Below are 230,686 nucleotides of genomic sequence, written 5' to 3'. Positions count from 1 at the left end.
ATGCGTAAGAACCTACATGAATGCCGATAACACCGAGCATACAGAGGCCACGCATATATGTAATTTCCGGTAAAAATGCTTTTTTCATGTCCATTCCCTATTCATTATTGACCAGGTACAACTGCAGGTGTTGGCACAAGGCGTGGACCTTGAGATGTTGTAGCCGGTTGTTTAACTACTGGAATTACAGATGATGTAATTTGAACAGCTGTTGTCTTTACTGGTTGAGCAGGTTGTGCTGGTGCAGCTTGACCATTAGCCTTAGCTGCTGCTTCTGCCTTAGCCTTAGCTTCTGCCTCAGCTTTAGCTTTCGCTTCTGCTTCACGTTTCAAGCGCAATTCTTTTTCAAGAGGTACTACAGGTTTATCGTAGATTGTAATATCTGTTTCGAATAGACGGCCCCAAGGGAATGTAGCCTTTACTGTACGAGGGTCGACTTTAAGGTATTTTTCAGCGAAGTCTTGGATACGTTCACCTAAGTAGCTTTCAAGACGTTCATTCAACTCGCCAGAGTAACGTACATTATCTGTACGAATGGAATCTTGCATACGGTAAATATCTTTCCGGATATTTGCTTGGTACGCCCAGTTATCCAAATATTGTTGAGTCAACATTTTGCGGTGACCTTCTGGGCTCATAGTTTTGAGCAATACCCCTTGCGCAATGGCGTAGCCTACCGTATTACTTGCGGTATTCCAACCATTGTACGCACCGATTTTGTATAACATATCGCGTTTGTACATAGCAGCTACTAATGTATTGTCCGCACCATTGTTATAAGCAATATCAGCAACGCTTACGTTTACACCAGAATCAACAGCTTGTTGAATTCGATCTACGAAAGCATTTGTAGAATTAGAAATCATCGGGAAGTTCTCGAAGCTTTCAGATTCACCAGTGCTTGTAGTAAGTGGTGTATTTACTGCTAACAACACAGTTGGTTTACCTTGTGTCACCATAGTGCCACCTACGGCCTCAACGTGTTGCGCAATTGTTTTATCGATAGTTTGGTCTTCGTAACCTGGCAATGTTTTACCGCCACCACCAAGTGGGTAAATTACAGAGAATGTAGGTTTTTCTGTACTTTCATCGGTACGAGAACGAGCCATCAACAAGAGCCCAAGTTGGTCGGCACCAGGGAAGCTACCGTATTTCTCAACAGGAATATCCTTAGAGTATTTACTTAAGTAACGACCTTCTAATGCAGATTGGGACAATTGAGATGTATCATCATGGCCCAATGCAAAGTAATCGAATACACCGCTACGAGTTTCGTCGATCAACTCTTTGTTGATTTTCATATTTTTTTGACGGCGGTCAAACCAGTCTTGTAGATATTCTACAGGAACAGAGGCTTGTAAGCTCATCAATTTTTGAGTTTCCTCTTGTGTTAAGGCGCCAGAGTCTAATTTATCTTGCAATGCTGCAATTTGGAAGATAGTAGGACCGTATTCCGCATAATAAGCTGGTTCAGTGCCGCCACCACTAGCACGTGGAGAACGCATTACAGTACCAAAACCATAAATACGCACGTTTTTATTACGAGCTTTTAAGGATTCAATACGTTTTAAACGGCTTTCCAATGTAGTCAGTGGAATGTTGTGTTTACGAGAGTCTACAAGACCACCATAGATAAGCGTATCTGTACTCAATACCATCACATCAGCACGGCCTGCATTTTGTTCAACCCAAGCCATGATTTGATCTGCTTGACCTTGGTAATTCTTACCAGAAATCAAATTTTGAGGTGGCGTCAATATAGTCATACCTGCTTCGCGAGCTGTATCTACAGTATATTGTAAGCTTACAGGGCGATCATCTTGAGGTACATACAACACGGTTTCCGCATCAATTTTAATAGATGTACCAGTAGCGATAGCTGCAGCCATAAGTGCTACTTTCAACCATTTATTCGTCATAAATCAAATCTCCTTCTGTGTAGCGAGTACTCCCGACTCGCGAAATTAACTGTTTTATAATACTCTCTTTTTCTGACACTTTTATGAAATGTTCATATGCTCAATAGTATAATTATATCATTTGACTATTATTTCGCAACTGGCTTGGTTTTCCCTACCTTAGGCAGACTCCAATTGTACTTGATGGCTAACAAACGGATAACGAGTACTACTGTGAAAGCACCATATACGGCCATACTGTCCCAACTAGATGTAACCATAAGATAATAAACGATGCCGCCAATAATACTAGGCAAGGCATATACATCCTCTTTCAAAACAGATGGGATGCGTTGCGCCAACATATCGCGGATAATACCGCCACCAACAGCAGTGATTGTACCGAGCAACACAATAAAGATAGGCAACTCTGGATAGAGTTTAAAACCTGCAGAAGCACCTGTTACAGTAAATGATGCTAAGCCTAATGCATCGGCTAATAAATAACTAGCTCGACTACGAGGCCCCATCGCATGCTTGCGATATCGGCTGTTATAAATCAAGAACACGATAACAGTTACCACTAAAACAACGGTAACATACACTACATTTCGCAATGAATTCGGCGGAAAATAGCCGAGCAACACGTCCCGTACAATACCACCACCAATAGCAGTAGCCAATGCAAGGACAGTCATACCAAATATATCCATCTTCCGAGCTACCCCAACGAGTGCACCGGATACAGCAAAGGCAATGGTGCCAATCATATCAAACATATACCATATAATATCCATAATTCCCCCATATAATCTATTCGCATAACTGCGTACACTGTGATAGACTTTATGTAAGATATTATACATGAAGAGGTATGCCAATGACAAAAGACATTACTGTAGACATTGAAAATATGGATGAACGCTCTCGCGACGAGTATTTTATGGCCATCGCTATGGAAGAAGCGCGCAAGGCTTATGCTCTTGGGGAAATTCCGATCGGTGCCATTCTTGTAAAAGACAATATCATCGTTTCACGCCATCACAATCGTCGTGAACTCGATCATGATGCAACGGCTCATGCAGAGGTTCTCGTAATCCGCGAAGCATGCGATGTCCTAAAGCGCTGGCGGTTGACTGGTTGTACCCTGTATGTTACGATAGAGCCGTGTCCGATGTGCGCTGGAGCCATTATCAACAGTCGTATTGATCGCGTTGTATATGGTGCAAGTGATTACAAAGGAGGCGCCGTAGAGTCGCTATTCAATGTGCTTTCTCACCCAGGTTTAAATCATGAACCTGAACTAGCATCTGGTGTGCTTGGTGATGAATGTAGCCAAATTATGAAAGACTTCTTTAAAGAGCGCCGTAAAGCACGGAGGAGTACCCAAGAGGCTGAAGGGTCCGCACTCGAAATGCGGTAGGTCGGGCAACCGGCGCGGGGGTTCAAATCCCTCCTCCTCTGCCATTCTTTTAAATGATAATGATAGAGATATAATAGATAAACCTAGATACACATAATACAGATGTTATCTAGGTTTTCTTATATTATTGAGTGAATTTTGTGTATCAATCATTCTCTATTATATGGTGGTATTTGCCCCATTTATTGCCCCATGATATTTTACAAAATCATATAATCATCTCTTACACCTTGCCATATAAGCAGGGTGTTTTATTTTACACCAATAAAAATACGCCCAATCATCACACATGAAAGGGCGTATAAAAGGCTATGCTACATATTACATAACTTAATATTCAATTTTATTCAGGCATTCGCCTAAAGGCTTGTCAAAAATCATAAAACTTCTTAACATTCCATCGAATGTTTTATATTTTTCGTAGTTATCTGAATCTATATAATCAGGAACTGGAACTGGATAAATCTCATATGCTCCCTTAGTAAATACGGCATAAAAATCAAATTTATCATCATATGTATATACTTTTCCGCCAGTATTAATCGCCTCCCAAAATTCGTCTTTCGTCATTAAAATACCCCTTTTCTTTTTCTGTTAATAGTTTATTTAGATTATATATATTGTCAAACACATGTTCAATAAATTTTTCTATTAGTAGGATATTTTATTTTACAGCGCTTTTTTGTAACTATAACTATTTTTGTAGCTATTTGGGTTATAATATAAGAAATACAATTTAAAATAATCTCCTCATAAACTCAAGGGACTACTATCATGAAAAAATATTACCCTTATCTCATTACAGTGAGTCACATGATCAACGACTCCTGTCAAAGTGTGTTGCCTGCCCTCTTACCTCTGTTCATTTATACCTATGGACTGAGCTTAGAGCAAGCAGGTTTTCTCATCTTAGCTAATACAGCATTATCATCATTATTACAGCCTTTACTAGGTTATATTTCAGACAAGATCAATCAACCGCGGCTCATTGCCTTCGGCGTTTTATTATCTGCATGTAGTACAGGTATGATGGGCTTTGTTACCTCTTATGAAAGCCTCCTCGTTTGTGCCACATTAGCTGGCGTTGGCTCTTCCATCTTCCATCCTGAAGGCGCGAAGATTATGAATCGTCTCGGTGGTGGCAAGAAAGGTAAGGCCATGGGCACCTTTGCTATCGGCGGCAGCTCAGGCTTCGCCTTTGGTCCACTCTTTGCAGGTGCCATTGCTTATACAGTTGGGCCTCATGGATTGGCAGCTTTCACCGTAGTAGGTATTATTATATTTACTATATTGTTCGTACTAATGCCTCGTATCGTGGCTCATGCACGTACTATCGACCAAGCAGTAGCTACTGAAAATCCAACAGTGGCGGCAAAACCGTTGAAGAACTACTGGAAATACTTTGGCATCTTGTTCGTTATCATCTTGAGCCAATCAGTAAACTTCCGCGTTATTAATGCGTTTATTCCGATATTCTGGACTCGCGAACTCGGTACAAGCCCAGAACAAGGTAGCTTTGCCTTGACCGTATTCTTTAGTATCGGCATCTTCATGACCTATATTGGCGGTCTATTGGGCGATAAATATGGTCCTATCAAAATTATCAGACTATCCCTATTAGTTTGGTTACCTGCTATGTTCCTATTAACAGAGGTTCCAACCTTCTCACCACTTATCATGATGCCTGTAGCCTACTTGCTACTACTCATGATTGGTGCAGCTAAAGCAATTAGCTACAGCCCAGTTATCGTACTAGGCCAAACATATCTAGCCAAAAGCATCGGCTTTGCATCGGGTATCACCCTTGGCGTGAGCCAAACTATCGGTGGCGTAATCGCTCCTGTCGTAGGTAACCTAGCAGATACCTACTCCCTACCTGTTGCTATGATGACACTCGTGCCATTCCTCGTAATGGGCCTTGGGGCATCATTGATACTTAAAGATCCTAAAAAATTACAATAAAAAAGAATTACAAAAAGGGCTGTAAAACAGCCCTTTTGTTTTATACATATACTATCTACATTAAATCAATATGATTTATTATTTTTAATAGTTTGACGTGGCATAACTAATACAACCATATTAACTGAATGTACAATAATACTTTTTATTTCTCCAGGAAGTAATATAGAACCTAAGAGAAGAAAATTAATCCATAGATACCATTTCGGATTCGTAATACCAATATCAACCAAACGCTTAATACCAATATATTGCGTACCCATATTACAAACTATTAATACAAGTACAAATAATATGGTACCTAACATAGAGTTTATATAAGGTTCATTAAATAAATACCTAACCTGCGGTAACACTACAAGGACAATACTCTCTACAATGAGACTATAGAAGAAAAACCACTTCCTATTTAATGCAGAATAATCCGTTCTCCAAAAGTTCCCACATGTAATAAAATTATAAGAATATAAAAGAACTACTGAACCAAAATATATCACCAAAAACATTAAAACCGTCATCATTTACCTCATACAAGATTATAAAACCGAGTAGCTTACTCACTTTTACCTGGTGTGAAGTAAAGCAAAAGCTGGACTAGCATCATAAGTGACATTAAATCAGGAATATACTTAGATAATATAAGACCCGATATAAATACAACAGGATAAAATAAAGGGGAGCACCATTTCAAATCAACAATTCTTCGCATTCCACACAAAAAGAATTGAGATATACTTATAGCACCTATAATGCAAACTATAATAGCATATAAAAGGTTGCTACTGTCATATACACTAATCTTCAAGCGATAAGTTAAAAATAAACTGAATATAATGCCTATATAGGTAATAATATAGATCTTAAAAAAATCACCACGCCCCATCGGTATCCTATAGTTCCAACCATTGATTCGATAGACACTACCAACTATTACAAATATAAGTGATATAACAAGAATAAAGTACCAAATATAATTTATAAAAAACACCAAAACACCTACTTTATTTCTTTAAAGGTAGTTTACTCCTAATATATGCTACCGTCATAAAGCTTACAAACATTATAGAAAGATTTATAATTCTATAATCATTTCTATATTGAATATTGTTTATCAATAAAATTTCAATCAATGATGTAGCAATTAATATTACTGGTGCAATATAAAATAAAAATTTACTACTTATTTTGACTGGGCCTAACACTGTAGTTATTGCCATAATAATAAAAATTATTGTAAATATACCTAATCCCATTAACGTTGCACCTATAATCCACTCAATATTTCATACATTGTAATCTATATGTTTATTTAATTTATATATCCTATGAATAATAAAAAATATAATCAACATTATAATATCATAGTATACAAGTTAATATACAAAAAAGCCCCCTTACGGGGGCTTATATTTTTAGCTAAATTAGTGTTTTAGCATTTCATTCAAGATAACTACGTCCGTTTCTTTCATACCTTGAGCCACAGTACCGATACTGCGGATGGTATCGTCAACGGTATATGCTACAAGGCCATCGCCTTTTTGGTAGTTCTTGTTAAGGCGAGCTTGTTTATAGCCCATGAACGCGCCATTAAGGGAGATAGCAATTTTACCTGCACAGGATGGTTTTGCTCCATCGCAAACGATACCGGATAAGCTGGCAAGACCATTTACTAAAGTATTCTCAATGATATCCTTGCTATCACCTTTCAAGAAGGCAATACCGGCTACACTTACAACACCAGCAGATACAACACCGCAGTAGGCGGACAATTTACCAATGCCAGATTTAACGTACAGTGTTAACAAGTTAGCAAAGACTAGCGCTCGGTACAGTTCATCATCACTTTTACCAAGTTCCTCAGCAGTTGTAATGATAGGTACCGATACTGTTAAGCCTTGGTTACCGGAGCCAGAGCAAATTACAACAGGCAATGGACACCCACTCATGCGCGCATCGGATCCAGCTGCTGCACGAGCCTTACATTTCGTTTCTAGAGACGGGTTTTCTTCATCCAACAACAAGAGCTGTCCAATATTGGAGCCATAATCGTTAGACAAACCTTCTCGAGAAATAGCTGTATTGTATTCTACTTGCTGTTTGATTTGAGGTATGATGCCAGAAATATCTGCCGTTTTAGCAAATTCATAAATGCTATCAAAGGTCATAGCATATTCTGTTTTTGCGACCTTCTTAATTTCATTGATTGTTTCAGACACAATCTCACCATCTACAGCAACATAGGTTACATTCGTATGGTCATTTTCAATGCGAACCACCGCTGTATGTTCATCTGTTTCAGCAGTGATTTCGATATAAAGATTATCTACACCTTCAGCAAGTGAGACCGTACAGAAGTTAGCATTCAACAATGTGCCAAGCCATTTACGATCTTCATCTGTAGCAGATTCTAGTACCTCTAGCTCACGCTCAGGATGACCTACGATGGCCCCAAGGGTAGCAGCCGCTTGAAGGCCCTTTCGCCCACCAGAGTTAGGAATGACTACGGATTTTACATTTTTTATAATATTCGCGCTGCATCGTGCGTGAATATGGTTAGGAAATTCATCTAAAACAGAGACTGCCTTCGCAGCCGCATAAGCCAATGCAATTGGCTCAGTGCACCCGAAGGCAGGACGCATCTCTGATTGTAATAAGGAAATATAATCCATCTTATACTTCCGCAATAATTTCCACTTCTACCAAAGCACCCAATGGAAGGTCTTTTACTGCTACGCAAGAACGAGCTGGTTTAGAAGTGAAATATTTAGCATACACTTCGTTAAATGCTTTGAAGTCAGCAATATCAGCCAAGAAACAAGTAGTTTTAATAACTTCAGAGAAGTCAGAACCTGCTGCAGCCAATACAGCATCAATGTTTTTGCATACTTGTTCAGTTTGCTCTACGATACCGCTTGCAACAATGGAACCAGTTGCAGGATCGAGTGGAATTTGACCAGAAGCGAATAATAAACCGCCTACTACTTTAGCTTGAGAGTAAGGACCTACTGCTGCTGGAGCTTTGTCTGTGTGAATTGTGTTCATAATAATTCTCCTTTAAAATATAATTGAAAATAATATAAATTATTCTAATGCCGCCATACTCACATTAGTAATTACCTTGTAAATGACATACTTCGTGAAAGCATATCTATAACAAATTATTTAATAGATTTGAAGGCATTGTCAAATATCGTTTTGAAATAATCCCGTTGTACATCAGTTGTTACACCTACGTATAGTACCGGTTTGCCTGGCTTTAACACAAATGCAGCATTTGCATAAAGCGGAGTTTGTACATTTCCATCCGCATATAACAAGCGAGAACTTGCTGCATAAGTTTGATATTTTGTACCAGCCACAGGATGTACTTGTTCCGCATTTTCTACGGTAAGCGTTCTAGGTTTTATAAGCAGTTCACCTGACCGAGTCTTAAGATTAGCATAGCGTTTCGGATCATTTAAAGGTACTACAGTTGTAGTAGTTGGAATTTGCTTGTTAATAGCATTTAACATGAGTTGTTCTGTAACAGGGTCAATTTGGCCTTTATCAAGAGCTGCCATTGCAGCCACAAACATAGGGTCATTAGCCTTATCTTTAGCTACTTTTTGCGCAATTTGTTTAATATCTACCGCTACTAGGAATGCATCTTTTTGGCCTGTTTTATCGGATCCTTGTAATTGGTATACATCAAAATTAGTACCTAAGTTTTGTAGGAACTCTTTTGCCATCATGTTTGCCATTGAAGATTTTGAAGGGTTCTCATTTAATTGTTTCTCTACAAAATCACGGGTATTTGTTTTGGATGCAGAAACAACATTGACATTGTTAGGCACTACCATAGAACCTGCAATGGTTTGTACATCCTTAGCAAAACCTACGCCAGATACAGTTCCCAATAAGCAAGCTGCACAAGCCAATACTTTCAAAGATTTCATATTATTTACCTCCCTTAAGAGATTGCGTTTGATACATATGATTCAACTCATTAGCCCAATAATCATGACTAGAATCATCAGACAGTAAAAGCTGTAAAGATACACCCTTATCGGTAGGAACAGCATAACCAATTAAGGAGTCGGTGTTTCTAAAGCCATCATATATAAGACTACCACGTAAATCACCAGTCACAGCTGTACCATAGCGTGTTTGCACAGGTTTATAGGCCACATGCGTTGCATCTAGGCTCACTTGTTTTGCCATAAAGTCTACATAAGAACGGAATTCTTCTATACTTTTAGGAGATGATTTCTTATCTGTGGCAAGCATTTTATCAAAGGCACCCATAATTTGAGTAGGTAACTTATCATTTATCATTTTTAAGTCTTTAGCTAATTTAGCACCTTCAATGGTGTTACCTTTTAAATTTTGTAATTTTTCTTGAGCTAACTCTTTAGAATAAAACTCTACCGATTTAGAATCAGAAGAATTTTCCGCAGCAGTTTTTACATCTGTGCCCTTCGCCACAACAGTCTTAGCCATGCCTATTACTTGATCTATGGCATTTTTAGAATAGTTGATAACCAGTAATTCACCTACATGGTGACCTTGTTTATCAGTTCCTTGTAATTGATAGTAGGAAAATCCATCTAAATTATCGCCCTTCATAGGTGTGACAGGAACTGGAGCATGCAATTTAAAGTTAACATTAACAGCATCCATAGCCGCTTTATTTGCAGCTGAAATTATTTGACTTTGCTCATTATTTCGCAGCTTTGCATCCGTAGGAACATGTATTACCTCTACTGCTTTCACTGTAGGAGATGTACTGCCATACAAACCATATCCTAAATCTACTGTATCAGCACATGCCACTGCGCCCATGCCAACAGTCAAGCACGTCGCACAAGCCAATGTCATCAATTTTTTATTGAGAGCTCTCATAAGACACCTCACGATTTAACAATACACTATGTATACAGATTATATTCATAACCTGTACTGCATCTATAAGATTTCAAAAAGATAATCTATACTGCATATATTAATTATTATACTATATAGAGATGTATAACTGTATAGTGTAATTTACAACCTATCAGTTCTGCTATACAATACTTAAATAGATATGTAAACATAGGGTATGAGAAATAGAAAGGAGTGCACACTTGGTGTGCTTTTATTATGATACAAGAAATAATTCCACTCACTAGGCCTCGTACATTAGCGGCCGCTTTAGGGCCTACCATTTTAGGTGCATCCTTTAGTTATTACGCATTTGGTGCCGTAAAGGGTACAGGTCTCGCCATTTTCCATACGATTTTAATATTTTTAGCTGTTGTAACAGCTCAAATTGTTGCTAACTTATGGAATGAATATAAAGATTTTAAATCTGGTCTCGATGCGGGGCAGAAGGTCGGCAATGCTGGTTCTATCACCCGTGGTGCCATTACACCAGAGCTCATCGTTACCATGATTAAGGTACTCATGGTTGTACCTATTATCATCGGTCTTTATCTATCGGCAACCATTACTTGGTACTATATTCCAGCTGGTTTTCTTTGCATTCTCATCAGTTTTCTCTACTCTGGTGGGCCAAAACCGATTTCTCGCACACCATTTGGTGAAATTTCCTCTGGTATCGCTATGGGTTTTGCCATCGTCCTCATTACAGGCTATGCATGGACGCGAGACTTATCTTTAGCATTATTAATCCCTGCTATTCCATCTACATTGCTCGTTGGTTCCATTATGCTCACGAATAACATTCGTGATATTCGAAATGATGAAAGCCATGGTCGTCGTACATTACCAATCGTATTGGGTCGTGAACGTGCCCTCAGTTTGATGAGCATCACTTACCTATTCAATTTCATTTGGATCCTTGCATGGATCATCGTAGGTCACATGACATGGTTCTCCCTCTTCGCCTTTCTCGCAGCACCACTAGCTTTCAAAACAGTACATACCTTAAGTACTAAAACAGATGAGTTCCTACTCGACAAAGCTATGGGTACAACTGCAGGGGCTGCAATGATTTACCAAATCATGTGGTCCATTGGACTTATCATAGGTAAATAAGGTTGAACCATAGATTCAATTATTAGCAAATAAGTGTTTACCAATACATACATTAAATACAATAAATAAAATTACATAAAATAAAGAGAGATTTCCAAACACTATCAACTATTTATAGATACTAGTTTGGAAATCTCTTTTTGGTATAACTTTAAGCTATGGAGAACTCGTAACAATTCCTTCTTGATAGATAGGAAATAATTTAGTACTATAAATGTAATATTTTATATGAAATGATTGTAAAAGGAGTGTGTCTAATGAGAAAATTTTTAGCATTAGCAGCTACTGTAATCCTTGGCGGTGCTTTATTGATCGCTGGTTGCGGTAATGACAATAACAAACAAGCTGCTAACAACGGCAAACAAGTATTAAAAATCGGTGCTACAGCAGTACCTCACGCAGAAATTTTGGAACAAGTTAAACCTGTCTTGGCAAAAGATGGTATTGATTTACAAATCACTGAATTCACTGATTACAACACACCAAACATTGCTTTGGGTGATAAAGAAATCGATGCAAACTTCTTCCAACATGTACCTTACATGGATGAATTCGCAAAAGCTCACAACCTTCCACTAGTATCTGCTGGTGGTGTTCACCTTGAGCCAATGGGCTTATACTCCCATCAAATTAAAGATTTAAAAGATCTTCCTAAAGGCGCTAAAATCGCTATCCCTAATGACCCTACAAACGGTGGTCGTGCATTATTGTTATTGCAAAAAGAAGGTCTTATCACATTGAAAGATTCCAGCAATATCTTGTCTACAATTCAAGATATCACTTCCAATCCTAATGGTTACCAATTTGTTGAATTAGAAGCAGCTCAAATACCTCGTTCTCTTGACGATGTAGCTTTAGCAGCTATTAACACAAACTATGCATTAAATGCAGGTCTTAACCCTAGTAAAGATGCATTGGCAATCGAATCTAAAGATTCCCCTTACGTAAACATCGTAACTGTACTTAAAGGCAATGAAAGCGATCCTCGCATCAAAAAATTGATGGAAGCTCTTCATAGCCCTGAAATCAAAAAATTCATTGAAGAAAAATACAAAGGTGCAGTTGTTCCTGCATTCTAAACAATAAAAAGCTAGCCTTAACGGCTAGCTTTTTTATATGCTAATCAAAGTTATATTTAAAGGCGTCTCCATTGAGACGCCTTTTCTATTCAATATTTTATACTATTGTTTTATATAGTTATCCCATTTATGAAATCGGTACCCTACCCCCCAAACGGTATCAATATATTCTTCACCTTGGAATTGCTTATCAATCTTGGCCCTTAACCGATTAATATGAACCATAATAGTTGATGTCTCACCTAATGAGTCTATTCCCCATATACTTTCAAATACTTCTTCTTTTGTAAATACACGATTTGGACTAGATGCAAGAAGAATTAAAATGTCATATTCACGTGGTGTTAAACTTACCTCAGTACCGCCTAGAAAAACTTGATGCGAATCAAGTAATATCTCTAAACTACCAGCAGCAATTTTTGACTCTATCTCAACAGTAGTACCTAAACTATTACGAATTCGATTATAACGCTGAATATGTGATTTAACACGAGCTACCAACTCAGCAGGACTAAAAGGTTTAATCATATAATCATCAGCACCAAGTCCCAATCCTCGAATTTTATCAATATCCTCTCGTTTAGCACTAACCATAATGATAGGTATTTCTTTTTTCTTGCGAATATCTCGACACACAGAAAACCCATCTTTTTTAGGAATCATAATATCAAGAATTATTAAGTCATATTCATGTTCAAGAGCTGCAGCCAATCCATCAACACCATTGGTTTGAATATCTACTTCATAGCCTTCAATCTCTAAATAGTCGCGTTCAAGTTCATAGATACCCATGTCATCTTCAATAATTAAAACTTTTTTCATACTTTTACTCCTTAACACAAGGAAACTCCATTACAATGGATAATCCACGACCATTTTTATTATGTTCCGCATAAATAATGCCATTCATATCTACAACTATTTGTTTTACAATAGCTAATCCAATACCATTCCCATTAGCCACCTCTGTGCGCGCTTCATCAGTACGAAAAAAGATATCAAACAAACGATTTAACATCTCTGTAGGCACGCCTTTCCCATTATCTGAAAATACTAGTTTACAAGCATTTTCAATCTTTGCTGTAGTTATATCAATATGTATAAAGTCATCATATCTATACTTTATGCTATTCGATACAAGATTATCCAAAACCCGATAAAATTGAATCCTATCTATTACTATTAAACTATCTTTAGCATCATAATCTTCATGTAAAACGATATGTTCATGATCATTCAAATTTCGCTCTCTAATATACCCGTAAATTAAATCATCTAATGCATATGTATCTCGATCGTAATGAATTTGTTTTAATTCCAGTTGAGAAAAATCCGATAACATAGTAACTAAATGTTCAATACGCCCTGCCATATCGAAAATCCGTTGCACATAACGAGCTTGTTTCTCTTCTGTATTAGCTACGCCTTCAAGAATACCACTAGCATACCCCTTTACCGATGTGAGTGGTGTTGAAATATCATGACAAATTCCTGCTATCATTTCACGCCTACGCACTTCATAGCGAGATTGCTCTTCATGGGCTTTCATCAATGCATCCTGCATATTATTAAATGCCTCACAAGTAGCCCCCAATTCATCATGATTTCTCACTGCTATATTTTTTGGTACTATCCCGTTTTTAAGATCATCAGCAGCTTGTTTCAAATCCGTTACAGGTCTCAAAATATACTCACCTAAACGATTGGATATATATATACCTATACCGATAATAATAGCTAACAATAGCAAAATCCCAACACCAAAAGCACCTTCTACCAACTTTTTATCTGTTGATTCTGGCCCCATACTTTTAGTCATGAAAGGAATCCTACCAGATCCATATACGCTCAGCCCCGTATTATAAGAGTTCACATAGGTAAATTGGTTACCTTCCCAGTTTAAATAATGATTAGACTCCAAACCTTTCATCACATGTCTAACATTCGACAAAAATATATTAGGCTCTATATTTGGCGTAGCATATACTATTTCATTGTCTTTTAGAATAACTATATCTAAGCCTTGCGCTTCTAAAATAGCACTGCTATCTAAAACATCTCTAACTGTTGTAGATTCTTTTGAAAGCTTCTTATTAATTTGTTCCAATCCTAATTGGAATACCTGTGCCTGAATGCTACTAGGAGCAAGCATCATCCATTGACGGTGCTCTACTGGATTTGTATATCGAATAACACCCCATACTAACGATAAGGCTATAAATAACACTATAAAAGGTATAACAATAATCAGTAAGTTACTAATTATCATCTTTCGCTGTACGCCTAGGCGATTAAACCAGTTAAAAAGCATAGAAACCTCCTTTTTAACTATTATACAAAGTCATTTTCCATCTGTCAGTGTATAGGCAACATTCTTTTTCAAGACTTAATTTAGTCGTTATATTTTCGTAATATCTCTCCTTTAAGATGTATTCATACAAGAAAGTCATCACTAAAAAGGAGATATATATGAATTACGAAATCTTTCAACTTATCAACAACCTAGCAGGTACATATACGTGGCTAGATACAAGTATGATATATATTGTTAAATATCTTTCAATAGTCTTTGCCTTATTACTGATACTCTTATCTGGATTAGGCCTCTATTTTAAAGATAAAAGACTTATAAAAACCTGCATACATACTATCACATTTCTTGGTATTACCATGATAGTTCATAGTATCATTGGTTTCATAGTGCAAGAACCAAGACCATTCGTGACACACACGGTAAATCTACTTATTCCTCATGTTGCTGATCCTAGTTTTCCTAGCACCCATGCTATGGCAATGACTGCTATTTCATTACCAATTTTAGCAGTTTACAAAAGACTAGGTTCTATTCTACTAAGTGGAACCATTTTAACAGGCTTTGCGAAAGTCTTTGTTGGTCATCATTATCCTCTAGACGTAATCATGGGTATCCTCATCACATACTTGTTATTTAAAGTCTATCAAAACTATTTATCTTCCAAGATTGATACGCTATTAAATCACCCTAAATATAATATTTTCCGATTACTCATAAATACAAAACAAAGCCTATATTTTATAAAAAAAGCAAACCAACCATTGAGTAAACAATTTAGCATGAAGGGATAAGGCTATGAAATATGTTATAAAAAATAAGAACTATCATATTTTGATAGTTCTTATTTTCTCCGCCATCATTTATTTTATGGGAAATATGTATCTTAGTATTTCAGATCCTGTAGAATCTAATTATGCGCTAACAGCAAAAGAAATGCTACTAAACCATAATTATTTATCACCACAAATTTTTGGTCATTATTGGTATGATAAACCCATATTTTACTATTGGGAACTCATTGTTGCTTTCAAACTATTTGGTATTTCAGACTTTGGAGCTCGATTTTTTTCCAGTCTATTAGCGCTCTGTAACCTCTATCTAATCTATCGATTTGTAAAATCACAAACCAATCATATAATTGCCATTACAAGCGCTATCATCGTATCTGTTTCCGCTGAATATTGGATTATTGCAAAGTCTGTTATAACAGATATGACACTAGGACTATATTTTAATGCAATCTTAATGAGCTTTTACATAGGATACATACGTCATAAATCTGAATTAAAAGGATATAAACAATATTATCTTTTAGCCTATTTAGCATCTGCCCTTGCCGTATTAACTAAAGGGCCCATTGGTTTCTTATTGCCAGGTCTCATCATATTAATATACCTAGGAATCAGACGAGACCTCAAAGAGTTATTAAGTTTACAAATCTTACCTGGTCTCTTAATACTCCTAAGTCTTGGTGGTAGTTGGTATTACTATATGTATATCACCCATGGAAACGACTTTATCAATGTCTTTCTCGGTGTCCATAATTGGCTACGTGCCACCGTATCAGAGCATCCCAAATTCAATGTATGGTACTATTATATCCCTATAACGATTATCACACTGTTCCCTTGGTCTATCTTATTACCTAAACTGATATATAACAATCGAAATAATTGGTTTATAAATATTCCATTTAATAGCTTCTTAGCAGTATGGGCTGGTACAGTCATAATCTTTTTCTCCTGTATGGCCACCAAATACTCCACCTACACATTTCCAGCACTAACACCATTAGCTATTCTAATGGCCATCATGTGTCATAAACGAATAGCGTTAATCTGTAAAACAGCACTAGTAATCGGGATTACCTATATAGTTCTTACCTTTATTGTCGCCATACCACAAATGAATAAGGCATCCACACCGCATATTAGTCAATACATTAATCAATCTATCAGCGATGATGCCATTATTCTACAGGGCAGTGGGAGATATCGTGTTTCACCTACTTACTATAGTAATCATGAGGTTTATCAACTACTTGGACCAAATCAGGTTGCTCCTGATCCAACCGCCATTTCTTGGAATGCTAAAGAAGTCATGCCATTTATATCTGTGAACAATTTACCGCCAGATAAAAATGTATATCTCCTCATATATAATGATGATAATTTTCCAGACACATTAGATTCCAATAATTGGTCTATGGTATATTCCAACACTGAAGGAACTATTTATCAATTACATCGGTAGAAGAAAAGCTAAACGGCAACAACGCCTCAGTAGAGACAACTTCTATATCACCTTTCAGGTTCCCCATGATAATAATAGGGATATTAAACTCTCCCATAACTTGACGACAAGCACCGCATGGTGCACAAGGCCCTTCCGTATCAGCAACTACGGCAAGGGCCTTAAATTTTGTATGCCCTTCTGATACGGCTTTAAATATAGCAGTTCGTTCTGCACAGTTCGTTAAGCCAAAAGAAGCATTTTCAATATTACAGCCTTCATAGATACTTCCATCCTCACATACAAGGGCTGCACCTACACCAAAATGAGAATACGGACTATAGGTTTTCTCACGAGCTACTATGGCACGATCAATAAGCTTTTGAATTTCCTGTTCCGTCATATCAGTTTCCTTTTCTATCATATGGATTTCCTCATTCCACCATATCAAGAATCGTATCCACCACAACTGGTGCAGTTTCACCAAAGGCAATCGCCTCTAAATACGTTTTCCCCGCATTGGCAAGCAAGCTTTCATCAGAAGCATACAAGGTGGCTATACTTTCACCAACTCGAACAGTATCACCTGTCTTCTTATGCATTATGATACCTGCACTGTAATCGATAGGACCATCCTTAACGGTGCGACCTGCGCCAAGCATAACAGATGCAATACCACATTGCTCGGTGTTCATATGCGTAATATACCCGTCTTGAGGCGCTGTAACATCATAGGTAAATTTTCCGATTGCTAATATGCTTTCATCATCAAGAACTCGGCTATCTCCACCTTGAGCATCAATCATCATACGCAATCGATCTAAGGCGGCGCCAGAGTCGAGTGCCTCTTGTACACGGCTGAGGGCAGTTTCATAATCACATATATGACTCAATACGAGCATGTGGGCAGCCATAATAAGACATTCATGCGTTAAATCCTGTGGACCATGCCCTTTCAACGTATCAATAACCTCGCGAATTTCCAGAGCATTACCAATGGCATGACCTAGTGGTCGGTCCATATCGGTTAAAACAGCCTTAACAGAGCGGCCATTTTCCTTTCCAATATCTACCATAGCTTTCGCCAATACACGAGCATCGTCTAAGGTTTTCATAAAGGCCCCACTACCAACCTTTACGTCTAGCAAGATGGCTTGTGCCCCAGAAGCTAACTTTTTACTCATTACAGAGGATGCAATCAATGGAATACTATCTACAGTACCCGTTACATCTCGCAAAGCATAGAGTTTTTTGTCTGCTGGCGCTAAACCTTCAGACTGACCGATTACAGCTAGACCAATTGTATTAACTTGATTAATAAAGGCTTCTTGGTTCAAGGATACCTTTAAGTCTGGTATGGATTCCATCTTATCGATAGTGCCACCCGTATGACCTAGGCCACGGCCCGACATTTTCGCCACCTTGCCACCACAAGCAGCTACGAGAGGTCCTATGATAAGTGTTGTCTTGTCCCCTACACCACCGGTACTATGCTTATCTACTGTTATCCCATCAATATCGGATAAATCTACCATATGCCCCGATTGTGCCATCGCTAATGTCAATGTCCCTAGTTCACGAGCATTCATCCCATTAAATACAATGGTCATCAACAAAGCACTCACTTGATAGTCGGGGATTTCGCCATTCACATAGCCAGAGATGACAAAGCGAATTTCCTCATCTGTTAATGGTAAGTTAGATCGTTTTTTTAGAATAATATCATACATGCGCATGGTTATACCGCCATTCTAAGAAACCACCTAAGCACTGCCTAGGTGGTTTTCTATTACACTTCTTCGTCTAAATGATCTTTAAGTAGTTCTACTGCTGCACTGGCGCCAATACGGCTGCAACCTTCTGCAATATAGGCTTTCATATCAGAGATAGAACGAATACCACCGGCAGCCTTAATTTTTACATTAGAGCCGATGTGTTTCTTAAAGAGTTGAATATCTTCAATACTAGCACCACTGCTGCCAAAACCTGTAGATGTTTTGATATAGTCAGCACCACCATCCGTAATGCACTTACAAAGTGCTATCTTTTCAGAATCAGTAAGGTAACAAGTTTCAATAATAACCTTTAAGATTTTATCTCCACAAGCTGCTTTAAGCGCTTTAATTTCAGCAGTAACCGCATCAAAGTCCCCTTGTTTTACATTGCCTAGGTTGATGACCATATCAATTTCAGAGGCCCCTTCTGCAAGGGCTTGTTTTGTTTCAGCTACCTTCACCTCTGTCGTTTCATAGCCTAAAGGAAAACCAATAACAGTGCAAACATTAAGATCTGGATACGCTTCATGGGCAGAGGCCACAAAATCTGGGGGAATACAAACCGATGCCGTCTTATAGGCTACGCCGGCTTCACAAATTTCTTTAATATCATCCCATGTAGCTGTAGGACGCAATAGTGTATGATCCACATAAGATAATAATTCTTTACCTAACATAGTGTCTCTCCTTACTAAAAGAACGACATTTGCTCTGGCTCAGGTTCTTTGTGTAAAGCCTCTTGAGCAGCGCGATTTTTGTCATCAATAAATGGTTCTAGCGGTACACCTGTAGCCTTCAATAAATCTGGCAAGCTATTAACGCCCTTAGCCTTAGCCGCCTCTAATACAACCTTAGCACATGTTTCCGCATCATCTAATGCGTAGTGATGTTTAAACTCAACCCCGATATATGCAGCCATTGTATTTAGCTTGTGGTTTACTAAATCTGGCCATACTGCACGTGAAAGTTTCACCGTACATGCATAATCAAGATCAGGCCAAGGGATTCTATAGTAATCCAATGTAGCACGCAATACATTCATATCGAATTTTGCGTTGTGAGCTACCATGATATTGCCTTTTAAATGATTTTCGTAGATAGCATTCCACAATTGATCAAAGGTTTTCTCATGGATAACATCCTTTGGTTGAATACCATGAATTTCAATACATTCATCATCAAAACTCATAAACGGTGGTTTTATAAGACTGTACGCCTTTTTGGTAATCTGTCCGTCCTTTACGGTAATAACCGCCAAGGAGCACGCACTATTTTTAAATTTATTAGCTGTTTCAAAGTCTAATGCAACAAAATCTAACATAGGACTCCTTTCAAATCTATATGTTTCAAAATTTATATATAAGAATTATATTCATTTTCTCCATTTATTATAGCATGAAACAGTCTATAATCTACTATTCAAGGGTGACTAATAGTCACCTCTTTCACATCAAATTTAATTGACAGATGGGCCCTCTGTATGTGAAAATTATTTAGATATATATGTAGTATGGAGGTTGCAAGATGGCAGATGACAGATTAATCGTTGCCCTTGATGTATCCACTATGGATGCGATGAAAGAAATCGTAACATCCCTTGGTGATGCGGTTAGCTTTTACAAGGTCGGCATGGAGCTATTCTACGCCGAAGGAGAGCAAACAGTTCGCTATTTACAAGAGCAAAACAAACAAGTATTTCTTGATTTGAAATTGCATGATATTCCTAATACGGTAGCGCATGGCGTATCTTCCCTAACACGTTTAGGTGCTAACTTGATCACTATGCATGGTCAAGGTGGTCCAGTTATGATGAAAGCAGCTGTACAGGCAGCTCGCGAAACAGCTGAACAATTAGGTGTTGAAAGAACTAAATTGTTGGCAATTACTGTGTTAACTAGCTTTGATGATGAAGCTTGGACATCTACTGGTGGGCAACTACCTATTTCTGACCAAGTTATTCGTTTAGCGAAACTCGCTAAAGAATGTGGCATGGATGGCGTTGTATGTTCCGCCTTAGAAGCTAAGATGATCCGCGAAGCATGTGGTGATGATTTCCTCATCGTAACACCTGGTATTCGCCCTTCCTTTGCAGCAACCGACGACCAAAAACGTATTGCTACACCTGCTAGTGCATTACAAGATGGCGCATCTCGCCTCGTTATTGGCCGCCCTATTACACAGGCTGAAAATCCTCGTGAAGCAGTTCGTTTAATTATTGAAGAAATGGAGAATGTATCCAAATGATGACAGAACAAGAAGTAAAACAATTATTGATCGACACTCAAGCTATTTTAGAAGGTCACTTCCTTTTGACATCTGGACTCCACAGCCCAATGTACGTTGAAAAATTCAATGTATTGCAACATCCAAAATATACAGAAGCACTTTGTAAAGAATTAGCTGAACGCTTCCGTGATCAAAACGTTGAGCTTGTTATTGGTCCTATGACTGGTGGCATCTTACTAGCTCATGAAGTAGGTAAAGCTCTTGGTACACGCGCGATCTTCACAGAACGTGAAAAAGGTGTTATGACATTGCGCCGCGGCTTCAAAATCGAGCCAGGCACACGCGTGCTTATCGTTGAAGACATCGTAACAACTGGTGGTTCTGTACAAGAAGTAGTAAATGTTGTAAACCAATCCGGTGGCGAAATCGTAGGTGTAGGCCTTCTTGTTAACCGTTCTGGCGGTAAAGCAGAATTCGGTGTACCTCACGAAAAAGTACAAGCCTTACTTAACCTCGAAGTTCCTACATACAAACCTGAAGAATGCCCTCTTTGCCAAGACGGCGTAGCTATGACAGAACGCGGTTCCAAACACATCAAATAAAATTATAAACAGATACAAAAAGAGCTCCTTCACTGAGGAGCTCTTTTTGTTTGTGTGTAGTTATTGTGTGTAAGAGAGAGATTCTGATACGAATGTATCACGTAGAGTGTATGGCTCTACGGTGGCCATGAATGCACTTTCATGACCACGTTCTCTATTATTTTATGAAAGAAAAGGACTCATAAAATATGGTTAGTTTTGTGTAGTTTGTGATGTACCTTGATTATTTTGTTGTTGTGGTGCATTACCATTTGGTTGGCCCCCTTGCGGCATTTGGCCAGGTTGACCTTGTTGCCCTTGCGGAGGCATTTGACCATTTTGATGCATATACTGACCATTATTTCGTCCCATACCATCTTGAGGCATCATTTGGTTTTGACCATTTTGGTACATATTTTGACCATTATTTGGCCCCATACCATTTTGAGGCATCATTTGATTATTTCCATCCATCATATGTTGGTCCATATGCATATTAGAACCATCATGTCTATGTGGTTTTCTAAACTGTTGTTCATTGGTTTTCATCCATTCACCAAAATTTGGTAGATCATTTACAGCAAAGGATGTACCTACCCCTACAGCACTGATTACAGTTAGAATGGCAGCAATTATAATTCGTCTCATAGGTCCTCCTTAATCTATATTACTGAAATAACGTTCGCGTACACCACGAAGTTCAATACCAATAAAGATACATGTAAGGCCCCCAAAGAGACCTACACCACCAAGTGCAACTAAAGTTACCAATGATAATGCAGGAAATGCCGTTACATTCTCGAATGGTTGCCAAGAGCTACCTAATAAATAAAGGATAGCCGGTGTAATAATAAATGTTAAAACACCTACAATATATGACAACGCACTACCAATAGATAGTAATGTTTTGGATGCTTTTTTTGCCATGCCTGGTAACTGAGGTAACAAGCGCTCTTTGTAATCTTCAAATCTAGCGTAGATAGCTTCCATATTAACAGATTTACTTTTACTACCATCTTGAGTCAAAGTCTCTGTAATGATACCTGCATCTACATAAGATGCATAGATTTCTTCTGGAGTCCCTAATGATTTAATAATTTCACTATCTGAAAGACCTCTTTCATACCCTATTGCAAAATGCTCTTCATACACCTCAATAATACTTTCAACATCAGCAACGCGTGCTTTTTTGAAAATATTACGCAGTGCTTCTAAAAAACTATTTTTGTTCATTATAGTCGACTCCTTTCAATAGGATATTGATAACACCAGAAAATTCATCCCATTCTTGGCGCATCTTATTGTACGCTGCACGCCCATCATCTGTAATATGATAATATTTTCGAGATGGTCCCGATGAGGACTCTTTTAAATACGTTTCAACATACTTTTCTTTTTTCAATCTATTAAATAATGGATATATAGTTCCTTCTGAAATTTCAATATACTCTGAAATAGTACTAACAATTTCATATCCATAGCGATCGCTTTGTGTTAATAATGCTAGTACAAGCATGTCCATAACACCTTTTTTTAATTGAACTTGCATAGTTCCTCCTTTTGACACTATCAGGCTTGTTCTAGTGAACCCCCAATTCTTGTCAATCAAAATCTTTTACGGTCACTATCATGTACTGGCATATACATAATACCACAAGGTACCTCGAATTGCAAGGTACCTTGCTAAAAAAATAATTGATTTTCTATTACAAAAAGAGTAATTTATTGCCCTATTTGATCAGCACTTGATTGTATATTAGGCGCTTGAGTTGCTCCATTAGTAGGTTGTGTACCTTGTTGAGCTGGTTGTTCTGATACTGCTGCAGAACCTGTTGTAGCCATTTGACCTTGTGACTGAGTTGTTGTATTAGGCATAGGCATATGATTCATTTCATAATCATAGTCTCTATGGTCTTTATAATCCTTTTTATCCTTTTTATCTTTTTTGTCTTTTTGATTCTTATAATCTTTATGATCCTTATGATCCTTATCATCCTTATGATCATTTACCTTCTTATAATCTTTATCGTTATTATAATATTTATCCTTTTGTTGGTCTATGCCATCGTATTTTGGCGTTTTCTTAAATTGTTGTGCATTATCTTGTTTCCATGCAGTATAGCTTGGTAGATCATTCATAACAAAAGAAGTTGCGCCACCTACTGTGCAAATAGCTGCTAAAATTGCTGTAATTATAATTTGTTTCATAGTATCTCCTTAGTTCATTCCATCCAATATTGCAATGTATTAAATTAACGCTTACATACATTATTAAGCTCACTACCAGCATAGATGCATGTCAAGCCACCAAATAAGCCTAATCCCGCAATTCCTGCTAGAGTAACAATCGACACAGCAGGGAGTGGTGTAACATTTGCCAATGGTTGCCATGAACCACTTAACAAAAATAAAATTGCTGGTGTCACGATAAATAGTAGTACCCCGACAATATAGGTGAGAGCACTAGCTACTGTTAATAATGTATGAGATGCCTTTTTAGCCACCCCTGGTAACTGTGGTAACAAAAGAGCTTTATACTCTTCAAGTCGTGCATATATTGCTTGCATATTAACTGTTCTTTTAGTACCTTCTCGGCCGATTTCATCAGTGATAATACCTGCCTCTACATAGGATGTATAAATTTCTTTTGGAGTACCTAGTGATTTGATGATTTGTTCATCATTAAGACCTTTCTCATACCCTACGGCAAAATGTTCTTCATATACATCAATGATACTTTCTACATCTAAAACATTTGCTTTTTTAAAAATAATACGTAATGTATTCAAAAATTCTTGTTTATTCATTATAATCTACCCCTTTCAAGAGCATATCAACAACGCTAGAAAATCCATCCCATTCTTGTCGCATCTGATTATAAGCGACTGTACCATTTGAGGTTATTTTGTAATATTTTCGCGATGGCCCTGTTTGTGATTCTAGCAAATATGTTTCCACATATTTTTCTTTTTTTAATCGGTTAAACAGTGGATAAATAGTACCTTCCGAAAGTTCTATATATTCGGAGATTTTACTGACTATTTCATATCCATAGCGATCATTTTGTGTTAGTAATGCTAGTACAAGCATATCCATAACACCTTTCTTCAATTGAACTTGCATAATTCCTCCATCTAAGCTGTGCAGATCTACCAATATGAAAGCTCTCTTACTGTCACTATCATGTACTGACAAATACATAATAACATAAGGTACCTTGGTTTGCAATGTACCTTGTAAAAAATATTTATTTTTTATTTTTTTAACATAAGAAATTGCCAAAAAAGCAGATGAATACTATGTTTATTAAATAAAAAAATTTTTGAAATTTATATGGTAATGCCCCCAAATGGAGAAAATCATGAAAAAAATTATAAAAAAAACGCATCCAAAAATGAACTGCACCTCCAAAAATTGTGTCCAACTTTTGGGGTGCAGTTCAAGATGAGGATTTTCTATTTATTTTGAAGTTGCTTGGCCTAATTTAAGCTGTGTGCTCTTCATTTTGCCATTATGAGTATAAGATACCAAAACTGTATCACCAGGGCTCTTAGCGTCAATTTTCTCTTTTAATTCTAACAATGTACTAATATTCTTGCCATCAATTTGAGCAATTGTATCGCCTTCTACTAAACCAGCCTTTGCAGCAGGACCATTCGCATCAAGTTGGACAATGAGAAGACCTTCACCTTCATAGCTTACATTGTTACGTGCTGCTGTTTGACGATCTACAGCCCATACGCCAATATAAGGACGTACAACCTTACCATTCTTAATAATAGAGTCTACAACGGTCATAGCGGAGTTAATAGGAATGGCAAATCCCATACCTTCAACGCCTTCTTTAGAGATTTTAGAACTATTGATACCGATTAATTCACCATCTGCATTGATGAGAGCACCACCAGAGTTACCTGGATTAATAGCTGCATCTGTTTGAATCAATGGGAAGCGTTGCCCTTGATCATCAATAGTACGTGCTAAGGCACTGATTACACCAGATGTAACAGAGCCTTTAAACTCTAAGCCTAAAGGATTACCAATGGCGATAGCCGGTTCCCCTACTTGCAAGGAATCAGAGTCACCAATTTTTATAGGTTGAATATCCTTCGGTGGATCAATTTTAACAACAGCTAAGTCTGTTTGTGCATCTGTACCGATAACTGTACCTGTGACGGTAGATCCATTGGACAAGGAAACTGTAACCTCTCCATTTTTAGCACCAGCTACAACGTGATTATTTGTTACGATATGTCCATCATTATCAATCAATACACCAGAGCCTACACCCTCTCCAGCATAGATGGTACGGTTAAAAATATCCTTTTGGAAAACTTGAGTGGTAATTCCCACTACAGCTGGGCCAGATTCTTTTGCCGCTTGAACTACGTATGTATTACGTGTATCTGTAATAGGTTTAGTTTGTTTAGTTTGCTCCTTCACAGTTGTTTGATGTGTAACGGGATTACCAAAGAAATAGTATCCTCCACCTACGCCAATACCGAGGGCTAGCACACAAGCAATAATTGATTTCTTATATTTTGAAAAATTCATGCATATCTCCTTATATCATCTTTTAATGATTTCTTATTGTTATATTTCTTATCATATAAACTGCCAATCGCAATCGAATACACACTGTAACAACAATGTAATATAGCAGCATGTAGCAGTATATAGCTACTTTCACCAAAATCAATTTTATAAAATCAATTTTTGATGAACCTATTATAGTACGCAAGACTTTACATTGCAAGATAACAATTTATTACATCTATTATAAAAATATAATTTCTATAAATAATATGTATCTTGTAATATGTTAAGAGCAACTCTAATTTCAAGGCGATTCAACTGTAGAGAAATTACATAAAAACATATGTATATAAAAATGTACCATATAAAACATAAAGGGCATTCACTAGCCGTCGCTAGGAATGCCCTTTATGCATATAGTTTGAGAGTGTAAGGACTGTTGAGAGAGTATATGTGATCTAGATAAGTTGAGAGAGAACTTATTAAGAGAGAGAAGTTTAGTTGTTTCTTATCTAGAATCAAAAGTCAGCCTTACTTAGATAAGTATACATGGAATATCTAAACTATCAAAGGAAGTATATAAACAATTTTTAAATCTTTGATTATATCTATATAATAACTTCCTATAAACTCATATTTTATCAACAGCCACCAAAAACGTGAGCGTAATATGAAAGTGATTTCAGTTATCAAACAAATTTATAACCAACGCCCCATACAGTAATGATGTGCTTACTATCGGATGGATTATCTTCAATTTCTTCACGTAAACGGTTGATATGAACCGCTACAGTTGCATAATCACCATAAGAATCAAGGCCCCATACGCGAGAGTATAATTCTTCTTTACTAAATACGATATCACGATTGCGCATCAAGAATTCTAATAACTGGAATTCTTTCTTTTTAAGATGAACTTCTTTTTCGTTTACCCAAACTTTCATCATCTTAGGATCAAGACGGATTTCTCCAGATTGAATCGCATTAGTTTCCATTGCATCGCGCTCTGTTAAGCGTTTATATTGTGCCAACATAGCTTTGATTTTTGCAATCAATACAGATGGAGAGAATGGTTTTTCAATGTAGTCATCAGCACCTACGCCGAGACCACGGATTTTATCGATATCATCAAGTCGAGCTGTTACCATAACAATTGGTACACGAACCTTGTCACGAATTTGGCGGCAAACTTCAAAACCATCCATTTCTGGCAACATAACATCAAGGATGATAAGGTCTACAGGAGTATTTAAGGCAGCCTCAATACCCTCCGTACCATTAGTCATAATAGTTACATCATAACCTGCCACCATCAAATAATCACGCTCAATATTGGCGATATCCAAATCGTCTTCAATAATTAAGATATGTTCACTCATGATTCTTCTCCTTGTTTAGGAAATTCTAATATAATACGTAGACCATGTGGTCTTACATTTTCAATCACAACTCGGCCTTCAAAGATTTCCATAATTCGACGAATAATCGACAATCCAAGACCACTACCTTCTTGTGGATTCGTACGAGATGAATCTACACGGTAGAATGGACGCATTAGACGTTCTAGCGATTCTGGTGGTACCCCTGGGCCATCATCACTGATAACACAGTATACAAAATCATCATCACTAGTTACATCAATAACACAATGACCAACATCGGCCATTTTATACTTAGCACTATTGTTCAACACATTTTGTAAAACACGCTGTAACAATTGTGGGTTTGCATTAATGAAAGCATTTTCCGCTGCTATACGGAATTTAATTTCTAGACCTCTTGTTTGATAAGGAGCCAAATGATCTTCTACAAAATCACGTACATATTGACCGAGTTCAATTCGTTCAGATGGACGAGATTCTTTCTTGTAATTCAATGTGGTAATGAGGAATAACTCCTCTAACATCGAATCTAAATCATTAGCACGTTTCAAAATGATTCCCATATAGCGTTTTTGTTGCTCTTCGGTTGGTGCAATACCATCGCGAACGCCTTCTGCATACGCTTTAATCGCTGTTAACGGCGTTCGGATATCATGGGATATCCCTGCTAGTAACTCTTTTTGTTGCTCCTGTTCCATTTCAATCTGACGATTGGCCATTTCTAAGGATTTCGTCATATTCTTAACATGAATCATGATAAAGCGTGTAACAAATCGGTTAATAGCAAAGAATGTAACAATAAACAGTAATATCGCAACTATGATTATGTAGAAGGATACAGATTCCATTAAGCTATCACTACCATGAGTAGCGCGCTTTATAGCAATATGATATACGTAAGCATGACGCCCATCGTATTTCCGCATTTCATATACGAACGTATTATTGGACTGATATACAATACCTTGTAATTCAGGGTTTACATCAATAAGACCAACAATAGCAGAAGCGCTATAGATTTGAGGATTACCATAGCTGTACACCATATTACCTTGATCTAGTACCTCTACATATACTTCCTTTGGATCAAGTAGACTATAGCTAGGCTTTACTAAGCTATCTATTAAGTTGTTTTCTAAACCATAAAAGGTAATTGTTTCAGTGATTCGACTGACACTTTTAAACTGTTGTTCCTGCTCAATACGCAAATAGTAACCGGCATTAGCCAATATGCGCAGACCTGTAAAGTATAGCAAAAATAAGATAATTGCTATCAAAATAGGCACTACAAAGAGCACAACATTGGATATCCAAATCCGTATTTGTAAATTCACAGGGTTACCTCAATATCATAAATATTAGATACTTCTTATAGTTTACGCTATTTTTAATACTTAAAGCAAGTAAAAAGCGTAAAAAAGTGATTTAACTTTCATATTTTCTTCATTGTCAGTTTATAATTGGCTGTTATTACATATGGTCAATATGCCTTTTATTATCTACTATTTTGAAGTTTTTAATATATATTACACGTATCCGGGCAACCTATATCAACATACCACAAGTAATTTTTAGGACATCAAACATAATGTTCTATAACGTCTTATTTAATAGTCTCTATATTTTTTATAAAATCTCTAAATATAAAAATGCTATATCTGTAAAAATAAATTCTTTTACCTTATATTATCATTATCAAAATATTTCTCTACTCATATATAATTCAATTGCCTTATTTATACATAAAAAAAGAGGATTCCATAGGAATCCTCTTTTAATATTTGGATTAACGACGATTTGCATCGAAGAAGTTAATAGCAACTTCTGGGAACATAGCGTAAGTCAATACGTCTTCGTCAGTGATACCATTGTAGCCTTTGGAAGCTAAATCTTGACGGTAACCATCCAATTCAGGTTCGATAAGATCTGCTGGACGGCAAGTGATAGGTTCTTCATCACCAATGATAGTGTGACGAATTTCGTCAGAAATTTTACCAGGCAACGCACCATATTTACCGCGTACAAGGTCTTTAACTTCGTTAGGAACCATTTTGTAACGGTCACCCATCATAACGTTCATCATAGCCATTGTACCAACGATTTGGGATGTTGGAGTTACCAATGGAGGGTAACCCAAGTCTTCACGAACGCGTGGCATTTCATCCATAACGTCGAAGAAGCGATCGCCCATACCCATTTCGTTCAATTGGTTTTGAGTATTAGACAACATACCGCCAGGAATTTGGTAACGACGAACAGCTGGGATTACATCGCTAGCTGGTTTCAAGTTGAATTCTTCAGCGATTTGTTGTTTTACTTTACGGAAGTGGTCAACTAATGGAATGTATTTATCAAGGTCAAGACCAAGATCCCATTCAGTACCTTTGAACATTTCGATCATAGTTTCAGTAGCTGGTTGGCTAGTTGCATGAGCGAATGGAGAGATAGCAGTATCGATGATATCTACGCCAGCTTTAGCAGCTTCCCAGTATGTAGTGCTTGCAAGACCGCAAGTGAAATGGCTGTGCAAGTCGATTGGCAATTCACCAAAACGTTTTTTGAATGTGGAAACCAAATCATATGCATCAGCAGGTCCTAACAAACCGGACATATCTTTGATACAAAGGGAATCAGTACCCATTTCTACCAATGTTTCAGCTACTTTCAAGAAGCTTTCAGTTGTATGAACTGGAGAAATAGTGTATACCATTGCGGATTGAACGTGTGCGCCTGCTTTTTTGGAATATTTAATAGCAGCTTCCATGTTACGAGGGTCGTTCAATGCGTCGAAAATACGGATACGGTCAATACCATTTTTTACAGCAGCTTTACAGAATGCTTCCACTACATCATCAGAGTAATGTTTGTAGCCCAACAAGTTTTGGCCACGAAGTAACATTTGTAGTGGTGTATTTTTTACATTAGCTTTTAATTTGCGAAGGCGTTCCCATGGATCTTCATTCAAGAAACGAAGACAGCTATCATAAGTAGCGCCGCCCCAACATTCAAGAGCTTCATAACCAATTTCATCTAAAAGGCCAAGCACTGGTTCCATTTGTTCATAACGCATGCGTGTTGCCAAAATAGATTGATGACCGTCACGAAGAACGGTTTCGCAGATTCTTAATTTTTTAGCCATGTTAATCCTCCAAATCGAAATAGTTTTGTGTATGTAATTTTATACATCCACCACACAACTATCTCATACCTATTTTTTTACGATTATTGTAGAACTTGCTCACACAGGCAAATACTCTACAAATCGTTAAGACATACTTATATTAGACTACTTATAGAATTCTTTGTCAACAACCACATTATGCAATTTACTCATGATTTCATGTATTCTTTTATGATTTTTTCGTGATGGAACTCACAATAAAGTGCTAAAAAGCTAGAGTTTAACGTGTATTTTTAATCAAATCTTCTTCTTATTAATTGCTCTTTTTAATGAGAAACAAAAATTTATTTCGTAATAATTTTTAGTTATTATTTATCAGCTTTCATAGTATATCGGTATTTATAAATCTAGTAATTCGACAATCATCGGTACACTTATAACCTTATCAATTTTATTGATAACAACCCCCTTACTTCTACATTTTATAAATATACAAAAGAACCTACCTTTTATAGGTAGATTCTTTTACTAAATGCTCTTTATCATGTTATTTTTCAGGTTTTACCTTTTTAGGTGCTGTTTCAAGAACAATATTTTTACCATCTCTTTTGACTTGGATAGAGAAGTCCCCTTCCCCTTCTTTAAAGTATTCCATCTTAATGTCGAGCAACATTTTACCAATTAATGTTTCTACCTTATCTGTAAGGAATTCACGATAAAATGCATCTTCCTTTTGTTTTGGACTTTGATGTACTACCGGTTTCTTTGCAGAACGTTTCATATCCAGCATAGTATCTTCAAAATTTTCAGTATCTTTAAAGTTTTTCATCATATCCGCATCGGATAAACCTTTTTGAATTTTAAACTTTGCCATGTTTATCTCCTATCAATTCGAAAATCGCCTTTTTCACTCGTACTGAGTCAATACCAGACATACAATATTGATCGGGCTTAGGACAACGTCGCTTACGACAACCTAAGCAATCTAACGCATCATTAACAAGAACCTTAAAGTTTCCCGTTAATGGACCCCACAGTTTAGGATCCGTAGGGCCAAATAATGCTACTACTGGTTTATTTAAAGCCAATGCAATATGTAATGATCCTGTATCAGCAGTCACTACTACATCGCAACTTTCAATTAAAGCCCCTACCTCTTGAAGTGTGGTTTTCCCCAGCATATTTAGCATAATTTTATCAAGGCCATCAGCTGTTAAGGAATCCATCAATGGTTTGTATTGAGTAGCCTCCTTTGGACCACCTAGACAAACAAAATTAGCTCTATACTGAAGGGATTTAATAAGAGAATACCATTTCTCTTGAGGCCACTCTTTCGTCGCCCAGGACGTGCCTAACACAAGACCTATGCGTAGTGGCTTTTCTACTTTGCTACGCTCCAAAGATGTGTCATAACTAATTGATTTCCACTGTTCTTCTGCCCAAACATGCAAATCAGATGGCACAAAAAAGTCCATGTGGTATAGCTTTTTACCAGTTACCCCATTTGCTATACAAGGTTTTACATTATCCTCAGAAACAGCACTGGATACATTTAGGTCACTATGCTCTGTAACGGCAGTATCCAATAATTCTGCTACCTCTATATATCGTTTGATAACATGATCCGTACTTGGCTTTGCTTTGTAGTTTGTAAACAGCCAATTTAGTTCTTTTGTACCACCAAGGCCAAGGCGAATAGGTGCACCTGATGCTAATAAAACGAGCCCTGTTATGAGTCGCCCTTGTACATCGACAGCCACATCAAATTTATATGGTTTCAACTTATCTCTAAGTTCCCACCACATGCGCCACATCGTTGGAATATGTAGTTTTTTAGAATGTGCTTCGTATTCATCCCGTTCCCATGGAATGATTTCATCTACATAGGGATTGTTCTGTAAAAGTTCTACCATACTAGGTGTTACAATCCAATGGAGCTTTGACTCTGGATAGTGTTCTTTAATCCAGCGTGCTGCAGGTGTAGCATGTAGTATGTCGCCTATGTAGCTGAGTCGTACAAATAATATATTCATATATATCCTTTTAGTACAAACTAGTATAGGAATAAAGCCTTTATAATGAATCATTATAAAGGCTTTTTCTTAAGATTTCTTTTTGCTATCACTAGAAGATTTAGAAGATGTATCATCTTCTGTTACCTTCGTAGTTTCGTCACTACCATCCTTAATGATAGTTTTTACATCAGACAATGTTAATTCATTGAATGTTGTTGGATGATTATATTTATAAACTGGTTTGAAGCCTACACCGAGTTTACCAGTGTAAACAGTTAAGGCATTGTTATCCTCATCAACACGAGCAATATAGATAGTTTTATCCATATCAACACCGATTAAGCGGAATCGTCCTGGTGGATTGATAACACGCCAACCACCTTCAATACCATTAAACATGAAGATATCCCCAGTCTTGACATTATCATAGAAGAATCTATCTTCATCATAGAATACGCCGATATGACCAATATCTGTAGCTTGCATATAAACGCGACGCGTATCATAGTTAGCATCAGTACGATAAATGCGATATGCGTTTTCTTGAACCTTTACCTTCATGTAAACAACGTTTGTCGCTTCGGAATATGCAGCATCTACGATTTTACTGTTACGAGGCAAATCTTCAAGTTTTGTATCTACTTCATGTTCAGGATCGTCCGCATTTAGACGGGCCATAACAACCTCTCTAGAGTCATACAGACCCATGATAGCATAGTTACGGTCAGGCATCCAGCTGAAGTAACTAATAGAACGGCCCTTCAAATCAATCGTTGTAGGCTTGCTTTCATTAGCCTTATAAATTTTTAAAGAGCTTTCAGTAACAACCGCCATGAACTGACGGTCATAAGATACATATTTAGTTCCTTCCTTTACATCAGGAAAGTTCTTAGTATCATCCTTTGAAGCACCAGCCACATTAAAATCTGTAGTCGGTGCAAACATATATTGATCAAGGTATAGGTACACACCACCTTGCAGAAGAATACCTACCGCAAAGGCGCTCAGTACACGCGTAAAAGGTTTCATGTGTCCTCCTATTTCACGATAAACGCCGTTGGGATCATGCGTTCCCCTAACAAATCGGCTGGTTTGTTTACTACTTTACCATTGAGGTATAGGGTAGAACTAGAACCACCATCTAAATTCGCTGCAATATAACAGCCTTTTTCATATAAAATATCTTGCACATCACGCAAGGTAGCTCCAATAGAGTACCCTGGTTGACGGCCATCAATTACGAGGAATAATACTGTACCGTCTTTCTTTTGACCGATAGCAGTACGTGGGCCAACACCCCAACCACCATCACCTTCAGTAATCATCTTCTTACCATCTACGATAAGAGGCGGACCAAAGGTAATACCTTCCATGGCTTTCATATCACCAAGTTGAGTTTTATCATAATTACCAGCAATAAGGTTACCAGATTTAGAGAAACCTACGAAGTCTACTGCTTCATCAGGACCTACATCCTTACCGATAACATATTCTCCATCATGCAAGATAAAGCCATAAGGCAAGCGACCTGTACCAGTACCATTAGGATCGTGGAAACCACCGCCGTTGATAGCAGCTACCGCATTATTCATTTTAGCAATATTACTTGTAGTATCGCCCTTTTCTTGAATGTTAGCCGCAGTACCTACTTGGATACGACGAGGATCTGGAATTTCTAAGATATAGCCTACATAACGAGCAGACTGAATCTTTTCAAGGTTCAAAGACTTGTCTTCACGGGCATTAAACTTGAATAAATCTTGGCTTTTCACCACGCCAACAGTACCTAAAATAGATTGTAGTTCTTCTTCATTAAATAGCCACGTAATGTAATGAGGATGGCGAGATTGCAATATAGCACCAATAACAGCGCGCTTTACATTATTAAATGGTCCAAAGAGCACCACGAATGGTGAGGTCACAACGGTAAATAAGAACACCATAATGATGAACTTTACCCAATTCTTTTTGAACAATGTATTTCTCCTTATAAATCAGTGAAATGCTCAGTGCTAATGCGTTCTTCAAAATGCTTAATGTCTACCGCATTACCTACCCAAACACGCAAAATATTATATGGATTATCACCTGTATGAGCCCAGCCAGATTTCATGGCCATACTCATTTTAATGCCTGCTTTCTTAGTGGCTGCATCGGTGAATTCATTTTTATCCCCATAAGGGTAGCAGAACCAAGGATTATCCTTGATACCTACTTCTTTTGCAAGAGCTTCTTGAGCCTTCGTAATATTTTCTATTTGCTTAGCTTCAGACAATTGTCCCATTTCGATATGTTGGAACCCGTGATTAGAAATGGTGATACCATTCTTATGCATTTCACGAATTTGATCCCAAGTTAACCGAGTGCCTACATCGCCAGGATTGATAAATACAGTAGCTGCAAAACCATATTCTTTCATAAGTGGATATACGATAGAATACGTATCAGCATATCCGTCATCGAAGGTTAATACAACTGGTTTTTCAGGTACTGCTGCACCATTTACGACATAGTCATATAGTTGATCCATCGTTAGTGGATTATAACCATTATCTTTGAGAAACTTCATTTGTTCTCTGAATAAATCCTCACGAATAACCGCATCATTATCTTTATCGTCACCAATTTTGTGATACATAAGAACAGGAATGCCCGATGGATGTACCATCTTAACTTCTTTTACTGGTGGCGCTGAACTAGTAGGCTCTGTTTTTTGTGAAAGCAATCCACAACCTGCCACCAGCATTGCTAAGGCCACAACCAATAGTGTTACTAACGGAATCCGTTTCATAGGTCCTCCTCTATCAGAACACAATTATATACAGAATATTATAACATTTCTATGAAGAATAGTAAAAACTCCACCCCATATACGTATAGCTAAAATAGATGATTTATAACCTAAAGAGATATATCCTCTAAAACACCTTTAACGATACTTTATGTTGTAATCTAGAATGGAATGCTTTAATATTCTAATTATAATACAAATCACAAAAATTATACGCTTCTAATCGATAAAGGATTTGCCATGAAAAAACGCTTAACCCTCTTACAAATGGACGTTCACGTAAATGACGTAGAATACAACTACAATCGCGTTCAAGAGTTACTCACTCAATCACTTACAGAAAATCCTGATATTATTGTTTTACCTGAAACTTGGAACACAGGCTTTCACCCATCAGATGATTTAATTACGATTGCCGACAGAAATGGAGAAAGAACAAAATCATTGCTCAGCGCCTTTGCAAAAGAGCACAACGTGAATATCGTAGGCGGCTCTGTCGCTGTAGCGAAAGATGATCTAGTATTCAATACATCTTATGCATACAACCGTGAAGGTACCCTCGTAGGTGAATATTCAAAAATGCATGGCTTTAGCCCTGCTAAAGAAGACAAATACTTTGCTAGCGGTACTCATACTACACATTTCAAGCTAGACGAAATACCTTGCAGTACTGTCATCTGTTACGACATTCGTTTTCCTGAGCTAGTGAGAATGGCTGCATTACCAGGCACTGAACTCTTATTCGTACCTGCCCAATGGCCTACGATGCGACTACGCCACTGGCAAGTACTCAATGAAGTACGAGCCATAGAAAACCAACTCTTTGTCTGTGCCGTAAACGGCTGTGGCACAGTAGGTCGCGTTCAAAGTACAGGTCACTCTGCCGTCTATGATCCATGGGGCACGAACCTACTCGAAATGGATACGAACGAAGGCATTGCTTCCGTAGATATCGACCTCGCTGTAGTCGAAGACATTCGCAACAAAATTAATATCTTTAGAGATCGCAAACCGGAACTCTACAACCTATAACATAAAGGCACATTGTTATTGAATTTCTCCTTATATTAGGAAAAGTATTCATTTAACAATGTGCCTTTAGTTTAGTTTTGTTTTGTTTTATTTTTATTGTACTGTATGGAGGAAATAAATTACTCTAGTTTGTTCTGGATTAACGGCCATCCCTGCGACAGTAAATGAGTTATACAAATAATCAAATTTAAAGATGTAAAATGTATATCCCGCTTCAAATGGTCGGTTTACTTCCTTATAGGAATAGTAACCTAAATATTTTTTCTGTAAAGCCTTATTTTCATCATTGGATAACACTTTATCAGAACTTAATTGACTAGTATCTTGCTCTAATCCCATAAACATTTGATTGTTCATTTGGTTAGCGAGTTCATGATCAACTTTTTGCTTAATATTCTCATTGCTTAACGCCACTTTATATTGATACATATTGTTGTATGTATTCGTTACTTCAATCCATTCTTCTGGCAATATAGTAGACAGATATTTTCTATAATTCGTCTTAACATTTTCGTAGGGTTTGATAGAAACACGTTCTGCCTCACCCTTAGTAATAACAACCTTAGCGTGATTTTCTGCATCTTGAATATAAGGCTTTAGTTCTGATGGTTTGCCTGTGAAAGAAACTTGGATGTAACGACCATCTTCAATTGCCTTAGGTGGTTTTAAATGAATATCAACCTGCTTAGCAAATGATGGTATTTTCTTTGGAAAACCTGACAAATCATTCACTTTGTCTACATCTATATGATTGTAATATTCTTTGTCATTAATAGGATACTTAATACTTTCTCTAAAATTAATAGCATCCACAATTTGTTTTTCAATTTCCTCTCGTGTATAAGGATTTTTAATAAGGTCTCGTTGCGGCACACTTTTTATTTTGCTATTATGTTCCTCAATATATGCATGCATACGTGATTCTGCATCACGATGTTCCAACATTTGTTCATCAAATGTTTTTTTAGCACGAGACATAACAGCATACGATAATTCTGTTTCACCCATTACTTTACTTTCCATATAAGGCATAACCTCTAGAGATTGTGTTCTATCAACTTGAGTAATCTTAGTACCCAAAGGTGTTCCTACAGATGGAGTAGATACCTGCTCAGCATTTGTTATTCCTATATTAGCAGCCAATGCGGTCACAACAAGTATAAGTCCTTTTAACTTCATTCATATCTCCATTAAATAAACCATATAAAAGAGTTGCTGTACATGTTATATAGCTACTCAGGTAATTTAAAACTCAATAAGGCGCCACATATCCTCTGGAACTTGTTCTAGAGGTTTGTTCTTAGCTATAGCGTCTTTTAGAATATCAATCGTATCTTGTATTTCTTGTTTATCCTTCGTATCTGGATCGTGTAGAACAACACGGTTCAACGAGTCTTGTCCAAATTGTTTTAAGTATTCTTTTTCCACTTGATTAAGTTCACGACGTAAGTATTTCATAATGTATCCTCTATTTGTAAATTTCTTTTCGATGACCCACTTCTAACGCTAAAATAATACATCTATCATCATTAATATCAGCTATGACTCTATAATTACCAATGCGATAACGCCACAGCCCTGTTTTATTCCCCGTCAATGATTTGCCTGAGTACCTAGGGTTTTCTACATTATCTATATTTTTTATGAGCCAATTAAAAAGATAGCGTTGCATTGATTTATCTAATTTAGAAAATTGCTTGTCAAACCTTTTAGAAAATTCAAGTTTATAAGCCATATTTTGCACGCATTTCCGCTACAGAATAGGTAACTGGATCTTGCTCGTATTCTGCTAATGCTTTTTGACCTACCTTAAGATCAAATTCGTCTTCAATCTTTTCTAGTAAAGCCTTCTTAAAGAGGGTAGAAAGTGTTTCATCCATAAACTCAGCATAGGTTTTAAATAACTCTTCTTCTTGTTCATTTAAACGGACTGAAATATTTGCCATATAAAGCACCTCCTTATGTAATACATTGTATTACATAAGGAGGTCTTAGTCTATATTTTAAACTCCTGAGCGTTATTATTTTAATAAAATTTTATATTTATAATATTGATAATCTACATTGCTTATTAGATTGTAAAAAAGCAAGCTACATCGTATTTTACATACAAAAAAGACACACCACCCTTCTCTCGTCTCTCAGCGGCATGCCTTTTTATGTATATAGTTACTCTCGAACTATATCGTATGTCAGTCTGGCTAAACTCTCTCACAGTCCCTTTAACGACACGCCAGTATGTCACCTATAATATACAATTTTAAACGAAACATGTCAACAGTTTATAAAAATTTTATCTTTATTTATATGAATGTAAACTTTTCAAGATTATCCGCCAAAAGCCAAGTAATCACGAGTTAATTCTTGTTGTGGATCAGAGAATATTTGCGCTGTAGCGCCCCACTCTACAACTCGGCCATCATTCATAAAGACAGTGTAGTCTGCAATGCGTCTAGCTTGTTGTAAATTATGCGTAACAATGACAATCGTTTGTTTTACTTTTAACTCAGTTAGCAATGCCTCAATATGCACGCTGTTTTTTATATCAAGGGCAGAGCACGGCTCATCAAAGAGCATTACTCGAGGATCTACGGTCAAGCTTCGCGCAATACACAGGCGCTGTTGTTGACCACCAGATAAAGAACTTGCCAAGCGCTTCATGTCACCATTAATTTCGCTATATAATCCAGCCTGCTCTAAACATTGTATCGCTTTAGCCTTTCTGTCTGCAGAGGATAACTCTTTATAATAATTTAGAGCAAATACCGTATTATCTTCAATGGTACCAGGAAATACGGTCGGTTGTTGTCCGATGAGACCGATTTGGCGACGTAACATTTGCGGATCCATTGACTCTACAGATAGGCCATCGTAAATAATTTGTCCATTAGTGACTTTTTTCGGTGCCTGTAAGCTACCGTTAAGCGTAGCTAACAATGTACTTTTACCACAACCAGACGGCCCAATAACAGCAGTAATAGCATGTTCTGTAATAGGCAAGGTTATGTGTTGCAAAATAGGATGCTCACCAATGGACACCTCTATATTTTTAATATCTAATATCGTGCTCATCAAGACCGCCCTCCTATCCAGCGACAAATGATATTAATACAAAGTAATATTACCATCAATACAAAGGCTGTAGCATAGGCTAAATCTACTGAATAACCTTCGTTTACCAAAATGTACAAATGATATGGCAAGGCCATAAATGGATCCGTTATATTCGGTATAGACCTAGTATATAATACGGCACCAGTATACATAATCGGTGCAGTGGCCCCCATCGCATAGGCCGCTCCAAGGGCTATAGAGCTCAATCCGTCGCGCATGGCACTCGGTATGACCATATGCATCCATATATAACTTGGTGAAAGCCCCATATTGAGAGCCGCCTCATACGTTTCACAAGGAAACTCGTGGAATACTTTCACAAGACGCAACGTAATAAAAGGTATAACCATTACCGTTAACGTAATCGACGCAGATAATAAGCTTTTATCGATACCTAAATATAAAATCAGTACACTATAACCAAACAAGCCAATCAATACAGATGGTAATCCGGACATACAGCGTAGAGTGAACAAAAAGCATTCTGATTTCCAACGAGAAATATTGCCATATACCATGTATAGGGCACAAGGAATACATACAATAGCCGCCATAGAAGCCGTTAATAAGCCCTCTAAAATACTACCGATTATGGCAGGGAATATGCCCCCTTCTACACCGAGAGGCATGCCCGCTGGGTAGAGCCAGAGGAAATCAACGGTTATTAATGGCAGACCATGATACACAATATAGCCGCAAGCAGCGATAAGTATTGCCATAACTAGGACTAGACTGCCATAAGCCCAAGTAGCTAATGCAAGATTAGATAACTTCATGATGACCGTCCTTTCTAGTTTTCCAAGAATACATATAAACTAGAACATTAGTCAGTATCAAAATGATTAGCAATACTAAAGCTGCTACATATAAACCGCTATAATGCAAGCTATTGTACTCTACACTACCCATTTCAAGCGCAATAAGAGATGGAATTGGCTCAGCCTTACCCAGCAAATTAGGCAATATGGGAGCATTACCGACAACCATCATAACGGCCATGGTCTCTCCCATAGCACGGGAGAAGGCTAGCACAGAACTAAGAATGATCGAACCTTTAGCACTAGGTAGTACGATAGCTTTCATAGTATGCCACGGCGATATACCAAGACCCAAAGCCGTTTCTTCATAACGCTGACGATAGGTTTCGATGGATTCCGTACAGTGAGTCACAATATAAGGCAAAATCATAAAGGCTAATACGAGACTAGCCGATAAAATAGACTCACCGGTAGACAAAGAAAACATTGATTGAATGGCCGGAACCACTACGATAAGACCGATAAAACCAACAATAACAGATGGTATACCGGCAATCATATCTATAGTAGATAAACAAAATTGGCGAATACGTGGTGATACACCTAGACTCAAACCTACAGAGGTACCAATCCCCAAGGGCAACGCCCATATCAAAGATAAGAGAGATACATAGAGGCTAGCAGAAATAATATAGGCCAGTCCTAATACAGGACTTTGTGCCATAGGCTTCCAGACTGTACCGGTTACAATATCCGTCCAAGACATATGTATCAAAGCGGGCCACGCCTCTATCGCCATATAGAGCACGAGCCCTATATATAAGGCGAGAACAGATACCGCCATAATCGGTACTATGCCAGATGTAAAACGATCTGATAAATGCATAGACTCTCCTTTCATAAGAAAAAAGCAAGGCCGTAGCCTTGCTTTTATTCTATCTGATTAGTTTACAGGAACAAAGCCCATTTTATGAATAACTTTACGGCCTTCTTCAGACTTCAAGTATTTTGTGAAAGCGTCTGCTACACCGCCCATATTACCTTTACCTACGATAAGAAGTGGACGTTGAATCATGTAAGAACCATCAGTAATCGTTTCGTCTGTTGGAGCTACACCATTAACTTTGAAGGCAACGATTTGGCCTTTATTTTGACCCAACATGCCATACGATGCGTAACCGATAGCATATGGATTTTCTTTAACTTTAGTTACAAGAGCACCCATAGATGGAGCTTGAATAGCGTCTTTAGTCACCTCTACAGAACCCATAATTTTTTGTTGGAACACTTCATGAGCACCGCCACCAAGATCGCGTGTTACTACGATGATTTCTTGATTAGGCAAGGAAGGATCTACTTGATTCCAAGTTTTGTACTCACCAGAGAAGATTTTAATAATTTCTTCTTTAGTAAGATTATCTTTTATAGCATATAAAGGATTTTCAGGATTTACGGCAATTGTTAAGGCATCAATACCTACTTTAATTTCATTGTAGTCTTTGATTTTTGCTTTTTCGCTGTCTTTCACTTCACGAGCTACTAAACCGAAGTCCGCAGTGCCATCGATAACCGCTTTAATGCCTGTGCCAGAACCACCAGAAGATACATAGATAGTAATATCTTTATCTGGCAAAGAGCTATCCGCATGATTCCAAGTTTTATTCTTTTCTGTAAAATCTGTAGCGATTTTAGAAATAACTGGTGCCAATGTGGAGGAACCATTATATGTCAGTTGAGTAGATTGAGAGCTTTGATTAGACCCACAACCTACAGTAATAAGCATGGCTGCACCAACACAAGCAGCGAGTATAGCACGTTTAGTAAAACCTTTCATATACAATCTCCTTAAAATAACAATAATTAAGAACTATTCAGCATGAGTATAATTATACCAAAATATAAATCGTCATTACAATAAATTTCAAAACCTATAGAATGCAGTATTTCTACCACATGTTACTATATCCTAAGACTACTATATACATATAAATAACATTTTTCTGTAAAATAATCATATATCAATTAATTTTATAATTCTAACGCTTAATTTAGTAGCATTAATCATTTACATAAATCATCTATAAATGGTACTATTAGCAGTGCACTAGAATTTGGTTATTATGAAAGAAAGGTAATAACTATGTTTTCATTTCTACAACCAAAAGAGGCAAAACCATCGGTTCCACAGAATATGATTATGAATTTATATTACAAATATAGATTTCAATCTCTAGCCGGTGTATTTATTGGTTACGCTGCGTACTATATCGTTCGTAACAACTTTGCCTTATCAACTCATTTTTTATCAGATATCTTACACATGAGCAAAACGGAAATCGGTTTGCTATCTAGTGGTATGCTTATCGCCTACGGTCTAAGTAAAGGCTTCATGAGTAGTCTTGCTGACAAAGCAAGTCCTGCAAAATTTATGGCTTTCGGTCTTATTTGCTGTGCAATTATCAATATCTTTATGAGCTTTGCCGACAGCCTCGCTTTCTTCTTAGTATTAGTAGTTCTTAATGGTTTCTTCCAAGGCTTTGGTGTAGGCCCATCCTTCATCACACTTGCTAAATGGTATCCAAAACAAGAACGTGGTCGCTTTGGGGCAATTTGGAATATCTCCCATAATCTTGGTGGCGGTATCGTAGCACCAATCGTAGCTGCTGCGTTATACTTCACCACTACTGATCACTGGCAATTAGGCAGCTATGGCATTCCTGCAATTATTGCAATTGTAGTAGCTATTCTTATTTGCTTCTTGATTAAAGAAAGTCCAGAACGAGAAGGCTTACCACCAACTAGTGAAATCATTGCCGATACAGCTCATAAAGCACATAGAAGTGCAGAAGCACCTCACCTAAGCACAAGACAAATTTTTGTACAATATGTATTAAAAAATAAAAATGCTTGGTATGTGTCTCTAGTTGATACATTCGTTTACATGATTCGTTTCGGTATGCTTACATGGTTGCCTATTTACTTATTACAAGTGAAAGGCTTCTCTAAAGCAGAAATGTCCATCGCATTCTTATTCTTTGAATGGGCAGCCATTCCTTCTACAATTTTTGCAGGTTATATTTCCGATAAATTCTTTAAAGGTTATCGTATGCCACCAGCAATCATTGCAGTAAGTATTATCTTCTTCTGTATCTTTGGCTATTGGCAAAGTGAATCCCTCTTGTGGGTTACATTCTTTGCTGCTGTCGTAGGTTGCTTAATCTACATTCCTCAATTCTTAGCATCTGTACAAACTATGGATATTGTACCTCCATTCGCTGTAGGCTCTGCCGTTGGTCTTCGTGGCTTCATGAGTTACATCGTAGGTGCCAACCTTGGTACAACTCTATTTGGTGTTTTAGCAGATAAATTTGGTTGGAATGCAGGTTTCTACCTCTTATTAGTAGCATGTGTTCTTTGCATTACATTCTGTGTACTTGCACACTTTGGCGCAAAAGAATTAGATGCTAAAGAAGCAGAACTTGAACAATTACAACCAGCTGAAGCAAACAGCTAACAACTAAATTCTAGAGCAAACCAAAAGGTAGCAACATATATTGTTGCTACCTTTTATTTATTCTTAAAGAAATTTGCCAAAAACCAAATTATGGGCCCTATGAATCTCACCTTCTTAACAGTATCCATTTTATCTAGAATAGGCTTAGTTATCTCTGCATTGCTTTCAAGAGACACATATTCCTTATCAACATAAACGCCTTTGGAATACTCTGTCGTATGAACCCGTTTTTCAATAGTAAGTATATGAGTGCCATTATCATCTTCATACTCTTCATAACGAGAGAAAGCACCAATATCTATATCTGTATCTATATCCCCTCTTGTACCTATTGCCATCTGATAACTTCGATGAACTACGTTCATATCAGATGGTATTACTTTGCCACATAACTTTGTAAACTGATATACATCATGTTTTTCATTCCAACTGATCCAAAACTCAGCATTATTCTTATGTTTAACCAGCTTATACTTATACCAAATTCTCCAATGAGTATCAATGTAACGAATTTTGCCTAGGATCGTATATAACTCATTTCGGATACGCAATGTATCGCCATAGTTAAATTTCATAAAACACTCTCATTTCCAAAACAATATATATTATTAATTACTATGATTGTACACATAATATAAAGTTCTGCCTAGATGGATATAACAAAAAAGGTAGCAATATATATGTTGCTACCTTTTATTGTTTTATAATCAACCTTGTTGGCAGAAATAAATGATATAGTTTCTATCTGGGCTGACTGCAGCGCCTAAAGAATAGGGATGATTCCAACTGCCACCAAAATCAAATACATATAATACATAATTATCAGGTATTTCTACTGAATCTTCATTAAATGACAATCTATGCAAATATTGTTGCTGAAGCTTTCGATTTTCTTTTTCAGTATAAGTTGGATACACTTTATCTTTGGAATGCTTATTTTCATAATCTTGTTTAGGCTTTAATGCATCTTGAGCGTCCTGTATTCGTTTACGAGTTTCAAAATATCTCTTATACTTTGCACTATTGTCTTCATCTGGAATCTGTACCTTATTGAATTCTGCTAGTACTTGATTTTCCAACTCATATATTTCATCTACAGATTTATCAATTGGATGGTCTTGTCGCTCTTGTATAAATTTACCCATCGGCACAGTTGTATTCTTTACAGTCAGTATCGACCTTGGAATTAATGCAGATAGAGAATCTGCATAGTCCATCTTCGAATCAATAAATTGTTTAACATACACATGGGATAAATCAGATTTTGAAAGAACCACTTTAGAGTTAGAACGTGCTTCATCAATATATGGCTTTAATTGTTCCGGTGTGCCTCCAAATGTAAGTTGTACGTAAGCCCTACCTTGAAAAAAACTTGGATTACTATGCATATGAATATTTTTTGCAAAACCAGGTATTTTCTTTGGGAAACCAGGAATCATAGGCATCATTTTATAATCTTTAGGATTATTGATAGGATACTCAATTAATTCTATAGGTTTCAAAAGGCTCTCTAGTGACTCTTTTATTTCCCGTTTAGAACGAACTGTAAATAAATCATGACCTTTATTTTTATCTAAATACTCTCGAATTGCCTTTTCATTTGCTTTATCCCGCTCAGCACGCGTCCTATAATCTTTAGTATTAATGGGATTTGTTAGCTTAATCTCTCCTTGACCAATCTTTTTCATATATGGGCTCACGATGCGTAAAGGTTTATCTCGACCACCAATAAAATAACCTTGATTACGTGTTGCTTCAGTATTATAGTTTTTAATTTCTTTTAGTGCTTGTTCATCCTTATCATTATAAAGTGGATCAAACGTTTTGTATTCACTACCAAAATCAGATTTTTCTGATATTTTTAATCGCTGAGAAGCGTGCTCCTTCTCCTTCCGTTCTAATGTAATTTCATCTTCAATCGAAAGCTTTTTTGGATTTATAGATTTATCCCTTATAACAGCTTTAAATGCACCAGGAATAATCTCAACAAAATCTAATTTCACAGGGGCTTTAGTTTGTACAGACTGTTTTGACTTTGTATTATTTTTCAGTTCAGCACTAGTATTTTGGTTTATCCCATCCACTGTTGCAGCTAAACTAAACTGACTAGATATTGCTAGTGAAAGCAGCATTAGTACAAAATATTTCTTATTCATTTCTCTCTCCTATATACACCTACAACTTTATATGTTATAGCAAAAAGGACCTACAGTAAACTGTAGGTCCTTATATTTTGGTGCGGTTGGAGGGACTTGAACCCTCACGAGCGTACGCTCACCACCCCCTCAAGATGGCGTGTCTGCCATTCCACCACAACCGCATGGAATACAAATGGTGCCTCAGGACAGAATCGAACTGTCGACACACGGATTTTCAGTCCGTTGCTCTACCAACTGAGCTACCGAGGCACGTTTTTTGTAAAAAAAAATGGCGACCCCGATCAGATTTGAACTGACGATCTTCGCCGTGACAGGGCGACATGTTAACCGCTACACCACGGGGCCGCGTATCAACTCTCGTTGACTACTCGTATATATTAACATGAGCCACTAATATAATGCAAGTACTTTTTTCTAATTTTTTGATGAATTTCTCCAAAATATATAGAAATAAGAATTATACATCAAAAATCGTATATAATAGCCATTTATATTCAGTATACTTTAGTATACTTCAATATACTCCAGATTATATCCCCAAATTACAGAAATAAAATTGGCACCTAAAATTCTACAAGGGAACTTTAGGTGCCAATTCAAATATAACTATACTAAATTAATTATTATATAGTATTTCTACAGATATGATACTAATTATAAATGATCCCAAGGACCGTCACGCAAGTCTTGTTCCCAGTAATACTCAACCTTCATATCACTGCGTTTAACCTTATCAAACATCTTAGAACGTGCCGAAGTCATCACATTTTCACTATGTTTACCACCAAAGTACGCATATCTAGACTTACCTAAAGTATACATAACAGATACATAAGGTTCTACAGAACTAATATTGCTTTTACCAATTCCTAAATCTACAGAGATATGAGGCGTCACATTCATTTTAGCGCCTACCTTTAGCCCATGTATGGATTGCCACTTATGTTGGTCAATATAGAACATCTCTGCTGGATGTTCTCCTGGTGCTTTTGTTTTCCAATGATATCCTTCCAAATAACTAGATAGCCAACGGGCATTCTTATAATATCGTGTATACCGTATATCAAAGCCATCCAATACATGTTCATAAGAATATCGAGGTGTTCTTCGAATACCATCAGGTGGTGAACTTAAGCTATCATGAAAATCTATTGCCCGTGGTACTTGACGCAAAGGTGTGTTAATGTCATAAGGCCCCACCTTTTTTTCTGATAGTCCATGGTATACATTGACACTAATCGTATTTAGACCAGCTACATATCCTAAGCCTGCACTAACACGAGAAAATTTATTCTTAAAAGCATAGTCATAGAATACATTGGCACCGACGTAGGCATGCTCATGTGTACTAAGGCGACGATAGCCAACACCAGCAGTACCGACAACACCAAGCGTATCATGTTCTACTACTTCACCTTTATCAATATAAGTATCTTGACCGACAATTCTTCCAAAATCTGCGTCCGACCCATTCCAATATGTAGTAGTGGAAACTTTTTCGCCACCATTACCATCTAAGCGACCTTGTACAAACACCACGGATTTTCCATCTTTACCATATTGTTTTATGGGTTGTAATGTTTCTATAAAATACTTTGAGTTCATTTTCTGCTTAGAGTTATGATTCCGGTAATGAAATCGTGAATCATAGCTTAGATTATTATCGGTCATTTGTTTATTAGGCATTGCATAATCATGATAAGAATCTTCCTGAGTCCCTTTGAAACCAATACCTATATCCGTACGATCCATCCAGCTTGATTGAACTGTTTCCCCATTATCTTTATCTGCTGCTAATGCGTATGTAGCAAAGCTACAAGTCAATGCCGTGCATACTAAAGATTTGATAATAACCCTTTTACTAACCATAATCTACCCCTCTTTTATATGAAAATTTCATGAAAGATACTTTTATTATATATTCTTTAACCAGCTAAAGCAATAATATATCTTATCCACTTTACAGCATATATATTCTTTATAGTCTATTAGTACATATATTTGAAAGTTCTATTATTTTAAGTATCACTAATTAATAATTATAGTGAAGGACCTTTGACTATGATAAAATAAATATATATTATATAAATAATAAGAATGTAATATAGAATACTTTGGAGCAATACAATGAAATCAAAATCACTTATAACCATCTTAATTATTGCTATTGTTGGCGCCTTAGCAGCAGCGTGGTATTTCATGTGGTACATTCCCCACACACCAGCTTATACGCTAAAAATTATCCATCAAGCAGTACAAGATAAAGATGCAGATGAAGCTTTACGTCATATAGATACGAAATCTATCGTAAAAAATATATTAGAACGGGAAGGCAATAAATATATAGATACATCCAATCCATTTGGCAAAGCTACTATTGCAGCAGCTAAAACATTTGGTCCATCTTTAATTGAAGATGTGATGCGAAAATATATCGAAGATCCAGATAGCTTTAAATCTCAGCCAACTACAACAGACACTAATAATACGGCTCAAAGTGATGACAACATGTCCATGGTCGATCGTCTTGTGGATGGCCGTCTCTTCAAAGCGCATGATGTAGAGGTTAAAAATATCAAATCTGAAGACGATGGAGATACAGCTACCGTAACAGTAACAATCCAAAACAACAAAAGAAATATGACAAAAGATATACGTGTTTTGATGCGTCACTTAGGTGATGGCACATGGGTTATTTACGATATTCCAGATATGGAAGACTTATATACAGTGACTCGTAAATAAAACGTAATCATTAAAACATACAAAACCCCAAAAGGACAGTACATACTGAAATAGTATATACTGTCCTTTTATCATTTTATATTACTTGTTATCTATTACCGATCAAAGTCCACAATAGCTAGTGTTACGGTTACTTGGGAAATAAGTCGCTCTGCATCGTCTAGCATATCAAAGCGCCACACATGGGACGTTTTCCCTTTTACTAGTAATGTGCCATGAGCTGTTAAGGCTCCTTCACATCGTACAGGGCGCAAGTGGTTGGCCGTAACGGATTGACCTACGCCAAATTTATCTGGTCCAATGAGTTCGTTACTCATCATGCCAGAAATGATTTCAGCAAATGCCAAGGTGGCTCCCCCATTTAGGTAACCTTGCGGTTGCTTGTGAAAGTCGCCTAGATTCATTTTCGCAATACATGTAGTATCGCTCGTCATACAAGGTGCTTCAATTTGTAAGGATTCTATTAAATTCATAGTGTTCGTTTCTCCACACAATATGCTTCTAATCTATCATCAAAGACGGTTACACCTAGTCCATCCCCATCAGGAACGTGCATAACGCCATCCTTAAAGGTTAAATCTGGATAGATGAGATCTCGTTCAAAATATCTATTAGAATCAGATAGGTCTCCTGCCATATAGGAATCACCTAGAGCCGCTAGTTGAACGTGCATCATTTTAGAAATGCCCGACTCTACCATGCTACCCACCCAATACGGAATATGGCATTCTCTACAAAGATTAATAGCTGCCTTAGTAGGTACGAGACCACCCATGCGGCCTACTTTTATGTTGAGTACGTCAATCAGTCCATACTCAATAGCATAGGATAAGTCGTCATAGCCCAATATGGATTCATCTAAACAGATAGGCGTTTCAATATGCCAATCATCGTTATTAAGGCAATCCCACTTCCACTCCTTATAGGATTGAAGCGTTGTTATAGCAAAAGGCTCTTCTATACAAGCTAACTTCAAATTGTTAAATTGACGAATCTTATCAATATTATCATAAGAATAGCTTTGATTAGCATCAGCTGCCAAGACTAAATTGGGGTAATGCTTACGTACTAAGGCTGTCCGTTCGTAGCCGTCTGTAGGATTCACCTTTAACTTGATGCGCTTACAACCGTTTGCAACATGTCCTTCTACCCGTTCTAACAATTGATTCATCGGTACATCACCGATAACAACGCCACTTTCAATGGTATCTTGTAAAGGTCGTCCCATAATATAGGAAACGGAGTTCACACCAAGTCTTTCACAATGAAGATTGATAAGGGCATTTTCTACAGCAGCAATGGTCATAGGCATATGATCTCGATTTAGCCAAAATTGCAGCTGCCGTACATAGGTCATAAGCGGTTTAGGCCGCATCAAGCGGAGATTAAATATATAATCATCCACCAATTTTTTCCAACATGTATCTACAGTTTCCGCCGTATAGAATGGATCTGTGAAAGCCACACATTCCCCATAACCGACATAACCTAATTGATCCTCGATGCGAATGACGATCGTTTCTCGTTCTTTTACTTCACCTTTGGCATTTTTAAAGTTAAACTGTAGCGGCAATTTAAGGCGATATGTAGTTATACTTTTAAAGTTTAAAATATCATTCATAGGCGCCTCAATCTTCTAAACGCAGTTCATTACGCACAATTTTACCTGTGCCATTACGAGGCAATGCAGGTAAAATTTTTACATATTTTGGAATTTTATACTTCGCCAAAGAATTAGTCATAAAGGATAAAATCTCATCAGACGTCATGCTTTCACCATCGTGAAAAGCCACAAAGAGTGCTGGTACTTGTCCCCATTTAGGATCAGGTACAGGTACAACGGCACATTCCTTGACTGATGGCAATGTATAGACTAAATCCTCTAACTCTTTAGGATAAATGTTTTCTCCACCAGATATGATAAGATCTTTGCGGCGATTCAGAATATATACAAATCCATCTTCATCAACAGAACCAATATCGTCTGTATTAAGATCGCCATCAATAGGCTCCTTGCCGATATACCCAGTCATAACCATGGGACCTGTCAAATGGATTTCCCCTACTCCATCCGCATCAGGATTATCAATGCGAACCTGCATCCCTGGTAATGGTCTGCCTACGGAATCTCGTTTAGGAGGGTAATCCAATACAGAGAAGGTCACACTTTGACTAAAGGTTTCCGTCATGCCATAGGTCTTGTAAATAGGTAAGGATTTCTTTTCACAAGCATCGATGAGAGCCATAGGAATAAACTCGCCACCTAGCAAAATAACACGTAATGTATGATGTGTAATCTTCGGTTCTAATTGAGTCAAAATTGTGGGTACCAGAGACATCATATTGATTTTCTCGGTTTCAATGAGTTCTAAAACCTTTGCCTCATCGTATTTAGGCAATATAGTGATAGCCGTTCCATTATAAAGGGATCGCATCAAGATAGATAATCCACTGACATGGAACAAGGGCAATACCATAAGCCAATTATCTTGTTCGGTTTTACCTAACACCTCTTGAGACGCTTGTACATGAGCTCTAATTTGCCCCCATCGAAGGGGTACTGATTTAAACTGACCTGTTGTAGCGCTAGTGTTCATAATAGCAGCAATGTCTGTATCATTAAATGTCCAATCAAAGATATCTTCTAAAACTCGGTCAGATAGAATAGTTTCTAGAGGTTCAAACTCAATAACACACATTGAATCAGGCAGTTGATTCCGTCGATCTTGACTATGTAAAACGGTGGTAACACCTAATTGTTTCAATTGGTTTTCTATCTCATTAGGCTTAAGATGTACATTAAGTAATAGTACCTCTTTATGAGCTAGCATAGCAGCCAACACATAGATTGCCATAATCACAGAGTTGTCCGATAAAATAGCCACACGAGAGGTTTTTAAAGGCACTAATTTACGAGCTACATGGACTACTCCACCATAAATATCCTTATAAGTATATTCATTTATACATATGCGATTAGGATAGTGCTGTGCACCATACCGTAACCATTCCATCGTCTCACCTCGTATCCAAAGATAATGCCTTATGATTTATGATTAATGATTAATAATCACAGACATTACAAGAAAGGCGCCTCATATAGAGGCGCACTTGTCGTTTGTACAATGAATCCCACATTTAGTAATAGACTAGAACTATTATTACAATTAAGGGAATTTAGGGAATTGTTTGAAGTTCGGTTTACGTTTTTCTTTGAACGCATCACGGCCTTCTTTTGCTTCATCGATTGTGTAGTACATCAATGTAGCGTCACCTGCGAATTGTTGTAAGCCTGCAAGACCATCAGTATCGGCGTTGAATGCACCTTTCAACATACGCAATGCCATTGGGGACAATTCAAGTATTTCGTTACACCATTGAACTGTTTCTTCTTCCAATTTGTCGAATGGTACAACACAGTTAACCATGCCCATTTCATAGGCTTGAGCAGCTGTGTATTGACGGCAAAGGAACCATACCTCGCGAGCGCGTTTATGACCGATCATGCGAGCCAAGTAACCTGCACCATAACCAGCGTCGAAGGAACCTACGCGAGGACCAGTTTGGCCAAATTTGGCATTTTCAGAAGCGATGGTAAGGTCACATACGATGTGCAATACATGACCGCCACCAATAGCAAAACCGTTAACCATAGCGATAACAGGTTTTGGGATAACGCGAATCAAACGTTGCAAATCAAGAACATTTAAGCGAGGCACATTATCTTCACCTACATAACCCCCATGACCGCGTACGCTTTGGTCACCACCGGAGCAGAATGCTTCTTTATCTTCACCTTGACCGTGGTTTGCACCAGTCAATACAATTACGCCTACTTCGTTATCTTCACGAGCTACTGTGAAAGCATCGATTAACTCCATAACAGTTTTAGGACGGAACGCGTTACGTACCTGTGGGCGATTAATAGTAATCTTTGCAATGCCATTATATGTTTCGTAAATTACATCTTCATAATTACGATCCAATACTTTCCAATCAAATTTGCTCATAGACTTAACCTTTCTTGTGTAAAAAATCTAATACCGCTTGTTCAAACATCTGCGGTTTTTCTATATGTACATTATGCCCCGCCCCTTCGACGACGACATGTTTAAAGTTTGGCAACTTGCCAAATACATCTCTTCCTATTGTAGTATATTTTGTATCTAATGCGCCACTCACATATAGGCCTTTACATGATAATTTTTCTAACTGATCACCGACATAGGTCATAACACCTTGGCCGGACCCACGAAGGGTACACGCTAATGCATACGGACTATTATGGGCACGACGTAAATGAATTAATTCAGTGACCGCGGGTAAAAGCTGCTTTTGACTTTCAAAAATAGGAGCCTCCGCCCAACGGGAAGCAAACCAAGAACCATCGTTATGTTCGATTTGGTGAGCTAATTCTTCATCGTCCTTGCGTCGTTCTGCTCGTTCAGCCTCCGAAGCAATCCCTACAGAGCCACTTTCAAGGATAAGCCCTTTGATTTCACTTTCATATTCCAAAGCATAGGAAAGCGCTATACGGGCCCCCATGGAATAGCCCATGAGGTAATAGCTGTTGCCAACCATATGATAAATAACCGTATGCAAGTCCTCTATCATTTGAGGGATTGTATAGGCCTCATCCTCGTCAGGAATATCTGAATCACCATGACCTATCAAATCGATACGGACCAATCGATATCCAGGCAGATTAATAGCGTCCCAAGTGTAGCTCGATTCGGAAAAACCGTGGAGACACACGATAGGTTCCCCATCGCCAACTACAGTCAAACCGTAGCGGTATTCCCCTAAGTCAAAGTACATGCGCTGAGCTGGATTACACAAAGCATTATCTACAATACTGCAAAAATACTGACTCATAGTAATGCCTCCATATCAACTGAAACCTTCGTATATTTCTTATGCAATTCTCTGCTATATTCCCGATTTGTAGGAATTTCAATGATATGAACGCCTGTTTCTTGGCTAACATTAGCCAATACAGAACTCAACTCATCGGGGCTGGAGATTTTAGTATAGCCACAACCATAAATTTTGGCAGCCCCACTGTAATCTAAACCTTGTGATGTAGAGAACAAGTAGTCAAAATGCTTTGTCCCCTTTTGCGGTAAGTATTCAAAAATACCGCCGCCATCATTATTATGCAAAATAATGGTTAAGTTTAGATTATGAGTTTTGGCCACAGCCAATCCATTCAAATCATGGAACAAGGATAAATCCCCTGTTACTAAATACGTAGGTTTACCATTGGCTGCAAGTCCTAGAGCCGTAGAAATAGTGCCATCAATACCATTGACACCTCGATTGCCATAAAGAACAGCCTTAGATTCTCCACCGAACCAGAAGTAATCAAAATCGCGAATCGTCATACTATTGGCAACAAAAACTTGTCCATCTTCAGGGATGTGATCTTGTAACTCACGTATGGTTCGACCTTCAAAGCAATGAGGCTCATCGATAGCTGTACTTAGTTGCATCTTGCCCTCTTGTTCCAACCGTTGCCATATATTTAAGTACGTATCAGAGCTATTATTTTTGCCATATAAATTTGTAAATACCTCAATGCTAGCTTGCATTTGTATCGTAGTTTTACCTGTTGGATTCATAGAGTCCATGGTAGGATTTACCTCAATGTACTCCACATCAGTCCAGCTAGCAATCATCTGTTGTACACGTTTAGATACAACGATTTGGCCAAACTGAATTACACAATCTGGTTTTAACTCATGCCAAAGAGCTTGCCCTGCTAATACTGCATCATACGTAGAGATAACAACATTATTAGTATCAATCCCCTCTTTATTGCTTTGATTATCCGCCGAGTTATAACGTCGTCTTACATTAGACAAGGGATCCGCCAAAATAGGGGCTTGTAAAGCCGCCCCAAAGGAATGTATCGTATTAGCTTCATCTATATCGATCTGCGGGCCTGCTAGGATAAGGATACGCTCATATCTTTCAAATAAATCATTAATCTCATTTGTACCATCATTTCCATGAGCAATATCAACTGCATTATTAATATGAGGCAACTTCTTTCTATTATCACAGCCAAACACACCTCTATAGTTTGGTTTAACCACTTTAAAGGAACTGCGACCAGCCTCAAAATGGTTACGGCTCAATTCTGGCACCAATGGTTCAAAGAGAGGTACATTGATATGGACTGGCCCTTTTTTCGTATCCATCGCTTTCATATAGGCCTTACGAGCCACTTGGCGAGGATATGTATAGTAATGAGATTCTTGAGGCACAGCTAATTCTTCAAAATAATTGACCGCAGTACCAAAGATTTTGTGCTGATCTACAGTCTGAGGAGCCCCTACATGCAATAATGTATGAGGTCTATCAGCAGATAATACAATGAGCGGTATCCCGCTATATTGCGCTTCCAAAATAGCTGGCAAATAATGGGCCACAGCCGAACCTGAGGTACAAACGAGTACAGTCGGTTCTTTATGAGCCTTTGCAATGCCAAGAGCCATAAAACTAGCAGAGCGCTCATCTATATTCATATAGGTTTCAAATCCTTCATGCTCCTTGAACAGCATGGCCATCGTCGTAGAACGAGAACCAGGGCTAAACACCGCATGACGGACGCCGAGTTGGTAGAACTCGTCTACCAAGGCAGCAATATATTCATTCATTATATTCCCTTTCAAACACCCCTAGAGGTACGGAAACAATTATAAAGCATCCAAGATGGTGCGCATTTTATTATTAGTTTCAGCGTATTCTTCATCCGCATTAGAATCGGCTACAACACCACATCCTGCATAGGCATACAATACATTATCCATGATAAGGGCAGATCGAATAGCAACTACAACGATGCCGTCCCCCATATCTTTCATAAAGCCAAAAGGGGCTGCGTACATGCCACGTTCATGGGATTCATACTCTTGTAATAAGGCTAGCGCCTTTTCTCGAGGTTCACCACCAAGGGCTGGTGTAGGGTGTAACAACTTGGCCCATTCCACAAGAGATTTTGTACTATCCTTTGCGGTAATTATGGTACGCAAATGATAGAGGTGCGACAACTCCATAATGCCGGTTTCCCCCACCGTAACATCTGGAGTAATTTGTTTCATCGTATTCACGATGCAATCGCGAACGATATTGTGTTCAATGATATTTTTTGTATTAGTTAGTAATTGCTCCTCAGTCCACGCATTAGGGCCATCCTTTGGAGCAGTGCCCGCTAAGGCATAGCTTAATATTTCACTGCCACGATGGCGGACTAATATTTCTGGCGATGCCCCTACAAAGGTACGCCCATCCTTTTCATAGCCAAAGATAAAGCAATTAGGATTATTATCCACTAAGTTAGCCAAGATACTTGCTACATTATATGGTGTTTCGCTAGTGAATTCCACCTCGCGCGAGGAGACGACCTTAGTCATCTCACCACTGCTGATGCCCTCAGCAATAGCTTTCATAAGGCTATCCCAAGCAGCCTTATCATCGCTGGTTTCCTTGAAGTTATGGCGTACGCGAGGCACCTCAAAATCCTCGATGGGTACGCTTTCACCAGCATGGAGATAGAAAGATTCCCCATTTTCTACGATGTAATAATGGGTAAACGCAATCATTTCATGGCCCATATTAGACCATTTAGGGTCTTTTACAGTATCAAAAAAAGTATCCCCATAAAATACATAAGCGTAATTATGGCGATCGTCATCATCTTTAACCGTCGCTAGACGTTTAGCGCCCACAACGATGCGGTCACTTTGGCGATCCACCCAAAACACACGTTCTTCATTGGGGAAATTCATCCAAAATGATACCGGACTATTCAGTTTTAACGGTTCTTTGTTATATTTCATAGTTGTATGTCGCTATACGAAAAATAGACTATAGTAAAAACACCTAATATGTAGAAGATGTACTTCTACATATTAGGCGCCATCAATAGGTTTCAAAATTTTGAGATGAGCCTAACGCCATCACACGTCGATGGGCCCTCTTTATATCTACATTATTATAACATAGGTAACCATTAAAAGGTAGAAAATAAAAACCTCTACATCACATGTAATATGCATGAGTGTAGAGGTTTTGCTCTGTTCAAAACGTTTTTTTTGCTGTATTTAAAACGCTGTTACTGTATTTAAAACGCTGTTACTGTATTCAAAATACTTTTTCTTTATTTGAAAGCTTTCGCCCCAATATCTGTACGGTATTGCATACCCTCAAAATCAATGTGTTCTATACGGCCATAAGCTCTATCGAGCGCCGTTCTAAGGTCTTTACCAAGACCTACAACGCCAAGAACGCGGCCGCCATTGGTCACATACTCATCTCCAACGAGTTTCGTACCAGAGTGGAATACGATGGTTGTATCGTGTTGTTTAATATCACCATGAATCACATCACCCTTGGAGGATGTTTCAGGATATCCTTTAGAAGCAAGAATGACACAAGCTGCCGAGGAATCTTTCCATTTCACCATATCAGCTGTTAATGTGCCTGTGGCACAAGCCATCATAATTTGACCTAAGTCACTATCAAGTAATGGCAATACTACTTGTGTTTCAGGATCGCCAAAGCGGGCATTAAATTCTACAACCTTAGGGCCTTGAGGTGTAATCATAAGACCTGCATAGAGACAGCCCACATAAGGCATCCCCTCTTTCTCCATGGCAGCTACCATAGGTTCTAAAATTGTCTTCATTGCCTCATCTCGTAATGCATTAGTAAGTACTGGCGCTGGTGCATAGGTACCCATGCCACCAGTATTAGGACCTTTATCTCCATCAAAGATGCGTTTATGATCTTGAGATGCAATCATAGGAACTACAGTCTTGCCATCTACAAAGGCAAGCAAGCTCGCTTCTTCACCTTCCATGAATTCTTCGATAACAACGGTACTACCAGCTTCTCCAAAGCGGTTTCCACTGAGCATATCTTCTACAGCCGCATTTGCTTCATCGATGGTCATAGCCACCACAACGCCCTTACCAGCCGCCAAGCCATCAGCTTTAACCACAATAGGAGCACCAGTTTGAGCGATAAATTCTTTTGCTTCATCTACCTTGTGAAACACACCATAAGCAGCCGTTGGGATGTTGTATTTTTTCATTAAATCTTTGGCGAACACTTTGGATCCTTCTAGCTGAGCAGCTGCTTTGGATGGGCCAAATACAGGAATTCCAGCTGTATTAAGTGTATCTGCTAGACCTGCCACAAGGGGAGCCTCAGGACCAACAACGACCAAATCAACATGATTATCTTTCAAGAAGCTAATTAAATGATCACTTTGTTGCCAATCAATGCCAACTAGCTCTGCACAATCTGACATGGCCGCACTGCCAGGAATGGCATATACCTTTGTTACGCTAGGGCTGATGGACAATCGCCATGCCAATGCATGTTCGCGGCCGCCGTTACCGATTACACATACTTTCATAAGTCCTCCATCGGCGCCTAAACGCCATCAATACATCATTTATGTAAGCACCTATATCCTCTATAATCATCATTACACATCAATGATTACGAGCTAGTGCTCGACTGTAACCCTCAATCAGACTAAACAAATTAATGTTTAAAGTGACGAATACTTGTAAATACCATGGCAATTCCTGCTTCGTCAGCTGCTTTAATGGATTCTTCATCGCGAATGGATCCACCTGGTTGGATAATGGCTGCAATACCATGTTTTGCCGCTGTTTCTACAGTGTCGCCGAATGGGAAGAATGCATCAGATGCTAATACAGCGCCTTTAGCAGCTTCACCAGCTTGTTCAAGAGCAATTTTTGCAGAACCAACGCGGTTCATTTGACCAGCCCCCACACCGAGTGTACGTTTTTCGTTAGAAATCAAAATGGCATTGGATTTTACATGTTTTACAAGTTTCCAAGCAAATTCAAGGGCTTTCCATTGTTCCTCTGTTGGTTGAACCTTCGTAACAACTTTATAGTTAGCGCGGTCTTCTTGGATATCATCCTCTGTTTGCACTAATAGACCACCAGAAACCTTTTTCACTGTTACTTGTCCAGATTCAGGTTTAGATAATTCGATGAGTCGAATATTTTTCTTTGCTTCGAGAATGTCTAATGCTTCTTTTGTGAAAGCAGGTGCCATAATGACTTCTAAGAAAATTTTGCTCATTTCTTCTGCAGTGGCTGCATCTACTTCACGATTTAAAGCTACAATGCCACCAAAGGCAGATACAGAGTCTGCTTCGTAGGCATTTACATAAGCATCATGCAATGTAGTCGCTGTAGCTGCGCCACATGGATTTGTATGCTTAATGATACATGCTGCAGGATCTGTAAACTCCCACACCATATTCCAAGCCGCTTCCATATCTACGATGTTATTATAGGAAAGCTCTTTACCATGGAGTTGTTTCAAGGCCCCCATGCCATGAGCTTTGCCAATTTCTTTGTAGAATGCTGCTTTTTGATGCGGATTTTCACCATACCGAAGGTCAGTTACCTTTTCATAAGCACTTAAATATTCAGGTGGTGTAGGACCTTCGTTTAAGACACCACTCATATAATTAGCAATGGCTACATCATAAGCTGCAGTATGAGCAAAGGCTTCCTTTGCAAGACCAAAGCGATGTTCTTTAGGCAATTCACCATATTCTTTAAGCATCGTTAAGATTTCATCATAATGGTTTGGATTTACAACGATGCCCACATACGCATGGTTTTTCGCAGCAGAGCGCACCATGGTAGGACCGCCGATATCAATATTTTCAATAGCTTCCGCTAAGGATACATTTGGTTTGGCAATGGTTTCACGGAATGGATAGAGATTGACAACAACAAGGTCAATTGGTTCAATACCATGATCAGCCATAGCTTGTTGATGTTCAGTATTATCGCGAATTGCCAAAATACCACCATGAACCTTGGGATGCAAGGTCTTTACACGGCCGTCCATCATTTCAGGAAAACCAGTCAACGTCTCAACCGCTTTTGCTGCAATGCCTGCATCGGTTATGGCTTTAAGAGTTCCACCTGTGGAATAAATGGTTACACCTAATTCAACTAAACCTTTTGCAAAGTCTACAATACCTGTTTTATCAGAAACACTAAGTAATGCATTTTTAATCATCTAACGTCTTCCTTTGCTTACACATCAATCTTCAATATATACAACACGCCCTTTTATTGTGAGTTTGTCATCACAAAACAGCCGTAACGCCTCTTTATACGTTTTATGTTCGATAGGTAATAACCTATCACTCAAGGTATCCTCCGTATCATCGGGTAATACAGGAACCGTATTCTGCAGAATGATAGGCCCCGTATCCATTCCCGCATCAACAAAGTGTACCGTACACCCTGTAATTTTTACGCCTCCGTCAATGGCTTGTTGATGACCATGAAGGCCTGGAAATGATGGTAACAGAGCAGGATGAATATTTAATATACGATGTTCATATCGCTCTATCAAAGGAGCACCGACAATACGCATATAGCCTGCCAAGACGATACCATCAACCTTATAAGGCTCTAAAGCATCTAGTTGAGCCTGTTCGAAGCTAGCTTTAGAATCATAGTTGCTACGTTCCATAACAATAAGTGGAATATTCCAAGATTTAGAGCGTTCTACAATTCCTGCTGTACCATGATCCGTAATGATTACAACAAATTCACCGTTAATATAGCCTTCTAGCATAGCCTTATACAGTGCTTCACCATTAGAACCACGACCACTAGCAAAGAGGGCTAATCTCTTTTTAGAATTACGCATCAAACTCAGCCCCTTTAAGGACAACAGGACCATCACCACTTACGATGCGGCCAATTTCATATACCGTTTCACCACGACTAGAAAGGTTTTCTTTAACCGTTTCTACATCCTTTTGATCAACGATAACAATCATACCAATGCCCATGTTGAAAGTACGGTACATTTCAGGCCATGCTACATTACCCCATTCTTGTAGTTTTGTAAATACAGGAAGTCGTGGCCATGTAGTGACATCTACCTCTGCAGTCACGCCTTTTGGCAATACGCGTGGAATATTTTCATAGAAGCCACCGCCGGTAATATGAACCATGCCTTTTACAAGCTGTTGTTCAATTAACGGCAATACAGCTTTAGGATATAAACGAGTAGGCGTCAATAATTCTTCGCCTAAAGTTTTACCAAACTCTGGAATTTTTGTATCCATAGATAACTGTTTATGGTCGAATACAATTTTACGAACCAAGGAGAAGCCATTAGAATGTACACCAGACGATGGCAGACCTAAAATTACGTCGCCAGCTTTGATACTTTCACCAGTAATCAATTTAGGACGATCAACGATACCAACGGCAAAACCAGCCACATCGTAATCATCGTTATCGTAGAACCCAGCCATTTCAGCAGTTTCACCGCCTAGTAAAGCACATCCGGACTCTTCACAAGCCTTTGCCACACCGCGCACAATATCTGCTACTTTCACAGGATCAAGTTTACCAACTGCAATGTAATCGAGGAAGAATAAAGGCGTTGCACCTTGCACAAGAATATCATTAACACTCATAGCTACGCAATCCTGGCCAATTGTATCATGCTTATCCATCATGATAGCTAAACGTAATTTAGTACCTACCCCATCTGTACCAGATACGAGCATAGGGTCAGACATAGCGTGACCAGCTAAGGAATAGAGGCCCCCAAAACCACCTAAATCACCAACAACACCTGGTGTATAGGTGCGTTTTACGGATTCTTTCATCAATTCCACTGCGCGATTACCTGCATCAATATCAACGCCTGCATCACGATAGGTTAAACTAGTTTTATTCGAGCACATATTTGACCCCTTCCTCTTGTTCCGCAGGAACCTCTACACTGTAATCACCATTAAAGCAAGCAAAACATAAATCATTATGCGCTATATCAGATACAGCACGACATAAGCCTTCACGAGACAAATAATGTAATTTGTCAGCATGAATATAATCTTTTATTTCATCTACTGTATGTGTAGCAGCGATTAGCTCTTTACGCACCGACGTATCAATACCATAGTGACAGGAATACTCAATTGTTGGTGAGCTTACACACATGTACACCTCTTTAGCGCCCGCTTCCTTTAGCATTTTAACGATAATACCACTCGTAGTACCGCGTACGATAGAATCATCGATAAGGACAATCCGTTTGCCCCCTACAATGTGAGGCAATGCATTAAGCTTCATACGAACAGCTAATTCCCGCTCCTCTTGATTTGGCTTGATAAAGGTACGACCGCTATATCGGTTTTTCACCAATCCTTCTGCAAATGGTATGCCCGATGCACGAGCATAGCCTAGTGCAGCTGTAGTGCCAGAGTCAGGAATAGACATGACGATATCTGCATCGTATTTAGTTTCGTTATATAATTCACGCCCCATATTAAGACGAGATTGATATACCGATTGACCATCGATATGGCTATCACCGCGGGCAAAATAGATATATTCAAAAACACAAAGCTTTTTGTCAATTTTCTCTGGTTCTGCATAGATAACACTACGTACACCAGAGTCATCGATAATTACCATTTCGCCTGGATCGATGTGACGGATAAACTCAGCTTTTATAGCATCTAAGGCACAGCTTTCACTAGAAAGGACATAGCCATTTGCAGTTTTGCCTAAACAAAGAGGTCTAAAGCCTTGGGGATCACGCACACCTACCAAGGAGTCGTTCGTAGTAATAACAAGAGAAAAGGCTCCTTCAATTTGACGGGCTGCATCGGCAATGCGTTCCTCTTGTGTCTCAGCTTTAGAGCGAGCAATGAGGTTTACGATAACCTCAGAATCCATAGTCGTTTGGAATATAGATCCATCTGCTTCAAGGCGTTTGCGAATAGCTAAAGCATTCGTTAAATTACCGTTATGAGCCACTGCAATTTGACCGCCTTGGTAATGAATTACTAACGGTTGGATATTGCGTGGATTATTGGAACCTGTTGTAGAGTACCGCACATGACCAGTCCCCATATGGCTTGGTAAGGATGGTAGTTCTTTAATGGCCTCAGTCAACAAGCCCATACCTTTTTTTAGTTCTACATCATGACCATCGGTAACGGCAATGCCCGCGCTTTCTTGTCCACGGTGTTGGAGCGCAAAGAGTCCCCAATATACATAGCGTGCTACATCAACGGTTCTATCATAGACACCGAATACACCACACTCTTCATGCCATTTATCAAAAACTGGATCGTAGTTCATCGTGCCCCCTTAGGCGCGTTCGCCTGTAAGACGGAATAACATTTCCTTGTACGCTTCTTCGATATTACCAAGATCTCGACGGAAACGGTCTTTGTCGAGTTTTTCACCTGTTGTAGCATCCCAGAAACGGCATGTATCAGGAGAGATTTCATCGCCTAATAATACTTCACCATTATGTGTACCAAATTCTAATTTAAAATCTACAAGGGTTACATTTTTAGTAGCCAAGAATTTTTTCAAAATATCGTTTACTTTTAAAGTGATAGTAGAGATTACATCAAGTTGTTCTTGCGTAGCCCAGCCAAGTGCTGTGATTTGGGATTCATTAGCAAATGGATCACCTAATTCATCATTTTTGTAGCAGAATTCAAGGATTGGATGTTTAAGAGGAGTACCTTCTTCAATACCAAAGCGTTTAGCCATGGAGCCAGCTGCAATGTTGCGAACAATAACTTCTAAAGGAACGATATCCAATGTAAGTACTGTTTGATTGCGATCATCTTCGCGACGAACAAAGTGAGTTGGTACACCTTCTTTTTTCAACAATTCAAAGAAGAAGGAAGAAATTTTATTGTTCAATACGCCTTTGCCAAGAATGGTATCATGTTTTTCACCGTTGAATGCAGTAGCATCATCTTTGTAATGAACGATATACTCATCTTTGTTATCTGTTTGATATACTTGTTTTGCTTTACCTTCGTACAACAATGTTAATTTTTCTAAGTCGATGTTAGCCATGATGTGTCTCCTTTTACTCTTATCTATTCAAAGATGTATAAATGATGATGTAAACGCTTCAAACAATTATAGTTTAATGGCACCTTGTAATTCAGCATTGTCCGCTAATACTTTTTCAGCCATATCTTTGCGATACTGTACATATCGGTCTTTCAATTCTTTGTTGAAAGCTGCTCCAATTTGGACTGCAAAAAGTGCTCCGTTTTTAGCACCATCTACAGCCATAGTTGCTACAGGCATACCAGATGGCATCTGAACAATAGCCAGCAAGGAATCGATACCTTTTAAAGCTGTTGCATTAAGAGGAATTCCGATAACAGGCAATGTAGTGAAGCTAGCTACTACACCTGGTAAGTGGGCCGCTGCACCAGCACCAGCTATAAAAGCGATGGCCCCTTCATCTTCAAGTCGTGTAACAAAATCCTTTACAGCTTCAGGTGTACGATGAGCTGAAGCAATAACCATTTCATAAGGAATGTTAAATTCATCAAGTACGGCAGATGCCTTTTTCATTGTGTCTAGGTCAGACTTGCTGCCCATAATAATACCGACCTTCATAGATCCTCCTAATAAAAAAGCCCAGCCTAAACAGACTGGGTCAAATGCGCACAAATAGCCTCCGTAGACTTGCTTTGAGTTTGTTGATTTGCATAGTTCACGGTGCTACCTCCTTCTTGTACACAAATTGTAACACCTAACATTTACAAAATCAACACAATTTTCGAATATTATATAATTAATTATTTTTATTATTCGTTATATTCCGAACTATTTGAAAATATCAATTTTAATTATATCAACTTTATTCAAATTGGTTGATTACAAATCCCCTCTCAACTTGTACAAAAATATCCTTGCAATAAACGCACTATTTCACACCATATATATATTTTCCAGAAAAATAAAAGAGGGTATTCTATCTATAAAGATAGAATACCCTCTTTTATTTAATTTCCGAACATTACGCTCATTAATATATATTTGTTATTGATTAGTGAGTACCACTTTCAAAAGCAGCTTTCAACTCACCTACAGCTTCAGGTACATAATCTACAATAGAAGACATCAATGCATACATTAATGCAGGTTCAAACGCATCATCACCACACATATATACGCAGTCCAAATATAGACTAGAATCTTGTTCATCAATATATAGTTTATAGTTTTTGTATGTCGCATTGTCACGGTTAATCAAAGCATTCAAGGCATTCATATTTTGTGCAGTTACCTTTTCAGGGCCCAACACCAAACGAATAACACTGTAAATACTGTTATCAAGAATGACAAATAACGGCATATCCCACAACGGGGATTTAATGTAAGAACGGTATACAACAGTACCGTCTTCATCATCAAAATCCTTACGTTCAAAGGATGTGATTTCTTCGTCTTTTAAAAACTTATCAAATAATAACGCTTTAGGATTCATAACAACCTCTATTAAGCTAAACCAGCTACTTTAAGAATGCCTTTATGCACAGCATCTAAGTGTGGTTGAACAACTTCAAGCAATAAATTAACTACTACTGTAGGATCAAACTGTTCTGTCAAGCCAGGAACAGATACATCCATATAGATGTTATTGTCTTCATTGCTTACATAGTATTTAGATACTTTATAATCTTGATTCAATGTGTTAAGTTCTTTTAACACAGCAGGAATCACTTTTTCATCAATAGATGTGGTTGTGATAGCTATGCGAGCATAGGAGAATGCAGAATCATCCACAACGATGAATACAGGCAAGCTATGCTCATGAACATCCAAACGGCCGTGATAAACGACTGTATGAAGATCGTCTGTCATTTCTTCCTTTGTAAACCAAGAGTTACCACCTTTGTTTAGGTCAGCGATGAGTAAGTCGAATTTTTCTGCTTTTTGATTCATAATTCCCTCTACAAATAATCAGACTATTAGTCTTCGATAAATACACAACCATTGTCTTTAAATTCTTTAATACGAACTAAAGACTCTACACGATAACCTGCATGTTCAAGGCGTTCGCGACCAGGTTGGAAGGATTTTTCGATAGCAATAGCCATACCTACCACTTCATCACCTGCGTCTTCTACCAATTTAGCAAGGCCCATAGCCGCCTCACCAGATGCCAAGAAGTCATCGATGATTAACACTTTTTCACCAGCTGGCAAGAATTTTTTAGAAATAGTAATATCGTAGTTTTCTTCTTTTGTGTAGGAGTACACCACACTATGATATACATCGTCTACCATAAGAATAGATTTTTTCTTACGCGCAAATACTAATGGCACATCAAGTTCAAGCGCAGCCATCAATGCCAATGCAATGCCAGATGCCTCAATAGTAACAATACGTTGTACCCCTGCATCACGGTAACGATCAGCAATTTCTTTACCAATTGCTTTAAACAATTGTGGATCGATTTGATGATTTAAAAAACCATCGACTTTTAGCACGCGATTATTGAGGACAATCCCCTCTTCACGAATGCGTTGTTTTAATAATTCCATGTGCTCTTACCTCCGCAGTATAACTATCTTTAAATTTTAACGTAAATAACCCCTTAGGGTCAACCTATATCAAGTAAAAGCCTTAACAATATGACTAATACAATAACTATCAAAGAGACTTAAAAACTTTCAACTCTGAATTATAAAATTCAACAGGTTTATAACAATATAATATAGCACAGATAAGACTAGCCTAAAATATAAAAAGACACACTTTCTGAAATCTCTCAAAAAGTGTGTCTTATAATTATAAGACCTTATCACGAGTGCTTTCACGATTAATAAGCAAGGATGTGAAGCGCGCCGCCCCTTCAGATTGAGGTACCAAACGAGAACGGACAAGTACAATATCACGGGTTGGTACAGGAATATCTGTATCGATACGCACGATGGAGCCTTCTTGCATCTTTTGTTGCACTACATGGTTAGGCAACATGGAAATGCCCATATTAATTTCTACAAGATCGAGCAATACATCGACGCTACCAAGTTCAAAACGAGGCTTACGGCATGCGCCATGTGTTACTTCATCAAAGAAGGTACGGCTCGCAGAGCCCTTATGTAATAATAAGATAGGCTCGTTAAGTAAGCGACCTTGATCAAAGAAGCCTGCCCCTTTATAGTCAGGGCCACCAACAAATACATCTTGAATTGTAGCCAATGTAGTGACCTCTAATTGAGGATTATCACGCAAGCCTTCATAATCATTAACTACCGCTAACTGAGCCTCTTTATTGAGTACCAACTCTACGCAATCAGGGGATGGACGATTAATGATATGCAATCCGATTTCACTTTCTTGCAATTGCCATTTATGGAAATATGGTAATAAGAAATGGCGACATAATGTATCTGTAGCAGCAAGGTTTAAACTTTCATAAGCTTGGCTAACACGTTCTTGTAATTGAGTCACCCCATTATCAAGGATGGAGAACGCTTTAGCTACCGTATCAAACAACTCTTTACCTTCTGGCGTGAATCCTACAGATTTTGTAGTACGCACGAAAAGAGGCATATTCAGTTCCCCTTCTAATTGTTTAATGCTTTGACTGATGGCGGATTGAGACACACCTAGTTCTTTTGCGGCACGAGAAAAGGATAAATATAAGCCTACCCCTAAAAAGGTTCTATATAAATCTGCAGATACTGCCATTTTATTCACCTCTGTTATATACTAATAATAGTGTCTTACTTTTAAATATCCATATCATTTACTATATTATAACTATATACTCTCAATATATAATGAATATGTAGAAATCTTCATGAAATCCAGGTCCTATGACCTTCATGAACCTTTCATATTTATTAGTATTTCTAATCTTTTAATAAGTAAGATTATCTTTACTTATAAGTCTAGACCGACTATACTTAATTTGTCAATATCCCATAGGGAATTATATACATTACAGGAGGCTACAATGGCTATACAACGATTATTCGTAACAAAACGAGAATCTTTCAACCAAGAAGCACAACGCATGTTACAGACCTTACAACAGGAATTGTCTATGCCTGTTACAGGTGTTACCATTTATGAACGATATGATATTGAAAATTTAGATACCAAAGATTTAGAATCTGCGAAAAATTTAATTTTCTCCGAACCTCCTGTGGATACAGTATTAGAAGAAATTCCAGCTGTACAAGGTTTCGTATTCGCTGTTGAATATGTACCAGGTCAATACGATCAACGCGCCGATAGTGCTGACCAATGTATTTCTATGCTAACCCTTACATCTGGCCACGTTGTTCGCTGTGCCCGTGTATTTGCTATTGAAGGTACTTTCACAAAAGAACAAGAAAATGCCATCAAAGCATACTATATTAACCCAGTTGATTCCCGCGAAGCAAGCCTTGAATTACCTAACACTTTGGCTCTCAATTTAGAGGACCCAAAACCAGTGGCAACTATCGATGGCTTTACGACAATGAGCGATGCTGAGTTAGAAGGACTTATCAAAAATTATGGTCTTGCTATGACATTAGCGGACCTTCAAATGATTAGACAACAATATGCAGAGGTGGAACACCGGGATCCTACGATTACAGAAATTCGCCTCTTCGATACATATTGGTCCGACCACTGCCGTCATACCACATTTATGACAGAGTTAACGGATATCTCTATCGAAGCGAGTCGCTTCACAGGCCCTATTGAAGAAGCCCTCGAAGAATACATGGAAGGTCGTTCTGAGCTCTATACAACTAAGAAAAAAGCTCGTTCCCTCATGGACATGGCAACACTAGCCGTAAAAGAATTGCGCCATGCTGGTGGTTTAACAAATCTCGATGAATCCGATGAAATCAATGCATGTACTATCATCGTTCCTGTCGATGTAGACGGAAAAACTGAAGAGTGGTTGTTATTATTCAAAAATGAAACCCATAACCACCCTACTGAAATCGAACCATTCGGTGGTGCTGCTACCTGCTTAGGCGGTTGTATCCGCGATCCATTGAGCGGCCGCGCCTATGTATACCAAGCAATGCGCATCACCGGTTCTGGCGATCCACATACGAGCCTTGAAGATACATTAGAAGGTAAATTACCACAAAAGAAAATTACGCAAGAAGCAGCTCGTGGCTATTCCTCTTACGGCAACCAAATCGGTCTTGCTACAGGTGAAGTAAAAGAATATTACCATCCTGGCTACGTAGCAAAACGCATGGAAATCGGTGCTGTTATCGGTGCAGCTCCACGCAATCAAGTACGCCGCGAAGAACCCGTTCCAGGCGATGTTGTAGTATTACTTGGCGGTAAAACTGGTCGCGATGGCTGTGGTGGTGCTACAGGTTCCTCTAAAGAACATACCGTAGAATCTCTATCCACATGCGGTGCCGAGGTACAAAAAGGCAATGCCCTTACGGAACGCAAAATTCAACGCCTCTTCCGTCGTGGTGAAGTAACTACACTCATCAAACGTTGTAATGACTTTGGTGCTGGCGGTGTATCCGTCGCCATCGGTGAATTAACAGATGGCGTAACTATTAATCTTGATTTAGTGCCTAAAAAATACGCTGGCCTCGATGGTACAGAATTGGCAATTTCTGAATCTCAAGAACGTATGGCCTGCGTTATCTCCGCTTCTGATGTAGATGCATTCAAAGCATACTGCGACGAAGAAAACTTAGAATGTACAGTTGTTGCAGATGTAACTGATACAAATCGCCTCATCATGAACTGGAATGGCGAAACAATCGTAGATATCAGCCGCGACTTCTTAAATACAAATGGTGCAAGTCAACAGCAGGAAGCTATTGTAACAGCTCCAGCGGATCGTTCTTACTTCTTACGTGGTTCTTCTAGTGCAGAGAACTTCAAAGATAAATGGCTTGCAGCCGTATCCGATTTAAATACAGCCTCTCAACAAGGCTTAGCAGAACGCTTTGACAGCACGGTAGGTGCTAATACAGTGCTTATGCCATTTGGTGGCAAATTCCAAAAAACACCGACTCAAGGCATGGTAGCAAAATTACCTGTATTAAATGGGGAAACTACAACTGCTAGCATCATGACACATGGCTTTGTACCTGAGTTATCCGACTGGAGCCCATACCATGGCGCACAATATGCTGTACTTTTATCTGTCGCTAAATTAGTAGCTCTCGGCGGTCGTCGTGAAGATGCATACTTAACATTACAAGAGTACTTTGAACGCCTCAACTCTAAAGAATCCTGGGGTAAACCTGTAGCAGCCCTTCTCGGTGCATATAAAGCTCAAAAAGAACTTGAAATCGGCGCTATTGGCGGTAAAGATTCTATGAGCGGTACCTTTATGGACCTTACAGTTCCTCCTACCCTCGTATCCTTTGCAGTTGGTACAGCTCACGTAGATAATATCGTAAGCCAAGACCTTAAAGGTGTAGATCATCGTTTAGTATTCTTTGATGTACCTCGTACATACGATGACACTCCAGATTGGGATCGTTTCAAGGAAAACTGTGAAGTTTTACAAGAACAAATTGAAAAAGGTCGCGTTTACTCCGCTTATGTAGTTGACCAAGGAGGCATCCCTGAAGCAGTTACTAAAATGGCTCTTGGCAACAACATCGGTGTTAAATTCGATAAATATGCTGAACGTGCTATCTTCCAACCAGCTCTTGGTGCATTTATCGTAGAGGTAGATATTAAAGCTGTTAACTATCTCTTAGAATTACCAGGCCTTAAAGTAATCGGTGTAACACAGGCAAATCCTGTTATTGAATGGGCCGATCAATCCGTATCGCTTAAGGAAATTCAAGCAGCTTATGAAGCTCCATTAAACGATATCTTCCCTATGCATGCGCCAAATGGTGTTGGTGAAGCGGTAGCGTACATTCATGACCAACATGCTAAACCGCGCAGTACATCTTTAGGTGCAAAACCTAAAGTGCTCATTCCTGTATTCCCTGGTACAAACTGCGAATTTGATTCCGCTCGTGCCTTTGAACGTGCTGGGGCAGAAACAGATATCGTAATCATCCGCAATCAAACACCAGAACAGTTAAAAGAATCTATCGATGTAATTAAAACGAAATTGGCAGAATCCCAAATTCTTATGTTCCCTGGTGGCTTCAGTGCTGGTGATGAACCAGATGGTTCTGGCAAATTCATGGCTACCCTCTTCCGCAATCCATACCTTGCAGAAGGTCTAGAAAACCTCTTGTACAAACAAGATGGCCTTGTACTTGGTATTTGTAATGGTTTCCAAGCCCTTATCAAATTAGGTTTGTTGCCAGGTGGTCATATCGAAACGTTAACCGCCGATCATCCTACATTGACATACAACACAATCGGTCGTCACTTATCCCGTATGGTTAACACTAAAGTTATTTCTACCAAATCCCCTTGGATGAGTGATGCTAAAGCGGGCGAAATTTACACTGTGCCAATTTCTCACGGCGAAGGTCGCTTCATCGCTTCCCCTCAACAAGTATTGGAATTCAACAAAACTGGTCAAATTGCTACACAATACGTAGACTTTGACGGTATTGCCTCCATGGATAGCTGCTTCAATCCAAATCAATCTGTAGCTGCTATCGAAGGTATTTATAGTCCTGATGGTCGCGTATTTGGTAAAATGGCCCACTCCGAACGCTGTGGTGCTGGTATTAGTAAGAATATTCCTGGCCAATTAGAAATGCCAATCTTTACATCTGGTGTAAAATACTTTAAATAATTTATATAGCCCATTCTTAGGAATGGGCTATATTTACAAACTTTTACAAAATATACCCTAACATGTGAAAGTTATCACAGTCATAACACATTGACATATGTCGATATATTGATTTTTTTCGAAAAAAACTGTATTATAAGTTGATGATATATTTACAAACACAAAAATTCGTGTAAACCTATACATAACAAATGTGAGTTAAGAAAGGATTTTATTATGCATTGTGCTCAGAAAATGACCCATAATATCTACTGGATTGGTAGTAATGACTGGACCACAGAACGTTTTGAAAACTTATTCCCTATTCCAAATGGTGTTAGCTATAACAGCTATTTCATCGACGATGAAAAAACTTGTGTTGTAGACTCTGTTGATGCAGAAATTCGCGAAGAATACTTTGATAACTTGACTCATCTATTAAATGGTCGCGATCTTGATTACATCGTCGTAAACCATATGGAACCAGACCATTGCCAAACATTATTGGAAACATTGGAACGCTATCCAAACTGTAAAATGGTTGGTAATGCTACAACATTCCGCATGTTCGAGCAATTCTACAATTCTCCAAAACCTGACCAATACTACACTGTAAAAGAAGGCGACGAAATTTGCCTTGGTAAACATACACTTGTTTCCTACACTATGCCTATGGTTCACTGGCCAGAAGTAACTTGTACATATGAAAAATCTACTGGTACATTATTCTCTGCAGATGCTTTCGGTACATTCGGTACAGTTAACGGTAACATCTTTGCAGACCAAACTGATTACGTTGCTACCTACGAAGATGAAGCTCGTCGTTACTACACAAATATAGTTGGTAAATACGGTCCTCAAGTACAAAATGCTATTCGTAAAGTTTCTGGTCTTGACATCAAACGCATTGCTCCACTACATGGTCCTATCTGGCGTACACCTGAAACTATCGATTATATCTTGCGCAAATACTTGCACTGGTCCAGCTACACAGCTTGTAAAAAAGGTGTTGTTATTGCCTTCGGTTCTATGTACGGTAACACTCGTGCTATTGCACAACAATTGGCAAAACAATTGTCTAAACGCGGCGTCACAGATATTAAAATCTATGATGTTTCCAAAACTAACGCTTCCTACATTATCGCTGATGCTTGGAAATACACTAACTTGGTAACAATTGCACCTACATACAATTTGAACCTATACCTTACTATGGAAAACTTCATTCATGAATTAAAAGCACTTAACTTCCAAAACCATAAGGTATCCATCATTGGTAACCACTCTTGGGCATCTGCTGCAATGAAAACAATGGTTGCTCACTTTGAAAACGACTTCAAAGACATTGAAATCATATCCGAACCACTTGATATCAAATCTTCTTTAAAACCAGAAGATCTTCCAAAAATCGAAAAAATGGCAGACGATATCAAAGCATCCATCGATGCAGCTGAAATCAAAGAAGTATTATAATATACAAACTAAAGACCGCCTGTTTAGGCGGTCTTTTTTCTTATACTTCAAAGGATACATATCTTACGTTTTAACAATATGTTGCGTAACATTTTTACAATTTAATTATTACTACTAACAGTAGAACCCAAGCTAAATTAATAGAGTTTAAAAGTCTTATGAAAGTCTAAGATTTTCACGATTTTTTGCTTGACATAAATCTAACTTTTTCATATACTATACAAGTACCTGTTACACAACAGAATACATGGAGAGGTGTCCGAGCGGCTGAAGGAGCATGATTGGAAATCATGTGTGCGGTTATCCCGTACCCAGGGTTCAAATCCCTGTCTCTCCGCCATAGTAAAAGCAGTGCTTATGCACTGCTTTTTTATTATATAAAACCAATAAAACATCAGCTAATAGAAAAAGGCTATCGACTTAACATCGATAGCCTTTTATGTTTATATCATTAGTTTATATTACTATTTATGAATTTTTCTAGCTATATCTCTAATAATTTCAGGTGTTGTTCTACAACAACCACCTATGATATCTGCCCCAGCATTACGCCATACATCAACATAATCTACAAATGATGCAGGGTCGCCATACCAGGTCTTAGTTTCACTATCATAGCTTTCACCAAGATTAGGATATACAGCAATCGGTTTATCCGTAACAGTCCGAATATCCTTAATCAAGGACTCTACGTATTCCGGCTTAGTACAGTTGACACCAATACCAGTTATAGGTCTAACCTTGTCGATCATCTCCGCGCATTTAATGATGGTTTCACCACTAGAAACATGATGTCCATCTTTACAAGAAAAGGCAATCCATCCTGGAATTCCTCTCGATGTGTATGGGTCAGACATGGCGCGAGCAATGGCAATGGCTTCGTCATAAGACGGGATAGTTTCAAAGGATAATATATCCGGGTTTTCTTCACAGAATAATGCTAACCGAGGAATATGGAATACTTCGAGATATTCAGTTTGCACATCAGGATATCCACGGTACTCAGATCCATCCGCCAAAAATGCACCATATGGTCCTACAGAAGCCGCCACTAATGGTTTAGGCAATGCACCTTCAGAAAAATATCTAACCCCATCTGGAGTCTCTTCACCAAGTGTAATCCCCCGCAATGTAAGTGCTCCAGTCGCCTTAGCCTCTAAAAACTCGTTGCGAGCTTGTACAGCTAGACGAACAGATAATTTAACGAGTTCTATGGCCTCTTCCGTACCAAGCCCTAATCCTTTAAAGCCTGCTACAGTTGCTTGATAGCCAGAACTTTGAATAATGTCTGCACCAGCCGCTAAGTAGGAAATATGTATTTTCTTAATGACATCCGGTTGATCCATAAGAACCTTGGCAGACCACAACTTATGTTGAAGATCACAGCCATAACGTTCTAATTCTGAACCTAACCCACCATCTAAAACGAGGGCGCCCTTCTTTTTAATTATATCTAAAAATGCTCTTCGTTTAGCCATCATATCACCTACTCTATACTTCCCCATACCATTTGGGGTTTACTAAACGTATTATAACAAATAATACGTTTAGGTACTATCTACAAACTATTTTAAATCTTCTGCTGGTGGCTCCTTACCAAACCATTTTTTATAAATTTCAGCATATTTGCCATTTGCTTTAATCTTAGCTAGGCCATCGTTAATTTTATTGAGAAGCTCTGTATTACCTTTTTTCACAGCAATACCAAGTGGTGCCGCATCATAGTCTTCTCCAGTGACTTTTGCGATACCTTTACCCTTCCCATTAACATAATATTCGTTTACCGGCGTATCGTTAATAACTACATCGACGCCTTTATTTTGTAGTTCTAAAAAGGCATCAACGATGATATTGAACTGGCGCACATCTGCATTAGGAATCTTGCTAGCAATTTCAGCCCCCGTAGAACCAATAGATACACCGATACGCTTGCCTTCTAGATCCTTAAAGCTATTAATATTTGTGTTATCTATATTAACAACGAGCCCATTACCTGCAATATAGTATGGTTTACTGAAATCTACAGATTTTGCTCGTTCTTCAGAAATGGTCATATCTGAAATAGCAATATCGATGGTATTACTTTGTAGTGCTGGTAACAGTGCATCAAAGTTCAAGTTTTGAATATCCGCTTCGATGCCCTCTTCTTTTGCAATGGCATTGATAATATCGATATCAAAACCTGCTAACTGACCACTATCTTTATCTTTAAAACCAAAAGGTGCATAGGTCGCATCAGTACCAACGCGCCATACCTTTTGACTACTATTTGTATTTCCACAGCCCGCAATAAATAGACTGCTAGCAATTGTAAAAGCTCCCAAAAGAGCTGCAATTTTCTTAAATTTCATAATTGCCCCTACTTAACCCTGTTTACTTAGAAACAGGAGTTCTCTTCAATCAACTATTATATCTATACTTACATTATATGAACATAATAAAAATAATACCTCTAGAGGTATTATAGTATTATGATAACATTCGATATAGTTAAGGTCAATTAATCCGACTATATTAATAGGTATTATATTAATATAGTTTTAAGTTATACCGAAGAAATTATTGATAGACACAGGAATAAGCCTAAAATTAACAATAAAAAGACCGCCTTCACCAAGCACAGATAATACTCGGTAAAGGCGGTCATCCCTAGAGTAGAGAATTCCTAACAATTTTTAATCAAACAAAATACTCACATTCTTAAGGGTATATCTTATTCTTTATTTAGCTTTTTTAGCTTTTACGTACATAGCTACTTTGTACAAGAATACACAGAGTAACAAGTACATTACGATACTGAGGTATGTTGCTTCCGGTGTTTCAACCCAGTCTTGAGCGAATACATCAACACCTGCAATACGAAGTACAGCACTGAATAAAGAACCAATAGCACCACCAGCTACGAGACCAGATGCAATTGTGCTACCTTTGGAGAAGCGAAGATCTGCCAATTCTTTATCTTTTGTACTATTTTGTACGAAGTATGCAATCAAACCACCGATAAGTAATGGTGTGTTAATTTCCATTGGCAAGTACGTACCAAGTGCAAATGCCAATGGTGGAACTTTTACCATCCACAAGATGATTGCAAATAATGCACCAGCCATGTATAGAGGCCATTGAGCACTACCGCCAGTCATCATTGGCTCGATGATAGCAGCCATAGCATTCGCTTGAGGAGCATTTAATGCATGGTCTCCTACGAAGCCATATGCATCGTTCAAGAGGATCATAACACCTACAGAAAGTACGGCACAAAGAATGGTACCAACGATTTGCCATTGTTCCATTTTCTTAGGTGTAGCACCTGTCATGTGTGCTACCTTGAGTTCAGACATGAAGTTACCAGCCATACCGATAGTTGTACCGATGAAGGATGCCATCATGAGGACTGCAATCATACCTACTTTACCAGTCATACCTGCAGCTGTTAAGCATACAGCGGAGATGATAATCATGAAGATTGTCATACCAGATACTGGTTCTGTACCTGTATAGGCAATGGAGCTGATACCTACTACAGATAATAAGAAGGACATAATTAGAACGATTAAGAATGCTACGATTGTTTGGGAGAAGCTTTCAGCATACATAAAGTGGAAATATGCTGCAAATAGAACTGTACATAATAAGATGCCAGCGCCAATCCAAGATGTAGGAACGTCGCGTTGTGTACGAAGCAAGTTAACATCAACAGTTTTGGAACTGAAAATATCAAGTACTGCATTTTTAACAACACTAGCCACTACCTTAGACATATTGAGCAATCCGATGATACCTGCCATAGCAAGCATACCGATACCAATATGGCGAACATAGTCTAAGAATACTTTACGAATAGGAGCTTCTGCAAGTGGAACTGCATGTCCATTGATTTGCATGATATGTTCCGGAGCTAAATAGTATACGATTGGAATACATACGAACCAAGAGAAGAAGGAACCAGCTGCGATAATAGCTGCATAACGCAAGCCTGTGAAGTAACCAAGACCAAGCAACGCAGCATCTGTATCTACAGCAGCATTTAACTTAGTCGAATCTGCTAGAGCAGACCCCCATTTAAATGCGGTAGTACGGATAACCTCTTCCCACCAACCAAGGCTGTTAAGAATAAAATCATATACAAGAGCGATAAGACCAGAACCAAGCATGAGTTTCGCTTTACTACCTTCATTACTCATTAGCACTTCAGCAGCAGCACGACCGCTTGGGAACGGATACACATAGTGCATTTCCTCAACAAAGTAGCGACGGAACATAACGCATAATAGAACACCAAGTACGCCACCAAGGATAATAGGAATCGCCATTTGTACAAAGGTTACATCCGTAACATTCCAAATGTATAGAGCCGGTAAGAAGAACATGGCACCAGCTAATGTGTTCGTACTAGAACTAGCGATAGCCTGAATGTGAACCGTTTCGGCAAAAGCATTTTGCCGTTTCAAAATAACTGCTGTACCCATGGCAAGTACAGATACTGGAGCAAAGGCATCTACTGTTTGACCAATTTTCAAACATAAATACCCTACAGCCAGTGTGAAAATTGCCGCATAGAATAGGCCCCAGAATACTACATATGAGTTAATCTCTACGTAATCCTTCTTAGGATCCAATACGGGTTCTACGGGCGGAATAGAACGAGTTTCGTCCGACATGGTAAAACCTCCTCACAGAAAATGTACAAACGTATAACTATTCACCTTTATACTAACACGGCACTATATATGGTTCAATGGTTTTCTATGCATTATGCGAATAAAATATCACACGTTCCATAAATATTTATTTTGCATTTTCATCCCCTCTGTTCTACAATGAAAGTATATTAAGAACCTTTATTATATACAGTATTTATACCAATATGTATAACATGTATGTTTACTTACGAGGAGGCTCATTATGGAATCAATGGTCGAACGTTTTGTACGCTATACAAGCATAAATACACGGTCTAACGAGGAAAGTACAACAATTCCTAGTACTCAAACTCAAGTAGACTTTGCTACTAATGTGCTCGTTCCTGATTTAAAAGCAATCGGTTTAGATGAAGTGATTTACAACCGTGAAAATGGTTTTGTTATTGGCACATTAAATGCTAATACAGATGAAAAAGCACCTGCTATTGGCTTTATTGCTCATATGGATACAGCTGATTACAACGCAGAAAATATTAAACCCCGCATTGTAGAAAACTATGATGGTAGCGATATTTGCCTCAACGAAGAGCATCAAATCTACACACGTCGTGCAGATTTCCCTAATTTAAAGAACTATATTGGTAAATCCTTGGTAGTAACCGATGGTCTTACACTACTAGGCGGTGACGACAAAGCTGGCATCTGCGAAATCATGGAAGCCCTCGCCTACCTCGTAGCTCATCCAAAAATCAAGCACGGCAAAATCATGTGCGCCTTTGGTCCAGATGAAGAAATCGGCACTGGCGCTGATCACTTTGATGTCAAAGAATTTCCTGTTGATTTTGCTTATACTATTGATGGTGAAAGCCTTGGTCAACTTGAATACGAAACATTTAATGCCGCTGGCGGTACAGTTACATTAAAAGGTGTATCTGTTCATACAGGCACTGCTAAAGGCATTATGATTAACTGTGCTAAATTAGCAATGCAATTCGATGCTCTATTGCCAGGTGCTGCTGTTCCAGAACACACATGCGGTCGCCAAGGTTTCTTTATGCTCATGAGCATGGAAACTCAAGTAGATACCGGTAAAATGAACTATATCATACGCGACCATGACAAAGAATTATTCGAAGCGAAAAAAGCATTCTTCTTACAAGCTGGTCAAACATTAAACGAAATCTATGGCCGCGAAGTATGTGAAGTATCCGTAAAAGATCAATATTACAATATGTACGATATCATCAAAGACAATATGGAATGTGTCAACGTAGCTAAAGCAGCTATGGAAAAAGCAGGTATCACTCCTATTTGCGACCCTATCCGTGGCGGTACAGATGGTTCTAAAATTTCCTTCATGGGCATCCCTACCCCTAATATCTTTACTGGCGTAGAAAACCTACATGGTCGTCACGAATTTGCATGTATTGATGACATGAAAAAAGCTGTAGAAATTATCGTAAACATCGTTAATATTGAGAAATAATAGATTACAATCTAACCACTCATGCACCTATACTACTAGATGCCATTTGAAGGATATTTAAATACAAAACTAGCATTCTAAAACACAATGAAATTCTAAGATATCTTAACACCAAAAAAGGACTATACGAAATCTTTCGTATAGTCCTCTTAATTTAGTTATAATATCCATCTACTGAAATAAAACTAATCAAATCAGAGTACATTCTACGCAAGTTTACCATTGCGTTTACGATTTCTGATTTGTTCTTCTTCAGCGCGAGCTTTCAAAGAAAGATCTTTTTCAGTACCTACATAACGGCCATAGAGGAAATAATAAGCAACGAATGCAAGAAGTGCTACTACAACAGTAACATGGAACATACTTGTATAACCGACTACCTCTTTAATAGCACCTAAAATATATGGGCCAAAACCTAAGCCCATATCTAAGGCAATGAAGTATGTAGATGTGGCAACACCAATGCGGTGAACAGGAACGATTTTAACAGTTACCGCTTGACCGTTTGACATAAATGTACCGTAACCAAGACCAACAAACACAGCAGATAAGAGTATAAGCCATGTAGAGTGAGCGATGGACAACAAGAAAATACCAAGTGCTAAAGATATGAAGCAAGGGTAAAGAACGAAGTTTTCCCCTTTCATATCAAATACAATACCAAGTAATGGTCTTGTTATCGTAATAACTACAGCATATACAACGAAGAAGAATGTACCTGCTAAGATAAGGTTTAAATCTTTTGTATAAGCGGCCATAAAACCGATAACACCAGAGTATGCAAAACCTACTAGTATAGAAACAAGACTAATAGAATTCATACGTGGTTCGATATAATCGGAAATTTTAATGCCTTTATGTTCTTCAGAATCAATATCGAGCTTAGGTTCATCAAATTTCATGATAACGGAACCGATACCACAAAGGATGATAAGAGCAACACAGAAGGCGATGATAAAGTCATAGCCAAGGCTATGAAGCATCAAAATACCTAAAAACGGACCTACTGCAGCGGCAAGAGATGTAGACAAACCATAGTAGTTAATCCCTTCACCACGACGTGACATTGGAATAATAGCGGCTACGATTGTACTTGTAGCTGTAGATGTAATACCGTAAGCAAAACCATTTAAGAAACGAACACTGTCGAGCATCAATAAATTAGGTGTGTAGAAGTACATAGCTGTTGAAATCAAGTAAATCAACAAACCTAAGTACAACATCTTACGACAGCCTAAAATACTAATAAACCGCCCTGCTAACAAACGAGCAACAACAGTACCAATAATATAAATACCAACGGCCAAGCCAGCTTGACTTGCTGTGGCATGAAGATTATCCTTTGCTACTACCGCAATAATAACGATTAATAAATAATAAATCAAAAATACTAAGAAATTAATCAAAGTATCAAGGACAAAGGATCTTGTCCATAAGGCCTCTTTAGCCTTATCCATAATATCAACTCCATTTTCTTAAACTATTGTCAACCATTTGCAACAACGATTAATTATAAACCTCTCACTATAAAAATCAAGAATTAAAATGTTATATACATCATTAATTTTATTTATAACAAGATATACATAGCCAATCATAATATAGTTATATCCATTTTTATAATTCACATTAATTTTTGATAACAAAAACACCTTTGACTGTTTATATGGCATCATTAAAAATACAATATAACAACAAAGGTGTTATTTATACATATTAAATTAGTTTATTTATCAAGATTATTTCGTTTGTAATCCACAAGCCTTAAAGAAATTTTTATAGGCTTCAGCCTTTTTGGCAAGGCTTAATGGATATGCACGAGATGTAGATGGCAATCGTGTTAACGTCAATTCACGACCGTTAAACACAAAAGGAATTGTCTCCCCTGTTTTAGGTAGTTTAACCTTTTCTGGCAAAAGGCTTAACAAAATTTCTGTGGCCTTACCACCAGTTGTACCAATATGTTTACAGTGTGGAATTCGGTCCAATACCTCTGCAAGCGGTACAGGTTCAACGACCTTAAGAAATGCATCCGATGCATTGCCCTTTTCGCGTATAGCTTTCAAAACAGTAGGACAAGAAGCAATCCCCGCTTCAGATAAGAACGCTTTGATCTTATCCGCATCAAAGGCTTTTTCCTCACCTTTTCTAAAGTGTTCCTTATCGTCAAAGAATACTAAGCCATACACGCGCCACATATCATTTTGAAAGTTAGGATAATGAAATTCCATAGAACGCTTTTCGGAAGTTGGTGGGAATGTCCCCATCATCATGACCGTCGTATTCTTTGGTAAGAATGGCGGAAATGGTCTCGTTTCAATTGTTTCTGCCACAGAGCATCAACTCCTTTCACAATCTAGTATGGACTCAACTTTCAACACAATATATGAACTATGTCACATATTCAAATTCAATTATCTACCATGTGAGACATTAACAATATTAACAAAAAGATATGGCAACGACTATAGGAGCAACCATTATTGAACGATAGGTTGAGATACCAATGTATTGATATAATCAAAACCTACTGGTGTTGGAGATACGAGGTACAAGCACACAACAGCAGCTATAGCAAAGCCAATAGCCAAGTAGGAGAAGCTGCCATGACGTGGAAACTCGTACAAACCAAATAGACGAATACCGATAGCCGCACCAATAGCAGTAATCAAGGATGGTATGGAGAAAATATTATACAACCCAAACACCACCATGAGACCTGCATAACCACCTACTACAGTAATCATTGGTAGCATACGATCCATTGGATTTGGAATAGAACGAGTTAGCGCCGCTGGGTAGTAAGATGCTTCTACGCCAAACATCCCCAGGAATAGATTAAAGTCAGCCCAAATTGTTTCCCACGCACCTCTAAAAGCATCTCGATGGTTACCTACATACCATGCAAAGCCTGTAATAACTAAGATTGCTAAACCAGCACAGATGAAGTAGTATTCGCTAGGAATTTTTGGACCTGCATAAGCACCTACAGCCGTTACAACAGCACTTAAAACTGATGTAACGATAACGCGGTGTAAACGAGGACGTTTATTTTCAGGAATCCGTTTATACACGGTAGCCAATAGTTCTAATACAAAGCAAGCCATAAAGACTGCAATGCCCGCAGCTGGTGCGAAGTAGGCTGTAATAATAGTCAAAATAAAGGGAATGCACAAGCGCCATTTAGGGAATAATACAAGATCTTTATAATCTAAACGAACGTCTTGTGTCTCCATTGTAAAGTTGTTATACACTACAAAGAGCAACATGAAAGCGATGACATCAATGGCATTAGCACCCCAAATCAATAGAGTTGGTACTATAATCATTGACAAGGCCACCCCAGATACACGGGATAAACCAGCGGCAACTATGCCAAGTAAGAAAAACGGTATTAAAGCAGAGATAATTTCGAACATAATATTCCTCCCATCATTGTATAAATTTAAGTATATAGTATCTACTACACTACATCAAGGAGAGATATATTTTTTCATAGCTAGTCGCTTTCTCACCGCAGAAGCAGAGCATCCCATCATCTGTGCTATTTTAGCAACACCATACCCTTTTGCTCGTAGGTTTTTTATGTTATTTTCATCTAACTGTAAAGTATTGGTACGAATTTCTATGCCTTGTTCCCGTAGATAAATAGCCACCGTAGATCCTCGTATACCATAGGCTAAACCTATGTCATCTGTACTCATATGATGATGAATATATAAGTAAGCCATCTCCTCTACCTTTTGAGATGTTTGTGCCCTAGGCGTTGTACACATTCCCATATGGCGCAATATATGATGTACCTTCCATCGGGATATGCCGTACATGCGAGCAATAGAATCCGAAGTATTTCCACTTTTATAAGCCCTACAAATACGTACTGGATCGATAGATACATTCTTCGTAGATCGCTGACAAGCCAGTCCATATTCCTTCATACGGCTTGCCATTGTCGTAATAGACACATCATAACGCTTTGCTAACGAGTGCAGAGACCACTTACCAGTTTCGTATAGAGCTTGTACATGAACCATATTGATATCCTTTTTTAAAGGTCTTCGCTCAATGTCATACTGCTTCATGCGTCGCATAATAGTGTCTACACTACACTGAAAATACTCTGCTACCTCTCTAACACTCCACTGTTTTTCTACATATAGTTGTTCCAATATCTGTCTAGGTATAACGCGCACATTACGATACATAATATCACCTTTCCTTATAGACGAACTCCCTTCTCTATTATTGTGAAAGCTCCATCAAGAAAAAACAATACAAAAAAGGTTCCTAATAGTCACATAGGTGACCAATAGGAACCTCTTTCCATATGTAATTATATGCACCACATACGATAGATATAATTTTAGTTGCTATCACAATATCCGGCATAAACCATTCATATTCTATGGCCTAACAACCTTCTAGTAGAGCTTATTGTTAGCATTCTAATTAGCGATATCTCCGCTCTAGAGCTTTTGGCTTGCCTAAAATGATAGACCACTTCATCCCCTCTTTCAAGGCATGATTAGCTTTTCGTTTACCTGTTGAGGTTACAGCTGGGGCAGTCGTAACGTCTATATTCTCAAGAAGAACACGACCCTCTTTAGATGCTTTATCGCGTTTAAACTCAGCTAATCGCTCATTTAAAGAAGGACCTGTAACAGATTCTCGAGTCGAACGAGTCGTATTAGTACTAAAGCTAGTTGATTTAATTGAGGTTTTCTTGGATGAACCATGAGTACCTTGTTGCGTTGTAGACGCTTCATCGTAATGATTCTCGGAAGCTAAAACTGTTTGAGTTTTATCATTACTTGGATGCACTTCAACATGTTTTTCAGATGTCTCCGTATCATCATATTGAAACAGTCTTCCGCCCTTTTTTCGTAAAGGGGCCTCAGGATGCTGATTCTCAATCGGTCTATTTTTAAAAATATCTCGATAAAAATCATCATCATACAATAAATCCTCAGTTGAAGGTTCTACAGGCTTTTTCTCTATGGAGATACCATATTCACGCTCCATATCCTCCCAAGTCTGGCCAGAACTCGAACTTTCATAGTTATCATAGTCATCAGACTCTTCTGTATTCTTACTTTTTATAATCGAAAAAGCAATATACGCGATGATAGCTAGAACAAATATAGGATTATTCGAAAAGATGGATAGCACGGAAGACAAAATAGAGTCCATAGCTACTCCTATTCACTATCTGCTAAATTTTCACGCATTTTAGTGTCTGCAATAATATTGTTCATATTGTAGTAATCCATAACTCCAAGATTACCGTTTCTGAAAGCTTCTGCCAATGCTTTAGGAACTTCAGCTTGTGCTTCCACAACCTTAGCTTGCATGTCTTGTGTTTTCGCACGCATTTCTTGTTCTGTAGCAACAGCCATGGCACGGCGTTCTTCCGCACGAGCTTGAGCGATTTTCTTGTCCGCTTCCGCTTGATCTGTTTGCAATTGAGCACCGATGTTACGTCCTACGTCTACGTCAGCAATATCGATGGACAAGATTTCGAATGCAGTACCCGCATCAAGACCTTTACCCAATACAGTACGAGAGATGTGATCTGGATTTTCCAATACATCTGTGTGCTCTTCAGAGGAACCTACAGTTGTTACAATACCTTCACCAACACGGGCGATGATTGTCGCTTCACCAGCACCACCAACGAGGCGGTCAATATTAGCACGTACAGTTACACGAGCACGAACCTTGAGCTCGATACCATTTTTTGCCACTGCAGAGATGATTGGTGTTTCAATCACTTTAGGATTAACGGACATTTGAACCGCTTCCAATACATCGCGACCTGCAAGGTCGATAGCTGCAGAACGTTCAAATGTCAAAGGAATAGATGCGCGCTCAGCGGCGATCAACGCATCTACGACGCGGTCAACGTCACCACCTGCAAGGTAATGCGCTTCTAGCTGATTTACGTTTACATCAAGGCCCGCTTTATTAGCTTTAATCAAAGGCATTACGATTTGGGATGGATTTACACGACGCAAGCGCATACCTACAAGTGTAAAGATCCCAACATTAACACCTGCTGCAAGAGCAGATACCCAAAGGCCTAATGGCACAACATACAAGAACACCATAATCCCAATCAGTAGAATGGGAATCAAAAGTAAAATACCTACATCCATAATAACCTCCATTATATACGACGATGTGGTGAAAGCTTAATCGCGCTTTCTAACAATATTGCGGCCGCCTACAACACGCAGTACCACAATCGGTGAACCGGCATCGATGAAGTCCCCTTCGGTTACAACATCTACCAAATTACCATCAATTTTAGCAATACCTGCAGGGCGCAGTGTAGTATGAGCTACCCCCTCTTTACCAGCTAAGTCCTCTAATACATCATTAGATACATAGCCAGCCTTGGTCGTAGACCGTTGCCCTAAGGTAAATAATTTGCCTATCCAAGTCTTTTCAAAGTGATTAAAGAACACGATGATAAGGACAATTAGCAAGGCCGTCAATCCTAGTACGGCATACAGCGCTACCGTTCCTTCTCCAAGAGCTATAAAAACGCCCCAAAGGAATGCACAATAACCGATGAGCCCTAAAATACCGCCCGGTACAACGAGTTCTACCGCCATCAGGGCGATCCCTATAGCCATCCAAATTAAAAACTCCATAGGCCCTCCTCTCTATAATTAATTTTATACAACTTATATACTCATTATACAATATTAAAAATAATTTATAAAGATTCTATAGTACCAACTTTCATGGTATTAAAAGAGCTAGTACTTACATCTCTTTTTCTCCTGTAAAACTATTGTATCTTGATACTTTAAGGAGTTTCAATCATTCAATCTGTTAACCGTTATTTTTGGGATCTAACCTTAATAACATAGCATTAATGGCGACAATGACTGTTGACACAGACATTAGGGCTGCTCCTAATGCAGGGCTTAATGTGATACCAATAGGAGCCAAAATTCCTGCAGCTAGAGGGATAGCTATAAAGTTATAACCGGCTCCCCAAAAGAGATTTTGTTTCATTTTACGAGTTGTTTTGTGTGCTAATTCAATAAATGATTCAATATCTCCTGGATCAGATTGAGTCAAGATGACATCAGCTGAATCCAACGCCACTTGAGTTCCTGCACCGATCGCTATTCCAACATCTGCCAAGGCAAGAGAAGGAGCATCATTGATACCGTCACCTACCATGATAACTTTTTTTCCTTCTTCTTTAAGTGTTTTTACTAACTCATATTTGTCTTGTGGAGATTGATTTGATCTATATTCAATCTCTAAATATTCTGCCACGCCTTGAGCTGCTTTTTCATTATCACCTGTTGCCATAATTGGTTGAATATTGTTCTTTTTAAGAACTTTAATTAACTCTTTGCTCGTTGGTTTTAATTCATCCCCTAAAGCTACAGCACCAATAGCATCATCGTTTTCTACTAAGACACTGAGAGTTGCTCCTTTTGGAATATCCATATCCAGATTACGTCCGTAGGCTTTTTGACTGATTAATTGGTAACGGTGTCCGCCTGCTTTACCCTCTACTCCAGCACCGGAAATCACATCAATAGAATCAAAAGATGCTGGACGTATATCTTGCTGCTCGGCGAAACTTATAATTGATTGAGCAATTGGGTGACTAGATCCTCCTTCAATACCTGCCAATAAGGCAATGATTTCCTCTTTCTTATATTTGTTACTAAAAAGTTCAACGTCTAATACTTTAAACTCACCAGTTGTTAAAGTACCTGTTTTATCTAAAATTATCACATCTGCATCTTGAGCTATTTCTAAGGCTTGGCGGTCTTTCACCAGTAACCCACGACTGGCTCCTAAGCTTGTGCTACGGGCGGTGACCAATGGAATAGCCAGACCTAATGCATGTGGACAAGCTATAACTAAGGTCGCAATAGTAAAGGTAACTGCCGTTGGGATATCTCCAATAATCATCCACACTACAAAAGCTATTAGTGCGACAATGACCGCAATATAGAAGAGCCATCCTGCAACCTTTTGAGCAATATTTTCTGCTCTGGAAGGCTGACTTTGAGCTTGGCTGATTAAATTCTGAACTTGAGAGATGAAGGATTGATCACCTGTCTCAAGCACTTTAATATAAAGAACCCCTTCTCCATTTGTTGAGCCCCCGATTACTTCATCGCCAGGACCTTTTTTAACTGCTTTTGATTCGCCAGTCAAAAGAGCTTCATTTACACGTGATTCGCCACGCTCGATAGTTCCGTCTGCTGGCACATTTTCTCCGGCTTGAACACGAATTAAATCACCTACCTGTAAGTCTGCAACTGGACGTGTTTCAATTGAATCGTCTTCTAATACAACGTGAGCATCTTTCGGCACTAACTTAGCCAATGCTGCTTGTGCATCTCCTGCTTCTCCAATAGCTTTCATCTCAATCCAGTGACCTAATAACATGATTAATAGTAATGAAGCAAATTCAAAGAAAAAGTCCATCACGTGTTCACCCGTTACGTAGGTGATGATCACAGCATAAATACTGTATAAATATGAAGCACTTAAACCTAAAGAAACTAGAGTCATCATTCCAGGTTCTTTTTGTTTAAATTCGTCAACTGCGCCTTGATAGAATGGACGTCCACCATAAATAATTAATATAGTAGATAAAATAGCTACTACAATATCAGAATATGGAAAAGTCAACTGGAATGGTAGTTCAAATCCATACATAGGGGATAAGAGCATAATAACGATTCCTAGTGGCAATGACTTTAAGAAAAGTTCCTAAAAGCTTCCGTGATGATGGTGGTCATGCCCTCCGTGCCCACTGTGGTCATGCCCACTGTGCCCGCTGTGATCATGCTCATTGTGCCCGCTGTGATCATGCCCACTGTGCCCGCTGTGATCATGCCCAGCATGATGGTCGTGATGTTGATCCTTATGGTCTCCATGTTCATCTGTGATTCCATGCTGGTGTTTTAACTTATCTATGTCGTCATAATCATGGTGATTATGGGATGAATATCTGTTGTCATTATTCATTTTAAATTCCTCCTTATGCTTAATGATGATGTAAATGACATTCGCATTGTCCTTCTGGACAATTGCAATCCACTTCTTCTACTGCGAAAGATTTTTTCATCTCTAATATTTTTTCTAGTCGATCTATATCATCAAAGCTTAAAACATGCTTTTCAATGATGCTTCCTATTACATTTCCGACTTTCTTATTGCAAATACGGTTAAAAATATCTTCTACATAATCCCTTACAGCTTCTTTCTCTTCAATATTGGCAGTGTAAATAAAATTTCTACCTTCTTGCTCTGTATTTAGTACGCCTTTTCCAACTAATCGACCTAAGATCGTTTTGATAGTGGATTGTGTCCAGCCCATTTTTTCTTGCAATACGGAAATGACTTTTTTACTAGTTACTCGATCATTTGCCCAAACTACACGCATGACTTCCCATTCAGCATCTGTGATATAAGTATTAAGTTCTCTTGTGCTCATTTTCCTTTCCTCCTCTTCGTTTACAAGTGTAAACAAATGTGTTTAATGTAAGTTTACTATTGTAAACGAATTATGTCAAGTCTTTTTAATAAATGTAAGCAACGCTTATAGCTTTTTATCTCTCCACTTCTATCCCATAATAATTTTCATAGTTAAAGATAATTACTAATAATAAGTAAACTAAAAACGACTACTTTCACAGATATACATCTGATCTAGTAGTCGTTTATTATAAGGAGTAAAAAACAAATTGGGCTTATAAACGCAACGATTTATATGGTAGCCTCACTAGCAACTTGAATTATACTTCTGTTTTTTTCAATTGGTCATTACCAACACCTGTTTTTTGAAGGATTAATAAGATAATACTCATTGCCATGCCTACTACAGTAGCAAGACCCATGCCTTTCAATACAACAGGACCTACAGCAAGTTCTGCACCGCTAAGACCTACAACGAGGATAACAGATGTAAGAATCATGTTAACAGGGTTTGTGTAGTCTACTTTACGTTCTACTAACATGCGCAAACCAGATGCTGCAATGATACCGAATAAGAGAATGGATACACCACCCATAACAGGAACTGGAATAGCATGAATAAGAGCGGCTACTTTACCTACAAAGGAGATAATCATCGCAAGAACTGCAGCACCACCAATTACCCATACGCTAAAGCAACGAGTAATAGCGAGGACACCGATATTTTCACCGTATGTCGTATTTGGTGTAGCACCAAAGAAACCAGAAAGGATGTTCGCAAGGCCATCACCTAGCAAGGAACGTTGTAAACCTGGTTCTTTCATCAAGTCTTTTGATACAATGTTGCTCGTTACAACTAAGTGACCTACGTGCTCAGCAAATACTACAAAGAGTGCTGGCATAATCATAATAATGGCATTGATATCAAATACAGGCATGCCATAGAACTGTGGTAAAGAGAACCAAGGAGCAGCCTCTACAGCAGAGAAATCAACAACGCCCATGAAGGCAGACAAGATATAGCCGGAAACAACGCCAATCAAAACAGGGATTACAGCTAAGAAGCCACGGAATACAACAGTACCAAGCAAGGTTACAACTAAGGAAAACATAGAGATAAAAATAGCTTGGCTGTGGCTCATACCTAAATCTTGATTACCAATAAGGCCAGACATACTCATCGCTACTGGCGCTAATTCCAAACCGATAATAGCTACGATAGCCCCCATCGCTGCTGGAGGGAATAACTTATCGATCCAACGAGTACCAATATAACGAACGAGAATAGATAAAATTACAAAGGATAAACCAAATACAACGAAGGCTCCCTTTGCGGCCTCATAACCGAGACCTGCAGATAATACGCCTGCTACAGGAGCAATGAAAGCAAAGCTAGATCCGAGATATGCAGGGATTTTACCTTTACAAACAAATAGATACAGTAATGTACCGATACCATTCATAAATAAAGCTGTTGCCGGATCTACTTTTAACAAATATGGTACCAATACAGTAGAACCAAACATAGCAAATAAATGTTGGAAACTAAGTGGCAACATTCGACCCCAGGACGGGCGTTCTTGGATATCAATATAATCCTTCATTTTTTCTCCTCACAAACAATACAAGTACGTTGTATTTATATAGCACCTCTTAAGAGATGCTATATAAATACACACTAAATATATTTACCTTATACTACATAAGTTAAATATCAACGTTCAGACCTAGGTCGTCTACGAGTAGGCTTTTTAGTCTCTCTCGGTCTGAATGGACCAGGCATTTCCGTTTTTTGAGGACTCTTAGGAGCAGCCGGTTTGAATCGGCTTTGCGTTTCCTCACGTAAAGATGGCAAAGCCTCAGCAGTACCAACTTGTTTTACACCTTCTACATTTCGACGACCAACGCTAGCTAATAAGCCTATAGCCATAAAGTTCATCAACAATGAAGAACCACCATAACTAATAAATGGCAAAGGTACACCAGTTACAGGCATAATACCGCAAACCATGGCGATGTTAAATAATGCTTGTCCACTGATGAGCAAGGTTATCCCCATCGCTAACCATTTGCCAAATTCATCACGAGATCGATTAGAAATACGGAAACCAAAGTATGTAAAAGCCGCCACCAAAAGAACTACAAAGACTGCACCAATAAAGCCCATTTCTTGAGCCCACACGGCGAATGCAAAGTCTGTATGTGCTTCTGGCAAGTAAAAGTACTTAGATGTACCTTGCATAAAGCCTTCCCCAAGAATACCGCCAGAACCTACGGCCAAAAGGCCTTGCACCGTTTGATAGCCCATATCTTGAGCATGAGGCCAAGGGTCGAACCAAGACTGAATCCGTTCCCAACGATACGGTGACATACGAGCCGCAATAAAGCCTATCACACCAGCTACAGCAAAAGCACCACCAAAGAATCGACCATCAAAACCTGCTAAATAAATTAATATGAAGGAGAACCCAAAGATTAGCACAGTTGTCCCCATATCTGGTTGCAAGATCGTTAACACTGCAAAGATTATAGGCCAAACTAACATTGGCAACATATAACCTACGCGCTCACTCACATAACCTTGTAAGTTTGTGAGTGGATTATTATATCTTGATTTACCCCATTTTCTCATGGTACTCAATTTAGCGGATGTCCATATTATGGCAGCTAACTTGGCAAATTCCGACGGCTGTATCGATACAGGACCGATAACAATCCACCGACGCGCACCATTAATAACCGAGCCTGCAACGAGGACTAACACCATGCCTATTAGGGTTGCAATCATTATGCGTTGCAACATATGTGGCTTTTGTAGTTGTCTATAATCATACCGATATAAAACAACACCTATTGCCATTGAAAGAAATAGGAAACCTATATGTTTTGAAAAGTACCCTAGAAGTCCTGTATTTTCGTAAATAGAGCTAATATAGGTGGCACTAAAGATATTCACACTACCTATAATCGTGATGAGTAATATAGGTAAGAGCATACCTTGTAAATCATTTTTAAAGAGTGAGCCCCACCGACTATCCCCCTTATTCGGTGTTTCCATGTTAAGCCTCCTTTTGTACTTTTGGCTTAATTGCTTCTAAGCGGAAAATAGGTTGCCCTTTAGCACTAAACTTTTCTTCATACTCAGTTTTTACATTTGGAAGGTCTGTACTATGTAAATCATAGGTTACATTTTTAAGTTCCCATCCGCATTCTTTAAACTCTTCAAGAGAGAACATAAACAAACCTTCGTTATCAGTTTTAAAGTGAACCTCACCACCATCTTTTAAAAGACGAGCATAACGGTCGAGGAATGTATGATATGTGAGGCGACGCTTAGCATGTTTTGCCTTAGGCCATGGATCACAGAAGTTGATATAGAAGCGATCTACTTCACCTGGCGCAACAATCTCTTCAATACCAGCGATATCAAAGAGAGATACCTTAGCATTATCTCGTTCTGCTTCAAAGATTTTTTGTGCTGCGTAATAAATTACCCCAATTTGCACTTCAAATCCTACGAAGTTAGCATCTGGATACGCTTCGGCCATACCCGCAATAAAGCGGCCCTTACCTGTACCAAGCTCCATATATAATGGTCGTTCAGGATGTGCAAATAACTCACGCCATTTACCCTTGTACTGCTCTTGACCAGATAAAATAATATGAGAGTCATATTCGTGGATAGCTTCATCAATCCACGGTTTTCTACGAAGGCGCATACTTTCTCCTTACATCTATATTAATTATTAATTATATCTATTATTACAGGTCATATACCTATCTTATTAATTATAGAAAAGGGGGCGTTAAACGTCAATTATATTTCCCTTTTCTACATATGATTTAGAACATAAAAAGACCTACCTCCGAAGAAGTAGGTCTAGATGATATTAGAAAATCAAAGTTTCAAGATTTTCAATTTGATATTTGCTGAGGCCAAGCTCAGATAAACTCTTTTCAGATGCAGCGAATAGATTATTTTTACCTACGCGCGTACCTAAAGCTGCGGCAGCGACCAATTCACGGTCTAATTTACCTAGGCGAGAACGATTGCGATTTTGCGGTTTCGGCTTCTTCATACGGAATGTATTATATTGAACCGCTTCCTTAGCGTCCTCAGGCTTCTGCTTTGTTAAAGCAGCCCCATTAGTGCCATTCCCCAATAAAGCACTAAGTCCTGTTTGCTTTGGAACCATTTTTTCGTAATCAGCACCAAACTCAGGGCGCTCTTCACGCAATTGATCGAATGTAGCTAAAGCTGCATTCATTTGCTTCAAACCAGCAGCAGAGTAAAGTTGACGAATCGCAATACTCACCTCTTGCGGTGTCAACGTACCTCGCTCAATAGCAGAGGCGATTGTACTTTTCAACGCACCTTGATCACCGGATGCTGTATAGCGACCGATATCAACCAAGTCCTTTTGACGTGCATTGAGTTCTTTAGGCGTATATATGTTTATCTCAGATATAGACGGCGCCTGCTTAGAAGGCTGTTCTCCCGCCCCATTAGCCTCAGACATATAGCCACCGGCGACGATGGCCACGGCTAATGTTAAGGTTAATACTTTTTTCAACGTCTTAGAATCTCCCTTTTCATTAATACTTACTTATATAATACTGTGTTATTTTTGTACATTAACAACAAACTTGTTCTACTGTAATACATACTGTAGATAATATTATATAATACTTCATCTAATTTTTATAGTCCTATTCGAAAAAAATCTATAATCTTTTAACATTTTTTATATTTTTATAAAATATAACATTAAAATAATGCAGTAGAAATCGGAAATTCACTAGATTCCTACTGCATTTATAGAGAGAATTATTTATTTAATATTTTATCAAACTAAACGGATAAAATTTGTTTGGCATCAGCCACAATCTGTTCTAAAGAAACTCCATTGTCTCTTAACAGTTCAGTTGCATCATAACGATCGTGGAACTCTTTAGCAATACCATAGTTCTTAACACGCACATCAGATGTACCGTAGAAGCTAGCTACACGTTGTCCCCAACCGCCTTCAACTACACCATCTTCCAAAGTAAATACTACAGAATGATTTGCTTTCAACTCTTCCAATAATACTTCATCAAGACCAGAAGCAAATTTAGGATTTACTACAGTTGCATTGATACCGTCTTTAGCCAATGCATCAGCCACTTGATTTGCCAAATGGTAGAAATTACCAAGGCCTAACAAGGCAATGCGTTCACCACGACGAGTCACTTCAGATTTATTTAAAATGCTGTAATCAGTCGTATCAGCTACACCAGTAGATGTAAATTCACCTACAGGAACACGAATTGCCACAGGATGCTCGTGTTGATGAACTGCATATTCGGTCATAGCCAACAACTCTTCATTATTAGTAGGTGCTAAGTATACTAAGTTAGGAATGTTTGTAAGCATAGGAATATCAAAGAAACCTAAATGAGTGACATCGTTCATGCCATATACAGACGCCATATGATTGATAATAACCGCACTATTATTATTAACACAAAGATCCTGCACTAACTGGTCATACGTGCGTTGTAAAAACGTACTGTATACGTTAAATACTGGTTTCCCTCCATTTTTCGCAATACCGGAACTCATCGCGACAGCATGTTCTTCCGCAATACCTACATCGATATATTGTTTACCAGCCTCGTCACGCCATTTAGCATTAAACCCAAATCCCCCTGGTGTACCTGCAGCAATTGCCACAACAGTAGGATCAGCCTTAATTTGTTCCATCAAATAATCGGCGATAACCCCCACATAAGATGGTCCGTTATCAACGTGTTTAGGTTTACCTGTTACAAGATCAAACGGCATAGTCCAATGGAAAGCTTCTTTATTTTGTTCTGCAATGGCATAGCCCTTACCTTTTTGAGTAACGATATGTAAAACGATTGGATGGTCAATATCTTTTACATCCTTAAACACATCAATCAGTATCTCTAAATCATTACCATCTGCTACAAAACGATAATCTAGACCAAGAGCCTTAAAGATATTGTTAGAACTTTCACCATTAGACTCGCGCAATTCGCGAAGGCCACGATACAAACCACCATGGTTTTCTGCAATAGATTGGTCATTATCGTTGACGATAATAATCATATTGCTATCTAATGTGGCCGCATAATCAAGACCTTCAAAGGCTTCCCCACCAGATAAAGAACCATCACCAATGATAGCGATAATATTTTCAGAGTCCCCTTTTAATTTACGAGCAGTAGCTAAACCAGATGCTAAGGAGATCGATGTAGAGGTATGCCCAATGTTAAAGAAATCATGCTCACTTTCAGTAGGATCTGTATAGCCTGTTACATCATTATAATGATCATGATCTAAAAATGCTAATGCACGACCTGTGACCATCTTATGTACATAAGACTGATGAGATACGTCATATACAATTTTATCTACAGGAGAATCGAATACATAATGCAAGGCCATAATCATTTCAGCTGCTCCCATAGGAGGCCCAACATGACCGCCATGTTCAGATACCTTTGTCATGAGGGCTTGACGAGCTTGTGCTGTTAAATCTGTTAATTCAGCAAGGGATAAGCCTTTTAAATCGACTGGAGATTTTATATCAATTAAATTCATATCTTTACCTTTCATTAGATATCATAAGATGTAAACAATACTAAAATTTGTATTGTATTACTAACCGTGCTATACTGTATGTCCAGCATGTAACAAGTATAAAACTTAACGTTAGGTTTAAGTCAAGCGAAAACCTAAAATTTAATATAAACCCAAAAGGAGGTCCTATGACATATACTGTTGGCGAAATCGCAAAAAAACTAAATGTTGCACCTTCTACATTACGTTATTATGATAAAGAAGGCTTATTGCCCTTCGTAGAACGTTCTGCTGGTGGTATCCGTGTATTCCATAACGAAGACATGGATTGGTTAGAATTGATTGAATGCATGAAGCATACAGGTATGCCTATTAAAGAAATCAAACATTTTATCGACTACTGCGTCGAAGGCGATAGTCGCATTAATGAAAGATTATCTATTATTAGAAATCAACGAGATCGCGTATTAGTAGAAATCGAACACCTACAAGCACGCTTGTCCATGCTAGAATTTAAAACATGGTTTTACGAACAAGCTCAGGCAAATGGAACTACTAGCTTTTATGAAAACTTAACACCTGATGACGTTCCTGTAAAGTATCATAAATACTTTGAACGCAAATGGCGCGCCGATAAAGAAGCCACCGAAAATGGTGAACCACCTAAAAAATATAGAGCTATATAAACCAAAAGGAGCTATCCCATAAGATAGCTCCTTTTTATATAGCAAAAAGGCGGTACAACCAAATGGTTATACCGCCTTGATTCATCAATTATTCAGCAGTGAATGGCAATAAAGCGATTGCACGTGCACGTTTGATAGATGTAGTCAATTTGCGTTGATGTTTTGCGCAAGTACCGGAAATACGACGAGGTAAGATTTTGCCGCGTTCAGTCGTGAAACGACGAAGTTTAGCAACATCTTTATAGTCGATTTGATCGATATGGTCTGCACAGAAAACGCATACTTTTCTTCTTGGCTTTCTGCCTCTATCTCTTCTCATTGCGAATCCTCCTTTTCGAATTAGTAGGAGTCCCTGACACTAGAACGGGATGTTTTCATCATCTCCGCCTGTACTGAAACTATCAAAATTGGACCCACCTTCGAAAGAATTAGTATTCATATCAAGGGATTGGCCCACAAAGTTCGCTACCACTTCAGTAACGTACCGTTTTTGACCGTCCTGAGTCTCGTAAGAACGAGTTTGCAAACGACCTTCTACAAAGCAACGACTGCCTTTACGAAGATTGCCTGCCGCTTCACCAAGTTTACCCCATGCAACACAGTTGATGAAAGCAGTTTGTTCTTTCGTCTCATTTGTTGTGGAATCAATATAGGTGTTAGTTGCAGCTACTGTGAAAGTTGCTACCGCACGACCAGTTTTGGTATAGCGTACTTCAGGATCACGAGCTAAATTACCTAGAATTTGTACAGAGTTCATGTTTTCCTCCAGGCTTTAATTATGCTTCGTGTTTTACAATTAGATGTCTTAGGACTTCATCGTTGATTTTCAATACACGATCGATTTCTTTGATTTCAGCCGGAGCTGCTTCAAAGTTGATCAATACATAGAAACCGTCAGTGAATTTCTTCACAGCGTAAGCAAGACGACGCTTGCCCCAACGATCTACCTTTTCTACTGTGCCGCCTACACGAGCAATTAAAGCTTCTACTTTTTCAATAACAGCGTTAGTTGCTTCCTCTTCAGCTGGTTTCACAATAAACATGACTTCGTATTTGTTCATACAAAATCACCTCCTCTTTCGGACTAATGCCCCTATCGACACATAGGGGTAGGAAGTGCTTACCATCAATAAGCCTTACTATTATAACCTAAAAAAAGAATGAAAGCAAGGACTCAAATTTAAGTCCTTGCTTTTTTAAGTCCTTGCTTTCATCAATATTATATACGATTATATTTTTCATCATCAGGAAAAGCTATAACGGCACAAATAATAACAAATAAAGCTATTACCCCCATCATAGGGTCTGCCGTATCATTTGGTAAGAAGGTAAGTATCAACGATGATACAATGCCACTACCATATTGCATGGCACCTAGTAAAGCTGCTCCAGAGCCAGCCATTCTGCCGGCTCTATCTAATGCTAAGGCATTTGTTACAGCCGCAATAATACCATTCATGGAGAAGAATAAAAAACAACCAATAACGATTAACCACAATGAATGGTAGCCTACAATCATTAAGCCCATTACAACAGATACACAAATGGCAGCAAATAATGTGGCATATCGCAACAACCTATCGAGTCGTATAGCGCTTACAATACGTCGATTAATAGCACTTAATAACATTACGCCAATAATATTGACAGAAAAGAGATAGCCAAAGTATTCCTTTGGTACTCCATAAACATCAATATATACATAAGGAGATCCTGTTAAGAACGCATAGATGGCAATATAAAAAGAGCTAACACATAGCGTATATTTCATAAAACCTTTGTTACGTAATAAAATCCAATAATTATTATAGGTATGACCTATAGACTTTTTACTACGCTTCTCTAACGGATGTGTTTCTGGAAGTACTAATACGGCAACGAGCATCAGAATACCGATGGCGACCAATAGCCAGAATATAGCATGCCATGTATACCATACAAGTAAATGCCCTGCCAACATCGGCCCTGCTATAGGCGCTATAGCCATAACAATAGCTAAGGTAGATAGCATTTTAGCAGCTTCAGTCCGCCCATACAAGTCGCGAATCATAGCTCGTGATAACATAGGACCTACGCAAGCACCAAAGGCCTGGAACACACGCCAAGCCAGTAATTCCATCATCGATGAACTCAAGGCACAGCCCACAGAACCAATGATAAATAAAACTACCCCCATAATCAGCGGCTTCTTGCGTCCAATTTTATCGCTAACGGCGCCCCAAAAAAGTTGGGCTAGCGCAAAACCTATTAAGAAACCAGTCAACGTTAGCTCCGCATCACCATTAAGATCTCGCCCCATCTCAGGCATGGCAGGTAAATAAATATCCGTCGACAACGACGTAAACGCCATCAATGCACTTAATATAGAAGTAAAAAGCCATCCTTTATTGCTAATCGTCAGCATAAAGACACCACTTTCATGTAAAATCGCACTATAATATGTATTTATTTAAATTATATCAAAAACAATGGTAATGCTATATAGTTTTGATATTTTTTCAATAAAAAAGCGCAGTAAAATACTACGCCAAAAGTAGAGAAAAGACAAAAGCCTAACGCAACAGAGTATACAAAATACTCGCACGCTAGGCAATCCTCTTAAAACTGTTTATAAGATGAGCCTAACGCTACCACACGTTGATGGCTCTCTTTTAATTCATTATAGAACATAACTGGATTTTCTAAAAGGAATTATAAAATAAATGGCTCATTATCATTAACAGTATACACATTTCTATGAGGTACTAATTCCTCTAATCTATCAGGATTATCAGTATGAACCGGAATAATTACATCAGGATTCACTAAGTCTATAAACTTGAGTAAATCAGTCTTCGAAACATGACCACTTGCATGGGATATATAAAATGGATATGTATCTAGTAAATTCTTCAATGCTGGATTCTCCTCAATATATCCTGTCCACATAGAATAAATGATACGTACATCATCCTTAGGAAACTCTTTAATGTGAGAAATAAAATATTCAGTTCCTCTTATTAAGGATACAAATCCGTTATCCATATAATATTTAGGATACGGTCCTTTACTAAGAACTAATGGGCTATCATGTCTACGATACAAAGAACTTTCATAATATACATTATTTATAACAGTATCTAATATTCTTTTCTGATACGTATCACAAATTAGTACTTTATCAGTGGGCATATTCTGCCAAACCCCCATAATACGATCAATATTCGTAGATGAACACATAACAAATACATATTTCCCATCTTGAATATATGAAGAAATATCATCTAATACGTCTACTTCAGATATATGATCATCAGCATCTCTAGATAATGAGGTTCCTTCTGTAATCAATACATCAACCTTACCTATATAGGTCTTGACTAACTTTTCTAATACATGATGGCGTAATCCATGCAGTCTAAAATCACCTGTATATAAAACACGTTTACCTTCTGCTTCAATGACAAACATATAACTATCAGCAGCACTATGGTCGATAACAAGAGGTCTAATATGTATATTTCCAATAGTAAAGGCTTCGCCTCCACGAAATGTATTAGCCCCTAATAAGCGCAAATAAAAGTCTTTATCTTGATGTTCAGCAGCTATCATAGCTACTTCTTTACTTAACTCTCCCATATATAATGGGATTTCTGGAAGTACAGAGGTTAGTTGTCCTAAGTGGTCCATATGATAATGAGAAATCACAATACCATCACAGTCTGCTATCCCTTTTGTAACGCCGTCTATATCCAGATTTATAGGTGTATACTTTTCATCTAAACTTAATTCATTACCAAAATCTAGCACAATGCGAGTAGATGCTGTACTAATTTCTATGGCACTACCACCAATTTGATGAGTACCGCGATGTACAGTAATATTCATAGTAACTAATCCTTTATGATTTCTAAGCATTCTGTGCAATATTCATAGTATTCAACAGAATCATTATCATCCTTATCTCTCAAACGATTAGCAGTTTGCGTGCCACTACGTTTCAGCATAAGAAAGCGTATTTGTTTTAACATTTCTTCTTGCTTTAGAATAGCCTTACACAATTTATATAATTGGGTATTTTCATTTAATAATCCCAAGCTCTTAATTTCTTTATATTGCTGTGTTTTAATTGTTTTATCCGGATATCTAGTTTTACCATCATCAAGCGATACCATTAGATTTCTTTCATAGCCGTTTTCATTCTCTGAAAATGCACCTTCATCAAATAATATTACTAATTCTGCCTGAGTGTCATTCAAAGTAGCTTGGTGATTTTCATCATTCAGTTTTTGTTTTACTTGATCTAACGCCAAAAGTTTATAGTATGTATAGGATTCTAAGATACAACGTAATAATGTTTCATCACTCACAGATGGTCTGTATTTTAGTTCAACTATAGAAATTAAATTATCCTTTTCATTGTATGATAATAAATCTATTTTTCCATAAGAATCAGACTTCTCACTTTTTAATGGTGTTTGATAATCAAGAATCTTTCCTAACTCACCTACATCACCTTGTCTGTATAATAATTTAGCTAATATTTCTTCTTTACGATTTGTTGAAATAATACATTCACATTCCTTACTATGATCAGGTACAAAATGATTTGTTCTAACAGGTACTAAAGAATTCCATGCCGTTAATAAATCATTTTCTAAAATGGACTTTGCAATTTGTTCCGTGTATAAATTTCTCTTTTCTTTCTTTTCACCCGTAACATATCCATGATAATTCAAAATGGATGTTTTATAAAAGTTTCCCACTTCTTTTTGTTGATTAGTTAATTTTGAAAACTTGTCTTCTCGATTTATATCACTAAATACTACACCAAAAGTCTCTTTAATACTCATTTCCACAACATACCTCCGACAACAACAAATAATGTACTTTTCTTATATATCATTATATACAATTAAATGGACCAAAAATACCCCATAGTATCTTCTTTTAAATTCTATAGAAATCTCTTGCACCATTTTCTTATATACTTTACTATATATAGAGAAATCTGATTATAAAAAGGAGTCATCATGGCTAATATTAATGAAAACTATTTAAACCTACAAGGTTCTTATTTATTTGCAAATATCGCTAAAAAGGTTGCAGATTACCAAGCAGCGCATCCAGATGCAGATATCATTCGTCTTGGTATCGGCGATGTTACATTACCACTTGTTCCAGCAATTATCGACGCTATGAGCAAAGCCGTTCAAGAAATGGGCAAAGCTGAAACATTCCGCGGTTACGGTCCTGAACAAGGTTATGACTTCTTACGTCAAGCTATTGTTGATGGCGACTACAAACCATTAGGTGTAGACATTGCGATTGACGAAGTATTCGTTTCCGATGGTGCAAAATCTGATGTTGGTAACATCCAAGAATTATTCAGCGAAGATAACATCATCGCTATTACTGATCCAGTGTACCCAGTATACCTAGATTCCAACGTTATGGGCGGTCGTACTGGTGAAGCAGTAGATGGTATCTTCCAAAAGGTTGTATACCTTCCTACTTACGCGGAAAACAATTTCTCTCCAGAATTTCCTTCTGAACGTGTAGATATCGTATATCTTTGCTCCCCTAACAATCCAACAGGTACTGTTTTGAGCCGTGCTCGTTTAGCAGAATGGATCAAATGGTGTAAAGATAATGATGCGATTTTGATGTTCGACTCCGCTTACGAAGCTTTCATCAGTACAGAAGACACTGTAAAATCCATCTATGAAATCGCAGGCGCTCGCGAAGTAGCTATCGAATTCCGTTCCTTCTCCAAAACTGCTGGTTTCACAGGCACACGTTGTGCTTATGCTGTAGTGCCTAAAGAAGTAACTGGCAAAACTAAATCCGGTGAACGCCAACCACTAAACCCTATGTGGAACCGTCGCCAATGCACTAAATTCAACGGTGTTCCTTACATCATTCAACGCGGTGCTGAAGCAGTATACACCAAAGAAGGCCGTGAACAAACTCGTGCTAATATTGCATACTACAAAGAAAATGCTCGCATTATCAAAGAAGGTCTTGAATCCATTGGCCTTACTGTATATGGTGGCGTAGATGCTCCATACATTTGGTTAAAGACACCTGGTAACATGACTAGTTGGGAATTATTCGACATCTTGCTCGATCAAGTTCAAATCGTATCTACACCAGGCTCTGGCTTTGGCCCTCACGGTGAAGGTTATCTTCGTTTAACAGCTTTCGGTAGCCGTGAAAATACAATTCGCGCCGTTGAAAGAATTAAAACGTTACAATTCTAATACTTATAAAACTAAAAGACCGATTACAATCCTATAATAGGAAGGTAATCGGTCTTTTCTATGCCTTAATATATATGATTATTTAGTTTTTATAATTTAATAGTAGAGATATTAATAGCAGTCCCAATTACTAGAACCTTGTTATGAGTACTATCATCTATCTATTAAAAGTTATGGCGAATGCCTGCATCAATACGATAGGAGTTATCTACAGTAGCACCAAAGTTTTTAGTGAAAGTACCATAAACATATGTATTAGGACGTACGCTCCAAGAACCACCGAGTTCAAGGTCAAGCCATGTATCTTTTAGGTTCACTTCGCTACCTGTAATTGGCTCACCGGCCATGCTGTACGTAGCATTCATTTTACCTGAGAACTCATGAGCTAACGCAGCTTTAAGGAATACATTACTGTTTTTACTTTCCTTGCCAATCCCTACGCCAATGCGACCAATAACAGAATTTACTGCATCAGAATCAATATGTACTGTGCTGCCTGTATTGGTACGTGCCTCGAAGCTTTCACCAGACAAACGGCTGAACGTCAATTCCGCATTAGGATCGATATAGAAGCCATTATTCTTTTTAATACGTTTACCGTATTCAACACTTAAGGACGCCCCTGTATTACGGTAATCACCACTCAATGTAGTGCCTAAGGTATTGTGTACAGTGAAATCATTTTTCAAACGGTTCACTTTGCCAATTACGTCTACATAACGGCCATCCTTAAATTGTTTAGCACCGTATACAGCTAAGCCAGCCGTCTTACCAGAGCCAGAACCGAGAGCGTAATCGTTATTGCTTGTACCGTATAGTAAAGCTCCACCAACAGTCCAGTCACCACGCAATGTATCATAACCGACTTGCGCCATGTTGTACGTTTGATTTACATAGGCATCATCTGTAATTTTAGACTTACCACCAATGTATTTACCCCATACGCCATGTTTATCAGAGTTAAGACGCACATCACCGAGGCGGCGTTGTAAATCATTTGTATCTGCTTTCATTTGCATCATAGAGGCAGCCAGTGCACTCTTAGCGCCAGATACAAGTTCACTTTCACGAGTTGTTATCACAGCTTGATCCGTAACGCTAGCTTTTCCATCGATAGCGAAGCTTTCTGTACCTAGATTAGTAGAGTATGTAGGACTAATAAGGCCACCATCAACCTGTACATTTACACCTAAATTACGTTCCCCTTTATTAAAGTTAGTGTATGTTAACTTATTTGCTAATTGGTGTAATGTACCTCTAGGATTATTAATATTTGCATAACCTTTAAGGGCCTCTGCAGAACTGTGCATAGTTACAGATGAGCCTTTTTCAGCATGATTGATAACTACTTGGCCTTTACCTTGTGCAGATGCAGGAGCACCCTTTTCGTAATCGATAGCTGTATGACCAGCATAGTTATTAATTGTAATAGGACGAGCGTCTACAGCTTGGATAATACCTTTGCTAGCTGCATCTTTACCACCTATGAAATGTTCTACACGGCTACCAGTATATAAATAGTTTGCATTATCTGGGCGACCTTGCGTAGGATATACGCGCTCAGCACCTAACCATTCATTGCGCCAAGTAGCACCATTTTGTAAATATAATCGCAAACCACCATGGTACGGATTATTATTGCTTTCATCAAATTCGTTAAGCACACCACCTACTAATTTAGAATTGGGTGTCGTTAAACCTAATGAAATTTCAGAACCATGGTTATGAGGATTTTTCTCTATACCATAATTTTTATCTAAAAACCCTACATTACCATACATTTTCACATCATTAGTGCCTGGTTCTATGCCATCCATACCAGTATTTACATAGACAAATCCTTCTTCAGATAAAGCAGAATACGTATCAGATGTATCAAGTGGATTTGTTTTTATATCGGCCCCACCCAGCACACGGATATAACCGTCTTTATTAGCTTGCAAACCAACACCGACTACATCGATATTTGCATTGCCCTTTACAGTTACACGCGTATCATCATTGTCACCATCACTGGTTAAACCGCCATAACCAGCATAGATACCACTCATGTAATAATGTGCCAAATCAGGTCTGCGTTTCTCTCCGCTTTCCGCCGGCGCTGGATTCGTAATTTTCACGGTTACATTCTTGTCGATAGCTACTTGTGTACCATCAAGTGCATAAATCCCAGTCACATTGTTATGGTATTTTGTACCATTTACACCGAGCCCAGATACATTAACAATCAAATCATCTGTATAATGCCTTTGCTCTCCCCACAAATTAAGACCAATGGACTTACCATCTGTATGACTTTCCACCGTTGTAGCTGAAGCCATAGTAAAAGCACTTGCACCTGTTACAATCAATGCAGCAATAACAGCAGCGTTTACCTTTCTTATCATCTCTTACCTCCTATAACACTCAAACTATAAATAAAGCTAGTTCAATTGTATCTATATCGGGGGTATACGTGTCAATTTTTACTCATATGATTTTTAGTTTGACCTTTATTACAAAACGCAATGTATCGATATAGTTGTACCAAAATCGATGTCCCCTCTATGTATTAAGTGCTTCTCCAGTCCATGGCAATTAATTCTATAGAAAAATATCAAATACCTTAGTTTTGTGCTATAATAGTTATGTTAATTATTAAATTTATCGATTTATATAGGAGGCTAATATGAGCAAAATTCGTATTGGTATCGTTGGCTACGGCAACTTAGGTCGTGGCGTTGAAGCATCCGTAAAATTACAACCTGATATGGAGCTTGTTGGTGTATTCTCTCGCCGTAAAGGTTTAGAAACAGTGTCTGGTGTTCCTACATATACTATGGAAGATCTACCAAACTTCAAAGGTAAAATCGATGTTATGGTTCTTTGCGGTGGTTCTGCAACAGACCTTATCGAACAAACTCCAATGGTAACAAAATACTTCAACTGTATCGATTCCTTCGATACACATGCACGTATCCCTGAGCATTTCGCAAACGTAGACAAAGTAGCTAAAGAAGCTAAAACTGCTACATTGATTTCTTGCGGTTGGGACCCAGGCATGTTCTCTTTACAACGTGTATATGCTGAAAGCATCTTGCCTCAAGGCAAATCTTACACATTCTGGGGCCGTGGTGTTTCCCAAGGTCACTCCGATGCTATCCGCCGTATCGATGGCGTTCTTGATGCTCGTCAATACACTGTTCCTAAAGAACAATACCTTGAAGCAATCCGTAATGGTGAAACTCCAGACGTTGATGGCTATAAAGGTCACCTTCGTGAGTGCTATGTAGTATCTGCACCTAATGCTGACAAAGCTAAAATTGAAAATGAAATCAAAACTATGGAAAACTACTTCGTAGGTTATGAAACTGTAGTAAACTTCATTTCTCAAGAAGAACTTGATCGCGACCATAAAGGTATTCCACATGGTGGCTTCGTTCTTCGCTCTGGTGAAAGCACTGACGGCACACGTCATGTTGTTGAGTATTCCTTAAAACTTGACTCCAACCCTGAATTCACTGGCTCTGCACTTGTTGCTTATGCACGTGGTATCTACCGCCTTGCTAAACACGGCGGCACAGGTTGCTACACAGTATTCGACATTCCACCAGCTTGGATTTCTACTCATTCTGCTGAAGAATTACGAGCTCACTCTCTATAAGACACAAAATAAAATCCCACACTAGTGTGTGGGATTTTATCTACTTCTATGGTATACTACTTAGAAGAAGTGAGGCGTAGATGTTTTCCGGCGTCAGCTCTCACATCTCTTACTAATTTGAAAATGTGACCTGACACATCTAGAGGCCTCGACATCAATATATAATTTGTCGATTTCTATGTAAAGGGATTTAGTGACACTACTAGTCACCTATGTGACTAATGGTGTCACTTTTTTAGTACAAATTTATAGCATCTATATGATATAATATTTATTTGATAGAGTTTCTACGGAAGCTTTCACAAAGAACGAAATCAATTAGTTAATAAAAGGTGGTACCATGAGCACAAATTTAGAAGTAGGCATCGTAGGCCTTCCAAATGTTGGTAAAAGTACATTATTCAACGCCATTACAAAAGCAGGCGCTGAAGCTGCCAACTATCCATTCTGTACAATTGAGCCAAACGTAGGTGTCGTTGATGTTCCAGATAATCGTTTAGCTGTATTGGCTGAAATGTTTGGTTCTAAACGCATCCTTCCTGCTGCTATGCGCTTCGTAGATATTGCAGGCCTTGTAGAAGGTGCGTCCAAAGGCGAAGGTTTAGGTAATAAATTCCTTAGCCATATCCGCCAAGTAGACGCTATTGCTCAAGTCATTCGTTGTTTCGATGACCCTAACATCACTCACGTTTCTGGCTCTATCGATCCAATTCGTGATATTGAAATCATCAACACTGAGCTCTGCCTTGCAGACCTTGAATCCGTGGAAAAACGTAAACAACGTATTGAAAAAATCGCTAAATCTGGTGACAAAGATGCGCGTGCTGAGTTACCATTACTAGAACGCATCATCGAAGGTCTAGGTGAAGCAAAACCAGTTCGTGCACAAGGTCTCGAAGAAGAAGAATTAGAAATGATCAAAGAGTTGACATTGCTTACAGCAAAACCATCTCTTTATGTAGCTAACATTTCTGAAGATGAAGTATCTGATTACTCTTCCAATGAATATGTAAAACGTGTTGAGGAATATGCGAAAAACGAAGGCGCTGGCATCGTTGTTGTTTCTGCTCGCATCGAATCTGAAATTGCTGAATTATCTGAAGAAGAATCTGCTGCATTCCTTGAAGATCTTGGCCTTGAAGAATCTGGCTTAACTAAACTTATCAAAGCAAGTTATGCACTCTTAGGTCTTATCAACTATTTCACTGCTGGTGAAATGGAAGCTCGTGCTTGGACAATTGTAAATGGCACAAAAGCGCCTCAAGCAGCTGGTAAAATTCACTCCGATATCGAAAAAGGCTTTATCCGTGCTGAAATCGTATCCTTCGATGACTTACAAGCTTGCGGTAGCCAAAATGCGGCTAAAGAAAAAGGCCTTGTACGCCTTGAAGGTAAAGACTACGTTATGAAAGACGGCGACGTTACACACTTCCGCTTCAACGTATAACACAAATTAATAACAAAAAACCAGTAAATCGATCGATTTACTGGTTTTTTTAATGCTACAAAATAGCTTTTATTTAATTTTATTTATCATCATTGCCCAATGCATTTTTAAGTCCACTAATAGCACCTTCTACAGCATCTTTAGCATCATCTGCAGTCTTTTTGATATCATTAACAACACTATCAGCAGCATCTTTTACTTTTGCTACTGTATTCTCAACAGCGCCTTCTGCTTGCATTTGTTTGTCATCAGTTAATTTACCTGCATTTTCTTTTACTGCACCTTTAGCTTGGTTCAATTTATCTTCTAATGCCATAATTGTGACTCCTTTCATGTAAAATCACGTTTAACCATATAAAATCTACTATTATAAGTAAAGGGCTATCCTTTTTTTCCGAAGAAAAATGAGACTACAGCAACAACAATTACTGCACCCAATACAGATGGAATTAAGGACATTCCTGCTAAGCTAGGACCCCAAGTACCAAATAGGGACTGACCTACGGACGAGCCAATTAAACCAGCAACAACGTTAGCGATAACGCCCATTGCACCGCCTTTGTTAGTGATGGCACCAGCTAGGAACCCGATAAAACCACCAACAATAATTGACCATAACATACAATCACTCCTTCCTATTTAATCAAAATATTCATAAATCCTATCAAATAATGCAGTTTTTATAAATATTTTAGAATCATTGTAGATTTATAATATAGCATTCAATTCTAAAGATTAAATGAAGAATTTCGATTTAGTTCTACATATATGATCTACTCAACTACTGTTACAATTTCATCCATTGTACGACGAGTTTTATTGCGATGTGGTTCTTCATCACGGTAACCAAAGGCAGCCATTACAGCAATGCCAAAGTGTTTAGTATCGAACAGGCCAAGTTCATCACCTAAGAGTGCTGTCATATCATCTTGATTGAAGCCTTCTAAAGCACAAGAATCTAAACCTTCATACGCCGCCATAGTCATCATATTCGCCATTACAATATATGTTTGTTTAGATGCCCAGTCAAAGGCTGCACGTTCAGACTCAAAGGTTTTATAGTCTTCTTTTGTAAATTGAGCATATTTTTCACGATATACCGCATCTATTTCTGCAGGCAATTGCTTAACTGTTTCTTGAATGTAACGTACATAAGAGGAGTCAAATTCTAAGTCCACTTTTTTACGTGTTAAGAACACCACAAAATGACTTGCTTCAAGGCCCGCATGAATGCCCCAGCCATGAGCTTTCATTTTTTCCCGAATTTCTGGATTTTGAATAACTAGCAATTCAAAAGGCTCAAAGCCAAGGGATGTAGGAGACAAACGTGCCGCATTAAGAATAGCATTCCAGTCTTCTTCAGAGATTGTCTTATTGCTATCAAACTTCTTACAAGCATAGCGATAGGTCATAGCGTACTCTAAATCTTTACGATCCAGTTTAGGTGCTGTTAATTTTACATTTTCTATTTCATATTTACTCATATGTACCTCCATAATTGATAAAAAATATCATATATCTATAGTATCATAGTTAGCCGTTAAATTATATAAGGATCCAAATTTTAATAAAAAACAAGAAAAAAGCCTAGACGATGTGATATGTACCCATTTTCCTGGACACATATTATTTACTAGCCTAAACACATGGATGCTTCCCTGTATTTTACAGGAGGCATCCATTTTGTTTTTTTCTGGATCCTTTTGTTGTTGTAATAGTTAATGTATTCTTCTATTGCTACTGCAAAAGCATTAAATGATGAATATTCTGTTTCAAAACCATAATATATTTCTGTTTTCAATCTACCAAAAAAGGTTTCCATCACAGAGTTATCATAACAATTTCCTTTTCTAGACATAGACTGAATAATGCCATGTTCTTTAAGTGCTTGTCTAAAATAGTTATGTTGGTATTGCCAGCCTTGATCAGAGTGGAAGATTAATCCCGAAAGATTAGTAAACTTCTTAAAGGCTTTCTCTAACATACGAGAAATCTGTTCTAAGTTAGGCCTTAATGCTAAGTCATAAGCAATAATCTCATTCGTATTCATATCTAAAATAGGCGATAAATAGCATTTTCCCCACGAGAAATTAAATTGAGATACATCAGTAGTCCATTTTTGTAATGGTGCAGTTGTACTAAAATCTCTATTGACGATATTTTCTGCTACTTTACCGACTTTTCCTTTGTAAGAGTGATACTTTTCCTTCGGTCGCTTTCCTGCGAGTCCCATGCTATGCATAAGTCTTTGCACTCGTTTATGATTAACTACAAAACCTCGATTAAGAAGTTCTTGGTATACACGGCGTACACCATACCGACCTTTATGTTCTGTAAAAATCTTTTGAATTTCATCTTTTAGCTCTGTATTTCTTTTATCTACAAGATCTACTTTAGTAATTTCAAAATAATAGGTAGATTTGGACATTGGCATAGCTTTCAAAAGATGCTTTAGTTGATAGCCTTGTTGGCGGAGCGTTTTGATAATCGCTGCTTTTTCGCCTTGAGACGCGCAGCTTCCTTTTCTTCTCTCAAGGCAATCTCTTTTTTTATGACTTCATTTTCAGCTTTAATATAAGCAATTTCAGCTCGTAAGCGAATGAGTTCCTCATATTCACTCTCTTTGAGCTCTCGAGGTGAGATAGTCTTAGGTACTTTCATTTTGCAATCCTTTGGTGGTCGTCCTTTAGGTTTATTAATAAGACCATTGTATCCCAAAGTTTTGTATTTATGAACCCATTGATACAGTTGTCCAGAATTAATACCCGCTACAATAGCTACTGATCTTAAACCTTGACCTGAAAGAACTTGGCATACTAACTCAAATTTTTCTTTTGGAGACCAATACTTATTAGTCCCTCGACATTTATTAATATCTGAACCATGAAGTCGTTCTAATTTAACCCAGTCCCTTATTTGTCTATGAAATGTATCTGTCCTCACACCTTTAGGTGTCTTGGGCCATTCACCTTGATAGAATAATTCAATTGCTTTTCTTTTAAATTCATAACTATATCTCATGAAAATACCCCCTTTACTGGTTGTCCAGTAAAGGGGGTACATATCAGATGTCTAGGCTTTATATGGTACTGCCAGCTCACCTTTTTCATACCAAAAAAGGCCAGATGTACTAATCTTATGTTCTTTTAAAATAGTCTGAACCCGCTCTACAATACTTGGATCTATTTGCACAGATAAACCACACATATCGTAAAGCTCGGGAGGTGTAGCCATCAATTGATGAGGCACCTCTAATTCTGTTAGTATCTTGTCCGCTTTATCCCCAAAATAATAGGACGTAAAGACGACTAACAATTTTTTATTTTCCAATGCCTCACCTCCTACCATAGCATATACCATTCCATTGTTATAACATTAACGATCCGTTTAAAGCTAAGACGTTCCGTCTAAACCTGTCAGTTAAAATGCTAGTGCTAAGAATTATAACTTAACTACATTCTCCCCAAGAATAGAGTCCGTAATAGCGTACATATTTGTAATGCTACCTACGCCAAGCTCTTCTTTTACCCCAAAGTAATCGAGACAAATGCCACATGCTGCAATTTCAACACCAAGATCAGCTAGTTTTTTAATATTTTCTAAATGAACAGAATCATTTACAACCATCTTAACACTGCTATTGATGAAATAGATTTTAGATGGTTTTACATCGGCTTCTACCATGCACACCCAGAAGGTTTTCATCAAATTTCTACCGAGCTCTTCACTACCTTCACCGAGATAATCTTTTGTCATCAAGATAACTCGATTACCATAGTTCATCGGTTCGCAACTCGCTTCTGTAACAGGATTTGCATTTGGCGTCATAGTGAGGTAGAAATCCTTACCATCTTGGCGGATTGCCACCCCATAACCGCGAGACTTACCAAACTTTTCTACATTATCACGACTCACTTCATTATCTACAATAGTAGTAATAACAGCATCTGGATTCGCATCGCTAACCTTCTTAGTTTCAATCACAGGTTTTGGACACAAGCTACCACGCACATCTACAGTTAATTCATTTGTATTGCTCATCATACACCTCTATATTATATACATTAAATATTTTGTAAAAGTATTACCTATCAGCTACCAGCTATCAGCTATCAGCTATCAGCTATCAGCTATCAGCTATCAGCTATCAGCTAATGATATTGTAATTAAATATCGATAGCCAATAATAGAAAACTTGTTTTTTATAAAACTATTCTGTAACACGTACCGCTAGCCCACTGAAACTTTCAACAGTACCAACAATACTAGCACAGTCAATGCCAGATTCGTGTAAGGCCTCAACCAATTTATTACCTTCACTAGCAGGCACGGAGAAAAGTAAGCCACCAGAAGTTTGGGGGTCAAAGAGAATATCCGTCCACACAGGGTCCAAATTCTGATCTACTTGAACGTCTGTTATAGCTTTTCGATTCCCATAGGATGCAGCTGGTACTAATCCCATTTGAGCCGCTTCGATGACATCATCAAAGAGAGGAATGTCGTAAGCCTTGATATGTATTGTCACATCAGAGGCACTAGCCATTTCTACAGAATGTCCCATTAGACTAAAGCCTGTTACGTCTGTACAAGCATGCACAGTAAAGTTGTGAGCCACCTCTGCTCCCACCCGATTTAACGTACTCATACTAGTGACGGCCTGCTCAGTACCTACAGGAAATAAATCACCTTTTAGAGCATTATTCATAATCCCTGTACCAATTCGCTTAGTTAATATCAGCACATCCCCTACTTGAGCCCCTTTGTTTTTCCAAATTCGATTTGGATTCACTTGCCCTGTTACAGACATACCAAAGATAGGCTCTTTATTTTCTATGCTATGGCCACCTACGATAGCTGCACCAGATTCAGCTACGATGGATCCCGCTCCATTTAATACATCTGTTAATATACCTTGTTCAACAAGAGGCACAGGGAACCCCACAATATTCATAGCTGTTAAAGGCGTACCGCCCATAGCATATACATCACTCAAAGCATTAGCAGCCGCAATTTTACCAAATAAAATAGGATCATTAACCATAGGCGTAAAGAAATCTAATGTTTGCACTAATGCTAGTGTATCTGAAAGTTTATATACCCCTGCATCGTCAGCACCTGTCATATCTGCTAGTACGTGTTCATTGGTAATAGGTGTCACTGCTTTTAATACACGATTTAATATATGAGGCCCAATCTTACACGCACAGCCCCCACTTGTTACGTAATCAGTGAGTCGTACCATACGTCCTCCTTATTCATTCTCGGGCAATCGAGATACGATTTTCTTAACTGCCTTTTCAAATTTCGGGCGCGGCATCAATAGTTGATGACCACAACCATTACATACGATGAGAAAGTCTGTACCAATCCGCTTAACTTCCCATTCATCACTGCCACAGGGATGTGACTTTTTCATTTTTACCACATCGCCTACGTAATATCTAACAAATGCCATAGCGCCTCCTTTTACATCGTTTAGTATTTATATACTTATTATACAAAAAATGCCATGTTCTATAAACATATCAGAATTCTATAGTTATTTTATGGAGAGTTATTAGTACATTTAACGAAAAGATTATTAATACGTAATCAATAATGATTTTTCATTTAGTTATCATTCTCAATATCAAAATAGGCTTATTTTATAAATCCCATACTATTCAACCTTTAAGAAACCGCATTTTTACTACATTGATAATATTTATCATTTAGAAAATTTTCGAAATAAATTTTACAAAAACACTTGCATTTCTCATTTAGTATGTTACAATATAGTCAACAATGATTATTCGTTAAGTATACGAATATCCCATTGTATATAAAACTGTTAAGACGGCAAGTGCCGAAAAAACAAAAATCAGTAAGTACTATTTTAAGAGTTAGGCAAGTGTCTATTTAATCCAAGAATAAGTTTTCTTACTAAGGCGAAGTCGCCCACGAAAATTGTAGAATAAGTATTCTATTATTTGAATTCACAACCAAGTGGTTATGAATATAGAAGTTAAGTAACAAATTTGAAAATTATCGTAAGTACAAAGGAGTATTAAAATGGCAGAATTAAAAGGTTCTAACACTGAAAAAAATCTTCAAGCAGCATTTGCTGGTGAATCCCAAGCATTCCAAAAATATACTTTCTACGCAGCAGCAGCTCGTAAAGCTGGCATGAACGAAATCGCTGATTATTTCGAAGAAACAGCTCACAATGAATCCGCACATGCTAAATTGTGGTTCAAAGCTCTTCATGGTGGCGACGTATCTTCCGATATCGAAGCTAACCTTCGTGATGCAGCAGCTGGTGAAAACTACGAACACACTACAATGTACAAAGATTTCGCTGACGAAGCTGAAAAAGAAGGCTTTGCAAAAATCGCTTACCAAATGCGCGAAGTTGGTAAAATCGAAGCTCGTCATGAAGCTCGTTACCTTGCATTAGCAGCTCAAGTATCCGGTAACAAAGTATTCACTAACGATGAACCAGTTGCTTGGATCTGCGCTAACTGTGGTTACGTACACGTTGGTGAAGAAGCTCCTAAAGTTTGCCCAGTATGTGCTCACCCACAAGCTTTCTTCCACCGTTTCGTGGAATCCATCTAATCTGTAAGTACGACACTAACTAAACTAACAACCTGTAAGTACAGATTTAAATTAAACACACCTGTAAGTACAATATAATCTTACAGTAAGTACTAACAACTTCCTTAATCAGAACCACCCGTAAAACGGGTGGTTTGCTCACGGGCTATAAGCCCGTAGTACTAGGCCAGCGTCTAAAGGCGCTGGCTTTCACTACGTTCAAGCCGCATAGCCATTGACTCGTAACGTTCCCCTTAAAGGGGATGTGTATTACTTGCTACCCTTAAAAGGGTCCTCATATTCTTTTACACTAAGTTTATCTTTCATTTGGTCATGTAACTCTTGCTCACGTATATATTTCTTTACTGTAGCCTCATTTAAACCTACCGTACTAACATAATACCCCTCGGACCAAAAGTGTCTATTTCCAAATTTATACTTTAAGTTTGCGTGTTTATCGAACATCATTAGTGCACTTTTCCCTTTTAAGTATCCCATAAAAGATGATACTGATATTTTAGGTGGGATTAATACTAGCATATGCACATGATCAGCCATAAGCTCCCCCTCTATTATCTTGACGCCCTTATATTCACATAAACGTCTCAATATTTCACGTAAACTATTTCTGTATTGATTATATATAACTTTACGTCTATACTTAGGTGTAAATACTATGTGGTATTTGCATAACCATTTTGTGTGCGCAAGGCTCTGTGTCTTTGTTGCCATATAAAATCACCTTTCTTTTGCATATAATTCGGCTTGAACACCTACATTATACTTAAGCAAGGTGATTTTTTTGTATAACTTTCGTTGCCGCACCCGCATAGCGGGTGGTTTAATGATTCGCGACTACGTCGCGAACCAGTCTAAAGACAATAACAAAAAGACGATGACTTAGGTCATCGTCTTTTTTTGTGTTCTATTCGCTATTTAGTACTATCCACTAAATGCTTAAACTGTTGTACCGCCTCATAAGGGTTATCTGCATGCGCAATAGCAGATATGATGGCAACACCACAGGCTCCCGCTTCTAGTATAGGCTTCGCATTGTCTAAAGTTATTCCCCCAATACCAACACATGGTAAGGTCAAGCCTTCTGCTTGTAGTTCAGCGACACGCTCCGGTCCACATGGCTCTTGTGCATCAGGTTTACTACTTGTAGCATACATAGGACCTACACCTACACAGTCAGCATAGATTATATCAGTCTTATGAAGTTCCTCCACGGAGTGAATGGAGATGCCAACCACCTTATGGCCTACAAGATTACGAACGGATTCTAGGCTCATATCCTCTTGCCCTACGTGAACGCCATCAGCATTAACAGCTACTGCTAAGTCTACATCATCGTTAATAATATAGAGTACATTGTACTTAGCACAGATTTGTTTTAACTGTTGGGCTAATTCTAATTTCTGTTGTCCCTCTAAGGTGCCCATTCCCTTTTCTCTAAATTGGAAACAAGTCACACCGCCTCGACAAGCATCCTCTACGATAGAGAGTAATCGATTTTCATTCAATTCCACATCTTGCGTACCACTGATGAAATATACTTCTAATTGATCCGGCACAACTAGAGGACGTATACGATTCTCGGACTTAAGCACCGCATCACCAAGAGAATATAAGGCATCCATAAAGGCTACACTAAAGCTACCAGGTTTTACGCCACTTACCTGCACTGCACTTTCACCGGCTAAACCATAGTAAGCCAATGCATAGGCGAGAAATTCACCGATAGATAGTCTGTTTTTACATGGATAATAAGCACTAAAGAAAGCCGCCAATACAGCTCCTAATAGACAGCCTGTTCCCGTTACAGCTGTCATAATAGGATGACCATGCGGTACGGCAAACACCCGAGTTCCATCAGAAACATAATCCTCTTCGCCAGTAGCTACAACAGGACAGTTGATAAGGCGCGCTAGACGATATGCGATAACAGCACTATCCTCGATTTGTCCTCCATCTACACCTTTACCGGTAGTGGATGTATCTGCCTGATTATTAGGAATTAAAGCATCGTATATAGCTTTAATTTCACTTTGATTACCTCGCACTAATGAGATATCACCAGTCTTAATCAAGTCTAACACCACAGATAAACGATAAGCCCCCGCATGACACCCCACTGGATCTAAAACGATAGGAACCTCATGTTTCTTCGCCAGTGCTATGGCCTCTTTATAGTAACTAACCTTGTCAGGTGTAAGAGTACCAATATTGATGAGTAGCGCCGATGCATGGACGATGAGGTCTTTCAAATCTTCACTACACTCACTCATCACAGGTGATGCGCCAATGGCGAGTAAACCATTGGCTGTAAAGGTCCTCACTACATCATTGGTAATACAAATAACGAGAGGATTTCTTTGGCGTAAAATTTCTAATATATTGAGTTCAGTCTCAATTTGATCATTCATATATGGATTTTTATTGGTCATATCACTATCTCCTCTCGTCATTTTTCAAGAGCTCATCCATCGTTTCAGGTCCATTAAATAAGAGGCCATAAGCCATATGATTAACGGGGCCACAGCCATTTCCCAGCCCAGGATTATGTTTAATAGCAAGTGCAATATAATCCTTGGCAATACCAATGGCATCCATTACATCAAGCCCTTTAGCGAGCTCCGCCGTTATCACTGCGGAGAAGGTACAGCCCGTTCCATGTGTGTGCACCGTATCATATTTAGGACTAGACCAAGTGCGTACGCTACCATCTTTGGTGAAAGCATAATCCGTTGCATCTTCACCGATATGACCGCCTTTAATGATAACTACTTGAGGTCCTAAGTCCTGTAAGATACGATTCGCCGCCGTTGTTATGTCACTTTCACAATCAATAGACATGTCCGCTAAAACCTCAGCTTCATTGCGGTTTGGTGTAATCACTGTAGCCATCGGAATAAGTTTAGATTTTAAGAAATTTACCGCTTCATCTGATACGAGTCGGTCACCGCTAGTAGCAATCATAACGGGATCCATTACATAAGGAATATTTTTACTCACATAAGGATAGATGAGGTCCATCATCTCCGGCAAAGCAATCATGCCGGTCTTAACGGCTTGTGGTTCAATGTCAGAATACACATCGTGTAATTGTCGGTCAATACTCTCTAGCGACAGATGTTCTACATGATGTACGCCCGTTGTATTTTGGGCTACCACAGAGGTAACAACAGCCATGCCGTATACGTGACGACTTTGGAAGGATTTCAAATCAGCCATAATACCGGCACCACCGCTTGGGTCTGTACCAGCAATTGTCAATGCAGTATGTAGTTTCATTATGCCTCCTTATGTAATAGATGACGACGAGATAAGATTTGTAATACTATGAAACCAATAAAGGCACCTGCTATAGAGCTCATGGAGAAGGATGTAATCAAAGTCAACAATGCCAAAGGTTTACCTAACAAGAAATTGGCTATAGGATAACTCACAAGAGCACCAATGAGGCCTGTACCGATGATCTCGCCTAAAGCCGCTGCCCAGATGACATTGTATTTCTTATATAAATACGCAGATAACCAAGCGCCAATCATGCTGCCAGGAAAGGCTAAAGGAGAACCTAGTGCCAATATATTCCGTAAACAAGATGTACTAAAGGCAGCACCTACGGAAAATCTAGCCCCCACCACAACGGCTAAGATAACATTAATCATATGTTGAAACGGAAAAATACGAGCCGGCCCAACAGGAATTGATGTAGTAGATAACACTACGCCTAAGGCCACACATATGCTTGCAATAATTAGTTTTTTCATAATACCTCCAAACATATAAAAACGAGACCACTCCAAATGGAATGGTCTCGTAATAGTTTAGTATTATGTTTCACTCCACTTCCCTACGCCAGTATTATCTGGATCAGGTCTAGGGTTTTGAATGGTCAATCTCAGCAAAAGCACCCCTAGTGGCAATATATTTTTATACTCTAGTTATAACATTATTATACAATCTATGCAACAAAAGAATTGACGGTTCACTTATAGACGCCTATAATAAAGCCATAACGGGGTGCTCACACGAGTGGGCTGAGAGTAAGCTAACGCTTTAACCCATAACCTGATTTGGATAATGCCAACGTAGGGAACATAGAGGATTAATAGCCGAGTTCCTGTGAACTCGGCTTTTTCTATGACTTCCTGGCAAGGAGGACGTATGAAAGATACACACATTACACAACCACAGTTCGCCATGATATGGTTTGGTGCCGCTCTATCCATAGCGGAGATTATGACGGGAACCTATCTGGCCCCCTTAGGGCTCACCCAAGGTCTATATGCCATCATACTGGGGCATATTATCGGCGGTATATTACTCTTTGGAGCTGGCCTCATCGGTGGACGCTTGCGGCAAGGCAGTATGAATACTACCGCTTTTAGCTTTGGCCCATTAGGGGCTAAGGGGTTTGCCTTTTTAAATATGCTGCAACTCATCGGATGGACTAGCATCATGATCTACGATGCTATGCTCGCCTTACAAGAGCTAGCACCCCTATCCCCTATGATTTGGACGATAGCTATTGGCGCGCTTGTCATCCTGTGGCTTTTCATCGGCCTCCACAATACGGGCTATATTCAAGCTATTGTATCTGTTCTATTGCTAGGGCTCACCCTCTACATGGGCGCTCACATGATTGCTCAATGGCCTAGTGAAAGTAGCCTTATAGCTAGTGGAAATATGAGTTTTATGGCAGCCCTCGAGTTATCTATCGCCATGCCACTCTCTTGGCTTCCTCTTATTAGTGATTATACGCGCGAAAGCAAAAAACCTTTCTCTGCATCACTGACAAGTGCTACAGTCTATACAGTAACAAGTATTGTTATGTATACCTTAGGTCTTAGTGCCGCTATCTTTGGCGGTGGCGACTCCATCATTACTATCATGATGAATGCAGGACTTGGCCTTGCGGGCCTCATCGTTATCATCTTCTCTACCGTTACTACAACCTTTATGGACGCTTACTCTGCAGGCGTATCTAGTACGACTATCTATAACGGTGCATCCAGCAAAGGCATCGCCGTCATCGTTACGCTCGTGGGCACTATTGCAGCTATTCTATATCCAATGGATGATATTACAGACTTCCTATACCTCATCGGCTCTGTATTCGCTCCGATGATTGCCATCTTATTGGCGGACTACTTTATCAATCGCCAACAAGTACAAACATTATCCGCTTATCTCGTACGAGGTCTTATTTGGTCCGTATCCGTTGGTTTATACCACTATATGTTACATAGTGAAAGCACAATAGGAGCTACATTACCAGCCTTTACAATGGCATTTGTCGTTACAGCTATCGTTGGATTTATAAGTAAAACAGCGCACATATCAACAGAAATTAAGTAGCATTAGCAAGTAACATCTATTATAAACGTACTAATTCAATGCTAAAGATTAAAGATAATAGTAAGTACACTGCTATCATTGCTATCAACTATCTAAAAAGAAAACACCTTCACAATCCACTAGTTACTGAACTATACATCTCAAAATTGTGTCCAGTTTTTGGCATGTAGTTCATAGGATTATGAAGGTGTTTTATGTATCTCTATTTAATTTTAAAGTATTTTATCACTGTATCAAAACCATACGATTTAAATGTTTATCATCATTCAGCAATCGTAATTAGCCCGTTTTCACAGGTCCAGTGTCTATCTCCTACGCTTTCTGCTTCGCTTTCATCATGGGTAACCCATACGCAAGGTACATCCCATTCACGGATGATAGAAACAAGATCCTCTCGAACTTGTTTACGCAAATTCCAATCTAATGCAGATAATGGCTCGTCGAGAAGCAACACAGTCGGTTTAGAGTAGAGCGCACGACCTAATGCAACCCGTTGTTGCTCACCACCGGATAAATTACCTGCCTTTATATGTCTATATTTTTCAAGACCTAACCGATTTAATAAACTATCGCACATATCCGGTGTGCCACGTTTACTATAGGTAACATTATGCTCTACAGATAGGTGAGGAAATACAATATTACCTTGTGGCATATAGCCTACTTGGCGTTCTTGAGCAGGCACCCAAAGCTTTTTATCTCGATCAACCCACGTCGTTTCATCACATTGAATACTGCCAGTTGTGGGTTTTACGAGGCCCGCGATGCATTTGATAAAGGTACTTTTACCACTACCGGACTGTCCCGTCAGCACAGTAATACCAGCCGGCAGCGCCCCATCGGCTTTCACAGTCACAGAAGGTCTAGCTACAGTAAAGGAAAATGTAATCATAGAACCTCCTAATTATTATCTGTATGGCGGAACAGGGAACCTTTTGTAATAAGGTGAATTCCGCTCAATAATGCCAATGTAAGAACACAAATATAAATAACGAGCTCAAAGGCATCCATGTACTGCCCTGCCTCTACATAGGAGTAGATAGCTAACGGCATAGTACGTGTTACCCTTGGAATATTACCAGCAATCAAGATGGTAGCACCAAACTCGCCCATAGCACGGCAGAACGCTAAAATACTACCTGTTAAAATACCTTTCCATGCGAGCGGTACAGATATGGTGAAGAAAATACGTAACTCTGAAGCACCTAAGGTGCGCGCTACATCCTCCATATTATGATCTACGGACTGCAATGCTGAACGTACAGTTTGATAAAACAGTGGAAATGCAATAACAGAAGAGGCTATGACAGCACCAGAAGCGGCAAAGACGACGCTCATGCCATGGGCTTCCAGCCAAGCCCCAAAGGCATAGCCCGGTGTAAATACCATAAGCAGCGCAAAACCAACGACTACAGGAGGTAATACTAGAGGTAATGTAATAAGGGCATCAAGAATAGCAATGCCGCCCCATTTACAGCGTTTCATCCAATAACAAGTTGCTAAGCCACTTAAAATAACTATAATAAGAGCAATACTTGCCACCCATAATGATAACCAAAATGGACTCATGCTATCCCCCCTTTCTATTTAATAATGCTGAAATCATATATTTCCAGCTAGGACTAACAACAATAATATATATATTGTACCATAAGAAAACGCTAGCCATGAGAGCTAGCGTTTTACTCTTATTTAGAAGTGGAGAAACCGTATTTCTCTAATACTTTTTGTCCCTCTGGGCTCATTACATATTGGTAGAAATCTTTTGCCAATGCATTGTCATATTTTTTAATGATACCGATTGGATAGATAACTGGATCATGAGAATCTGCAGGTGTTACTGCGGAAATTTGAACGGCATCACCTGCCGCAATAGCATCAGTTTTATAGATAAAGCCCGCATCACCAGCACCTTGGCTAATAGATGCTGTTACAGCTTTTACGTCTTTAGCATATACTACATTTGGTTCAACTTGTTCCCAAACACCTAATTTTGTTAATACTTGTTTACCATAGTTACCAGCTGGCACTGTTTCAGGGTTTCCCAATACAATGCGTTTCACACTAGCAATTTGATTTAATTCAACTTTAGGTTGACCTTTTGGAACTACGAGAACGAGTTCATTTGTAACGAACGGTTTTACATCACTTACAAGGTCTTTTTCTTGTAACATTTTCATATTTTTTTCGTCAGCAGAGATGAATAAGCTAGCTGGTGCACCTTGTTCAATTTGTTGACGCAATGTGCCAGAACCAGCAAAGTTAATAACAATTTGATCATCTGCTAAATTATGGCTTTTTTTGTAAGCATCAGCCAGTTCTGTAAGAGCCCCTTTAAGACTAGCAGCTGCTTGTACAGTAATCTTTTCGGATGTACTCGGTTTAGCAGATTCGGTTGGTTTGCTTGCATCGTTACCACAGCCTACTAGAAAAGCAAGCATAAAAATGCTCATTAATACTAATAGAATTCGTTTCATAATTCCTCCTGTGCATCCCTTTGGACTCCACACTGTGAAAGCTATGGTTACTCACCGTAGAGACACCATCAAATAACAAACTAAAATATACGATATATTCACATTATACTATAAGTTTGTTCATTAAGATGTATGTAATAACTCACATTTTGTATATATATTTCTGATAGAAACCATAAGAAATCATAATGGATAAAACTTTTAAGCCCCAAATAATACATACTATGGTATCATAATATTATGATTAACTATGCTATATATTAATGAGAAACTCTAGGTGAGACGATGAATATATTCGAATTAATAGGCCATATATTTATGAACTCTATGGTTCCTATCTTCATGCTTATAGGCGTAGGCTTTATATTAGATAGAAAATTCAAACTAGATCTGTATACGCTGAGTAAACTAAACTTCTACATATTATTACCAACCTTTGTATTTAGGGCCATGTATGAAGCTAAATTTACATCCGGTACGTTAGAAATTGTATTTTGTGCACTAGTTGTACTCATACTGAACTCTATACTTTCAGGTGTGGTCGGCAAAATACAAGGTTATGATGTAGCAAAAATCGCCACATTAAAGAACTGCGTTATGTTTAACAATGTCGGCAATATGGGCATCGCCCTTGCTATCTTTGTTTTTACCAATGTGCCCTACGTCATCGATGGCGCAACCCCCTATGCTGATTTAGGTCTTGTCAGCGTTGTATCCATTATGATTATACAGACCATTACGAGTAACACCTATGGTTTCTACCAAGCTGGTGCTGGCCGATTGAGTACAAAAGATGCCTTAAACGTAGTCTTCCATATGCCAATGGTATACGCCATTCCTCTAGCATTACTTTGTCAGCTATTGCCTTTTGATTTACATGGCCTCTTCTTCTTTGCACCTCTTAAGATTTTTGCTAATGCCTTCGTTGGTGTTGCGATGATTGCCTTAGGGGTACAAATTAATAGAACACCATTAAACTTCTTTAAGGCCGATGTTATGCTCGCTACATCCTTACGACTCATCGTAAGCCCTCTTATCGCAGCAGTTATGACTATACTCTTTATTATGTTCTACGGCCCAATGCATCCAATAGCAGCACAGACTATAGTCATTACCTATAGTGTCCCAACAGCTATTAATATGGCACTCATTGCTATTGAAATGAAGAATAATCCTGAATATGCTACGCAAATCGTTATGGGCACCACAATTCTATCAGCCGTAACTATGCCGCTATTTATTACAATCGCCTATTATCTTTTCCCATTATATTAATACTAGTATACCTATACAAAAAGGAGCCCTTTTAAAGGGCTCCTTTTGTACACTTTAAACAAGTATCGTCTTACTTACTGATGAGATACGTGTTCCATACCCATTCTTACGAGACCCTCCACATGATCATCGTTTAGAGAGTAGTATGCGGTTTTTCCTTCCTTGCGATAGGTCACAAGGCGTGCTTGACGCAAAACGCGTAGTTGGTGTGAAATAGCGGATTGACCCATTCCCATTGTTTCTGCGATGTGATTTACACACATTTCATTTTCTAATAATAATTCTACTATTTTAAGGCGTGTAGGGTCACCTAAGATTTTAAACAGCTCTGCTAGCTTTAGCAATGATTCTTGTTTGTCGCTCATATAGTCCCCCTCAATTTCATTCATATTCATGCTTATAATCTGTATTTCTTATGTATAACTAATCGATGTTGCTTAAATTAGATTTCTCATATATAGAGCATATATATAAATATTATATCATTTTTATTATATTAAAAAAGAGACTTTGTAAAAACAAAGTCTCTTTTTGTATCATATCAAAACAGGATATGAATTATTTAATGATTAATACAGGGCAAGTGGAGTGGCTAGTTACATAGCTACTTACGCTACCCATGAATAAGCCTTTCAATGGACCAAGACCACGGCTACCCATTACGATAAGATCAGCATTGTATTTTTTAGCTACTGCCAACAATGCAGGACCAGGGGAGCCAACTTCGAATACGCTTTTAACTTTTACACCTGTAGGAATTTCTTTCACTACATCGTTAAGAATTTCTTTACCAGTTTCTTCCATATCTTCCGCAATTTGTTCAGATACGTAGCCACCGGAAATTGGTGTTTGATCGAAATTGGAAATAGCAGACACAATGTTTGCAACGTGAACAACAATCAATTCAGCATGGTTGCGGTCCGCTACAGCGAGAGCATGTTCCAACGCACGTTTAGCATTTTCAGAACCATCAGTAGGTACGACAATAGTTTTGTAGGTAACCATAATAACCCCTCCTATTTCTAATCCCTCAAAGGGGATATGATCAAAGATCGTTTAGCCTATATTATTATATTCTAGACCATCAAGGAAAACTCCTCTTTTTCTAGAGGATTTCTTTTATTATAGCACAAATTATACAGAATTATACAAATAAAAGAATATTATGTGTATATTACAACACTTGTGAAGATTGGTTCGTATTCAATGTAGTAGTCAACTTAAATCCATCGAGCACATCGATAAGCTCTGGTGTGCTAAGGCTTGTGCCTGCTGGGCCAATCATACGAGCCACAGCTACATTGCCTTCATTACCTAAGATAATAGTAGCTGCGAAGGATACCGGTGCCGCTGCGGATGTATCAGCTGTATTAGGATTCTTCATATGACCTGCCAAGTAGAACATAACATTACCATCAATAATATGTGTTTCATAACGAGTGATGGTTGCCTTATTCACCTCAACCAATTGTTTAAGATAGTAATCACCTAGCATTTGTTTGCCCATCATCGTAGGCATGCCTGTGCTAACTGCTTGTACTGGAATTGTAAAAGATTCAATATCAAGGCGTATATTATGCTTAGTGAAAGCAATTTTCCCCTTTTCATTAAGACGGGTAAATCCTTTTGGATAATTAAATTTGATGCCTTCATCTACGCTAATGTCACTAGTGCCAGAGATAAATTGTTTAACACCTTTAATCGTACTAGAACCAGTTTTATTTAATAATTCAAAGGACGGAATCGTATGTTCCATCAAACCTTGTTCCATAAACTCCCCTTGAATAGGAGCATAAGTACTAGCTAAATTATAGCGATGTGTTGGGTCCTTATCCATGATGAATTCCGCTTCAAATACGGATTGAACAGGCTCTGTAGAGGTCATTTCAGCATACGATTTTGGTGTCGTCTTATCCCAACGCGCTGATATAGCCCCTTTCTTGTTAAAGAAGCCACCAACAATATCATTATTTTCAAAGGCATTACTATGTTGACGCCAAATGCTCAAGTATTCTTCATCAGACATGCCCTTGATTGGCACACCATACCAAGTCGTATTCCATTCTTTTTGAGATACCCCGTCTTGCGGTGTATTATTGCGCTTTGTGAAAGACACTGTATAGGAATCATCTTGAGTTGGACCGGCTAAGTTGAAAGAATAGCCTTGAATATGCTCACTTTCACTGCGCACATCCATATCCAGTTTAACACCATCTGCTACACGCCAAGGAAGCGTAAAGGTATAGCCATTTTTATAATCCTTAACCACTGTATTCATCGTAGTAGCATAGGACTTATATTGTTCTGGCAAGATAGATGCAGAGTCTTTTTGTGAGTCTACAATAGCTATTGGTGTGCTAGGTGTACCCTGCAAACCTTCCGCCATAATAGAGGTCGTGCCCATAGCCATTACAGCTAATGTAGCGGCAATAAAACGTAACTTCATAAGACCTCCTATAACATATTCTCCAAGAACGCTTTCGTTCTATCGTTCTGTGGATTATTGAAAATTTGCTCTGGTGTGCCTTCCTCTTGGATGACACCGTCGGCCATGAAGATGACACGGTCAGATACTTCACGAGCAAAGTTCATTTCATGAGTTACGATAATCATCGTCATGTGATCATCGGCCAATTGTTTAATAGTCTTTAGAACCTCACCTGTTAACTCTGGGTCAAGAGCAGATGTTGGTTCATCAAAGAGCATAATTTCTGGATTCATCGCCAATGCACGAGCGATAGCCACACGTTGTTGTTGGCCCCCAGATAAACGGGATGGATACATATCGCGCTTTTCCCATAGGCCAACTTTATTAAGTAATCGCTCTGCAATCGGTAAAATCTCATCATCTTTCATGCCTTTTACCATACGCGGTGCGATCATAATATTATCGAGCACTGTCATATGAGGGAATAAATTGAAAGATTGGAACACCATGCCCATGCGTAATAGCAAGTCATGTTGTGTTTCTTGGCTTGCATAGTTTACAGTGCCATTAGCATCAGTACTAGCAAGAACAGTGCCATCTACAGTAATAGAACCACCGTCGATAGTCTCTAATTGACCTAAACAGCGCAAGAATGTAGATTTACCAGACCCAGAAGGACCGATAATAGAAACGATTTCCCCTCTATTCATTTTGAGCGATACATCGCGCAATACAGTTTGATTGTTAAAGCGTTTTTCAATACGCTCCATATTTACAAATGTCATAAGTACCTCTTAAATCGTCGCATCCTTTTATCTAAACATACTAATCATTGAGTATTAGTCCACTATATGAACAATAATTGGATGTAAAATACGACAAGCAACTAGAGAATAGATTAATCTTCGTATACAGCAAATCTTCTTTCTAAGTAGTTGAAGATATTTGTCAAAATAAAGGTAAAGATCAAGTAGAACAAAGCTGCCACCAAGAAGGCAGAGATGTCAAAGTCACGTTGTACGATAGATTTTGTAATACGCAAGATATCGTTCATAGCCAATACGTATACGAGAGAAGTATCTTTCAACAAGTTAATTGTCTCATTCGCAAGTGGAGGCAATACGCGTTTAAACATTTGTGGCAAGATGATCTTACGCATCGTTTGGGCATAAGTAAATCCAAGAACCTTTGCCCCTTCGTACTGACCACGAGAGATGGATTGAATACCACCGCGGAAAATTTCACATAAATACGCTGCGTAGTTCAATACGAATGTAAGCACTGCAGCTGTAGCATCATCCATTTGGACTGCACCATCTGTAATGATAGGCAATGCATAATACACGAATAAAATTTGAAGCATTAGTGGTGTGCCGCGCATCAAATATACAAAGGCTTCAACGATTTTGTCTAGCACTGTAAATTTAGATAAACGTACCAAAGCAAGTAGAATACCGCCAGGGATGGATAGGATCCATACAATACAGAATAGCGATACTGTTACCTTCAAACCATCAGCGATGGTTGGGATAATCTGCAATAAATAATCTAACATGGAATACTCCTTCAAAACACGACTAGAGAAGAGGCATCTGGCCTCTTCTCTAGTGTACATTTCGTTCTTTAATTATCTGTTGTACAAACTGACCATAGTACTATTAGTATATCACGAATTGTACTATTTAGCATCGCTCTTATCTAGGTCTGCGCTAGAACCTAACCATTTTTCAACGATTTTATCAGCAGTACCATCTTTTTTCATTTCAGCTAAGATACCATTGATTTTATCACGCAATGCAGTGTCATCTTTACGGAAGCCAACAGCGAAGTTATCAACACCGTAATCAGTACCTTCTACGATTTTGTATTTACCAGGTTCTTTTGTCATGAGGTAACGAGCGATAACACCATCTGCGATAACTGCATCAACACGTCCAATACCAAGATCCATGAAAGCACTTACGAAATCAGCATAAGATTTAGTTTCTTTCACAGTTTTACCACTCGGATCATTTTGCAATGCAGATTCACCAGTACTAGCTTGTTGAACACCTACTACTTTGCCTGCAAGATCGGCTTTAGATTTAATGGATTCATCTTCATTACGAACGACGATGTATTGTTTATCCTTCATATATGTGTTGGAGAACAAGATATTTTTCTCACGTTCAGGAGAAACTGTTAAGCCATTCCATAAAGCGTCGATTTTTTTAGATTTCAACTCAGCTTCTTTACTGGACCAGTCGATAGCTTTGAACTCTACTTCCATGCCAGCGCGTTTAGCTGCTTCTTTAGCCATATCGATATCAAGACCTACGATTTCGCCTTTATCATCTTTAAAGCCCATTGGAGGGAAGCTATCATCTAAGCCGATAACGATTTTTTTAGGTAATTCTTTATTAGCAGTTTTAGTATCGCTACCACAACCCGTTACAAATACCATCATAGATACTGCTGCAAGGCCAACGGCCATCATTTTTTTCCAATTCATAACTATCCTCCACTGTGTGTTACACCTTTAACTACTTGCTATTCTATGCTGTACAGAACTCATGTCTGTACCCGATGATTGTATTATACTTTAGTTCATTAAAGTTGTAAATAGCTAATTTGATAAATTTTAGAATTTTTTAGTTCTCTCATGGTTCATACAGGATTATAGTACTAAATCCTTTGTATATACGCATACATTATGTATCTGAATGCTTATGAATCGCTTCAATCATGGCCATTTTGTCTTTATACCCTACCTGTGCGAGATCTAATGGTATTACATAAATCCCACCATGACCATTCATGGCCTGCAACTCACGCCAACCTTCAGTAAATCCAATTATATGCTCATAATCGACAAAGACAAAATATTCATCGCCATGAAAGAGGCTGTGAAAGTATTCTTTCACAGAAAAAGGCCTTCGCTTTAACACGAGGCCCTTTTCACAGATAAATGCTTGACTTTCACCTAATCTATGAAGGGTCCACAATATTACGAGTAACAACAGGTAATACCATATACGCTCAGCCCAATCGGCGGGCATATATTTTACAATTAAGGCGCAAACCAATAGACCGATGATACGACCGGCCCACTGAATTCCACGATGTATTTCTAAGCTCTGTTGTACGGTACCTGATGAAAAGCGTTCCATCGCCTCTTGTTTCGTCATGGCTTACCTCACAAATTGAAAGTCTACTATATGATTTTATTTACGGCACAAGCCCATAGCTTGCTCTACTTTACGATACATTTGACTTGCTTTAGCATGAGCCTTAGCAGCACCTTCATCGAGAATAACATCGAGTTCAGGGCTTGTAATCAACTCATTGTAACGTTGTTGAATTGGCTCAAGAGTTGCCACCAATAGGTCTGCGATATCGGATTTGAAGACACCATAACCTTTACCGGCATACATTTCTTCGATAGCTTCATAGCTGTCTTTTGTGATAGCACGGTAAATGCCCATCAAGTTAGAAATGCCAGGTTTGTTTTCTTTATCATAACGCACCGCGTTATCAGAGTCAGTTTGAGCGCGTTTCAATTTTTTCACGATCAAGTCTGGTGCATCCAAAAGACGAATTGTAGCATTTTGGTTATCATCAGATTTACTCATTTTCTTAGTTGGCTCTTGTAAGCTCATAACGCGAGCACCACCTTCGCCTACCTTGATATCAGGTACTACGAAAGTTTCGCCAAATCTACGGTTAAAACGCTCTGCCAAATTACGAGTCAACTCAAGATGTTGTTTTTGGTCCTCACCTACTGGAACATAGTTAGTACCATATAACAAAATATCTGCCGCCATCAATGGTGGATACGTAAGCAACGCTGTAGGGATAGAGTCACCTTGCTTTTGAGACTTATCTTTGTACTGTGTCATACGCTCTAATTCGCCAACATAGCTGATAGATTGCATAACCCAACCGAGTTTAACATGCTCAGGCACTTCGGATTGTACGAACAATGTTACCTTTTTAGGATCGAGGCCAACCGCTAGGTACAACGCAGCCAAATTACGAGTATTTTGGAATAACTCTTTTGGATCTTGCGGTACAGTGATCGCATGTTGGTTAACGATGCAATAATAACATTCATCAGTATCTTGATACTCTAAGAAATTACGTAAAGCCCCCAAATAGTTGCCAAGTGTTAATTCCCCACTTGGTTGGATGCCGGAAAATATAACTGCCATAATAGTCTCCCTATATTGAAATAAACCAACAGTGCCGAAGCACTGTTGGTTATATATATTATTCTACGGTTACAGATTTAGCCAAGTTACGTGGTTTATCTACATCTGCGCCGCGTGTAATCGCTGCGTAGTACGCCAATAATTGCAATGGTACAACCGCAAGGATTGGAGCGATGAATTTATTTGCACGAGGCACATAGATTGTATGATCTACGTGTTTAGATAATTCTTCGTCACCTTTCATGCCAATACCGATTACAACAGCTTCACGAGCTTTTACTTCACGGATATTGCTGATCATCTTATCGTACACATCTTCTTGTGTAGCCAATGCGATAACAGGTACGCCTTCTTCAATAAGCGCCAAAGTACCATGTTTCAACTCACCACCAGCATATGCTTCAGCATGGATGTAAGAAATTTCTTTCAATTTCAAAGCACCTTCCATTGCTACTGCGTAGTCGATAGCACGGCCCAAGAAGAACGCATCAGATTTGAAGCCATAATGCTTTGCAAAGGCTTTCATATCTTCGTCTACTTCAAAGATTTCATGAATCAATGTAGGCAAGCTTTTAACACCACAAAGGATTTCTGCGCCTAAAGCCGGATCCATTTTACCATTCAATTGGCCAAGGTATACAGCGAACAACAAACCTGCTACTAATTGAGTAGTATACGCTTTTGTAGACGCCACAGAGATTTCAGGACCTGCCCACGTATATACAGTGTTATCTGCTTCACGGGAAATACTGGAACCTACTACGTTTGTAATTGCCAAGGATTTAGCGCCATGACGTTTAGCCTCTTTCAAAGCAGCCAATGTATCGGATGTTTCACCAGATTGACTGATAACGATACATAATGTTTTATCATCAGTCAACGGATTGCTATAACGATACTCAGATGCGATTTCCACATTTACAGGAATGCGCGCCAAGTTTTCAATATATTGTTTTGTTACAAGACCTGCATGGTATGCAGTACCACATGCAACGATGAGGATTTTATTGAAAGCTGCTACATCGTCAGCTGTCCAGTTCAATTCCTCAAAGTGTACAGTTTTACCATCTTCGGAGATGTGTGTACCAAATGTATCGCGAACTGCTTTAGGTTGGTCATGAATTTCTTTCAACATGAAGTGTTCATAACCACCTTTTTCAGCAGCCTCTGCATTCCAGCTTACGTGGAATACTTCTTTATCGATAGCATTACCTTCACGGTCAAATACGGATACATTATCACGAGTTACGATAGCTAATTCACCATCGCTCAAGATGTATGTATCACGTGTGTAGTTAATGATTGCTGGAATATCGGATGCAACGAAGTTTTCGCCTTTGCCAAGACCGATAACCAATGGATTTTCTTTTTTAGTACAAATGATTTTGTCTGGCTCATCAGCACAGATGATTTCAAGAGCATACGCACCGTCAACACGAGCGAGCATGCGGCGTACAGTACTTACGAAATCGCCATCGTACATATCCTCTAATAAATGAGCTACTACTTCTGTATCAGTTTCAGATTTGAAATGGTACCCTTTTTCGATGAGCTCTTCTTTTAAAGGCATGTAGTTTTCAATGATACCGTTGTGAACAACAGCAAATTTACCATCTTCAGAGGAGTGAGGATGGGCGTTCATATCGGATGGACGACCATGAGTAGCCCAACGCGTATGACCAATACCTACAGTTCCTTCATTAGGATCTGCTTTTACAATCGCCTCAAGATTAGCTAGACGGCCAACCTTTTTTTGAATTTTGATTGCATTTTCAGCACCAATAACAGCGATGCCTGCAGAGTCATAACCACGGTATTCTAATTTCGCCATACCGTCCAATAAGAAATCAGATGCTTGATTAAAGCCAATGTATCCTACGATACCGCACATAAATATATCCTCCTATAACTGGGGGCATTCTAGCCCCAGCCAACAACTAAGGCTAATTAATGTTCTAGATTAATGTTCTAGATTAATGTTCTAGATTAATGTTCTAGATTAATATTTCAATTATGTATTAATTATTACTTTAATACAATTCATTCAGATACACTTTGTCTCCATTGTTACCAATGGGCTTTTTAGTATCTGTTACGACATGAATATGCCGGAAGAGCATCCGCTGATTATTCGATCACTCTTCACCTCGTCTACCCTAACGACTGCCTTCGCGGGTACTTGCGCTATTCGCTCTTACGAATTGTGAAACTCCTTTCTATAAGATACGGCAGATCTTTAAAGTATACATCGTATACCAATCTATATTATACGTGATAATGAATGGTGAAAGCAAGACATCCTTATCGACATATCTAAAAATCACGATTAGTATTTCTTTATAAATCCCATGTATCATTCATACTATTTTCACAGATAATTACTATACTTCTTACAATCTTAATTTTACACAATTCGATTTTATCGCGCAATAAATATTTGGAGGTTATTATATATGACACATTCACGTAATTATAGAACATTAAGACGTCTCATCCTGCCTGCTTTAGCGGGCGGTGCCCTTGCAGCACTAGCCTTTGCCCCTACATTTGGGGCAGAACCAGTACAAGCTAATGTACCTACCCAAAGCATATCAGTGCCTAAAGGCGATGCACCTAAAGCTGATGTGCCTAAAACCGATGTACCTAAGGCTGATGTGCCTAGACCTGATGATGTAAAGACAGGCGAAATTAATGAACAAACGCCTCATAAGGAAGCTAATCCTAGTACTTTCACAGGTACATCTGTTATTAGTGAAAGCAAAACATTCGAACACCAACGATTTGATAATACTACAAGCGACAAAAATGCTTTCATCAGCAAAAACAAAGCCACTATCACCATCGATAGCAGCGTATTTGATAAAATGGGCAACACCACAAACGATGACAACAGTAATTTCCACGGACAAAACGCAGTAGTGCTCGGCATCGAAGGCAGCCAAACAAGCATTAAGGATAGTAACATCACCTCTAATAGCATTGGATCTAATGCAGTATTTGCCACTGGTGAAGGCTCTGTGATCAACGTAGAAAATACTAACATCCACACAAAAGGCGATTCTTCTCGTGGTCTAGATGCAACCTATAAAGGCACTGTAAACGGTAAAAACCTAACTATCACTACCGAAGGTGCTCACTCCGCAACCCTTGCTACAGACCGTGGTGAAGGCACTATTACTGCAGAAGCAGCTAAGCTTACAACCTCTGGCACAGGCAGTCCTGTTATCTACTCCACTGGCAATATTACAGCTAACAATGTGAACGGCGTGGCCAACAAGAGTGAAATTGGTGTCGTAGAAGGTAAAAACTCTATTACCCTTACAAACTCAAATGTAACTGGCTACAAAGACAATGGATTCATGCTCTACCAAAGCTTCTCCGGTGATGCTGAAAGCGGTATTGCACGCCTCAAAGCTGAAAATAATACGCTCACAACCCACTCCACAGGTGCGTTCATCTATGTAAACAACACCACCGCTGAAGCAGACCTTACAGGCAACACAATCTTAATGCCAAACACTACGACACTGGTGAAAGCTGCGGCAGACTCCCGCTGGGGCAAAGACGGTGAAAACGGTGGACACCTCACACTCCGCGCATCTAATCAAGAACTTAGCGGTAACATCGTAGCTGACTCCATCAGCACTGTCGCACTAGATATGACTAATGGATCTAGCCTCGTAGGCGCTGTAAACACAGATAACACCGCTAAAGAAATTACAATAAAACTCAGCAAAGACTCTACCTGGACACTCACTGGTGATAGCTATGTAAAATCTTTAACTAACGAAGACACAACAAATAATAACATTCACTTGAATGGATATAAACTCGTTGTAGCTGATAAATAATGGCAAAAGCACTACTCTGAATTTTGCAATTCAAAGTAGTGCTTTCTTCTTTTTTATTCAAATCTCATAGCAGTTCAAATACAGATATCCTTTTTGATTTATCACACAAAAATAAGAGTATCAAAAGTTATGCTCCATCAATAGAAATCAACGCCGCATTTTTTGCATGTATCAATGTAGTATCAAATAACGGTATATCCGTATCATCCTGTTTAACAAGTAGTCCGATTTCAGTACAGCCTAAAATAACACCTTGTACACCAGATTTTACCAAATCACCAATAATATCTAAGTATTGTTGTTTAGATTCATTAGAAATAACACCTAAACACAGTTCATTGTATATAATATCATTCACAAGTTCGACTTGATCTTCGTTAGGGATAACAACATGAATCCCCCTATTTTCCAAGATACATTTATAAAAATCTTGTTGCATCGTGTACTTGGTACCAAGTAGACCTACCTTTGTAATACCTGATTTTTCTAACTCTACTGCAGTCATTTCCGCAATATGAAGGAGAGGGATGTGAATATGTCTTTCTATTTCATCCGCAACTTTATGCATTGTATTCGTGCATATAACAATATAATCAGCACCGGCCTTTTCAAGAGATTGAGCCGCATCGGATAAAATTTCAGCGCTTCTATTCCAATCGCCATTTGCCTGGCACTTTTCTATTTCTTCAAAGTCAACGCTATATAGAATACATTTTGCCGAATGTAAACCGCCCAAAGCTTGCTTAATAGTTTCATTCAAAACTTGGTAATACGTAATCGTACTTTCCCAGCTCATTCCCCCAATTAAACCTATTGTTTTCATAATGATACCCTCTAATCTTAAAATAACCCAAAACAAAAAGGTTATTCATTATGATTATTCAATTTAAACTATCACTCATTAAGAGTTAGTCTGCTAACCCTTGTTCTCTACCGATGATATCAGCGATTTCTTGGCATAGTGCTTGTAGTTCTTCTTGGTTAGGACCTTCTGCCATTACGCGAATGAGTGGTTCTGTACCAGATGCACGAACTAGAACGCGGCCTTCATCACCAAGTTCACCTTCTGCTGTTACGATGGCAGCTTTGATAATATCATTGTCTTCCCAACCTGTTTTTGTAGCAACACGAACGTTGATAAGAACTTGAGGATACTTAGTCATAATGCCAGCCAACTCAGAAAGTGGTTGATTTTTTTCTTTCATAAGAGCCGCCACTTGAACAGCTGTTAACATGCCATCACCAGTTGTATTGTGATCTAAGAAGATTACGTGACCAGATTGCTCACCACCAACGGAGAGGTCATGTTCACGCATGTATTCCAAAACATAACGGTCACCAACAGCAGTAGAAACTGTTTTCATTCCTAGTTCTTCTGCTGCTTTATGGAATCCGATATTACTCATAACAGTACCAACTACAGTATCATCTTTGAGTTTGCCTTCTTCTTTCAATTTAAGCGCACACAATAGCATGATTTGGTCACCATCGAGAACTTGACCTTTTTCGTCTACCAATAAGCAACGGTCCGCATCACCATCGTTAGCGATACCAAGGTCTGCATTATGTTGTTGTACAGCCACTTGCAAGCCTTCGATATGTGTAGAACCACAGTGATGATTAATATTCAAGCCATCTGGATTTACATTGATGTTGATTACTTTAGCGCCAAGGCCAGACAAGATTTCAGGGCCTACACTAGAAGCAGCACCGTTTGCACCATCATATACGATAGTCAAACCTTCAAGGGATGTATCCACTGTGTGGCGAACAAAGTGAGCGTAGAAATGAGCTAAATTGCTATTGTACTCAATGGTACCAATGCCATCACCTGTAGGACGTGGTAATTCATTATCTGCACTTTGACGAACATATTGTTCTAATTGATCTTCTACTTCATCTGGCAATTTATAGCCATTGCCATCAAAGAATTTAATACCATTATCTGGATATGGATTGTGAGATGCAGAAATAACAGCACCTGCATCAAAGCCTTGTTGACGTACAAGGTAAGCTACTGCTGGAGTCGGAATAACACCGGCAATTACAACATTGCCACCAACAGAGCAAATACCGGATGCTAACGCACTTTCAAGCATAGAGCCAGAAATACGCGTATCACGACCAATCAAGAATGTAGGATGGTCTTTTTCTTTACCAAAATATGTAGCCGCTGCACGGCCTAAATGATAGGCTAATTCAGGTGTTAAAAATTCATTAACAACACCACGTACACCATCTGTACCAAATAAACGAGCCATAATTATCCTCCTCTAGGGATTGTGAAAATCACAAATCCTCATATATTCACTGTTGTGTATTATATCACAATATATACACCACACATATATATACTATATAGATATAGTATTTTACAGTACCAAAATGAACCTATACTGTAGTTTACTTCACAATACATTCTACTACTAACTAGTTAGGTTTTGCATATTTTGCCATGCATATAATGGCAGTTTCTGCTCCATCAAGGGCTGCACTCATAATACCGCCAGCATAGCCTGCACCTTCCCCCATAGGATAAAATCCACCTACAGTTGGAGAAATACGTTCTTCATTACGCCCCATGCGAAGCGGCGCAGAGGTGCGTGTTTCAACACCAGTCATGCATACCGCAGGATCATCAAATCCATGAATACGTCGTCCCCAATACGGCAATGCCCGTTCCAACACGGACGTTACGAATGGTGGCAAGCAATCATGTAAATCGCAATTTACTACACCTGGTTCATAGCTATATGTGCTATCTTGTACATCTGTTGCTTGTGAAAGCCCCAAAAACTGGCCTACGGTCTGAGCTGGTGCGTAGAAGTTAGAGCCACCTAATTCATAAGCTTTACGCTCCCATTCACGTTGGAATGCTACACCATCGAGTGGATGATTACCAAAGTCATCAGGCCCTACATTAACTACGATAGCACTGTTCGCAACACCGCTATCACGAGCATATAAACTCATGCCATTTACAACAACGCCACCATTTTCGGACGCAGATGCTACAACTTGACCACCTGGGCACATACAGAAGCTATACGCTGTACGGCCTGTTTCTTTATCATGGTACACAAGAGAATATTCCGCTGCACCAAGACCCAAGCTAGATGGTTCTACACCATATTGAGACTCGTCAATGACAGCCTGATCATGTTCAATACGAACACCGATAGCAAATGGTTTTGCCGTCATTTCTACATTACGTTTATGTAACATTTCGTACGTATCGCGTGCACTATGACCTACGCCAGAAAGGACAACCGTCGTATCAATGCGTTCGTTATCGTTAACTTCAACACCTACGATATGGTCATTTTCAATAAACAAATCAGTTACTTTGGCACCGAATCTAACTTCACCACCCCATTCGATAATGCGTTCACGCATAGCTTTCACCATGGTGCGCAACTTATCTGTACCTACGTGAGGTTTATGTTTATATAAGATTTCTTCAGGTGCACCAAATTCAACAAAGTATTTAGAGATCTCGTGCAATCTAGGATGAGTAACGCGAGTTGTCAATTTACCATCTGAGAAGGTACCTGCACCACCCTCGCCAAATTGTACATTGGATTCAGGCTTGAATACGCCCTCCTTCCAAAACGTTTCTACATCTTGGCTACGAGTATCAACGTCTTGACCTCGTTCAAGAACGATTGGACGGTACCCTTCACGAGCTAAATAAAAGGCAGCTAGCATCCCAGCAGGACCAAAGCCCATCACTACAGGGCGATGTGCTAAAGGCACATTACCATAAACAATAGGTTCTGGATCCTCTGGAGTAAATACAGATACATCCTTTTGTTTACCTAGTTTTTTCATGATTTGAGCTTCCTTATGGACCTCAACAAACAAGGTATACACAAATACAATATTCGGTTTTTTACGAGCATCTACAGCACGTCGTACAACATGAATCGTATCAATAGCGCCTCGCAATTGGGGATATTTCTTTTCTACAATATCCTTTATATCCGACTTGACCGTAACAGCCACGCGGAGATTTATTATTCTAATCATATCTTTCCTATTTCGGCTCCCTTTTGGGGCAGTTTATATCATTATTATTTGACCTAAATTTCTAACAACTGACCTACAAGAAAATGGTCATACACTTTTATTATACAACACTACTATAAAAGCTAATATATGAATAATAAAACAAACCCTAATAGAGTTATGAATTTACTCTATTAGGGTCTTTTTTAGCTACGTATAGGGTCTTTTTAGCTACGTAGTTTTCTTTTGTATATCTACCTTAACATGTACTGTAGTAACATTACTATTTACACCACTTGGTAATACTAAGTTGTAATTACCTTGAACGCCCTTCGTTGCACCGGTAAGATCAATTGGTTCTGTTTGAATTTCTGAAACAGAATCAATCATTTCTTCTCGACCAGTCACAGTTAATTGAGTTGGTGTAACGGATATAGACTTAACTTCATACCCATCAGCTACCGTTCCCGCAGTTGGCACTGTAATAGGAACGGCTTTATCTTTACGCAATAAGTTTAGTTCATATTGAGCTTGACCTTGGCTCGGATTAATGTGTACATCTAATACATTACCAGATATATCCCAGGCTTCTAACGTACTAACAGAACTAAAGTTCTTGGTTTGACCAGCGATATTGACCTTCATAACAATCTTATTTACAGCGTTAACAAGCTGTTTACGTCCAGATACAGTTACTTCTTTCGGTACAATAGTTACTGACTTGAGAGCAACATCGTCGGAGAACTTACCAATTGGAACAATTTCAACCGGTATTTTCCGTTCTGCATATTCGTCTACATTAATTGTTATAGTATCAGGCTTAACCTCAACAAGGCTCATTCCCGCTGGAGGGGTAAATCCAATGGTTACATTATTTTGACCTGGTTTTACACCAGATGCATCAATATATGCACGAAGATTATCTGCCTTTATAGACATAATCGTATCGCGAGGGCCCGAAAGGACAATGCGTGCTACATCAGGTACATCTTCTATAATATAATGGGAATCAAGATTTTGGACTTGAACAGGTACTGTATAGGTTACCTCCATCACAGGGTTCTGATCTCGCATGATAAAGAACCACATGACGATAGCCGCTAGCAATGATAACAACTTAGCTGGCCAATTGCGTTTCAAATGTATCATCATTTTTTTGCCCCCCATTTCCACATACCAGTAATGGTTTGACAAGGGCGTTCCATAAATGTACACAATGCTTCCTTAATTTGATCTTCCGGTAAATGGCGATAAATATGACCGCCATAGGTGTAGGAAATTGTCCCCGTTTCCTCACTGACTACAACAACGACAGCATCAGTTTGTTCAGACAAACCGATGGCTGCACGGTGACGTGTACCAAGTTCAGTACTCAATGTACGATCCTCAGTTAGTGGCAACAAACACCCCGCTGCACGAATACGTCCATCGCGGATAATCAGCGCCCCATCATGAAGTGGTGTACTAGGAACGAAAATATTTTTAATTAGTTCACGGCTCAACACAGCATCCATTAAAATGCCGGTATCAACGAAGTCATTGAGGCCCACTTCACGTTCAAAAACGATAAGTGCCCCAGTATGCTCACGAGACATAACGCGAGCCGCCGCCATCACTTCATTGATAGCCATATCCATTTCCTCTTCGTTGACATTCTGTGCCTTACTGAAAATTCGACCACGGCCCAATTGTTCTAAAGCACGACGCAATTCCGGTTGGAATACTACAGGTAATGCGAAGAGAAGAACGGTCATACTTTGTTGCAAAATCCAATTGATAACATATAGATTCAGCAAATGACTCAATAAATTTAGAATTGCTAGCATAACGAGGCCCTTTAAAAGAGAAACGGCCCGTGTATCTTTAAGCAATTTATATAAGTAATAAATACCTACGGCAACGATTAAGATATCAGCAATATCAAGAAGCCTAAAGGTATGTATAAGTGCGTCAATATGCATAAAAATAGCTCCTTATACAAAATAATAAGGTACAACCAACTGCTTGGCTGTACCTTATATTTTAACTCATTTTAGAAACACTGTAAATTTATAAACGAGTATAAGATTTTATTTTTTCTATAGTTATGAACTTAAATGTTTTGTGTTTCAATCCACACATCCATCTGTCCGCCACACACCATACCTTCTTTTACAGCTACATCGTCATCTAAAAGAACTTCGATACGACGATGTGCTTCTTTTTTATTCAAGGAATCAACAGCGCTTAGACGAATCTCATTTTCAGCACGACCACCACCGATAGTACCAAAGATAGATCCATCTGGGAATACTACCATAGATGTACCAGCCTTACGCGGTGTAGAACCACGGGTAAATAAAATAGTAGCTACAGCTAGTGTTTCATTTTTACGAGCACTTAAATATTCAATAAACTCACGATTCATGGCTCACTCTACCTTTCCGCAATGAGCCGCCTTTTTTACCACGCACCACTGCCAAATATTCGCTAACGATAGATAATGCAATCTCCTCAGGGGTTTGTGCACCTAAGTCTAGACCAATTGGTGCATATACCATATCTAATTCTTCTTGTGTCCAACCTTGTTCACGCAATACTTCAAATGCATAATGAATACGCTTTTGACTGCCCATAACACCCATATAGGTTGGCAAATAATCGCGTAATTGTTCTAAGCATACATTATCATACTCATGAGCACGAGTAACAATGATAAACCCATTATATTCATCAAGAGGTAGATCATTTTTAAAGTTTTCTAACGGTAAGCATTTACGAGTTACACGTTCATCAAAGAATTCAGGAACTACATATTCTGGGCGGTCATCTACAACGGTTACACGACACCCGATAAATAATAATAAATCGGTAATAGCACGGCTCACATGACCAGCACCCAATACGAGGACAGATGGATCGTTTTCTACAGGTTGTACGAAACATTCCGCTTCGCCTACCATACATAAAGAATTAAGCTTTGCTTTATCTACCATAAATCCTTCGATTGGTGTACCATACAAAACACTACCATCTTCAGCATAAATTGTCTTATCCCCTTGACGAGGGCCAGACAATACAGTAACCATCAGCGTAGTTTCTGTAAGCTGAAGACGGTCTTTCATCACATCATAGATCGTTTCCATCTTGATTCCTTTCATACTCCCATGCAGTAACAGCTTCTAAAACACCGCCACCAACGGCAAGGGATTTATCTGAAATACTATAACAATGAGATTCTTCACAACGAGCATCTACATCGGCCAATTTAAAATGGTCGGATACGATGAGTCCGCTCTTAAGAATACCTCTAAGAATACCTGTAATTTTTGCCCGCACTGGCTCTTTATCTACATAACCAATGACTTCATTAGCTTGTACAGAATCGCCGATATGGCGCTTAGCTGTAAACAGACCAGCCTTTTGTGAGTGAATAACACGTTCATGAGTATAACCACCTACATTACCGGGAATCCCCGTATTAGGCTGCGCTGGACCATCATAGATACAACGACCTAAGTAATGACCGCGCATGGTTTCAATGACAACATCCACATCATGCCCTGCAGTAAATCCAGGCCCCACACCAATGACGAGATCTGCATCATCACGTTTGGTACCAAGATTCTTTTTACTTAAAATAGCATCTACCACAATAGATGGCTTCAATGTATCAAGTAGCTCTTCATACGAACTAGTCACAACGGGAATAACACCTTGTGCCAACGTATCTGCTACTTCACTAAGGGCTACATGACGTGCTACAAAGCGTTCCAAAATCATTTCTCCGCGATGTACAGCATTGCCATAACATACTTCACGGCGAATCATGGTAGGAATGGCGATTTCGTTAATCACCACAGGATAGCCTGCACGTTTCAATCTATATACAGCGCCAGAAGCGATGTCTCCGCCTCCGCGCATAAGGACTAATGGTTTCATAATGCCTCACTTTCACGTTGTTTCAAACGCTCAAAATCATCGGGTGTGTCAATATCATATCCAACATCGTCACGAATCCACAATTTGATAACATGGTCTTTACCACTACCGCGAATGATAGTTTTGCCACCTTGATCCCCTTGGATATGTTGCAATGATTCAAACCAATGTGAACCAAACAGAACAGGATTTCCCGACTGATAATTCGCCCCATAATGCGGGACGACGATAGTTTTCGAATGAAAGTTATCACTAAATGCACTAATAACCTGATGTACAACATTCCCAGTCAATAATGGTTGATCCCCTACAGAACAAAGAATGCCGTCTAGCGGTATCGGTGAGTTTTCTACCAAATGACGTACTCCTATCGCTATGGACAGGCCTTGTCCACGATTAGGATGTTCATTCTGAACCACTTCAAACCCATAGCTCGTAACTATAGGTTCTAATCTTTCATGATCATCACCAGTAACCGCTACAAAAGGTAGTTTACAGGATTCAGTAAGTTCTACCGAATCATTCCATCCACAATGAAGAGCCCCACAGACCGCATCTAAAACAGTTTTACCACGCCAAGGCAAAAGCTGCTTATTACATCCCATGCGCTTGGATTGTCCTCCTACGAGGAGGACAATGCCAATATGCAAAGGACGACGGTCTATGGGGTCTCTCATGGGACTGAAAGCGGTATTAGATTTTGCTTTCACATAAGACATGAGTACCTACCGACATTGAATAATGCGACGGATTTCACAACTTGCTTTGTATCCATCAGCTAAGATGATATCGGAAATGTCGCTATCTACAATATGATCAATAAAATCATCAATGATACGATGTTGCACCGTTTCATAACCAGTACAGAACAGAATTTTTTTACCTTTACTGTATTGGAATAAACCTTGTTTATGGAGCACAAGATCAGCCAACATGCGTGGCGTTACAATGGCACCCATATCGCGTTTCACAATATCTTGAACGAGCTCGATATTATGTACGTGCTCATCATCAAGCGGCGCTCCTAACATTTGTAAATTCACAAGACCAATCGTAGTCTTTGTGAGAGATGGGATGACTGGCTCAGTCGTCTTAGGCGCCTTAAGCCATTTTTCCTTTGCCCCATCAGCTTCCACTACAATTTGCCAGTTCGGATGCAATTTTGCTAAACCATCGATAAGATCACAATCTAAGGAGTCCACTTTTGTTCCTGTAATGCCAGAGAACCACGCACCACAATATCCACGCAAAATACGATCAGTACAATATTCATCAGCTTCATTAATATTTCGAGTATAAATCGGTTCATAATGAGCCACTTGAGATTCATAGAGTCGAGTCGTAGTCGTAACTACGATGGGCTGACCTTTCAGCCTTCCATATTCTACTAATTTTGAAAGCACAGTCGTTTTACCGCCTGCCCCAACAAGGGCCACGATTCCCGGCTGAATCAATCGATTCCAATAGGATGTTTGTGATGTCATAAAACCAGGCCTCCTTAGAAAGGAAAAGTAAATAGAAATCTCTATACTTTATATTTCTCGTCCATAGCCATAAATACCTTCTCAGGTGTCATAGGTAATGTACGAACGTCCGCACCAACTGCATTTTTAATAGCATGTTGAATAGCTGGACTAGCCGTATTAATAACAACTTCACCAATAGATTTGGCACCAAATCCGCCTGTCGGCTCATAAGACTCTACAAAGTCTACATGTAACTCGCCAATATCTTGACGGGTTGGAATTTTATAAGTCATAAGGTTATTAGTCTCTAAGCGACCATTATTAGAATAGCGTATATCTTCATATAACGCCATACCGATAGCTTGTACTACGCCACCTTCAACTTGAACACGAGCCAATTTAGGATTAATAACAGTACCGCAATCGATGCAGGAATATGTATGAAGCGGAATAACCTTGCCAGTTTGTTTGTCTACTTTTACCTCTGCAATAGTTGCCATGAATGGAGGTGGGGACGTATGACTGCCCCATGTAGCGAAACCAGACAATTGTTCTGCATTAACGCCTACTAATAATTTTGGAGCTAATTGATGGATATCCATAGTTTGAGAACCATCTTTTGTAGTAGCTACAACGCCATCAAAATCGATGTTGTCTACATCTGTATCGAAGAATTGAGCGAACTTAGCAATAATCTTAGTGCGTAATTCTTCAGCAGCCATTTTCGCCGCCGTACCAGTTACGTATGTTGTACTAGATGCATAGGAACCTGGATCAAATGGTACGATGTCTGTATCAGATTCAACAACAGTCATGTATTCCATAGGACAGCCAATGATTTCACAAGCCATTTGAGTCAATACAGTATTAGCACCCATGCCCATATCGGAAGAGCCAGTATACAATGTGTAGTTACCATCATCGCCAAGACGAATTTCTACAGATGCTACGTCAATGTTAGCAACACCAGAACCTTGTAACGCTAATGCCATGCCAAGGCCACCGCGATAACGTTCGTCAATATCCCAAGAATGAGGACGCTCATCCCAACGAGCCATTTCTTTTACGCGGTTTACTGTATCTTGGAATAGACCAGAGTCAAGATATTCATCTGGAGCATATACCAAGCTTTGTTCACCTTGAGCAATCAAGTTCTTTTGACGCAATTCAGCAGGGTCAACGCCCATTTTATCCGCCAAATTATTAACAGCACACTCTAATGGCCATAGCGCTTCTGTAGCACCATAACCACGGAATGCACCGCCTGGTGTATGGTTCATGTATACGCCTTCTGTACCGTAGTGGATAGCTGTCGCTTTATTGTATAAAGGAATGGACTTATGCTCACCAGCTGTAGTAGTAGTGAAACAGTGAGTTGCATGAGCACCTGCATCAGTAATGGAGTCCATATCAATTACTTTGATAATTCCATCTTTTGTAGCACCTACACGGATTTTCCATTCACGAGCATGACGTGTAGTGGAGCAAGTCTGTGCTTCAGTACGATCGTATAAGAGGTAGCAAGGTTTCTTCAATGTCCACGCCACAAAAGCTGTCATAATTTCTGTGCAAGCCGTTTGTTTAGAACCGAATCCACCGCCGATACGAGGTTTGATTACGCGAACCTTTGTAGCCGGAATTCCTAATGCACGCGCAATATGACGGCGTACATGGAATACAATTTGTGTAGAAGATACGATAACTACGCGGCCCAATGCATCAATGTAACCATAACTTTGGAATGGTTCCATTGCTGTTTGGCGTGTAGCCTGGTCAAAGTAAGTGCCATCTACTACATAATCACATTTTGCAAGTTCAGCTTCAATATCGCCTACTCGTTTATGATAAGATACGCAAATATTGCGTTTATAATCTTGACCTACAGGGATATTATTATGAATATCATCTTCAGGATGGACTACTGTTTCATGGTCGATAGCCGTATGCATATCGAGCACAGGTTTTTGTACTTCGTATTCAACCTTGATAAGAGGCATCGCTTTAAGTGCTGTAGCTTCATCTTTTGCAACAACAAGAGCCACTTCATCGCCTACATAGCGAACTACAGGGTCTAAAATAAGCGCATCATAAGCAGATGGCTCTGGATAGGTTTGACCAGCCAAGGTAAAACGAGTATTAGGCACGTCTTCATGTGTAAAGATTGCTTCTACGCCAGGAATCAATTTAGCTTTAGATGTATCGATTGATTTAATGCGCGCCTGTGCATGAGGGCTACGAAGAACCTTAATAACGAGCGCATCTTTTGGAACAAAATCGCCAGTATAAGACGGTTTACCCGTCAAAATACCTTTAGAGTCAACCTTGTCATAAGATTTACCAATGTGCTTATTCATTATTTTAGGCCTCCTTCTAAGAATTTACGAACCCCTCGAAGTTGTGATTCATAGCCAGTACAACGGCACAAGTTACCGATGAGGTATTCACGAATCTCATCATCACTAGCCTTTGGATTTTTACGTTTCAAGTTGATAGCACTCATCATCATGCCAGTTGTACAGAAGCCGCATTGGTCAGCGCCTTCGCTAGCAATACAAGCCGCTAATAATTCAGCCTCTTCTTGCAAGCCTTCTAATGTAGTGATTTTATGACCTGGCGCACGAAATGTAGGATACGCACAAGACAAGATAATTTCGTCATCTACCCATACAGTGCAAAGGCCACAGTTTGTTGTGTCACAGCCACAACGTACGCTATAGTAACCGAGATTACGCAATGTATCCAACAACATTTCATCAGTTGGCACATTAACAGTTACATTTTTATTATTAATATTAAGTACGAGTTCCATTATTGTGCCACCTCCTTAGACAAGCGTTGAATCATTGCTTTTACCATTTCCATGCGATATTCTTTGGACGCATGAGAGTTAGATTGGTAAACTAACTCTTCAGATGCTAATTGACCGGCTTCTTTTGCTGCAGACAATCCTTTTTCTGAAAGCAGAGCACTTGCTTTTTCTGCTAATTGAGGCACGCCAGGTCTTGTACCGATGTACACTTCAACGCCTTTGTCATCACGGCGAAGTGCACCTGTCAACACTGGGAAGTCACCACGAGAGATGCGAAGAGCCTCTACAGCTACAGGCACATCTACTTTAGGGATACGAATTTCCACGAGGATATCACGTTCTCTGTATTTCATATAGTCATGTATGGACATGCGACCGCCTTTAAAAGTAACGATGTCTGCATGTACTGCCATTAATGCAGGAATAATGTCGGAGAAGCCGAAGCGGCTTGCTACAGATCCACCCATAGTAGCAGTGTTGCGGAATTGAATGCCAAGAATTTCTTTAACACCTTTAACAACAGCACCACCACAGAATTGTTGTAATGGCTCAAAACGTTCCACGTCGCCTTGCGTTGCCATAGCACCAATGACAAATTCGTTATCCTCTTCGCGAACATAACGCAAGTCAAGACTAGCCATATCAATCACTGCAGGCCATGTGCGTCGACCTAAACGCAACCAGCAGCCGCCAGCTAGCATTGGGGCAGTTTTGTTTTTTGTGGCTAATTCATAAGCCTCTTCCACCGTCTTCGGTTGTAATACTTTCATAAATGCTAACATAATCTGTCCTCTCAATGGTATACTAATACTAACAGAACTGGATGATAACCACAAAAATACAGATATCACCGAACTACAAACTTAGCAGGAATCTATAGAATTCCTCACGTTTCTTATACTTTTATTTTACCAATTATTCGCCACTAAATCTATGATGAAAGATATAAATTTACAGGAATTTTGCAAAGAATTACATATTTATGAATTTGGGATTGCCCCTTGGCCTCTACCTGAAAATGCAAAAACCATTTTGTACGAAACTAATCCCTGTCCATTTACAGCTGCAGATGTGGAGGAACGACTACTAGGAACAACTGAGTTCACACCTAAAAGTGCTATTGTCTGTCTCTTTCCATACTACGTAGAACATAATGGTCCATCCAATCTGTCCCGCTATACATGGGGCACAGATTATCACCTGGTCATTAATGAATATTTAGAAAAACTTATTGAAAAATTACAAAAAATAAATACTTCAGCTCAGTTTTCTATACATTGTGACAACTCTCCCTTGGCAGACCGTTACATGGCATACTTAGCGGGCCTTGGCTTTTATGGCAAAAACAATTGTTTTATCAGTCCTAAATGGGGATCCTACGTAGTAATAGGAACGATATTAACCACCTTAGAATTTGAGCCGAACACACCGCTTAAACAATCTTGCATGGGTTGTAATCGTTGTATTACCGCTTGTCTAGGTCAATGCTTAGGGCACGAAGAATTCAAATATGATACTTGTAAAAGCTACTTAACCCAGAAAAAAGGAGAACTCACCGACCAAGAACAACATATTATCGCTAAAACCCCATTAGTATTTGGCTGCGATGTATGCCAAGAGGTTTGCCCTCATAATCAAGGTATTCCCACAACACCAATTCCCGAGTTCCAACAAATCGAACCACACATCGATATTAATGAACTAGAAATGCTTGCAAACAAAGAGTTCAAAGCTAAATATGGGCACCGGGCATTCTCATGGCGTGGGAAGAAAATATTAATGAGAAACCAAAATATTATTGAAGAAAAATAGATATTATAATTTGTATTTGAGATGTAAAATGGCTGTGACGTCTATTAAGATGTTATGGCTATTTTTATAGAATAAAAAGAGACGACCGCTGGTCGTCTCTTTTTTAATCATTATTTGATTTCGTAGTAATTTAGCTCATCCAAGCTTTTACCAAGAGCAGGCATATAAGTCTCAAGGAACATATCTACCTCTGGCATGTTGAGTGCTTTCAGTTTAGCCAAAATGGAGTCATGTGCTTCTTTAAACTCATCATTCCCTGCCTTGAGTTCGTTTACACATTTCATATAGGCCGAAATTGTATCTGCCGCTTTAACGATAGGCCACTCAGGATTATCCTCTGCATCTACTATGAAAGGCTTATAAACAGCTTGTAATCGTTCTGGCAAGGTAGATAACATTTTCTCTTGTGCTAATGTTTCAACTTCACCGTACAGTTCACGAAGTTTTGGATCAAAATATTTAATCGGTGTTGGCATGTCGCCTGTAAAGATTTCACTCACCTCATGATACATGGCAATGACCGCTACCTTATTAATGTCCACATTACCACCAAAGTATTCATTTTTGAGAGCTGCTAAATTGTGAGCTACCATAGCCACTTCAAGGCTATGTTCTTGAATATTTTCAATTTCTGTATTACGCATGAGGCTCCATCGATTGATAAAGCGCATCCGTTTTAAAAATGCAAAGAATGAACTCATATAACCCCCATTACACAATAGTTCCCCTAAATAACTCCACGAAGTTTAAAGCCGTAATCAAGGAATTGTACTGCTTCTTCCCAACGGTTATCATCGTTAAGCATGACTACAATCATAGTATGACCATTACGGGTAGCCGATGCAATCAAGCATTCCCCTGCAGCATTCGTAAAGCCAGTTTTTAAACCATTAGCACCGGGATATTTATTGCGAATGAAATGGTTTGTGGTACGAATTGTTTCTGGCGTACGGTTTTGATAAGGCACCTTATAATAATCATTGGCTACTTTATCGCGGAACATTTGGTATTTCATACCATACGCCGCAATCATCGCCAAGTCACGAGCCGTAGAGTGATGGCCCATTTGTGTCAAACCATGAGGATTTAAAAATACACTATTTTTTGCCCCTGCTTTTGCAGCAACGCGATTCATGTCCTTTGCAAAGTTCTCTACAGAGCCACTTACATTTTCTGCTACTACAACGGCCGCATCATTACCGCTGGCAACCATCATGCCTTCAAGAACGCCTTCCAAGGTAATTTGATCACCAACACGAACCCCCAGATTGGATTCCTCCATACTAGTGGCATAACTACTAATAGTCGCCAGTTCATCAAGTTGTGTACCTTTGAGTTCTAGAGCTGTTAACAATGTAACCATTTTCGTAGTGCTCGCAGGATGCATCCACTTATCAGGATTCTTTGCAAATAGGATTTCTTTTGTATCCGCATCAATGAGAACAACAGCCTCACCTATCGTAGATGGCGGCGCAATGTACGCCGCATGAGAAACACTAGTACCGAAAATAATAGCGCCTATAAAGGCTATCATCAAAATAAGTCGTTTCCAGACTATACAAACATTAGTTGTTAAAGATATCATATATCTCACTTTCTGTATCACATATTAACTTTCAGGGTTATCATCAATGGCAACATCCGTTCCACTTGCCTTTTTCTTAGTTCCCTTAATTTCACCAGTAGAGTTATCTACATTTTGAAGATATACAACACGTTGAGGATATGGAATGTCGATACCATATTTATCGAACGCATCTTTTACATCAGACATAATTCCATATTGCACATCTAAGAAGTCTTTCGACTTAACGCGTGCATAGGCAGCAATGCGTACAGAGTTATCGCCAAATTCAGAAATACCAATTTCCATGTTTTTAGGATTGAGTACACGTTTATCAGCAGCAAAAATATTTTTTAAGATTTTAATTGCTTCATGATGATTATTGTTATAACCAATATCAAAGACGAACGGGATAACCCTTTCGTGGGTATAAGCAATATTAGTTATGGCTTGGGAGGTAAGGATAGAGTTTGGTATATACACATTTTTTTGATCTTTAGTAGTGATAATAGTATACATAAATTGAATAGACTTAACACTACCTACAGTATCTCCAACTTGAATAACATGACCTGCTCTAAAAGGCTTAAATATAAGAATTAATAAGCCTGATGCCAAGTTAGATAAGTTGTTTTGTAAGGCCAAACCAATACCTAAACCAAAGGCACCAAAGGCAGCTACAAAGGATGTAGTAGGGACACCAATTTGATTTAAGCAAATCAATATTAGACCTACTAGCAATGCATAATTGATGATCTGCGTAATAAAGCTCATCGCAGCAGAGTCATAAGAGGCCTTAGTCATAATACGGACAGCAAAGGTTTTCACCCATTTAATAGCATAACGACCTACCCAAAATATAATAAGAGCTAATAATATATTGCCTGCTTGAGAAAAGAACCAATCTCGAAATTGAATCAATACATTCGCATCTTTAAACAATATTTCTGATGCAGAATAAAAAATATTGCCCATATTAAACCTCCAATAATATAACTTTATAAATAATTGAGCACATCTATTAATATGGTCATCATAAACATATATGCTATAATTTAATAAATATATTTTACACGATATAGTAAAGTTATTATATCGTTATATTACATATATAACAATCTAAATCTAGGGAGACTTATATGTTTAACAATCCATATGAAGCACCACAAGAGCTTGCAACAGGAGGTCATGTAACGAAAGAATTAAATTCCGTTACAGTACACTTTGACGACATCCATTATGCCTTATCTAGTGGTCAACTCAATGGTGGGTATCACCATACGTTAGCCGTACGAAATCAACAATTAACTTATCAGATTGAAACAGAAAAAGATTTACCTGGTGGATCTGTAGCCAACTATTTAGCCCAAGAATTCGAGCAAATCGATACACCTGTTCATTTTAGTACAGCCCTTCTTACATCTGCTACAATGAACCTTCACGCATACGCCAAGGTCGAGGAACACGATACGATTGTGGAGACCATCGTTACTGCAGGCTATGAAAAAACGGCCCATCGTGCAGGCACAGGGTATTGCTATGAAGAACGGGACGGAGCGTTTGTGACGCCTGGCACAATCAACATACTAGTCTTTACGAATAAGGCCTTAACTGACAGCGCCATGGTGAAAGCCATCATGACAATTACGGAGGCTAAAACCGCAGCCCTCCAAGATTGGGGGGTTGAAAGTGTACGCCTCTATCCATTTATCAACGAAGACATTCCTGAAGCAATTACAAAAGAACGCAAGACTTCTGCTACAGGAACATCCACAGATGGTATCATTCTCACCATAGATACAAATGGTGATGTGTTAACGGACGCCGGCTCCTTCTCCCTATTTGGAGACACATTGGCTAAAGCGGTTTATGTAGGTATACAACGGGCCTTAGAAAATGCTATTGGTGCCGAATAAAAAATACGCATCCTAGACGAAATAAAAAACCGCACATCCTAAGCGATCGTGATGTGCGGTTCATTGCATATAAAACTGTTACACATAGTATAATACTTGAAAATGAATATCAAATTAAGATTTGAGAGTTTTTCTCAAATCTTTTTTATTTTCTAATTAATATTCATAGAAGAACTGTTGTAACTTTTTAAGATTTTTAGTTTTTGTAAGCCCCAGCATCAATAAAATACGAGCTTTTTGTGGACTCAATGTATCACTTACGAGATAGCCTGCTAGTGCATCTTGTGGTACAGCAGATACCATGCCGCTCCCTGTACGAGAGGCCCGTACAGTTGGGAATGTTGTATTTTGTGTTATTTGACGTACATTTTGAGGAATTGTACCATGACCCAATCCAGTCAAGATGAGTCCATCAGGGTTAGTGGCAACTACACTCATTGGCACCATGTCATCCATACCACCATAACAAGTCAAAATGACTACACGAGGCAATTCCTTTAAGTCATGTACATCAAAGATGGATTCTTTCGTATGACGACGAGTAGAGGCTTTATAATAATGAGCTACACCATCCTGGACGATACCAAGATGACCTAATAATGGACTGTCAAAGGTAGCCACATTAGTTGTATTCCCTTTTGATACATCACGGGCCCCATCAACATAGCCATTTAGAACAACAAGTACACCTTTACCTACAGATGCAGGTGTTCTTGCCACTTGAATCGCTTGTAATAAATTAATAGGACCATCTGCACTGATTGCCCCAGCAGGTCGCATAGAGCCAGTGATAACGATAGGCTTATCTGTATGAACAGTAAGATTAAGGAAATAGGCTGTTTCTTCCATACTATCTGTACCATGAGTTATAACAACACCACCGATATCCTCTTGATCAACTAATTTTTGTACTAACTTGGCTAAATCCAACCAATGCTGGACAGTAATATCAGAACTTTCAATATTACTAAACTGAGTATATGTATATGGACCATATGGTTCCGTGCCAGGTACAGAATCTAGAATTTCATTGAGCCCTAGTACCCCTGCAGTATAGCCCGTCAAATCTGTATCGGATGCGCCTTGTCCAGCAATCGTACCACCCGTACCAATCAAAGCTATTTTTGTCTCCATATTACCTCCATCATAAAGATACATAAGAAATAGTAAATCTTTTGTTAATCAACATTAGCATGAATTAGACTAGCTAAAACAAGTCCTCTCTCAACATTGTGGGTGAAAGGACGGCATCAATTCTAATTTATGCTTATTAATACGGTTCAAATAATCAATACGTTCTTTCGTTTCAGGATTTTCTATCTCTCCAGTTCTAATATATCGATCTAATACAGCATAGGTAAATCCTAATTTATCCTCATCAGATAGACCGCTGAGTCCATCACTAGGCGTCTTATCTACAAGATATTTTGGAATATCAAGTAATCGACCTATTTGGCGTACCTCTTCTACGACAAGATTTGCAAGAGGACTAAAGTCCCCCGCACTATCGCCATATTTTGTAGAATACCCTACATAATCTTCAGATCCGTTACATGTATTAGCTACGCGTGCCCCATTAGGCAAATTTTGCCCTACTGCATATAGCGTTGTCATGCGAAGACGCGGTGGTGTATTAATTCCTGCATCCTTGGATATATCAGTTCTACCCGTAACAGAATTATAACCTTCACCTTGAATGATAGCGTTTGTCAAAGCTTCATAGGCAGCTCCAATATTCACTATGATATGTGGAATCCCCAAATGTGCCACTACAGCCTTAGCATCATCGATATCAGACTGAATTCCATTCGGCATAAGAACACCTACTACGCGTTCTGCCCCAAGGGCTTCTTTACATAAAGCAGCCACAATTGTGGAATCCTTACCACCTGAAATGCCCACTACGGCGCTACAGCTAGGCCCATTTTGACTAAAATAGTCTCTAATCCATTGAACGAGAGCCTCTTTTGTTGCTTCTGGATTGTCTAACATAAGCCCTCCTACTTCTTCCGGAAAATACGATTTAATAAATCCATTTTCATTTGATAGTATCCTGGACTCATATCAAGGTAATGGCGATGTGGATTTTCAAAGCGCTGTTCTTCTAACCAAATTTCGCGGTCTAATTGGTCTTTAACGTATTGACGAAGCTCTTCTAATGTCGGCAATTTTACGATAAGCTTGCCATCTTTAATAATGAGTTGTTTCATCTCTTTAAAGGTGCAATTTTCAAAGTACAATTCACGCCATGGTTGTTCTGGATCGATATAACGATATGGTTCTGTCGTATCTGGCACCTCTTCTAACAATGTTAATAAATCTGCAATGGCACGCCCTTTATCATTGTATACGCGATACACCTTTTTAAAACCTGGGTTCGTAATCTTTTCAACAGATTCAGAAATCTTGATGCGAGGCTCCCACAAACCATTCTTTTCAACACCAGCAATCTTGTATACGGCGCCAAATACAGGGTCACTCTTAGAGGTAATCAGTCTTTCACCTACACCAAAGATATCAATGGGACCACCCTGTCCCAATAAAGAGGTTATTGTATATTCATCAAGACTATTGGAAGCCATAATTTTGCAATCTTCTAAGCCTGCCTTGTCAAGCATACGACGCGCTTTTTTAGCTAAGTAAGCAAGGTCACCTGAATCAAGGCGTATACCTTTTAAGCGTTTTCCCATAGGTTCCAATACCTCTTTAGCTACTTTAATAGCATTAGGAACCCCAGAGTTTAATACATCATAGGTATCAACAAGGAATACAGCCCCATCCGGATACACTTCAGCGTAAGCTTTGAAAGCTTCGTATTCAGAATCATGATACATAACCCAGCTATGAGCCATGGTTCCACTCACAGGAATACCAAATTGTTGGCCCGCTAAAACAGTTGCCGTAGACTGTACCCCACCAATGTAGGCTGCTCTCGCACCATATACAGCGGCATCCACATTATGAGCTCGACGAGCTCCAAAGTCGGCTACTACACGCCCATCCGCAGCACGAACGATGCGATTAGCCTTTGTAGCGATAAGGGACTGATGGTTCATCATAGTTAGCACTGCAGTTTCTACGATTTGTGCATCTATGAGAGGGGCTACGATGGTTATAACTGGTTCGTTTGGATAAATAATAGAACCTTCTGGGAACGCATATACATCACCAGTAAAGGAGAAATCTTTAAGATAGTTTAGAAATTCCTCACTAAAGATCCCTTGATTCCGTAAAAAATCTATATCACTTTCATCAAAGTGTAGATTTAAAATGTACTCAACGATTTGTTCAAGACCACCAAAAATGGCAAAGCCACCCTTATCTGGATTGCGTCTAAAGAACACATCAAAAGCGACGCGATCCGTATTTTCATGTTGTGTAAAATAGCCGTGTGCCATGGTCATCTCATAAAAATCCATGAGCATACTAATATTGCGACTGTCGTGTTGCATCGGTTCACCAACCTTCTAAAATCTAATGGATTTAATCAATCGTTAATCGTATATCCTCATTATACATTATTATTCCTATATAGCCAGTACATACATATACTACAGTTTCCATAAACTATCCTAATAATCATTCTTGTGATATAACTATATATATACTAACTATTTATATATTCCATATATGTGTCGGTGAAAGTTATTACTGAGATAAACTCTTTTATTAGTATTACAAATTCAGATACTAATAAAAACACTAAGTATTCCGTATAATCAATCAACATATATATCTATTATTTACATGAGAATGAAAGGAACCATTATGGAATCAATCGTTCAAGCAAAACGCGTATTAGAAATCTTTAAAGAAATGAGCCAAATTCCTCGTGAATCAGGAAACGAAAAAGGCATCAGCGATTATATCGTAAACTTTGCTAAAAACTTGGGGCTTGAGGTTCATCAAGACGATCAATTTAATGTAGTCATCAAAAAGCCAGCGTCTCCAGGTTATGAAAACCGACCTTCTATCATCTTACAAGGCCATATCGATATGGTTTGTGTACGAGATCATGACTCCAATCATGACTTCTCCAAGGATCCTATTGCAAACATCATCGAAGGTGAATGGATGCACGCAGACCACACTACACTAGGTGCGGACAACGGTATGGGTGGTGCGATGATGCTTGCCATCCTCGAAGATGATAGTCAACAACATGGACCTATGCAATTATTGTTCACCACAAATGAAGAAACTGGCATGGATGGCGCTTTCGCCATTAAAGAAGGCCAAGTAAGTGGCGATTACTTACTCAACCTCGATACAGAGGTAGAGCACGACTTCACTGTTAGCTGTGCTGGCGGTTGTCATGTTCACGTAAACATTCCATTATTGCGCGAAAACAACCAACCTGGTTATGATGCAGGCTTATCTTTTACCGTAACAGGCCTTAAAGGTGGTCACTCCGGTATTGAAATCAATGAACAACGGGCTAATGCTAACCAAGTGTTAACACGTGTACTCTATGATATCCAACAACAATATCCTGTATGCTTAGCATCCTTTGAAGGTGGCGTAAAACATAATGCCATTCCTTCTAAAGCAGTTGCTGTATTATCCGTACGCGCTGAAGATGTAGCGGCCATTAAAACATTAATCGCCTACCAAGAAAAGCAATATCTCCATGAATATGGTATCCAAGATCCAGGTCTTACATTTGTTGTAGAAGATGTCGCTACTCCTGATGTAGTATATGCAGATGACACAACAGAAGCTCTTATTACATACATCTATCTTGCACAAGATGGTGTTCATTCTGTAAGCAAATCTATCCCAAATCTTGTAGAAACTTCTAACAACATCGCTATCGTACGAGAAAACGAACATACTATTGAAATACTCATTTCCATCCGTAGCTCCAATAGCAACAGTCTTGAATTCTTGGCTAAGAAAATGATATTACTTGCGAAAACACTAGGTGTATCTGCAGAGCGTACTGGTGGTTATCCTGCATGGGAATACGATAAAGGCTCCAAGCTTGAAGAACAAGCTATTTCCTTACATAATGAAATGTTTGATACACCAGCTAATGTAAACGCTATTCATGCAGGTCTTGAATGCGGCTTGTTGAAAGGCGTATTACCAAACACCCAAATGATTAGCTTTGGCCCTACTATCGTAAGTCCACATACACCAATGGAACGCGTTCATTTACCATCCGTTGAAAACGTGTATGTATACCTCAAAGCATTGTTAGCTAAGTTACAATAAAGTTACAATAAACATACACTATTTTAAATAATGACTACATACTTTATATATAATTTGGTATACTAAAAGTAATCTAATTAGAGATTTATATAACGAATTCTCTTCCCCCCTCCTATGAGGGCTTCAGTCAACTCTTCCCGACTAAGCCTTCTATAGGAGGGATTTTTTTATGTTTTTCAAAAAAATATAAAATTAATATATATTCAAACAAGAGTATTCATTCATATATAGAGAAATTGATAATCCCTAGGTTTTTCACAATTAATTATGAATATTAAATACATCTGTTAATATACTCATATAATGTATATAATCCATATATTTAAAGAGAATTTTAAGAATAATAGAGCTCTCATAACTATGCATATACCCTAGGATGTATTTTCTGTGTTATTCTATAGGTGTATACTGTGTTTATCTTACTCAGGAGGCACATATGATTCCTATTATTATCATATCCGGATTTCTAGGTTCGGGAAAAACAACATTTTTACAACATATACTAAAAGAACATAAACCTACAGACAAGGTTTTAATTATAGAAAATGATTTTGGCGAAACTAGTCTTGATGCGGCAAATCTTGCTAAAACAGGTGCTACTATTCGTGAAGTAACGTCTGGTTGTATTTGCTGCAGCTTACAAGGAAATTTCCAACAAGCATTACTCGATATTCTTCAAAATTATGATGTAGATATTATCTATATCGAACCATCTGGGGTCAGCAAATTGAGTGAAATCATCCATACATGTGAAGATGAAGACATTGCGAAATCCGCCTATGTTCACGCCTCAGTAACAACGGTGGATGCTATGCAAGCACCTATGTTTATCAAAAACTTTGGTTTATTCTTTAAAGATCAAATCACAAACAGTGACGCTATCTTCTTGAGTCACACCGAGGATGTTCAACAAACAAGCATTACAAAGCGCATGATTCACGAGTTAGCTCCCAATACACCTATTCACGAAGAGTCATGGGATACCATTTCCTTACGAGACTATATTAAACGCCTCTATCACTGTCATGATGACAATTCATTACATGATGAGCATCTATTTATGAGTCATACCTTTAAAGACTTGCGCACACTCACTGTATTACAGTGGAAAACGATCTTGGAAGGTATGCCAGACAGTGTGCTCCGTGCTAAAGGTATTGTACCTACCACCGAAGGTCCCCATGAGTTGCAATACGGTACGCATTACTGCTCCCTAGTACCTAGCGAATCCACTGACTACAGCTTAGTCGTTATTGGTACTGATTTTAATGTGCCAATGGTACATAACGAAGTGTGTCAATCATGATACCTGTTTATATCGTTACCGGATTTATCGGTTCTGGTAAAAGTACATTCATAAATGAACAATTACAATACCGTAAAAAACTTGGCGGCACAGCATGTATCAGTGCCGAACAAGGCTCTGTATCACTTATTAAAGATGCTTTACAACTTAGCCCTGATAAACTCAGTGCAATCACACCTAATCAACCTGACACCTATAGTTCTATAGCAGACGAAATCGCAACCTATATCAATAAGACAAATCCCAAAGAAATATGGATTGAATGGAATGGTATGGTCAGCTTTCACCAGCTAGAAACCCTGCTATACAGTGATAAGCTGCGTCACATGTTGCAAATTGAAAAGGTATTATATATTTGTACGGATCAATTCGTCGCATCGATGTTGCCTGGTTTAGGTAATGACGTAACAAGCCAATTATACAGTGCAGATTGCATCATCACGGAGACCGATACACACCATGCCTTATTACGGACCTATAATAGAGAGGCCAAGATTGTAACAGCGCCAACGCCAGAAAAGGTAGAGCAATTATGTCGCAATTCTACGTGGGGCCTCATACCAAATCTATTAGTTATCGGCATTACCGCCTATATACTTTTAGTTACCGCGTTCCGTCATGACATTCCTTACTCCATTCATCAATGCTTTGCCATCATTACAGGGCTCATTGTCGAAGCGATTCCATTCCTTTTATTAGGAACTATTGGGTCAACCGTTATACGCTATTTTGTGCCACAGAGCGTACTACTAAAACTATTAGGCGATTATTCTTGGAAAAGCTATGGTGCCGCTATGGTTAGTGGCCTAGCCTTACCTGTATGTGACTGTGCCATTATTCCATTATTCAAAGCACTCACAGATAGAGGCGTACCATTATCAGTGGCCCTCCTATTTATGCTAGCCAGCCCAATCATCAATCCTATTACCATTCTCTCCACTTGGTATGCCTTTCCAGATAATCCCATGATTTCTGTATGGCGTATCGTCCTTGGACTTGGCGTAGCTTTATTAGTGGCATTATCGTTCCGCTTCTATCCACCTTCAAAGGAAATAATGAAATCTAGAAATACCCAGAATCTTAGCTACGAAGAGATTTTAATAGAGTCATCTAAGAGTAAATACATCAACAAAAAAAGATTGTTAATTCATATGGAAAAAGAGTTTTCCCAACTCTTATTCTATTTCTCCATGGCAGCCTCTGTTTTATCAGTAGTCCAAGTATACGGAAAACCTTGGCTCATCAATGCGGGTATCACATTACCTATCGTGTGGGCTATTCCAATCTTGCTAGTATTAGCTTTCTTCTTCTCAATCTGTTCTACATCAGATGCTATTATAGGCAAATCCTTGAGCACCCTATTTCCTATAAGCTCAGTTATGGGCTTCCTCATCTTAGGACCGATGCTCGATATTAAAAATGTATATATTTTAAAACAATATATGCCAACTTCATTCATACTTCGTCTAGGCATAACTATTGTAATTATGTCTTATATAACAGCATTAGGTTTTCAATTCTTTGTAGGCTAATTTTAGTCATTACCATTTCAGTTCGTAATAAATATAAAAGGAGATGATTCTATGAAATTAGGACTGAAAGATCGCTTTTCAATCGTGAAAGGCGCTCTCTATCTCATCTTAGGTATCTGCTGTGTATACCTAATTCTGACGGGCCGTTATTTGAACTATATTGCACCCCGATATGAACTACTGCTCGGCATCAGTAGCATAGCTCTCATATTAGGTGGATTAGCAACTATCATTTGGGCTCCATCCCGCTATTACAAGCACAATTTACGTTCTATCGTGCCTATTATTATCCCCGTAGTTTTGCTCATTGTTCCCCCTGTCCTAGTTCCTAATACTGGTGTTCACGGCGCGGCACGGGTTAATGATGATACGAATAATTTTGATTTTACAAATGATGCTATAGGTGAGGTTATTACCGTTAATAGTGAAAGCAAAGAGCCTGGCATTTCTAAAGACAAAAAAGAAATCGTACTAAACTCCGATAACTTCTATCAAACCATAGTAAAGGTCGGCTCTAATGTAGAGCAATACAAGGACTACACTGTATATATGACAGGCTATGTAAATCGCGATGATAATACGCTAAAATCTAATGAATTTACCATCTCTCGTATGGCCATGTCTTGTTGCATCGCTGACGTAGCTCCCATTGGCATGACAGCTCATAAAACAGATGGCGATAGTTTAGCTAATGAACAATGGGTTTCTATCGAAGGCAAAGTATCTACACGAGACTTCCACGGTCGTGCTCAACCATATGTAGAAGTAACCAAAATAAAAACAGCAGAACCTATTTTAGGTTATGTATATCCTTAAATAAATAATATTAAATCAATAGTCTTAATAAAGCTGAAAGAGATATCATTAAACAATCTTAAATAGATATCATTAAACAGTCTTAAATAGATCTGTAAACAAATAAAACCGAGGCATAACGCCTCGGTTTTAATAAATATATAATAATATTATATAAAGACTATATTATCGATGTAATTCTTTAACAATTCGTTTGCCAAGAGATGCCGCAACGGCACAAAGGAAGATATCTGGACCTACTGGAATCAAGAAGCATGTAATAATAACGGCCTCTACTCCAATTGGTTTACCTAAATACAAGTTCATAATGAAGTATAGATAGATCATACCAAGACCATATACGATAAATAGATTTAATATGGAACCTGCTAATAATCGTTTAAAGGAAAGTTTCTCCATAGATTCTGCAATACGACCTACTGCATAAGCACCTACCATAAAACCGATCAAATAGCCAAAGGTAGGTTGTAAAATGTAACCAGGACCACCACCAGATGTAAAAATCGGTACTCCAATTAAACCTAAGACAATGTATATGCCAACGCTAGCAGCCCCCAATCGACTGCCTAATACAATGCCTGCGAGGGTAGTAAATAAGATTTGTAATGTAAATGGACAATTTGGTAATGGTACCCGTATAAAAGCACCTACGGCAATCAATGCGACAAAGAGTGCTGTCATCGTTAACTGACGGGTAGTGATACGACCTTGTTTCGACACGGTAGAACTCATGGTATACCTCCATTAATAACACATCAACAAACTACAATCTACTAACTATCTAAATTAAATCACTTGTATTTTTAATTGTCAACTACGTGTGTTGACTTTTAGTTAACTATGTAGTCTAATACTATATATACGGCAATTTCAAGTATTTTGTTATTTTGACTATACATTATAGTTATTACCAATCGTTTATAATAACTAAAAGATATACTCATCTTCATACAAAAAACTTTGGATTTCATCTTATATTCATGTAGCAACATTAAATTATACGTAAGTAGATTGAGTAAAATCTACTTTCACAAAACAGTATATAAAAGTACCTTATATTAGGAGGCATTCATTATGAAAAATGTTAAAAAAGTATCAAAGGTATTATGTGCATTTGGCGTTAGTACAGTATTATTAGCAGGCGTAGTTGGCGCAGCTAGCAACCATGCTTACAACAACAATAGCAACTGGAAAGGCGTTGGTAGCGTAGCTCCATCCGCTCAAGCTAACTATTCTGTTGATTACATGGGCGCTGTTACAGTTTTCCAACAAAACTTCCCTGGCGCTACTGTAAAATCTATTTCTTACGATGCTAAACATAACCCTTACTATGAAGTAGAAGGTTACTACAACAATCGTGCAGTAGAACTTAAAGTAGACGAAGCAACTGGCCAAATCGTTGGTAAAGAAGTTAAAGGCTATGCTAAAGCTAACAAAACTATTAACGTTCAAAACATCATCATCCCTGAAGTAGCTGAAACAAAAGCTCTTGAAAAAGTTGGTTCCGACTTCCAAACTATGGAATGGACTGTTGAACGTGAAAACGGCCGAGCTGTATACAAATTCGACATGACAACTGGTGGCGATAAAAAAGCAGAAGTAAAAGTTGATGGCATGAACGGTAAAGTTTTAAGCGCTAAAGTAAAAACTACAAAATACTAAGAAGCTCTTTTCATCTAGTGAACCCCTATCCTAACCCACTAAGATGACACACTACACATATAACACACATACTATACACACAGTATCCCAATGGATACACTCTCTAACACAAACTAACACACAAACTTAGAGAGCCCTATAACTCATAAAGGGCTCTCCCAAAACCCTATCTCACACAATAGGTAAAGGGTCTGTGCTCACACACCACAGACCAAACGTTACACACACTATACTCCCTTTAAAAGACCTTGGATCGTTGAATCCAAGGTCTTTTTTCTATCCTCCAGATATTACTATATATTTATAGATATCTACCATAACACAACAATCTAATTTACAATTAACTAGAATACATACTTCAACACAAAAAGACCTCCCAAGAAGGGAGGTCTTTTGTATAAGTTTTATAGGTCTGATAGTTTGTGTTCTATTTCTTAAGCGAGGTCAAAGCTCAAGAATGTCATTTGTATGTTCTGAAAGTTTGATCTATAATATTTCCATAATGGAAGTAAGAAGTTATGCTTTATCCAAAGCTTGAGCCAAGTCTTCGATAATATCGTCGATATTTTCAAGGCCAATGGATACACGGATCATATCTGGTGTTACGCCAGCAGATTTTTGTTGTTCTTCGTTAAGTTGTGCATGTGTTGTAGATGCAGGGTGAATAACAAGAGATTTAGCATCTGCTACGTTAGCCAAGTTGGAGAAGATTTCCAAGGAGTCCACAAGTTTAATACCTGCTTCTTTGCCACCTTTTACGCCGAATGTGAATACAGCACCAACACCTTTAGGGAAGTATTTATCGGCTAAAGCTTTGTATTTGCTGTCTTCTAATTCTGGGTAGCTTACCCATGCTACTTTAGGATGTTTAGTCAAGAAATCTACTACTTTACGAGCATTTTCTACGTGACGTTCTACGCGCAAGGACAATGTTTCAACGCCTTGCAAGATTTGCCAAGATGCAAGTGGAGTAATGCATGCGCCAGTATCACGAAGCAATTGAGCACGGATTTTTACAGTGAATGGGATTGGCAAATCACCATATACTAAGCCATTGTAGTGTTCATCGCCTTCGGAGAAGCCAGGGTATTTACCAGAACCTTTATAGTCGAATTTACCAGATTCTACTACTACGCCAGCCAATGTTGTACCGTGACCACCTAGGTATTTAGTAGCAGAGTGTACAACTACGTCAGCACCATGTTCTAATGGACGGAACAAGTATGGAGATGCAAATGTGTTATCTACGATCAAGATGATATTGTGTTTATGTGCAATATCAGCTACTGCTTGTACATCAACAAGGTTAATACCAGGGTTACCAATGGACTCGATATAAACAGCTTTAGTGTTTTCATCAATAGCTGCTTCGAATTCTTCCAAATTATCTGGGTTTACGAATTTAGTGTGAATACCCAAACGTGGCAATGTAGCAGTGAACAAGTTATAAGTACCACCGTACAATGTAGATGCAGCAACGATATTATCGCCCGCATCAGCTACGTTCAAGATAGAATATGTAATCGCTGCGGAACCAGATGCTACTGCGATACCACCAGCACCACCTTCAAGTTCTGCCACACGGGCATCTAATACATCTGTAGTAGGATTGCCAAGGCGGGAATAAATGCCACCAGGATTAGTTAAGGCAAAACGACCTGCTGCTTCTTCTGCATCTTTAAATACGAAAGATGTAGTTTGGTAAATAGGCACTGCACGAGAACCTGTTGGATCTACCGTTTGACCGGCATGTAATTGTAATGTTTCAAATCTGTATTGTTTGCTCATTATAACAACTCCTTTATATTAACTGTGAATTGAGTTCATTCTTTATACCTAGTATACTACTATGTTTTAAAAATTATGTCTACTATTAATTTATATTGTTAGACATAACTTAAAGCTATATCCAATATATCTATACAAACCAAAGCTCGCTATTCTGCAAAACTGCAAAGCGAACTCAATTGATAACAAATAAAAATCCCCTAATTACTTTCTTTATATCATCTCACACTAGAGATTTCAGCAGTAATTAGGGGATCTTCTACTAATGATACTTTAGATATAGGCACCTAAGTTCTTATCACGTTCAAATTTCATTTTTTGAATTTGTTCAATAATGTACGGTGTTTCTTGGTAAACATAATAGTTTAACCAGTTTGTAAATAACAATGTACTTACAGAACGCCACCGTACGATAGGACGTTGTTTAGGATCATCATCAGGGAAATAGTTTTCAGGAACCGCAATATCCATACCTTTTTTGATATCCCGTTCATATTCACGGTTGAGTGTATCCCAATCATATTCCGCATGACCAAAGACAAAGATATGTTTATTATCTAAGCTACGAACGATAGCGGCACCTGTTGGGTCAGAGCCCGCCAATAATTCCAAATCGCGGTTTTCCTTAATTTGTTGCAAGGAAACTGTAGTATGACGGGAGTGAGGCATCCAAAACTTCTCATCAAAGCCACGTAAGAGTACTGGTCGATCATTGTAGATATCATGTTCGTACACACCAAATAGCTTTTCATCCATGATGGATTTATTAATACCAAAGTGGTGATACAAACCAGCTTGAGCTCCCCAACAGATATAGAACGTAGAGCATACATGTTCTTCGCTCCAGTTCATAATTTCTACTAACTCAGACCAATAGTCTACCTCTTCAAAAGGCATTAACTCTACAGGAGCACCTGTAATAATCATACCATCAAAGAACCCGTCTTTCACCTCATCAAAGGTACGATAGAAAGTATCTAAATATTGCTCATCCGTATTTTTAGCCTTACGAGATGCAGTATGTAGTAGTGTCAAATTCACTTGTAATGGACTATTACTAAGAGCACGTAAGATTTGTGTTTCTGTAACTTCTTTAGTAGGCATCAAATTGATTAACAGAATATTTAAAGGTCGGATTTGTTGAGTCTCCGCCCGTTCTGTATCCATCACGAAAATATTCTCTTGAGCTAATTTCGTAATGGCCGGTAAATTTTTTATTACTTTAATAGGCATATTATCACCTCTACACACTAAACAATTTGATAACCTAATCTAAAAAAAAATAACTAATTTAGTTAAAACCCTCTAGCCTCGTAGGCACGGCGCCAAGCTTCAAGACCTTCTTCCAATGTTTTACGAGGACACGCTACATTGATACGTTCAAAATCTTCCCCATCAACGCCAAACATGGAACCAGTATCAAGCCACAATTTAGCTTCATTGATAATCCATTCATCACGTTCTTTAGGACTTAATGGCAACTTGGAGCAATCTAGCCACATGAGATATGTCCCTTCCGGACGATATACATGAATTTTCGGCATATATTTTGCTACATAGTCGATGGTGAATTGAATATTATCTTGAATATATTCTTTTAACTCGTCGAGCCAAGGTGCCCCAACTTTATAGGCCCCTTCACAACCAACGATGCCCATCGTATTTAGCTGACTATAGCCAGCGCGATCGATTTCTTTAATAAAACGGCGACGTAAGGAATCATTAGGAATGAAAATATTACTTACTTGTAAACCGGCGATGTTGAAAGTCTTGCTCGGTGCAGTACATACGATACAGTGTTCTGCATAGCTTTCACCTAGGTCAGCAAAGACCTTATGAGTATGTCCTTTCCAAACAAAATCAGCGTGGATTTCATCGCTTACGATGAGTACATTATGTTTAATACAAATATCGCCAAGACATTTTAACTCATCCTCAGTCCACACGCGGCCTACCGGATTGTGGGGATTACATAATAGGAATAATGTAACATTCTCTTCAACGATAGCCCGTTCAATGCCCTCAAAATCAATGGTGTACTTCTCTTCACCTTTGATTAATGGCACATTGATGAGACGACGGTCATTATCATCGATAACCATACTAAATGGATAGTACACCGGTTGATTGATAAGCACGCCTTCCCCTTCATTGGTGAAAGCGCGAACAGCCATGGCCAAAGCAAAGACGATACCTGGAGTTTTAACAAGCCATTTTCGGTCTGGCGTCCAGTCAAAGCGCGTGGTAAACCAATTTTGTAGCACTTCAAAGTATTCATCATCGGATTCGGTATAACCAAAGACACCATGGTTCACGCGGTCCAATAGGATTTGCTTTAACTCAGGGGGAACCTCAAAGTCCATGTCTGCCACCCAGAATGGCAACACATCAGCTGGTTTACCGCGTTTTACAGCAAAATCGTATTTTAAAGATTTTGTGTGAGTTCTATCTAAAATTTGATCAAAATTATATTGTCCCATAGGAACTCCTTTATTTATTGAAAGCTTGTTCCAAATCCGCAATCAAATCATCAGTATCTTCAATACCTACAGATAGGCGCAATAAGCGACGTGTAATACCTTTGCGCTCTGCATCTTCTGGTTTTAAATCTGGATGTGTTTGCGTTACAGGGTAAGTCAACAAGGACTCTGTACCGCCAAGACTTTCAGCAAACTGAATAAGCTCAATGCCTTCTAATACTTTTTTAGCCGTTTCTTCGCTATCTACTTCAAAGGACAACATACCGCCGAAGCCTGTTGTTTGGGCTTTATTAATCTCATAGCCTGGATGTTCTGGAAGACCTGGGAACAATACCTTTGTAACCTTAGGTTGTTTTTTGAGCCATTCCGCAAGAGCAATGGCATTCTTTTGATGTTGCTCCATACGAAGGGCCAATGTTTTGACGCCGCGGATAACGAGCCAGCTATCCATTGCAGATAAGCAAGCACCTACAGTTTTATAAATTAAGCGCAATTTCGCAGCCAATTCATCGTCTTTTACAATGGTAAAACCAGAAATAACATCGTGATGACCACCGATGAATTTTGTACCACTATGAACGACAATATCTGCACCCAACGTTAAAGGTTTTTGGAAATATGGGCTCAAGAATGTATTGTCGATGATTACAAGCGCATTACGCTCATGGGCCAACGCACAAAGAGCACGAATATCAGTAATCTCCATCATAGGATTAGTAGGTGTTTCAATATAAACGGCCTTTGTATTCGGTTTGAAAGCTGCTTTCACCGCATCAAGATCAGATGTACCTACATAGGTAAACTCAATGCCATTTCGTTCGTAAATATTTGTGAACATACGGATAGAGCCACCATATAAGTCATCGCCTAAGATGATATGGTCTCCAGGGGAGAATAGATGGAATACAGCATCCACTGCGGCCATACCAGAGGAAAATGCCAATGCATCTGTACCGTCTTCAAGGCCTGCAATCAATTGTTCCAAGCGGTCACGCGTTGGATTAGACTCACGCGTATATTGATAACCTGTTGTATCACCCAACTTTGGATGGGAAAATGTACTAGACATATAAATTGCAGGGGAAATTGCACCAGTGCTATCTGGTCTACCGCTGCCATGAACGCATTTTGTATTAAATTTCATTCCATTCAACTCCTCATATTTGTATACAATATATTAATTATAAAAGTAGACAATGATTAAGGTCAACAAAAATGGGCACTCATACGCCATGAGTGCCCCCAAAAAGTCATATCTATTTTGAATGGCTTGCCATAACTCTAGGTTAAGTTAGCCTAATTTTTTGTACGTTTTGTAATAAGCAATGCCAAGATAATGCCCAAAGAAGACGTCACTAGTTGCGGCCAACTAGACACAAACAACATAGTATTTACAATCTTCGGTGGAAATTGGAATAGAGAGAAGAACAAAGAATATCCACCGAATAGAACACCTGCTTTCACTAAAGCCGCCACAACAATAAGCAATACCTTCGGTTTATGTTGTAACCAATAGGCTACAAATACATAGGCAGTCGTGCCAAGGGCGGTAATCAAAATAAACGGTGGCAACGGCAACATACCTTGTAAATGCGCTACTACAGGCGCAATCCAGGCGATAACGAGACCATTTTTCCAACCATAGCGCCATGTGGCGAGTACAAACGTAGCAGATGTAATAGAACCGATGAGGAACATACTCACCTGGTTAGGAATAAAGGGGAAAATGAGACGCAAACTTTGCGCCAATAAGGCTACGGCCAACAATAGACCTGTGCCCGTAATAGACTTTGTAGACATAAGAACCTCCTACTATACGATATAGATTTTACAAGAGGTACCTACCTCATATTTCAAATTAAGCCTCTACAAAATATAGACGCGCTCGATCATACACCCAATTATACACATACGTATAACCTAAGATAACCAATGTCATCGTTATATCCGTCATAAAAGCCATCCAAAAGGTCATCTGCATCATGTACATAATAATCGGTACAGTAGCAAGCATAAATAGACCTTCAAACAATACGGCATGGATTGTACGGATAATTGGGCCCCGTGCTAATCGATCACCTGGTACTAGTTTATCAAAAATCCAGTTAAACACAAAATTCCAAACCATAGCTAGTAAGGAAAAAATAACCATTAATACAAAAGGCTGTCCCTCATGCGGAACAAACTCCATTACCAAACAACCAATTAAAATACAACCAAGCTCATATAAAATCGATTGCACCACACGCTCAGAAGTAGACATAATAATAAACACCTCCCTTAGAAAACCGAGATAAGAAATTTACTATCACACCACTATTATATTTATTTTTTTAGATTTGTCGAGCTTTGTGGAGTATTGCCATTTTAGGATAAAAAGAAGTCACATTGTATCTACTAAGCGACTTGCCCTCTTGAAGTGAGCTATGCCATTTTCGGATATAAGGAAAGCCCCTCGTAGCGTTCTGTAAGCTCGACTTACAAGGGATGGAGAGCGAGCAGAATGATACGAGGGGCTCTATTTAGCTATCCTAAAAGTGGCATTACGAACTGAATCCATGGAATCCCCACCACGATAAAGATAGCGAGGTAGATAATTCCAAAGATAGCACCTAATTTCCAGAATTCAGGGCCTTTATTATAGCCACTAGCAAACCAGATTGGGCTGTGACCAGTACCATATGGTGTAAGAATACCCATAATCCCCATTGGTACTAAAAGAATCAACATAACTTGCGCTGGATCAACGCCAGGAATTTGAAGAATTAGAGTAGCAAATAAGCCTACCATAGCCGTTACATAAGCAGTACCAGATGCAAAGAAGTAACGAAGCAAGCAGAATGCTAACAGCAAACCAAGAACTGCCATAGTTGGATCTAGAGACACTAAAGAACCACCTGCAGATTTAGCAAGCCAGTCCAAGAAACCTACATTTTTAAGGCCGGAAGCCATAGGTACGAGTGTAGCGAACCAAGTCAAAACATTCCATGCTGGTTTGTTAGCAAGGAAGTCTTGCCATGTCATAATCTTAGTGAAAATCATTAAGATAATAACAATTAAAGCTGTTGTAGTTGGGTTTACTTTAAATGTAGAAGCACCAATCCACAATACAAGAGCCAACACAGAAATCAAGGCCATGAAAATTTCACTGCGTGTCATGGATCCTAACTTCTTGTACTCATCCTTTGCCCACGCTGCAATTTCAGGGGAACCTTTCACCTCTGGCTTGCAGAATACATAGGTCAACAACGGAGTGATGATGAACAAGATAAGGCCCACTGGCAAGAATGCCAAGAACCATGTGCCCCAGTTCGCCGCTACGATACCAGATTTAGCAGACAATTCTAGAGCCAATGGGTTTGGCGCTGCACCAGTCAAGAAGATAGAGCTAGATACACATGTAGTTGCCAACGCTACCCAGTTCAAATAGGAACCAATTTTACGAGGGTTCTTATCTGGATAGGAGTCAAACATTGGACAAATACTAGATACGATTGGATAAATCGTACCACCAGAACGAGCCGCATTACTTGGAATAAATGGAGCCAACACAAGGTCCGTAATAGCGATAGCATAACCAAGACCTAAAGAGGACTTACCGAGCTTTGCTACCAAGAACAAGGCAATACGACGACCAAGGCCTGAGTTTTCATAGCCAATACCAATCATGAAGGCTGCAAAGATCAACCACACGATGGCATTAGAGAAACCACTAAGTCCCCAGCTGATAGCTTGCGCATCAGTAATCGCCTTAGCGACACCGGTTGCTTTATCTACCACAGGGGCAGGACCAACCTTAAACAACATAGACACGGTAACTGCAATGATACCGATGAAAGCTGGTGGGATTGGTTCTAAAATCAATCCTACCACGAGGCCAGCGAAAATACTTACATAAATCCAAGAATTTGCGCTAAGACCTTCAGGAGCACCGATGAGCCATACAATAATAGCTACTACAAGCGGTGCGAATAATTTCCAATTCAACTTCATTAGAAACTCTCCTTACTACTTCAAAACAAAAATTGCAAAAATTGCCTATTTAGTATATCAAAAATTTTAATAAGATGATATAAACTCAATCATAATACTTATTAATAGTTAATAAACTGTTAGTAATAGCTTTTATAACAATAAAAAGCGATACCCCTTAGAAGTAAAGAATTGAATCTAATTGGTATCGCTATCTATCTATTTTGTAAAAATATTTCAATTGTAATTAGCTTACTAAATTATATTATTCACCTTTTGGAACAAACCATAAGCCGTTGTTATTTTTTTCCATGTAGTCTTTGAATTCTTGAGAGTGGTAAGCTGCTACAATGTCTTTTGCCCATTGTGCATCTTTGTTTTTCTCGTTAACTACAACTTGTAACAACCATTGTGGCAATACATCTTCATTTGCCAATGCAGATTTAGGATCGATTTTTGCATTATAGATAATCGCACCAGTAATGACAATGTAATCGAAATCAGTACGTACAGAAGGAATTGTAAGGGATTTCATTTCTGTAAATTTAAGGTGTTTAGGATTTTCAATAATATCTGCTTGTGTTACTGTCGCTAAATCTTTATTTGGATCAAGTTTAATCCAACCGATTTTTTGCAATAACGCATAAGCACGAGCCATGTTGGATGCATCATTAGGTACTGCAATAGTATCACCATCTGCCACTTGATCTAAAGATGTTTTAGAACCACTAAAGATACCTGCTGGTACTGTTGGAATTGGAGTTAAGGCTACAAGATGACCATTTTGTTTTTCGTTGAAGTTTTTCATGTATGCTGTATGTTGTTCAACGTTGAAATCTACTTCACCATCGCTCAACACTTGGTCTGCTTGTACCAAGTCAGACATATCTACGCCCTTAAAGGTATAGCCTTGTTTCTCCAAAATTGGTTTTACACCTTTTTCAAACAATTCAGAGTAAGGGCCTTGAGATTTACTATAGCTTAACTCTTTTTTAGCACCATTATCACTACTGTTTGAGCCGCAGCCTGCGATAAAAGCTACGCTAAATACTAATGCCGCACCGAGGGCAAGAAGTTTTTTTAATTTCATGGTATATTCTCCTATACTTTTATACTTTCACAATCAAGATGACTAGAATCTATTTCATCAAATCAGGAACGACGTGCACGACGTGCAAAGTAGTTCCCTATTGTTTGAATAATTTGAACAAAAATAATTAAAATAACAACGGTAAATAGCATCAATGGGAAGTTCAACCGTTCATAACCATAGGTGAGGGCCAAATCACCTACACCACCTGCACCAATGGCACCAGCCATAGCAGTAGCACCAATAAGACCTATGGTACCTGTTGTAATAGATAGAATAAGCGAACCCTTTGCTTCTGGTAAAAGGAAATGCCAAATCACCTCAAAATGAGAGGCTCCCATTGATTGTGCAGCCTCGATAATTCCTTTATTAACCTCTAAAATAGAATTTTCAAAGAGTCTAGCTAGATAAGGGGCAATAAATATAACAAGTGGTACGATAGCTGCCGTGGTTCCCACACGAGTCCCTACAATCATCTTTGTTAATGGCAAGATAAATACCATCAAAATGATAAATGGTACGGAACGCACAATATTAACAATGGTATTTGTAATGGTATAGACAATACTATTTTTAACGATACCATTAGGATTTGTTACTACCAGTGTAACTGCAATAATTAGACCTAATACAGTACCAATAAATAGAGATAGGAACACCATATATAATGTTTGTTCTGCGGCTAGCAATAACTGCGAACCGGGAACACCAAGTTCTTTCATAAAGAAGTCCATTATAGTGTCACCTCCTGCCATTCAATACCTTGTGTCACAAGATACTCTTTTACCTTGCCCACTTCAAGATCATCACCAATAAACTGAACAATAAAAATACCAAGTACTGTATGTTCTAACTCCGTTACTGTAGCAAATAACACGCTCGTTTCTAAATCAAAAATTTTATTAATATGATATAAAACATTATCGGTCGTATTATTTCCTAAGAAATGCATCTTAAGAATAGTATACGGCCTTTTATCACAGGCCAAGGTATGTTTCACTGTTGATGGAATTTCATCAGGAATGACAGTTCTAACAAATCGTTTCGTTGTTTCATGTTTTGGTTTACTAAACACCTCAAGTACAGAACCACTCTCTATGAGTTTTCCATGTTCCATAACCACAACGCGATTGCAAATTTTTTGAATTACATCAATCTCATGAGTTACGATAACAACTGTTACCCCTAGTTCACGATTAACGCGCTCTAATAATTGAAGAATAGACTCTGTCGTATCTGGATCAAGAGCACTTGTTGCTTCATCACAAAGCAGAATTGATGGATCTGTAGCTAGCGCACGAGCAATACCTACACGTTGCTTTTGACCACCAGATAATTCGCCAGGATATGCATTTGCTTTATCGCCTAAATCAACAAAATCTAATAAGGTTTTAACCTTTTTATCAATCTCTGATTTTGGCACCTTATTAAGAATTAGCGGGATAGCCACATTATCATACACAGATTTAGCATTCAACAAATTAAACTGTTGAAAAACCATGCCGATGCGCTTACGAACCTTTCTAAGCTCATTAAAACTTAAACCATTGATATTCACACCATCTACTTCAACATGACCAGAGGTAGGTACCTCTAAGGCATTAATCATGCGAAGCAGTGTAGATTTACCAGCTCCACTGAAGCCAATAATGCCAAATATATCGCCTTTTTCTATGGTAAAGTTTACATCAGATAATGCAGTAACCTTTTGCTTATTAACGTCAAACTCTTTCGTTACGTTTCGTATAGCAATCACTGTACCACCTCTTTCCCTACTCATTAGTAGGAATTAATATTTTTCTAAAACATATCTTTAAGGTATGTTTTAATTGTATACTTAGATTACTACAATTTATAATGACTGTCAAACACAAAAAGGACCTCAACAGAAATGTTGAGGTTCTTTTCGTATCTATATACTTTTGGTCCTTTACATCAAACCTATCATCTATATCGATTAAATAAGAACAATGATCCTAGTATAATGGGCGCTCCAATATAGAGTCCCATATTAGGATATTCTCCTAATAAAAAGGCTGCTACTACGGCTGCCACAATTGGCGAGATATACATAAAATTGGTTACATCCGAAACTTTTTCAGCATGTTCAAAGGCATAGCTCCAGAATACGAATCCTAATGCACTGGAAAAGAATGCTAGGTATATCATAGCAAGCTTCGCAGTAATTGGTGCAGCTCCAATCATTTCAATAGCATGATCTGCAAAAGGTAGTGCCATAATGGCACCTGTGAACATGGACCACATAGCGATAGTAATAGAGTCATAACCTTTCAGACTAAGCCCGCGATTTAGAATATTATAAACCGCAAATAGTATCATACCAATCAACGTCCATATGGCCCCCATTGGAATGGTCAGAGTGGAATTCCAAAGGATAATGATGGCTACCCCTACAAAAGCAGTTATAGTGAAGAGCCAACCTATAGGGCGTATTCTATCCTTATAGACTACCAATGCCATCAGTGCTGTTGTCATTGGTGTTAAAGCCATAATAATACTAGATGTAGCGGCCGGTATTGTTCGCAATCCCTCATTAAACACAATTTGATAAACGAAGTTACCTGTAGCGCCTAACAAAATGTATATACCCCATTCACGCCAAGATGTAGGGATGTGTAATCCCTTAAATACACCAATAATTAGCATGAGTATAGCACCACCTACAACCCTCGCTACAGAGAGTGTCAGTGCGTCTACTGATTGCAAAGCCAACTTACCAAAAGGAAAGGCTGTTGCCCATACAGCGATTGTGGCAGATGCCCCTAAAACAGCTTTCATACGATTTGTCATTAGCATCTACCTTTCTACACAATTCCATAATCAATACTATCTAAATATTACCATAATAAGGCCATACAATTCCAAGAAGATACATCACAACATATCGAACACTCTCTATTTATTGATATAAATTTTCATTATTTAAAGATAATATAATAATTGATTCTTCAAAATCCAAACTCAAATAAATCAAGTAATTAGTTATACTTTCAATGTATTTATATAGTGTTTTCAATATTATTATATTACAAATAACATCCATTCTTACGAAAATCGCATAGTATGTATTGAAAATATATATCATTTAAAATTTGTTAAATCAGGACAAACATTGTACACTATAGGCATAGAAATCTATAGTTATATCCTTTTATGGAGGTGCAAAATGCAACATACTGCATGGAAAGATTTTAACACAGGTGTGTGGGATAAAGCCGTTGATGTACGCGACTTTATTCAAAGAAACTATATTCCCTATGAAGGGGACGATTCCTTCCTTGCTGGTCCTACAGAAAGAACGACAAAATTATGGGATCAAGTAATGAAGCTTTACGAGGAAGAACGTGAAAAAGGCGGCATGCTCGATGCCGATACTTCCGTGGCCACACACATTACTGCCCATGCGCCAGGATATATCGACAAAGACCTCGAAACAATCGTTGGTTTGCAAACTGATAAACCACTAAAACGCGCTATGTTCCCTTATGGTGGCTTGCGTACAGCAAAATCTGCTATTGAAGAATACGGCTTCAAAATGGATCCGCAAACAGAAGACTTCTTCAAAAAGCACCGTAAAACTCACAATGATGGCGTATTTGATGTATATACACCTGAAATGCGTGCCGCTCGTACAGCTCACATTGTAACTGGTTTGCCTGATGCTTACAGTCGTGGCCGTATTATCGGTGACTATCGTCGTATCGCGTTGTATGGTATTGATTACCTCATCGAAGATAAAAAAGAACAATTCAGCATCACAATGGGCGATATGTTGGAAGAAGTAATTCGCGACCGCGAAGAAATCCAAGAACAAATCCGTTCCTTGAAAGAATTGAAGGAAATGGCCGCATCTTATGGTTACGACATTTCTGGACCAGCTAAAGACGTTAAAGAAGCTATGCAATGGATTTACTTCGGCTACCTTGGCGCTATTAAAGAGCAAAACGGTGCTGCTATGTCCATCGGTCGTAACTCTACATTCCTAGACATCTACGCAGAACGTGACCTTCGCAACGGTACATATACAGAAGAACAAATCCAAGAGTTCGTAGATCACTTTATCATGAAATTGCGCATGGTTCGTTTCGCACGTATCCATGAATACAATAACTTGTTCACAGGTGATCCTGTTTGGACTACAGAATCCATCGGTGGTATGGGTACTGACGGTCGTACATTGGTTTCCAAAATGTCCTTCCGTTACCTACATACATTGACTAACCTTGGTCCTGCTCCAGAACCAAACCTCACTGTATTGTGGTCCCCTCGCATGCCTATCGGCTTCCGCCGCTTCTGTGCGAAATTGTCCATCGAAACATCTTCCATCCAATACGAAAATGACGACTTGATGCGTCCTAACTCTGGTGATGACTACGCTATCGCATGTTGCGTATCTCCAATGCGTATTGGTAAAGAAATGCAATTCTTCGGCGCTCGTTCCAACTTGGCTAAATGCTTGCTTTATGCAATCAATGGCGGCGTTGACGAAAAATTAAAGAAGCAAATTGGTCCTAAATACCGCCCTATCACTTCCAAATACTTAGAATTCGACGAAGTATGGGAAAAATTCGACGACATGATGGAATGGTTGGCAGGCGTATACGTAAACGCATTGAACATCATTCACTACATGCACGACAAATATGCTTATGAAAAACTAGAAATGGCATTGCATGACCGCAAAGTAACTCGTTGGTTTGCAACTGGTATTGCTGGTTTATCCGTAGTAGCTGACTCCTTGTCTGCTATTAAATATGCTAAGGTAAAACCTATTCGCGACGAAAACGGCATTGCTGTTGATTTCGAAATCGAAGGTGACTTCCCTAAATATGGTAACGATGACGATCGTGTAGATAGCTTGGCAGCAAAAGTTGTTTCCACATTTATGAACAAGATTCGTAAACATCCTACATACCGTCAATCCGTTCCTACTATGAGCTTGTTAACAATTACTTCCAACGTAGTATATGGTACTGCAACAGGTTCCACTCCAGATGGTCGTAAAGCTGGTGAAGCTTTCGCTCCTGGTGCTAACCCAATGCATGGTCGTGATACTCACGGTGCTATTTCTTCGTTGGCATCCGTAGCAAAAATGCCATGGCGTGATAGCTCCGATGGTATTTCCAATACCTTCTCTATCATTCCTGACGCATTAGGTAAATCTGGTGAAACATTTGTGTCCGTTAGCGATTTTGATATTGAGTTAGATCCATCTCAATTGCCTAACTCCAATACAAACTTCGCGTGTAGCGAACCGAATGTTACTATAAAGGAAGATAATTAACGTCTTCCATAGTATCGGACTGCTTTCACCGGCACCGATACGAGTGTTAGTCTTGGTTGAAAGGAGGCAATACCCATGAGCAACCAACAACAAGTTGATAACTTGGTAGAGTTATTGGATGGCTACTCCCAAAAAGGCGGTCATCATTTGAACGTTAACGTGTTCACTCGTGAAACATTGTTAGACGCTCAAAAACATCCTGAGTTGTACCCTCAATTAACTGTTCGTGTATCTGGTTACGCAGTGCACTTCAGCAAATTGACAAAACAACAACAGGACGAAGTTATTTCCCGTACATTCCATCAACAAATCTAATCGAGGTTTCCTATGACAGGACGTATTCATTCGGTTGAAACGATGGGTACGGTTGATGGTCCAGGCATGCGCATGGTGGTTTTTCTCCAAGGATGCCCCATGCGTTGTGCTTATTGCCACAATCCCGACACATGGAATGAAAGTAGCGATGATGTTAAATTTATGACTGTTGAGGAATTGTGGGACCAGTACGAACGTAACCGCCAATTTTATACTAATGGTGGTATCACCGTCACAGGTGGGGAAGCTCTAATGCAAATCGACTTTGTTACTGAGCTTTTCACATATTTCCGTGAAAAAAACGTCCATACCTGTTTAGATACAAGTGGAATTTGTTTTGATCCCCACCAAGAGGTGGCCTACCGTAAGCTACTCAGTGTCACTAGTCTCGTCATCCTGGACCTTAAAGAGATTGATTCTGATAAACATCTGTGGTTAACAGGCAAACCGTTAGAGCCCATTCTTGGGTTTGCTCGATTGACAGCAGACGTAGAAGTTCCCATTTGGGTTCGTCACGTTGTAGTTCCTACGATTACAGATAATGCAGATCATCACTATCGTCTAGGCTTTTTCCTAGGATCTCTGAAAAACTTACAAGCCGTTGATTGCTTACCATATCACGTTATGGGTACTGCTAAATATAAGGAGTTAGGTCTCACCTATCGCCTAGAGGGCATACCGGCTGCAACAAAAGATTTAGCGGCTAAAGCGACAAGAACCGTGGTGGAAGGCATCAAGGCCTATCGACGCCATTGGTGGAGTCCCATCAAAACACAACATCAATCATAATCAAGTTTGAGGATAACTACCTCCCTTGATATATATACACATATATATTAAAAACTTGATCTATGATAGCCCTAAACAATAGAGCCGCCCCCACACAACCAGGGACGGCTCTTATTGTATTTATAGATTGTTTTATTTTCTATTATTTATATACTGATTTTTGTATGTTCAGTTCATCATTTCCTTTGACAGCCTATTTATTTAATATCTATTTTATTTAGATACTACATTAATTGGTTCACCTTTGAAGAATGCTTGTACATTGTCACGAATGATGCCTACCAAGCGTTGACGTGTTTCAAGACCTTTCCAGCCCATATGAGGTGTAATAATAACATTATCCAGTGTATATAGAGGACTATCTTCTGCTGGAGGTTCCACCTCTTGTACATCAAGGCCTGCACCGGCAATGCGTTTAGCCGCTAATGCTTCACAAAGGTCAGCTTCATTAATGAGAGGCCCACGGCCAGTATTTACGATGACTGCACTAGTTTTCATTTTGCTGATAGCTTCTTTATTAATCATGTACTTAGTTTGTTCATTCAATGGGCAATGCAATGTAATATAATCACTATTTTCAAGTAATTCATCAAGACTTACATAACGAATGCCATCTCCATCAGCCTTTGGTGTGCGCGTATGAACCAAGACATTCATACCCAGTGCTTTTGCTACTTTGATAACTTCCATACCGATGTGACCAGCACCAACAACCCCTAATGTTTTACCATTCACTTCTGTGTGGCTCACTTGTAAATATTTTGTGAAATTACTGCGATCACCTTTAGCAAGCATGCTGATTTGTTTCTGCATGGTAGATGCAAAATTGAGGATCATCATAATTACCGTATGTGCCACGCGTTCAGTACTGTACGCTGGGATGTTGCACACAGTGATGCCTCTTTCCTTTGCTGCATTAAGGTCGATATTATTATATCCTGTACCCGCTTCTACGATGAGTTTTACAGTATCTGGGAATTGTGAAAGCAAATCAGCCCCTACGGGTAATTCTTTTGTAACTACAACGCGAGCCCCTTGAATGCGTTCAATAAGCTCTTCATTTGTACTATCATCATAAACCTGTACATCACTAGATAACACAGAAAAATCTAATGCATGGTCATAATTCATTTTACCTGCGTTTACCACTACCACACGTTCGCTCATGAGAACCTCCTACATAGATACTATATTATATATTTATAAATTCCAAACCTACAAGTAATCTGGCTATGTTCACGATGTTAGATGATTACAATTTTGTCTAAATCATTCATAATCAATCTATTAGCTAGAAAAAGCATATATCATACTCTATTATAAATTATACTATTATTTATATAAATTTATACTATTAATATCACAGCTAACAATATTAATTAGTATACTTTCACAATTATTGTATATAATATATGCAGAAAAGCTATAAAATTCAAAATAATACCAATATTTCTGTATAAAACTTTCACAAAAGTATTGTGTAATTCCCCAAAAGTTATAAAATAAAAGTAATGTTATATAGAATTGAGGAATACCATGAGACCTACCTATTTGACCATAAATACAAGTCTCGTTCGCGAGAATTTGCGCAAAATTAAAGATAGTTTACCGGAATGGAGCACATCCACCGCTGTTATCAAAGCCAATGGCTATGGCCACGGCAGTGTTATGATGGGCCGTATTGCCGTTGAGGAAGGTTATGAATCCTTAGCCGTTGCCATTCCTGAAGAATCTGTTCCGCTTCGCAATGCAGGTATTATGGTACCAATCTACCTACTAGGTCTCACACGGCCACAATCTTTTGAGCTTGTAGCAGACACGAATTCCATCCCTGCCGTATGCGAATCTACCGATTTAGATGCCCTCGATAAAGTAGCGGAAAACCACGATATGATTATTCGCGTTGCTGTCGCTGTCGATACAGGCATGCATCGTATTGGTATCAAGCCTGAAGATGCTGTTGAGTTTATCAAACGCGTTGAATCCTATGAAAATCTTGAAGTAGACGGTTTCTTTTCTCATATGAGTAACGCCGATGCGGCGGATCAAAGCCACGCTCATGGGCAGGCGCAAAAGTTCCATAAAATGGTCGATGAAATTCGTGCATTTAGACCTGATGCGGACTATCGCTTCTCCCTTGCCAATAGTGCTGGGTTGTTATCCGTAAAAGATAGCTTGTTCACCGATGCCCGTCCTGGTATTATTCAGTATGGCATTATGCCATCCCTTGATGTACCAAATCGATTAGGGTTAAAACCAGTCCTCTCCTTCCATAGCGAAGTAGTACATGTACAGCGACTAGAAGCAGGTGAAGGTATCGGTTATGGTTCTACCTATGTAACACCTGAACCAATGACGATTGCTACCATTCCTGTAGGCTATGCAGATGGATATCCTCGTAGCTTATCCAACCGCGGTACAGTCCTCATTCATGGCACACGTTGTCCTGTAGTGGGTCGCATCTGTATGGACCAATTCATGGTGGCCGTTCCAGATACGATTACTGTACAACCAGGTGACAAGGTTGTGCTCCTAGGTTCTCAAGGTCATGAAAGCATCTCTGCACTTGAGATTGCCGCCCTTGCCTCTACAATTCCTTATGAAATCTTTTGTGGTTTCTCAGAACGCGTGCCTCGACAATACATATAAAAGGCTAACTATTGTTACTAATAGTAAATGCTCCATATACCAAAAGCGCAGATATGAATTGTATCTGCGCTTTTTCAATTTTTACTATGTATTTTCCTTATATGGTATATCTTTATATTAAATTAACATAGAAAAAGCCCGTAATACATGCAGCGGTCTACATGTATTACGGGCTTTCCTGCTCTCCTATACCTAGCGTACTGTAAAGCAGTTACGTTCTTATTGTGAGAGAGAGTATTATATACCAAGTATATAATCTTATGATTGGGAGGGAACCACAATGCATAAGGGGCCCTCTGAACGACAGACGGCATAGGAGAGAGTCAATGTTTGTCTATCCAATCCAGAGGGCTGCGTGTGTGTAATTGTTTATTGTGTGTGTAAGTGTATTGTGTATGTGTGTAAGTGTATTGTGTATGTGTGTAAGTGTATTATGTATGTGTGTATAGTATTATGTGTTTAGTGTTCGTGTATTAAAGGGGTTTGCTTTACAGTAGGATAGGCTTAGGATTAGCTTATTTTACGGCCATACCTGTTTTAGCATCCAATGCGATGGATACAGGTTTGTTTTGTGCATCATGGAACTCTACAGTATATATAGGTTTACCATTTTGGTTCACTACAGACCAAGAGTTAATACCAGTTGCTACATTACCAGTTTGTGCGAAGGCTGCATTGATCGCCACATGTGGAGGTAACACAGTACCGGCATCAATAGCACTAGCTTCCATGGATGCATCATATGCTTTAGGAGCACCTTCAGTTACATTACCAGTTGCCACATCTAAAGTCATGGAATGGGCACCACTAGCATTGAAACCGTCTACTTCATAAATAGCAGTTTTGTCGGCAGCTTTGAAGGATACTTTAGTAATCTTAGAGTCGCCATATTTATTTTCAAATTGATCGATTAAATAATTCGCACCAATTACGAAAATACTATTTTGATCGACTACGCCTGCTTGCTTACTTGTTGTGCTAGGTTGTGATTTTCCACTTTTAGAGTTTTTTTTTCCTCTTTAGTAGTTTCTTTTTTGTCAGCTTTTTTATCTGCTTTTACTTCTTTAGTTTCTTTTACAGCTTTATCAGCTTTAACTGCTTTGTCAGCTTTTACTTTAGGCGCTTTGTGTGCTTGCGCTTTTTTAGTATTTTTTTCGTCTTTATTAGCTTCTACTTTTTTATCTGCTGCACGTACTACTTTAGCTTCGCTAGGAGCTTTTGCTACTGCTGCAGTTTCAATTGTAGGAGTTGCTGCTGCTGGATTAGCTGCTGCTGGAACTACAGTGTCTTGAGCAACTGGAGCTTTTACATCTTGAGTTGCTGTTGGAACTGGTGTAGTATCTTTAGCTGCTGGTGTAGCTGGAGTCACTTCAACTTTAGCTGCTGTAGGTACTACTTTAGATGTTGTAGGAGCTACTTCTGCTTTAGCTGCTACTGGAGCTACTTCTGTTTTAGCTGCTGGAGTCACTTGAATGGTAGGAACTACTTGATGAGTAGCAGGTTCTGCGACAGGAGCTGTAGTAGCTGCTACCTCTTGAGTTACAGGAACTGGTGTTGCTTGTTCAGCTGCTGTTACTGCTACAGTAGCACCAAATACGCCAGCTACTGCTAAAGCAATACTGCTTTTCAAAATAGATTTTTTCATAATATCCTCCTTGATAATTCATATATATGCAATCTTACGCATATATATTTCAACCAACTCGGTGTCATCGTTATAGTTCCAAAACATATATCTAGCGTGGACTGTAGATATATAGTCTGGAAACTCCCGATATATTTGAGTTCTGTCTTTTGACTGGACACATATTATCGATAATCTATGAAATAAAAATGTAGAACTCACCGGTCTAGCTTATTTTGGGGTGAGAATAAAATGAATTTATATGTAATTTCAATGAATTTCTATAGTAGTCGATTTACAACTAAGTATTCTATGAACTAACTCTAAAAAGCCTTTTTCCCCATAAATAAAGGAACAAAAGACACTCATTGTAATTCTCATAATGTAAATATCCCCTTTCATGAGCAAATGTTCACAAAAAACTCCTTAAAACTATCCTTTTCTACAAAAAAAGATAATTTTAAGGAGTTTAATTCTTATATTTAAGATAATAAGTCTTCTACTATTAAGTTATATTTACTAGTCACCATAGTTTAGTCGTCAAATTTAACAGACAACAACGTACCATTCATAGCATCAATACGTACATCAACCTCTTTGTCGCCTTCTGTACCGAAGCTAACTTTGTATACTATTTTACCTTTATCATATTGTACAGACCACTCATTAAGGCTTGTCGCTTTGCCTTGTGTTTGAGCATAAGCAAAGTTAACTACCGCTGCTGGTGGTAAGATTTCACGAGGATCAAAGGATTTTTTCTTTAAGGATTTATGGAAGTCACCTTCACGTTTTTCAAAGATTTGATTTGTTGCATAGATATAAGTGAGCTCATATTTACCACTTTCATCAAAACCTTCTACATCATATCTAATTTGACCACCATCCGCATCAAAAGCGATTTCAGTGATAGCTGCATTTGGATGATTTTGAATAAATGCATTTAATAAACCATTTGCACCTACAATTGCTGCATGGTTTCCATCAACAACTGCAATAGTTGGTTCTACTGCTACTAAAGGCGCCGCACTTGCAGTTGGCATACCAAACACTGCTGCCAAGGCTAATACAAGGCTACCTTTTATAAATAAGGATTTCATAGGCTCCTCCATCTCTCAAACAGGACCATAGTGTATATATACAATTATACACTAAATCGATACGATTTATTAATCTTTATTTATAATATTAATGCATAGTCCACTGCCCTATGATACAATGCACGTAGAATATTTTTTACTACAAGTGAGACCATTATGATTTCAATATATCCTACTATATATCACACATTTCAATGCAAAGCAGATCGATGTGAAAATACATGCTGCCAACTGTGGACCATCGATATTGACGAGACCACTGCTGAACGCTATCATGCCATGACAGGACCTCTTGGTGAAAGCTTACGACAAGCCATCACTGTCGATGCCGAAGGTAGCCATTTCGTCTTTTCTAAAGAACAACCTATGTGTCCGTTACTCAATGAAAATGGCCTCTGTAAGGTGGTGCTCGAACTAGGTGAAGAAGGCCTATGCGATACATGTCACATGCATCCGCGATTTTATAAATATATTGAGGACCTCGAGCTATGTGGGGTTGGTTTATCCTGTGAAGCATCGGTAGAACTGCTAGCAGAAGACATGCAGTCTAATCAAGTAATCTTTACTATTGAAGACGATAACGGCGAATTTAGTCCTGATGAACGTTTAACTATTCAGAATATATTTGAACTATTAGCCTTTGATATAGATCCAGCACTATTTCAATATATTCCATCCCCTGACGCACAGTATTATACAAGACTATTAGATCTATATAGTACAACAGAGCCTATCGATGAAGAATGGACTGCACAAATCAGTGCATTATCTCATGATATAGATAAACTCACTACCTCTGTTCAAACCTATGTTGCCACTCACGATATGGGGCTATTCAATAAGGTATTCCAATACATCTTATATCGTCAAATCGATATGCTAGCAGATTATTCTTTAGAAGCCATCCTTTCCTATGCTAAGGATGGTGTGGAATACATACTTATGACAAGTGCCCTCGAAGGCTCTCCACTTAAACAAGTGGCAAGATGGTCCCAACAAATCGAATACGACGAAGATAATGTAGAACTGCTATTACAACATTATGAAGCAACAAAAAACCTCCTAGTATAAACTAGGAGGTTTTTATATAGTTACGCAAACAGTATGCGCATAATCCAGTTATATAAAAGATTTATAATAAATAATACCACATAAACAGCCCCTACTGTAAGAGGCTCTACTTTCATAATACGAGATAAAAGCATAACGGCCACATAGATAACGGCACAAACATAGGCTAGTGCTAAAGGAACTAATAGGATCATCAAAAATGGCGTAATATAAATGCAAATAATAGATACCAAAATTAATGCTAATCCCAGTGCCCCGGTATAGCCTTCCACATAAGCAGTGCCCATTAATACTTGCTTGAAATCAAACTCACGCTCTAAAAGAACACTCAGTAATTTCCACAGTATAAAGCTACCAACAAACCAATATATACCAAGGCCTAATATCTCTCTCAATATAGAAAATATGCCATATACAGCAGGAATAAAGCCAAATAAAAAACCACCAAAGGTCATGGCCAAAGGTAACAGAACAATACCTAAAGCAAAGCCTAAAATATGAGTGGCACACCAACCGGCAAGGCCAGCTTTAATACCCTTTTCTAAGGTACCAAACCAGAAGATTTCATCTATTCCCTTCTTCGGTGAACGCACCAGCAGGGATATTTCTCGTAAAAATGTCGTATCCATAACTAACTCCGCTCTCAACTATACTATAAATTTAATTATATCATAAATCCCCAGATTTAAATTATATATAATTAATTTTAATATAAATTAAACGATAAAAAAACCGCAAGACTTTCATCTTGCGGTTATACTACAGTATGGTCTTAAATTATTTAACTAGCGTATGTACAAAGCGGATCCATTGAGGCAATACCGATACTGATAGCAAAGCCACAACAAACATAACAATATATGTTTTAACGATTCCTAGATTAACATAGCGGCGCATGAGTTGTGCCCCAATAAAAACAGCGTAATACTGACTAAACATGGTAACAAGATAGGCCATATCACCTACGTATTTCGGTATAGATAAATAGAACAATATAAGACCCACTATATGAACCAATACCAATACTACGGTACGGAGTGCATTCGTATAAGCTAAGCCATAAATATAGTTCTGCATTACTCCCTTATAGGTACCTGTGCCTCCTAACAATATAAGTAATCGCCAAATAACGAAAGCTCCTAGGATAATCTGAAAAATTAAAAACGATGCATTTCCGAAGGCACTCACTATATCAAAATGTGTTAACCCTGTCATCCGTTTTATGCCTAATGCGGGAGATACGGCTTTCACTATCAAAGGCAACGCATAAGTCATTACATATAATACAACGGTAGATGTTATGAGATTTAAAATTGCGCGAGCATAGGATCCATTTCTAATAATATTTTGAAAGGATTGTTCACTTAATTTCGTGAATAAATGCAATATATCCTTATACCAAGTCATAATGCTCCTTATCTGTTATCGAGTTAATGTATATAGTACTTCACACAACAAAGCCACTAGAATGGCAAGCAACATAATGCTTAGGCCTTCATAAGCACTACCATCAATACAAGCCCCTGCAATACGTCCCATGGTCTGTAGTAACAATACAGTACTAAGAATGCATAATACAATCATACAAAAACCAATAATAGCTTGTAGCAGAATTGGTATGGTCGTAAGAATCAACATAATACCTGCCGTAAGAGTGATCATAGCTACTACTAATTGAGCAAAGGCCATCATATGTAAAACCCCAGTGACTACGCCGCGGATATAGAACTTACGTTTTTGTATTATCGCATAGCCTATAACAATGCCAGACACGAGGGCCGCTTTTAAAATTACCCATGCAAACCGACCGATATTCCAAAACTCACGCGGTTTACTTAAGTGTTCAAAAAAGACTTGTATCTCATGTTGACCTACGGGAAGAGAAAACATTTGCCACTTCACTAATAGTGATGAGTTGCGTATCAAAGCACGTATAGCATCTAAATATACACTTTCACCGACGATGGTAAATTGATAGCATATGAGCGTCAATACGAGCATCCAAGCAAGCTGTCCATAGGTAACATCATAGTGGTACATTCGTGGATTTTTTTCTTCAATGGGGTTTAATAAGCGATATACGAACTCTACTAAACCTGCCATCATACCTCTCACCACCTTTTACTCAACAAGAATAGCACCATTCCATATAGAATGATGCCGCACACAACACAAGATTACGAATTTCTAACAATAATTTTATTTTTAATTCATACTCTGTTCATTATTATAGCACAAAAGCAAGGTATAATCATACCTTGCTTTCATATTTTTCATGCTATGTAATTATCTAGATGTAGCAAGCATAACCATGCCTACCAATATGCCAATAAAGGCCACAGGAATTAAAGATGCCAAAATTCCAATACCAAAAGTCGCAAGTCGTCCCTTTTCAATTTGACGTCCCATAAGTGATAAGCTGACCCACAAAAACCAAATAAAAGTGCCTAGATTGACGATTTGGAAAAAATAATTAAATATGGTTAATCCAAGCGTTGATGATGCCTCATAAAAGCCTAATCCCTTTGCTATGATAACCAGCATAATCTCAAGGAGTCCTATCATTATTGATAGAAACTGAGTATATGCACTTTGATACCAACAGATTTTTAAAACAGATTCGTAATTAGTATGGGCCCCAAACTTATTAGCTACCTGACTAAAAATAACAGAATAAATTGCTAAAACAAAAAACGTACCTATCAAACCAAGCGTTAAGGACATTACACCTTGACCAGCAAATCGGCCTATAACACTACCCAGTTTCACTATATGAGCACCAAATACATAAGCCAATAGCAACTCTGTAATAGCAGAAAATACTAAAGTTATCGCAACCATGGCTACCGTTGCAGCAAAACCGCGTTGAATTGTACCAAATTCAACAATCTCTGGAATGCCACGTTTAAAAGGCTCTCTAATCAAAGCCCAAAAATCTAAATACCATTTTCGTTCCATATGTTCCCCTCCAAAACATCTAAAGCACATATTTTTATCATTGTAGCATAATACACTTTTAAATTAAATATAAATTCATTATAAATTATCCAAATAAATATAGTAATAAAAAAGTTGATAGACACCTATTAGCATCTATCAACATTTCTATTACATATGTATTTAAAGAGACATGGACAATATAATACCGCCAGCACCAAAGATGAAAGATACTATATAAAAGGAAATCCCAGTGATCCAAGGACTTAATCCAAATTGCTTAGACATAAGCTGAGCCATAACAAAGACGTTAAAGAGCTCTATCGTACTTAATCCGCCCGCCCCACCTCGAATTTGTAAGTTTAATAAGAGATAAATAGGTGCAGCAAAAAGCACAAAAATTAAATGAATCCAACCAGCAATACAAGTATTCAAAAGTAAGTCTGCTACTAGTTGCTTATATGTAACCTGCCCCTTAAAGATCTTGAAAATACCATATAAAATACCAGAAGATGCGAGAACAAATGCTACAATTCCAAGTACATATCCAACGATAGGCACTACCTCAATCTCTACGGGGCTTATAATCTCCCAAATAAATGTTTTAAAAAATGGGCTTTTGGAGAAAATTAGCGATAATATATGTAACCCCAAGTCAGTTATGATTGCTGATATAACAGCTAATAATAACATATTCTTAATAGTGATTAAATGCATCCATTTTTCTATATAAGGACCAAACAAACCATTCATAATACTATACCTTATAAATCCTCACTCTTAAATAATTGATAGCCTTCAAAATAATAACTATGGTCAAGGCCTTTCATAAATAATTCTCGATTATTGATATCACTTGTAAGCGCCTTAGCTAGAACAGTTTTAATTTCTAAATCATTTACTGGACTTCGCTCCATAGCAGATAAATATTTTTCCTTATCAATTTGACTCCAGTCTATAGTCTTTAGTAATTCTGTACACAGCATATGATCAAGCCATAATCGCATACTCCGCCCATTACCTTCTCTAAAAGGATGGGCTACATTCATTTCAACATATTTTTCTATAATTTCATCAAAGGTAGATTGCGGCATATCTTCAATAGTTTTAACCGCTTCAGCAAGATACATGACAGGAACAAAGCGGAAATTTCCTTTTGCAATATTCACAGTCCGCAATGTACCAGCAAAATCATATATATCTTGAAATAATATAGTATGTATTTTTTGCAAGGTAGTCCACGTACCACTAGGCATATCATTAAGTAAGTTTTTTTCAAACAATGTTGTTGCCGCTTTTTTACTTATTCGTTCTTCTTCTCTAGCCAATGTTGGGGAATCGGCAATCCCCAATCTATTAGTGATAACCATGTTGGACCTCCTTTTTATTTTATCTCGTAATATATATTATACTATATTCGTTAAACTTTAGTTGAAACTAACATAGCATACAAATAAAAAAGCAGCCCTTTGTTTTGTACCCCCTTTACTGATTGTCCAGTAAAGGGGATGCAGTTCATTTTAGGGCTGCTTTTCATTCATCTTATTTCAAAGATGCTGCAATTTTTGTAAGGTTTTCATCCATACGTTCTAAGTATGTTTTATTATCTTCGTTACTTTCGATTGTGTAAATAGTTTCTACCTTAGCACCAACTTCGCTTGCCAAAGTCTTGGATACTTCTGGGCTAGCCATTTCTTCTGCGAAGATAGTAGTGATATTGTTTTCTTTACAATACTTGATGAGTTCTGCCAATTGCGCTGCATTTGGTTCGCCTTCAGCAAATACATCTTCTACACTATTTTGTTCCAAACCAAAGTCACGACATAAGTACGCAAATGCTGCATGACCTGTAACAAAGTTTTTATGAGGCGCTTGTGCAAATTGACCTTCATATTTCTTAATCATTTCATCAAGTTTAGCTACGTAGTCATTGTAATTCTTTTCGTAGTAATCCTTATTAGCTGGGTCAGCTTTTACAAAAGCATCTTTAATATTTTTCACTTCGATTTTTGCATTTTTTAAAGATAACCATGCATGAGGATCTTCTGCGCCATGTTCCTTAATTTCTTCAGGATCAGTATTTTTGATAGCTTCTACGCCCTCTGTAGCAACAACAGTGATGAGCTTGCTGTTTTTAGCCGCATCAATCGCTTGTTGTGCCCAAGGTTCCATACCGAAACCGTTGTACACGAATACTTGAGCTGTTGCCAATTGTTTCATATTGTCAGGTTTCAACTCAAAATCATGGGGCTCTACGCCATCTGGAATAATAGTAGATACCTCTACCTTGTCACCGCCAATAGCCTTTGCAAATTCAGCCATTGCATTAAAACTTGTTACCACTTGGATCTTCTTACTTGCTTGTTCCTTCGGTGCATCATTGCCACAGCCTGCAAATAGAGCGGCCATCATGATGCCTACAACTAACAAAACTAGTTTTTTGACCATCGTAGTCCTCCTTTTGTTAATCCTGATCGCTATGCATTCATAGAATATTAATCATTCTATAGTTGCAGTTGCGACTCAGTTGCATTTGTAATATAGTTATAGTATAAACTTACTCAAGATTTTGTCAATTAGAAAAGTGGTTTTTATATGTTATCTATTGAACATCTTTATTTTTCCTATCAAGGTCAGCCACCTTATGTGTTGAATGACCTTAACTTACATATTCACAGTGGTGATTATATATCCATCGTTGGGGACAATGGGTCTGGTAAAAGTACCCTTCTACGTCTCATCTTAGGGTTCCTGAAACCTGTGAAAGGCTCTATCAAGCGAGATACAAACAACATTCGCTACGTATCTCAAAAGAATGATTTCTCTCATGCAGGCTTCCCTATTACGGTAAAAGAAATACTTGATTCCTACCGTAAGCTATTAAAAATTAAAGATAAACATGAAGTAGATCGTGTCTTAGAACTCACCAATATGATGGAGTTCAAAGACCGTTTAATTAGCAAACTATCTGGTGGTCAAGCACAGCGCGTATCTATCGCTCGTGCCCTCATCGGTAATCCTGACCTCATCATACTTGATGAACCATCTACTGGTGTTGACCGTAAAAGCCAAGAAGGCATTTACTCACTCCTCTGCGAATTAAATCAAGTTCATCACATTACGATTATCTCGGTGGAACATAACCTTGAAATGGCCTTAGCCAATTCAACTAATATTTACCATATCGCAAATGGACAAGGTCATCTTTGCTCCCCTGAACAATACGCTTGTGAAATTATGCACAGCACAGGACGCAATCCTATGGATCACGAAAGCTGCGTTTGCTTCACAGATGTAACAACTCAGGCTCAGGCTCAGGCTCAGGCTCAGGCTCAGGCTCAGGCTCAGGCTCAGGCTCAGGCTCAGGCTCAGGCTCAGGTCGATGATACTACAACTAAGGAGGTGCACCATGTTTAGTTATGATTTCATGCAAAATGCCTTCTTCGTAGCTATCTGCATTTCTCTATTATGTCCATGTATTGGTATTTTCATGGTACTTCGTCGGTCTAGTATGATTGGCGACACCATGAGCCACGCATCGCTAGCAGGTATTACATTAGGCTTATTAACAAATACGAATCCTATCTTAGGAGCATTTATCTTTACTGCTATTTGCGGTGCCCTTATCGAGTTCTTGCGAAAATATTTTTCTCACCATCTCGATCTGATTCTTACTATTATCTTATCTCTTAGCATCGGTACAGCTATTACCCTTATTAGTTCAGGTAAATTAAAAGCTAACGCCAATGTATTCTTCTTTGGCAGTATCTTAACCGTAAACACTACGGATATGATTAGTATTGCAGCCCTAACAATTCTATCTGTTTTAACCTTATATTTCTTATATAACTCACTTCTTTACATCGCTTATGATGAAGAGGCAGCTCGTGTAGCCGGTGTTAAGGTTGATTTTATCAATTACATCTTTGCCATCTTAATGGCTGCGGCCGTATCCATTTCTATTAAAATCGTTGGTGTTCTCGTATTAAGTGCTATGATTGCCTTGCCTGTAGCATCGGCATTACAACTAGAAAAAGGATTTAGAACGACATTACTCTGTTCTATTGGATTTAGTTTGCTAGCCATGATTATCGGCCTCTTCGGATCCTACTATCTCAATGTAGCTCCAGGTGGTTTTGTATCGCTAATATCAGTTGCAATTCTACTCGTAGTATTAGTCATTAAAAATATCAGAACCATCCTACGCCGTATGCAATTTAGCAAGTAAACAAAGATAATCATCAATATATAGATAGCTATTCTATTAGCAAAATAAGATGGCTATCCTGTGCAAAAAAATTATCTACTTATACTTGTATAACAAGTTTAGTATTAAAACAGAATCGAAAGAGCGTTATGAATACAACAAGTTGGCCTGAAGGCATAAAAAAAACCAAACAGCGCGAAGCCATTTGGTCCGTATTAACAACTACAGATAAACCTATTACGGCTATGGAAATCGCAGAGCGATTAGGCGATGGTAGCACTACATGGATGTCTACTATTTACCGCACTCTTGAGCTGTTAGAAACAAAGGAAATCGTTACCCGTACAACACTCATGGGTAGCGATATGGCATATTATGAAATTACACCGCATACACACCGCCACTATGCAGTGTGTACAAAATGTGGAGCCATGATACCTCTGCACACATGCCCTGTTGTAGAAATGCCACAGGAATTAATTGATGCAGGCTTTACGGTGACGGAGCATCATTTGGAAATTGCCGGAACATGTAAAGATTGTAAGAATAAAGGTTAATAAAAACTCTCTAAATAAATCAAACAAAAAGGACGTAACTTTTGAAAGTTACGTCCATTTCTTATTTGAATATGTTTGAATTAGCCTTATTTAGCTTTTACCAACTACAGCATCAATGGAGCCACTACAAAGCCAAGTGCTACTGCGATAGCAATGGATAGTACACCAGGGATGAAGAACGGATGATTAAATACGAGCTTACCGATTCGTGTTGAGCCAGTATCGTCCATTTGTACAGCCCCTAAAAGTGTTGGGTATGTAGGCAATACGAAAAGTGCAGATACAGCTGCGAAGGATGCGATGATAATGTATACGGATCCTGGGTTCTCTGGAGTAATACCGAGAGCTAGAATTACAGCTGGTACCAATGCTTGCGTAGTTGCCGCTTGGCTATACAACAATGTACTAGCAAAGAAGAATGCTACGGCTAATAGGAATGGATACGCTGTTACCAAGCTAGATGCTAGAGCTTTGATTTCAGGGATATGACCTTTTACGAAAGTATCACCCAACCATGCTACACCTAATACGCAGACACATGCGGATAAACCGGATTTAAATGTGCTTGTATTAACAAGTTGTGCTGTATCAATCTTACAGAAGAATGTAATAGCAGCCGCAATAATCATCATGAATCCAACGATGGCATCATTTCGACCGAAGATAACTGGTTTAATAAGACCAATGTTCTTGGAGATGGCAGTTGCATAGAATACGATACAAATAATACCAATCAAGAAAATCAATACAGAAGTTTTCGCACCTGGTTTCAAGTGGAAATCAGCACTCTTTTCACGAGGTGGAGCCACATGACCTGCTGCCAAACGTTCTTGGTATACTGGATCAGAAGACAAATCATTATTCGCAAATGTAGACATAACAAAGGCAGTAATCATAACTGCTACGAATGTTGTAGAAATACAAATAGCGAGTAATGTTGGGTAGTTTACACCGAATGGTTCAAGGAAACCACTCATAGCAACAACTGCTGCAGATACTGGGCTCGCTGTAATAGCGATTTGGCTCGCTACAACGGCGATGGATAAAGGTACAGATGGCTTAATGTTTTCACTTTTTGCCACCTCTACGATTACCGGAATCATAGAAAATGCTGTATGACCAGTACCAGCCAACAGAGTTAAGAAATACGTTACTGTTGGTGCTAAATAGTTGATGTGTTTAGGGTTTTTGCGCAAAATATTTTCCGCAATACGCACCAAATAATCAAGACCACCGGCTAACTGTAAGGCACAGATGGCAGCGATAGCAGACATGATGATGAGAATTACATCCCACGGAATCTGTCCAGGGAACATACCCATACCAAGGCTTAACAATACTACCCCAAGGCCGCCAGCGTAACCGATGCCCATACCACCGAGGCGAACACCAAGGAAGATGGCACCAAATAAAATAATAACTTGCATAATTACATAAATGTCCATACGATGACCTCCTTTATACATATATAGTATCATAGATATGCAGAAATATCATCGAATTTTCACAATGTATAGTCTATAGTTTAAAGACATAACTAAAACATCATAATAAATAAATATAAAAAGCTATATATGTCGACCACACTACTCACGTAGCATCATGACATATATAGCTTTTATGTTTACCCTAAATCTTTATAAAATACTTAGACGTAAATCGTTATAGAATAATTGGGCGTAAATCTTCGAGAATCCCTTCTTCTTCGGTAGCTCGTTGAATACTTTCACCAACGATGCGAACCATATCCTCTAATTGTTCCACAGTGGACGCCAATGGAGGCATGAGAATTACTACATCGCCGATAGGACGGCAAATAAGGCCTTGTTCACGAGCAAGAATAGCCACCTTAGCCCCTACCGCATCATTTGGACGATATGCTTCATGAGTGGTCACATCTTTTTCAAGTTCAATACCTACGATGAGGCCTCGTTGACGAACCTCTTTCACATGTTTTAATTTTTCAATAGGTTTTAATGCATTGGTGAAAGCCTCGATTTTTTTAGGCAATCCTTCGATGACCTTTTCATCGCGGAAAACTTTCAACGAAGCTAATGCAACGGCACAAGCCAAGGCATTACCTGTATAGGAGTGGCCATGGTAGAAGGTTTTCTTTTCTTCAAAGGTACCGAGAAATGCATCGAATACACGTTGTGTCGTCAATGTGGCAGCGAGAGGCATATAACCGCCAGTAATCCCTTTAGATAAGGTCATGAAGTCTGGAGCCACATCTTCGTGTTCGCAGGCAAAGAATTTACCAGTACGACCAAAACCTGTGGCTACTTCATCGACAATGAGGAATACATCATGTTTCGCAGTTAATTCACGAACCCGTTTCAAATAGCCATCAGGCATGACGAGCATGCCTGCCGCGGCTTGTACTAATGGTTCCATAACGAGAGCTGTAATTTCATCCCCCTCTTCATTGAGGATGCGCTCTAATTCAGCCAAAGACTCTTCAAAGGCTTTATCTCGATCTGCTACGTCGCGATATACGCCAGGGCTTGGCAATGTCAACGGTTTGAACAATAAATTATGGAATACTTGGTGGAATAATTGAATACCGCCTACAGATACAGTACCCAATGTATCCCCATGATAACCCGCGTTGAGAGCAATGAACTTAGTTTTCTTTGTTTGCCCTACAAGTTGACGATATTGGTAGGCCATCTTGATGGCAACTTCAATAGCTGTACTACCATCATCGGATAAGAATACCTTATTTAAACCGTCTGGAGCGAGCTCTACTAATTCTTTACACAACTGTGCAGATGGTGGGCTTACAAGACCGAGCAATGTGCTATGAGCAATTTTATCTACTTGTTCCTTCAATGCCTGGTTTAATACAGGATGATTATGACCATGAATATTAACCCATAAGGAGGACACGCCATCATAATACTTTTTACCGTTCTCATCGATGAGGTATACCCCCTCACCACGTTCGATTACTACTGGTTCTTGTGCCAACCAATCTTGCATTTGTGTAAATGGATGCCATACAAACTCATGATCCCATTGTGCTGCTTGTGAAAGCTGTTTCTCTGCCATTTCGTCACCTCATACGTACAATTTTACAAACTATAATTCCCTATCCCTATAAAGCTCTACTACTATAACAATCTATAAAGATAAATGATTAGGCCAGATTAAATTTCAATATCTAACTACTATATGCCTAGTACTGTATTCCACACCTTCTTAGAGTCCACAAAGGACCGAGCCCAACCAAGCTGAACCTTTTGGATATCCGGACCTTGGTATGGCGGTACAACAGCCACCACAGGAATACCTGTATATCGTTCCATGTCTTCCACATTTGTTTTCAACAAGAACGGATCCACTGCAGTCGTATCATTGACAATGATAGCTTTCACCTCAATACCATGCATCTTCGCGTATTCACAAGTTAAAATAGCGCGGTTAATGGAGCCCAACCGTCCATCAGCTACAACGATAGCTGGCAATTTAATATCTTTCATTAAATCCGTGAATGTTTTATCGCCGTAAAGAGGTGTTGTAATACCACCAGCACCTTCTACAAAGGTTAAATCATAGCGATTGACAACATCTAATGTATGAGCTACTACACCAGCATAATCGATTTCTATACCAGCTAATTCTGCTGCAAGACGAGGAGAAAAATCTCCAGCAATAGCATATGGATTAACCTCGTGACGGCGCGACTCAGGAACGCCTGCAGCACGCATCAAATATGTAGCATCCTTGCTTTCAAGATCCACATTATAATTATCCTCATCCATCGTTACACATTCAGGAAAAGGTACTGCGCTGGAGGACACCGGTTTAACCATACCAACCGCAAAGCCATCATCAACAGCCATAGCCCCTAACAACCCTGTCACAAACGTCTTGCCTACATCTGTATCGGTTCCAATTATAGAAATACCTAACTGCTTCATACACGTCTCCTCTCAGCGATACTTAACGCCGCATAGGTTAACCAATTTATGTGAGTAAGTTTACAATCTAATTACAATATACAGCCAAAGGGAATATATAGTCAACCTATTATTACGCTTAAGGTTTACCATAATAGGACTATATGGGGCCCCCATACATTAGTGCGAGCCTTGTTAAAAATCACAGAACCTAGCTCATCGCTCCAAAGCGAGCTAAGTCGCTCTTTACTAGGTTCTGTGATTTTTATGGCTGTACTTATGTAACAGTCCCATATAGTCCTATCTACAACCATAAATGCGAGAATAATAGGTTGGCTATATATGGAGAAAAAGAAAAAGAGTGATGACTAACCGATTAGCGACTTAGCTCGCTTTGGAGCGTAGAGGTTAGTCATCACTCTTTTTTACCTAAATGTAGTTATGTAAAGGGGCCCCATTAATTTCTCCCCCACTCTCGATACGGCGAAATTACGCTAACTCGTTAATGGACATTTAGATTTGATGGGACTAATTCATAGGTGCAGTAGGAAAAAGGACGATAACTTTTCCCTCTTACTTATTTGATACAGTGAATTTCGTTTTATTGATTTATGAATAGACTCGATGGGACTAGTTCATAAATACAGTTATAAAAAGAGTGATGACTAACCGATTAGCGACTTAGCTCGCTTTGGAGCGTAGAGGTTAGTCATCACTCTTTTTTACCTAAATGTAGTTATCTAACGGGGCCCCATCGAGGTCACCACTAAATCTCAATATAACGGAATTCGCCTGTATCAGGATCCATCATGCCTCCATAGAATCCCATTCCTTTTGGGAATAGTGGGTGGTTACGCAAGAAGTTAACTGTATAGATTACATTGTCTTCGGATATGTGGAAACGATCCATCCAATCAATAAGTCCTGGTTCGATCATGCGAATCGCATCTTCACTGATACCTTTTTCTTTCATGGACTCCATAAAAGTTGTAGCAGAGAAATCAATCATGCCGCAGTTCTCATGGCCGATGACTAATACATCTTCAATTTCCATACCATAGGTAGCAACTAGCAAGCTTTGTACGATATTATCGATAGGTTGTGTTACACTATTACCGGCTGTTTTTATAACGATGATTTCACCACGGTTAAAACCTAATGCCTCTTCTAGCATGCAGACTAAACGCGTATCCATACATGTGACAATACCTAGTTTTTTTGTAGGATGGCTTGTTAATCCTGCTTTTGGTAATTCTGGGTGGTTTTTCACATACTCTTTATTGGTTTCAATTATTTTTTTAATATCAATCATAAGGTACCTCATTTACATTTCTATCTATAAAATAGATTCTATTCATTATATACAATATATTCAATGAAAAACAAGAGATTTTCATCACATATAAATATTTATTATAACCTATATCCTTCATAAGAAATCCACAAAAATCGTATTAATTCAATATTTATAATTAATATTCATTTATTATACTCTTCGTTCTTATATATTTACAAAAATGAATATACTGTATATTTCTTACATTACTAGTAGATTATAATTCCCCCAATGTGGTACTATTAAAACTATAGAAGAGAAACGCCACATGATACCACATATGACGTGAACTGTATGTACAGTAAGGAGGTTTTTATTATGGGTATCAATCAAAAAACATTGCCAGGCATTCTGCTCTGTGCAGTCCTCGCTATTCCTTGTTGGCTATTAGGCCTGGAATTTCACCTTATTGGTAGTCCAATCTTTGCCATTATCTTAGGTATAATTATTGGCTCTATATTCACATCTTGGAAACGCGAAAAAACTGGTGCCGGCATTGGATTTACATCCAAAAAGATTTTACAATGGGCCGTTATTTTATTGGGCTTTGGCTTAAATATTACACAGATTTTACATGTAGGTTGGATTTCATTACCTGTCATCATTTCAACCATCGCTACATCCTTAATCGTGTCCTATGTTATCTATCGACTCACTCATATCGACTCTAATACAGCTGTACTTATCGGCGTAGGTTCCTCCATTTGTGGTGGTTCTGCTATCGCTGCAGCTGCACCAGTCATCAAGGCAGAGGATCAAGATATTGCCCAAGCAATCTCCGTTGTATTCTTCTTCAATGTAGTAGCAGCTTTTGTATTCCCTCCATTTGGTGATGCTATTGGTCTTTCTAATATGGGCTTTGGTCTATTTGCTGGTACCGCTGTAAACGATACATCCTCTGTAACAGCTACTGCTGCTGTATGGGATAGCATGAAAGGCACTGGTACACAAGTTCTAGAATATGCAACAATCGTTAAATTAACACGTACCCTTGCAATTATTCCGATTTGTTTAGGTTTAGCAAGTTACCAAGTATATAAAGCAAAACAAAGTGCTGCTCAAGCTGATGGTAGCAGTGTTAGCATCGCTAAAATCTTCCCTAAATTTGTTTTATACTTTGTGATTTGTTCTCTTATTACAACAGCATTATCCTATGCGAATGTAGATATTCAATTTTTGAGTGTATTCAAAACTATTTCCAAATACTTTATTACAATGGCCATGGTTGCTATCGGTCTTAATACTAATATCGTAAAATTGATAAAATCCGGTGGTTCTGCCCTTGCATTGGGTGCTTGTTGCTGGATTGCCATCACAGCAGTCAGCCTAGCTACACAACATATGATTGGTTTATGGTAAGAAATATACATACCTATTTTAATATGATATAATTGTATATAGTTAGAATAGTAATAACCCCTCCAGTAATGGAGGGGTTTCGTGCTACTATTCACCTTATTAGTACTTTATCATACTATAGTTAGGAGGGTTAACATGTACTTCTTACAAGGACTTCTTGTCGGTCTCGCAACATTTGCCCCTGTTGGCATGCAAAACCTCTTCATCATCAACACAGCATTGGTACAGCCTATACGTCGTATCATATTGACCCTTATCATATTGGCACTATTTGATATGAGCCTCAGTACGGCAGCCTTCTTTGGTATCGGCGCCATTCTTGAAATGTGGCCTCTTACAAAGCTTATCGTACTCCTTTTTGGGGGCCTACTGATTGTATACATGGGCTTTAATATATTCAGAACTGAACCAGATATACGCAATGTAAATACGAATATTCCAATTCGTAAAATTATCCTATCCGCTATCGCTGTATCCTGGGGGAATCCTCAAGCCGTTCTTGATGCAACTATGATGCTCGGCGCCTTTCAAGCTAATATACCTGAAGAAGGTATTTATTATTTCTTTGGAGGCTTCCTAGCTATGACCCCAATGTGGTTTGGAGCCTTGGCTGCCACCATGCATTTATTAGCTAAAAAAATCAAAATTACCCATATGGCTTGGATCAATCGCTTCTGTGGTGCAGTACTCGTCATTTATGGTATAAAATTATTCATCGATGGTGTTACAATGCTCTTGGAATATGTTTAATTAAACGATCCTCAATAAAGCAATATTCAAACAATAAAGCCGTTAGCATATGCTAACGGCTTTTATATTGTAATTGTTTATTTGTTATATGACGATTAAATTTATTTTACATAATCCGTCTTTGATACATTAAAACTCTGCTAAAACTTGTTTAAACATTTCTCTAAAGGCTTCTACATAGGTGTTACTTTGATTTTGTTGCGATACAAAGTAGTAATTGCGCTCCATCGATTTACCATGGTTAGTTAATACCTTGCGCTCAATACCTGGCATGGAGTCGGTTAAATATTTAAAACGATCAAGCAGCAATAGTCCTTGTTGACCTGCTACTAAATAGCGAGCCTCCTCTAATGTACGAGCATATGCAAAGGCACCAACATAACCAATGGCCTTACGATAATGTTCTTCCTCAGCTAGCGTATACTTACCGCGACAAACTAAGATAAGTGGTAAGTCATCAATAGTTTTAATTTCGACGCTACCTTCCTTTGTATAACCTTGTGGCACTTCAATTACAGTGGTCGCCTTATCAATCAAATGACTTTCATAATCATCAGATAAAATCTGCCACTGATCATTAAATATTACATCTACGCGACGATCATCTAACATGCCATATAGTTCCTCATGGCTGCCACTATACATGCGGATATCTAGGTTTTTATAGCGTTTAGCCATACGAATGACCGTTTGCTGCATAGCCATCCCACTATAGCGATTTAAATAGCCAATTCGTAAGCTAACACGTGCATCTGTACCAATCCGGGTTGTTTCTACCTTAATATCGTGAAAGCGTTCTAGTAATTTTTTACCAGATCGATATAAATATTGCCCTGCTGGTGTTAGGTGAAAGCTTCGTTTTTCTCGTACCATCAGCTCCACGCCTAAACTTATTTCAAGGGCTTTAATTTGTTGTGAAATAGCAGATTGAGACACATACTGCTCTGTCGCAGCTTGAGTAAAACTATTATTATCAACTACACACACAAAATACTCTAATTGTTTCAACAACATAACGATACACTCTCATCTCTCTTATAATTAGTAGCCTTACTCTATCTACTAGCCCACTACACAACATACACCAACCCCTCTCATTGGTATTTGCTACTCACATAATATTTTTCTCTACAACTACAACTACAACTACAACTACAACTACAACTACAACTACAACTACAACTACAACTACAACTACAACTACAATTATTATATTTCATTGAAAGTAGATTCACTATGATGAACTGCTTTCACGAGACATAACTAAATTACGATATACAAACCAGGACGCCACAAAGAATATTGTCGCCGTAGACCAAAACACAGCACCATATCCAAAGGCACGCGCAATAACACCACTAATAACAGGGCCTAAAACATTACCCATCATGGCTACGCTAGATACGGCACCAAAGACAATGCCGCGTCGCTCAACAGGGACGGCCTTGGATATCAGCGTATTTGCAATTGGCGTAATAAAGCCCATAAAGAATCCGGCTATAGCACGGAATACGCCAAGTCCCCATATACTAGGCATTAAGTATTGCAAAATAAATAAAGATCCCACCGCCCATGTAGCAGTAAAGATAATACGAGGCATGGTCAATCGTTGTGTTACCTTACCGATTGAAATGGATGCTAAGGCACTAAACAAACCAGCCCCAAAGATAATAATCCCTACAATGGTAGCCACAAATTCATCATTTACTGCCATATAGTGTTTGATATAAAGCGGTAAGATGGGACCAATACCAGTAATACCAAAGTTACATAAAAACTGCATCGCCACTAATAGACGAACTCGAGGTATCATCAAAAATGATTTAATCAAAGAAACCTGTGATTCTTGAGCGTCTACCTTATGCTTAAACTGTAAATTAGGCATTAAGAAATAGATACCTAATAAGCAAATACCAGTCAATCCTGAAAAGACAAAGAATGGCGCTCTATAGCCTAATAGATCAGCCGCTAAGCCGCCCATAAGAGGACCAAAGACGAGGCCCATCACCATAGATGCTTGATACAGCCCCATCGCCCATGGCACCTTTTCCTCAGGCGTAATGAGTACAATAATAGCCAAACCGATTGGTACATACCCGCCAACTACACCTTGTAATACCCTTAGGGCTAATAACTGTGCTGGGGTTTGGGTGAAAGCACAGGCCCCGACTGTAACCATTAAGGTAAATAAGATAAACATCATTACCTTACGAGGTCCCAGTTGATTTGCTTTACGCGACCAATACGGTGCACTAAGCGCTACCATACAAGGCGTTACCCCTGATACAATTCCGGCCCACATAGCAGCTTCACCTGGATTATGTAGACCTAACTCTATAAGGAATAACGGAAGGAATGATAGTACCCCTATAATTGTTATTCCCCCACCGATCTGTATAATACAGATTAAATAGATAATTCGTTTCCAAGAAGACTCCATAGTGACCTTCTTTCTTATCAGTATATACTTGCACAAAATAATAGAATATACTCATAATATTATTGTATCGTAAACTACAAAAAAAGACCATCTCTTCCACATATAAAGGGTAGAGATGGTCTCTTTTTAATTCTATGATTATACGACTTTTATAAGAATAAAAGTACGTATATATCATTTATTTTTGTTTAAACATCCAATAGATGTAGTAAATAACAAGTGCATACGTCACTACATCAAATACAGGCAAGAATGGTACCATTTTAGACAAACGTCCAAAACCATGAACATGAATATTTGCTGCAATGATAGCAATAAGGTTCAAACGATGAATCCAGATTGCTTTTTTACGAGATACAGATTTTGCCATATTGCCTACCCAAGGCGTTAAGTACAATACGGCAAAGATAAGAGCAATAAACATGGCTCCAAGGGAGATATAACCGCCCCAGAATCCTAAGAAGGACTTCAATGCTTTCAAGAAGTATACATACCAATGTGCACATACAAGAACAACACTAACGATACCTACGATGCGATGAACTTCAAACATTTCTTTTGGATTATATCGTTTGATAAACCATTTTGGTCTTGTTGCAATATATGTTAATACAAGCCATGCAACATAAGGAATAAGACCTAAGTGAACCTTCCAGTTACCAAATGATCTACCTCCTGTTACATAACCATATTCTACCATTCCCATAAATATTAGGGATAAAACCGCAATCCATATTAAAATATGGTATTTACTCTTAAACTGTTTTTTTACTACTTCTGCCATATAAACCTCACTATTTCTTATACAAACTACTAGTATATATCTAGTTGGCCTAATGTAGCATGCTAACAATTTCAATCCACATAGCATTCTACTTAGAACTTAAAACTAATTAGTTATTAAATCCAGATCCATCCTAAAATTAGAACTAGAATTTGAAGTTGAGGTCTGCACGGTAGAAATCATTTACACGGTTACCATCTTGTGTTTTCGCATGGAAGCCATAGTATGCATTAATACCAATATTTTTCTCTGGTGCGTAAGATGCACCTAATTGCCATGCTTTATAACCTTCATAACGTGTTTTCTTCAATAAATCATTAGATTCATATTTTTGCGTTTTAAATACAGGTGCATTTTTAGCTTGATCAAAGTAATCTAAGCGGATAACCCAAGAGTTTTTCTTGTTAATTTTATAATCGCCCCATTTAACGCCTACGTTCCAAACATCGGAATCACTCAAGCCAGATGCTTTTACCCACTCGCCATCAATACCGAATTTACCAACATTATATTTAGCATTAAAGCCATATACATTATCGAATTCGTTATTTTTCTTGCCATTACCCATACGTACATTTGTTGTACCTACATGAGCAAACATACCGCCAAAGCTAAAGTGATCATTAACAGCTACATGGGCATTAATAAGACCTACATCACCGTTATCTTCTCTGCTAGTCTTAGCAAAACGGCCTGCTGTCATATAACCATATGCACCATTTAATGTAACTTTATCACCTAGCTTCGCTGTAGCGCCTACACCATCAAAGTTAGAGCTATAAATCAAGCCACCACCAAATTTTTGGGTATAACGACCAGCATCAACTACAACATTTTTACCGAATTTATGCTCTACATATGCTAAATCCCAATTAGCTTGAGCATCTTTAGAACTATCACCTAGTTCAATAGAGCCTGTTGTAATACGAGCTTTTACAGATGTATTTTTATTAACCTTTGCATCTAGGCCTAAACGTACACGGGCTGTAAGTTTATCTTCGTAATCATAACCATCGATCCCCTCTCTACCGATGTAGTTAATACGAGCATCACCAGTAACCTTTACATTGCCTACGCGGTCTTCCAATTTAGCTACACGCACACCAAGTGTATTCAATTCATTGGAAAACTCATCGGCCAAGCGGTTCAACATAGCTTGTTGTTCTGCATTAGCACGATCTTGATTAGCCATGCCTTTCGCAATCATTTGAGCCATTTCGTAACGAGTAATGTTATTTTGGCCTTTAAAAGTACCATCAGGATAACCATTGATAATACCAGCTGTAGCCAATTGATCTACTGCTTGATATGCCCAGCTATCGGACGGAACATCGGAAAATGGATTAACAGCAAACGCTGTAGCCACACCCATCATGGCTACCACTGCAAAAGCACTGGTCATTTTACGTTTAATCATAATAAACCTCACACAATAAATAATGATTAATAAAAAATTAAAAGATAATGAAATTTTATAACTATGACTATAATTATCATTATCATATTTAACATACAGATAATAGCAATTTTCATTAGGTCAGTAAAGAGAGAATGTATATCAATCTCACAATCAATTATGCATCAAACTGATAATATAGAATATTTTATTTCTTGGAAAATAAAAATATAACTAAAAAAGTCCCTTCTGTACTATACAGAAGGGACTTTAGCAATTCATATTATTTCTTTTTAAACATCAAGTAGATGCAATAAATCACAAGACCATATGTAATGATATCAAACACTTGAAGGAATGGTACCATTTTGGAAATTCGCGTAAAGCCATGGATATGAATATCTGCAGCAACTAATGCTACAAGATTTAAGCGGTGAAGCCAAATACCAATATTACGGCTAGATGCAGTTACTTTTCTAAGTTTTGGAGTTAAAAATGCAAGGCCCGAGATTGTACCAATACTGAAGGAAGTAAGGGCTACATAGCCACCCCACCAACCGAGAACGGATTTAGCAGCTTTACCAAAATAGAGATATAAATGGAACGCAATAACAGCTACAGAAGCAATACCTAATGCACGGTGAATCTTGAACATTTCACCTAAGTTATAACGACTAGTAAACCATTTAGGGCGCGTTGCCAAATAAGTCATCACAATCCACGCGCACCAAGGTACAAGGCCTGTATATACTTTATAGTTACCAAAGGCACGACCACTCTCAATGTACCCCCATTCCAACAAACCGATCATAATTAAAGAAAATACTGCAATCCATATAAAGATATGGTAAATACTCTTATACTGTTTCGTTTCCACTTGATTCATCTTAAACCTCTCTAACATAATTCCTGAAACGCCAAATTTACTTAATATATTTTATCATTTAAATCGAAATTTGTAGACTACTTTTATTAGATAGGTAGCATTCATTATAAGAATAATTCTAATTTAGTCTTTTATTCTAACTATATAAACAATTGCAAAGTATTTTGTAAAAATAGGTATTTCAATCAGAAATAATATTATAGTATATAAACTACGCTAACCAAAATTAGCAAATAAAAGCCCCTTGTATTGATTAGCATAAACTAATATCAATACAAGGGGCTAAGATTAATTTGTCATATTATAAAGGACGTACAAATCAATCATCATCCTAATTATTTTTCATCTCGTTTACGATAAACGATGAACGGACGTGTTAAGTAGTTGAGTGGAGCACTCAAACAGTGTACCAAACGGCTGAATGGGAAGATGATTGCCACTGCCATCCACGCGAACATGTGGAATTTAAACATAAATGGTACACCTTCCATCAAGGATGGATCCGGCATAAACGCTAATAGGCTGCGGAACCAAGGACCGATGGATACGCGGTAATCAAAGAAACCAGATGCATTAAGCAATGTTCCAGCCATACCACTGAAAATGGCTAATGTTAAGAACAAGTATAACCATTTATCAAGGCGAGATGTGTTAACTTTTAACTCAGCTACTGTGAAGCGGCGTTTCATCAAGAGCAAGAAGCCTACGATAAAGATAAGCCCCGCTACAGCACCCATATATAACGCACCTTGATGGTACATATGGTCATTAATACCAATAGCAGCAGTCCAAGTTTTAGGGATTAACACACCTACTACGTGACCACCGATAACGCAAAGCAAGCCAAAGTGGAACAATGGATTGGCAATGCGCAATTGTTTTTTCTCTAAAAATTCACTCGATTTTGTAGTCCAGTTTCTTTCAAAGTAGAAGAAACGAACCAAAGTACCTACGATTAAGAAGGTGAAAGCGATGTAAGGCAAAGCGCCCCAAAGGAATAGATTCATCGTGCACCGTCCTCCAATCCATTTGCAACAGACAAGATAATATCAAACAAGAATGCATAAGGCAATTTAGCCTCAATGAAGCGTTCTCTAATGTATTCCAATTTTGGCTTACAATAGTCGTAAATTTCTTTTGCTTTTTCATCATCGATAACGGCACATAATTCAAGAAGTGCTGGAACATAGTCTGGCATTTCTTTTGGCAAATCATAGTCGTTTTCTAGGAAGAAAGCTTTAAATTTAACGAGTTCTTCTGCTTGTTCCCCAGTACCTTGTAATTCATAAGTCGACAAATACATAGTTGTATTTTGACTAAAATCAAAGGTACGAACATATTGGTCTTCAAATTCTTTTTTATCGGATTCCTCTACATAGTCGAAGAATTCTAATAAACCTTGGCGAAGTTGAGGATGCCCAACAGATTGGGCGTCCTCTCTCCATTCAGGTAGTTCGTTATACCATTGTTCATCAGGATAGCGTAGAAGAAATGACGCAATAAGAGCGATTTTCTGAGCATCCTTCATTATTGACATCCCCCTGTAGGGCAAGCAAAACCGCGATTATGTTGCATTTCTAGGCGACCTTCGCGAGATACTTTTACGTCAGATGGAATAACAAAGCGATCATTGTATTTGGACAATGCCAACAATTTGTACATACCGTACATTTGATCCTCTGTTAAATCAACTTTATGTTCAATAGGACCGTCACCTGTTTCACGACGGCGCATGTATTCACGCATGTCGAGAACACGTTGCAATGTACGAGCTAAAATTTCTGTATTACCTGCTGTAAACAAGTTAGCAAGGTATTGTACAGGTACGCGCATTTCATGTGCATCTGGCAAGTATACATCAGATGTTACACGTTGCAAGATTGGGCTGAGTGGTGGTACATACCAAACCATTGGCAATGTGCGATACTCAGGATGCAATGGCAATGCCACGCCCCACTCTTTTACAAGTTTGTATACAGGAGATTTTTGAGCTGCTTTAATCCATGCTTCAGAGATGCCTTCTGCACGAGCTGCTTTGATAACCTCTGGATCATGAGGGTCCAAAATCAAATCTAATGTATTTTCGTAAATATCTTGTTCATTTTTTGTAGCTGCCATTTCTTCAACTTTGTCCATGTCGTAGAATACAACGCCAACATAGCGCATACGACCTACACAAGTTTCAGCACATATTTGAGGCAACCCATTTTCTAAGCGTGGGTAACAGAATACGCATTTTTCAGCTTTATTAGTTTCCCAGTTATAGAAGATTTTTTTGTATGGACAAGATGGAACGCAATGTCTCCAACCGCGGCATACATCTTGAGATACGAGAACCACACCATCTTCGTCGCGTTTATAAATCGCGCCAGATGGACATGCAGCTACACATGCAGGGTTCAAGCAGTGGTTACAAAGACGAGGCAAATAACGCATGAATACTTCTTCGTAGTCAAACACGATATCTTGGCCCATCTTAGTTAAGTTCACATCAGAGCGAGCATGTTGACCACCTGCTAAATCATCATCCCAGTTAGGACCCCAAGTAACTTCCATTTTTTGTTTCGTTACAAGAGAACGAGGACGAGCAACTGGTTGGTTATTTTTACGACCGCCATGAATCAATGTTTCATAGTCGTAAGTCCAAGGTTCGAAATAATCCTTCAACTCTGGTTGTTCAGGATGGAAGAATAATTTCATCAAACGATTTGTTTTAGAACCTGTAGAAAGAGCTAATTTACCAGAGTTATCTAGCGTCCAGCCGCCCTTCCATTTTTCTTGGTCTTCCCAATTACGTGGATAGCCTACACCTGGGCGAGTTTCCACGTTATTAAAGTACATATATTCCGCGCCTTCGCGGTTCGTCCATGTATTTTTACAAGTGATAGAGCATGTATGACAGCCTAAACACTTATCCAAATTTAGGACCATGGATACTTGAGCTTTAATCTTCAAGCCAATCCACCTCCTTCAACTTACGAGCCACAATTGTCATATCACGTTGGTTACCAGTTGGGCCATAGTAGTTAAAGCCATAGCTCAATTGACCATAACCGCCAATCATGTGTGTCGGTTTCATGTGAATATGAGTTGGTGCGTTGTGTGTACCACCGCGACGGTCTTTCTTAACTTGCGTACCAGGAACGTTGATGTGACGATCTTGAGAGTGATGCATATAGGAAATGCCACGAGGAATACGTGGAGATACAACTGCACGAGCTGCAACTACACCATTTTTATTGAAAGCTTCTACCCAGTCATTATCTTTAACGCCAATTTCTGCTGCATCATCTTCGTTGAGCCAAATAGTTTGACCACCACGGAACAATGTCAACATTTGTTGGCTATCGAAGTACATACTATGAGTAGACCACTTATTATGTGGTGTTAAGTATTTCAATGTAATTTCTGGAATACCTTCTTGTTTGTAGTCACCTTGTACTGGTTTGTAGGACAATACAGGTTTGTACAACGCCATAGCTTCACCGTAATCGCGCATCATTTCATGATCGCAATAGAAGGATTGACGACCTGTTACGGTACGGAATGGTACTTTATCTTCTGTAGATGTTGTGAATGGGGAATAACGACGGTTTTTATCGTTTTTACCAGTACTTGTTACAGAGCTAATAATGAAGCGTGGTTGGCGAACCATGTCATCAAAGGTAATTTTTTCTTGTTCACGACCTTTTGCATTCTTTTCAAGATCAGAAAGACCAGTTTTTTCTTCCATTGCCTTCCAAGAACGAACAGCCAATTTACCATTTGTACAAGAAGACAATGTCAATACAGCATTACAAGCTTCTTTACATTCGTAAATGCTTGGACGGCCATGAGAAATGAATTCTGGATTATCGATTGTACCATTTTGTGCGTACAATGTTTGATATTCATCAGATACATCCCAAGCCAAGCCATGAGCACCCATTTTGTTTTCGATGTTAGGTCCCAAAGCAATGAATTTTTCAAAGATTTGGCTATAGTTGCGTTTTACATGAACGAGGTTAGGCATTGTTTTACCAGGAATTGGTTCACATTCGCCTTTGCTCCAATCGAGAACCTTACCTTCTGGCTGAGCTACTTCACCTGGGCTGTCATGACCAAGAGGTAATGCTACGATATCTTCATATTCTGTGAAGCCAGACTCTTTCGCTACGCGAGATACTGTTTCTGCAAGGGTACGGAATGTATCCCAGTCAGATTTAGTTTCCCATGCGCAATCAACAGCTGCTTGGAATACGTGTACATATGGATGCATGTCTGTAGAAGACAAGTCTTCTTTTTCATACCATGTAGCAGCTGGGAATACGATATCAGAGTATAAGCCTGTAGAAGCCATACGGAAGTCGATATCGATTAAGAGGTCAAGCTTACCAGCTTCATCTGCTTCGCGCCATTTGATTTCTTCTGGTTTTACTGGTGCATCATCATCTTCAAGAACACCATGTTTTGTACCAAGTAAATGTTTTAAGAAATATTCATGGCCTTTAGAGGAAGAACCGATAAGGTTTGCACGCCATACAAACAAGTTGCGTGGGTGGTTTTCTTTAGCCGCTGGATCTTCTACGCAGAATTGTAATTCTTTGTTTTTCAATGCTTGCGCCACATATTGATTGATTTCTGCTTCTGTACCAGCACCTGCTGCACGAGCATCGTTAATCAATTCTTGGCTGCCTTTATTGAAAGTAGGGTAAGATGGCAACCAACCTAAACGAGCCGCTAATACGTTGTAATCGCCAGGGTGACGATAACGAGGCTTAGCTAATTTAGATACGCGGTCTGCCAAGTCGATGCAATCAGAACGGTATTGCTCTGTAGCAAAGTAGAACCAGGATGTACCATTTTGCAAACGAGGAGCTTTACTCCAGTCGTTAGCCGTCATGATACCGCCCCAGCCTTCAATAGGACGAAGTTTTTCTTGACCTACGTAGTGAGCCCAGCCACCACCATTAACACCTTCTGTACCACAGAACATGATAAGGTTCAAGATTGTACGGTAAATCACATCCGCATGGTACCAGTGGTTGATACCACCACCCATGATGATCATGGAGCGACCTTTAGTTTTTTCTGCATTATCTGCAAATTCACGAGCTGTAGCAATAGCGATATCAGCTTTTACGCCAGTGATTTTTTCTTGCCATGTAGGTGTGTAAGGAGTGTCATCAGTGTAAGATTTAGCCACTTCACCGCCGATACCACGATCGATACCATAGTTAGCAAGAATAAGGTCATATACGGTAGTTACTTTTACAGGACCATCTACAGTTTGTACTGTAATAGTTGGAATAGCACGTTCAATTACGCCTTCGTGCTCTTCATCGCCAAAGTATGGCAACTTAACAACAGTCACATCTTCACGTTGCTCAAACACGGATAAGCGAGGGTCGATTTTAGCCCCTGTATCGCGGTTTTCAAGGCGTAAGTTCCATTTTTGTGGATTTGTGTGACGTTCGCCCATTGTACCATTAGGAACAACGATTTCATTAGTTGTATCATCGATTAATACCATTTGGAAGTTAGCGCCTTCCTCTTGGCGACCCAAATCCTTAGCATTCAAGAAGCGGCCTGGTTGTACAGTGCCGTTGATTTCTTCAACGCGTACAAGGAATGGCATATCTGTGAACTCTTTAGCATACTCTTTGAAGTATGGAGTCTCTTTATCGATGTAGTATTCTTTTAAGATTACGTGGCCCATTGCCATAGCAAGAGCCGCATCAGTACCGGCTTTTACATTGAGCCAAGCATCAGAAGAAGTTGTAGATTCTGCATAGTCAGGGGATACGGATACTACTTTAGTACCTTTGTAACGAACCTCTGTTAAGAAGTGAGCGTCTGGCGTACGAGTCAATGGTACGTTAGAACCCCAAGTCATGATGTAACCAGCATTGTACCAGTCACCAGATTCAGGAGTATCAGTTTGTTCACCCCAAACTTGAGGGCTAGAAGGTGGTAAATCGGCATACCAGTCATAGAAGGACAATGGTGAACCACCCATTAAGTTAAGGAAACGTGCACCTGCTGCATAGGACAACATGGACATCGCTGGAATTACAGAGAAGCCTGCGTTGCGGTCAGGGCCGTATGTTTTTGCAGTATATAATAAGGATGCAGCAGTAATTTCTGTCGCTTCATCCCATGTGGAGCGCACAAAGCCACCCATACCACGGGCAGATTTGTATTTTTTCGCTTTTTCAGGATCTTCTACGATAGATTTCCAAGCTTCGATCGGGTTCTTAGCATGCTTTTTAGCTTCTCTCCAAAGCTCAGCCAATTCGCCGCGCACATATGGATATTTTACGCGCAATGGGCTATAGAGATACCAAGAGAATGTTGCACCACGAGGGCACCCACGTGGTTCGTAATCCGGCATATCATCTGGTGTTTCAGGGTAATCAGTAGCCTGATTTTCCCACGCTACAACACCATTCTTAACGTAGATATTCCAGCTACAAGAACCAGTACAGTTTACGCCATGCGTTGTGCGGACAACTTTATCGTAAGACCAACGGTCACGATAAAAATTTTCCCACTCTCGACCGCCATCTTCAGTTATTTGATGGCCGCTTGGAGATACGTTCTTCTTGCGAAGAAACTTAAACTTTTGAGACAACAAGCTCATCTCGTGTCCTCCTTCAAAACTACAAAAAAATCCTTTGTGCTAGCTGAGCTAACACAAAGGAGAAAATACTGTTATTCGATATTACTAATATTAGGGTCTATATTATCAACCTCTAAATCAAGCAATCCGATTAAAGCATCAAAATCACAGATTACTAGATGGTGTTTGTCATAGGCTACATAGCCCAACTTACGCAACTCACTTAGCATGCGATTTAAACTTTCTCTTGATGTGGCAGCAAATTCAGCCAACTCTTGATTTGTTAGGGCGATATCGATAAAGATACCATCCTCGCGCTCTACACCATAACTATTGGCTAAGCGCAACAAGGTAGAATAAAATGCTCCCTTCTTGCCATATAGTAGCAAGTCTCGGTATTTTGCCTGTTGACGACGCATATGTAATGTGTAGATTTGCATCATCGCAATAGCCAATGAATGATCTTTTGCAATAGCTGGCTCTAACACATCATAGCGAATGGAATAAACAGAGCAATCCTCCCGAGCGATGGCGTTGAACACATACGTTCTTGTGTTCTCCTCATACAACGGAACCTCACCAATTACATTATTCGGACCTACTAGACGCAACGCAAAAATGTGCCCACTAGATTCGAATTTCTTAATGCTCATTCTACCTTTTAACACTACGTAAAAGTGTTCTGCCTTGTCCCCCTCATGGAAGAGAAAATCACCTTTTTTAAGATGGAGTTCCTCGCCCGGCAAAGCAAGTAATTGGTTAATTAAATTTTTATCCATACCTTCACCACTCCATTGTACTTTTAAAATAAAATCCATTAGTTATACTAATCTATTTATAGTAAAAGCACATGTATTATATACTTTTTTGTATATATAAGATTATTATAACTTATTAATTTCAGAATATGTGTGTTTTATGTCACATTCACAAAAAATTTTACAATATATAATATATTTGTGATATAAGACATTGCAAATTTTGTTGATACAATAATTATAACTCAGTTCTCTAAGTAATTCGAATATTTTCTATAGAAATTCTATAAATTGCAATATTCATATACATTGACTGATAATTGTATCTTCCATGTCTTCATTGCATGTATAGTTTTTCAGTAAGGAGAAGTTCAAAATGAGCGAACTAAAAATGCCTCAAGTAGGGGCAAGCCGTAGCGAAATTGTGGCTAATTGGCAACCAGATAATCCAGAATTTTGGGAAAAGTTTGGTAAAAAAATTGCTAAACAAAACTTGGTTATATCCACAATTGCATTAACCCTTTCATTCTGTGTATGGTATTTATGGGCAACCATTGCAGCACAACTAAATGGCGCTGGCTTTAACTTTACAACAGATCAATTATTTACATTAGCCGCATTACCAGGTCTTGTAGGTGCTACATTACGTTTCGTATATACCTACATGCCAGCCTTAATCGGTGGTAAGAACTGGACATTTATTTCCACACTTATTTTATTAGTTCCTGTTGTATGGCTTGGCTTTGCTGTTCAAGATACAACAACTTCTTATACGACATTCATGATTTTAACTGCCCTTATCGGTTTAGCGGGCGCCAACTTCTCGTCCTCCATGGCGTACATTGGCAACTTCTTCCCTAAATCTGAAAAAGGTACAGCTCTTGGTATCAACGGCGGCGTTGGTAACCTTGGTATCTCCGTAATCTACTTCTTAGCTCCATTCGCTATGGGTTCCGCTGCATTAGGTAGCGTATTTGGTGTAACACCAGCTATCATCAAAGGCAATGCAGTTTACCTTGCCAATGCTGCTTTCATGTGGATCGTACCACTCGTTGTTATCCTTGCACTTATGACACGATTCATGGATAACTTGCCATTAGAAAAACCAAATCCTAAAAACCTTGTACAAATCTTTGGTAACAAACACACTTGGGCACTTACATTGTTATATACTTGTTCCTTCGGTGCCTTCTCTGGTTATGCAGCTGCACTTGGTCTTTTAGTAGGTAAAGAATTCCCTGAAATTCCATTTGCTTCTATCGCATTCGTAGGCCCACTTGTAGCAGGTGCGCTTCGTCCTGTAGGTGGTTGGTTAGCCGATAAAATCAACAGCGGTACAAAAGTTACCTTTGTGAGCCTTCTCGGTTTATGTGCTACAACTGCATTGATTGCTGTTGGCGTAGATATGCACAACTTCCCATTCTTCTTTGCTATGTCCGTATTGACATTCGTATGCTGTGGCTTCGCAACTGGTGCTACATTCCGTATGATTCCTCACGTATTTGGCAATCCATTGCTTTCCTCTTTAATCACAGGCTTCGTAGCTGCCGTAGCTGCATACGGTGCATTCATTACACCTAAAATCTTCGGCTTTACATATTCCACATTCGGTAATATCTATCCAGCCTTCGCAGTATTGTTAGCCTTCAACATCGTAACTGTAGCAGTATGCTACTGGTTCTACGTACGTAAGGCAGCAAATATGAACGTATAATTTTCTGGAACAGAAAATTTACGTTCACTGGACCGTACAACAAAATATAATTCACTTTTCTTAACTAAGTGATAAAAGAAACCCCGTATCTCTCCTCCATACTTATCAGGTCTGCGGCCTAGGGCCTTGACCTCGTAAGTCGGATTGATGCGGGGTTTTCTTTTATGAAAATATAGTTATGGATAAGCTACTCAAACATAGTGAATTATATTTTACGCAGTACAAGACGTTAACAAATTTTCTGTTCAAAATTATAGCCTTCATTTCGAGGGAAGAAAAGGGACTGCTAGGCAGTCCCTTTTTTATCATTTAATTCATATATATCAATAAATAGTTACTTATTGTATCGTATATTTGTTCAGCTTATAATATTCTTAAGGTAGTCAGCGAGGTTGGGCCTCTCTTCGTTATAGAAGGGGGTGAGCTTATGAGTGACTTTGAACTTATTACAGTTATCATTGGAATAATGACGTTAGTCATTTCCTTTGGTGCACTTATAGCGCTTATTTGCCTCACAAAAAGCAAATAGCCCTCCGTTACCATGCGTAATTAGATAAACAGAAAGGCCATTTCCTAGATAATTAGTTTTTGAGATGCGCCTGACGTTCCTACTCGTCTGACTATCTATTTATATTATAGAGTTTAAGACATATATCGTCAAATTCGAATAAAGGGACTGCTAGGCAGTCCCTTTTATTATCCAAAGATTTCTTCTAGTAGTGCATCGTCGATGATGGTACCAACGTAGAAGTCGCTGAAGATGCCGTATTTTGCACTGGCTACTTCAAAGCGCATATCGTATACGATTTTTTTGAATTGAATGTCGTCGTTACTGAAGATGGTAATACCCCATTCCCAGTCGTCTAGTCCACAGCCACCTGTAGTGAATTCAGATAAAACGTCTAAGTATGTTTTACCAAGTTCGCCGTGAGATTTCATTAACATACCACGTTCTTGAGGTGGTAGCATGAACCAGTTATCATCGCCTTCACGTTTTTTGCTCATGTTATAGAAGCAGATGTATTTATCGCGAGGTACATGAGGGTACAGTTTTTGATTAACTTCTTCTGTATCGAGTTTAGCTTTAACGTAAGCACTTACTTCTGTTACAGATGTATAGGAATATGTTTGAACCAATACACTTGCAATAGCGAGGCGACGGAATTTGCGTTCTACTTGTGCCAAGTATTCAAGGGATGGACCAAGGATCCATAGGATTAAATCCCCTTTTGCGCCATTGCAATCATAGAATGCATAGCTACCTTCTTTAGCTTGATGTTTGGCTTCAAGATCCGCTAAAAATGCTTTTAATTCGTTGCGCGCTTCTGCTTTTTCTTCAGCTGTAAAGCAGTTCCATGCGCTAAAGTCCATGGCAAATACCATGTGTTGGCTATGCCAACCTTCTACTGTAGGGATTGCTTTCCCCATTATGATCACTCCTATCTATGGTGATTATATTAAAATGATATATTTCTATTACTATAAGAATCGAAAAGACTCCATATACTATTATAGCACATGGAGTCTTTTCTTATAATTATTTATTAATATCAATTTTCATTACTATCCACAATAGACTGTACTAATTCTTTCGCCTGTTTTACACCATCAGGAATACCGATGCCATCAAATGGTGTACCAATGAGATGTAAATTTGGATAGTGTTTCGCCACATGTTCACGTACAGCTTTAATACCTGCACGATGGCCCACATTATATTGCGGCATACAATGAATGAGACGGTTAATACGAACCCATTCAGGTTGCGTAGAGAAACTCATAATACGTTGTATTTCCTTTACCGCTAATTCTGAAAGTTCCTCATCATTGAGATGTTCTACTACATCATTGCCAGGTTTACCGATAAAGACGCGCAATACGATTTTATCGTCAGGCGTTGTTTGAGGCCACTTTTGATTAAGGATTGTACATGCCGTAAGAGGTGTATCTGTATTGCGTGTAATCAACAGGCCAGAGCCTTTTAATTCACCATCGAAGTTACTTTTATCAAAGGCCATAATGGCAATAGCGCAACTAGACTGTTCCATGGAACGCAAGAAATCAAAACCAGCATCATCTTTGAACCATTGGTTATACGTTGCCGGCGGTGTACAGATAATGACTTGATCTGCATTACCAGTGACTTCATCACTAGTAACGCTAGTGTTATGGCTTGTTTCTGCATCAGAATTTTCACGACTTGCTAATTGACCGTTACAGTTACAGTCCTCGGAATCTTGTTTTACGACGTCTAATGCATATTGACCATCAGTATAACGAATATCAGAGACTAATGCACTGGTATGTAGTGTTACATTGCTAGGCATGGTTTTAACGATGGCCGTAATAACACTTTCAAGGCCACCTGTCAATTGACGGAACATACCAGATTGAGCAGCAGTGCCTTTGCGACTTGCCATATCCGCTTGTGCCTTAGCGGACTTCGCTTCATGACTTTCAAATTGACGGTCTGTCATAGTCCCTTTACCTGCACGCGGTACGTCACCTTCAGCAACAGCACCTTTAGCCGCTTTGGTAACCCCCGCTTTGGAGTGTCCCATCTTAGCAGCCATCATACCTTTTACCATGTTCCCATATTTTTGTTCTACTTGAATAAAATGAGGGAACGTAGACAATAGGCTAATTTTATAGATATCGCCACCATAGATACCTGCTAATAATGGTTCGATGAGCTTATCCATCATTTCTTGTCCCAAATGGTATTTAAAGAAATGACCAATGGATACGTCACCATTTTTATCAAGTTGGTAGGGCTTTTTAAAGTAATCTAAACCAGCGCGTAATTTCCCAGGCCACGAAATGAGCGTTGCTTTCACAAAGGGCATCATTTCCGTTGGAATTCCCATAATGGAGCCCCCTGGAATAGGATGGATTGAACCCTTGTCATACACAAAGGCTTGCCCTGTTTCATTCGATACAAGGGTATCGCCTAAGCCAAGATCATAGATTAGGTCCGTCATTTCTGTTTTACGACCTAAATACGAGTCGGGGCCTAATTCCACTACGAAATCATCAACCCGTTGTGTTTGTATTTTCCCACCAAACCGTGGTGCTTGTTCGTAAAGAGTAATGTTCCAGTCCGGCTTTGCATGACCTAAATAATAAGCCGCTGTCAATCCTGTTAGGCCACCGCCCACAATTGTTACATTCACGAATGAATCCTTTCTAATATTGCACTCGCCATAGCTTGTAAGAATGTTTCATTACAATTCGGCATCTGTGCACGCATATATACAGCGCCGCCCGCATCAACGAGTTCTTTACACTCCACATCATTATCGTACAACACCTCTACATGATTGCTGACAAAGCCAAATGGTACAAAGGCGATATGTATCGCACCATTACGTAGAGCTTGATTGATGGCCTCTTCTACGGTAGGACCTAACCATTGACCATGTGGGGCCGCGCTCTGCCAAGCCACAGACCAATTAGATAAACCACAACGTTCTGCGATTTCTCGGGCACTTTCCTCTAAGGCTAACGCATAAGAATCTCCATTATGGCTATTAATAAGCGGTATACTATGAGCACTAAAAATTACAAATACATCGTTAGTAGCATTGATACAATCCGAAACGGCTTTTACCCAATATTCCATGAATGATGGTTGATCCCACCAGGAGCGAATCACATCAAAGGTTACACCCTGATGGTTACCAATTGCAGCTTGTACTTGCTTCTCATAGGCCCCTGTACCAAGAGACGTAAAGAATGGGGACGTGACGATAGCGATAATATGCTCTACACCTTGTTTGACTAATGCATCTACCGCATCAGCAATGGACGGCTTCATATGAAGATATCCAATGGCCGATGGTATGGATGGTAACAAAGTAAGCAGTCTATTATATTGACGTTCTGCCATCGTTTGTAATTCTACGTTGGACCACTGACCAATGACATCATAACGATGGGTAAGATTTGCAACTTCAGAATCGGTCGGCACGCGACCATGACGAATACTCGTCATGTATGGCACTAAATCATCCTTACTTGAAGGGCTACCATAGGATAAGAATAATAATCCTTTTTTCTCGATGTTCACTAGCTTACCCCTCTTGTGCCCATAATTCACGACTGCGTTCATGTACATAGTCTGTGAGCCAATGGAGCTTTTTAGGATCCGCCTCTGGGAATACGCCATGACCTAAGTTAAAGATATGACGGCCATAACGAACACCATCAAGTAAGATACGATCCACTTCGTGAGCTAATGTTTTTTCATCAGCAAATAAGTAGGCTGGATCGAGATTACCTTGCACCGTTTGTGTTACGCCTCGTTCATTCGCCATAACGATGGAGCTACGCCAATCAAGAGCGATTACATCCAATGGCAAATGAGACCAAATAGATACGAGATGATCTGTACCAACACCATTCATAGCCATAGGCAAGTGAGGGTATCGCTCCTTTACAGTCTTAATAATGCGTTCCATATGAGGATAAATACCTTGTTTATATTGGTCCGCATTCACTGCACCAACCCAAGAGTCGAAGATTTGTAATGCATTCGCACCTGCTTCGGCTTGCATAGACAAATATTCAATGGACATATCTGCTAACTTTGTCATCAATGCATTCCACACATCTGGTGCACCTATAAGCATGCCACGGGTCTTATTATAATTCTTTGTTGGTCCCCCTTCGATGAGGTAAGACGCAATCGTAAATGGTGCGCCACAGAACCCAATGAGCGGAACGTCGAGCATACCAGATGTTAATAGACTAATCGTTTTTCCAATATAATCTACCTTTGTAGGATCAAAGGTATCTAATGTATCTACATCAGCCATGGAGCGAATCGGTGTATTAAACACAGGGCCCACACCGGCCTTGAGCTCTACCTTTACATTCATCCCCACCATAGGACTCATAATGTCCTTATAAAGGATGGCTGCATCAACGCCGTATTCTTTTACAGGTAGCTCTGTAACACGAGCACATAATTCAGGCTCTTTTGTAATTTCAAAGAGTGTATATTTTTCTTTGATTTTGCGATATTCCGCTTGGCTACGACCAGCTTGGCGCATATACCACACAGGTGTTACACCAGGGTTCTTACCTTGGATCATATCTAAATATGCTGTATTCAAGTACTCAACCCCTTTCTTTCTAATCAATACTAACACACTATGATAACTAAAACAGTTACTTTAGTTACATCATTTGTAACGTCGCCATTACTATTCCCTGTGAAAGCTATATACCTTCACAGGGGTTATATTTAATTGCGACTTAATCTATGGCAATCAATACCTGTAACGGATTGAGCCATATCAAATACAGAGCGTTGGCATGTAAACAACCAAATTTGTTGGTTCTTGCCTATTTCTGCTAATAGTTCTAAGGCACTACGTTGACGGTTTTCATCAAAGCGCACGAGAATATCGTCTAGGATAATTGGCAAGGATTCAACTTGGTAAGAGAATACCTTAGCTAATGCTAGGCGCAATGCCAAGTAGACTTGATCGGCTAAGCCACTAGACCAGAACTTAAGTTCTAAGCGTTCTCCATTACCATTAACCAGTGCTACCCCTTCGTTGATCCCGAGGATATCAAAGGTATAGATACCGCCAGTCAAACGTTCTATATAAGAAGATGCAAGCTCTAACATATGAGGCTGTTTTTCTTGCTCATAGGACTGTTGAGCCTTATCCATGCAGTGGCTCATCAACACTTGAGTAGCCCAATCTTCGAGAGCAGATTCCAGTTCATTTTGTAACGCTTCACGCTCTTGAAGCATTTGGTGTTGCTCTTGGTCAGAACCTAGGGCACGCATAGACTCCACAATTTGACCACGGCGCTCATATAATATTGCCAACTTGTCTTCAATGGATGCTATTTCTCGTTCAGAATGCGCCAATTCATCAAGCCAATTATCCTTATTGCCTTCACGCAAGCGGCGATAGAATAAATCCCTATTCTCCGCATCAGGCGCTAGTAAGTCTAACTGAACCTGACTTTGTTTGTAAATGGTTTGCCATTGCTTGTATTGATCTTCATCAATAAGATGTTGACGATACTCGTTGGAGCTTTCCATACCAGCCTTGTGCAAAAGCTCTTGTTGACGAAGTAGTAATTCTTTTTCTTTGCGGTGCCAATTATCATACTCATTGCGGAAGCTTTTACGTTGTGCTTCCTTTTGTTCCCATACAATTTTATTTTGTTGGAAGTTTTTGTATTGGTTATAAATACGTTTTAACTCTGTTGGAGATACTGGCGCCTCCACACCAAGGTTATACCACAATGTCATCGCTTGGTCTTCGATAACACGTAAGCCTTCTTTATGTTCTGCTAAGCGTTTTTCATAACCTTCAATAGTACGTAACTGTTCATGGTACTGATCGTACTCTTGTTTGAGACCGAAGAAATCATCTTCATTAAGGCTCTTCGCCGCACCTTGAGGTAACCAATTCTGCCAAGCTGCAAGGGCTTCATCATAAATAGCTTGTAACGTATGTCCCTCTTGGATCCAACGATCAAGATGTGCCGCCCCTTCTATGGATGGAATTGGGCTCGCTACAGGTGTTGCGGCTTTAATGATTGCCTCTAGCTGATGCTCTACATCAGATTTACGAGAGGACAAGATTTGTAACTCATAGTTCAGTTTAGATACATCGGAATTACCATTATGACGTCGCCATGTAGCATACCAGAACAATGCCATAGATAGGATTAACAATATAAATCCACCGATTGTATATAGAACGGACTCTAATACTAAGAGGCCCGCTAATACAAGTAGTACACCAATAACGGCTGCTACGCCGCTAATGCGTTGTAACCACTTTGGCAAATTACTCGGTTGTGCATCGGGACCATAGCTATCGCGTTTTTCTGTAACTCGATCAATATCCATCAAGATAAGCTCTAGTTCACGTTCAAGATGCTCTTTTTTTGCCAAATCCGCTTCGCTGTAATTTGGTAACGATGCTCCGTCGAGATTGGCTGCTGGCAAATCATCAGAGGCCTCAGCAGGCTTGCGATCTTGCCAATGTAATAATTGATCTTTAGCAGTGCGCAAGCGACTTGCTAAGCGCTCTCCTTCAAACCAATTCACATCATCAGCCATCGGCTCATCATCACGCCACGCAGAATGCATAGAACGAGAAAACTCTAATTGTTCTCGTACCTTAAAAATGTATGCATCCCCTTCTTCACACTCCCGGCGCAATTGTTCCCACTTGGCACCTTGTTGGATAAGGTCTTCAATATCTTGACCATACGTACCAAATGGACTATCCGGGCTAAAGTTAGCTGGCATCAAGGCCGCTTCCTTTTCTTGCCACAACTGCATATTGTCTCGAGCTCGTTTGATGTCCTCATCGATACGAAGAAACTCATCACGACTCAAGGCAAGCTCACTATTGTACTGTTGCATATGCATACGCGCTTCTTCGCTACGGCGATACGTATCCCATGCGCGCAATACGACGTCTATACCATCGCGGTATTCCTTCCACTCTTGCAACTGACCTTGCAATTCTGCTTCAGTCTGTTCCGTACTGTGAAAGGCTTTTTGCAATTCTACATATTGCGTTTCATGCTCGGCTAAATGACTTAACTTTTGACGATTGTCTTTAAGCTCATCCATCAACACATTGATGCGCCGTTTACCATTGGAGGAAGCTACTAATAGATCAGTAGCGCCTTTTTCCACATCTTTTACGACAGAGCCTAAATGCTCGCCCCCTTCAGCACCGAAGAAACGAGACCGAACCTCTACCTCTTGTAGAACATCGAGCCCTTGTAAATCATCAAGGGTCAATGCAAAAATTCGATTATATGTTTTTTTATCAATACCATGCCACCAGTATTGAGCTGGCTCCTCATGAATGGCTGGATTTCCAGGACTGTAAAAGTCTAGTTGTTTACCCTTACGACCAATGTAGTAGCTTTCACCATTACGCTCTACATCAAGGGAACCCGTCATAGGCCCATAAGCCTTATGAGTACCACCAAATAGAAGTGTGCGCATCCCTTCAAGCAAAGAGGTTTTGCCACTTTCATTAGGGCCATACATGAGCTGAACGCCATGATTTCCCGTAGTGAAAGACCAGTCGCGATACGGGCCAAATTCATCAAATCGTATGCGTTTAATGTTCATCGTTAGCCCCCATCAATACAGTAACACCTTCAATTTCACAGCGCTTCAAGGCGCGAAGCAATAATCCATCACTCAACAAATCGGCATATACACCTAAGCGTTTAAACTCAGGTCGTTCTGCCAAAATTTGACGTACCGTCTGTACCGCATTGCCATCGACCATATCATCATAGGCGCGTAAATAATCCCCTACCACATCGGATAACAATCTACGTTCAGCCAAATTAATGCTAGGTCGCGTATTACACATCATGCGATAAGGCATAACAAATATAGACTTGCTTTTCTCTTCACTTTGGGACTCTTGCAACCATAATTTGCGCACACCTTCTTGTGTACATAAACGATGCAATGGACCTGTACCTACGAGAACAATGGAAAGCAAGATATTTTTCTTATGTTGCTTACGCAGATTCTCTTTTTTATGGCGTAAAATTTCTAAGAATTCTGCTTCCGTTTTCATGCCTGCAATATCAATTTTGATTTCTTCAAAACGGATTGCACTTGTTTCAATGAAACGAGGTTCACAATGACCATTATGAGATACAGAGACGAGATAGCACCCCTTAGGGCCTATTTCCTTGCGGTGTAAACCTTGGGGATTACCGGAATAGACAACAAGAGGTTCCTCGCTAAGAACTTGAGATTTGTGAATATATCCTAACGCCCAATAGTCCATAGCCGCCTCTGCTAGATCAGTTAAACTGCACGGGCCGGTCACATTATGGTTTTCAGAGCCTACACTAGAACCGACTGTGCCGTGCATGACAGCCAAAGAAAACTCATCTCGTTCAAAGGCGCGGTATTGGCGCGCATAATTGTCGCTTTCATTACCATGGCCACAGCTAATACCGTAAACGCCACCAATTTCTATATTGTTAACAATTAATGGGAAACGTTGTACTTGTTCACTAGAGAATACATGCACATTATCTGGCATTTGCAGTTGCGCCTTCCAGCTTTCAGCAGGGTCATGATTACCTTGCACCATATATACTGCAATGCGATGTTCCGCCAAGCGATACATGGCGCGCACAAATCGCACCTGTGCCTCTAAATTATGATCTTCGCTATTATAAATATCACCAGCTATGACAACCGCATGAACATGCTCATCAATAGCAGTGTCAATAATTGCATCAAAGGCTACATAGGTAGCTTCGCTCACGGCGCGATCAACGGCGCGGCTAATACCTGTAGCATATTGAAAGGGTGCCCCTAAATGCAGGTCACCACAGTGTATAAATCGAAATGGCTGCATCTATATCCACTCCTTGTATTAGTACTTTTATTATAGTTATATATAGTAATTACAATATTTTATTATACTACAAAACAGTAAAGATTACTTAAAAATAACTATCAATCAATCTATCAAAATAGATACTAAAATATAGTATCTCCCATTAGATTCAAACTATAGGCCTTACCTGTATTCAAAATAGTCTAAAACCTACTGCGACATTTTTGTTAACTTAAAAATACATTAAGTTGACAATTTATACACGAACGTTTACAATCAAATTGTCAATATTTTATGTTTTTATTAAGTTAACAATTCTTGGAGGCTATTATGGCTTTGCCTACAGATCAACAATCAACCCAAGTGGGTACATACGAAAAAATCCTTACTATTGCCAACCGCATTATGAACGGCGGCGAAATTACTAAGAAAGAAGCAATCGAGCTGATTCATACTTCAGATGATGACACTATGATTTTACTTGCTATGGCCGATAAAATTCGCCAGCATTTCAATGACAACTCCGTGGATGTATGTGCCATTGTAAATGCACGTTCTGGTAAATGTCCTGAAAACTGTAAATTCTGTGCCCAATCTGCCCATCACGAAACAGGTGTTCAAGAATATCAGTTCATGGATGATGAAAGCATCCTCGATGCGGCACGCAAAGCTAAAGAAGCAGGCGCTATTCGTTTTTCTATCGTAACGAGTGGTCGTAATACTAATAACCCAAATGAATTTAACCAAATCATTCGCGTATTAGACCGTATTAAAAACGAAGTAGGTCTCGAAATTTGCTGTTCTCTTGGTTTGTTAACTTACGAACAAGCTCTCAAATTAAAAGAAGTGGGTGTAACTCGATACCACTCCAATATCGAAACAGCGCCTAGTCACTTCCCAGATATTTGTACAACCCATTCCTACGAAGATAAAATGTCTACTATCGATAATGCTCAAAAAGCAGGTATTCGAGTTTGCTCTGGCGGCATCTTCGGTCTTAATGAAACATTAGAACAACGCGTAGAGATGGCATTCGAGCTTAAACGTTTGCATATTGACTCTGTACCACTCAACATTTTAAATCCTGTTAAAGGTACACCATTTGAAAATAATAAAGCATTACGTCCTCTAGATATTTTACGTACCTTCGCTGTGTTCCGTTTCATCTTGCCAAACGCATTGATTCGTACAGCTGGCGGTCGTGAAGTAAATCTTCGTGACTTACAAGCTTATGCTTTAAAAGGTGGTCTTAACGGCATCATGGTTGGTGGCTACTTAACAACTGGTGGTCGATCTCCACAAGACGATCTCCAAATGATTCAAGACTTGGAGCTAAGTCGCAATTCTGCCCAAGTTTAAATTTTCGTATATACCATTCTCGTTTGAGAATGTTGTATATAAAAAATATTCCTAAGATTTATAATTTTTTTACACATATAAAAAAGAACCATCTAGTTTGCTGTGCTAGATGGTTCTTTTATTGCCACAATAAATTATAAATGGCTTGACCATTTGTATTGCCTTCAATAGGTTCTGGGTTTTCATTATACTCTACATTTTCATAAGGTGTACCGTCTGCCATGTACGCATCTACCTTTAACGTTTCCATGGTACGATTATATCTACTTATATACACTTTATATCGCAATTCGTCGCCACCCAGTTCATTGACCCGCAGCCACAAAAGCGCATCATAATCACTTTTTTGAACACTGTCATTGTCAATAAATAATTGGTTTCCTGACGCATCTGGTCCAACATAATACCAGTCCGTTGCGTTAGCGGTCCCCCCTATACTGAGTAGCCACAAAAGGGACAATATGGTTAATATTTTCCTCATATGACTGCTCCTCTCATGCCTAAGAGCTGTATACTTTATAAAACTTTAATAGCCATTAAACCTTTATAAAATATACAACTTCTCCTTTATATATAATACCAAAATTGTCCCATATTTATCAACAATAATTAAACTTAATTATTATCTTTTTTAGAATTTCAAGAAATTAAAAGAAATTTCTTAAAAAATTTCATTTTCGACTCATTTTTTGTTCTTATAATGACAATGTCAAATGATAAATAGAGGTAACAATTCCCTGGTTACCATACGTGTATTTATCTCCCGACAAGTATTACTAACCCCAAACCTACTACTTGTTTAAATACATGGTTCATTTGATATTAATACTAACACTCCCCTTACATGAAAAAAGGACTCCAGTTGGAGTCCTTTTTTCGTTGTATAAAACTTTAATGAATCTCAAAATACAAGCGTGTATAAATTCTATTTATTTTGTAATCCACGATAAACGAGTTCAAAAATAATTTTCTGAGCTTCTAACCACTCATCGCTCTGAGACCACTTATATTGTTTATTAACAGCATATAGACCGTGTACTAAAAATACAAAAACAGATACCCCAACATCAAACGAAATACCAAGAGATTCTGCTATAACGAGCCCTTGTCGATCTTTTTCACGTCCTATAATGCGTTGTAATACATATTCTGAAATTTGTTCATCTAAAAATAAAGGTAAATACTTTTTATGTCGTATAATACGCTGACATAAAGGCAATCTATCAAAAATAGAATCGTATGCTTCTCTCAACGAAACAGAATTAGAAGCAGCTGATAAGGTGTTAGCTATAGTTTGTAAATTGTTGTTATCTACCATTCCTGGCTTCGAATAAGCGATTGCATCATCCACTAAATCATCAACAATTTCCATGATATTACTATAGTGTAAATAAAAAGTGGAACGAGTTATACCCGAAGCTTTACACAACGATGTTACTGTTACAGACTCAAAGGAATTGTTTGCTAACCAACTAAGCAGGCCTTCTTTTAACAACATACGTGTCATTTCTTTTCGAGTTATCATATAACCTCCAACATAGACACTTTTATACAATGTGTCTATTAATAAACATAGTGTTAATTATTGTTGAGACTAGTATACCAAAACAAGATACACTAGTTCTAGAGATTACAAATGATAATCTATTCAATTAAATCGACAATAATTTAATTAAGGAGATAACTATGACACAATATACTCACATTCGAAATGCTACAGGAAAATTAACAATAAAAAATACAACATTCCTTATTGATCCATTTTTAGCACCAAAAGATACTTATCCTGGTTTTGAAGGAACATTTAACTATCAACAAAGAATGCCTATGGTTGATTTACCTCTATCAATGGACAATCTATTAAGCAATGTAACTGCAGTGGTAGTTACACACACACATCTCGACCATTGGGATGAAACGGCAATTAATGCTATTCCAAAATCACTTCCTATTTTTGTACAAAATACAGCGGACAAAGAACTTATTACTTCACAAGGCTTTAATGATGTACGTATCATTTTTGAAAGTCTAGAGTTTAATGGTATCACATTAAGAAAAACAGGTGGCTCCCACGGCACGGTAGAAATGTATGCAAATCCAGTTCTCGCACCATTAGCAGGCGATGCGATGGGTGTTATTTTTGAAGCAGCAGACGAACCAACTGTGTACCTTGTAGGCGATACAGTTTGGACAAGTGATGTAGAGAAGGCCCTCCTTCGCTTCGACCCTAACGTTATTATTATGAACACTGGATATGCTCAAGTTTTAGGCTTTGAAGATAGTATTATTATGGGTACAAAAGATATTGGCCGCATGGTGGTACGCAAACCAGAGGCAAAAATTATTGCGGTTCACATGGATACAGTTAATCACACAGCAACAAGCCGTGAGGATGTGCGCAAATTTATCAAAGGCAACAACATTGAAAGCCATGTAGCAGTGCCTGAAGATGGTGAAACCATCACACTTTAATAGGTCTAAAACAATTAGTACATCATACTACGGCTAATACAAGACTAGTAAAAAATATATCCACAAACAATAAAAAACACCCTCTTAATTCTAATAGTCATAATAACTATAAGATCTATAGAGGGTGTTTTTATACTTAACTACAAATTATTATCTATCAAAAGATAAACTATTTTACTTCAGCCCAACCTAAAGCAGCGCGTTTAGCATCGATATCAGCTAAGATTTTTTCAGCTACTTTAGCAGGATCAGTATTTACATACATAACAGAACCTAAGATATCCTTAGTGTCTTCTTTAAGCCATTTTGTAACAGCATCAGAGCCTTGTGTAGGTGGCTCAACGCAGTGGTAAGAGTTGATACCCATCAAGCGGAAGCCAAGGGATGCATCGATACCTTTTTCGTTAGACCATTCAGGGCTAGACATTGCAAATGGCATTTGTGGCAAGTTAAGACCTAATTCACCTGCAATACCAGCAAAGATACCGGAAGAACGAGCATTATCTACACATTCGCCAACATGCCATACTGGTGGTTGATCATCGCCCAAGAACTCTTGCAATGCAGGGCTACATTTCTTAATAGCATCTGTATTACAATAACCAAGTTTCATCAATGGGAAGGATGCACAACCATTTGTTAAGATGATACAGCCGTTTTTGATAAGTGTATCAACGATATCTACAGTTGCTTTTTCGTAGATAACGCGAGGGTTGGAACAACCTACTACGTTTACGATACCACGAACTTTACCAGATTTTAAAGCCTCTGCCAATGGTTTGAAGGAACCATAATGTTTAACAGTGGATTCTGGAGAGAAACCAACTTCAGCAGTGATTTCGTATGGCGGAATGAATACAGGCATACCTTTACGCAATTCATGAGCTTCAAGAGCGCGATCCAAGATTTTGCGAGCCAATGCTTTTGTTTCAGACAAGTTAGTGTGATGGTGATCGTAACCGATGTGTTCTGCACCTGGTAAACGAGCTGCATCAGATGTAGTAATAACTTTTGTGTTGAAGCAACGTGCTACGTCCATGATAGCAGGGTAAACGTCTTGAACGTCAGCTACCCAGCAATCAAGAGCGCCTGTACCAAGTACAAGTTCCGCACCGATAGCATTACACAATGGAATAACGTTTTCGTAGCGGTACATGCTGGACAAACCAGAGCAGCAGATACCGTAGAATTGGATACCTTTAGCACCGATAGCTTTCGCTTTTTCTAAGTACTCTTCAGAGGCACCAATTTTACAAATTTGGGATACTAATGTTGGCAAGTGACCATGAACAGCGATGTTAACATAACCTTTTTTCAAAGCACCGATGTTAACTTTGGATGTACGACGACCACCAAGACCGAATAATGCATCTGTTGCGATGTCCGCTGCCACTACGCCAGTGAATGTGAAAGCAAGGCCACAACGCAAGAATTGTTTCATATTGCTTTCCCAATCGCCATCTGTACCTACGCATGTACGATGATATGCATCAAATGCTTCATTATACGCAGAAATAGGCAAGATATCCAAGTTTTTCCATACTTCACGACGTTCAGCTGGAGCTAACGCTGTAATTGTTTTATATTCGCCAGGCAATGCACGGCTCAAATCTTCGAGCAATACATCTGCCAAGTCATTAGCCACTTCTTTTAAGGAACGGCCTTCTTCAGGGATGTTGAAAGCTTTACATACAGTACGAATTTTTTCTTCACCCATAATTGGAATATCCAATTGGTCATTAGCGGCAGCTTTCAAAGAAATCAAGATTTCACGAGCATGCGCACCATGTTGAGTCAAGCCACCTGCAGCAGCACGTGTCATATTACGAGCTACGATAAGGTCAGCATCAGCACCACAGACACCGCGAGGGCTCTTAGGTGTAATTTTACATGGACCCATGAAGCAGATACGGCAACATACGCCTGCAATACCGAAAGTACATTGTGGTTGTTGTTTATCGAAACGGTCAAATACTGTATCGCAACCAATTTGCTCCATGCGAAGAATCATTTCGCGTACAGCTGGATCTGGTGTTTGTTCGATAACATCTTGTTTTGTAGGCCAAGTTTTACGATATTCTGCAACGGCTTTCATGTAGTCGTTTACGCCATGTTCATGAGGTACCCCTGGTTCATGAGTGTGTGGCACCCATTTATCCGTAGGCAACGCTTTGCCATGACTATGGTCATGGTCATGATGGTGATCATGGTCGTGATCGTGATGGTGACCGCCACAATGGCAGTGATCATGGTCATGATGATGGTCATGATCATGATGGTGATGATGTTCGCCATGGCTGTGATCATGGGTATTTTTATTTTCCACATCTTTACTCATAATAATCCTCCTAGGGGCCTACGTAGGCCAACTAATACTAATAAGAAAACATATTCTACTTTTATGCAAGTTAATTCCACCTCAACGATGGGTTTTAAATCCTATCTCCAAAATATGTTTTAAACTACTATAAGTATATTTTCTGAAAGGACATTTGTCAATTAAATTTTGAGAAATTTTTGACCCATTTATACTTATAAATCATTATAATAACTACATTTATCAAATTCGATACTTTCAGATTTTCTTCATAAAACAAAGAAGACTAATTCCTAAATTTTATAGGAATTAGTCTTCTTTATCTATATAATACTATAGTTGATATTGTTTTATATGAATTATTATTTGCAAACAGTACTTAACACTCTAACATTCCATCTGTGTAATTTATAAGAATCGTTGCATAACTTGAGCCACTTCAGGCAAATGGAATCGCTTTGCTCTATCTGATCTCGCTACAAGAACTAATTGACGGAAACATAGTTTTGATGCTAAAGGATAGAATTTAACTTTATCATCATCACCTTTGCTATTGAGTGTACTCGGCAAGAAAGTAATACCATAATCATCTTCTACTAAAGAGCGGCAGGTATCTAAGTTTTCAGAACCAATAACAGCTTTTGGCACGAAGGATTCAGCCTGACATAGACGATTTACCAAGGTTCGCAACTTAAGGCCTTCTCTTATGAGAATAAAAGGGAAAGACCCAAATGGTGCTATCTCATGTATTCCATTCGGTGTCATGAGCGAGTCAGCAATAGCTATAGCTTTTTTATTCTCTACACTAACAGCTAATAAAATTTGCTCATCTAACACAGGATAACTTTCAAGAGCTTGAGAGTAAATTGGTGTTGGAAATAGACCTACATCAACCAATCCATCACAAATTTGTTGCTCCAAAAAATGGGACTCCCCTTCTACTACATGAAATTCCCAGGATGGTTCAATTTGTTGAAAGCTCTTCAATGTTTTGCCCAACATATGATGACCATAGAATTGAGACAAGCCAATACGCACATGATAAGCCGCATCAGACCCTTGATTAATGATAGACTGCGTTAAAGCCTCTACCTTTCGAACTAAAGGCATCCCCTCTTTAGCAATTTGTAACGCTGCAGCTGTTGGTATAACCTTTGTACGATCTCGAGCAAATAACGGCACCCCTAATTCAGCCTCAATGCGACGAATACTTTGACTCAATGCAGGCTGAGAAATATATAGTTTTTTAGATGCCTTTGAAAATGATACCATCTCGACGATAGTACTTATATATTTAATATCCTTTATATCCATATAAACACCTTATAACAAAACATTATTGATTTATCATAAGTATATATTACCACAAAATAAAAAGCCCTCCACAAGGAGGGCCTTTTATTTGAGCAGTTAGACAGTCTCAATATTATATTGAGGATTTAATAAATTTTGAGACTACATTAGAGTTTTCAATACATCCAATACTTCTCGGGGCAATTCGTTTTTATGACCAATAAGTTTTTCTACATAGTCATAGCGGAACTCGAAAGCTTTGTGTAATTGGTGATGGTATTCACGCACTTGGAATGGTGGTTCAAAACCAGGAACCTCAACATAAGAGAGGTTTTCATATTTATAGAATGGTTTGAAGTCCAATGTACCTTCTACCAAACGTTCTAATAAATCAAGAGTTACCTCTTTAGGAATTTTGTCTTCCAAGAAGAAGCCTGTGTTCATAATGTAGCATTGTACACCACATTCAGAGAATAATTTTTTGTAGCTTTCATAGTCACGAACCAATGGATATGTACGGAATGGATTTGCATATGGTTCGATAACAAGTGCATTTGGATCAACGTGAGCATCCAGCTTTTCAGCAGTAGAGCGACGTGTAGCTAGTGTTGCACCCATTGTAGATGCCAAAACAGGGTCATCAATTTTAAGGATTGGTGGTAATGTTTTATCCTTCATAAGCCATACAATAGCATTAACTGGTTGATCTACGTAGTTTACACGATTATCTGTCCAGAATTGAGATTTAATAGCGCGACCATTGTTATTACGCACATCTTCAGCCAACACAACCTTACGGCCATCCTCATCCATAGTTACGCCTACGTTTTGTAGTGTTAACAAGAATTCATTAGCCGGATGTTCCACAGGGTAATCTTGCATTTTGTCGAAATATGTAGGTTCAAGAGCAATAGAACTCAAGTCATTAGTATTGATGATATACGCATCGTCATGCAAGATAGAAA

Annotated in this window: 216 protein-coding genes, 5 tRNA genes, 1 pseudogene and 2 riboswitches (2 of these 224 running past the window's edge); of the genes and pseudogenes, 44 read left to right on the top strand and 178 right to left on the bottom strand. The window is 38.7% G+C overall.

The window, feature by feature from the left end:
* From VEIS1202513_RS02065 to VEIS1202513_RS02055, 3 genes are all read right to left on the bottom strand, one after another.
* On the bottom strand, positions 1-94 hold the start of the coding sequence (locus VEIS1202513_RS02065; RefSeq protein ID WP_213467711.1) for an acyltransferase. The gene continues 1,028 nt to the left of window position 1, outside the view; only the first 94 of its 1,122 coding nucleotides appear in the window; the start codon lies at positions 92-94; the stop codon falls past the left edge of the window.
* A 10-nt stretch (positions 95-104) separates the two neighbouring features.
* Entirely contained in the window at positions 105-1,919 is a 1,815-nt protein-coding gene (locus VEIS1202513_RS02060; protein ID WP_213467710.1) for a DUF4127 family protein, read from the bottom strand.
* 128 nt (positions 1,920-2,047) lie between these two features.
* Positions 2,048-2,695, bottom strand: a complete 648-nt coding sequence (locus tag VEIS1202513_RS02055) for a trimeric intracellular cation channel family protein (RefSeq protein WP_213467709.1) — start codon at positions 2,693-2,695, stop codon at positions 2,048-2,050.
* Positions 2,696-2,778: 83 nt separating this feature from the next.
* Here VEIS1202513_RS02055 and tadA point away from each other — a divergent pair, with 83 nt between their 5' ends.
* A complete protein-coding gene (gene tadA, locus VEIS1202513_RS02050) occupies positions 2,779-3,321 on the top strand; it encodes a tRNA adenosine(34) deaminase TadA (RefSeq protein WP_213467971.1) in 543 nt (180 codons plus the stop codon).
* Positions 3,275-3,365 (top strand) — tRNA-Ser (locus VEIS1202513_RS02045). The genes tadA and VEIS1202513_RS02045 overlap by 47 nt, the downstream gene beginning before the upstream one ends.
* 286 nt (positions 3,366-3,651) lie before the next feature.
* On the opposite strand, the gene VEIS1202513_RS02040 is transcribed toward VEIS1202513_RS02045, so the two are convergent.
* Complete coding sequence (locus VEIS1202513_RS02040; RefSeq protein WP_213467708.1) at positions 3,652-3,891, bottom strand: hypothetical protein; 240 nt, start codon at positions 3,889-3,891, stop codon at positions 3,652-3,654.
* Between the two features lie 204 nt (positions 3,892-4,095).
* Between VEIS1202513_RS02040 and VEIS1202513_RS02035 the strand changes: the two genes are divergently transcribed.
* The gene (locus VEIS1202513_RS02035; protein WP_213467707.1) at positions 4,096-5,283 is read left to right on the top strand and encodes an MFS transporter; all 1,188 of its coding nucleotides are present in this window, start codon (positions 4,096-4,098) and stop codon (positions 5,281-5,283) included.
* 65 nt (positions 5,284-5,348) lie between these two features.
* Here VEIS1202513_RS02035 and VEIS1202513_RS02030 read toward each other — a convergent pair whose 3' ends face one another.
* From VEIS1202513_RS02030 to VEIS1202513_RS02010, 5 genes are all read right to left on the bottom strand, one after another.
* A complete protein-coding gene (locus VEIS1202513_RS02030; protein WP_213467706.1) occupies positions 5,349-5,804 on the bottom strand; it encodes a hypothetical protein in 456 nt (151 codons plus the stop codon).
* 900 nt (positions 5,805-6,704) lie between these two features.
* Entirely contained in the window at positions 6,705-7,952 is a 1,248-nt protein-coding gene (locus tag VEIS1202513_RS02025; protein WP_213467705.1) for an L-cysteine desulfidase family protein, read from the bottom strand.
* Position 7,953: 1 nt separating this feature from the next.
* Entirely contained in the window at positions 7,954-8,325 is a 372-nt protein-coding gene (locus VEIS1202513_RS02020) for a RidA family protein (RefSeq protein WP_105085321.1), read from the bottom strand.
* Between the two features lie 116 nt (positions 8,326-8,441).
* The gene (locus VEIS1202513_RS02015) at positions 8,442-9,218 is read right to left on the bottom strand and encodes a hypothetical protein (RefSeq protein WP_213467704.1); all 777 of its coding nucleotides are present in this window, start codon (positions 9,216-9,218) and stop codon (positions 8,442-8,444) included.
* A 1-nt stretch (position 9,219) separates the two neighbouring features.
* The gene (locus VEIS1202513_RS02010) at positions 9,220-10,164 is read right to left on the bottom strand and encodes a hypothetical protein (protein ID WP_213467703.1); all 945 of its coding nucleotides are present in this window, start codon (positions 10,162-10,164) and stop codon (positions 9,220-9,222) included.
* Between the two features lie 240 nt (positions 10,165-10,404).
* Between VEIS1202513_RS02010 and menA the strand changes: the two genes are divergently transcribed.
* Entirely contained in the window at positions 10,405-11,301 is an 897-nt protein-coding gene (gene menA / locus VEIS1202513_RS02005; RefSeq protein ID WP_156719648.1) for a 1,4-dihydroxy-2-naphthoate octaprenyltransferase, read from the top strand.
* Between the two features lie 257 nt (positions 11,302-11,558).
* Positions 11,559-12,380 carry a MetQ/NlpA family ABC transporter substrate-binding protein gene (locus tag VEIS1202513_RS02000; protein WP_156719647.1) on the top strand — a complete coding sequence of 274 codons (822 nt, stop codon included), beginning with the start codon at positions 11,559-11,561 and terminating at the stop codon, positions 12,378-12,380.
* A gap of 102 nt (positions 12,381-12,482) precedes the next feature.
* Here the strand turns inward: VEIS1202513_RS02000 and VEIS1202513_RS01995 are convergent, their stop codons facing one another.
* Together VEIS1202513_RS01995 and VEIS1202513_RS01990 are read right to left on the bottom strand one after the other, a co-directional pair.
* Entirely contained in the window at positions 12,483-13,202 is a 720-nt protein-coding gene (locus VEIS1202513_RS01995; protein WP_024066870.1) for a response regulator transcription factor, read from the bottom strand.
* Positions 13,203-13,206: 4 nt separating this feature from the next.
* Positions 13,207-14,691, bottom strand: a complete 1,485-nt coding sequence (locus tag VEIS1202513_RS01990; RefSeq protein WP_024066869.1) for a HAMP domain-containing sensor histidine kinase — start codon at positions 14,689-14,691, stop codon at positions 13,207-13,209.
* A 158-nt stretch (positions 14,692-14,849) separates the two neighbouring features.
* Between VEIS1202513_RS01990 and VEIS1202513_RS01985 the strand changes: the two genes are divergently transcribed.
* Positions 14,850-15,485: a phosphatase PAP2 family protein gene (locus VEIS1202513_RS01985; protein ID WP_024066868.1), complete on the top strand. Its 636-nt coding sequence runs from the start codon at positions 14,850-14,852 to the stop codon at positions 15,483-15,485.
* Between the two features lie 4 nt (positions 15,486-15,489).
* Complete coding sequence (locus tag VEIS1202513_RS01980; RefSeq protein WP_024066867.1) at positions 15,490-16,947, top strand: ArnT family glycosyltransferase; 1,458 nt, start codon at positions 15,490-15,492, stop codon at positions 16,945-16,947.
* Here the strand turns inward: VEIS1202513_RS01980 and VEIS1202513_RS01975 are convergent.
* The 4 genes from VEIS1202513_RS01975 to VEIS1202513_RS01960 are packed head-to-tail and all read right to left on the bottom strand — an operon-like array spanning position 16,925 to position 20,022.
* Complete coding sequence (locus tag VEIS1202513_RS01975; protein WP_024066866.1) at positions 16,925-17,350, bottom strand: cytidine deaminase; 426 nt, start codon at positions 17,348-17,350, stop codon at positions 16,925-16,927. The genes VEIS1202513_RS01980 and VEIS1202513_RS01975 overlap by 23 nt on opposite strands.
* 10 nt (positions 17,351-17,360) lie before the next feature.
* A complete protein-coding gene (locus VEIS1202513_RS01970) occupies positions 17,361-18,662 on the bottom strand; it encodes a pyrimidine-nucleoside phosphorylase (RefSeq protein WP_213467702.1) in 1,302 nt (433 codons plus the stop codon).
* Between the two features lie 53 nt (positions 18,663-18,715).
* Entirely contained in the window at positions 18,716-19,378 is a 663-nt protein-coding gene (gene deoC, locus VEIS1202513_RS01965; RefSeq protein ID WP_213467701.1) for a deoxyribose-phosphate aldolase, read from the bottom strand.
* A gap of 14 nt (positions 19,379-19,392) precedes the next feature.
* Positions 19,393-20,022 (bottom strand): 3'-5' exonuclease, encoded by a 630-nt coding sequence (locus VEIS1202513_RS01960; RefSeq protein ID WP_213467700.1) that lies wholly within the window; start codon positions 20,020-20,022, stop codon positions 19,393-19,395.
* 203 nt (positions 20,023-20,225) lie between these two features.
* Here VEIS1202513_RS01960 and pyrF point away from each other — a divergent pair, with 203 nt between their 5' ends.
* The gene (pyrF, locus tag VEIS1202513_RS01955; protein ID WP_156719623.1) at positions 20,226-20,945 is read left to right on the top strand and encodes an orotidine-5'-phosphate decarboxylase; all 720 of its coding nucleotides are present in this window, start codon (positions 20,226-20,228) and stop codon (positions 20,943-20,945) included.
* Positions 20,942-21,529, top strand: a complete 588-nt coding sequence (gene pyrE / locus VEIS1202513_RS01950; RefSeq protein ID WP_213467699.1) for an orotate phosphoribosyltransferase — start codon at positions 20,942-20,944, stop codon at positions 21,527-21,529. The genes pyrF and pyrE overlap by 4 nt, the downstream gene beginning before the upstream one ends.
* Positions 21,530-21,721: 192 nt before the next feature.
* On the opposite strand, the gene VEIS1202513_RS01945 is transcribed toward pyrE, so the two are convergent.
* The 15 genes from VEIS1202513_RS01945 to VEIS1202513_RS01875 form a co-directional block, all read right to left on the bottom strand.
* Positions 21,722-22,156: a transcriptional regulator gene (locus VEIS1202513_RS01945; protein ID WP_213467698.1), complete on the bottom strand. Its 435-nt coding sequence runs from the start codon at positions 22,154-22,156 to the stop codon at positions 21,722-21,724.
* Positions 22,157-22,165: 9 nt separating this feature from the next.
* Positions 22,166-22,741, bottom strand: coding sequence for a DUF1700 domain-containing protein (locus VEIS1202513_RS01940; protein ID WP_213467697.1), 576 nt, complete (start codon positions 22,739-22,741; stop codon positions 22,166-22,168).
* A complete protein-coding gene (locus VEIS1202513_RS01935; protein ID WP_009352047.1) occupies positions 22,728-23,057 on the bottom strand; it encodes a PadR family transcriptional regulator in 330 nt (109 codons plus the stop codon). Before VEIS1202513_RS01935 ends, VEIS1202513_RS01940 begins: the two co-directional genes overlap by 14 nt.
* Positions 23,058-23,230: 173 nt before the next feature.
* Positions 23,231-23,716: a hypothetical protein gene (locus VEIS1202513_RS01930; RefSeq protein ID WP_213467696.1), complete on the bottom strand. Its 486-nt coding sequence runs from the start codon at positions 23,714-23,716 to the stop codon at positions 23,231-23,233.
* A 44-nt stretch (positions 23,717-23,760) separates the two neighbouring features.
* The gene (locus VEIS1202513_RS01925) at positions 23,761-24,315 is read right to left on the bottom strand and encodes a DUF1700 domain-containing protein (protein WP_213467695.1); all 555 of its coding nucleotides are present in this window, start codon (positions 24,313-24,315) and stop codon (positions 23,761-23,763) included.
* Positions 24,308-24,631 carry a PadR family transcriptional regulator gene (locus tag VEIS1202513_RS01920; protein ID WP_009351870.1) on the bottom strand — a complete coding sequence of 108 codons (324 nt, stop codon included), beginning with the start codon at positions 24,629-24,631 and terminating at the stop codon, positions 24,308-24,310. The genes VEIS1202513_RS01925 and VEIS1202513_RS01920 overlap by 8 nt, the downstream gene beginning before the upstream one ends.
* A 336-nt stretch (positions 24,632-24,967) precedes the next feature.
* The gene (locus VEIS1202513_RS01915; RefSeq protein ID WP_213467694.1) at positions 24,968-26,062 is read right to left on the bottom strand and encodes a S1C family serine protease; all 1,095 of its coding nucleotides are present in this window, start codon (positions 26,060-26,062) and stop codon (positions 24,968-24,970) included.
* Positions 26,063-26,733: 671 nt separating this feature from the next.
* Positions 26,734-27,423, bottom strand: coding sequence for a response regulator transcription factor (locus VEIS1202513_RS01910; RefSeq protein ID WP_005387927.1), 690 nt, complete (start codon positions 27,421-27,423; stop codon positions 26,734-26,736).
* Positions 27,420-28,760 carry a sensor histidine kinase gene (locus VEIS1202513_RS01905; RefSeq protein WP_060924132.1) on the bottom strand — a complete coding sequence of 447 codons (1,341 nt, stop codon included), beginning with the start codon at positions 28,758-28,760 and terminating at the stop codon, positions 27,420-27,422. The genes VEIS1202513_RS01910 and VEIS1202513_RS01905 overlap by 4 nt, the downstream gene beginning before the upstream one ends.
* Before the next feature lie 452 nt (positions 28,761-29,212).
* Positions 29,213-30,565: a pyruvate carboxylase subunit B gene (locus VEIS1202513_RS01900; RefSeq protein ID WP_156719618.1), complete on the bottom strand. Its 1,353-nt coding sequence runs from the start codon at positions 30,563-30,565 to the stop codon at positions 29,213-29,215.
* Between the two features lie 529 nt (positions 30,566-31,094).
* Positions 31,095-31,421, bottom strand: coding sequence for a hypothetical protein (locus tag VEIS1202513_RS01895; RefSeq protein WP_213467693.1), 327 nt, complete (start codon positions 31,419-31,421; stop codon positions 31,095-31,097).
* Positions 31,408-32,580 (bottom strand): glycosyltransferase family 9 protein, encoded by a 1,173-nt coding sequence (locus tag VEIS1202513_RS01890; protein WP_213467692.1) that lies wholly within the window; start codon positions 32,578-32,580, stop codon positions 31,408-31,410. Before VEIS1202513_RS01890 ends, VEIS1202513_RS01895 begins: the two co-directional genes overlap by 14 nt.
* A 69-nt stretch (positions 32,581-32,649) precedes the next feature.
* Positions 32,650-33,591: a hypothetical protein gene (locus VEIS1202513_RS01885; protein ID WP_213467691.1), complete on the bottom strand. Its 942-nt coding sequence runs from the start codon at positions 33,589-33,591 to the stop codon at positions 32,650-32,652.
* An 8-nt stretch (positions 33,592-33,599) separates the two neighbouring features.
* Complete coding sequence (locus VEIS1202513_RS01880; RefSeq protein ID WP_213467690.1) at positions 33,600-34,538, bottom strand: phosphodiester glycosidase family protein; 939 nt, start codon at positions 34,536-34,538, stop codon at positions 33,600-33,602.
* A gap of 11 nt (positions 34,539-34,549) precedes the next feature.
* On the bottom strand, positions 34,550-35,353 hold the full coding sequence (locus tag VEIS1202513_RS01875; protein WP_213467689.1) for a polysaccharide deacetylase family protein: 804 nt from the start codon (positions 35,351-35,353) through the stop codon (positions 34,550-34,552).
* 240 nt (positions 35,354-35,593) lie between these two features.
* Here VEIS1202513_RS01875 and VEIS1202513_RS01870 point away from each other — a divergent pair, with 240 nt between their 5' ends.
* Positions 35,594-36,385: a carbon-nitrogen family hydrolase gene (locus tag VEIS1202513_RS01870; RefSeq protein WP_213467688.1), complete on the top strand. Its 792-nt coding sequence runs from the start codon at positions 35,594-35,596 to the stop codon at positions 36,383-36,385.
* A gap of 93 nt (positions 36,386-36,478) precedes the next feature.
* On the opposite strand, the gene VEIS1202513_RS01865 is transcribed toward VEIS1202513_RS01870, so the two are convergent.
* The 8 genes from VEIS1202513_RS01865 to VEIS1202513_RS01830 all read right to left on the bottom strand — a co-directional run bounded on the left by VEIS1202513_RS01865 (position 36,479) and on the right by VEIS1202513_RS01830 (position 42,091).
* Positions 36,479-37,564, bottom strand: coding sequence for a hypothetical protein (locus tag VEIS1202513_RS01865; protein WP_024064146.1), 1,086 nt, complete (start codon positions 37,562-37,564; stop codon positions 36,479-36,481).
* A 66-nt stretch (positions 37,565-37,630) separates the two neighbouring features.
* Positions 37,631-37,843 (bottom strand): hypothetical protein, encoded by a 213-nt coding sequence (locus VEIS1202513_RS01860; protein ID WP_024064147.1) that lies wholly within the window; start codon positions 37,841-37,843, stop codon positions 37,631-37,633.
* 10 nt (positions 37,844-37,853) lie between these two features.
* Positions 37,854-38,120, bottom strand: coding sequence for a type II toxin-antitoxin system RelE family toxin (locus VEIS1202513_RS01855; protein WP_024064148.1), 267 nt, complete (start codon positions 38,118-38,120; stop codon positions 37,854-37,856).
* Entirely contained in the window at positions 38,110-38,331 is a 222-nt protein-coding gene (relB, locus tag VEIS1202513_RS01850) for a type II toxin-antitoxin system RelB family antitoxin (RefSeq protein WP_009352129.1), read from the bottom strand. Before relB ends, VEIS1202513_RS01855 begins: the two co-directional genes overlap by 11 nt.
* A 382-nt stretch (positions 38,332-38,713) precedes the next feature.
* Positions 38,714-39,457 carry a phosphate ABC transporter ATP-binding protein gene (locus VEIS1202513_RS01845; RefSeq protein WP_213467687.1) on the bottom strand — a complete coding sequence of 248 codons (744 nt, stop codon included), beginning with the start codon at positions 39,455-39,457 and terminating at the stop codon, positions 38,714-38,716.
* The gene (locus tag VEIS1202513_RS01840) at positions 39,457-40,275 is read right to left on the bottom strand and encodes a PstA family ABC transporter permease (protein WP_213467686.1); all 819 of its coding nucleotides are present in this window, start codon (positions 40,273-40,275) and stop codon (positions 39,457-39,459) included. The genes VEIS1202513_RS01845 and VEIS1202513_RS01840 overlap by 1 nt, the downstream gene beginning before the upstream one ends.
* Positions 40,262-41,158 (bottom strand): phosphate ABC transporter permease subunit PstC, encoded by an 897-nt coding sequence (pstC, locus tag VEIS1202513_RS01835; protein WP_213467685.1) that lies wholly within the window; start codon positions 41,156-41,158, stop codon positions 40,262-40,264. Before pstC ends, VEIS1202513_RS01840 begins: the two co-directional genes overlap by 14 nt.
* Before the next feature lie 42 nt (positions 41,159-41,200).
* Positions 41,201-42,091, bottom strand: a complete 891-nt coding sequence (locus VEIS1202513_RS01830) for a phosphate ABC transporter substrate-binding protein (protein WP_024064152.1) — start codon at positions 42,089-42,091, stop codon at positions 41,201-41,203.
* Positions 42,092-42,397: 306 nt separating this feature from the next.
* Between VEIS1202513_RS01830 and pgtP the strand changes: the two genes are divergently transcribed.
* On the top strand, positions 42,398-43,771 hold the full coding sequence (pgtP, locus tag VEIS1202513_RS01825) for a phosphoglycerate transporter PgtP (RefSeq protein ID WP_156719608.1): 1,374 nt from the start codon (positions 42,398-42,400) through the stop codon (positions 43,769-43,771).
* A 53-nt stretch (positions 43,772-43,824) separates the two neighbouring features.
* On the opposite strand, the gene VEIS1202513_RS01820 is transcribed toward pgtP, so the two are convergent.
* From VEIS1202513_RS01820 to VEIS1202513_RS01795, 6 genes are all read right to left on the bottom strand, one after another.
* Complete coding sequence (locus tag VEIS1202513_RS01820) at positions 43,825-44,346, bottom strand: DUF4178 domain-containing protein (RefSeq protein ID WP_024064431.1); 522 nt, start codon at positions 44,344-44,346, stop codon at positions 43,825-43,827.
* A gap of 132 nt (positions 44,347-44,478) precedes the next feature.
* Positions 44,479-45,927, bottom strand: a complete 1,449-nt coding sequence (locus VEIS1202513_RS01815) for a hypothetical protein (RefSeq protein ID WP_213467684.1) — start codon at positions 45,925-45,927, stop codon at positions 44,479-44,481.
* A gap of 78 nt (positions 45,928-46,005) precedes the next feature.
* A tRNA-Leu gene (locus VEIS1202513_RS01810) sits at positions 46,006-46,091 on the bottom strand.
* A 12-nt stretch (positions 46,092-46,103) separates the two neighbouring features.
* Positions 46,104-46,179 (bottom strand) — tRNA-Phe (locus tag VEIS1202513_RS01805).
* Between the two features lie 20 nt (positions 46,180-46,199).
* Positions 46,200-46,275, bottom strand: a tRNA-Asp gene (locus VEIS1202513_RS01800).
* Between the two features lie 309 nt (positions 46,276-46,584).
* Complete coding sequence (locus tag VEIS1202513_RS01795; protein WP_213467683.1) at positions 46,585-47,799, bottom strand: inverse autotransporter beta domain-containing protein; 1,215 nt, start codon at positions 47,797-47,799, stop codon at positions 46,585-46,587.
* Positions 47,800-48,057: 258 nt separating this feature from the next.
* On the opposite strand from VEIS1202513_RS01795, the gene VEIS1202513_RS01790 reads away from it, so the two are divergent.
* Positions 48,058-48,675, top strand: coding sequence for a hypothetical protein (locus tag VEIS1202513_RS01790; RefSeq protein WP_024064969.1), 618 nt, complete (start codon positions 48,058-48,060; stop codon positions 48,673-48,675).
* Positions 48,676-48,770: 95 nt separating this feature from the next.
* On the opposite strand, the gene VEIS1202513_RS01785 is transcribed toward VEIS1202513_RS01790, so the two are convergent.
* The 18 genes from VEIS1202513_RS01785 to VEIS1202513_RS01700 form a co-directional block, all read right to left on the bottom strand.
* Positions 48,771-49,148, bottom strand: a complete 378-nt coding sequence (locus VEIS1202513_RS01785; protein ID WP_213467682.1) for a PaaI family thioesterase — start codon at positions 49,146-49,148, stop codon at positions 48,771-48,773.
* Complete coding sequence (menC, locus tag VEIS1202513_RS01780) at positions 49,145-50,296, bottom strand: o-succinylbenzoate synthase (protein WP_213467681.1); 1,152 nt, start codon at positions 50,294-50,296, stop codon at positions 49,145-49,147. The genes VEIS1202513_RS01785 and menC overlap by 4 nt, the downstream gene beginning before the upstream one ends.
* Positions 50,297-50,303: 7 nt before the next feature.
* Positions 50,304-51,689, bottom strand: coding sequence for an o-succinylbenzoate--CoA ligase (gene menE / locus VEIS1202513_RS01775; RefSeq protein ID WP_213467680.1), 1,386 nt, complete (start codon positions 51,687-51,689; stop codon positions 50,304-50,306).
* Positions 51,690-51,842: 153 nt separating this feature from the next.
* Positions 51,843-52,685: a 1,4-dihydroxy-2-naphthoyl-CoA synthase gene (menB, locus tag VEIS1202513_RS01770; protein ID WP_005387880.1), complete on the bottom strand. Its 843-nt coding sequence runs from the start codon at positions 52,683-52,685 to the stop codon at positions 51,843-51,845.
* Positions 52,686-52,689: 4 nt separating this feature from the next.
* Positions 52,690-53,550, bottom strand: coding sequence for a 2-succinyl-6-hydroxy-2,4-cyclohexadiene-1-carboxylate synthase (gene menH / locus VEIS1202513_RS01765; RefSeq protein ID WP_213467679.1), 861 nt, complete (start codon positions 53,548-53,550; stop codon positions 52,690-52,692).
* Positions 53,547-55,337, bottom strand: a complete 1,791-nt coding sequence (menD, locus tag VEIS1202513_RS01760; protein WP_213467678.1) for a 2-succinyl-5-enolpyruvyl-6-hydroxy-3-cyclohexene-1-carboxylic-acid synthase — start codon at positions 55,335-55,337, stop codon at positions 53,547-53,549. Before menD ends, menH begins: the two co-directional genes overlap by 4 nt.
* 39 nt (positions 55,338-55,376) lie before the next feature.
* Complete coding sequence (locus tag VEIS1202513_RS01755; protein WP_213467677.1) at positions 55,377-56,519, bottom strand: isochorismate synthase; 1,143 nt, start codon at positions 56,517-56,519, stop codon at positions 55,377-55,379.
* A 320-nt stretch (positions 56,520-56,839) separates the two neighbouring features.
* Positions 56,840-58,102, bottom strand: coding sequence for a phosphoribosylamine--glycine ligase (gene purD / locus VEIS1202513_RS01750; protein ID WP_213467676.1), 1,263 nt, complete (start codon positions 58,100-58,102; stop codon positions 56,840-56,842).
* 131 nt (positions 58,103-58,233) lie between these two features.
* Positions 58,234-59,763, bottom strand: a complete 1,530-nt coding sequence (purH, locus tag VEIS1202513_RS01745; protein ID WP_213467675.1) for a bifunctional phosphoribosylaminoimidazolecarboxamide formyltransferase/IMP cyclohydrolase — start codon at positions 59,761-59,763, stop codon at positions 58,234-58,236.
* Positions 59,764-59,787: 24 nt separating this feature from the next.
* The gene (purN, locus tag VEIS1202513_RS01740; protein ID WP_213467674.1) at positions 59,788-60,405 is read right to left on the bottom strand and encodes a phosphoribosylglycinamide formyltransferase; all 618 of its coding nucleotides are present in this window, start codon (positions 60,403-60,405) and stop codon (positions 59,788-59,790) included.
* Positions 60,398-61,459: a phosphoribosylformylglycinamidine cyclo-ligase gene (gene purM / locus VEIS1202513_RS01735; protein WP_213467673.1), complete on the bottom strand. Its 1,062-nt coding sequence runs from the start codon at positions 61,457-61,459 to the stop codon at positions 60,398-60,400. Before purM ends, purN begins: the two co-directional genes overlap by 8 nt.
* On the bottom strand, positions 61,446-62,864 hold the full coding sequence (gene purF, locus VEIS1202513_RS01730) for an amidophosphoribosyltransferase (protein WP_213467672.1): 1,419 nt from the start codon (positions 62,862-62,864) through the stop codon (positions 61,446-61,448). The genes purM and purF overlap by 14 nt, the downstream gene beginning before the upstream one ends.
* 9 nt (positions 62,865-62,873) lie before the next feature.
* Positions 62,874-63,602 (bottom strand): phosphoribosylaminoimidazolesuccinocarboxamide synthase, encoded by a 729-nt coding sequence (gene purC / locus VEIS1202513_RS01725; protein ID WP_119206619.1) that lies wholly within the window; start codon positions 63,600-63,602, stop codon positions 62,874-62,876.
* Positions 63,603-63,668: 66 nt separating this feature from the next.
* Positions 63,669-64,160, bottom strand: coding sequence for a 5-(carboxyamino)imidazole ribonucleotide mutase (gene purE / locus VEIS1202513_RS01720; RefSeq protein WP_105081468.1), 492 nt, complete (start codon positions 64,158-64,160; stop codon positions 63,669-63,671).
* A 433-nt stretch (positions 64,161-64,593) separates the two neighbouring features.
* The gene (locus VEIS1202513_RS01715) at positions 64,594-65,034 is read right to left on the bottom strand and encodes a hypothetical protein (RefSeq protein ID WP_105094718.1); all 441 of its coding nucleotides are present in this window, start codon (positions 65,032-65,034) and stop codon (positions 64,594-64,596) included.
* 11 nt (positions 65,035-65,045) lie between these two features.
* On the bottom strand, positions 65,046-65,492 hold the full coding sequence (locus tag VEIS1202513_RS01710; RefSeq protein ID WP_024064651.1) for a hypothetical protein: 447 nt from the start codon (positions 65,490-65,492) through the stop codon (positions 65,046-65,048).
* A 26-nt stretch (positions 65,493-65,518) separates the two neighbouring features.
* The gene (locus VEIS1202513_RS01705; RefSeq protein WP_105085269.1) at positions 65,519-66,094 is read right to left on the bottom strand and encodes a xanthine phosphoribosyltransferase; all 576 of its coding nucleotides are present in this window, start codon (positions 66,092-66,094) and stop codon (positions 65,519-65,521) included.
* A gap of 247 nt (positions 66,095-66,341) precedes the next feature.
* Complete coding sequence (locus VEIS1202513_RS01700) at positions 66,342-67,247, bottom strand: LysR family transcriptional regulator (protein ID WP_024064082.1); 906 nt, start codon at positions 67,245-67,247, stop codon at positions 66,342-66,344.
* A gap of 268 nt (positions 67,248-67,515) precedes the next feature.
* On the opposite strand from VEIS1202513_RS01700, the gene VEIS1202513_RS01695 reads away from it, so the two are divergent.
* The 3 genes from VEIS1202513_RS01695 (at position 67,516) to VEIS1202513_RS01685 (ending at position 73,048) form a co-directional block, all read left to right on the top strand.
* The gene (locus VEIS1202513_RS01695; RefSeq protein WP_213467671.1) at positions 67,516-71,256 is read left to right on the top strand and encodes a phosphoribosylformylglycinamidine synthase; all 3,741 of its coding nucleotides are present in this window, start codon (positions 67,516-67,518) and stop codon (positions 71,254-71,256) included.
* A 216-nt stretch (positions 71,257-71,472) separates the two neighbouring features.
* The gene (locus VEIS1202513_RS01690) at positions 71,473-72,708 is read left to right on the top strand and encodes an FprA family A-type flavoprotein (RefSeq protein ID WP_213467670.1); all 1,236 of its coding nucleotides are present in this window, start codon (positions 71,473-71,475) and stop codon (positions 72,706-72,708) included.
* A 249-nt stretch (positions 72,709-72,957) separates the two neighbouring features.
* Positions 72,958-73,048: transfer RNA gene (locus tag VEIS1202513_RS01685), tRNA-Ser, on the top strand.
* A 124-nt stretch (positions 73,049-73,172) separates the two neighbouring features.
* Here the strand turns inward: VEIS1202513_RS01685 and mmuM are convergent.
* The 3 genes from mmuM to VEIS1202513_RS01670 form a co-directional block, all read right to left on the bottom strand.
* Positions 73,173-74,186, bottom strand: a complete 1,014-nt coding sequence (gene mmuM, locus VEIS1202513_RS01680; RefSeq protein ID WP_213467970.1) for a homocysteine S-methyltransferase — start codon at positions 74,184-74,186, stop codon at positions 73,173-73,175.
* A gap of 87 nt (positions 74,187-74,273) precedes the next feature.
* Complete coding sequence (locus VEIS1202513_RS01675; protein ID WP_213467669.1) at positions 74,274-75,059, bottom strand: basic amino acid ABC transporter substrate-binding protein; 786 nt, start codon at positions 75,057-75,059, stop codon at positions 74,274-74,276.
* Between the two features lie 369 nt (positions 75,060-75,428).
* The gene (locus VEIS1202513_RS01670) at positions 75,429-77,366 is read right to left on the bottom strand and encodes an OPT family oligopeptide transporter (RefSeq protein WP_156719025.1); all 1,938 of its coding nucleotides are present in this window, start codon (positions 77,364-77,366) and stop codon (positions 75,429-75,431) included.
* Between the two features lie 244 nt (positions 77,367-77,610).
* On the opposite strand from VEIS1202513_RS01670, the gene pepT reads away from it, so the two are divergent.
* Positions 77,611-78,834 (top strand): peptidase T, encoded by a 1,224-nt coding sequence (pepT, locus tag VEIS1202513_RS01665; protein WP_213467668.1) that lies wholly within the window; start codon positions 77,611-77,613, stop codon positions 78,832-78,834.
* Between the two features lie 206 nt (positions 78,835-79,040).
* Here pepT and VEIS1202513_RS01660 read toward each other — a convergent pair whose 3' ends face one another.
* The 14 genes and pseudogenes from VEIS1202513_RS01660 to VEIS1202513_RS01595 form a co-directional block, all read right to left on the bottom strand.
* Positions 79,041-80,291 carry an MFS transporter gene (locus VEIS1202513_RS01660; RefSeq protein ID WP_213467667.1) on the bottom strand — a complete coding sequence of 417 codons (1,251 nt, stop codon included), beginning with the start codon at positions 80,289-80,291 and terminating at the stop codon, positions 79,041-79,043.
* Between the two features lie 282 nt (positions 80,292-80,573).
* The gene (locus VEIS1202513_RS01655) at positions 80,574-81,167 is read right to left on the bottom strand and encodes a Mug protein (RefSeq protein WP_024065713.1); all 594 of its coding nucleotides are present in this window, start codon (positions 81,165-81,167) and stop codon (positions 80,574-80,576) included.
* Between the two features lie 147 nt (positions 81,168-81,314).
* Positions 81,315-82,253: a hypothetical protein gene (locus VEIS1202513_RS01650; RefSeq protein WP_156719971.1), complete on the bottom strand. Its 939-nt coding sequence runs from the start codon at positions 82,251-82,253 to the stop codon at positions 81,315-81,317.
* Between the two features lie 54 nt (positions 82,254-82,307).
* A complete protein-coding gene (locus VEIS1202513_RS01645; protein ID WP_213467666.1) occupies positions 82,308-83,039 on the bottom strand; it encodes a COG3415 family protein in 732 nt (243 codons plus the stop codon).
* Positions 83,040-83,283: 244 nt separating this feature from the next.
* Entirely contained in the window at positions 83,284-84,024 is a 741-nt protein-coding gene (locus VEIS1202513_RS01640; RefSeq protein WP_213467665.1) for a hypothetical protein, read from the bottom strand.
* 8 nt (positions 84,025-84,032) lie between these two features.
* Positions 84,033-84,989 carry a flotillin-like protein FloA gene (gene floA, locus VEIS1202513_RS01635; RefSeq protein ID WP_119208619.1) on the bottom strand — a complete coding sequence of 319 codons (957 nt, stop codon included), beginning with the start codon at positions 84,987-84,989 and terminating at the stop codon, positions 84,033-84,035.
* A gap of 36 nt (positions 84,990-85,025) precedes the next feature.
* On the bottom strand, positions 85,026-85,490 hold the full coding sequence (locus tag VEIS1202513_RS01630) for an NfeD family protein (protein ID WP_119208617.1): 465 nt from the start codon (positions 85,488-85,490) through the stop codon (positions 85,026-85,028).
* 184 nt (positions 85,491-85,674) lie between these two features.
* Positions 85,675-87,849 (bottom strand): annotated as a pseudogene (locus VEIS1202513_RS01625) (heavy metal translocating P-type ATPase).
* A 19-nt stretch (positions 87,850-87,868) separates the two neighbouring features.
* Positions 87,869-88,318, bottom strand: a complete 450-nt coding sequence (locus tag VEIS1202513_RS01620; RefSeq protein ID WP_213467664.1) for a CopY/TcrY family copper transport repressor — start codon at positions 88,316-88,318, stop codon at positions 87,869-87,871.
* 301 nt (positions 88,319-88,619) lie between these two features.
* Positions 88,620-89,903, bottom strand: coding sequence for a uracil permease (gene uraA / locus VEIS1202513_RS01615; RefSeq protein WP_060923823.1), 1,284 nt, complete (start codon positions 89,901-89,903; stop codon positions 88,620-88,622).
* A gap of 110 nt (positions 89,904-90,013) precedes the next feature.
* Positions 90,014-91,357 (bottom strand): FtsW/RodA/SpoVE family cell cycle protein, encoded by a 1,344-nt coding sequence (locus VEIS1202513_RS01610; RefSeq protein WP_213467663.1) that lies wholly within the window; start codon positions 91,355-91,357, stop codon positions 90,014-90,016.
* Between the two features lies 1 nt (position 91,358).
* Positions 91,359-92,018 carry a tRNA (guanosine(46)-N7)-methyltransferase TrmB gene (gene trmB, locus VEIS1202513_RS01605; RefSeq protein ID WP_105085248.1) on the bottom strand — a complete coding sequence of 220 codons (660 nt, stop codon included), beginning with the start codon at positions 92,016-92,018 and terminating at the stop codon, positions 91,359-91,361.
* Between the two features lie 171 nt (positions 92,019-92,189).
* The gene (locus tag VEIS1202513_RS01600) at positions 92,190-92,873 is read right to left on the bottom strand and encodes a carboxymuconolactone decarboxylase family protein (RefSeq protein ID WP_213467662.1); all 684 of its coding nucleotides are present in this window, start codon (positions 92,871-92,873) and stop codon (positions 92,190-92,192) included.
* A gap of 278 nt (positions 92,874-93,151) precedes the next feature.
* On the bottom strand, positions 93,152-94,924 hold the full coding sequence (locus VEIS1202513_RS01595) for a 1-deoxy-D-xylulose-5-phosphate synthase (RefSeq protein ID WP_244856280.1): 1,773 nt from the start codon (positions 94,922-94,924) through the stop codon (positions 93,152-93,154).
* 152 nt (positions 94,925-95,076) lie between these two features.
* Here VEIS1202513_RS01595 and VEIS1202513_RS01590 point away from each other — a divergent pair, with 152 nt between their 5' ends.
* The gene (locus VEIS1202513_RS01590; RefSeq protein ID WP_213467661.1) at positions 95,077-95,574 is read left to right on the top strand and encodes a MerR family transcriptional regulator; all 498 of its coding nucleotides are present in this window, start codon (positions 95,077-95,079) and stop codon (positions 95,572-95,574) included.
* Positions 95,575-95,662: 88 nt separating this feature from the next.
* Here VEIS1202513_RS01590 and rpsR read toward each other — a convergent pair whose 3' ends face one another.
* From rpsR to VEIS1202513_RS01560, 6 genes are all read right to left on the bottom strand, one after another.
* Positions 95,663-95,893, bottom strand: a complete 231-nt coding sequence (gene rpsR / locus VEIS1202513_RS01585) for a 30S ribosomal protein S18 (RefSeq protein ID WP_004693795.1) — start codon at positions 95,891-95,893, stop codon at positions 95,663-95,665.
* A 39-nt stretch (positions 95,894-95,932) separates the two neighbouring features.
* Complete coding sequence (locus VEIS1202513_RS01580) at positions 95,933-96,331, bottom strand: single-stranded DNA-binding protein (RefSeq protein ID WP_004693797.1); 399 nt, start codon at positions 96,329-96,331, stop codon at positions 95,933-95,935.
* 19 nt (positions 96,332-96,350) lie between these two features.
* A complete protein-coding gene (rpsF, locus tag VEIS1202513_RS01575) occupies positions 96,351-96,635 on the bottom strand; it encodes a 30S ribosomal protein S6 (protein WP_004693799.1) in 285 nt (94 codons plus the stop codon).
* 158 nt (positions 96,636-96,793) lie between these two features.
* Entirely contained in the window at positions 96,794-97,978 is a 1,185-nt protein-coding gene (locus VEIS1202513_RS01570; protein ID WP_213467660.1) for a multidrug effflux MFS transporter, read from the bottom strand.
* A gap of 287 nt (positions 97,979-98,265) precedes the next feature.
* Positions 98,266-99,441, bottom strand: a complete 1,176-nt coding sequence (locus VEIS1202513_RS01565) for an MBL fold metallo-hydrolase (protein ID WP_213467659.1) — start codon at positions 99,439-99,441, stop codon at positions 98,266-98,268.
* A 5-nt stretch (positions 99,442-99,446) separates the two neighbouring features.
* A complete protein-coding gene (locus VEIS1202513_RS01560) occupies positions 99,447-100,412 on the bottom strand; it encodes a hypothetical protein (RefSeq protein ID WP_213467658.1) in 966 nt (321 codons plus the stop codon).
* Between the two features lie 174 nt (positions 100,413-100,586).
* On the opposite strand from VEIS1202513_RS01560, the gene VEIS1202513_RS01555 reads away from it, so the two are divergent.
* Entirely contained in the window at positions 100,587-101,816 is a 1,230-nt protein-coding gene (locus VEIS1202513_RS01555; protein WP_213467657.1) for an LL-diaminopimelate aminotransferase, read from the top strand.
* 164 nt (positions 101,817-101,980) lie between these two features.
* Here VEIS1202513_RS01555 and VEIS1202513_RS01550 read toward each other — a convergent pair whose 3' ends face one another.
* Positions 101,981-104,203 (bottom strand): autotransporter outer membrane beta-barrel domain-containing protein, encoded by a 2,223-nt coding sequence (locus VEIS1202513_RS01550; RefSeq protein WP_213467656.1) that lies wholly within the window; start codon positions 104,201-104,203, stop codon positions 101,981-101,983.
* A gap of 281 nt (positions 104,204-104,484) precedes the next feature.
* Here VEIS1202513_RS01550 and VEIS1202513_RS01545 point away from each other — a divergent pair, with 281 nt between their 5' ends.
* The gene (locus tag VEIS1202513_RS01545) at positions 104,485-105,459 is read left to right on the top strand and encodes a diaminopimelate dehydrogenase (RefSeq protein ID WP_213467655.1); all 975 of its coding nucleotides are present in this window, start codon (positions 104,485-104,487) and stop codon (positions 105,457-105,459) included.
* 340 nt (positions 105,460-105,799) lie between these two features.
* The gene (gene ychF / locus VEIS1202513_RS01540; protein WP_008602886.1) at positions 105,800-106,906 is read left to right on the top strand and encodes a redox-regulated ATPase YchF; all 1,107 of its coding nucleotides are present in this window, start codon (positions 105,800-105,802) and stop codon (positions 106,904-106,906) included.
* A 79-nt stretch (positions 106,907-106,985) separates the two neighbouring features.
* Here the strand turns inward: ychF and VEIS1202513_RS01535 are convergent, their stop codons facing one another.
* The 9 genes from VEIS1202513_RS01535 to VEIS1202513_RS01495 all read right to left on the bottom strand — a co-directional run bounded on the left by VEIS1202513_RS01535 (position 106,986) and on the right by VEIS1202513_RS01495 (position 112,361).
* Positions 106,986-107,222 (bottom strand): CsbD family protein, encoded by a 237-nt coding sequence (locus VEIS1202513_RS01535; protein ID WP_213467654.1) that lies wholly within the window; start codon positions 107,220-107,222, stop codon positions 106,986-106,988.
* Between the two features lie 65 nt (positions 107,223-107,287).
* Entirely contained in the window at positions 107,288-107,527 is a 240-nt protein-coding gene (locus VEIS1202513_RS01530) for a GlsB/YeaQ/YmgE family stress response membrane protein (protein ID WP_009351847.1), read from the bottom strand.
* Between the two features lie 152 nt (positions 107,528-107,679).
* Positions 107,680-108,390: an NAD(P)H-dependent oxidoreductase gene (locus VEIS1202513_RS01525; protein WP_213467653.1), complete on the bottom strand. Its 711-nt coding sequence runs from the start codon at positions 108,388-108,390 to the stop codon at positions 107,680-107,682.
* Positions 108,391-108,539: 149 nt separating this feature from the next.
* A complete protein-coding gene (locus VEIS1202513_RS01520; protein ID WP_244856321.1) occupies positions 108,540-109,394 on the bottom strand; it encodes an IS3 family transposase in 855 nt (284 codons plus the stop codon).
* Positions 109,358-109,927, bottom strand: a complete 570-nt coding sequence (locus tag VEIS1202513_RS01515) for a helix-turn-helix domain-containing protein (protein ID WP_244856214.1) — start codon at positions 109,925-109,927, stop codon at positions 109,358-109,360. Before VEIS1202513_RS01515 ends, VEIS1202513_RS01520 begins: the two co-directional genes overlap by 37 nt.
* Positions 109,928-109,978: 51 nt before the next feature.
* A complete protein-coding gene (locus VEIS1202513_RS01510; protein ID WP_213467652.1) occupies positions 109,979-110,236 on the bottom strand; it encodes a putative Se/S carrier protein in 258 nt (85 codons plus the stop codon).
* Between the two features lie 111 nt (positions 110,237-110,347).
* Entirely contained in the window at positions 110,348-110,947 is a 600-nt protein-coding gene (yedF, locus tag VEIS1202513_RS01505) for a sulfurtransferase-like selenium metabolism protein YedF (RefSeq protein ID WP_213467651.1), read from the bottom strand.
* 169 nt (positions 110,948-111,116) lie between these two features.
* A complete protein-coding gene (selD, locus tag VEIS1202513_RS01500) occupies positions 111,117-112,148 on the bottom strand; it encodes a selenide, water dikinase SelD (protein WP_105085232.1) in 1,032 nt (343 codons plus the stop codon).
* Between the two features lie 9 nt (positions 112,149-112,157).
* Entirely contained in the window at positions 112,158-112,361 is a 204-nt protein-coding gene (locus VEIS1202513_RS01495; protein WP_004693828.1) for a DUF951 domain-containing protein, read from the bottom strand.
* A gap of 596 nt (positions 112,362-112,957) precedes the next feature.
* Here VEIS1202513_RS01495 and rbr point away from each other — a divergent pair.
* Positions 112,958-113,503: a rubrerythrin gene (gene rbr, locus VEIS1202513_RS01490; RefSeq protein ID WP_005387792.1), complete on the top strand. Its 546-nt coding sequence runs from the start codon at positions 112,958-112,960 to the stop codon at positions 113,501-113,503.
* Positions 113,504-113,752: 249 nt separating this feature from the next.
* On the opposite strand, the gene tnpA is transcribed toward rbr, so the two are convergent.
* The 4 genes from tnpA to thiW all read right to left on the bottom strand — a co-directional run bounded on the left by tnpA (position 113,753) and on the right by thiW (position 117,258).
* The gene (gene tnpA / locus VEIS1202513_RS01485) at positions 113,753-114,214 is read right to left on the bottom strand and encodes an IS200/IS605 family transposase (RefSeq protein WP_005380067.1); all 462 of its coding nucleotides are present in this window, start codon (positions 114,212-114,214) and stop codon (positions 113,753-113,755) included.
* Positions 114,215-114,414: 200 nt separating this feature from the next.
* Positions 114,415-115,932 carry a hydroxyethylthiazole kinase gene (gene thiM / locus VEIS1202513_RS01480; protein WP_156719586.1) on the bottom strand — a complete coding sequence of 506 codons (1,518 nt, stop codon included), beginning with the start codon at positions 115,930-115,932 and terminating at the stop codon, positions 114,415-114,417.
* 4 nt (positions 115,933-115,936) lie between these two features.
* On the bottom strand, positions 115,937-116,779 hold the full coding sequence (gene thiD / locus VEIS1202513_RS01475; protein WP_213467650.1) for a bifunctional hydroxymethylpyrimidine kinase/phosphomethylpyrimidine kinase: 843 nt from the start codon (positions 116,777-116,779) through the stop codon (positions 115,937-115,939).
* Positions 116,779-117,258 (bottom strand): energy coupling factor transporter S component ThiW, encoded by a 480-nt coding sequence (gene thiW, locus VEIS1202513_RS01470; RefSeq protein WP_213467649.1) that lies wholly within the window; start codon positions 117,256-117,258, stop codon positions 116,779-116,781. Before thiW ends, thiD begins: the two co-directional genes overlap by 1 nt.
* A 63-nt stretch (positions 117,259-117,321) precedes the next feature.
* Positions 117,322-117,416: riboswitch (TPP riboswitch) on the bottom strand.
* Between the two features lie 81 nt (positions 117,417-117,497).
* Positions 117,498-117,603: riboswitch (TPP riboswitch) on the top strand.
* 52 nt (positions 117,604-117,655) lie between these two features.
* On the opposite strand from thiW, the gene cytX reads away from it, so the two are divergent.
* Positions 117,656-118,849, top strand: a complete 1,194-nt coding sequence (gene cytX / locus VEIS1202513_RS01465; RefSeq protein WP_119207225.1) for a putative hydroxymethylpyrimidine transporter CytX — start codon at positions 117,656-117,658, stop codon at positions 118,847-118,849.
* 262 nt (positions 118,850-119,111) lie between these two features.
* Here cytX and VEIS1202513_RS01460 read toward each other — a convergent pair whose 3' ends face one another.
* From VEIS1202513_RS01460 to modA, 3 genes are all read right to left on the bottom strand, one after another.
* Positions 119,112-119,741 (bottom strand): ATP-binding cassette domain-containing protein, encoded by a 630-nt coding sequence (locus tag VEIS1202513_RS01460; RefSeq protein ID WP_213467648.1) that lies wholly within the window; start codon positions 119,739-119,741, stop codon positions 119,112-119,114.
* A gap of 8 nt (positions 119,742-119,749) precedes the next feature.
* Positions 119,750-120,418 (bottom strand): molybdate ABC transporter permease subunit, encoded by a 669-nt coding sequence (gene modB, locus VEIS1202513_RS01455; protein WP_213467647.1) that lies wholly within the window; start codon positions 120,416-120,418, stop codon positions 119,750-119,752.
* 119 nt (positions 120,419-120,537) lie between these two features.
* On the bottom strand, positions 120,538-121,326 hold the full coding sequence (gene modA, locus VEIS1202513_RS01450; protein ID WP_213467646.1) for a molybdate ABC transporter substrate-binding protein: 789 nt from the start codon (positions 121,324-121,326) through the stop codon (positions 120,538-120,540).
* A gap of 285 nt (positions 121,327-121,611) precedes the next feature.
* On the opposite strand from modA, the gene VEIS1202513_RS01445 reads away from it, so the two are divergent.
* Positions 121,612-122,601 carry an AEC family transporter gene (locus tag VEIS1202513_RS01445; RefSeq protein WP_213467645.1) on the top strand — a complete coding sequence of 330 codons (990 nt, stop codon included), beginning with the start codon at positions 121,612-121,614 and terminating at the stop codon, positions 122,599-122,601.
* Positions 122,602-122,675: 74 nt separating this feature from the next.
* Here VEIS1202513_RS01445 and VEIS1202513_RS01440 read toward each other — a convergent pair whose 3' ends face one another.
* From VEIS1202513_RS01440 to glmS, 9 genes are all read right to left on the bottom strand, one after another.
* Positions 122,676-122,966, bottom strand: coding sequence for an ArsR/SmtB family transcription factor (locus VEIS1202513_RS01440; protein WP_024063797.1), 291 nt, complete (start codon positions 122,964-122,966; stop codon positions 122,676-122,678).
* A 193-nt stretch (positions 122,967-123,159) separates the two neighbouring features.
* Positions 123,160-123,606, bottom strand: coding sequence for a universal stress protein (locus VEIS1202513_RS01435; RefSeq protein ID WP_005387768.1), 447 nt, complete (start codon positions 123,604-123,606; stop codon positions 123,160-123,162).
* 169 nt (positions 123,607-123,775) lie between these two features.
* Complete coding sequence (locus VEIS1202513_RS01430; protein WP_213467644.1) at positions 123,776-125,047, bottom strand: hypothetical protein; 1,272 nt, start codon at positions 125,045-125,047, stop codon at positions 123,776-123,778.
* An 8-nt stretch (positions 125,048-125,055) separates the two neighbouring features.
* Positions 125,056-125,814, bottom strand: coding sequence for an amino acid ABC transporter ATP-binding protein (locus VEIS1202513_RS01425; RefSeq protein WP_060923854.1), 759 nt, complete (start codon positions 125,812-125,814; stop codon positions 125,056-125,058).
* A gap of 113 nt (positions 125,815-125,927) precedes the next feature.
* Positions 125,928-126,584 carry an amino acid ABC transporter permease gene (locus VEIS1202513_RS01420; RefSeq protein ID WP_005387763.1) on the bottom strand — a complete coding sequence of 219 codons (657 nt, stop codon included), beginning with the start codon at positions 126,582-126,584 and terminating at the stop codon, positions 125,928-125,930.
* A gap of 123 nt (positions 126,585-126,707) precedes the next feature.
* Positions 126,708-127,520: an amino acid ABC transporter substrate-binding protein gene (locus VEIS1202513_RS01415; RefSeq protein ID WP_213467643.1), complete on the bottom strand. Its 813-nt coding sequence runs from the start codon at positions 127,518-127,520 to the stop codon at positions 126,708-126,710.
* A 199-nt stretch (positions 127,521-127,719) separates the two neighbouring features.
* Complete coding sequence (locus VEIS1202513_RS01410; RefSeq protein WP_060923856.1) at positions 127,720-128,196, bottom strand: hypothetical protein; 477 nt, start codon at positions 128,194-128,196, stop codon at positions 127,720-127,722.
* Positions 128,197-128,232: 36 nt separating this feature from the next.
* Positions 128,233-129,219: a tryptophan--tRNA ligase gene (gene trpS / locus VEIS1202513_RS01405; protein WP_060923857.1), complete on the bottom strand. Its 987-nt coding sequence runs from the start codon at positions 129,217-129,219 to the stop codon at positions 128,233-128,235.
* Between the two features lie 58 nt (positions 129,220-129,277).
* Positions 129,278-131,110 (bottom strand): glutamine--fructose-6-phosphate transaminase (isomerizing), encoded by a 1,833-nt coding sequence (glmS, locus tag VEIS1202513_RS01400; protein WP_213467642.1) that lies wholly within the window; start codon positions 131,108-131,110, stop codon positions 129,278-129,280.
* Between the two features lie 562 nt (positions 131,111-131,672).
* Between glmS and VEIS1202513_RS01395 the strand changes: the two genes are divergently transcribed.
* A complete protein-coding gene (locus VEIS1202513_RS01395; protein WP_213467641.1) occupies positions 131,673-133,070 on the top strand; it encodes a hypothetical protein in 1,398 nt (465 codons plus the stop codon).
* Between the two features lie 127 nt (positions 133,071-133,197).
* On the opposite strand, the gene VEIS1202513_RS01390 is transcribed toward VEIS1202513_RS01395, so the two are convergent.
* The 13 genes from VEIS1202513_RS01390 to VEIS1202513_RS01330 form a co-directional block, all read right to left on the bottom strand.
* Positions 133,198-133,893 carry an aspartate/glutamate racemase family protein gene (locus VEIS1202513_RS01390; RefSeq protein WP_213467640.1) on the bottom strand — a complete coding sequence of 232 codons (696 nt, stop codon included), beginning with the start codon at positions 133,891-133,893 and terminating at the stop codon, positions 133,198-133,200.
* Between the two features lie 85 nt (positions 133,894-133,978).
* Complete coding sequence (glmM, locus tag VEIS1202513_RS01385) at positions 133,979-135,331, bottom strand: phosphoglucosamine mutase (RefSeq protein WP_213467639.1); 1,353 nt, start codon at positions 135,329-135,331, stop codon at positions 133,979-133,981.
* Positions 135,332-135,500: 169 nt separating this feature from the next.
* Entirely contained in the window at positions 135,501-137,099 is a 1,599-nt protein-coding gene (locus VEIS1202513_RS01380) for an NAD(P)/FAD-dependent oxidoreductase (RefSeq protein WP_213467638.1), read from the bottom strand.
* A 210-nt stretch (positions 137,100-137,309) separates the two neighbouring features.
* Positions 137,310-138,230 carry a CdaR family protein gene (locus VEIS1202513_RS01375; protein WP_213467637.1) on the bottom strand — a complete coding sequence of 307 codons (921 nt, stop codon included), beginning with the start codon at positions 138,228-138,230 and terminating at the stop codon, positions 137,310-137,312.
* Entirely contained in the window at positions 138,227-139,039 is an 813-nt protein-coding gene (cdaA, locus tag VEIS1202513_RS01370) for a diadenylate cyclase CdaA (RefSeq protein WP_213467635.1), read from the bottom strand. Before cdaA ends, VEIS1202513_RS01375 begins: the two co-directional genes overlap by 4 nt.
* Before the next feature lie 131 nt (positions 139,040-139,170).
* Positions 139,171-139,485, bottom strand: a complete 315-nt coding sequence (locus tag VEIS1202513_RS01365; RefSeq protein ID WP_024066914.1) for an XdhC family protein — start codon at positions 139,483-139,485, stop codon at positions 139,171-139,173.
* A complete protein-coding gene (locus tag VEIS1202513_RS01360) occupies positions 139,475-140,203 on the bottom strand; it encodes an XdhC family protein (protein WP_213467968.1) in 729 nt (242 codons plus the stop codon). Before VEIS1202513_RS01360 ends, VEIS1202513_RS01365 begins: the two co-directional genes overlap by 11 nt.
* Positions 140,187-140,999: a selenium-dependent molybdenum cofactor biosynthesis protein YqeB gene (yqeB, locus tag VEIS1202513_RS01355; protein ID WP_213467634.1), complete on the bottom strand. Its 813-nt coding sequence runs from the start codon at positions 140,997-140,999 to the stop codon at positions 140,187-140,189. The genes VEIS1202513_RS01360 and yqeB overlap by 17 nt, the downstream gene beginning before the upstream one ends.
* A complete protein-coding gene (locus tag VEIS1202513_RS01350) occupies positions 140,996-141,718 on the bottom strand; it encodes a nucleotidyltransferase family protein (RefSeq protein WP_213467633.1) in 723 nt (240 codons plus the stop codon). Before VEIS1202513_RS01350 ends, yqeB begins: the two co-directional genes overlap by 4 nt.
* 6 nt (positions 141,719-141,724) lie before the next feature.
* A complete protein-coding gene (gene yqeC, locus VEIS1202513_RS01345) occupies positions 141,725-142,483 on the bottom strand; it encodes a selenium cofactor biosynthesis protein YqeC (protein WP_060923868.1) in 759 nt (252 codons plus the stop codon).
* A 41-nt stretch (positions 142,484-142,524) separates the two neighbouring features.
* Entirely contained in the window at positions 142,525-144,819 is a 2,295-nt protein-coding gene (locus VEIS1202513_RS01340) for a xanthine dehydrogenase family protein molybdopterin-binding subunit (RefSeq protein ID WP_213467632.1), read from the bottom strand.
* Positions 144,819-145,274, bottom strand: a complete 456-nt coding sequence (locus VEIS1202513_RS01335) for a (2Fe-2S)-binding protein (RefSeq protein WP_024065760.1) — start codon at positions 145,272-145,274, stop codon at positions 144,819-144,821. Before VEIS1202513_RS01335 ends, VEIS1202513_RS01340 begins: the two co-directional genes overlap by 1 nt.
* Positions 145,274-146,056, bottom strand: coding sequence for an FAD binding domain-containing protein (locus VEIS1202513_RS01330; RefSeq protein WP_156719848.1), 783 nt, complete (start codon positions 146,054-146,056; stop codon positions 145,274-145,276). Before VEIS1202513_RS01330 ends, VEIS1202513_RS01335 begins: the two co-directional genes overlap by 1 nt.
* A gap of 154 nt (positions 146,057-146,210) precedes the next feature.
* On the opposite strand from VEIS1202513_RS01330, the gene VEIS1202513_RS01325 reads away from it, so the two are divergent.
* Positions 146,211-147,086 carry an epoxyqueuosine reductase gene (locus VEIS1202513_RS01325; RefSeq protein ID WP_213467967.1) on the top strand — a complete coding sequence of 292 codons (876 nt, stop codon included), beginning with the start codon at positions 146,211-146,213 and terminating at the stop codon, positions 147,084-147,086.
* A gap of 110 nt (positions 147,087-147,196) precedes the next feature.
* Here the strand turns inward: VEIS1202513_RS01325 and yfbR are convergent, their stop codons facing one another.
* Genes yfbR through VEIS1202513_RS01310 form a run of 3 tightly spaced genes read right to left on the bottom strand, consistent with a single transcriptional unit; the run spans position 147,197 to position 149,625 of the window.
* Entirely contained in the window at positions 147,197-147,787 is a 591-nt protein-coding gene (gene yfbR / locus VEIS1202513_RS01320; RefSeq protein WP_213467631.1) for a 5'-deoxynucleotidase, read from the bottom strand.
* A 26-nt stretch (positions 147,788-147,813) separates the two neighbouring features.
* A complete protein-coding gene (locus tag VEIS1202513_RS01315; RefSeq protein ID WP_156719847.1) occupies positions 147,814-148,671 on the bottom strand; it encodes a D-alanyl-D-alanine carboxypeptidase family protein in 858 nt (285 codons plus the stop codon).
* A gap of 24 nt (positions 148,672-148,695) precedes the next feature.
* A complete protein-coding gene (locus tag VEIS1202513_RS01310) occupies positions 148,696-149,625 on the bottom strand; it encodes a mechanosensitive ion channel family protein (protein ID WP_213467630.1) in 930 nt (309 codons plus the stop codon).
* A 164-nt stretch (positions 149,626-149,789) separates the two neighbouring features.
* Between VEIS1202513_RS01310 and VEIS1202513_RS01305 the strand changes: the two genes are divergently transcribed.
* Positions 149,790-150,566 (top strand): adenosylcobinamide amidohydrolase, encoded by a 777-nt coding sequence (locus VEIS1202513_RS01305; RefSeq protein ID WP_213467629.1) that lies wholly within the window; start codon positions 149,790-149,792, stop codon positions 150,564-150,566.
* A 156-nt stretch (positions 150,567-150,722) separates the two neighbouring features.
* Here VEIS1202513_RS01305 and VEIS1202513_RS01300 read toward each other — a convergent pair whose 3' ends face one another.
* The 3 genes from VEIS1202513_RS01300 to VEIS1202513_RS01290 all read right to left on the bottom strand — a co-directional run bounded on the left by VEIS1202513_RS01300 (position 150,723) and on the right by VEIS1202513_RS01290 (position 154,018).
* Entirely contained in the window at positions 150,723-151,700 is a 978-nt protein-coding gene (locus tag VEIS1202513_RS01300) for an asparaginase (RefSeq protein ID WP_213467628.1), read from the bottom strand.
* Between the two features lie 90 nt (positions 151,701-151,790).
* A complete protein-coding gene (gene nadE, locus VEIS1202513_RS01295; protein WP_213467627.1) occupies positions 151,791-152,558 on the bottom strand; it encodes an NAD(+) synthase in 768 nt (255 codons plus the stop codon).
* Positions 152,559-152,566: 8 nt separating this feature from the next.
* On the bottom strand, positions 152,567-154,018 hold the full coding sequence (locus tag VEIS1202513_RS01290) for a nicotinate phosphoribosyltransferase (protein WP_213467626.1): 1,452 nt from the start codon (positions 154,016-154,018) through the stop codon (positions 152,567-152,569).
* A gap of 316 nt (positions 154,019-154,334) precedes the next feature.
* Between VEIS1202513_RS01290 and VEIS1202513_RS01285 the strand changes: the two genes are divergently transcribed.
* The 4 genes from VEIS1202513_RS01285 (at position 154,335) to VEIS1202513_RS01270 (ending at position 159,437) form a co-directional block, all read left to right on the top strand.
* Positions 154,335-155,783, top strand: coding sequence for an aminoacyl-histidine dipeptidase (locus VEIS1202513_RS01285; RefSeq protein WP_213467966.1), 1,449 nt, complete (start codon positions 154,335-154,337; stop codon positions 155,781-155,783).
* 436 nt (positions 155,784-156,219) lie between these two features.
* On the top strand, positions 156,220-157,089 hold the full coding sequence (locus VEIS1202513_RS01280; protein ID WP_213467625.1) for a CobW family GTP-binding protein: 870 nt from the start codon (positions 156,220-156,222) through the stop codon (positions 157,087-157,089).
* A complete protein-coding gene (locus tag VEIS1202513_RS01275) occupies positions 157,086-158,621 on the top strand; it encodes a permease (RefSeq protein WP_213467624.1) in 1,536 nt (511 codons plus the stop codon). The genes VEIS1202513_RS01280 and VEIS1202513_RS01275 overlap by 4 nt, the downstream gene beginning before the upstream one ends.
* 51 nt (positions 158,622-158,672) lie before the next feature.
* The gene (locus tag VEIS1202513_RS01270) at positions 158,673-159,437 is read left to right on the top strand and encodes a TIGR03943 family putative permease subunit (protein ID WP_213467623.1); all 765 of its coding nucleotides are present in this window, start codon (positions 158,673-158,675) and stop codon (positions 159,435-159,437) included.
* Positions 159,438-159,602: 165 nt separating this feature from the next.
* Here VEIS1202513_RS01270 and VEIS1202513_RS01265 read toward each other — a convergent pair whose 3' ends face one another.
* Positions 159,603-160,169, bottom strand: a complete 567-nt coding sequence (locus VEIS1202513_RS01265; protein WP_105094649.1) for a biotin transporter BioY — start codon at positions 160,167-160,169, stop codon at positions 159,603-159,605.
* A 342-nt stretch (positions 160,170-160,511) separates the two neighbouring features.
* On the opposite strand from VEIS1202513_RS01265, the gene VEIS1202513_RS01260 reads away from it, so the two are divergent.
* Entirely contained in the window at positions 160,512-161,099 is a 588-nt protein-coding gene (locus VEIS1202513_RS01260) for a PepSY domain-containing protein (RefSeq protein WP_213467622.1), read from the top strand.
* Positions 161,100-161,615: 516 nt separating this feature from the next.
* Here VEIS1202513_RS01260 and VEIS1202513_RS01255 read toward each other — a convergent pair.
* From VEIS1202513_RS01255 to VEIS1202513_RS01205, 11 genes are all read right to left on the bottom strand, one after another.
* Complete coding sequence (locus tag VEIS1202513_RS01255; RefSeq protein ID WP_213467621.1) at positions 161,616-162,887, bottom strand: O-acetylhomoserine aminocarboxypropyltransferase/cysteine synthase family protein; 1,272 nt, start codon at positions 162,885-162,887, stop codon at positions 161,616-161,618.
* A gap of 273 nt (positions 162,888-163,160) precedes the next feature.
* Positions 163,161-164,120 carry a homoserine O-acetyltransferase MetA gene (metA, locus tag VEIS1202513_RS01250; RefSeq protein WP_213467620.1) on the bottom strand — a complete coding sequence of 320 codons (960 nt, stop codon included), beginning with the start codon at positions 164,118-164,120 and terminating at the stop codon, positions 163,161-163,163.
* Positions 164,121-164,182: 62 nt separating this feature from the next.
* Complete coding sequence (locus tag VEIS1202513_RS01245; RefSeq protein ID WP_213467619.1) at positions 164,183-165,367, bottom strand: MalY/PatB family protein; 1,185 nt, start codon at positions 165,365-165,367, stop codon at positions 164,183-164,185.
* A gap of 10 nt (positions 165,368-165,377) precedes the next feature.
* Positions 165,378-166,511 (bottom strand): trans-sulfuration enzyme family protein, encoded by a 1,134-nt coding sequence (locus tag VEIS1202513_RS01240; protein WP_213467618.1) that lies wholly within the window; start codon positions 166,509-166,511, stop codon positions 165,378-165,380.
* Positions 166,512-166,663: 152 nt separating this feature from the next.
* Complete coding sequence (locus tag VEIS1202513_RS01235; protein WP_024066506.1) at positions 166,664-167,167, bottom strand: ECF transporter S component; 504 nt, start codon at positions 167,165-167,167, stop codon at positions 166,664-166,666.
* 58 nt (positions 167,168-167,225) lie between these two features.
* Complete coding sequence (locus tag VEIS1202513_RS01230) at positions 167,226-167,630, bottom strand: PACE efflux transporter (protein WP_213467617.1); 405 nt, start codon at positions 167,628-167,630, stop codon at positions 167,226-167,228.
* Between the two features lie 263 nt (positions 167,631-167,893).
* Positions 167,894-169,360: a DASS family sodium-coupled anion symporter gene (locus tag VEIS1202513_RS01225; RefSeq protein WP_213467616.1), complete on the bottom strand. Its 1,467-nt coding sequence runs from the start codon at positions 169,358-169,360 to the stop codon at positions 167,894-167,896.
* A 244-nt stretch (positions 169,361-169,604) separates the two neighbouring features.
* Positions 169,605-170,429, bottom strand: coding sequence for a MetQ/NlpA family ABC transporter substrate-binding protein (locus tag VEIS1202513_RS01220; protein ID WP_105085183.1), 825 nt, complete (start codon positions 170,427-170,429; stop codon positions 169,605-169,607).
* A gap of 62 nt (positions 170,430-170,491) precedes the next feature.
* Complete coding sequence (locus tag VEIS1202513_RS01215; RefSeq protein WP_213467615.1) at positions 170,492-171,163, bottom strand: methionine ABC transporter permease; 672 nt, start codon at positions 171,161-171,163, stop codon at positions 170,492-170,494.
* Positions 171,163-172,185 (bottom strand): methionine ABC transporter ATP-binding protein, encoded by a 1,023-nt coding sequence (locus VEIS1202513_RS01210; protein WP_213467965.1) that lies wholly within the window; start codon positions 172,183-172,185, stop codon positions 171,163-171,165. The genes VEIS1202513_RS01215 and VEIS1202513_RS01210 overlap by 1 nt, the downstream gene beginning before the upstream one ends.
* A 188-nt stretch (positions 172,186-172,373) precedes the next feature.
* Entirely contained in the window at positions 172,374-173,240 is an 867-nt protein-coding gene (locus tag VEIS1202513_RS01205) for a DMT family transporter (protein ID WP_156719693.1), read from the bottom strand.
* A 376-nt stretch (positions 173,241-173,616) separates the two neighbouring features.
* Here VEIS1202513_RS01205 and pflB point away from each other — a divergent pair, with 376 nt between their 5' ends.
* The 3 genes from pflB to pflA all read left to right on the top strand — a co-directional run bounded on the left by pflB (position 173,617) and on the right by pflA (position 176,838).
* A complete protein-coding gene (gene pflB / locus VEIS1202513_RS01200) occupies positions 173,617-175,734 on the top strand; it encodes a formate C-acetyltransferase (protein ID WP_213467614.1) in 2,118 nt (705 codons plus the stop codon).
* 75 nt (positions 175,735-175,809) lie between these two features.
* Entirely contained in the window at positions 175,810-176,049 is a 240-nt protein-coding gene (gene grcA3, locus VEIS1202513_RS01195; RefSeq protein WP_024066082.1) for an autonomous glycyl radical cofactor GrcA3, read from the top strand.
* 12 nt (positions 176,050-176,061) lie between these two features.
* Positions 176,062-176,838: a pyruvate formate-lyase-activating protein gene (pflA, locus tag VEIS1202513_RS01190; protein WP_213467613.1), complete on the top strand. Its 777-nt coding sequence runs from the start codon at positions 176,062-176,064 to the stop codon at positions 176,836-176,838.
* A 213-nt stretch (positions 176,839-177,051) separates the two neighbouring features.
* Here pflA and VEIS1202513_RS01185 read toward each other — a convergent pair whose 3' ends face one another.
* Positions 177,052-178,005 carry a 2-hydroxyacid dehydrogenase gene (locus VEIS1202513_RS01185; RefSeq protein ID WP_213467612.1) on the bottom strand — a complete coding sequence of 318 codons (954 nt, stop codon included), beginning with the start codon at positions 178,003-178,005 and terminating at the stop codon, positions 177,052-177,054.
* A gap of 369 nt (positions 178,006-178,374) precedes the next feature.
* On the opposite strand from VEIS1202513_RS01185, the gene alr reads away from it, so the two are divergent.
* A complete protein-coding gene (gene alr / locus VEIS1202513_RS01180; RefSeq protein WP_060923896.1) occupies positions 178,375-179,487 on the top strand; it encodes an alanine racemase in 1,113 nt (370 codons plus the stop codon).
* Between the two features lie 515 nt (positions 179,488-180,002).
* Here the strand turns inward: alr and VEIS1202513_RS01175 are convergent.
* The 3 genes from VEIS1202513_RS01175 to VEIS1202513_RS01165 all read right to left on the bottom strand — a co-directional run bounded on the left by VEIS1202513_RS01175 (position 180,003) and on the right by VEIS1202513_RS01165 (position 182,208).
* On the bottom strand, positions 180,003-180,281 hold the full coding sequence (locus tag VEIS1202513_RS01175) for a PepSY domain-containing protein (RefSeq protein ID WP_156719696.1): 279 nt from the start codon (positions 180,279-180,281) through the stop codon (positions 180,003-180,005).
* 158 nt (positions 180,282-180,439) lie between these two features.
* Positions 180,440-181,132, bottom strand: a complete 693-nt coding sequence (locus VEIS1202513_RS01170) for a ribonuclease E (RefSeq protein WP_213467611.1) — start codon at positions 181,130-181,132, stop codon at positions 180,440-180,442.
* A gap of 512 nt (positions 181,133-181,644) precedes the next feature.
* Positions 181,645-182,208 carry a PepSY domain-containing protein gene (locus VEIS1202513_RS01165; protein WP_213467610.1) on the bottom strand — a complete coding sequence of 188 codons (564 nt, stop codon included), beginning with the start codon at positions 182,206-182,208 and terminating at the stop codon, positions 181,645-181,647.
* Between the two features lie 156 nt (positions 182,209-182,364).
* On the opposite strand from VEIS1202513_RS01165, the gene fliB reads away from it, so the two are divergent.
* Positions 182,365-183,279, top strand: a complete 915-nt coding sequence (gene fliB / locus VEIS1202513_RS01160) for a flagellin lysine-N-methylase (protein WP_213467609.1) — start codon at positions 182,365-182,367, stop codon at positions 183,277-183,279.
* Positions 183,280-183,299: 20 nt separating this feature from the next.
* Here the strand turns inward: fliB and VEIS1202513_RS01155 are convergent, their stop codons facing one another.
* The 7 genes from VEIS1202513_RS01155 to VEIS1202513_RS01125 all read right to left on the bottom strand — a co-directional run bounded on the left by VEIS1202513_RS01155 (position 183,300) and on the right by VEIS1202513_RS01125 (position 188,664).
* Entirely contained in the window at positions 183,300-183,908 is a 609-nt protein-coding gene (locus VEIS1202513_RS01155; RefSeq protein WP_213467608.1) for a hypothetical protein, read from the bottom strand.
* Between the two features lie 148 nt (positions 183,909-184,056).
* Positions 184,057-184,686 (bottom strand): hypothetical protein, encoded by a 630-nt coding sequence (locus tag VEIS1202513_RS01150; RefSeq protein WP_213467607.1) that lies wholly within the window; start codon positions 184,684-184,686, stop codon positions 184,057-184,059.
* 15 nt (positions 184,687-184,701) lie between these two features.
* Entirely contained in the window at positions 184,702-185,385 is a 684-nt protein-coding gene (locus VEIS1202513_RS01145; RefSeq protein ID WP_156719702.1) for a hypothetical protein, read from the bottom strand.
* A gap of 180 nt (positions 185,386-185,565) precedes the next feature.
* A complete protein-coding gene (locus VEIS1202513_RS01140; protein ID WP_156719703.1) occupies positions 185,566-186,237 on the bottom strand; it encodes a hypothetical protein in 672 nt (223 codons plus the stop codon).
* A gap of 162 nt (positions 186,238-186,399) precedes the next feature.
* Complete coding sequence (locus VEIS1202513_RS01135) at positions 186,400-186,969, bottom strand: hypothetical protein (RefSeq protein ID WP_213467606.1); 570 nt, start codon at positions 186,967-186,969, stop codon at positions 186,400-186,402.
* 11 nt (positions 186,970-186,980) lie between these two features.
* Positions 186,981-187,586 carry a protein adenylyltransferase Fic gene (gene fic / locus VEIS1202513_RS01130; protein ID WP_213467605.1) on the bottom strand — a complete coding sequence of 202 codons (606 nt, stop codon included), beginning with the start codon at positions 187,584-187,586 and terminating at the stop codon, positions 186,981-186,983.
* Between the two features lie 172 nt (positions 187,587-187,758).
* Entirely contained in the window at positions 187,759-188,664 is a 906-nt protein-coding gene (locus tag VEIS1202513_RS01125) for a metal ABC transporter substrate-binding protein (RefSeq protein ID WP_129823615.1), read from the bottom strand.
* A gap of 147 nt (positions 188,665-188,811) precedes the next feature.
* Here VEIS1202513_RS01125 and VEIS1202513_RS01120 point away from each other — a divergent pair, with 147 nt between their 5' ends.
* The 3 genes from VEIS1202513_RS01120 to VEIS1202513_RS01110 all read left to right on the top strand — a co-directional run bounded on the left by VEIS1202513_RS01120 (position 188,812) and on the right by VEIS1202513_RS01110 (position 190,980).
* Positions 188,812-189,633: a metal ABC transporter ATP-binding protein gene (locus tag VEIS1202513_RS01120; RefSeq protein ID WP_213467604.1), complete on the top strand. Its 822-nt coding sequence runs from the start codon at positions 188,812-188,814 to the stop codon at positions 189,631-189,633.
* A complete protein-coding gene (locus VEIS1202513_RS01115) occupies positions 189,626-190,444 on the top strand; it encodes a metal ABC transporter permease (protein WP_129823613.1) in 819 nt (272 codons plus the stop codon). Before VEIS1202513_RS01120 ends, VEIS1202513_RS01115 begins: the two co-directional genes overlap by 8 nt.
* Positions 190,445-190,572: 128 nt before the next feature.
* Entirely contained in the window at positions 190,573-190,980 is a 408-nt protein-coding gene (locus VEIS1202513_RS01110) for a Fur family transcriptional regulator (protein ID WP_060923908.1), read from the top strand.
* Positions 190,981-191,084: 104 nt separating this feature from the next.
* Here the strand turns inward: VEIS1202513_RS01110 and VEIS1202513_RS01105 are convergent, their stop codons facing one another.
* The 4 genes from VEIS1202513_RS01105 to VEIS1202513_RS01090 form a co-directional block, all read right to left on the bottom strand.
* On the bottom strand, positions 191,085-192,425 hold the full coding sequence (locus tag VEIS1202513_RS01105) for an anaerobic C4-dicarboxylate transporter (protein ID WP_156719708.1): 1,341 nt from the start codon (positions 192,423-192,425) through the stop codon (positions 191,085-191,087).
* A 217-nt stretch (positions 192,426-192,642) separates the two neighbouring features.
* A complete protein-coding gene (gene bioA / locus VEIS1202513_RS01100) occupies positions 192,643-194,031 on the bottom strand; it encodes an adenosylmethionine--8-amino-7-oxononanoate transaminase (protein ID WP_213467603.1) in 1,389 nt (462 codons plus the stop codon).
* Between the two features lie 119 nt (positions 194,032-194,150).
* The gene (gene bioD / locus VEIS1202513_RS01095) at positions 194,151-194,903 is read right to left on the bottom strand and encodes a dethiobiotin synthase (protein WP_213467602.1); all 753 of its coding nucleotides are present in this window, start codon (positions 194,901-194,903) and stop codon (positions 194,151-194,153) included.
* A gap of 745 nt (positions 194,904-195,648) precedes the next feature.
* Positions 195,649-196,194, bottom strand: a complete 546-nt coding sequence (locus VEIS1202513_RS01090) for a beta-class carbonic anhydrase (RefSeq protein ID WP_213467601.1) — start codon at positions 196,192-196,194, stop codon at positions 195,649-195,651.
* Positions 196,195-196,536: 342 nt separating this feature from the next.
* Here VEIS1202513_RS01090 and VEIS1202513_RS01085 point away from each other — a divergent pair, with 342 nt between their 5' ends.
* Both VEIS1202513_RS01085 and VEIS1202513_RS01080 read left to right on the top strand, forming a co-directional pair.
* Entirely contained in the window at positions 196,537-197,577 is a 1,041-nt protein-coding gene (locus tag VEIS1202513_RS01085) for a YeiH family protein (protein ID WP_105085160.1), read from the top strand.
* Positions 197,578-197,712: 135 nt separating this feature from the next.
* The gene (locus VEIS1202513_RS01080; RefSeq protein WP_105085159.1) at positions 197,713-198,327 is read left to right on the top strand and encodes a LysE/ArgO family amino acid transporter; all 615 of its coding nucleotides are present in this window, start codon (positions 197,713-197,715) and stop codon (positions 198,325-198,327) included.
* A 129-nt stretch (positions 198,328-198,456) separates the two neighbouring features.
* Here VEIS1202513_RS01080 and VEIS1202513_RS01075 read toward each other — a convergent pair whose 3' ends face one another.
* The 10 genes from VEIS1202513_RS01075 to VEIS1202513_RS01030 form a co-directional block, all read right to left on the bottom strand.
* Entirely contained in the window at positions 198,457-199,341 is an 885-nt protein-coding gene (locus tag VEIS1202513_RS01075; protein WP_213467600.1) for a LysR family transcriptional regulator, read from the bottom strand.
* Positions 199,342-199,561: 220 nt separating this feature from the next.
* Positions 199,562-200,767 (bottom strand): MFS transporter, encoded by a 1,206-nt coding sequence (locus VEIS1202513_RS01070; protein ID WP_213467599.1) that lies wholly within the window; start codon positions 200,765-200,767, stop codon positions 199,562-199,564.
* Between the two features lie 178 nt (positions 200,768-200,945).
* Positions 200,946-201,551: a ferric reductase-like transmembrane domain-containing protein gene (locus tag VEIS1202513_RS01065; protein WP_024066459.1), complete on the bottom strand. Its 606-nt coding sequence runs from the start codon at positions 201,549-201,551 to the stop codon at positions 200,946-200,948.
* Positions 201,552-201,696: 145 nt separating this feature from the next.
* A complete protein-coding gene (locus VEIS1202513_RS01060; protein WP_213467598.1) occupies positions 201,697-202,968 on the bottom strand; it encodes a putative porin in 1,272 nt (423 codons plus the stop codon).
* A gap of 262 nt (positions 202,969-203,230) precedes the next feature.
* Positions 203,231-203,833 (bottom strand): ferric reductase-like transmembrane domain-containing protein, encoded by a 603-nt coding sequence (locus VEIS1202513_RS01055; RefSeq protein WP_213467597.1) that lies wholly within the window; start codon positions 203,831-203,833, stop codon positions 203,231-203,233.
* 335 nt (positions 203,834-204,168) lie between these two features.
* On the bottom strand, positions 204,169-204,840 hold the full coding sequence (narI, locus tag VEIS1202513_RS01050) for a respiratory nitrate reductase subunit gamma (RefSeq protein WP_213467596.1): 672 nt from the start codon (positions 204,838-204,840) through the stop codon (positions 204,169-204,171).
* Positions 204,837-205,361 carry a nitrate reductase molybdenum cofactor assembly chaperone gene (gene narJ / locus VEIS1202513_RS01045; RefSeq protein ID WP_054748527.1) on the bottom strand — a complete coding sequence of 175 codons (525 nt, stop codon included), beginning with the start codon at positions 205,359-205,361 and terminating at the stop codon, positions 204,837-204,839. Before narJ ends, narI begins: the two co-directional genes overlap by 4 nt.
* The gene (gene narH / locus VEIS1202513_RS01040) at positions 205,361-206,788 is read right to left on the bottom strand and encodes a nitrate reductase subunit beta (protein ID WP_105086438.1); all 1,428 of its coding nucleotides are present in this window, start codon (positions 206,786-206,788) and stop codon (positions 205,361-205,363) included. Before narH ends, narJ begins: the two co-directional genes overlap by 1 nt.
* Positions 206,778-210,455, bottom strand: coding sequence for a nitrate reductase subunit alpha (locus VEIS1202513_RS01035; protein ID WP_213467595.1), 3,678 nt, complete (start codon positions 210,453-210,455; stop codon positions 206,778-206,780). The genes narH and VEIS1202513_RS01035 overlap by 11 nt, the downstream gene beginning before the upstream one ends.
* Before the next feature lie 71 nt (positions 210,456-210,526).
* On the bottom strand, positions 210,527-211,213 hold the full coding sequence (locus VEIS1202513_RS01030; RefSeq protein ID WP_105086443.1) for a Crp/Fnr family transcriptional regulator: 687 nt from the start codon (positions 211,211-211,213) through the stop codon (positions 210,527-210,529).
* A gap of 355 nt (positions 211,214-211,568) precedes the next feature.
* Between VEIS1202513_RS01030 and VEIS1202513_RS01025 the strand changes: the two genes are divergently transcribed.
* The gene (locus tag VEIS1202513_RS01025; RefSeq protein ID WP_213467594.1) at positions 211,569-212,906 is read left to right on the top strand and encodes an MFS transporter; all 1,338 of its coding nucleotides are present in this window, start codon (positions 211,569-211,571) and stop codon (positions 212,904-212,906) included.
* Between the two features lie 696 nt (positions 212,907-213,602).
* Here the strand turns inward: VEIS1202513_RS01025 and hemQ are convergent.
* The 6 genes from hemQ to VEIS1202513_RS00995 form a co-directional block, all read right to left on the bottom strand.
* Complete coding sequence (hemQ, locus tag VEIS1202513_RS01020) at positions 213,603-214,334, bottom strand: hydrogen peroxide-dependent heme synthase (RefSeq protein ID WP_060923924.1); 732 nt, start codon at positions 214,332-214,334, stop codon at positions 213,603-213,605.
* 122 nt (positions 214,335-214,456) lie between these two features.
* A complete protein-coding gene (hemG, locus tag VEIS1202513_RS01015; protein ID WP_213467593.1) occupies positions 214,457-216,079 on the bottom strand; it encodes a protoporphyrinogen oxidase in 1,623 nt (540 codons plus the stop codon).
* Entirely contained in the window at positions 216,076-216,975 is a 900-nt protein-coding gene (gene hemH / locus VEIS1202513_RS01010; protein WP_213467592.1) for a ferrochelatase, read from the bottom strand. Before hemH ends, hemG begins: the two co-directional genes overlap by 4 nt.
* Positions 216,976-216,979: 4 nt before the next feature.
* Positions 216,980-218,023: a uroporphyrinogen decarboxylase gene (gene hemE, locus VEIS1202513_RS01005; protein ID WP_213467591.1), complete on the bottom strand. Its 1,044-nt coding sequence runs from the start codon at positions 218,021-218,023 to the stop codon at positions 216,980-216,982.
* Positions 218,024-218,154: 131 nt separating this feature from the next.
* Positions 218,155-221,037 carry an ATP-binding protein gene (locus VEIS1202513_RS01000; RefSeq protein ID WP_213467590.1) on the bottom strand — a complete coding sequence of 961 codons (2,883 nt, stop codon included), beginning with the start codon at positions 221,035-221,037 and terminating at the stop codon, positions 218,155-218,157.
* Positions 221,027-222,298 carry a metallophosphoesterase family protein gene (locus VEIS1202513_RS00995; RefSeq protein ID WP_213467589.1) on the bottom strand — a complete coding sequence of 424 codons (1,272 nt, stop codon included), beginning with the start codon at positions 222,296-222,298 and terminating at the stop codon, positions 221,027-221,029. Before VEIS1202513_RS00995 ends, VEIS1202513_RS01000 begins: the two co-directional genes overlap by 11 nt.
* A gap of 312 nt (positions 222,299-222,610) precedes the next feature.
* On the opposite strand from VEIS1202513_RS00995, the gene bioB reads away from it, so the two are divergent.
* Complete coding sequence (gene bioB / locus VEIS1202513_RS00990; protein ID WP_213467588.1) at positions 222,611-223,639, top strand: biotin synthase BioB; 1,029 nt, start codon at positions 222,611-222,613, stop codon at positions 223,637-223,639.
* 118 nt (positions 223,640-223,757) lie between these two features.
* Here bioB and VEIS1202513_RS00985 read toward each other — a convergent pair whose 3' ends face one another.
* Both VEIS1202513_RS00985 and VEIS1202513_RS00980 read right to left on the bottom strand, forming a co-directional pair.
* A complete protein-coding gene (locus VEIS1202513_RS00985; protein WP_005387626.1) occupies positions 223,758-224,120 on the bottom strand; it encodes a hypothetical protein in 363 nt (120 codons plus the stop codon).
* A gap of 444 nt (positions 224,121-224,564) precedes the next feature.
* Positions 224,565-225,164 (bottom strand): TetR/AcrR family transcriptional regulator, encoded by a 600-nt coding sequence (locus VEIS1202513_RS00980; protein WP_213467587.1) that lies wholly within the window; start codon positions 225,162-225,164, stop codon positions 224,565-224,567.
* A 161-nt stretch (positions 225,165-225,325) separates the two neighbouring features.
* Here VEIS1202513_RS00980 and VEIS1202513_RS00975 point away from each other — a divergent pair, with 161 nt between their 5' ends.
* Positions 225,326-226,111, top strand: coding sequence for an MBL fold metallo-hydrolase (locus VEIS1202513_RS00975; protein WP_105094603.1), 786 nt, complete (start codon positions 225,326-225,328; stop codon positions 226,109-226,111).
* A 169-nt stretch (positions 226,112-226,280) separates the two neighbouring features.
* On the opposite strand, the gene cooS is transcribed toward VEIS1202513_RS00975, so the two are convergent.
* From cooS to VEIS1202513_RS00960, 3 genes are all read right to left on the bottom strand, one after another.
* Complete coding sequence (cooS, locus tag VEIS1202513_RS00970; protein ID WP_105094602.1) at positions 226,281-228,449, bottom strand: anaerobic carbon-monoxide dehydrogenase catalytic subunit; 2,169 nt, start codon at positions 228,447-228,449, stop codon at positions 226,281-226,283.
* 387 nt (positions 228,450-228,836) lie between these two features.
* Complete coding sequence (locus tag VEIS1202513_RS00965) at positions 228,837-229,742, bottom strand: LysR family transcriptional regulator (protein WP_213467586.1); 906 nt, start codon at positions 229,740-229,742, stop codon at positions 228,837-228,839.
* Between the two features lie 141 nt (positions 229,743-229,883).
* A protein-coding gene (locus VEIS1202513_RS00960; protein ID WP_105094600.1) for a phosphoenolpyruvate carboxykinase (ATP) crosses the window boundary here: on the bottom strand, positions 229,884-230,686 show its final stretch. It continues 826 nt past the right edge of the window; the window shows 803 of its 1,629 coding nt (coding positions 827-1,629); its start codon lies beyond the right edge, outside the window; it ends in the stop codon at positions 229,884-229,886.

This window comes from Veillonella orientalis, assembly GCF_018406505.1.
GTDB lineage: Bacteria > Bacillota > Negativicutes > Veillonellales > Veillonellaceae > Veillonella > Veillonella nakazawae.
Note: the sequence above shows the minus strand (reverse complement) of the source record. Positions and strands in the feature narration are given on the sequence as shown.

Excerpts from the sequence above, each read along its gene's own strand:
- VEIS1202513_RS02060 (WP_213467710.1), bottom strand. The coding sequence starts at position 1,919 with ATGACGAATAAATGGTTGAAAGTAGCACTTATGGCTGCAGCTATCGCT.
- VEIS1202513_RS02055 (WP_213467709.1), bottom strand. The coding sequence starts at position 2,695 with ATGGATATTATATGGTATATGTTTGATATGATTGGCACCATTGCCTTT.
- tadA (WP_213467971.1), top strand. The coding sequence starts at position 2,779 with ATGACAAAAGACATTACTGTAGACATTGAAAATATGGATGAACGCTCT.
- VEIS1202513_RS02040 (WP_213467708.1), bottom strand. The coding sequence starts at position 3,891 with ATGACGAAAGACGAATTTTGGGAGGCGATTAATACTGGCGGAAAAGTA.
- VEIS1202513_RS02035 (WP_213467707.1), top strand. The coding sequence starts at position 4,096 with ATGAAAAAATATTACCCTTATCTCATTACAGTGAGTCACATGATCAAC.
- VEIS1202513_RS02030 (WP_213467706.1), bottom strand. The coding sequence starts at position 5,804 with ATGATGACGGTTTTAATGTTTTTGGTGATATATTTTGGTTCAGTAGTT.
- VEIS1202513_RS02025 (WP_213467705.1), bottom strand. The coding sequence starts at position 7,952 with ATGGATTATATTTCCTTATTACAATCAGAGATGCGTCCTGCCTTCGGG.
- VEIS1202513_RS02020 (WP_105085321.1), bottom strand. The coding sequence starts at position 8,325 with ATGAACACAATTCACACAGACAAAGCTCCAGCAGCAGTAGGTCCTTAC.
- VEIS1202513_RS02015 (WP_213467704.1), bottom strand. The coding sequence starts at position 9,218 with ATGAAATCTTTGAAAGTATTGGCTTGTGCAGCTTGCTTATTGGGAACT.
- VEIS1202513_RS02010 (WP_213467703.1), bottom strand. The coding sequence starts at position 10,164 with ATGAGAGCTCTCAATAAAAAATTGATGACATTGGCTTGTGCGACGTGC.
- menA (WP_156719648.1), top strand. The coding sequence starts at position 10,405 with ATGATACAAGAAATAATTCCACTCACTAGGCCTCGTACATTAGCGGCC.
- VEIS1202513_RS02000 (WP_156719647.1), top strand. The coding sequence starts at position 11,559 with ATGAGAAAATTTTTAGCATTAGCAGCTACTGTAATCCTTGGCGGTGCT.
- VEIS1202513_RS01995 (WP_024066870.1), bottom strand. The coding sequence starts at position 13,202 with ATGAAAAAAGTTTTAATTATTGAAGATGACATGGGTATCTATGAACTT.
- VEIS1202513_RS01990 (WP_024066869.1), bottom strand. The coding sequence starts at position 14,691 with ATGCTTTTTAACTGGTTTAATCGCCTAGGCGTACAGCGAAAGATGATA.
- VEIS1202513_RS01985 (WP_024066868.1), top strand. The coding sequence starts at position 14,850 with ATGAATTACGAAATCTTTCAACTTATCAACAACCTAGCAGGTACATAT.
- VEIS1202513_RS01980 (WP_024066867.1), top strand. The coding sequence starts at position 15,490 with ATGAAATATGTTATAAAAAATAAGAACTATCATATTTTGATAGTTCTT.
- VEIS1202513_RS01975 (WP_024066866.1), bottom strand. The coding sequence starts at position 17,350 with ATGATAGAAAAGGAAACTGATATGACGGAACAGGAAATTCAAAAGCTT.
- VEIS1202513_RS01970 (WP_213467702.1), bottom strand. The coding sequence starts at position 18,662 with ATGCGCATGTATGATATTATTCTAAAAAAACGATCTAACTTACCATTA.
- deoC (WP_213467701.1), bottom strand. The coding sequence starts at position 19,378 with ATGTTAGGTAAAGAATTATTATCTTATGTGGATCATACACTATTGCGT.
- VEIS1202513_RS01960 (WP_213467700.1), bottom strand. The coding sequence starts at position 20,022 with ATGTTAGATTTTGTTGCATTAGACTTTGAAACAGCTAATAAATTTAAA.
- pyrF (WP_156719623.1), top strand. The coding sequence starts at position 20,226 with ATGGCAGATGACAGATTAATCGTTGCCCTTGATGTATCCACTATGGAT.
- pyrE (WP_213467699.1), top strand. The coding sequence starts at position 20,942 with ATGATGACAGAACAAGAAGTAAAACAATTATTGATCGACACTCAAGCT.
- VEIS1202513_RS01945 (WP_213467698.1), bottom strand. The coding sequence starts at position 22,156 with ATGAGACGAATTATAATTGCTGCCATTCTAACTGTAATCAGTGCTGTA.
- VEIS1202513_RS01940 (WP_213467697.1), bottom strand. The coding sequence starts at position 22,741 with ATGAACAAAAATAGTTTTTTAGAAGCACTGCGTAATATTTTCAAAAAA.
- VEIS1202513_RS01935 (WP_009352047.1), bottom strand. The coding sequence starts at position 23,057 with ATGCAAGTTCAATTAAAAAAAGGTGTTATGGACATGCTTGTACTAGCA.
- VEIS1202513_RS01930 (WP_213467696.1), bottom strand. The coding sequence starts at position 23,716 with ATGAAACAAATTATAATTACAGCAATTTTAGCAGCTATTTGCACAGTA.
- VEIS1202513_RS01925 (WP_213467695.1), bottom strand. The coding sequence starts at position 24,315 with ATGAATAAACAAGAATTTTTGAATACATTACGTATTATTTTTAAAAAA.
- VEIS1202513_RS01920 (WP_009351870.1), bottom strand. The coding sequence starts at position 24,631 with ATGCAAGTTCAATTGAAGAAAGGTGTTATGGATATGCTTGTACTAGCA.
- VEIS1202513_RS01915 (WP_213467694.1), bottom strand. The coding sequence starts at position 26,062 with ATGAATTTTTCAAAATATAAGAAATCAATTATTGCTTGTGTGCTAGCC.
- VEIS1202513_RS01910 (WP_005387927.1), bottom strand. The coding sequence starts at position 27,423 with ATGAGTGAACATATCTTAATTATTGAAGACGATTTGGATATCGCCAAT.
- VEIS1202513_RS01900 (WP_156719618.1), bottom strand. The coding sequence starts at position 30,565 with ATGGCTAAAAAATTAAGAATCTGCGAAACCGTTCTTCGTGACGGTCAT.
- VEIS1202513_RS01895 (WP_213467693.1), bottom strand. The coding sequence starts at position 31,421 with ATGGCAAAGTTTAAAATTCAAAAAGGTTTATCCGATGCGGATATGATG.
- VEIS1202513_RS01890 (WP_213467692.1), bottom strand. The coding sequence starts at position 32,580 with ATGAATATATTATTTGTACGACTCAGCTACATAGGCGACATACTACAT.
- VEIS1202513_RS01885 (WP_213467691.1), bottom strand. The coding sequence starts at position 33,591 with ATGAAACCTTTTACGCGTGTACTGAGCGCCTTTGCGGTAGGTATTCTT.
- VEIS1202513_RS01875 (WP_213467689.1), bottom strand. The coding sequence starts at position 35,353 with ATGAAACGGATTCCGTTAGTAACACTATTGGTTGTGGCCTTAGCAATG.
- VEIS1202513_RS01870 (WP_213467688.1), top strand. The coding sequence starts at position 35,594 with ATGAAAAAACGCTTAACCCTCTTACAAATGGACGTTCACGTAAATGAC.
- VEIS1202513_RS01865 (WP_024064146.1), bottom strand. The coding sequence starts at position 37,564 with ATGAAGTTAAAAGGACTTATACTTGTTGTGACCGCATTGGCTGCTAAT.
- VEIS1202513_RS01860 (WP_024064147.1), bottom strand. The coding sequence starts at position 37,843 with ATGAAATACTTACGTCGTGAACTTAATCAAGTGGAAAAAGAATACTTA.
- VEIS1202513_RS01855 (WP_024064148.1), bottom strand. The coding sequence starts at position 38,120 with ATGGCTTATAAACTTGAATTTTCTAAAAGGTTTGACAAGCAATTTTCT.
- relB (WP_009352129.1), bottom strand. The coding sequence starts at position 38,331 with ATGGCAAATATTTCAGTCCGTTTAAATGAACAAGAAGAAGAGTTATTT.
- VEIS1202513_RS01845 (WP_213467687.1), bottom strand. The coding sequence starts at position 39,457 with ATGAGCACGATATTAGATATTAAAAATATAGAGGTGTCCATTGGTGAG.
- VEIS1202513_RS01840 (WP_213467686.1), bottom strand. The coding sequence starts at position 40,275 with ATGAAGTTATCTAATCTTGCATTAGCTACTTGGGCTTATGGCAGTCTA.
- pstC (WP_213467685.1), bottom strand. The coding sequence starts at position 41,158 with ATGAAAGGAGAGTCTATGCATTTATCAGATCGTTTTACATCTGGCATA.
- VEIS1202513_RS01830 (WP_024064152.1), bottom strand. The coding sequence starts at position 42,091 with ATGAAAGGTTTTACTAAACGTGCTATACTCGCTGCTTGTGTTGGTGCA.
- pgtP (WP_156719608.1), top strand. The coding sequence starts at position 42,398 with ATGTTTTCATTTCTACAACCAAAAGAGGCAAAACCATCGGTTCCACAG.
- VEIS1202513_RS01820 (WP_024064431.1), bottom strand. The coding sequence starts at position 44,346 with ATGAAATTTAACTATGGCGATACATTGCGTATCCGAAATGAGTTATAT.
- VEIS1202513_RS01815 (WP_213467684.1), bottom strand. The coding sequence starts at position 45,927 with ATGAATAAGAAATATTTTGTACTAATGCTGCTTTCACTAGCAATATCT.
- VEIS1202513_RS01795 (WP_213467683.1), bottom strand. The coding sequence starts at position 47,799 with ATGGTTAGTAAAAGGGTTATTATCAAATCTTTAGTATGCACGGCATTG.
- VEIS1202513_RS01790 (WP_024064969.1), top strand. The coding sequence starts at position 48,058 with ATGAAATCAAAATCACTTATAACCATCTTAATTATTGCTATTGTTGGC.
- VEIS1202513_RS01785 (WP_213467682.1), bottom strand. The coding sequence starts at position 49,148 with ATGAATTTAATAGAATCCTTACAAATTGAAGCACCTTGTATGACGAGC.
- menC (WP_213467681.1), bottom strand. The coding sequence starts at position 50,296 with ATGAATGATATTTTAAACTTTAAAAGTATAACTACATATCGCCTTAAA.
- menE (WP_213467680.1), bottom strand. The coding sequence starts at position 51,689 with ATGGAATGGTTACGGTATGGTGCACAGCACTATCCTAATCGCATATGT.
- menB (WP_005387880.1), bottom strand. The coding sequence starts at position 52,685 with ATGAGCAAATTTGATTGGAAAGTATTGGATCGTAATTATGAAGATGTA.
- menH (WP_213467679.1), bottom strand. The coding sequence starts at position 53,550 with ATGAGTCAGTATTTTTGCAGTATTGTAGATAATGCTTTGTGTAATCCA.
- menD (WP_213467678.1), bottom strand. The coding sequence starts at position 55,337 with ATGAATGAATATATTGCTGCCTTGGTAGACGAGTTCTACCAACTCGGC.
- VEIS1202513_RS01755 (WP_213467677.1), bottom strand. The coding sequence starts at position 56,519 with ATGAAATATAACAAAGAACCGTTAAAACTGAATAGTCCGGTATCATTT.
- purD (WP_213467676.1), bottom strand. The coding sequence starts at position 58,102 with ATGAAAGTATGTGTAATCGGTAACGGCGGCCGCGAACATGCATTGGCA.
- purH (WP_213467675.1), bottom strand. The coding sequence starts at position 59,763 with ATGATTAAAAATGCATTACTTAGTGTTTCTGATAAAACAGGTATTGTA.
- purN (WP_213467674.1), bottom strand. The coding sequence starts at position 60,405 with ATGCGTAATTCTAAAAAGAGATTAGCCCTCTTTGCTAGTGGTCGTGGT.
- purM (WP_213467673.1), bottom strand. The coding sequence starts at position 61,459 with ATGTGCTCGAATAAAACTAGTTTAACCTATCGTGATGCAGGCGTTGAT.
- purF (WP_213467672.1), bottom strand. The coding sequence starts at position 62,864 with ATGAACTACGATCCAGTTTTTGATAAATGGCATGAAGAGTGTGGTGTA.
- purC (WP_119206619.1), bottom strand. The coding sequence starts at position 63,602 with ATGGCTAACATCGACTTAGAAAAATTAACATTGTTGTACGAAGGTAAA.
- purE (WP_105081468.1), bottom strand. The coding sequence starts at position 64,160 with ATGAAGGTCGGTATTATTATGGGCAGCAAGTCTGACCTAGACACAATG.
- VEIS1202513_RS01715 (WP_105094718.1), bottom strand. The coding sequence starts at position 65,034 with ATGAATCCTAAAGCGTTATTATTTGATAAGTTTTTAAAAGACGAAGAA.
- VEIS1202513_RS01710 (WP_024064651.1), bottom strand. The coding sequence starts at position 65,492 with ATGAATCAAAAAGCAGAAAAATTCGACTTACTCATCGCTGACCTAAAC.
- VEIS1202513_RS01705 (WP_105085269.1), bottom strand. The coding sequence starts at position 66,094 with ATGGAATTATTAAAACAACGCATTCGTGAAGAGGGGATTGTCCTCAAT.
- VEIS1202513_RS01700 (WP_024064082.1), bottom strand. The coding sequence starts at position 67,247 with ATGGCAGTATCTGCAGATTTATATAGAACCTTTTTAGGGGTAGGCTTA.
- VEIS1202513_RS01695 (WP_213467671.1), top strand. The coding sequence starts at position 67,516 with ATGGCTATACAACGATTATTCGTAACAAAACGAGAATCTTTCAACCAA.
- VEIS1202513_RS01690 (WP_213467670.1), top strand. The coding sequence starts at position 71,473 with ATGCATTGTGCTCAGAAAATGACCCATAATATCTACTGGATTGGTAGT.
- mmuM (WP_213467970.1), bottom strand. The coding sequence starts at position 74,186 with ATGGCTAAACGAAGAGCATTTTTAGATATAATTAAAAAGAAGGGCGCC.
- VEIS1202513_RS01675 (WP_213467669.1), bottom strand. The coding sequence starts at position 75,059 with ATGAAATTTAAGAAAATTGCAGCTCTTTTGGGAGCTTTTACAATTGCT.
- VEIS1202513_RS01670 (WP_156719025.1), bottom strand. The coding sequence starts at position 77,366 with ATGTCGGACGAAACTCGTTCTATTCCGCCCGTAGAACCCGTATTGGAT.
- pepT (WP_213467668.1), top strand. The coding sequence starts at position 77,611 with ATGGAATCAATGGTCGAACGTTTTGTACGCTATACAAGCATAAATACA.
- VEIS1202513_RS01660 (WP_213467667.1), bottom strand. The coding sequence starts at position 80,291 with ATGGATAAGGCTAAAGAGGCCTTATGGACAAGATCCTTTGTCCTTGAT.
- VEIS1202513_RS01650 (WP_156719971.1), bottom strand. The coding sequence starts at position 82,253 with ATGTTCGAAATTATCTCTGCTTTAATACCGTTTTTCTTACTTGGCATA.
- VEIS1202513_RS01645 (WP_213467666.1), bottom strand. The coding sequence starts at position 83,039 with ATGTATCGTAATGTGCGCGTTATACCTAGACAGATATTGGAACAACTA.
- VEIS1202513_RS01640 (WP_213467665.1), bottom strand. The coding sequence starts at position 84,024 with ATGGACTCTATTTTGTCTTCCGTGCTATCCATCTTTTCGAATAATCCT.
- floA (WP_119208619.1), bottom strand. The coding sequence starts at position 84,989 with ATGGATGTAGGTATTTTACTTTTGATTCCCATTCTACTGATTGGGATT.
- VEIS1202513_RS01630 (WP_119208617.1), bottom strand. The coding sequence starts at position 85,490 with ATGGAGTTTTTAATTTGGATGGCTATAGGGATCGCCCTGATGGCGGTA.
- VEIS1202513_RS01620 (WP_213467664.1), bottom strand. The coding sequence starts at position 88,318 with ATGAGCACAAGAGAACTTAATACTTATATCACAGATGCTGAATGGGAA.
- uraA (WP_060923823.1), bottom strand. The coding sequence starts at position 89,903 with ATGAAGGATTATATTGATATCCAAGAACGCCCGTCCTGGGGTCGAATG.
- VEIS1202513_RS01610 (WP_213467663.1), bottom strand. The coding sequence starts at position 91,357 with ATGGAAACACCGAATAAGGGGGATAGTCGGTGGGGCTCACTCTTTAAA.
- trmB (WP_105085248.1), bottom strand. The coding sequence starts at position 92,018 with ATGCGCCTTCGTAGAAAACCGTGGATTGATGAAGCTATCCACGAATAT.
- VEIS1202513_RS01595 (WP_244856280.1), bottom strand. The coding sequence starts at position 94,924 with ATGAAAGGTAAAGATATGAATTTAATTGATATAAAATCTCCAGTCGAT.
- VEIS1202513_RS01590 (WP_213467661.1), top strand. The coding sequence starts at position 95,077 with ATGACATATACTGTTGGCGAAATCGCAAAAAAACTAAATGTTGCACCT.
- rpsR (WP_004693795.1), bottom strand. The coding sequence starts at position 95,893 with ATGAGAAGAGATAGAGGCAGAAAGCCAAGAAGAAAAGTATGCGTTTTC.
- VEIS1202513_RS01580 (WP_004693797.1), bottom strand. The coding sequence starts at position 96,331 with ATGAACTCTGTACAAATTCTAGGTAATTTAGCTCGTGATCCTGAAGTA.
- rpsF (WP_004693799.1), bottom strand. The coding sequence starts at position 96,635 with ATGAACAAATACGAAGTCATGTTTATTGTGAAACCAGCTGAAGAGGAA.
- VEIS1202513_RS01570 (WP_213467660.1), bottom strand. The coding sequence starts at position 97,978 with ATGCTGACGATTAGCAATAAAGGATGGCTTTTTACTTCTATATTAAGT.
- VEIS1202513_RS01565 (WP_213467659.1), bottom strand. The coding sequence starts at position 99,441 with ATGAATATTACTGTACATCGCGGTACTCATCAAATTGGTGGTAGTGCC.
- VEIS1202513_RS01555 (WP_213467657.1), top strand. The coding sequence starts at position 100,587 with ATGGCTAATATTAATGAAAACTATTTAAACCTACAAGGTTCTTATTTA.
- VEIS1202513_RS01550 (WP_213467656.1), bottom strand. The coding sequence starts at position 104,203 with ATGATAAGAAAGGTAAACGCTGCTGTTATTGCTGCATTGATTGTAACA.
- VEIS1202513_RS01545 (WP_213467655.1), top strand. The coding sequence starts at position 104,485 with ATGAGCAAAATTCGTATTGGTATCGTTGGCTACGGCAACTTAGGTCGT.
- ychF (WP_008602886.1), top strand. The coding sequence starts at position 105,800 with ATGAGCACAAATTTAGAAGTAGGCATCGTAGGCCTTCCAAATGTTGGT.
- VEIS1202513_RS01535 (WP_213467654.1), bottom strand. The coding sequence starts at position 107,222 with ATGGCATTAGAAGATAAATTGAACCAAGCTAAAGGTGCAGTAAAAGAA.
- VEIS1202513_RS01530 (WP_009351847.1), bottom strand. The coding sequence starts at position 107,527 with ATGTTATGGTCAATTATTGTTGGTGGTTTTATCGGGTTCCTAGCTGGT.
- VEIS1202513_RS01525 (WP_213467653.1), bottom strand. The coding sequence starts at position 108,390 with ATGAGTAAATATGAAATAGAAAATGTAAAATTAACAGCACCTAAACTG.
- VEIS1202513_RS01515 (WP_244856214.1), bottom strand. The coding sequence starts at position 109,927 with ATGAGATATAGTTATGAATTTAAAAGAAAAGCAATTGAATTATTCTAT.
- yedF (WP_213467651.1), bottom strand. The coding sequence starts at position 110,947 with ATGAGCAATACAAATGAATTAACTGTAGATGTGCGTGGTAGCTTGTGT.
- selD (WP_105085232.1), bottom strand. The coding sequence starts at position 112,148 with ATGGTACGACTCACTGATTACGTAACAAGTGGGGGCTGTGCGTGTAAG.
- VEIS1202513_RS01495 (WP_004693828.1), bottom strand. The coding sequence starts at position 112,361 with ATGGCATTTGTTAGATATTACGTAGGCGATGTGGTAAAAATGAAAAAG.
- rbr (WP_005387792.1), top strand. The coding sequence starts at position 112,958 with ATGGCAGAATTAAAAGGTTCTAACACTGAAAAAAATCTTCAAGCAGCA.
- tnpA (WP_005380067.1), bottom strand. The coding sequence starts at position 114,214 with ATGGCAACAAAGACACAGAGCCTTGCGCACACAAAATGGTTATGCAAA.
- thiM (WP_156719586.1), bottom strand. The coding sequence starts at position 115,932 with ATGACCAATAAAAATCCATATATGAATGATCAAATTGAGACTGAACTC.
- thiD (WP_213467650.1), bottom strand. The coding sequence starts at position 116,779 with ATGAAACTACATACTGCATTGACAATTGCTGGTACAGACCCAAGCGGT.
- thiW (WP_213467649.1), bottom strand. The coding sequence starts at position 117,258 with ATGAAAAAACTAATTATTGCAAGCATATGTGTGGCCTTAGGCGTAGTG.
- cytX (WP_119207225.1), top strand. The coding sequence starts at position 117,656 with ATGAAAGATACACACATTACACAACCACAGTTCGCCATGATATGGTTT.
- VEIS1202513_RS01460 (WP_213467648.1), bottom strand. The coding sequence starts at position 119,741 with ATGATTACATTTTCCTTTACTGTAGCTAGACCTTCTGTGACTGTGAAA.
- modB (WP_213467647.1), bottom strand. The coding sequence starts at position 120,418 with ATGAGTCCATTTTGGTTATCATTATGGGTGGCAAGTATTGCTCTTATT.
- modA (WP_213467646.1), bottom strand. The coding sequence starts at position 121,326 with ATGAAACGAATTCTATTAGTATTAATGAGCATTTTTATGCTTGCTTTT.
- VEIS1202513_RS01445 (WP_213467645.1), top strand. The coding sequence starts at position 121,612 with ATGAATATATTCGAATTAATAGGCCATATATTTATGAACTCTATGGTT.
- VEIS1202513_RS01440 (WP_024063797.1), bottom strand. The coding sequence starts at position 122,966 with ATGAGCGACAAACAAGAATCATTGCTAAAGCTAGCAGAGCTGTTTAAA.
- VEIS1202513_RS01435 (WP_005387768.1), bottom strand. The coding sequence starts at position 123,606 with ATGGTTACCTACAAAACTATTGTCGTACCTACTGATGGTTCTGAAAAT.
- VEIS1202513_RS01430 (WP_213467644.1), bottom strand. The coding sequence starts at position 125,047 with ATGAAGTTACGTTTTATTGCCGCTACATTAGCTGTAATGGCTATGGGC.
- VEIS1202513_RS01425 (WP_060923854.1), bottom strand. The coding sequence starts at position 125,814 with ATGACATTTGTAAATATGGAGCGTATTGAAAAACGCTTTAACAATCAA.
- VEIS1202513_RS01420 (WP_005387763.1), bottom strand. The coding sequence starts at position 126,584 with ATGTTAGATTATTTATTGCAGATTATCCCAACCATCGCTGATGGTTTG.
- VEIS1202513_RS01415 (WP_213467643.1), bottom strand. The coding sequence starts at position 127,520 with ATGAATTGGAAAAAAATGATGGCCGTTGGCCTTGCAGCAGTATCTATG.
- VEIS1202513_RS01410 (WP_060923856.1), bottom strand. The coding sequence starts at position 128,196 with ATGACGAAACAAGAGGCGATGGAACGCTTTTCATCAGGTACCGTACAA.
- trpS (WP_060923857.1), bottom strand. The coding sequence starts at position 129,219 with ATGGCAGTTATATTTTCCGGCATCCAACCAAGTGGGGAATTAACACTT.
- glmS (WP_213467642.1), bottom strand. The coding sequence starts at position 131,110 with ATGTGCGGTATCGTAGGATACATTGGCTTTAATCAAGCATCTGATTTC.
- VEIS1202513_RS01395 (WP_213467641.1), top strand. The coding sequence starts at position 131,673 with ATGACACATTCACGTAATTATAGAACATTAAGACGTCTCATCCTGCCT.
- VEIS1202513_RS01390 (WP_213467640.1), bottom strand. The coding sequence starts at position 133,893 with ATGAAAACAATAGGTTTAATTGGGGGAATGAGCTGGGAAAGTACGATT.
- glmM (WP_213467639.1), bottom strand. The coding sequence starts at position 135,331 with ATGGCTCGTTTATTTGGTACAGATGGTGTACGTGGTGTTGTTAATGAA.
- VEIS1202513_RS01380 (WP_213467638.1), bottom strand. The coding sequence starts at position 137,099 with ATGATTAGAATAATAAATCTCCGCGTGGCTGTTACGGTCAAGTCGGAT.
- VEIS1202513_RS01375 (WP_213467637.1), bottom strand. The coding sequence starts at position 138,230 with ATGATGATACATTTGAAACGCAATTGGCCAGCTAAGTTGTTATCATTG.
- cdaA (WP_213467635.1), bottom strand. The coding sequence starts at position 139,039 with ATGCATATTGACGCACTTATACATACCTTTAGGCTTCTTGATATTGCT.
- VEIS1202513_RS01365 (WP_024066914.1), bottom strand. The coding sequence starts at position 139,485 with ATGAATCGTGAGTTTATTGAATATTTAAGTGCTCGTAAAAATGAAACA.
- VEIS1202513_RS01360 (WP_213467968.1), bottom strand. The coding sequence starts at position 140,203 with ATGGAAACGATCTATGATGTGATGAAAGACCGTCTTCAGCTTACAGAA.
- yqeB (WP_213467634.1), bottom strand. The coding sequence starts at position 140,999 with ATGAAACCATTAGTCCTTATGCGCGGAGGCGGAGACATCGCTTCTGGC.
- VEIS1202513_RS01350 (WP_213467633.1), bottom strand. The coding sequence starts at position 141,718 with ATGTCTTATGTGAAAGCAAAATCTAATACCGCTTTCAGTCCCATGAGA.
- yqeC (WP_060923868.1), bottom strand. The coding sequence starts at position 142,483 with ATGACATCACAAACATCCTATTGGAATCGATTGATTCAGCCGGGAATC.
- VEIS1202513_RS01340 (WP_213467632.1), bottom strand. The coding sequence starts at position 144,819 with ATGAATAAGCACATTGGTAAATCTTATGACAAGGTTGACTCTAAAGGT.
- VEIS1202513_RS01335 (WP_024065760.1), bottom strand. The coding sequence starts at position 145,274 with ATGGAACTCGTACTTAATATTAATAATAAAAATGTAACTGTTAATGTG.
- VEIS1202513_RS01330 (WP_156719848.1), bottom strand. The coding sequence starts at position 146,056 with ATGTTAGCATTTATGAAAGTATTACAACCGAAGACGGTGGAAGAGGCT.
- VEIS1202513_RS01325 (WP_213467967.1), top strand. The coding sequence starts at position 146,211 with ATGAAAGATATAAATTTACAGGAATTTTGCAAAGAATTACATATTTAT.
- yfbR (WP_213467631.1), bottom strand. The coding sequence starts at position 147,787 with ATGAGTTCATTCTTTGCATTTTTAAAACGGATGCGCTTTATCAATCGA.
- VEIS1202513_RS01315 (WP_156719847.1), bottom strand. The coding sequence starts at position 148,671 with ATGATATCTTTAACAACTAATGTTTGTATAGTCTGGAAACGACTTATT.
- VEIS1202513_RS01310 (WP_213467630.1), bottom strand. The coding sequence starts at position 149,625 with ATGGGCAATATTTTTTATTCTGCATCAGAAATATTGTTTAAAGATGCG.
- VEIS1202513_RS01305 (WP_213467629.1), top strand. The coding sequence starts at position 149,790 with ATGTTTAACAATCCATATGAAGCACCACAAGAGCTTGCAACAGGAGGT.
- VEIS1202513_RS01300 (WP_213467628.1), bottom strand. The coding sequence starts at position 151,700 with ATGGAGACAAAAATAGCTTTGATTGGTACGGGTGGTACGATTGCTGGA.
- nadE (WP_213467627.1), bottom strand. The coding sequence starts at position 152,558 with ATGTTAGACAATCCAGAAGCAACAAAAGAGGCTCTCGTTCAATGGATT.
- VEIS1202513_RS01290 (WP_213467626.1), bottom strand. The coding sequence starts at position 154,018 with ATGCAACACGACAGTCGCAATATTAGTATGCTCATGGATTTTTATGAG.
- VEIS1202513_RS01285 (WP_213467966.1), top strand. The coding sequence starts at position 154,335 with ATGGAATCAATCGTTCAAGCAAAACGCGTATTAGAAATCTTTAAAGAA.
- VEIS1202513_RS01280 (WP_213467625.1), top strand. The coding sequence starts at position 156,220 with ATGATTCCTATTATTATCATATCCGGATTTCTAGGTTCGGGAAAAACA.
- VEIS1202513_RS01275 (WP_213467624.1), top strand. The coding sequence starts at position 157,086 with ATGATACCTGTTTATATCGTTACCGGATTTATCGGTTCTGGTAAAAGT.
- VEIS1202513_RS01270 (WP_213467623.1), top strand. The coding sequence starts at position 158,673 with ATGAAATTAGGACTGAAAGATCGCTTTTCAATCGTGAAAGGCGCTCTC.
- VEIS1202513_RS01265 (WP_105094649.1), bottom strand. The coding sequence starts at position 160,169 with ATGAGTTCTACCGTGTCGAAACAAGGTCGTATCACTACCCGTCAGTTA.
- VEIS1202513_RS01260 (WP_213467622.1), top strand. The coding sequence starts at position 160,512 with ATGAAAAATGTTAAAAAAGTATCAAAGGTATTATGTGCATTTGGCGTT.
- VEIS1202513_RS01255 (WP_213467621.1), bottom strand. The coding sequence starts at position 162,887 with ATGAGCAAACAATACAGATTTGAAACATTACAATTACATGCCGGTCAA.
- metA (WP_213467620.1), bottom strand. The coding sequence starts at position 164,120 with ATGCCTATTAAAGTAATAAAAAATTTACCGGCCATTACGAAATTAGCT.
- VEIS1202513_RS01245 (WP_213467619.1), bottom strand. The coding sequence starts at position 165,367 with ATGGGACAATATAATTTTGATCAAATTTTAGATAGAACTCACACAAAA.
- VEIS1202513_RS01240 (WP_213467618.1), bottom strand. The coding sequence starts at position 166,511 with ATGAAATTTAATACAAAATGCGTTCATGGCAGCGGTAGACCAGATAGC.
- VEIS1202513_RS01235 (WP_024066506.1), bottom strand. The coding sequence starts at position 167,167 with ATGTCTACAAAGTCTATTACGGGCACAGGTCTATTGTTGGCCGTAGCC.
- VEIS1202513_RS01230 (WP_213467617.1), bottom strand. The coding sequence starts at position 167,630 with ATGTCTACTTCTGAGCGTGTGGTGCAATCGATTTTATATGAGCTTGGT.
- VEIS1202513_RS01225 (WP_213467616.1), bottom strand. The coding sequence starts at position 169,360 with ATGAAGTTGAATTGGAAATTATTCGCACCGCTTGTAGTAGCTATTATT.
- VEIS1202513_RS01220 (WP_105085183.1), bottom strand. The coding sequence starts at position 170,429 with ATGAAATTAAAAAAACTTCTTGCCCTCGGTGCGGCATTAGTATTTAGC.
- VEIS1202513_RS01215 (WP_213467615.1), bottom strand. The coding sequence starts at position 171,163 with ATGGACTTCTTTATGAAAGAACTTGGTGTTCCCGGTTCGCAGTTATTG.
- VEIS1202513_RS01205 (WP_156719693.1), bottom strand. The coding sequence starts at position 173,240 with ATGACAAATCGTATGAAAGCTGTTTTAGGGGCATCTGCCACAATCGCT.
- pflB (WP_213467614.1), top strand. The coding sequence starts at position 173,617 with ATGCAACATACTGCATGGAAAGATTTTAACACAGGTGTGTGGGATAAA.
- grcA3 (WP_024066082.1), top strand. The coding sequence starts at position 175,810 with ATGAGCAACCAACAACAAGTTGATAACTTGGTAGAGTTATTGGATGGC.
- pflA (WP_213467613.1), top strand. The coding sequence starts at position 176,062 with ATGACAGGACGTATTCATTCGGTTGAAACGATGGGTACGGTTGATGGT.
- VEIS1202513_RS01185 (WP_213467612.1), bottom strand. The coding sequence starts at position 178,005 with ATGAGCGAACGTGTGGTAGTGGTAAACGCAGGTAAAATGAATTATGAC.
- alr (WP_060923896.1), top strand. The coding sequence starts at position 178,375 with ATGAGACCTACCTATTTGACCATAAATACAAGTCTCGTTCGCGAGAAT.
- VEIS1202513_RS01175 (WP_156719696.1), bottom strand. The coding sequence starts at position 180,281 with ATGACTTTAGATGTGGCAACTGGTAATGTAACTGAAGGTGCTCCTAAA.
- VEIS1202513_RS01170 (WP_213467611.1), bottom strand. The coding sequence starts at position 181,132 with ATGAAAAAATCTATTTTGAAAAGCAGTATTGCTTTAGCAGTAGCTGGC.
- VEIS1202513_RS01165 (WP_213467610.1), bottom strand. The coding sequence starts at position 182,208 with ATGAAATCCTTATTTATAAAAGGTAGCCTTGTATTAGCCTTGGCAGCA.
- fliB (WP_213467609.1), top strand. The coding sequence starts at position 182,365 with ATGATTTCAATATATCCTACTATATATCACACATTTCAATGCAAAGCA.
- VEIS1202513_RS01155 (WP_213467608.1), bottom strand. The coding sequence starts at position 183,908 with ATGGATACGACATTTTTACGAGAAATATCCCTGCTGGTGCGTTCACCG.
- VEIS1202513_RS01150 (WP_213467607.1), bottom strand. The coding sequence starts at position 184,686 with ATGACTTGGTATAAGGATATATTGCATTTATTCACGAAATTAAGTGAA.
- VEIS1202513_RS01145 (WP_156719702.1), bottom strand. The coding sequence starts at position 185,385 with ATGATGGCAGGTTTAGTAGAGTTCGTATATCGCTTATTAAACCCCATT.
- VEIS1202513_RS01140 (WP_156719703.1), bottom strand. The coding sequence starts at position 186,237 with ATGGAACGAAAATGGTATTTAGATTTTTGGGCTTTGATTAGAGAGCCT.
- VEIS1202513_RS01135 (WP_213467606.1), bottom strand. The coding sequence starts at position 186,969 with ATGAATGGTTTGTTTGGTCCTTATATAGAAAAATGGATGCATTTAATC.
- fic (WP_213467605.1), bottom strand. The coding sequence starts at position 187,586 with ATGGTTATCACTAATAGATTGGGGATTGCCGATTCCCCAACATTGGCT.
- VEIS1202513_RS01125 (WP_129823615.1), bottom strand. The coding sequence starts at position 188,664 with ATGGTCAAAAAACTAGTTTTGTTAGTTGTAGGCATCATGATGGCCGCT.
- VEIS1202513_RS01120 (WP_213467604.1), top strand. The coding sequence starts at position 188,812 with ATGTTATCTATTGAACATCTTTATTTTTCCTATCAAGGTCAGCCACCT.
- VEIS1202513_RS01115 (WP_129823613.1), top strand. The coding sequence starts at position 189,626 with ATGTTTAGTTATGATTTCATGCAAAATGCCTTCTTCGTAGCTATCTGC.
- VEIS1202513_RS01110 (WP_060923908.1), top strand. The coding sequence starts at position 190,573 with ATGAATACAACAAGTTGGCCTGAAGGCATAAAAAAAACCAAACAGCGC.
- VEIS1202513_RS01105 (WP_156719708.1), bottom strand. The coding sequence starts at position 192,425 with ATGGACATTTATGTAATTATGCAAGTTATTATTTTATTTGGTGCCATC.
- bioA (WP_213467603.1), bottom strand. The coding sequence starts at position 194,031 with ATGGCAGAGAAACAGCTTTCACAAGCAGCACAATGGGATCATGAGTTT.
- bioD (WP_213467602.1), bottom strand. The coding sequence starts at position 194,903 with ATGAAGCAGTTAGGTATTTCTATAATTGGAACCGATACAGATGTAGGC.
- VEIS1202513_RS01090 (WP_213467601.1), bottom strand. The coding sequence starts at position 196,194 with ATGATTGATATTAAAAAAATAATTGAAACCAATAAAGAGTATGTGAAA.
- VEIS1202513_RS01085 (WP_105085160.1), top strand. The coding sequence starts at position 196,537 with ATGGGTATCAATCAAAAAACATTGCCAGGCATTCTGCTCTGTGCAGTC.
- VEIS1202513_RS01080 (WP_105085159.1), top strand. The coding sequence starts at position 197,713 with ATGTACTTCTTACAAGGACTTCTTGTCGGTCTCGCAACATTTGCCCCT.
- VEIS1202513_RS01075 (WP_213467600.1), bottom strand. The coding sequence starts at position 199,341 with ATGTTGTTGAAACAATTAGAGTATTTTGTGTGTGTAGTTGATAATAAT.
- VEIS1202513_RS01070 (WP_213467599.1), bottom strand. The coding sequence starts at position 200,767 with ATGGAGTCTTCTTGGAAACGAATTATCTATTTAATCTGTATTATACAG.
- VEIS1202513_RS01065 (WP_024066459.1), bottom strand. The coding sequence starts at position 201,551 with ATGGCAGAAGTAGTAAAAAAACAGTTTAAGAGTAAATACCATATTTTA.
- VEIS1202513_RS01060 (WP_213467598.1), bottom strand. The coding sequence starts at position 202,968 with ATGATTAAACGTAAAATGACCAGTGCTTTTGCAGTGGTAGCCATGATG.
- VEIS1202513_RS01055 (WP_213467597.1), bottom strand. The coding sequence starts at position 203,833 with ATGAATCAAGTGGAAACGAAACAGTATAAGAGTATTTACCATATCTTT.
- narI (WP_213467596.1), bottom strand. The coding sequence starts at position 204,840 with ATGAATCTATTCCTTTGGGGCGCTTTGCCTTACATCGCTTTCACCTTC.
- narJ (WP_054748527.1), bottom strand. The coding sequence starts at position 205,361 with ATGAAGGATGCTCAGAAAATCGCTCTTATTGCGTCATTTCTTCTACGC.
- VEIS1202513_RS01035 (WP_213467595.1), bottom strand. The coding sequence starts at position 210,455 with ATGAGCTTGTTGTCTCAAAAGTTTAAGTTTCTTCGCAAGAAGAACGTA.
- VEIS1202513_RS01030 (WP_105086443.1), bottom strand. The coding sequence starts at position 211,213 with ATGGATAAAAATTTAATTAACCAATTACTTGCTTTGCCGGGCGAGGAA.
- VEIS1202513_RS01025 (WP_213467594.1), top strand. The coding sequence starts at position 211,569 with ATGAGCGAACTAAAAATGCCTCAAGTAGGGGCAAGCCGTAGCGAAATT.
- hemQ (WP_060923924.1), bottom strand. The coding sequence starts at position 214,334 with ATGGGGAAAGCAATCCCTACAGTAGAAGGTTGGCATAGCCAACACATG.
- VEIS1202513_RS01000 (WP_213467590.1), bottom strand. The coding sequence starts at position 221,037 with ATGAACATTAAACGCATACGATTTGATGAATTTGGCCCGTATCGCGAC.
- VEIS1202513_RS00995 (WP_213467589.1), bottom strand. The coding sequence starts at position 222,298 with ATGCAGCCATTTCGATTTATACACTGTGGTGACCTGCATTTAGGGGCA.
- bioB (WP_213467588.1), top strand. The coding sequence starts at position 222,611 with ATGGCTTTGCCTACAGATCAACAATCAACCCAAGTGGGTACATACGAA.
- VEIS1202513_RS00985 (WP_005387626.1), bottom strand. The coding sequence starts at position 224,120 with ATGAGGAAAATATTAACCATATTGTCCCTTTTGTGGCTACTCAGTATA.
- VEIS1202513_RS00980 (WP_213467587.1), bottom strand. The coding sequence starts at position 225,164 with ATGATAACTCGAAAAGAAATGACACGTATGTTGTTAAAAGAAGGCCTG.
- VEIS1202513_RS00975 (WP_105094603.1), top strand. The coding sequence starts at position 225,326 with ATGACACAATATACTCACATTCGAAATGCTACAGGAAAATTAACAATA.
- cooS (WP_105094602.1), bottom strand. The coding sequence starts at position 228,449 with ATGAGTAAAGATGTGGAAAATAAAAATACCCATGATCACAGCCATGGC.
- VEIS1202513_RS00965 (WP_213467586.1), bottom strand. The coding sequence starts at position 229,742 with ATGGATATAAAGGATATTAAATATATAAGTACTATCGTCGAGATGGTA.